Genomic DNA, 174,793 nt, shown 5'->3' with positions numbered 1-174,793 from the left:
GTCCCACCGTCTCACCGGTGCGTCCCAAGCGCCTCAGCAGCGCCGGTGAAGGGGGTTCTAAGTATAACCAGCACTAGCCGCAAGCAGAAAAAACACGAAATCTGCAAAAAACCGCGTAATCAAATAATTTTCTATTAAATCAATATGTTGAAGTGAGCCAAGTTGAACCCGCCGAGTATTTCCGTAAGAGCTACGCCCCGAATCCCGGCTTCTACACAGAATTACCCACAGACTCGGCAGAGAGTCAGGCGGAATCGGCCTCACGCGGTCGAGTCTGCAGACCCGCACCCGGGAGGCGCAGCAGCAGCAAGCCAACGATCAGGGTCAAATAGACCAGCGGTTCGATCTGAAATCCCTTGGCCAGCATGACGTAGTGCAGCCCCCCCAGAACCGCTGCCGGGAAGACAAGCCGTTGCAGGCTGCGCCAACGAGGCCCCAGTTTGCGCACGGACAGATTGTTCGATGTCACCGCTAGCGGCAGCATCAGGGTAAACGCGGCCATGCCGACCGTAATATAAGGGCGTTTGACAATATCAGCCCAGATCTGGCTGGGCACTTGAACATCCAGGACCAACCACACCAACAGGTGCAGGCTGACATAGGTAAATGTCAGTACGCCAAGGGCACGGCGGAACTTCAACAGGTTCAGCCCGAGGAACCGTCGCAGCGGGGAAATCGCCAGCACCGCAATCAACAGTTGCAGCGCCAGCTCTCCGTACCGGTGTTCCAGCGCCTCGATCGGTTCCACGCCCAAACCACCGGTCAGCGCCTGATAGAACAGCCACGGTGCTGGGAGCACTCCCAACAGATATACCGCCAAGACTGGAATACGGCGCAATATCTGATTCACCCGTTGCATAAGCTTAATAGTATTCCGCCAGATCCATGCCCTCGTACAGGCCCGCAACTTCTTTCTCGTAGCCATTGAACATCAGAGTCGGAATCCGCTTGGCAAAGAGGCCGCCGCCGATCTGACGTTCCGAGGCCTGAGACCAGCGCGGGTGATTCACATTCGGGTTCACATTACTATAGAAACCATACTCGCGCGGGTTGGACATGTTCCAACTGGTGGGCGGCTCGACATCCGTCAGGGTGATCCGCACGATCGACTTAATCGACTTGAAGCCGTATTTCCACGGCACCACCAGACGCAGCGGCGCACCGTTCTGGTTCGGGATCGGACGACCATAGATGCCGGTGGCCATGATGGTCAGCGGGTGCATCGCCTCATCCAGGCGCAGACCTTCGCGATAGGGCCAGTCCAGAATCGGATATCGCACGCCCGGCATCTCATCAGGGATCACGGCGGTTTCAAAAGCCACGTATCTGGCGCCATCCTGCACGCCGGCCAAATTCAGCAGATCGGCCAGTTCGAACCCGTTCCAGGGAATCACCATCGACCAGGCCTCGACACAGCGGAAGCGGTATATGCGTTCCTCAACCGTCATCTCGGACATAATGTCTTTGAAGTCGTACTCGCCCGGATTGTCGACCAGACCGTCGATCTTGATGCTCCAAGGTTCGGTCGTCAGCGCGCCCGCATATTTGACCGGATCGTCCTTGCCGGTCCCGAACTCGTAATAATTGTTGTACGAGGTGATCTCTTCCCACGTGTTCGGTTCCAGCGCCTCCTGCGCCGCGGCCCCACGCGTCATCCCCGCCAGTCCGACACCCGCCAGCCCGGCCAAGACCTGCCGCCGGTTCAGAAACGCCGCCCGCGGGGTGACGTCGGCTTGTGTCAGTGAATTGGTCCAGCGAAACGCCATGTATGTCTCCAGTCGTCAAACTTACTCGGGTATGAGGTAATCCGCTGATAGCACAGAGCCAAGGAAACAGGCGTCACGATTGAGAGACGAGATTGTAACGTATCGGGCGCGGCCTCACCTCCGCAGCCCCGTCATTGCGATTCCAAAATGACACATAGCGACACAGCATTTGACAACGCTCCGGAAAAGAACTGGCGCAGCCTTAGCGGCTTCGATACGCCGACATATAGACGGATACCGATCAGAGATTATAGCAGTGCTGTTTGCCAAAGCCTTCCCTTTGTCCTTGTCTATTTTCTGGCGCTTGGCGGTAGTTTTGCCGGTCATGTTTATTGGATTGACCCTCTACAATCTGATCGGAGCCCTGGTCGGGTTCTTGCTGGGCCTTATTTTCCCGCCATTTGCATTTATTGTGACGTTCCTGATCATGGCCTCTTCCAGCGTCGTCCCGACCCTGCTTGGAACAAGGATGGGTCTGCAGGTCAAAGGCGTGAAACCCAGCACAGGAATCAAAGGGCTGTTCACCCCGGCGGTGATCTACGGCGCTGTCGAGGGCGTGAGCGTGACCCTCATCCTGGGCGTGGTTATTGCGGCCTCGATTTTCGTGATTTCACCCGACATTCTGCAGCAGAGTGAAGTCGCCGACCTGGCGCTTGAATATGTCGACCCGTCCTGGGCGCTTCCGGGGTTGCTGGGGCTGCTTGCGGTCTTTTTGTCCATATGCTCGATCCGGGCCAGCCTGCTTGTACCGATCACATCCGCCTCGGTCGGGCGGGACCCGGACGGTATGCACTATACGCCTTTCCGGCATTTTCGGGCGTCGTTCGGCCCGTTGTTTGCGCTGACCATCTTCAGCTACGTGGGGATGTTCGTCCTGCATGCGCTTCTTATCGCGTTGTTGATTGCCACGGATTATTTCGGGTCGTTGCAGGCTGACCTGCAAGAGCTTGAAGACATGACAAAGGGCATGGCATCCATCCGCCCCATCTGGTCGCTGATCGGTCTGTTCGTCGTCTACATGCTGATTGGAACCTGGGTTTTCAGCCTGCAATGCGCAGGCGGCGTTCTGGGGTATCTGCGTTTGCGCGACACGGCGCCAAAACTGGCCGAGGTGATCGAGGCCAATCTAAAGCCCGTGCAAAGCGCTGAGGACGCCCCTCGGATGAGCGCGGAAGACCTGCGCGCCCTGCGCAAAAGCCGCCAGACAGGCAACTACTGAAGCCGGTCTGCGCGCTCGGGGGAGTGACGGTGGCGTTACCTTCTGCCAACCCGGACTTTACAACGCTTGCGGCAAAAATGCAGGCTGATCCTCAGGAACTGAAAACGAAAAGCGGGTGGCCTGCCCATCCGATCAGTTGAAGAACCTCAGAGGGAGAAGACGAATGTGTGACATTTGCGTAATGAACGCCGTCAAGAACCGTATGCTGTCGCGGCGCGGGTTTTTCAAAGCCGCAGCTGCCACCGGCGTGGCCGCCGCTGCAACCGGAGCTGCCGCGCCCGCGGCACTGGCTGCAGGTCACGGCGGGATCGAGGACATGACCCATCCGCTCAGCGCCGATTTCCCGACATATTTCGGAGAGCCGGGATATGCGTCCGAACAGGTATTCAATTTCGCGGACCATGGCTTCAACGTGCAACGGATGATGGTGAATGAACATACCGGCACGCATATTGATGCACCTTTGCATTTTTCTGCCGATGGGGCTTCGGTAGAGGAAATCCCGGTCTCGGATCTTGTTGCTCCACTCTGTGTCGTGGACATCGCGGCCCGCGCAGCCGAAGACGTGGATACGCTGCTCACCCCGGATGACCTGAGGGCGTGGATGTCGGCCAATGGCGACATTCCGGACGGCGCTTGTGTCGCGCTGTATTCCGGCTGGGCTGCCAAGGCCGATAATGACGCTTATCGCGGGTTTGACGGTCAAGCACAGCATTATCCCGGTTTCCACGTTGAGGCTGCGCAGATGTTGATGGAAGAAACCGGCGCGCGCTCGATTGCATCGGACACCCTGTCTCTGGACCACGGCATATCTACAGATTTCGCCACACACTATGCATGGTTGCCAACCGGCCGCTTTGGGATCGAAAACATGGCCGGTCTGGATCGGGTACCTGCGGCCGGTGCCACGTTGGTCATAGGCGCCCCCAAACATGTCGGCGGCACGGGCGGTCCGGCACGAATATTTGCACTGATATAAAACGGTTTCAGGGCCCGCTTTCCAAGTCTCTAATATGACCAAGACCAAAGACCATCCTTTGCCGAACCTTGCCCTGATCAGCCCCGAGGCCCAGGCGTTTGCAGCCCAGGCCCAGAGCCGCGATCTGAGCCTGCCCCTGGACGAGTTTCGAGTCATCTTGCGCGAGCAAAGCGAACAGGGGTGTGCGTTGGTGCTTGAAAAAACCGGCGTCACCCTGTCCGAGCAGGCAATCGCAGGCGTTCAATGCATGATCATCACGCCACCTGAACCGCGTGCAGGCCGCAAGCTTGTCTATCTGTTCGGGGGCGGTTTTACCTTGGGCAGCCCGTTCGAGGATCTGCCGATTTCCGCCTCGCTCGCGGAAAAAACCGGTGCTGTTGTGATTGCGCCCCATTACCCGCTGGCCCCAGAACACCCCTACCCGGCGGCCCTTGACGCCTGTACTGCGGTGATCTCTGCAGTTTTGGCCGAAACGCCCGGCGCTTGCCTGTGCGGAGAATCTGCTGGCGGCAACCTGGCGCTGGCAGCGCTTCACCGGCTGCGGGCGACTCATGATCTGCAACCAAAAGCGCTGGCCCTGCTGTCGCCGTTTGTCGATCTGCTCAATCCCGGTGACAGCGGACAGGCTGACCAAGACCCGTTTCTCAACCAGTCGGAAATCGAGTTTTTCCGGTCCTGTTACGTGCCCCAGAACGCCGACCCGACGCACCCTGACATCTCACCGATCTACGGTCCGTTCGACGCCGATTTTCCGCCCGTCTTCCTGACCAGCGGAACCCGCGATCACCTGCTGAGCGGCTGCGTGCGTCTGGATCACCTCCTACGTAGGGCGGGTGCGGACAGCACTTTGCGCATCTGGGAGGGCATGTGGCACGTGTTCGAATTCTACCCGGATATCCCCGAGGCGGACGCGTCGCTGACGGAAATCGCCGGTTTTCTGAACCGGCATTTTGCCGGGGCATAAAAAAGACCCGCCGAAATGGCGGGTCTTTTTCGTTTTCAGAGGTTCGTCAGTGCACGACGGCATCATCCGGGCGGGGACGTTCCGACGTCCCCAACCGGTCACCGATGATCAGGCCATCGGCCCCGGCGGTCACGGGAACGGTTTCGCCATCCTTGATCTCACCGGCCAGCAAGGCTTCGGCCAGCGGGTTCTGCAAGGCGCGCTGGATCACGCGTTTCAGCGGACGTGCACCGAAGACCGGATCATAGCCTTCGTTGGCCAGCCATTCCTTCGCGCCATTGTCCAACACCAGCTCGATCTTGCGGGCGGCCAGACGTTTCTGCAGGCGTGCCATCTGGATATCGACAATGCCATCCATATCGGCCCGCTTGAGCCGATCAAAGATGATGGTCTCGTCCAGACGGTTCAGGAACTCGGGCCGGAAATGCGCTCGGACCGCATCCATCACATCTCGCCGTGCCTGCGCGCTGTCAGCTCCTTCGGGCAACTGGCTGAGCGCCTGAGACCCAAGGTTCGACGTCAGGATGATCAGCGTCTGCTTGAAGTCCACGGTGCGACCCTGACCATCGGTCAGAACACCATCGTCCAGAACCTGCAACAGCACGTTGAACACATCCGGATGCGCCTTTTCGACCTCATCAAACAGCACGACCTGATAGGGCCGGCGCCGTACCGCTTCGGTCAGCACGCCACCTTCGTCATAGCCGACATAGCCCGGAGGGGCACCTATCAGACGGGCGACCGCGTGTTTCTCCATGAACTCGGACATGTCGATGCGCACCATCGCGTTGTCGTCGTCGAACAGGAAATTTGCCACGGCTTTGGTCAGCTCGGTCTTACCCACGCCGGTCGGGCCGAGGAACAAGAACGAGCCCAGCGGGCGGCCTTCGTCATTCAGGCCTGCACGCGCACGGCGCACGGCGTTGGCCACGGCGGTCACAGCCGCATCCTGACCGATCACACGGGAGTGCAGATCGTCTTCCATCCGCAGCAGTTTCTCGCGCTCACCTTCCAGCATTTTCGAGGTCGGAATACCCGTCCAGCGTTCGACCACCGAGGCGATCTGTTCCGGACGCACCGTTTCCTCGGCCATCATCTGGCTACTTTCGGCGTTTTCAGCCTCAGTCAGCTTTTTCTCAAGCTCGGGGATGACGCCATAGGACAGCTCACCCGCCTTGGCGAGGTTGCCTTCGCGCTTGGCGATCTCCAGATCAGCCCGCGCCTTGTCGAGCTGTTCCTTCAAATCACGCGCGCCCGCAAGCTTGTCACGTTCGGCCTGCCATTGGGCGGTCATCTCGGCGGATTGCTCCTGCAGATCAGCCAGATCCTTTTGCAAGGTTTCCAGACGATCCTTCGAGGCCGCGTCATCTTCCAGCTTCAGTGCCTCTTCCTCGATCTGCATCTGCAGGATCTGACGATCCAGCTGATCGAGCTCCTCGGGCTTGGAGTCCACTTCCATCCGCAGGCGCGACGCGGCCTCATCGACCAAGTCGATGGCTTTGTCGGGCAGGAACCGGTCGGTGATATAGCGATGCGACAAAGTCGCCGCCGATACCAGCGCCGAATCCGAGATACGCACGCCATGGTGCAGTTCGTACTTTTCCTTGATGCCGCGCAGGATGCTGATGGTGTCCTCGACCGTCGGCTCGGTGACCATCACAGGCTGGAACCGGCGCGCAAGGGCCGCGTCTTTTTCGACGTACTTACGGTACTCGTCCAGCGTGGTCGCACCAATACAATGCAACTCACCCCGGGCAAGCGCAGGCTTGATCAGGTTTGCGGCATCCATCGCGCCGTCGGATTTACCGGCGCCGACCAGAGTGTGCATCTCATCGATGAACAGGATGATCTCACCAGCGGCTTCAGTCACCTCGGTCAGAACGGCCTTCAGACGCTCCTCGAATTCACCGCGATACTTCGCACCGGCAATCAACGCACCCATATCGAGCGCGAGCAGCTTCTTGTCCTTCAGCGATTCCGGTACGTCGCCGTTGACGATGCGCAGGGCCATGCCCTCGGCAATCGCGGTTTTACCGACGCCGGGTTCACCGATCAGAACCGGGTTGTTCTTGGTGCGACGCGACAAAACCTGCATCGAGCGGCGGATTTCCTCATCCCGCCCGATGATCGGGTCGATCTTGCCCTCGGCAGCAGCCTCGGTCAGGTCGCGCGCGTATTTCTTAAGCGCGTCATAGCCCTCTTCCGCCGACGCAGTGTCAGCGGTGCGCCCCTTGCGGATATCGTTTATCGCCTCGTTCAGTTTCTGCGCGGACACAGCGCCAGCATCCAAAGCGTCCTTGGCTTTGGATTTCACCATGCACAGCGCCATCAACACGCGTTCGACCGGTACAAAGCTGTCACCCGCCTTGGTGGCAATCTTCTGTGCCTCGTCCAACACCTTGGCAGTCTGGCCGTCCATATAAATCTGGCTCGCGTCGCCGCTGACTTTCGGGATTCTCCCCATCGCCGCGTCCAGCGCCTCAACCACGCGGTTCGGTGCACCGCCCGCGCGGGTGATCAGGTTGCTGGCCAGCCCCTGATCGTCATCCATCAATGCCTTGAGTATATGTGTGGGCTCCAGCCTTTGGTGCCCCTCGCGCAGCGCAATCGTCTGCGCCGCCTGCACGAATCCCCGTGCCCGCTCGGTGAACTTGTTCAAGTCCATATTATTCTCCTTTTCCTCAAGCGCCCTGAATGTGATGCGCCCGCTTGGCGGCACGCGTCGGTCTGGGCCTCGCATTCAATCTGGTGAATTTCTGAACGCTTTCAAGACATAGCATACGCAAATGCCGCAGTGTTTTCTTCTATCTCCACGCACAACGCGCCGGTTGCCGTAGTTAACACATCGCAATGCCGGGAAGTTCCACAAGGCCGAAATGACACAAACTCATCAAAACCTTTGGCCTTGCCCGGAAAATCACGCTCAATTTTTTTCGCGTCTCCGACAAGAGAGTTTGAGTTGAATGTTTGCGCCGTCACGATGGCCTGTAAGACCATTGGTATTTTTCGAAATGGATTGAGTATTGTGGCCAGATGCTCGGTACGAAAAACCAGTAAATCGTTGGTCGTGGCAACGACGACGTTCATTCTGAAATGGCGAAAGACTGCAACCTGATCAGAATCCCACGCAATCAGTTGCCAGAGGATTTTGATGAACAACGTTGGCGGATACTCACCGATATCTGCGCTGTTCTTCTCAACTCGCATGCCTGGGTGCTGTGCGGAGACGTGGACGGATTCGTCCTGCCGACACAGCGCGAGCAGACCTTGCTTCAGATTTTGGAAAGCCAACTGCCGTAAAGTGTCGTGGGGCGGTGGGGTTCGAGGTCGAGCCGCTGCCAGAGGACCGGATGCAACTCAGGTCTTCGGCGCGCTATTCCAAACGCTTTAACTTGAGCGAACCGATCAAGTTTTTTCTGGGCGCACTCGGGGCTTTCCATCCATGGGCCCACGCCCCCGAATTTGCGCTGATTCACTTTCCACTGGCCAACAGGACATCCATGCAACACCGGTTTGACGCTCCGGAGGCCGATTTCAGGATGCTGCGCGATGCACCGGTGCAGGACCGCAGTTTCCGTCACAGCGCTTTGATCAAGTGGGGAGACACGCAACGCTGCAAAGCCAACTCGTCTGCGCAATTGCGAGACGGTGACACAAACATCCCCTTACGTGATGCCATGCTGCAAGCCGTGCCACACCTGATCAGCTCGATGAAGATCGCCGAGGGCAAAGAATATCCTGTAGCGCCGCGCGGGCTGAGGAAAATCAATCTCCTGGCAGAAATGGACGACAGGCTGACGTCGCTTTTTCCTAGGGTCGGCCACGCCTGGGGCGGTCTATCGGCGAGGAACCGTAAAGACTGAATAGCCTCCGGTTGCCGCCACCTGCCGCGCACCATACATCTCGACCAAGGATTGCGCCGCATCGCTTCCTGTCGGACAGGATACAAGATCCGCCGCATCATCCAGAAAATCGATTGTAAAGGCTGTTTCCCCGGTCAGCCGACAATCGTCATCGGTGGACCGATATCCGCGCACAAGACGCAGATCATCATTTGTTGGTGACACGATGAAAGTGTCCGCAGCTTCTGTCTCCAGCGGCATGTCCTGACACGCCGCCAATACCAGAACAAATCCAACTCCAATCCGTGCTTTCATATTCTCCCCCATCTGAAATGCGCCATTGAATGTCCTGCACCATATCACAGTCCAGTTTTTACGGGTTGGTTTTCGTCACCCTTCGGTCCCGCATGGACAGAGGCGCCCGAACCCGCTAGGACGCAGACGTTTGCCAAAAAGGAGCTTGCCCCATGTCCGATGACCGCCTGATCGTTGCCCTTGATGTCCCGAACGCCCTGCAGGGTTTAGCCATGGCCGAGCGGCTGGGCGACGCGGTGTCCTTCTACAAGATCGGGCTGGGAATGCTGACCGGAGGCGGTTTGGCTCTGGCCAATGAGCTGAAACAGGATCATGGCAAGCGCATATTTCTGGACATGAAGCTGTTCGATATCAGCAACACGGTGGAAAACGCTGTGCGGGGGCTGGCGCAGTTCGATCTGGATTTCCTGACCGTGCATGGCGACCCGCATGTGGTGCGTGCCGCGAAAGAGGGGGCCTCAGGCAAAGACCTCAAGATTCTGGCGGTAACCATACTGACTTCGCTGAACCGGGACGATCTGGATGCCAGCCTGCTGAAACAGGGCGACGTGCAGGATCTGGTGGTTGAACGTGCGGCCAACGCACTAGAAGCTGGCGCCGATGGTGTGATCTCCAGCCCGCAGGAAGCCGCCTTGATCCGCGCCCTGCCGCAGGCCGAGGGCCGCCTGATCGTCACACCTGGCGTCCGCCCGGCTGGCTCAGCCCTCGGCGACCAGAAACGTGTGGCCACCCCGGCCAGCGCCATCGGCGACGGTGCCGATCACATCGTTGTCGGACGCCCGATCTATCAGGCCGCGGATCCGAAAGCGGCCGCAGAGGCGGTTCTTGCCGAGTTAAATTCCTTGACACAGCACTGAGACACCCTTGCAGATCGGCGGATTTTCACACCGAAAACCGCAGTCAACCGGTTGACCTTGCGTCACTTTTCGGCTGGTCCGCGCCAAATCGTCCCTGTGCCCCAAAACACACATGAAAAACCCGAGTTTTTCTAGCGTGATCTGGGTCCTATCGAAACCGGCGATTTTAGGCGATTCTAGGGTCGTGATACTCCCCGCGGACCGTCTCTTCCTGAGGTCCGTCACCTCCCCCCGCCACTTCGCGGGGGGTCTTCTTCCGGACATCGCCGTGACCTTTGCATCCGCTGGTACTTTGCGCAGCAGCCGAGGCTGGTATAAGTAAGCCGCTGACTGGATCGCACGGAAGGCGGGAAAACTACATGCCCGGTCTCTGCCGAGATTGCCTGACCACCTTGACCAACGAACGGCGCTGTCCTGCCTGCGGCAGCCCGCGGGTAAAGACACATCCGGAACTGTTCGATCTGTCCATCGCGCATATGGATTGTGACGCCTTTTACGCCTCGGTCGAGAAGCGCGACGATCCGGAACTGGCCGACAAACCGGTGATCATCGGCGGCGGCAAGCGGGGCGTTGTGTCCACCGCCTGCTATGTGGCCCGCATTCGCGGCGTCCGTTCGGCGATGCCGATGTTCAAGGCGCTGCAACTCTGCCCCGAGGCGGTGGTGATTAAGCCGCGCATGTCGGTCTATGCCGAAGTCTCGCGCGAGATTCGCAAGATGATGGATGAGCTGACTCCGGTGGTTGAGCCGCTGTCATTGGATGAGGCGTTCATGGACCTGTCCGGCACCGAACGCCTGCACGGTGCGCCGCCTGCCGTGATGCTGGCGCGGCTGGTGAAGCGGATGAAGGATGAGTTGGGCGTGACCGGCTCGATCGGCCTGTCGCACAACAAGTTTCTGGCCAAGGTCGCGTCCGATCTCGACAAGCCACGCGGGTTTTCGGTGATCGGTCAGGCTGAGACGGCGGGCTTCCTGTATGACAAACCGGTGCGGCTGATCTGGGGCATCGGTCCGGCCGCACAGGAATCTCTGGACCGCGCAGGTATCCGCAGCTTTTCCGACCTGCTGCGATGGGACCAAGAGGCGCTGACTGCGCGGTTCGGATCCATGGGTTATCGGCTGTGGCATCTGGCCCGCGGGCAGGACAAGCGACGCGTCTCGGCGCACGAGCCGATGAAATCGATCAGCAACGAGACCACGTTCTTCGAAGACACCGCCAGTCTGGACATTCTGGATGGCCACTTGTGGCGCATGTCAGAAAAGGTAGCCGACCGCGCCAAGGCCAAGGCGCTGGCCGGACGGGTCATCACGCTGAAACTGAAACGCGCCAATCACAAGATCATCACCCGCCGCCTGTCCCTGCGGGACGCGACGCAGATCGCTGACCGGATTTATCGCACCGCACGGGGGTTGTTCGATCAGGTCGGGGATCAGGGGCCCTATCGCTTGCTGGGCGTTGGCCTGTCCGATCTGTGCGCTGAATCGCAGGCGGACATATCGGGTGACCTGCTGGACCCCGGCGCCACCCAAAGGTCACAAGCTGAGCGGGCCACCGATGAGATCCGGCGTCGCTTTGGCAGCGATGCGATTGTCAAAGGCCGCGCCCTGCGCTGAGGTCACTCGGCGGCCAAACGCAGGGATTCCTCGCCGATACCGGCAATGTCCCGAATGATCTCACGCAGAATCTCCTGAAACGCGGCGAAGTTCTCATTCGGCTCGATTCGGACTTCGTCCATATACAGCGCCCGGTCGATCTCGATCTGTACGGCGTGCTGATCACGGGTCGGGCGGCCATAGGTCTGGGTGACGTAAGCCCCGGCAAACGGCGTGTTGCGCGCAACGTTCAGCCCGGCGGCGACAAAGGCCGCTTCGATCCGGTCTACCACATCGACCGACGCCGACGCCCCGAACCTGTCGCCCAGCACAACGTCCGGGCGTCTGGTTCTTGGATTGCTGACCATGGCAACGGCCTCATGCGGCATCGAATGGCAATCGACCAGAATCGCCTGCCCGAACGCCTTGTGCGATTCGGTGAGCAGGGATTTGATGCGGGCGTGATACGGGCGCCAGATGGTGTCGATACGCAGGCGGGCCTCATCCATCGTCAGCTTGCCGCGATAAATCGCACGCCCATTCGCCACCACGCGGGGAATCACCCCCAACCCCGAAGCCACACGCGGGTTGTGCCCATGACGGCGCGCGCCCTGAATCAGCGCAGGGTCCAGCTCCTCGGCGCTGCGGTTCAGGTCCAGATAGGCACGCGGCATCACAGCCGAGATCAACGGCGCGCCAAAATCAGCCGCCGCAGAAAACAACTGATCCACAAAGGCATCTTCCGAGGATCGAATCACGTTTTCGCTCAGAACCGAGCGGCTGAGCATGGTTTCAGGGTAATTCCGGCCACTATGCGGAGAGGAAAACACCACGCAGGACGTGCGGCTGGTGGGCATATCCAATACATAGGGCGTGTTCTGCATGGTGACTCCTTGTTCGGTTTCAACATAGACCGGAAAATAGTTCTACCAAACCCCTTGAACCCCTCTGCGACTCCTTTTATAGACCCCGCTACCGGCGCGGGGATCCGCGCCCCATTTCGTTATGGGGCAGGGCACGCAAAGGTTTCAGTGGGCGGTTAGCTCAGCGGTAGAGCACTTCGTTGACATCGAAGGGGTCACAAGTTCGATCCTTGTACCGCCCACCATCGTTTCACTGTTCCGGAGTTCCGGGGCACCCGCTAACCCAGGCGCTGGCCACGTCCTTGATGAAGGCGCCGCAGATTGGAGACAGACCAATGAAGGTCAAGAACTCGCTCCGCTCGCTCAAGAACCGGCACCGTGATTGCCGGGTTGTGCGTCGCAAAGGCCGCGTCTACGTGATCAACAAGACGCAGCGCAAGTTCAAAGCTCGCCAGGGCTGAGAATTGCACATAACTGTTTGAAAGAACCGCGCCCCTGGGTGCGGTTTTTTTGTTGGGCACTTCTATGTCTGCTACGCGGACAAACCTGCCGTTTGTTCCACAAGCTGATAGGGGTGATACTGGCCGCTCTAAAGCACTTCTCCTAGTTTGGCGTTGAGATAAACAGCAGGCTAGTCGGTTAACCTTAAGCGCGCCAAGACTTCATCAACGGAATCCACAAACGTGCTACATTTTAACGAAACTACCTGAGTAAAATGGCCGCTGACATAGGTCTCAGTGTAGAAACCTTCCCACTCCTCAGAATCGCACTTTCTAAGATAGAGTTGATAATCGCCTTTGTAGTTCATCGAAAACTTGTCGAGTGATAATTCACTGTAGGCTTTCCTAAACTCAGCTCTGTTAGTTATTCGGGATATCCCTTTGAAGCTGCCAGCAGGAAACGACTCTTCAATCAGCATATATGCCCTATTCGGCTCGCCTAGAAATATTTCTAGGCCATTCTCTAAATCGTGCGTGTAGTCAAAGTTGAATGCTGTGCCAGACGAATACCTTTCACCGTCGTTGTCGATTGAGATGTGGTGATCGTCGCTGGTTGGAACAAATTTGCTTGCAAGGATTTCGCAGATCATACGACCCCCAATTGGGTCTTCTTGTGCAAATGACTGCGAACCTAGAAGAGCAACTAAGATGGCAGGGATAGCTTTCATTTTGTCCGCTTCCTCTTTCGATCATCTTACCTGAAATCAACGTTAAGTCACGATTCAGTGCGGCACCCAAACTTCCTGCCAAGTCAAAATCGTGTTGCCATGGGTAGAATACCGTCAGTTTCAAATGTCTGCACTGGGCTCTATTTCGGTCATTTCCACCGCATTTTTTCAGGTACTCGTGGGCTCATGCCCTTACGCGCCCGCCAACGGCGACCTTTTGACCAACTAATTTTGTCGGAATTGCTTGCATCTCCTCGAGAATCGTTTAATTGACCAAATCAGTCGGATATCGATCCACCGAATTTTAAAATGTTGGAACACATGATGCTGAAATCCTCTACCTGCATTGCCGCCGCTCTGACGGCCCTGATTGCAACCTCCGCCGCTGCCGAGGGGGAACTGAACCTCTATTCCTCGCGCCACTACGACACCGACGAAAACCTGTACGGTGACTTCGAAGAGGCGACCGGCATCACCATCAACCGTATCGAGGGCAAGGCTGATGAGTTGATCGCCCGTATGGAAGCTGAAGGGGCGAACTCGCCTGCCGATATCCTGCTGACCGTCGATACATCTCGTCTGGCGCGAGCCAAAAACGCGGGCATCCTGCAATCGATCGACAGCACCGTTCTGGAAGAGCGTATCCCTGCCAACCTGCAGGACACCGATAACGAGTGGTTCGGCTTTTCCCAGCGGGGCCGCATCATCTTTTTCGACAAGGAAAACGTGGCCAACCCGCCGGCCACCTATGCCGATCTGGCCAAGCCGGAATACAAGGGCCTGATCTGCATCCGGTCGTCCAGCAACACCTACAACCAGACCCTGCTGGCCTCGATCATCACCCATGAGGGCCCCGAGGCTGCCAAAGCCTGGGCCGAAGGCATCGTTGCCAACATGGCGCGTGACCCGCAGGGCGGCGACACCGACCAGCTGCGCGGCATCGTTTCGGGTGAATGCGACATCGCAGTTTCGAACACATATTACTTTGCCCGCGCCATCCGCAAGGACATCAAAGGTGTGTCCGCTGACATCGACTCGATCGGCTGGGTCTTCCCCAACCAGGACGGCACCGGCGCGCATATGAACCTGTCCGGCGCCGGTGTGGCGGCGAACGCACCGAACAAGGAAAACGCGATCCTGTTCCTGGAATACCTAGCCAGCGACTCGGCCCAGAAATACTTCTCGGCAGGCAATGACGAATTCCCGGCGGTCGAAGGGGTCGAACTTGTGGACTCGGTCAAGGCATTGGGTGAGTTCAAGGCCGATGAGGTGAACCTGTCCGAAGTCGCAGAGAATCTGCCCGAGGCGCAGAAAATCTTCAACGAGGTCGGCTGGAACTGATCCGGACAAACACACAGATCAAACGACAGGGCGCAGAAACTTCTGCGCCCCCTCTTGTTGCGTTACAAATTTTTTTGGACGATAATCTCAGATACGAACGCGATTCTCATATCTGAACAATGCTGGATGATCTCTCAAACCGCCTTGCCAACCGCCTGAACGAACTGCGCCGGGGCCATAGATGGTCACTGGACCAACTGGCCGAGCGCAGCGGCGTCAGCCGCGCCACCCTCTCGCGGATGGAGAAGGGGGATGTCAGCCCCACCGCGGAAACGCTCGGGAGGTTATGTTCCGCATATGGCCTGCCGATGTCCCGCCTGCTGATGATGGTCGAGGATAGCTTCGACCCACGCGTGCCCTTTGAACGGCAACCGGAATGGCGCGATCCCGAAACCGGGTTCACCCGCCGGTCGGTGTCTCCACCTGCCACCGGTCTCAGCGCCGAGGTTCTGGAAAGCCATCTGCCGCCCGGTACGGTGATCACCTATGACACCCCGCCAAAGCCCGGGCAGGAGCATCACCTGATCATACTGGACGGTGCCCTGACGCTGACGGTGGACGGGGTCGCACATGATCTGAATGGCGGCGATTGCCTGCGCTATCATCTGTCCGGCCCGACCCGGTTTGAAACAACGCCCGCTCGGGGCGCGCGATACCTGCTGGTTCTGATATGATTTTGCGTCTGGACAACAGCGGCTTTGACGACGCCCTGCAGGATCTGACGGATATCCTGCACGCCTGTGTACAGGACGGCGCCAGCATCGGGTTCGTCCTGCCCTTCACATTGGATCAAGCACGCGCCTATTGGCAGAACCATGTGCAGCAAGACATTCAAACCGGTGCACTGGACCTGTTCGTGGCCCGCGACAGTGGTCGGGTTGTGGGCACGGTGCAATTGATCCCGGCAGCAATGCCCAACCAACCGCATCGCGCCGATGTGGCCAAGCTGCTGGTCCACCCAAAGGCCCGGCGCCGAGGGCTTGGGCGCGCTTTGATGGACGCGCTACAGGATCGGGCGACCCAATTGGGCAGGACTCTACTGGTGTTGGATACGCGCAGCTCTGACCCCTCGCGCATCCTGTATCAAAGCATGGGATTTCAGATCGCCGGAGAGATTCCGAACTACTGCCGTAACCCGTTCGAAGACCGGCTGGAGCCAACGACTTATATGTTCAAGGATCTGAGTTAGGCCGAGCTTTTGCGCACATTAGCGGCAAAGCAATAACCGATACCATGCACAGTCTTGATGAATGTCGGCGCGGTGGGGTCGGGTTCGATCTTTTTGCGCAACCGTGCCACATGCACGTCGATGGTTCGATCGCCCACAATGGTCTCGCGCCCGCGCGCCTTGTCCAGCAGTTGGTCCCGGGAAAAGACCATATGCGGGTTCGTCACAAAAGCCAGCAGCACATCGAATTCCGTGGTCGTCAACGGCGTGGCTTCGGATGCACCGGTTGCCGTCAGTGTGCGCTCATTCACGTTCAGCACCCAGTCGCCGAATTTGACCTGAGGCGTCTCGGCCCCGTTGGCCCCTTTCTCTTCGGGCCGGGCCCGACGCAGAACGGTGCGTATGCGAGCCAGAACCTCGCGCGCCTCAAAAGGTTTGGTGATGTAGTCATCGGCCCCGAACTCCAACCCGACGACCCGATCGAAAATCTCATCCCGGCCCGAAAGAACGATGATCGGAATGTTGGAACTCACCCGCAGCTCGCGCGTGATGTCGAACCCGTTGCGACCGGGCAGACCGATATCCAGCAGGATCAGATCGATCTCGGAGGTGCCCAGAACAGCGTCCATCGCATTGCCATCGGCGGCGCAGCTGACCCGGCAGCCCTGCTTTTCAAGGTAGCGCTGCAGAAAGGACGTGATCTGCGGGTCATCATCGACGACAAGGATATGTTCTTTAACCATAATCGAGTCCAAGCGGGCGCGTAGAGCTGGCACATAACAGTTGTAGCTGCCGCCGCCCGGCTCTTGCAAGAACCAGGCTGACCTGTCCAACGGTGTCAGAATCGCAGGAACTGCAACCCGTGGCCCTGCGGTAATGCCTCGGTTTCGGCCGGAATGACGGCCAGGCCATCCGCTTGCGCCAGCAACGCGACCCGACCGCTATAGGACGGCGCCATCAGGCGCAATCGAGGGGTGCCGTCGGGTGACGTGCCCTCGATCACGACAGGGCGATATTCCTGCCGACCGGCGCGACGTTCCAGCGGCTCGGCCAGAACCGCCTGTTCCGGCGTGCGCGGAGCGTGGTGCAGACCGGCCCGGCGCGCCATCATATGCGATCCGATAATCTGCCATGTCACGTAGGCCGAGACCGGATTGCCCGGCAGCCCGACATAGAGCGCATCGCCCCGGCGACCGAACATGATCGGTTTGCCCGGCTTCATCGCAACCTTCATCACTTCGGTCTGACCACCGATTTCGGCAAACAGGCGCGGCATGTGGTCTTCTTCACCAACCGATACGCCGCCCGTCGTAACGATCAGATCAGAGGAATCACAGGTCGCGCGCAACACCTGCTCCAACCGCTCGGGATCATCTTCAACCGGGCCCTTGTCGGTCAGGTCGATCCACGGTTTGTCCAGCAGCGCGCGCAGCATGTAGCGATTTGAGTTGTAAATCTGACCGGGGCCCAAAGCCTCGCCCGGCTGGCGCAACTCGCTGCCGGTCGAGAAGATCGTGACCTTGAGCTTGCGACATACTCTGACCTCGCCATACCCGGCCGAGGCCAGCGCGGCAGCCTCGCGCGCGGTGATCTCACATCCGCGCCGCAGGATCGGTGCACCGGCTTTCAGGTCCTCGCCCGCACGGCGGATATGCTGACCAGGCTCAGGACGGCGCGTAAAACGGATACCGTCAGCGGTGGTCTCGCAATCTTCCTGCATCAGAACGGCATCAAAATCCGCTGGCACCAGAGCGCCGGTGAATATCCGCAGCGCGGCACCTGCGGGCGCATCATGGGCACCACTGTCACCTGCGGCCACACGCCCGGCGACCGGCAAGTCAAACGTCGGACCATCGCCCAGTTCCGTCGTTCGCACCGCATAGCCATCCATGGCCGAGTTATCAAAGGCGGGCATGTCCACTTTGCTGGTGCAGTCCTCGGCCAGCACCCGGCCGATGGCGTCGATCAGCGGCAGCGTCTCGGTACCGGCAACCGGATCGGACACGGCCAGACCCCGGGTCAGAGCTTCGGACACCGTCAAATACATTTGAGCGTGCCGGTCGCAGGCGCATCCATCAGCCATTTTGATCCTCCAACTGTTCGAACAGCTCTTCAAACCCGGCCCGTTCGGCCTCACCCAATTTCGGCAGGTAGGCGCGCGCCTCTTCCAGGTTCGGGCTGGGGTCACCCACAATCAGCAGCATCACCATGCCATGCCGCCCATGCACACGGCAACGGATGCCATAGACGCCCTCTTTTTCAAAGGTCAGGTCCATCTCGGGCTTGCCGCGAATCTCGAACGCGCGCGCACCCACAGGGATCATACGAATGATCGAGGTCACCGTATGCCGCCCCGTCGAGCCTTTGAAACGGACGGTCGATCCGGCCGGTACCTGCAGCAGCTTCGGCTCAAACCGAAAGGCATGGGCCGGAGTATCTGCGTTGAGGTCTATGATCTGGTGCACTACGGCGACCTCAGGGAGGTCCTCGGCCTGTGCGGCGGGGGCAAAGACCATCGCCCCCGCAATAATCGCTGCACTCAATTTCAGCGAAATCTTCATTTGTCTCTCCGGGTTCAGGCCTCTTGCGAGGGATTCCCCAGCAGGTCGGCCAGTGCGCTGATCATCACCGGCCACTGGGCGCGGCGGTCTTCGTCGCGCAGCCCGGTCAGCAATTCGCGCCCAATGGACACCACCGCCGGGGCACTGTCATTGACATAGGTCACGATTCGCTGTTCGGAGTTGGCCAGAAGGAAGGGCACGATGGTCGCGCCCGCCTGATCCGGCGCGGTTTCCGACAGCAGCCGCATCGCCGCCTGACGTACCGGGGCCGATACGTCGTCCAGCAGGCTGCGCGCCACGTCCGGTGTGCCATCCCATCTGGTCAGGATGTGCATGGCGTCGATGCGGAACGGCGTATCTCCGGTTTTCACCATCGCCCGCAGCTTGCCAAGCAGCGCGTCCTGCGGCGACAGGTCGGCCTGTTGCAGCAGTTTCAGGGCCTGCAGCGAAAGGGCGGAATCCGTGTGCGACAGGCCCTGGGTGATCAGATCGACCAACTGGCTTTCATCCAGCTCCGAGCCGCGACGCGCCACCGCGACGCCCAGCGCCGCAAGCGCCTGTTGCGCGATCTCGGTCTCGGGGTCATCGGCGATTTGTGCCAACATGATCTGCATGCCCTTCACCTCACCCAGCAGGCGTATGGCGGACATGCGGGCTTCACGTTCCAGCGCCTCAGCATCGTCATCCAGCGCAACGCGGCGACGTTTGGGGTGGCGGGTCGCCTTTGCCAACAATGACTGTTCGCGTGGGCTCAGGGGCTGGACTTCGTCCTCCTCGGCCTCCTGTGTCATCTCGGCGGCAATGGCATCATGGCCAAGGATCGCGCCAAGGCTGGAGGTCGGGCCGTTTTCGCCCCCCTTGGACACGTCCAGCCCCGCCCCTTCCAGCGCGGCGATGTCGGTTCGCGGCGACTTTGCGAGCTGTTCTTCCGAATCCGAAATCGGGGCTAAAGCAATGGACAGCAGCAATTCGCGACCTTGCTGCAGGTTCACATGCGGGCGGTCCGCATCGGTGACGATCATTGCCAGAGAGGCCACGGCCTTCAGCCGCACCGACCGGAAAGGCGAACGGCAGGCGCGCTGCAACCACTCTGCTGCTTCGTGCAATGGCGAGGTCGCCAGCGCATCGACAATGGCCCATTGGGTGCGCTCGGCCTTGAGGTCGTCGACGTCAGCCGAGAACAGCGCATTCAGGCGATCCGCCACAAGCTCGGGGGCCAGTGCCGCCAGCAAGCCCAATGCCTGTGCCGAAACCTCGGGCCGGTGGCCGGTGGCAAGGAAATCCAGCACCTGCCAGCGCAGGTCCTCCTGATCCGCAATCGGCGTGGTTCGGTCCAGACGTTCAATCAGCGCCAGTTGCACCTTGGCTCCGGGGTCGCGCATCATGCGATCCAACAGTTCGGGCTCCGAAAAAACAGGCAGGTTCAGCGCCGCGATGCGAATCTCTTCTACCGCGTCGGTAAGCGCCTGTTCGACCAATGCCGGATCGTTCGGCATAAGTGCCTCATAGGCGATCAGGCGCACGGCGCCGTCCTTGTCGGTGACGGCCTTGCGAAGAATGGCTTCGGCTTCGACGCCACCAATCGTCGCCAGCGTCCCTAGGGCGCGATGGCGCAGGCGGCGGTTCGAGGATTGAGCGAACACACCCAACGTCGGAACGGCAGGCTGGCCGATCCGGCCCAACGCTTCGCAGGCGACATCGCCCAATTCCTGCCCGTCTTCGTCCATCAGAGCCGTGACAATCGGTTCGATCGCGGCAGCGTCACCCAACTGACCCAATGCCTTGATTGCAGCGATTTGGGTGTCCAGCCAGTCGTCCCACTCGTCCTGATGGAGTTCGTCTTCGTCCCACGTGACCTCATCCCCACGCCCGGTCACGAAGGTGCGCAGGTAAGGCGCGGCATCGTCGAATTGCAATTCCGCCAAGGCGTTCACGCAGGCCAGCTTCACCTCACCACAGGGATCGTGGATCAGGTTCTCCAGAAGTTGCGAAGCGGCTTCCTGTACTCCCAAAGCGCCCAGCGCCTGAGCGGCGTCCTGACGGACGTCTTCGTCATCATCCAGCAGCGCCTCGACCAAGGCCGGGCTGTTCTTGGCACCAATAGCAGTTAGGGCCTGTATGGCGCGCAGGCGGATCACGTCATAATCGGATTTTGCGTATTCGGAAAACAGGCTGGTGGCCTCGTCGCGCAGGGCGGTATCGGAATGCATGTTCATATCAAGCTGCCATGTTTGCGGTTGGGCGGGTTGGGTGAAAGTGGAAGGCAGGTTTCCCAACCGATACCTGCCTTCCAGTTAGGCCGGGGACGCCGGCCTATGGTCCCTTCTGCAGTGGGACCGAACCCGAAGGGCGGCATGGCATCCGCCCCCCGGAAAGCTGTCATCAGGCGATGTCGCGCGGCGCAAAGGACATCGTACGGAACGAGGTCTTGTAGGGGCTCGGCCCCAGTTTGCGGACCTTGGCAACACCCATCTTGTAGTTGTAGTTGCCGCTGATCCAGTCGACGATCCGGCCCTCAAGTGCGTTTGCAGGCTGCTGCATGTGCAGGAAGTCCATGTAAACAACGCTTTTCTTGATGGCGGGCGTGACCATGGCCACGGCGGTGATCGCCGCTTTGGTCAGTTCGATATGCCCGTTCTCCATCAGTTTCGAGAACTGGAAGTCATCACCTTCCACACCCAGCAGCGTAGTCTTGTTACCCGGAACGCGTTCCGAATAGACCATCACATAATCGCCGCTTTCGATGCCGCGCTCGGCCGCATCGTCGGGGTGGATTTCGACCCAGTTTTCCGGCCAGCGCTGCACGATGTACGGGCGACGGCGGTCGTCGAAACCGGATTGCCAGCGTTCGTTGATCCGACCGGAGGTCGCCCACAACTCGCCTTCGTCCTTGTTTGGTTTCAGCCATTCCCAATAGTCCGAGAACAGACCCCAAGGCGATTTCTGGATGTTGCACTTACCGGTTTGGCTGTTGAAGTGCGTCAGCTTCTTGTTGAACACATCTTTCCCAGCTGCACCGGTCTCCGGCAGCGTGCGTGTCGTGTCGTGCAGGCGCTTGGTCTCAATCAGTGTAACACCGTCGGCATCCAGCATGACCGGGCATTGCACCCCATCGGTGCCGAATTCACGGACCTTCTGGTGCAGGCCTTTGCCTTCCTTCTTGGCAAGATGATAGACCGCGTGGAAATCCTTGCGCGACCCGCGGGTAAAGCGCACGGCCTCTTCGGCGACCTCGTTCGAACTCTGCCAGTCGAACCCGTCAAAGCCCATCCGCTGTGCCAGTTGCGCGATGATCCACCAGTCGGGTTTCGCCGCACCGGGGGCATCATAGAACTTTTGATACAGGCGCAGGCGGCGTTCGCCATTGGCGCGCAGGAAGTCCTCTTCGCCCCAGGTTGCTGCCGGGAATACGATGTCGGCGTATCGGTTGCCGATCGGGTCCTGCAGATAGATGTCCTGATTGATCACCACCATGCCGCCGCTGTCGGCGCGCGCCTTCAGCGTATCGATCATCTCTTGCTTGTCGAAAGAGGCGATCTGATACGGGTTGCGGACGGTCAGTTCCTCGAACTTGTCAGCCAGTTGCTGCGATCCGCACATGGACTGAATCCATGTGGTGCCAATCACGTGGGCCATGCGGGTATGACCTGCGATCAGATACCGGTCGGTATCCATGGCGCGGCGGCGGCGACCCGGCAGTTTCTCGGGCGATTTGTTGCGTGGGTATTTCCCGCCCTTCACGCCGCCCCGCTGGTGACCACCGGCCCGGCCAATGACCTGACCCGGACGTCCACCACAGCCACAGATGATGCCCAGCGCGGAAATCGCCTGTGTGTTGCCAGTGTTGTTGGACCAGTAGAACCCTTTCTCGATCATGATCGAGGTTTTCGGGCGCGAGCCGTCCTCCTTGGGTTTGGCAAGCCATTCGGCAGCCGTATAGATCTTTTGCACATCGATCTCGGCCATGGCCGCGGCGATCTCGGGCGCGAATTCATCCTGCGACAACAGCCACTCTTTCCAGTCCTCGAAGCCTTTGGTCTGGAACTTGCCCCAGGTCGTGCGCCACTGCCACGGCGTGTTCCGGGTGCCCTGACCGAAGCCGGACGAGCTTTCCCACTTGTTGTTGACCCATTTCTGAATCCAGTCGCTGTCTTCCCAGCCGTTTTCCACGATGACGCGGGCAATGGCGTTGACGACCAGCAGGTCGGTACCGGGCAGTACGTCGATATGCAGACCGCCCATCTTTTCCGCATGGGCCACACCGGCGGACCGTCGCGGGATCAGATAGATCTCTTTCTGACCGTTCTGCATGCCCTTCATCATCCACTGGGTATAGAGGATGGTCTTGGTCTCATACGGGTCGGTGCCGCAGACCAGAAGGGTTTCCGCATCCCGCCAGTCCTCGTAGGACGGGCCGAAATTGTCGAACCCAGCGTCCCTGAAACCGGGGGTCGAGGTCACGTCGGACGGCGTGTCGTGGAAGGTGAAGTTCGCGGTGTTTATATGGCGCAGCGCGTATTTCGAGATCGCATAAGTGTTCTCGATATACTGATAGCTGAAGGTCTTCACGCCATAGGCGTTGGTGCCGTGTTTGGCGATGACGTGGTTGCCCACTTCAGCTGCCACATCCAGCGCCAGATCCCACGGAACCGGCATCAACGTGCCATAGATCCGCATCAGCGGCGTCTTCAGACGGTCACGCGTTGGAGTTTGCGGGTTATAGCATTTCTGCGCGATACACCCGCCCCGCAGGGAACTGTCGCCGTCGGTGTTGACGTATTGCGTGTCCTTGTCAGGGATGATTACCACGTGGTGCGGCTGACCCTTGTGCAGAACGATATTGTGCTGGTTCGGCGCGACCCAAGCACCCAGCGGTGCTACGGGGAAATCCTCGCCAAATGCGTTCTCGTCCGCGGAAGGGCCGCCCGGCTTGGCCGTTACGGGCCAGCGATAGACTTTGTAACCACAGGCCACGATGCAGTAATCGCAGGCGGTCGAGATGACCTCGGCGCCTTTGGGCGGCAGCGGGACGTTGGTTTCGGGTACGTAATACGGGGTTGCCATGATACTGTTTCCCCTTATGCAATCAGGTTGTCGTAACGGCCATAGATCAGGCCGAACATGCCAACGGCGTAGATGTCATCGCCGTCCAGTTCCAAAAGGACCTGCGGCAGCGACTGGTAGGCCTGCCCCGAAACGAGGATGCCGTGGCGTGTCACGTCATAGGTGGACAGGTGCAGTGGGCACGGACCCAGCACCTTGTGATCCGGCTTGTAGCTGTCAAACATCGACCCGCCCTGGTGGGTGCAGGTGAGGTTGAACGCCACAACGTCCCGCTGCGGACCGATACCGCCGCCGCTTTCCACGCCGGTCTTGACCAGGATCGAGTCCGAATAGTCGCCTTCATCCGGGTAGTAGAATTCGACCGGGACATCCTGCTCTAACTCAGAGAGCTTGCCGATCAGCTTGCGTGGATAGGTGGAGACCAAGGCGGGCACCTGTTCGGCCTGACCGTGGCGGGTGGGCATGGCCACCATCACGGCAAAGGTCGTGGCGCCCGAGGCGAACAGGAACTGGCGGCGGTTCACGGTGCAGGCCTTCTTGGCCTCGCCCGAACAGCTGCATCCGGTTGCGTTATGATCTGTCATGACGCTTACTCCTCTGCTGCAACCGCAGGAAGCGGCTGGTAGTCCGGCAGGTCGGGTTCCTCGATCAGGATTTCCTCGCCGGACAGGGATTTCAGGAAGGCCACCAGATCCGATTTCTCTTGGTCATTTAGACCAAGGGGTTGGATCAGCTGGGACTTGTTGGCCGAAAACTCGTTCTCGCCGCCGCCCTGGTTGTAGAATTCGACCACATCCTCAAGCGTCACCAACATGCCGTTATGCATGTAGGGTTCGGTATAGAGGGTATAGCGCAGGGACGGTGTGCGGAACTTACCCTTGTCAGCCTTTTCCTTGGTGCGGAAATAGAAGCCGGGGTCGTCCTTGGTGTGACGATACATCTCTTCGGTCGAGCCTTTGGCATAAAGCTCGTACCGGAAGGTAATCTGCGCCAGACCATCATCTTCCCAGCCGCTATATGGCGGAACGCCGGTGTTGTAGTATTTCTCATCCGACAGCAGCGCGCCGTTGTGGCATTCGGAACATTGCGCCTTGCCAGTGAACAGCTCCAGCCCGCGTTTTTGTTCTTCGGTCAGCGCCGCATCATCTCCGCGCAGATAGTTGTCGAAGGGCGTGTCGGTCTGAACGATGGTGCGTTCAAACGCAGCGATGGCCCGCCATGCGTTACCGACGCGCGGCCACTGATCGCCGAAGACATCGTTGAAGCGTTCGACATATTCGGGGACGAAGGCCAGACGGGCCTCCATCATGTCAGCCTCGCCGTTCCCTGCGACCGCGCCGCCTGCGGCGGATTTGGCCTGGCTTTCAAGGCTTTTGCTTGAGCCCGCCCAGAACAGCTTGCCGTAATAGGCCGAATTCACGATGGTCTGACTATTGCGCCAGTGGGTCGTGCCCGGATAGCCAAATGAAATCGGCGCCTCGACATCCCACCCAATATAGGGATTGTGACAGGCCGAGCAGGGCGTCGACGGGTTGCCCCCCAGACGCGGATCGAAGAAGAGCATTTTGCCAAGTTCGATCTTGGCGTCGGTCTGCGGGTTGTCCAGTGGGACGGGCGGCTCGCCCAGCGCCACCAGAGGCGCATCCGGGTCAGGGTCTGCCCCGCCGATACCGGCCTCAATCTCCATACTGGTTTCCGCAATGGCCTGCGAACCAAGGACGGCAAACAGGGCAGCGGTGGCGATAGTGCCTTTGAAGTAAGACGAAAGGTCTTTCATGGGTCCACTCCTCAGTTTGTCGCGTCTTGCCAGTTCTCGATCGGCGCATAGTCCGTATCGATACTCTCGGCGACGAATTCCGGGCCGGTCAGCGGCTCGCCGGACAGGGCCTTGAGGAAGGCCACCAGCTGCGCTTGCTCAGTCTCGGTGAGGCCAAGCGGCTTGATGCGCGGATCCTTGTTTTCATCGTCACCACCACCAGCGTTATAGAAGGCCACGACGTCCTCAAGCGTCGCCAGCGTACCGTTGTGCATATACGGCGCGGTATAGAACAGCTCACGCAGCGTGGGGGTCATGAAGGTTCCGAAAGTGTCGGCGGTGTGGGTGCGGATATACGCTCCGGGATCGGCGCGCAGGTTCATGTAGTTCGCAACGCCAAGAAACTTCATCATGGTCACAAAGGTGATGTGCCGTTCCGGAGTTGCCCAGATATCGGGGTTGTCGCCCACACCGATATTGTGCGGCAGGTCATCGGTGAACCGCTCGCCCGAGTGGCAGGAGTTACAGCCACTGGCATTGAACAGCTCATAGCCCGCTTTGGCCTCTTCGGACATCTCACCGGTGTCGAACGGCGCGCCGCGCGAGATCAATGTTTTCAGGTATTCCGGAATCGCGTTGCGGACACCACCGTTCGAAGGCTCGCCAAATCCGGCGGCTTCGAACATCTCGACATAGACCGGGTCCTGCTTGATGCGTTCCTGCATCAGGCGCATGTCCATGTTCATCGAATAGGTCTCGGTGATGCTTTCGCGGGTCACGTCATTCAGGTTGGTGCCGATGCGCCCGTCATGGAACCACGCCGCTCGCTTGGCGCTGTTGATCAGCGTTGGCACGTTGCGGAAATGCAGGTTGCCCGCATAGGCGTCCGACAGGGCCTGCCCGTCGGTGAAACCGTATTCCGGCTGGTGACAGCTGGCGCAGGACAGCTCGGTATCACCAGATAGTCTTGGATCAAAAAACAATCGTTTGCCAAGGGCCGCCTTGGCTGGGTCGAACTCTATGGCTTCTACCGGGCCCGGCTCATCCGCCTGGGCCTGGTGAACCGGGACTGCAACGCCCATCGTCAGCAGCGAAACTGTCGATAGCGCCGAGAACCATGTTCTGGCTTTGGTCATCATCTGAAAGCCCCTTTTTCGCTATTCCGATCTCACGGTTGGCCGCGGACCAGCTACACCAACCATAAGGGGCAGTTGTTTCGTAGTGATTTGATACAGGTTAAGGTCTGTGAAATGATGTTAAATTTTGTAACGAAACGCCCAGAGCCGACGCACGGATGATCCGCGCAAGGTCCTGAACCTCAACGGGTTTCTGAACACGGATCGTGGAGTCGTTCGCATCCGGAGTATCAGCGTCGTCGAAATAGCTGCTGACCAGGATCGTAGGCACTCCGGGACGCAGGGATCGGGTCGCGCTGATCAGGTCAGTACCCTTCAGACCCGACATCATCAGGTCCGTGACGATGACATCGTAGCTGTCCGGTGCCGCGCGGAATGCCTCCAACGCCCGCTGCGGATCAGAATATGCCTCGACTCGATAGCCATAACGGGTCAGCAATCGGCGCGTGACATACAGGACGTTTTCATCATCATCTACCAGCAGCACATGTTCATCCCCGGCCACCGCGCGAAGCTCGGCCTGCTGTTCACGGCTGAGTGCGGGCATCATCGGGTAGAACAGGCTGAACCGGGTGCCCTTGCCGGGTTCCGAGTGTAGCTCAACCCGGCCATGGGATTCCTCGACACTGTTATGCACGATGGTCAGCCCCAGGCCGGTGCCCTTGCCCACCGGTTTGGTCGAGAAGAACGGCTCGAACACCTTTTGCTGTACCTCGTCGCTCATTCCAGGCCCGGTGTCTGTGACATCCAGACGGATCACACCGATCGCCTCGTCTGGCAAGTCATCGAGCGCATTGTCATCCACCCGGTTGATCTTCAGCACCACCTCGCCGTGCTGATCGCCCATCGCCTCGAACGCGTTGTGGCACAGGTTCAGCAGGGTCTGGAAAAACAGGGTGGTGTCGAAATCGGAAAAGGCCGCGTCGATCTCAATGTCAAAGCGGGTCTCAATGCTGGGCGGGGCAGAGACCTTGATCAGCTCCAGCGCCTCTTGCGTGGCTTTCACCAGATCACCGCGCTGCGGGTTGCGTGGGCGCTGGCGAGCAAAGGTCAGCATCTTGCGCACCAGCGCCTGCGCCCGTCGCGCCGCAATCCGGATGTGGCTGACCGAGGTTTGGACATCCTCGTTCCCGTCGGCATCCAGTTCGATCAGATCGGCGTTGCCGATCACGCTCATCAGCACGTTGTTGAAATCATGCGCGACCGAGCCGGCCAGAATGCTGACGGCCTCCATCTTCTGCACCTGGGCGAATTGTTCGCGGGTGCGACGGGTTTCGGTAATGTCTTCTCCGATACCGATGTAATGCGTGACCGAGCCGTTCTGATCCACCAGCGGGAAAATGGCCGTGGAAACCCAGTAATGCGTGCCATCCTTGCGCAGGTTCCGGAACACGCCATACCAGCTTTGGCCCTGTTTCAGACGCCCCATCAAGTCCTTGTAGACCCCCTGCCCGGAATAGCCAGATTGCAGCATCTTGGGCGTGTGGCCATAGACCTCGTCCGCCGTGTACCCGCTGAGATCAAAGAACTTGCGATTGGCGTATTCGATATTCAGATCGGTATCGGTGATCAGGATCGAAGCCGGGCTTTGCTCCACCGCGCGGGCCAGTTTGCGTTCGGCCAGTTCAACCTGCTCGCGCAATGTCAGCTCGGCCTTCAGACGTCTGTTGGTACGCAGGATGTTGGCGATCAGCAAGGTGGTCAGAATGGCGACCACCCCGACAAGAACGATCAGCCCGACCAGCAGAACCGAGAAGTTGCGCACCAGCCGCTCGCCATCCGAAAACGCCCGCACCATGCCCGAGAGGCTGCGATCCCGCTCTTCGACCCACAGGTTTTCAAGCGCCGCCAAAGCCGCCAGCGCGCCACTGTCATCGACCCGGACACGGGTGTCGATCTGTTCAGCGGTCTGGCCTGCGGCGATACCCTCCTCGATCAGGGGTATATTGCCGGTATATTCCAGGGCAACGTCTTCGATCTGCCGCAAGGCGTCCAGTTCCACCTGCGACGGGCCCGAATTGCGATAGGCCTGAATCGTGCCCAAAAGGCGGGCCGATTGCTGACGCAGAACCGGGCCATAACTCGGGTCCTGCCGCAACACGTAGTTCTTGAAGTTGTGAATCAGACCGCCATAGCCGAAATCCGCACGGATGTCGGAAATCCAGTAACCGCGCGGCGTGGTTTCCACCGAATAGCTGTGCCAGGCCTGCCGCATATCGCCAATGCGGTTTCCTGTTTCGCGCGACATGTAAAGGAACACAGACAGGATGATCGCAAGCGCGATGCCGATTGCAAAGGCTACGGCAAGCGACCGCCTTGGATAACCCTCGACCACTTGGGGGACGTCTTTCATGCCTGCACCCTGACCTGAAAAGCCTTCAGGCTTAGGGTGTGTCATGAATTGTGCAGCCGCACCACTTGTATTGGTGCCGCAGGGGTTTAGTTCGGCCCCTCTGTTTCAGCCAATCCGTTCACATCAGCCGTGAAATCGGCCAGCATCGGAAGGTAGCTATCCCCGCGCCCCGAGGCCTCCATTGCCGCAAATGCATTTCGCAGCACGGCCTGCACAGGGGTCACGGCACCCACATCGTTGGCAAGGTTCGCCAGATACCGCATGTCCTTATGCGCATTGGTGATAGTGAACCTGTGAGCGTTTGCATCTCGTTCCAGCGTCCACTTCATGAAGGTTTCATAGAACCCGTTCGACAACCGGCCGGGGCGTATCACAGAATCCACCTGCTCCGCACTTAACCCGGACTTGCGGGCGACAGCCAGCGCCTCGGAATATAGCGTGGCGTATCCCAGCGAGATGAAGTTGTTGATCAGCTTCATTTTGTGACCCAACCCAACGTCGCCCATGTGTACGACCAGACCGGCCCAGCAGTCGAGGACAGGCTTGATGCGCTCGAAGGTCTCCGGCGCGGCGCCGACCATGGCGTCCAGAGTACCAGCCTCGGCCTCTTTTGGAGTGCGGCCAAGAGGCGCATCAGCCAGATCCATGCCAGCGGCCCGAAGATCTGCAGCCAGCCGCAATGTTGAGACCGGGTCGGAGGTCGAGCAATCCACCACGATCAACCCGTCCTTAGCCGACGCCAGAATCCCGTCATCTGACCGGACCAGTTGTTCAACCTGAGGGCTGCCGGATACACACAGATGGATGATGTCACATTGTTCGGCCATCTGTTTTGGCGAGGTGACCTCGGTCGCACCACGTTGCACCAAATCGTCAACCGGTTGGCGATTGCGGTGCCCCATGACGACAAGAGGATAACCATGTTCAAGGATATTTTTCGCCATGCCATGCCCCATCAGGCCGACGCCGATGAAACCGATAACGGGTTTTTCCATAATGTACCCCTTTCCTATGTCAGGGCTGCATTTTCACCGATATTCTCAATACCGAACCCCGTCGCCCCACTTGTGGTGGTGACAACCACTTGCCAAGGGCAACGGGATCAATGTTTCGTTACTTCTGGGCAGAGCGCAGCAGGGTTAAGATCCCGCCCCGGAAGCACCGGCACTGAGCTAAAAATCAAGACCGATATCAATGGTGCGATAGGAATGGGTCAGCGCGCCGGACGAGATATAGTCCACACCGGTCGCCGCGACGGCGGCCACCGTGTCACGGCTGATATTGCCCGAAGCTTCGGTCACGATCCGGCCGTCCACCAGCGCAACAGCATCTCTCAGCATCTCAGGCGGCATGTTGTCCAGCAACACCACATCGGCACCGCCGACCTCAAGCACTTCGGCCAGCTGGTCCAGCGTGTCCACCTCGATCTCGACCTTCATCATATGCGAGGCGCGGGCCTTGCTGGCCTCAAGCACCGCCCGCACGCCACCGACGGCTGCGATGTGGTTGTCCTTGATCAGGATCGCATCTGACAGCGAGAATCGATGGTTGAAACCGCCGCCATGCTGGACGGCCTGTTTCTCGAAAATGCGCAGGCCGGGCGTCGTCTTGCGGGTACAGGTAATGCGCGTTTTGGTGCCTCTAGTTTCACCTACCAGTGCGGCCGTAGCCGTCGCCACACCGGTCATGCGCCCGGCAAAGTTCAACGCCACCCTCTCGCCCGACAGGATCGACGCGGCACTGCCTTTGATCTCCATAAGCGTATCACCTTTGACGCACCGCTGACCGTCCGCAAGATGGGTCGTGACCTGCAGCAACGGATCGACCAGACGGAACGCCAGCGCGGCCACTTGCATGCCGGAAACCACCGCATCCTCACGCGCGTTCAGCCGGGCGTTATAGGTGGCATCCGCCGGGATCACGGTCAACGTAGTGACATCACCATTGGCCCCCAGATCCTCCATCAGCGCGGACCGGACCATGGGTTCAAGGATCATGTCGGGCAAAGCCGGATAAATCATGCTGCGTCCTTTGCAATGCGGTCCCGCAGGGCCATCGCCTGAGGCAGTGTCAGGGCCGAACGCTGGCCGGGGCCGGGAATAAGGTCAGGGAAATCGGATCGGTAGTGCGCACCGCGGCTTTCCTCGCGCAACAAAGCGGCAGCGGCGATCAAAGTGGCGGTGGCGGTCATGTTGAGGAACACTGCGGACTCGGAGTGTTTGTCTTCAAGCATAGCTATTTGCGTCAAGGCACGGCGCAGGCCTTGTTCGTCGCGCACCACACCGACATGTTCGGTCATGGTGCGGCGCAAGGCGGCCACATCCTGATCCAACGCGGTTTCATCACCAGAGATCAATTGGGCATCAACCTCGGGCGCGTCCCGCGTGGTCACCACATCCGCAATGTCCCGCGCGCAGGAGCGGGCAAAAACCAGTGCCTCGAGCAACCCATTGGAAGCCAGGCGATTGGCCCCGTGCAATCCGGTCGAAGCCGCCTCACCACAGACCCAAAGCGCGGTCAGGGAACTGCGCCCCGCCAGATCTGTCTCAACCCCGCCCATATGATAATGCGCCGAGGCGGTTACTGGGATCGGGTCGCGCGCTGGATCAACACCATTGCGCAGACAGGCTTCAGTCACTGCGGGGAATTGGGACGCAATTTCTGCCCCGATAGCATCGCGGGTGTCCAAGGCGGGTCGTTTTCCCACCTGCGCCTGCAGGTAGACGGCGCGGGCAACTGTATCGCGCGGGGCCAGTTCAGCGTCGGGGTGGATATCAGGCATGAACCGATGGCCGTCGCGGTCTATCAGAACGGCGCCTTCGCCGCGAAGGGCCTCGGTCGCCAACGGGGTCGGGTCTTCTCCGACATCAATCGCGGTGGGGTGAAACTGAACAAACTCGGCATCAGCGATCCGCGCGCCGGCACGGGCGGCCATGCCGATCCCCTGCCCCCGGATACGCGCCGGATTGGTGGTTTGGGCATAGAGGCCAGACGACCCGCCGGTGGCCAGGACATGCGCTGCCCCACGCAACAGAACGGTTGGCGCCGTGGCCGTATCTGCGTTGGTCAGATAAACACCAGTGACCTTCGTGCCGTCGCTTTCCAGCCCAACCGCCTGCGCGCCTTCGATCACCTGAACCGAAGGCGTCTGGCGCAATTCCTCGATCAGCGCGCGCATGATCTCGGACCCGGCCTGATCGCCCTTGACCCGCACCACCCGCGCCGCCGAATGCGCTGCCTCACGCGATTGCACAAAGCCACCGTCGGCGGTGCGGTCGAACCCGGTTCCGAGGTCGGACAGGTCGAGAATATGCTCCGGCGCGGCTTTGGTGACGAACTCGGCCACCTCGCGCAGGACCGACCCAGCGCCTGCGCGCATGGTGTCCTCGGCGTGGGCTTCGGGGCTGTCTGTCCGCGCCATCGCCGCCGCGACACCGCCCTGCGCCCAGGCCGAGCTTGCGCCTGAGCCCAGCGGTTCGGGCGAGATCATCACAACCGGACACGGGGCCAGCTTCAGTGCGGTGTAAACCGCCGCCAGCCCGGCCCCGATGATGACCACACGCGGCGTCTCAACGGTCTGCATGTCGTCGATCAAATACCCAATTGTCGCGAGAGGTCGATCATGCGCTGAACCGAAAGGCGCGCCTTGTCTGCCACGTCCGCATCAACCTCGACCTGTCCGGTCATGGTATCCAAAGCGAACAGCACCTTTTCCAGCGTGATCTTCTTCATGTAGGGGCACATGTTGCAGGGGCCTACAAACTCGACCTCGGGCAGTTCATCGGCAATGTTGGATGCCATCGAACATTCAGTGATCAGCAGCGCCTTTTCCGGTTTTTCATCGGTGACGTATTTGATGATGCCGCTGGTCGATCCCGAGAAATCCGCCTCGGCCACAACGTCCGGTGGACATTCGGGGTGAGCGATCAGCCGCGTGCCCGGGTTCCATTCGCGGAAATCGCGCAGGTCGCGGGCCGAATACTGTTCGTGCACGATGCACGAGCCTTCCCACCAGACCACATTCTTCTGTGGTACATCGCGGGCCACGTTCTGGGCCAGATACTGGTCGGGGGTCATGATGACGGTGTCGCTGTCCTGCGCGGCAACGATCTGTGCCGCGTTGGACGAGGTACAGCAGATGTCAGAGGCCGCTTTGACTTCGGCCGTGGTGTTCACATAGGACACAACGGGCGCACCGGGGTAGCGGCGACGCATTTCCTCGATGCCTTCAGCGGTGATCGATTCCGCCAGCGAGCACCCGGCCTCCATATCCGGCATCAGCACGGTTTTCTGCGGGCTAAGGATCTTGGAGGTCTCGGCCATGAAATGCACGCCGCATTGCACGATTACATCCGCCTCGACCTCGGTCGCCTTGATCGCCAGTTGCAGGCTGTCGCCACCGAAGTCGGAAATGCCATGGTAAATCTCGGGCGTCATATAGTTATGACCCAGAATAACGGCGTTGCGCTCGGCCTTCAGATCATTGATCGCCTTCACATAGGGCGCATAGATCGCCCAATCCACGGGCGAGACCACGCGGGACATGCGGTCGTAGATTTCGCTCATGCTTGCAGCAAGCTCGGGCGACGGGGCCAGGTCATACTTTTCGGAGAGATGCGCGCGCTGCGCGGGTAGGTCGAACACGGGACTGTTTTTCTGCCTGATTGACTCGTGACGCTTTTCATATGGTGTTTGTGGCGAATTTACCACCACCCAGATCAGAAGAATGTTCTGATAATGTTGGTGCCGGAAGAATTATCTTGCTGAACCACACAATTTTCAGCCCTCACTCTAATACCCGGCAATGGCGGTAATGATCACCGCGACCACCTTTCCGACTCACTGCGGATCAGAGGCATCCTGATTGGGATGCAAGAATCGACCTCTGTCATTGTCGAGACCGCAGCCCGACGCGTTGAAGAATTCTGCGGACAGGGCCGGACCGTCCGAATGGGCTTCGGCAAAGGTCAGGCTCCACATTGTCACAGCCAGTTTGTTTTCCGCATAGACTTCCCTCACCTCGGGCCGCTTTGGGCATGTCATTGCAGCCAGATCAACGGGCGCTTACTGGGCAAACTGTGGTCGTTGACGACAGCATTCACTTCGATTGAGATTTTTTTCGGAGTCAGAATCCGCTCTGACATCGGCGTAGCATTGGCTCAAACGAGCATGCAATTCTACGCGCTCTCGGCTCATTCCTGCCATTGGTCATCAGTTGTTAATGCTGCGCAGCAGCTTGTCGAACCTGCTGTGCGCTGCTGGTACGAAATCCAATGTCAGCTGAATTCACAATCTGCGGTCACAACTGACCTTTGCCTTTTTGTATTCGGAGCATTCATCGAAAAGGAATGCGCCAACCTCAGGGGCGGGTTACGACAAAGTTCGGTACTATCCCTGCCTTTTTGATCGCTGCTTCAACATCATGCCCTGCAAAGAACCCAAATCCTGAGATCAGCGCCGAAATTATGCCGGCATTGCGTGCGCCCAGAATGTCGGTGTGCAGGCTGTCGCCAACCATAAGAACTCGCGACTTGTCGATGTGCCCGAGGCGTTGGAAAGCAAGATCATAGATGTTGCCGAAAGGCTTTCCAAAGAACTGAGGGGCGACACCCGTCCGGTCTGCCAGCCGGTGCGCAAAAAGACCGGGCTCTTTGGAAAATCCGTACTCGCGAGGAGCAACAATATCAGGGTTGCCGACCATTACCGGGCGGGGACGCTCTCGCAAGGCGGACTCCAACATGGCTTGACGCGTTTCAGTCCAAACCGCTGACCCGATCATCAGAAACCCGTCGACGGTTTCGTAGGGCTTCGGATCATCCTCCAGATAAGTGAGTTTCAACCCCTCCAAATCGCGAAGTCCGGCGCTGGGGGTCGCCATCAATCCCCAATGCAACCCACTTTTACCGTTTAGCTCTGACAGCAACGTGGCCCGGCTGGTGATCACGTCCTGTGGCGCAAAATCGTATCCAAGCCTAGTATATTTCTCCAAAAGAGCGGCGTGCGGAAACCCTGCGGCATTTGACACAACCATAACACGCTTGCCGGCGGCTTTTAGTGACCTTACCCGATCTGGTGTATCTGGGATCGCCGTATCACCAATATTGAGAACTCCGAAGGCGTCGAGAAGGAACACGTCGAACTCATGAGCTATGTCCTCTAGTGTCTCGGCGTGACGATAGTTCACTTCAGTCGTTCTGTTTTCCGGAAGGCGATGTCGCACGGCCTCGTAGGCATTAAAAGCCTCTTGCGCAGAGAACCCGGTCAAATGATGGCTCCTCGTACTTTCGCCGAAACCCATTCACTGATCATGACCGCAACAAGAATTACAATAAGGATCAGGCTGACTTGCGGCCAGGCCAGAACGTTGAGCGAAGCCGACAATTGCAACCCGATACCTCCCGCTCCAACCAGCCCGAGCACCGTGGATTCGCGGATGTTGATATCCCAACGGAAGACGGCAATGCCGGCGAAAGCGGGCAGGATTTGCGGAACGATTCCGTAAGCCATGACCTGCCAGCGTGAAGCTCCGGTCGCCGTGATTGCTTCGACCTGCGTGTGATCAATTTCCTCAATCGCTTCGTAAAGAAGCTTTGCGCAAAACCCGATGGAACGGATGGCGATTGCTATGACACCGGCAAAGACGCCGGGACCAATAATCGCGATCAGAAGAAGCGCCCAGATCAACGAGTTGATTGAGCGGGTCGAAACGATGACCAACAGGGCAATGGGCCGGATGAACAAGGCCGATGGCGTGGTGTTGCGGGCCGCCAAAAAGGCAACCGGCACTGCCATGCACAGGGCGATGATCGTACCCAATGTAGCGATGTTCAGAGTATCCCAAATCGGGCGGCCCAGTTGGGTGATGTAGTCCCACTTAGGAGGCGTTGCACGGGTCCAGATATCGTTGGCGATGCGGGGCGCATCCCAGACGAAAAACCAAGTCGTCGATTCCGATATGAGTTGCCAGCAGTAAACAAATATCGCCACGCCCAACAGCCAGCCGAACCAGCGAACCAGACTCTGGCCCGTCGTCCGCCGACGCCAGATTTGCGTATCGTCGCGTTCAAGCACCGGCATTACTGAACCCTCGCCCGGATAACTCCCGAAAGGTATTCAAGTGCCATGACGATCCCGATGATAAGGATTAGAATGGCAGCTGCTGTGTCGTATTCATAACGATCAAACGCAGTGTTCAATGTTGCACCGATACCGCCTGCCCCCACGAGCCCAAGAATTGCGCTTTCTCGGAAATTGATGTCAATCCGATACATGGAAAGCCCCACAAGTCGCGGCATCACCTGTGGCTGAACGCCATAGTTGATCCATTGTGGCCAACGTGCGCCTGAGGCTTTGATCGCCTCGGCCTGCACCTTGTCCATGGCTTCGATATCTTCGGCCAGAAGTTTGGACAGAAACCCGATGGTGGCGAAGGAAAGCGTCAGAAATCCGGCCAGCGGGCCAAAGCCAAAGATAGCTACAAGCAAAATGGCGACGATGATCTCTTGCAAAGCCCGGCTTATCGCAACAATGCCTCGACAAATCATGTAGATTGGCAGTGGGGCGATATTGCGTGCTGCGCCCAATCCAATCGGGATTGAAATCAGGATGCCCACGACCGACGCGGCCACGGTCATCACGATACTCTCCAGAAGGCCGCTCCAAATATCTGACCACCGCGAAATGAAGTCCGGGCTGGTAAACGCGAGTACAAATGCCCATCCCCGGTCCAGCCCTTCATAGACCCGGCCCCAGTCAACATCGATGGTCATGAAAGCCGCAATCAGGTAGGCGAGAAAGCCAAGGATCAATGCCCAACGGAGCAATGGGTTTTTGACAAAGGCAGGCTTACGCCAGCCTTTTCCAAGCATGTCGTCTAACTCTCGATGGCTCATTCCGCAGCCTCGACATCTTCATCTTCGTCGACTTTTTCGATGGTCGCTTCCCAGTCCTCTTCCCCATAGATTTCGGTCAGCTTCTCGGGGGTAAGGCCTGTTGGAAGACCATCATAAACGATTTCGCCAAAGCGGAGGCCCACGACGCGCGGAACGAACATTTGGGCAAGCGCCACATCATGGATATTGATAATGGCCGCCAGTCCGCGTTCCTGACACAGCTCGGTGATCAGGCGCATAATCTGGCGACTGGTCTTTGGGTCCAGCGATGCAGTCGGCTCATCGACCAGCAACAGTTTCGGGTTTTGAATCAAGGCGCGGCAGATGCCGACCCTTTGGCGTTGACCACCCGACAGTTCATCTGCCCGTTTGTCAGCCATGTGCAACAACCCCACCCGATCAAGCAGGCGGAAGGCCTCGTCAACGTCCGACTGCGGATATCGTCGCAGGAAACTGCGCCAGAATCCAACATATCCCAGCCGTCCCGACAATACGTTTTCCATCACCGTGAGGCGTTCGACCAAGGCATATTCCTGAAAGATCATACCCATTTCGCGGCGCGCTTTACGCAAAGAGCCCGATCCGAGTTTGGTCAGGTCCACGTCACCCAAAAGGACACCACCGCTTGTGGGTTCAACCAACCGGTTAATGCACCGGATCATGGTCGATTTGCCCGCGCCTGAAGGACCAATCAACGCAAGCACCTGCCCCTTGGGAACCTCCAAATCAACCGCTTTCAGCGCCTGATCCCCGGTCTTGTATGTTTTTGTTAGCTCCTGAAGACGCAGCATAAATTGTCCCTGTTTAGGCTGTAGGCGGGCCGTTCAGGCCCGCCGATTATCCGTGTGTCACTGGCAAGCGTAGGAAACGCCATTTGCTGCGTCGATCTTGCGAATGACATCCCAGAAATCTTTGTAGTTCATTTCAATAAACTGAGCCTCGTTGGACTTAGAGAACTCTGCTTGAAGTGCTGTTCCTTCCCAGTCGAATGTGAAAAACGCTTCTCTGATTTTGTCCTGAAGATCAGGCGGAAGGTTGTAAACGGTACCAAAGCCAGTGGTTGGGAAGGTCTGCGATTTGTAGATAGACACGATCTGATCAGCATCGATCACGTCCCTAGCGATCATCCGTTTCATGACAGAATTGGCCACCGCACCTGCAGGATAATCTTTATTTGCAACGCCCAGCACCGTGTTGTCGTGCTTACCCGAGAAGACCGGTTCAAAATCACGATCCGCAACCATGTCATAGTCGCCCTTCAGGATGGCAGAGGGTGCCTTGAACCCAGAATTTGACGTGGGTGACGAGAATGCAAGCTTACCGCCCTTAATGTCTTCGACCGCCTCGACCCCTGATCCCGGAAAAGTAATCAACTCCATCTCATAGCCGAAATGTCCGTCTTCCGAAGCCATGATCGTGAATGGCCGGAACCCCGCGCAGTTTACAGCCAGCGGGTTCGATCCAGTATTGAAACCAGAGATATGCAAACGGCCGGACCGCATAGCTTCGATCTGTGCTGCGTTCGATTGAACCGGAAAAATCTCGGCCTTTTTACCGGTAACTTCTTCAAGATGGTCGATGAATTCGACCCATGCGTCCCGATAAACCGCCGGGTCCTCGACCGGAGTATAAGCAAAGATCAACGTGTCGGGATCAATCCACTCACTAGGATCAGTAGGAATATCCGCGATCAGATCTCCGTCGGCGTCACAAAAACGCTCGTCCAAATCACCGCGCGGACAATCCTGCGCCGACACCGTCCCACTCAGCGACATGAGCGCAATTGCGGATGCCCCAACCAATAGTTTGAAATCGACCTTCATGTTTTCCTCCCAGTTATGCGCGGCCCTTTTTTCGATCCGCTGTCAATCAATCATGGCATGCCTACCCGGCGACGAGAACATCGACCTCGGCGCCCTCAATAGCGTTACGCAATTCTCCTGTTGGTTTTTTGTCGGTAACTATGGAATCCAGGCCGCTAAGGTCGCCCACTTGAGACAGGCCTTTGCGACCGAACTTGCCGGAAGCTATAAGAAGATGCCGCTTCTCGGCACGTGTCAGCATCATCCTTTTTACTGCAGCAAAACCCTGCACTGTCTCTGAAGGACCTTCGGTTGAGAACCCTGAGGAACCGATCATGCACCTGTCGACATTGAAACGGGACAGAAATTCCAGAGTCTCGGTTCCGATCGTAGCAGATTCAGTTGCCAAGTATTCCCCTGGGCATAACAGGACTTGGGCAGCTCCATGGCCAAGGGTCATCGCAACGGGAATTGAATTGGTGATCACCGTGCAATGGGTACCAAGATAAGCCAGCGCACGTGCCATCTCGATGGTGGTTGAACCGGAGTCAATCATGACCGTTTCACCGCCCTGAATTAATTCTGCCGCGCTAACACCTATCCGCTCACGTTCCTCAACCTGTGCGTTTGTCCGTTCATCCAAGCCTGGAAAGTGCCCTTGCGCAGGGGCTGACGCCCCACCGTGTGCACGCGCGATCAAACCGTCGTTCGACAGGGCGTCGAAATCCCTGCGCACCGTCTCGTTAGAGACGTTGAACCGCTGTGCCAGTTCGTTGATGCGAACGTGCGGGCGTAGCTTCAACTCCAACAGTATCTGTTGGCGCCGATCGGATTTCTTGACCCGGCTCTGGTTCTTTTCAAACATTTTGCCGCGCGTTTTGGTTTTGGACATCCGACGACCCGACTAGGTTTCGAAACCTACTTTTGTGGGCTTTCGGGCATTTTGCAATAATTTTTGTTGCATAACCCTCGGAAGGTTGTGAGAATTCGAGAAATACCAAGTGTTTCAAAGCGCAGAGCAAAAGATGCGCAGGCTGATCAAATTCAGAAGCAAAATCGAGGGAGTGTTTTAACTGGCCAACTTGCTAATAAGACAGCTTCCTTTTGTTTTTTTGATCGTGCGGCATTGAGGGACAGAATGAGCGACAGCGAAACAGCAGATCAGATTGCGGCGCTTCCGATGCGCTGGGACAAGACTGGCAAGTTGCGTGTTCTGATGGTCACTTCGCGGGATACCGGCCGGTGGGTTATCCCAAAGGGATGGCTAATGGATGGCAAAAAGCCATGGCATGCAGCAGAAATAGAAGCTCAGGAAGAAGCGGGCGCAGTCGGTACCATCTCGAAGCGGCCAATCGGTTGCTTTTTCTACGACAAGCGATACGAGGGCAAAAGCAGCGTTCGCTGCCGCGTCACTCTTTACCCTCTGGTCGTTGAAAAGCTGAAGCGACACTGGAAGGAAGAAGGTGAGCGGACGCGTCACTGGTTTTCACCGACAAAAGCCGCAAAGTTGGTCGAAGAAAAAGACCTGTCACAATTGCTGAGAAATCTAACAGACAATCAAGAAGTAAAAACTGCCGTAAAGAAGCTTCGAAAGGCTGCTTGAGGAAGGGCATAAAAGAACCGGGAAACCCGGAAGCATTAAGCTCAATGGGAGGAAAAAATGAGGAAACTGACATCGACCGCGGTTGGATCGGTGATTGCCCTGGCCGCGTCACTGTCGGCGGCACAAGCCGACAAGCTGACACTCTATTGTTCGGCGCAAGAAGATTGGTGCCAACTCATGGCACGCAGCTTTGAAGATGCGACTGGCATCGACGTCAACATGACTCGAAAATCGTCAGGCGAGACCTTCGCACAAATCCGCGCCGAAAGTTCGAACCCGAAAGGAGACGTTTGGTGGGGTGGAACGGGTGATCCGCATTTGCAGGCCGCCGAAGAAGGCCTGACGATGGAATACATGTCGCCAATGCGCGACCAGCTTCACGATTGGGCGATATCCCAGGCTGAAAGCGCGGGCAACAAGACGATCGGTATTTATTCAGGCGCGCTTGGGTATGGCTACAATGCCGACCTTGTCGCCGCAAACAACTTGCCCGAACCTGCCTGTTGGGAAGACCTTCTGAAGCCCGAATACAAGGGACACGTTCAGATGGCGAACCCGAACTCTTCAGGGACGGCCTATACAACACTGGCCTCAATGGTGCAGATCTTTGGTGAGGATGAAGGCTTTGAGTTCATGAAAGGTCTGCATTCGAACATCAACCAATACACCAAGTCCGGCTCTGCGCCGATCAAGGCCGCCGGTCGTGGCGAGAACACAATTGGCATCGTCTTCATGCATGACGCCGTAAAGCAGGCCGTTTCAGGGTTCCCGATCAAGGTTGTCGCACCATGCGAGGGTACGGGGTACGAAATTGGATCAATGTCGATCATCGACGGTGCCCGCAACGAGGAAGAGGCGAAGAAGTTCTACGACTGGGCCCTGTCGCCCGAAGCTCAGAATCTTGCCCTTCAGGTCAACGCGTTTCAGGTGCCATCGAACAAGGGGGCGGAAACATCGGAAAGCGCACCTGATATGAGCCAGATCAAGCTGATCGACTATGACTTCAAAAAGTACGGTTCCTCAGATGAACGAAAACGTCTGTTGCAGAAATGGGACGAAGAGGTTTCGGTTCTGCCGCAGTAAATGACTGACACTACATCAAAAACGACCCATCCGATCTTGATCTTCTGGATCATCGCCGGGTGGGTCGGATTCTGCCTGTTGCCCTGGTACATGGTCGACGGCGGCCTGTGGTCGTTCGTATGGCTCTTGGACGGTTACCCGTTCGATGAGGATTATGCCCCCGCTGCATTTCTGATTGGACAGGGTGAGAAACTTTGGCTCTCTCCACTCCTGATCGCTCTGGCCCTACCACTTTTGGTGTTAAAACGCGCCAAATCTGACCCGCTTTATGCCCGCATTCTGATCCTGTCCGGTGCGCTCGGCTTCGGCTGGCTGATCGCTCAGGGTTTCAGCATTGGCATCCGAGGCTTCAACTTCGATTGGTTAGAAGCGTTGTTTGGCGAGCTTGGCGACCGTCAGTTCGGCATGGGCTACGGCGCAATGATCTGCGCATCGAGCTTTCTGTTCCTGCTCACTCAAGGTATCGCGGCAAGAGGTGCCATTAACGGTGACGTCTTTGTTGTAAGCGCCATCGGCGGCGTGATTACCATCGTCACCGCTTTTGTCTTTTTCCCCATCGCCAAGATGCTTTTCGCCGCTTTCATTACCGAAGACGGCGCGTATTCCATTGCGGTTTTTTTCTCGAAGTTCTTCGACGACCGGTTGTGGGGGCTGGGGTGTTTTCAAGGTGCCCGATGCGGTGCTGCGTGGAATTCACTGTTCCTAGCCATCCTTGTTGGCGTCATCACCACGGGTCTGGGTCTGTGCTTCGCGTTGGTCGTGACGCGCTCAGGCTTTCGCTATAAGCGGGCGCTGCGAGCATTGACTGTTCTTCCAATAATCACCCCACCATTCGTGATCGGCTTGGCGCTTATCCTACTTTTTGGCTTGTCCGGTTCTGTAACCCGGTTCTTTGCCGAGCTATTTGGCACACAACCGACACGCTGGCTTTACGGAATGCCAGGCATTCTGATCGCGCAGACACTCGCGTTCACTCCCATTGCATTTCTCGTACTAATAGGCGTGGTGGAAGGTGTTTCACCTTCGATGGAGGAAGCGGCCCAGACCCTGCGGGCCAGCAGATGGCAGACGTTCAAGACGGTTTCCTTACCCCTGATGCGGCCTGGTCTGGCGAATGCATTTCTTTTGGGCTTCATCGAAAGCATGGCTGACTTCGGCAACCCGCTTGTATTGGGTGGGAATTTCGACGTGCTGTCGACTGAGATATTCTTCGCCATCGTCGGTGCTCAATATGATCAAGGCCGGGCTGCGGTTCTGGCAATGGTGCTGCTGTTCTTTACCCTTTCCGCTTTTTACGCGCAGCGCGTCTGGCTGGGAAAGAAGAGCTACACAACAGTCACCGGCAAAGGCGATGCGGGTGTTCATCCGCTGATGCCAACCGGCCTTTCGGTTCCCGTTCTGCTCATTGCACTGGGCTGGGGGCTGTTCACAATCATTGTCTATGCGATGATCATCTACGGCAGTGTGGTCGAGTTGTGGGGGGTCGATAACTCGCTGACCATCAAGCACTACATCACCGCATTCTCGGTTCGCTTCGAAGAAGAGGGCATACGCTGGACCGGAGCTGCTTGGGACAGTTTCTGGACCACCATCACGATCGCCGCCATTGCTGCACCATTGACTGCCGCCGTTGGACTGGTGACTGCCTATCTGCTGACCAGGCAGAGCTTCGCGGGCAAGAACGCCTTTGAATTCGGCACCATGCTGTCCTTCGCGATCCCCGGCACTGTAATCGGCGTTAGCTACATCCTAGCCTTCAACGTTCCGCCAATCGAAATCACTGGCACGGGGGTTATCCTTGTTGTCAGCTTCATCTTCCGCAACATGCCGGTTGGCGTTCGCGCGGGCATTGCCAGCATGTCGCAACTTGACCGCAGCCTTGATGAATCCTCACTGACCCTTGGCGCAAACTCGTGGCAGACCTTCCGGAATGTTATCCTTCCGCTGTTGCGCCCTGCGATACTTGCTGCACTTGTCTACAGCTTTGTTCGTGCCATGACGGCAATCTCGGCCGTCATCTTTCTGGTCAGCGCGGAGTATGACATGGCAACCAGCTATATCATCGGTCGGGTCGAGAATAACGACTATGGCCTTGCTATCGCCTATTCGACGACGCTGATCTTCGTGATGCTCGCGGCGGTTGGCTTATTGCAACTTCTCGTCGGCCGGGTTCAGATTGGCCGGCGCACGCAGCTCGGAACGGAGACATCGCCATGACCGACACCAAAATCGGTTCCAAGGCCGCCCCGGTACGCTTTGAGAACGTGTCGAAAGTGTTCGGCAAGGATGTCGTCGCCGTCGATAACATCAACCTTCACGTAGACGCAGGAAAGCTCGTAACGCTGCTTGGCCCGTCGGGCTGCGGAAAAACAACGACATTGCGCATGATTGCAGGGTTGGAGATGGCCAGTTCCGGCAAGATCCTGATCGGTGATCGGGACGTGACCAAACTGCCAGCCACCGACCGCGATGTATCTATGGTATTTCAGTCATACGCGCTGTTCCCTCATATGAGCGTGCTGGAGAATGTGAAATATGGCCTCACATTCTCGGGCTTTGCGAAGGATGAGGCCCGCAGCCGCGCGTTGCATGGTTTGGAGCTGGTTGGCCTTCAAGGGTTCGACAACCGCCTTCCCTCAGAGTTATCCGGCGGCCAGCAGCAGCGTGTTGCCGTCGCACGGGCATTGGTTCTTGAGCCGCAGGTGCTGCTGTTCGACGAACCGTTGTCCAACCTCGACGCCAAGCTTCGTCGTCAAGTGCGTGAGGATATTCGGGCAATACAGCAAGACCTTGGTTTGACAGTTGTTTACGTTACCCACGATCAGGAAGAGGCGCTGGCTGTCTCGGATGAAATTGTCGTCATGCGCAATGCAGCGATCGCTCAGATGGGTACACCACGCCAGCTTTACGATGCCCCGAATGACCGGTTTGTTGCCGATTTCATCGGTGAGGCAAACCTTTTGGACTGCCAGGTCGTCGGCATCGAGGGCGACGCGGCAACTATAGAAATCGAAGGCTACCGCCACACATTACCACGCCGTGGTTTGTCCGAAGGGACCGCAACCATCGCCGTGCGCCCCTCACGTTTAGTGATCGGTTCAGATCAGGGCATACCAGCCACGGTGGCCAAAGCGACCTATGTTGGTGTTCGGATGGAGTACACGCTGACAGGTGCATTCGGTCAGGTTTTTGCCGTCCATGATGATGTCGATGCGCCGCTTGAACCCGGCACCGAAATAACGATGGGTTTTGCCGACAAAGGGCCGGTGCTTTTGCCGGACTAAATGCCGAATCTTTTGATCATCACACACCCCGAGGTGTCTATCGATCCGGCCGTCCCGATCACAGATTGGGGTCTGAGTGCGACGGGCCGCAGACGCGCTACTGAATTTGCTGCCAGTGAAATCTTGTCGAACGTCACGCAAATCTGGGCAAGCAACGAGCAAAAGGCCCGTGAAACGGGCGAGATTCTTGCTGCACCACGAACGCTACTCGTCAACTGTCACCTGGGCCTTGGAGAGAACGACCGCAGCGCAACCGGTTATTTGCCCCGGGGCGAATTCGAGGCAGCGGCTGATGCATTCTTTGCTCAGCCGGACGTCAGCTATCGCGGTTGGGAAACAGCTTTCGGGGCGCAAAAACGCATTCATCGCGCGGTCGCAGAGATTGTCCAGATGCATGACACCGGGGATCTTGCAATTGTTACACACGGAGCGGTCGGCACGTTGCTTTGGTGCGCACTGGCGGAGTGTTCGATAGACCGTAAACACGACCAGCCCTCACAGGGCCACTTCTGGCAGGCAGATTTAAAGACGCTCAAGCCTAACTCATGTTGGATCGCCTTGGCATAGACGTTAGGCGTTCCAAGCGCTCTCTGCGATTTCGCGCAGCGTCTCGAACACATCTGGCGTACCCACGATTACGCGCCCGCCTTCGCGGATCATCGCATCGGCGTTTTGACCCTCGACAATGCCACCCGCTTCCGAGACCAGCAATTGCCCAGCCAGACAATCCCAGGCGTTCATGTGTTCTTCCACGTAACCCAGGAGGCGCCCGGCAGCGACGTAGGCCAACGACAGAGCCCCACTGGCGTTTCTGTGAAACATGGCCCCATTCTCGATAAGATTCTCGACAATGGGTAAAACATGGCGGGTCTCAATCCGGTTCGAATACCCCACGGCGACTGTTCCATCCCGCAGCGCCACCCCTGATGCGACGCGTATTGGTGATCCGTTTAGAGTTGCTCCTTCTCCGCGCAGCGCTACAAAGGTCTCATCCACATTTGGATCACGTATCACACCGACTTCCGTGTGTCCTTCGGTGACGCCAGCCAGAACGATAGTCCATGCAGGTATGCCGTTGACGAAATTCGTTGTCCCATCAATTGGGTCAATCACCCAGTCAAAACCGCTCTTGCCAGCAGTAGCGCCGTGCTCTTCACCGAAGACACCGTCATTGGGCCACGCCTCCGCAATCCTCTGACGAATAAAGGTTTCAACATTCCTGTCCGCCTCGCTGACCCAGTCCTGAGCACCCTTTCGATCAACAACAAGACTACCCCGGTCCGCGAAGTACTTTTGAGCAATTGCCCCAGCCTCCTCGCAGACTGCGACGGCAAAATCTCTGCGTTCTGAAAGTCGAGACATGGGTGGTCCTTTTCCAGCTGGAGAGTCGCCTTGAACATTGCAGGCTAAGTGAATGGCTGGCAATCACAGAGTTGTTTCGATTGTTTTCAGAAGCTATTTCACCGCCGCCAATCGGGTGATGTCAGTGTTGGCGATTTCTTCTGCAAGCTGCCTCTGCGCCGCCTTCACCTGCGGCCCATAGCGAGCCCTCCGCTACTCTATTCGGTGCTGCACCAAAGCGGCCACTCGAAGGCCACCACCTTTTGCAGGCGCCGCGGTTTCTTCCTGATTAGGAGATTTGACGGCGACGAACTTCGGCTACATCCCAGAAAGTCCCGCGTTGGTGTTCAGTAGAAACTGACGAAAAACCGGGCTGCTTGCCGCCCCGATGCCACGGGCGTTTTCGCCAACCGCTGCGGCCTCCACGACCGGTGGAATCAAACCGCGTTTGTCTTGGTTGGTTAAGTAACGGCGAACCCTTGATACCAGTTCTTCCCGAACTTCCGGTGGGAACGCGCCATCGATGAAAATGGCCTCGAAGTCGATGACAGCACAAATTGAAAGAGCGGCCTTGGCCAATTCCTGTGCCGTGGTGCCAATCCATGGTTCGACATAGCGAGAAATGCTGCTCCAATCCTGCGGCTTCTTCCACAGAATCCCCGGATCGACGCCCGCTTCGATCAACCGGTCCTCGAGCAAAAACAGTGATGCCGTGTCGATCAGTTGCTGGCTTTCACCCAATGGACCTGTCGTGCGCATGGCGCCCAAGGCACCGGCATTGCCTTGGTTGCCTTCAAACACGGTTCCGTTCAACGCAACACCGCCGCCGATCATTGAGCCAATGAAGAAGTAGAAGTAGTCGCGATATTCTGCCCCACGCCCATAGAGATGCTCTGCGTGACAGGCGGCCGTCGCGTCGTTAACCACAAAAACAGGCAAGTCGCTGAATTTGGCGACCTCGGAGAAAAAGTTCACGTTTTTCCAGGACCGGAATTTTTTTGCCGCAAGCCCAGACAGGTCATGCCATTTCCAAAGCTCGAATGGGGTTCCGATTCCGATCCCGCAAACGCGGTCGCGAAGCCTCTGGGGCTCGTGGGACAGAAGCGTTTCCAAACCAGATTCCAAAAACCCGAAGATGATCTCGGGTAGCGGATAATCATAGGTCGTGGAAAGTTGGCGGCGCGGCGTTCCCGTAAAGTCGATCAAAAGCAGATCAGCGCTGCGCCGCCCGATCTTCATCCCAACCGACAAGATGCCTTCCGGGTTTAGCTCCATAGGGATCGAAGGCTTTCCCACCTTCCCGCGCAGTGGGGTTCCACGCTTGAGAATCGCATCCTTTTCAAGCTTGCGCAGAATGATCGACACAGTCTGAGGAGACAGGCCCGTTAATCGCGCGACGTCGGCGCCTGCGGCGGGCCCATGCCGTTGTAAAACTGTCAAAATCAGACGTTCGTTGTGATCGCGAACCCCGCTTTGACTTACCCCACCGGTCAGTGTTTTGAGCGCTTCTCTCTCCATAACCTTAAACATAAACACCTTGTTTTCTTATGAAAAGATACAGGAGCAAATTAATAAATAAACTTTATTTATTTATTGACAGAGAGGCTAGAATCACGGTTTCTTGAATAAGACCTTCATTGGAGGATGAGGGCGGGTCTCGCGGGAATGCCATGCGGGGCAACACATTTTTCTGGGAGGACAACATGAAAAGTCTATTCAAGATTGCGGCATCTGCGACCGTACTTACTATGGCGGCTGCATCTGCTCACGCGGCTGGGGAAACTGTTTGCCTGATCACGAAAACAGATACCAATCCATTCTTTGTAAAGATGAAGGAAGGCGCCACGGGCAAGGCTGAAGAGCTTGGCATGACCCTGAAGGCCTTTGCAGGCAAAGTTGACGGCGACCACGAAACCCAGGTTCAGGCTATTGAAACTTGCATTCTCGACGGTGCAAAGGGAATTCTCCTGACGGCCTCCGACACAAGTTCGATTGTCCCCGCTGTTCAGCAGGCGCGCGACGCTGGCATCCTGGTTATTGCATTGGACACACCGTTGAGCCCGATTGACTCTGCGGATGCAACCTTTGCGACAGACAACTACAAGGCTGGTTTGTTGATCGGACAATGGGCAAAAGCAAAAATGGGCGATGCGGCAGCGGACGCCAAGATCGCGACACTGGATCTGAACGTTAGCCAACCAACGGTAGACGTATTGCGCAATCAGGGCTTCCTCGATGGCTTTGGTGTGGACCTGGCAGACCCTAATGTCATTGGCGATGAATCGGATGCGCGACTGGTCGGCAGCGACGTGACCGACGGCAACGAAGAAGGCGGTCGCCGCGCCATGGAGAACCTTCTGGCCAAGGACGCAACGATCAACGTTGTTCACACGATCAACGAACCGGCAGCGGCAGGTGCCTACGAGGCTCTGAAGTCCATTGGACGTGAAAACGATGTTCTGATCGTTTCGGTCGACGGCGGTTGCCCCGGCGTACAAAATGTGCAGGCCGGAGTTATTGGCGCCACAAGCCAGCAATATCCGCTGTTGATGGCTTCGCTTGGGGTCGAGGCTGTCAAAAAGTGGGCCGATGAAGGAGTGAAGCCTGAAAACACGCCCGGTAAAGACTTCTACGATACCGGTGTCGCGCTCATAACGGACCAACCTGTTGATGGCGTAGAATCAATCTCGGTCGCCGAAGGCTTGGATCTCTGCTGGGGCTGACGCAGACCTAATGGATGAGGCGCATGAGAGCGCCTCATCAATCCTTTCACCAGCAAACCGAAACTTCCTGTACACTGATCTCGTGGGCGCAAAGCCATGCACGAAAAGGGGGAGATATGTCTGAATCAAACCAAAGCGCCCAGGGATTTGAATCCGCCGCCAGCAAAACAGAATCTGTAGCCGAGTTCGAAGATCATCGGCGTGGCGTATTGGGGAAGTTGCAACATCTTCTCCATGTTAACCCGTCCTTTGTGCCGCTAATTGTCCTGGTCGGGGCGATATTGATTTTCGGCCTGCTATTGGGCTCGAAGTTCTTCTCGCCTTTTGCCATGACACTGATCCTTCAGCAGGTTCAGATCGTCGGCATCGTGGCCGCAGCACAGAGCCTTGTTATTCTGACAGCAGGCATTGACCTGAGCGTCGGTGCGATCATGGTGTTTTCTTCTGTCATCATGGGGCAATTCACGTTCCGCTACGGCATTCCGGTACCTATCGCCGTCATGTGCGGTCTTGCGGTTGGAACCTTGATCGGAGCACTCAACGGCTGGCTTGTCAGCCGTGTCAAACTCCCGCCTTTCATCGTCACGCTAGGAATGTGGCAGATCGTTCTGGCCACCAACTTTCTGTATTCCGCAAATGAGACCATCAGGAGTCAGGATATTGAGGCGAACGCTCCTTTCCTTCAGTTCTTCGGAACCAAGTTCAGCATCGGTGGGGCGACCTTTACGATTGGCGTCATTTTCATGCTCGCCCTGATTTTTGTGTTGGCCTATGCGCTTAAACACACAGCCTGGGGCCGACATGTCTATGCGGTCGGCGATGATCCCGAGGCCGCCGAGCTATCCGGTGTCAACGTTCATCGAACCCTCATGTCCGTCTACATGTTATCCGGCTTGATCTGTGCCTTCGCCGGCTGGGCTTTGATCGGCCGCATCGGATCTGTTTCGCCAACGTCCGGCCAATTGGCCAACATCGAGAGCATCACCGCTGTTGTGATCGGAGGCATCTCTCTGTTCGGCGGAAGGGGCTCTATTCTGGGGTCGCTGTTCGGTGCGTTGATCGTTGGCGTATTCACACTTGGGCTGAGGTTGCTTGGCGCGGACGCTCAGTGGACCTTCCTGCTCATCGGACTTCTCATCATCGCAGCGGTCGCGGTCGACCAGTGGATCAGAAAGGTATCGGGCTAATGTCAGACACAACTCCAGTCGTCCAGGGGCGCGGGATCGTGAAGCGTTATGGCCACGTCACCGCCATCGATCATTCCGACTTTGAACTGCGCCAAGGAGAAATCCTTGCAGTTATCGGGGACAACGGCGCAGGTAAGTCCTCTATCGTCAAAGCGATCTGCGGTGCCACAATCCCGGATGAGGGCGAGATCCTCATTGAAGGCAAAAAGGTCAACTTCACCTCTCCGATCGACGCCCGGAATATGGGGATCGAGATTGTCTATCAGCAGCTTGCCATGTCCCCGGCCCTGTCCATTGCCGACAACATGTTCATGGGGCGCGAGATCCGCAAACAGGGCTTCATGGGCAAATTCATGCGTCAGCTCGACCGACCCGCGATGGAGAAATTCGCTCGTGAAAAATTGACCGAACTTGGACTGATGACCGTACAATCCATCAATCAGGCAGTTGAAACTCTGTCCGGTGGTCAGCGCCAGGGCGTAGCGGTTGCACGCGCTGCGGCCTTTGCAACCAAGTTCATTATCATGGACGAGCCGACGGCTGCATTGGGGGTCAAAGAGAGTCGCAAAGTTCTCGAACTCATTCAGGATGTGCGCGCACGTGGCATTCCGATCATTCTCATCAGCCACAACATGCCGCATGTCTTCGAAGTCGCCGATCGCATCCATGTGCACCGGCTGGGCAAAAGGCTCTGCACGATCGATCCTAAGGACTACACGATGTCCGACGCCGTGGCTTTCATGACCGGTGCCAAAGAGCCCCCGAAAGAGGACGCCGCGTGATCGAGCAGGATGTTAAGCGCGTTTGCGATCTGATCTCCTCCCGGAGGCAGGATGGGGTCCGCGCGATTGTCGCAATCGCTGGCCCCCCTGCGTCCGGAAAGTCGACCCTTGCAGAAACCGTTGTGCAATCGCTGAACGGGCAACAGAGTTCCGCGGTTCCGTTGGCCACGCTGGTTCCTATGGACGGCTATCATCTGGACAATCGCATACTTGAAGCGCGTGGTTTGCTAGCACGAAAAGGCGCACCGGAAACCTTCGACGGATACGGGTTTTGTAATGCAATCAGAGGGCTGAAGTCTGCGCGACATGTGTCTTTTCACCCCAAATTCGACCGCCAGATGGATCTGGCCATTGCCAACGCGATTGCTGTTCACCCAGAAACTCCGATTGTCGTCGTTGAGGGAAACTACCTTCTGATGGATAGCGCCCCGTGGAGTACACTGGCAGATGTCTATACCGCAACGGTTTTCGTCAGCCAAACTTTGGAAGAGCTCGAGAACAGGCTACAACACCGCTGGATCAGGCACGGACTTGACCCAAAGACCGCACTGCAACGCGCGAAAACGAACGATCTCCCCAATGCTAAACGTGTCATCAGAGATAGCGGGAAAGCCGATCTGACACTGAACCAGAATTGCACCGAATTCGGAATGCGCTACGCGTTCTGACCCCGCGTAATAGATTTAGAACTTTCCGCTGATTGTCAGAGCCATTGAACGGGTTCAAGTGCAATCAAAATCACTCCATGCACGATGCGGAAAACTAATGAGGTTCTTCACGGGCATTGCAGAAGCAAACAACATCAATGATCTGTTATGTAAGCTGATTTCCCTGCATCGAAAAAACCAGCGGGCCGCCGTGAACAGGTCTGTGGAGTTGGACGGATGGTTGGTGGCAATGCATAACAAACCGATCATCCATAACTCAATCGCCTTTCACAGGCCTGCCCGCGTCAAGGCGGAGCGAATGCGATTACGACGGTCTTCGTGGTTAAGCCCCAACGATTTGGCAAAGACTTCAGTAGAGAATTTGCTATCTCTTGCCTTAATTTCATTGGCGATGCTTCGTGCTGCCTCCATCGCCTCGCTTTCAACGTGGCAAACAACGAGGAGCGGTCTGCCTGGATAAAAGTCAGGTTGTTTTTGGACGATGTATTCGGCTTCTGCGCGCGCATGTTGAACATCCCCACTGAAGAAGTAGCTCAAAATTTTGATGGACGAAAACCAACCAGGGTAATTCTTGATCTCAGCAGTGCTTTTGAGGATTTCTTCTAACGCTTCCTCATGTTGCCCTGCCATTAGCAATGCGTAAGCCAATGTCGCTCGGGTTGCAGCGTTTCCAGGCTCTCGCATGAACCCCTGCCGAGCTGCTTCAATTGCGCCCTCATGATCGCCACGAGCGATCCGAATGGCGCGTAAAAGGGAATTGGGTCGGCTATCTGTCTCATCCGTCGCATTTCGCGCGGCTTCAAAGTCTTCTTCTGCCGCGCGAAGTAATTCCTGCGCCTCTTCCGGAGAAGACCACAACGCCTTTCGAGCACGGCAATAGGATCGGGCAATTCGTGGTGTCGGAAACTCGGGATCGTGCTTGAATGCTTCATTCCAAATTTCAATACACTGATCCATGGCATCCGGCGAATACCTTTGGAAAATGTTGAAAGCCTGAGCGCTCAATCGCCAAGCTTCGAAGTTGTTTGTACCGAGTTGCCACCTGTTGGTATAGCTCCCCGCCCCCAATTTGGTATGGACGCTGATAACAATGGTCTGTGCCAGTTCATCCTGCAGGTCGAAATAATCCTCTGCTTTTCTGTCAAATCTCTGCGCCCAAACCTGAACTCCAGAAAATTGGTCCACGAGTTTCGCTTGAATCCGCAGGCGTTCTGCCAGAGTTCGAACACTTCCGCTCAACCGGTATCTTGGTAGTTCCACCGCTTTGGTCTCATCGACAACAACGAGTTGCTCGACAGTCCCTATTGCAACTGCGATATCTTCTACGAGACCTGCTGCAAATCCGTTTATTGCATCGTCGTTTGGCGGCGAACTGAACGGGGCAATGGAAATCGTCGGTTTGATCTCCCCTCGACGTTCACCTTCTGAATTGTTCAGCGAGGAACGCCATCTGTAGACACGAACGGGTTTCTTTATGTTTTTGACCTCGTAAGGTCCGCTGTCTACGAATTCGTGTGCCCATTTTGCACCCAACCCCTGGAATGCGAAACCGGAGATGCACAACCCATCCGGGTCAGCAAGTGCTTCTAACCGTGATGCGACATTCACTCCGTCGCCGAAAATATCTCCTTCTTCGGCGATAATATCACCAAGATTTATGCCAACCCGCAACCGGATGCGGCGGTCTTCCGGCTGATCTTGTTCTCGGGATTTGTTATTTTCGAGAATGTCAGTTGCGGCTTGGACGGCATTTACTACAGAAGGGAATTCGGCAAGTACACCATCACCCATGTACTTCACCACTCGTCCGTCTTGCGACGAGATCTCCGGCTCTATCACCTCCCTTTGCAGTCGACGGATTCTCTGTAGAGTACCTTCTTCGTCCTCGCTCATAAGCTTGGTCGAGGCGATCACGTCAGCCGATAAAATCGCAGCCAGTTGGCGCTTCAAAACGGTTCTCCTTGGTGGTGCAAGCCATTTCCGGTGCGTGCTCAAACGCCAGGACCATCAAACTATCTTTATCATCGGCGACCAGTAAATTCACGGATAGTCTGGCGCGCACGCAGCCTACGGCTTTTATTCAAACCCACCTCGCCCCGCTCTTAACTTGATTCACGAGTCGAAGCCCAATTCGGGCAATGGTGGAATATCAAGGAAGAGCTGATCAGGGCCAAGTACAGCGTAAGCAGATTGAGTGTAACAATCAGAGATAATATCACCCAACGACCTCAAGCGTCATTTGTTTTAGGTGTCGCATATCCGTACCGCAGCAACCACCAAACACCCGAATAGACGGGTTTTCCCGCACGACATCCGCAATTTCTTTGCCGAGCTGTACGGGGTCTCCTGCATCCAAGTCCTCGGCCTCATCAAGTTCTGCGTGTGAACAACTTGATGCATTGGCAACAACGCCTTTGAGTCTTGGGTGCGCGTTGAGCGCGTCAGCGAAGTGAGTGGGGTGTGCACAATTCACCATATAGAACAGAGCCGCGCCGTCTGTTTCTGCCTCGATCTGGTTTACCGCATCAATGAGCTTTGTCCCATCAGCCAAACAGCCATCGGTTTCGACCACCAAAGACATAATGATCGGCAACCCAATGTCTCTTGCAGCCAGAACACAACCAGCGGCCTCGCTTGGGCGGTTGAACGTGTAGGCAGTCACCAGATCAACACTGGTTTCCTTTAGAACAGCAAGTTGCACACCGTGGTACTTACGCGCCTGTTCAACCGTCATGGACGGGATGTCAGCATAAGGGTCGTATCTTGGCCCAACGCAGGCGGAAACCAATACGTCGTTTCGACCGGCGTCTTTGCGCACCTCTTCCATCAGTGCGACACCATCCCTGTTTACCTCACGAAGGCGTTCAGCATCGTAACCCAAAGGAGCAGCACGGTCGGCATTTGCCATCCAGGTTGGTGCGTCAAGTATGCAGCCTACATCCATTTCACCAGCCAATTGAACGAGCGCACGCATTTGCCCGGCAAGAACTGCCCGGGTTCCAGGCTTCTCCAGCAAAGGAAACGAGGCAAATCCCGGGAGCTCGATACCGTGGTTAAAGATGAGGTCCGTACCTGTACCTGCATAAACAAGGAAGTTCTTGTCACTCTCGTGTGGGAGTTTCCGCGCCATTTTGCACCCCTCATACACCGTTGTTGCGCCGCATTCACAGTAACAGCGATCAGTTCTTCTGCAAAACCGGGGCGTTTTGCTTTTCCATTCGGACGCTTCGCCCATCCGCAGGATTATCTACGCCCATTTAGGCGGGGATCGCCGGAGTATCTGATCAAGCGTGACTATACCGTTCTGACCCACAGCCTGTTCTCCTGAACTCGGAACAGCAAGCTGAAGCTGACACAATGAGCGGACCGTTTTTTCTTTTTGAGTGGAGGAGAGGACAAGAGTGATAATGTTGAAGGTGGATGCACATGCGGGTTGGTGCGGTATTCTGGGGTTCACTCTGACGCTGCGATGTTTCGGTGCCACTGCCGAGATTGCCAACGACTCACCAGCTCGGGGCATTCAGAGAGAGTGCCACTTGGGGCCAAGTCACTCTCAATTGGTGACGCACTCAAGACATTTGAAATGACAGGAGGATCAGGGCGGTCGCCTTTAGCGCGTTCTGCCAAAACTGTGGATCACCGCTGACCCGCAGAAGCGAACAGATGAGTGGCTGCATCTACGTCCATGCGGCATCAATGGACGATCCCTCCACGTATCTTCCGGTGACATCGATTCACCACGAAGCAGCTCAGCCATGGTACGAAGCAGTGACTACAACCGAGGGAGCAGGCACATGATAACCTCTCATTTCTTTGTTTGCTTCCGACTGAACGCGCATTGCCAAATCCGCTCGTATTGCATCGCGTCGTTCTTTCGGCTGACGCCTGAGAAGCGATGCTGCACGCACTGCACCCCCGTCAAAAACATCAAAAAGCATCTGAGGATCTGAAACGCACAATTCACTTGCAACATCGATTAGCCGCACATTGCCAAAACCGGCACCTTCGACCATTGGTTTGGCAATTTTTCTATCCACGAGCATGTGTGCATCCGGCCCTGCGGGCAGAGAAATAGAAGAATCGGCCAGGCGCTCAACCGCGTCAAACAGCCAGCCAAACGCGCCATCTGACCCTTTGCCCTGCCATATCGAGAATGCAATCCTACCCCCCGGTTTCAGAACTCGGGCCACTTCCCTGAGGCCGCGTGCTGGGTCAGGAAAATGTGGGACGCCGAACCCTATTGTGACTGCATCAAAGACATCATCTGGAAAATTCATTGCCATCGCGTCACCCTGAACGAACCGCGCGGTTGGAACCGCTGATTGGGCAAGTTCAATCATCGGTCCAGAGAAATCCAAGCCGGTCACATCTGAGCCCCGGGCGACAAGCTCTGCTGCCACGACACCGTGTCCGGTGCACAGGTCAAGTACTTTGCAATTTGGCCCCGCAGCGACTTCGTCCGCAAGCTTTCTGGCAACCAGACGTGTCGCCGTTTCAAAGCCGGTGGCATACCCTTTGGCTATGGACGGATCCGCCCATCCGTGGCGTTCCATCTTCTCAAAGTCCGCTGTATCAGCCACTTCACCCCCCAAAGCCCCAAAATGTGACAAGAATACACTCAAGCGAAGTTCGGACCAGATTTGTTTTACTCAGCCCTGTCAGGTTCGACCCAGGTATTCGCCATGCTATCAACGAAGGCCTGATCTGCACCAAGGAACGAGACTTGAAAGCGGTTGTGATCGATATTGGATCCATCCAATGTCGGTTATTAACTTGCAGATTCTGGAGTGACCCGATGGACATAGCCCGCTTCTCCGAACGCCTTATGGGTATGAAAGACGAGGTTTGGTTGCGGCATACAAACCCTTGGTCAGTCTGGACCCGCGTACTGACACCGTTGCCCCTTATCGCGTTGGCGATCTGGAGTCGGGCGTGGATTGGCGGTTGGGTGTGGGTTGCCGTCGGGGTGGTTTTGGCTTGGGTCTGGATCAACCCGCGTGCGTTCTCACAGCCCAGGACCTTCGAAAGCTGGTCGGCACAAGGTGTACTGGGCGAGCGTGTCTGGCTGCGGCATCAAGACAAGGTTGCAGCTCATCATTTACAAGTAGCAAAAGCACTCGCCTATGTCAGCGGGTTGGGTCTTCTGCCGTTTGCGTACGGTCTTTGGGTGTTCGACTTGGGCTTTACATGCCTCGGTATAGCTGTGATCTCAGGGGGCAAGATGTGGTTTGTTGACCGAATGGCGTGGATCTGGAGCGACTTTCTGCTTGATGGTGGGTCGTTGGAAGACCTAGTGGCTGGGACCTAGCTGAGCAATCTGGCTGGTTCAAAGTCCCCTGCGGAAGCGTTAGCTTTCCGGCGCAATCGGGACCAGAGACAATCGTTTCTTGCGGAAGGCAAACGCTGGCATATCGACAAATCTGCGAAACACTTTTCGGAAACACTGAGAATTCTCACCGGTTTCCGCCCAAAGAAACTCGCAATCTGTTTTCATTCGCGAAAGCCCAAGTGAGCAATTGAAAACCGTTTTGCGAGACTCGCAAATGAACCCCTATCCTTTGTTTCACACCCGAAAGGTTAGGCGTAAAAAGATAATTCTATAATATTTTTGAGACATTTGTGGAGTGATCTCAGCCCCAATTCTTATGATCGACGCTTGACAAAAAACGGAGCGGTCTCTTCAGTTTGGTCAGCGAAGATCAAATGGTTTACAGCACTGGCGATTGAAGCAGCGGATTTAGCGAGAATTGCGGCGTAGCGAAGAAGACAGTGTTCCAATAACGCGATGTTCCGTTTGATGGAGGTATCGGGATCGCTTAGGGCATTCTCGTCTCTGTTTGTACGGAGTGCGATGCCAAGTTTGCAATTCCAGAGCAATCGTCTGGTGACCTGCAATACGAGAGAGATGCTGCGCAAGTCCGATATCATCTACGATGAATAGAAACGTTGTCCCGGATGCCATCCAACGGGTCAGGGAGTTGGCCGTCTAATTCGGGTTAAGCCGGGCATCCCCCACAAAGGCAACGATATCGGTTTCCAACAGGAAATCTGTCTACAGCATGCGGATGGCGCGAATGCCCTTTGAGTTGTGCCGCTGCACGCCCTTTCAATTCAAAGCTTTTCAAAGCTTCATGAACCCTTCTGCACTTGCCGCGCTCGCCTGGGTGCAATCAACGCCTGCAATAGGTCTTCCAGCCGTGCTTTGATCTTGCCATCGCCAAGGTCGCCGCGTTGATAAACCGGGCGCAGGCGGTGAAGACACCTCACGTGTCCTGCCCGAGATGACGCAAAAAAGGGCGGGTCAGGAGACCCGCCCTTGTTACCCATCAAACGGGTGCCGCGGTTCAGGCCGCCGCGTAGTGGTTGAACACTTCTGTGGTGCCATCCTTGCGGATCAGGAAGACCGAATAGGCCTCCCGTTCACTCTCCGGTCCCATGCCGGGTGAGCCAAAGGGCATACCGGGAACGGACAGCCCCACCGCATCGGGGCGCTCGGCCAGAAGACGCCGGATATCGGTTGGCGGCACATGGCCTTCGATGACGTAGCCCTCGACCAGTCCGGTGTGGCAGGAGGCCATCTCCTCCGGAACACCTTTGCTGGCTTTATACCGCGACAATGTCTCCCAGGAGGCGTTCTGCACCTCTATCTCGAATCCGTCGCGTTGCATGATGTCGATCCAGGCGCCGCAGCACCCGCAGTTCGGGTCCTTGAGGACCTCTAGCCGCAGTTTGGCGGTTGCCAGAGCCGGCGAGGCCAGAGCGATGCCGGAGGCACCGAGGCCAGCCAGGAAGAGGCGGCGGTCGAGTGTCGGGGTGGTCATGTCATTTCCTTTCCGTTTTCGCGCCTGCGGTACGACGACGCGTTTTGTAATCGAGGCCGCAGGCAAGTGTCATGATTTGTGTCAAGCGGGCGGTCATAAGCCGCCCTGCATCTGTTCGCTTTCGGAGCGCACCGCCTGCATGTCGCGGATGCGCTCGGGCCAGGTGGATTTGATATAGGCCAGGATGTCCCAGATCTGCTGGTCGCTCAGGCTGTCGCCGAACCCCGGCATGCCGCTGGCAAAGCCGGGCACGCCACGGGCTTTGAGCGCCACTTCCCCACCCTGTTTGGTGTAGTCAAACAGCAGCGCATCCCCGTGGTGCCACGTATGGCCGGTCTCGTCATGCGACGGCGCAGGCATTGTCCCATCCTCATTTGGGGCACGCCAGTTGGGCTGCCCTTCCAGATCGGCACCATGGCAGGACGCACAGAACTCGGCATATAGCACCGCACCTTCCTCAAGATCGGTCGTTTTCGGTTGCACTGGCGGTCCCGCCTCCGTGTCTGATGGAGCGAGCCAGGCGACCGCAGCACCGATGACGACCATCCCTGCCAAAGCAAATGCAAGGATTATTCCGGTTTTCATTGCCTCATCCCCCTTCATGTTCGTCCATCAGATAGGTCGCGATGGCTGTCCGGTCGGCCTCGGTCAGGAAACTTGTGCCGTAAAGCACGACCTCGCCCATGGACCCGCCAAAGGCGTCCCCTTCAGGTGTAATGCCCGTACGCAGGGCATAGGCAAGGCTGGCCACATCCCATCCCTTGTCAGCCAATGTCAGGTGATCGATGGCTGGTGCTTTCTCACCACCTGGCAACGCATTGCTGCCCTTGAAGTGCTCCGTTTCCGACTTGCGCGCGCCAACGATGTTGCGCGCCGTATGGCAGGCCGCGCAATGGCTGGCCCCTTCGGCCAGCTCGCGGCCCCGGTTCCATGTCTCCACCTTGCCCGTTATCGGCTCTGTCCTTGGAGGCTCCAGAAAAGCGGCGCGCCAGAGTTTCAACCCCCAGCGCTGGTTGAACGGAAAGTTCATTTCGGGCGGGCGCGAGGGTTCGGCGACCGGTGGCACGCTTTGGAATGCCGCCCAGAGATCGGCAACCTCTTGATCCGAGAAGTTGGCATAGAAAGGATAGGGAAAGGCCGGGTAATAGGCGTGCCCTTCGGGAGAGACCCCTTCGCGGACAGCGCGGGCGAACTGTGCCTGGCTCCAACCACCGATCCCGTGGTCAGGATCGGTGGTCAGGTTCGGCGAAAACAGCGTCCCAAACGGTGTATCCAACGCCATGCCACCCGCCAGTGGCGCTCCGCCTTTCGCATAATCGGTGTGACACGCGATGCAGCCAGAGGCGCGGGCCAGATAGGCACCGCGGTCGGCATCCCCCTCCACGGTGATGAGCGCGAGAGGCTGGCCGATCGGCCAGACCATCAGGCCGGCAAGGCTGACCGCGGCGATAACAGCGCCCGTCAGCCCCAGACGAAAGAACTTGCGCATCGTCCCGGCCTATTTCTCGACCCGAAAGCGGGTATGGCAGGCCGTGCAGACCTGTCCCATCATGGTGAAAACCCCGTCGGCCGGCATCTGTGACAGGTCCATCATATCGGAGCCTGCACCAGTGCCCATCATGCCACCCGCCATCATGCTGCCGCCCATCATATCACCTGCAGCAGACGTTTCACCGGCCATCATCAACCCGTTTTCGGAAGCGTCCGCCAATCCATCCGCCATCACGCGCAGCTGATCAGCTAGGGCCGAAAACGCGTCCCAGTCCTGCCAGATCTCTGGCTTCGCTTCGGATGGCGCATCAAGGCTGGCTTCGGGGAACAATCTGGTCATCGCCTCGCCCGCATGGCGACTGATATCCCCAGACCGTGCGCGCACAACGGATGCATCGTAATCGACCTGCCCCCGCATCATCGGCGTTAGCATTTTCATCGCCTCTTTCATCACACCCATGCCATCCATGCGTTCTTTGACAACGCCGGTAGCTCCGCCATGCGCAAACACCGATTGGCTTGACACAGCCAGAACGGACGCAATCAACGCGCCCAGCAACAGTTTTTCAGTTTTCATCGGATTTCCCTGTCTGAGTTATCTCATCACGCCAAAGGGCGTGCGCAGATACGGATCAGATCAGGGCTTTGGGTGGGGGCGGATCAAAATTCGAAACAACCGGGATGCCCTTGGTCGCGCGCGGCAGCCCATACCGTTCGCTGCATCCCAACAGATTCGCGTAAAGATTTGACAGTTGGACGATCGCAGGGCCGCTGCAGAACGCCCCACCGTGACAATGGCCCTGGTTGTCCTTTGCAGCATGTTCAGCGTGCGTTTGAACCTCTAGAGAAACCACGGAAAGCTCATGTTTTCCATGGGCCTCAGCGACGCCACTGGACATAAGCAGGGCGGCAACGAGCACGCCGACCGCGACGAGCATCAGCCTGGTCCATCTGCGCCTGTCCAAAAGCACCGCTCAGCTCATCCCGTTGTCTAGTTTCAATTCTCTTACCAAGGCGATGATGTTCTCAACGTCCGCGCGGGTCAAGTCTTCGACCAGCGATAACTTGCCGAACCGCCGATGAAACGCGTTCACGCGCTTCTATCCCCTTGCGTTGATCCCGAGACCGCTGAAAAGGTAGGGCAACGCCACGGGAAACCGACCGTCCTTCGAATAGAAACTGGCAGTATGCATCGGGACGGTTATGCGTTCTATCGAGCGGACAATGCGGTTTGGTTGACGGATTTCGTCCCTGTGCAATACCTCGGTTTGTAATCCGCTCGTATAGTTGCAAAGCGGACGAGCACCTGAACCTAGCGGGCTTATTGAATGAAATTGGCGATGGAAGGCAACGGTCGTGAGCAAACCATCTTTGAAACAGTGGTTCGGACGTTTAGGTCCAGCCAGGGAAACCGACCGGATGCCATCGGGCTTGCCCATTAGTTTGCGCTGCTCGAAATTCGCGCCCAAGTGATGGTAGTTTCGGCGTGAATCCGTCAACTTTGAAGAATTATCGCTCATTTAGAAGTGTATTTTGATTGATATAATTCAAGCTTCATCTGAATAAGGCAACACATCTGGTAGGTCGTGGTAGATCCCCTTCAACTCAGTTCGACGAGGCTCGCCATTTCTGCCGGTCGACGCAATTGCAAAGTCGCAGGCATACCGAACTCACGCAATGCAACGGGTGTGTGGGGTTGTAGCGCATGCACTTATGATCACCATTAATTTAGGTTGAACAAAACACAGTCCGAAGGAGCCCCCTATTTGCACATAACTTTGCGCGGTTTGCCCGAAAGTTTGCGCACGTACCATTTCGGTGTCGGTCTAAATCCTTCCGAAAACTTCCTTGAGTTCTGTGACTTGTTCTGCATCCAGTATCCGGGTTGGCATACCTCGCAGCGCCACGAGCAACTTGGCCGTTTCTTCTAACTCTTCTGCTGCACAGACCGCTGAGAAAAGGTCTTTTCCTGATACGACGGGTCCGTGGTTGGCCAGCAGAACCGCACTATATTTGCCACCCAGTTTGCGGATCAAATCACCGGATTGCGGGTCACCAGGCTTTATGTACGGAACCAGTTTGACCGTGCCGACGCGCATGACCACGTATGGTGTCAGCGGTGGAATACAGTCATTGGGATCGGTGTCTTCCAGACACGACAGAGCAGTGGCCCAGGTCGAATGTAGATGCACCACGGCGCCAGCCTCTGGTCTTGTCTCATAGAAGGCTTGGTGCAGAAAGACTTCCTTGGTTGGCTTGTCCCCAGAGACGTGGTTGCCATTAGGATCAATCTTGGCAATACGCTCAGGGTCGATATCTCCTAAAGTCGAATTGGTGGGTGTCATAAGGATTCCGTCGTGCAGACGTACGGATACATTGCCCGCAGTGCCGACAGAAAAGCCACGCGCAAACAGCGAGGCGCACAGTTCCGACATCTGCTGTCGCAGCGCCAGTTCTTCAGAAATCACTTGCCTGCCTCCATCAATCTGAGGGCTTTCGCGAAAAAGTCCGCAGCGCCAAAGTTTCCAGACTTTAGTGCCATCGCAATGGGTTGAGTTTTTCCAACGCTCAGGACTGGCACCCCCGGATCAATCTCCGGTCCAATCGACATGGCAGGGAAACCCAGTGTCTCAGACACGGCCTGGGATACTGCGCCGGAAGTCTCCCCTCCGGCCACGACAAGGCGCTTGTACCCCGTTTGGACAAGCTGCCGTGCTGTATCAGCAAAGAGATTGTCCAGCTTTTTCGCCACGGCTTCCTGACCGAAATGGTTTTGGATCGCACGTACATCTTCCGGGCTTCCTGACGAATATGCGAGAGGCGCCCGGCCCGAATGCGTTTCAAAAAATTCCAGCAGCGTTTGCATGGTCACTTCCCCGAACATTACACCCGAAACATCAATGGCCAACGTCGGATGAGACGTCGCGTGAGTTTCGATCTGCCTGCGGGTCGCACCTGAACAAGACCCAGCAAGGATCGCTGCGGGTCCAATAATACCAGTGAATGCGCAACCGGCTCTTTTGGACGAAGCCTTTCCGAGAAAATTTCTGGGTAGCCCCAGCGCAATCCCCGACCCGCCAGTAACGAGCTTGGCGTCATACAGAGCCTCACCCCAAGCCAGCAAATCCTCATCCGAAATCGCATCACCGATCACAAATCGTTCGTCGGCCTTCTGCAAAGCAGCCGCAATCGCCTCTGGTCCTTGCTTCACGATATTAACTGGCACCAACCCAACCGCTTCGTCGGTCTGATGCTTTAACCAGCGCCTGATGTTCGCATCGGTCATTGGAGTAAGAGGGTGATTTTCCATCCCAGACTCGTGCAACAGCTTGCCAAGCACAAAAAGATGACCCTGATAGACGGTGCGCCCGGTTGTCGGAAAGGCCGGGCAGAAAACCACCTTTTGCGCACCCAGTTCGTCGGCCAACGCTTTCGCAACTGGGCCGATGTTTCCCTCCATCGTGGAATCGAAGGTCGAGCAATACTTGAAGATGAACTGCTGGCATCCTTGATCCGCGAGCCACCGCAAAGCGCTCAGACTGTCTGCAATGGCTTCCTCAACCGATGCAGTGCGGCTCTTGAGTGAGATCACACCCGCTTCGATCTCCTCATCGGCCGGGGTAGTAGGAATACCCGGAAATTGAGCCGTTCGTAATCCACCCTCCGGTTCCACGCCCCTCGCCAAGGTGTTCGCAATATCACTCGCACCAGTAAAGTCGTCTGCAATGACACCTATTTTCATATTTCGATCTCCCTCAAGGGCCCTGGATCCAAGCGGTGGATATGAGGCGCGGCACCGACCGGGAAAATCTCACGCACAAGTGGATCATGGCCGGGCACGATCAGGCGAGGAGCCGAGGCCAACTTCTCGAGTGTCTTGAAGCCATCCATCATGTCCTGCAAATCGACAACGATGGGAAAGGCTTTGCGCGCCATGAAATTCTCATAGTAATGCGAGGCGTCCGAGGCGAGAACCATCCACCCGGCTGCCGTTCTTACGCGAACGCATTGCAACCCGCGCGAGTGCCCGCCGATGCAATGCACGGTCACCCCATCTGCAATCTCGGCCTCTCCATCGTAGAACACGATCTTACCTGAATAGAGGCGTTTTACGACCTCGCAAATATGGCCCGCAGTGAAAGGCGCGCGCAGGTGGTCGTGGCACATGCAGGGGCCGGTAGCGAAGGCCATTTCCGCCGATTGCATGTGCAACTTCGCGTTCGGGAACATATGCAGCCCGCCCGCGTGGTCATAGTGAAGATGGGTCACGATGATGTCTGTCACCGCTTCCGGTGTGATGTCCAAAGGGCGCAGAGCCTCGCGCGGGTCCATCGCGATGGGGCGACCACGGGCGGCAGCCTCTTCGTTGTCGTAACCGGTATCGACCAGAATAACATCGTTACCGTGCTTGAGTACCCAAATGAAATAGTCCATCGCATGAGGCGCGTCGTGGTCGTCATCCAAGATGAAGCTGTCGCGCCGGGTTCGAGCGTTGCGATCCGCGTATTTTACGGCGTGGATTTCCCAATCGTTCATCTGATGACCTCGGAAAACTGGTGAATTACCTTGGCGGCGATCATATCAGCCACAGCCGCATCGAAGGACTTGAAATGCGGGCTTTCGAGGTGAGCTTCGAAGGCGGTAATGTCATCATAAACTTCATAGAGAAAAACGGACTCATTATCTTTGCCGAGGCACACGTCGAACTGCTGGCATCCGGGTTCATCACGCAAAGAGGTTGAAGCGTTTTCGATCATCAGCGGCAAAAAGGTGTCCCGCGTTCCGGGCTTGAGAGTGAAGGTGACAGTAACCACAAACATCAGACAGAAAGTCCTTTCAGGCGTGAGAATGCGCGCTTCGCAACGGGCAGTTGGCTGAGGATCAGACCGATGTTGAGCACCAGCAGAATGGCCGCACCGGGGCGTGAAAAGAAAACCGAAAGATCCCCATCCGACAGGAACAATGACCGGCGGAAGGTTTCATCAAACAGACTTCCCAATATAACCCCAATAACCAGCGGAGCGATTGGGTACTTCATGAGGTTCATGAAATAGGCAACGGCGCCAACGCCAAGCATCAGGTAAAGATCGTTGATGCCACCACCGACGCTGAAAGACCCGATTGTTGTCAGGACCATCACGACCGGCAGGAATATGGTCTGCGGGATGGCGAGTATTTTGATAAAGACCCGAGCGGTGAAAAGCCCCATCAGGAACATCGTCAGGGATGCCAGCACTAGGATTGCAACCACGCGCAGAATGATTTCTGGGTCTATCGTCGGGCCCGGGATCACATTGTTGATTTTGAAAGCCCCCATCAAAGCGGCGGCAGGCGGCGAACCGGGAATGCCCAACACCAAAAGCGGGATCAGCGCGCCTCCAATGCAAGCGTTATTTGCGGTCTCTGAGCAAAGCAGACCTTCCAATGACCCTTTTCCAAACTTGTCGCCGTCGGCAGATACGGTCTTCCCGACACCGTAGCTGACCCAACCAGCGACATCTTCGCCGACGCCCGGAAGCGCCCCTACCCCGGTCCCGATCACCCCAGACCGGCCAATGGTCGGTAGATAGCGTCGAATAGAGCGAAGGTTCGGAAGAATACGGCCATTCAATGCCAGAACTTTCCCGGCCTCAACGTGCCTCAAACCATCGATGATTTGGGGGATGGCAAAGGCCCCCATCAAAACTGGCACGACCTGAAATCCGCTCATCAGGTAAGACCAGCCGAAGGTATAGCGCGGCTCAGACAACAGAGGGTCGAGCCCCACCATGGACATCGCAAGCCCGATCAGACCGGCGATCCATCCCTTAATCACCAGGTCTTCGCTCATCAAAGTGCCGGAAAGCAGAATGCCGAAAAGGGCAAGCAGCGCTTTCTCCGGGCTTGCGATGTTCTTTGAAACCAAAAGCAGCGCCCAGACAAAAATCAAAAGCGTGATGGTCCCGATAACTGTGCCAATGAAACTGGCCGTTGTGGTCAGCCCAAGTGCTTCGCCCCCTCGACCCGCTTTGGCCAACGGGTAGCCATCCATGGCCGTTGCCGCGCTGGCTGCCGTACCCGGAATGTTCAGCAGGATTGACGGGTAAGAGCCACCGTAAATCGCGCCCACATAGGCCCCGAGCAAGGCGATGAGCGAATAGTCCAGCGGGATCTTGTTGCCGAAAAACCCCGTCAGGATCGTCACCGCCAGCGTTGCCGTAAGGCCGGGCAATGCGCCGAACGTGATGCCCAGGAATACGGATGCAATCAAATACAGATAGGTCAGCGGGTCCACTGCCAGATCAACGAACGCCGTCCCAAACCCAGCCAGTTGCGAAAGGATAAAGTCCATCCGGTCAATCTTTCCATAGCGGACGAAGCGTCACGTAGTAGTGGTATTCGATTTGTTTGAATATCAGCCCGCCACGCGAGGGAACGTTTTGCCGGAAGACAAACGCCATCGCGCAAACAAGAATGAGCGGGGCCAATATCGCGACTAGTGGCACGAACCGCAAAACGCGTTCGGAAGCCGCTTTGGTCAGCACCAAGAGTGTCAACGCGACCCAAACGGCCAATGTAAACCAATCATCACCGTGTGCATTCCAATCCGCCTGAGCAGGAAACACGGCGAACGCAAACAAACCGGCAACGACAACTGCGATACAGGCCACCAAAGCACGCCGCGCGTAACCTCCGTAGTAGCCGTAAGTCAAAGCTGTAATCAGTAACCCCGAGCACAGAATGAAGTCCACTCTGGGAACCAGTCCGACGACATATGCAAGAAGGATCAGGCCTATTGTTGAAGCCCGATAGGCTTCCGACTTGTCCCATCCGATCCCCAAAGCAGTGAGCGCGTTTTGGGCCCCACCAGAACGGATCGAAATAGCCAGCAAAACGAAGGACAGGACAAGCAGTCCACCGAAGATGAACAACGGTACAATTGCAGCCGAGTTGTGCCAGTCCGACCCGCTTACACCAGCGCGGTTTTCACCCCAAAGGGGGATGTCCGACGTCTTCCAAAGGAAAAAGACGGACACCGCTATTAGAACAACCGAAGCCCAGAAGTCGCGTGTCCGCATGACCAGAGTTTCGTCAGGTTTGTCCATTGCCTGCCTCCTGTGGGAAAGGGCGCGACCAAGGGCGCCCTTTCAATACTGATCGGATTAGGGCTTCTCGATACCCAGCGAGGCCGGATCGACGGTCGCGGCGCCCAGATCTTGCAAGGTATAGGCAAAGGTAGCCTCAAGGTTCGCAAACAACTCCTGAGCTTCTTCGCCGTGTTGACCACCGACATCGTAATTGTTGGCCGCAGCCCATTCAGCGACAGTGTCAGATGCTATCGCCCGTTCGAACGCTTCGCCGAGGGCTGCCTTCACGTCATCTCCGGCCGAACTGTGAACGGCAAATCCGATGGCCTGTTTGAGCGGCAGGTACTGGTCGAGTCCGTCATAAATGCCAAAGGCAGATGGAACTGTAGCTCCGGCAATCTGCGCATCTTCGGGTGTCAACATCGCAAGAGGCTTCAACTGACCGCCTTCGATCAATGGGGCTTGCTCAGCCAAAGAGGTCACAACCAACGCGACCTCGCCTGCTATCGCCGCTTCCTGCCCTGGCGCTGAACCCTTGTATGGAACAAACTTGAATTCTGCGCCGGACCCCTTCTCGATGGCGAGAAGGTTCAAGTGGTGGATCGAACCCGCGCCGGAAGCCGCAGCTGGAATAGTGCCAGGGGCAGCCTTGGCGGCGTCGACCAGTTCTTCCAGCGTGTTATAGGGGCTGTCGGCAGGAACCGAAATCAAGTCAGGTGATCCGCCAACAATAAACGGGTACCAAAAGTCGAATTTCTTATCCCAACCACCCTGTACCGCAGCGGTAACGTTCGACTCCGACAAACCAACCAATGTGTAGCCATCGTCCGGTTGGTTCATCACGTAAACCATTCCATTGGAGCCCGCGACTCCACCTGTTTGATTGATTACGTTGATCGAGACCGGAAGGTGTTTTTCCATCTCGGCCATGATCATCCGGTTGATCGTGTCCGTGCCACCACCGGCCCCCCAAACCACAGCTGTGGTGATATCCCGATAGGGGTAATCCTGTGCAGCAGCAGCCCCTGCAATCCCGGTTGCCATCACAGCTGCGGCCGCCAACCGCCCTAGCTTCAGTTTCATTTCCAGTCCTCCCAAAACAACTTCGCGTTTATTATTGCATTTATTTGCGTATACATTAAATAATGCATTGTCAACGGAGTGTACGAAAACAGCCATCGCGCTATGAATGCGTAACGGGAAGGAAGCGGGCTAAAATGAAAAAGAATTACAATGTGGCAGTGTTTCACGGGGACGGAATCGGCCCTGAAATCATGGCCCCTACGCTTGAAATTCTGCGCCAGCTTTCAGGCAACAATCCCAGCTACGAGCTAGCGTTTACGGACGCGCCAGCAGGCGCCTCTCACTACGCAGAAACCGGAGAATCGTTTCCAGCGGGATCACTTGAAACGGCACGTAAGGCTGACGCGATACTGCTGTCGGCAATGGGTTTACCGGATGTGCGCTACCCTGACGGAACCGAAATTTCACCACAGATTGACCTGCGAAAGCGGCTTGGCCTATTTGCTGGCGTACGCCCGGTAAAAGTAAACAAGGGGCAATCGACTCCTTTGTCGCTCCCCAACGGAAAAGAGATCGACTTCGTCTTGATTCGCGAAAGCACAGAAGGGCTGTTCTTCACTCAAGGCGCTGGGGAAGTCACCGAGCACGAAGCACGTGAGACTCTGCTTATCACTCGTGAGGTGTCCGAAAAGCTGTTCCGCTTCGCATTTGAACTCGCCCGAAACCGCAAGGCAACCGGCCGTGGCCAGGGGCGGGTCACCTGTGTCGACAAGGCCAATGTATTCAGAGCATTTGCATTCTTCAGATCGATGTTTGACGCTGAGGCCAGCCGCCACCGCGATTTGCAGGCAGATCATGCCTATGTAGACGCTACCGCTCTATGGATGGTGCAAAAGCCCTGGGAGTTTGATGTCTTGGTGACCGAGAACATGTTCGGAGACATCCTCTCCGACCTTGGCGCAGGTCTCATGGGCGGTCTTGGGTTGGCTCCGTCAGCGGATATAGGATTGAACCACGCTGTGTTCCAACCCTGCCACGGCTCCGCTCCGGACATTGCTGGACAAGGTATTGCCAACCCCTTTGCTATGATCCTCTCCGCGGCAATGATGCTTGAGTGGTTAGGTTTGACCCATGATCACCCAGAACTGTCCTGCGACGGTGCACGATTGCGCGAAGCCGTGGAAAGAGTGACGACAAACGGCCACAACCTGACGCGGGACTTAGGTGGCACCGCAGGAACGCAGGCCGCAGCCTCATCAGTAATGGAAGCATTGCAGGCATGAATACTCAACAAGCCATCAGGGTCGCGTGTGTGGGCGCAGGTTATTTCAGCAAGTTCCACTACGACAGCTGGTCTCGAATGCCCGGCGCTGTCCCGGTTGCATCCTGTAACCGGGACATCAGAAAGGCGAAAGAAACAGGGCTGGCCGCTTACGATGATCTGTCAATAATGCTGGAGGCGGAAAAACCGGATCTCGTGGACATCATCCTTCCACCTGTAGCGCAGGCCGACGCCATCCGAACGGCACTGCGCTCTGGAATAAAATGGTTGATCTGCCAAAAGCCATTCTGCTTGTCTTTGGATGAAGCTGAAAAGATCGCCTCCGAGGCTGAAGCGATAGGTACAACTATCGTTGTGCACGAGAATTTTCGCTTTCAGCCCTGGTATCGCTCAATCAAAGAGGCGATGACCGAGGGTCGAATTGGAACGCCCCTCCAAGCTACTTTCCGACTTCGGCCCGGCGACGGACAGGGGCCACGCGCCTATCTTGACCGGCAGCCGTACTTTCAGGAAATGCCGCGGTTCCTTGTTCATGAAACAGCGGTTCACTGGATAGACACGTTCCGATTTTTGTTCGATGCGCCCAGCGCGGTTTACGCGGACTTGCGCCAAGTTAATCCCGTTATCACGGGCGAGGATGCAGGTTACATATTGTTTGACCATCCCAACGGTCTGAGGGCTCTGTTTGATGGAAACAGGTGCCTGGACCACAGTGCCGAAAACCTGCGTCAAACCATGGGCGAAGCTCTCATCGAAGGAACGGAAGGATCACTGGTTCTTAACGGCGACGGTTCAGTAGAACTCCGCGCTTTTGGAAAACAGGATCGACAACAAATTCTACCTCCGAGCGATCATGATGGATTTGGCGGAGATTGCGTCCACGCCTTGCAAAGTCACGTTGTTTCAGGCCTTCTACGGGGCACGCCGCTGGAAAACACGGCCCGAGATTATTTGGACGTGATCCGCATCGAAGAGAAAATCTATCATTCGGCTGCGGAGGGACGAAAGGTAAAGCTGGAGACACCGTGAAGGATCAGGACACCAAAACTCTTTCCAATACACAGCGCGCTGCAAGGGACTTGCGGCGGATGATTCTGTCCGGCGAACTTGCAGCCGGGACTGACCATCTGGAGTCGGAACTCGCCGAAACTCTGGGTATGTCCCGCACCCCGATACGGGAAGCTGCGCTGATGTTGGAGAGTAAAGGGTTGCTGGAAATGCGGCCCCGCAAAGGCGTGCGAATACTGCCTGTTTCATCGGACGATATGCGCGAAATTTACGACATATTGACGGAACTCGAGAGTCTCGCAGCACAGCGCGCCGCCGAAGTTGGTTATTCAGAAGATGAATTGGCGGTACTTGCTGGGTCAATCGCAAAAATGGATCACGCCATCGAAACCGAAGACCTGGAAGCCTGGGCGGAGGCCGATGAGTTGTTTCATCAGGAGCTCGTTCGCTTGGGCGGCAACAAACGGGTCGAAGCGATTGTCGCCATGATGAGCGACCAGGTGCGGCGCGCGCGCGCAACGACGTTGTTCATCAGACCCCTACCCGTCAAATCCAATGAAGATCACCGCGTCGTTTTCCAAGCGATTAGTGAAGGTCGACCGGATATCGCCCGTGAACGTCATCGAGAGCACAGGCTGCAAGCCAAGGCCATGCTTTGCGGGATTCTCGAAAAGCATCGACTTAACAGTCTCTGACCCTCTCGTGTCCGGTCTTCAACCGACTAGAATAACTGCTTGTTTTCGACCTTCTTGGCGTCCGGAATTTTCGTTGAAAACGCTCAAGCTTCAGCGATCATTGTACCCCAGCTGGAAAAGCCGCCATCTGTCTCACAGATGATCATCTCCATCCCGGTTACCGCATCGTTCCCAAAGTAACACTCCGCAAACACACCAGTGCCGATAAATGACAGAGTCAGGGCAACAAGGCCCAAAGCTGCAATCCTCTTCATGATACTCACTCCTTTAGATGAGCGTCATGTGGGAGTTGTTTTTGGCTGAAAGTACTTTGGTTTGATTAAGTTACGTTAATGGAAGACTGACAGAAGAGTTGTCTCTTCAGAAAGCAGCACGCTCTGAACGTTCGCTCAGAAAAGGCATTTTCAGAACCCAAAATGAAGAAACAGCGCCTCTGCGTTCAGGCATTGGCACATTTCGATCTCACACGGCGTCAAGCAGACCTATTTGAAGGTTGCAGCCCCTCGCTTGGTCGACCTTCAGTAAAAACCAATCTCGCTGACATCTACACGGGCTTCGTGATCGCGCCCGTAGGCTACAACTCCAACTGAGGTGATTTCGTCAGCAACGGGAATAGCGCGCAACATGGCACCTGAAGCCTTGAAGCCTGACAGAGGTAAATGGACTTCGGTCCATTCGTCAGACGTTGCGAACTCGGCCTGATAGTATTGCCACGGAAGCACCGTGCCACGCGTCCTGAGGTGAACAAAGTATTGTCCGCCGTTGCCCCGCACCAACAGCCTGACGCCCGATACACCTGCATCTGGCCGATCAGGCAACTTGCGTCGGAACTGGATGAAACCGCCGTTGTTTTCTGTACTGACGGTTCCGGTCAACCGCGCGAATGCAACATCACCTTCCGAACTAAACTGCACTTGCCCTGAAGAAACTCCTCCCATGACAGTGTCCGCAACGTAGTCCCAACGCGTCTCCGGAGATTTGGAGAAGTTCTCAGCAAGCTTTCCATCAGCCTGTGCCATTGTAGATCCGATAAAAACAACACCTGAAACAAGCCCAACGAAGTTTCCAAGCATATTGTTCTTTCTCAGTTCAGTATCGCAATAGAAAGGTTCAAGGCCGTGGCGAATGCGACCCACACAAAGTACGGCAGGAAGGTCAGTGCGGAAACCCGATCTGAATTCCTGACCCGAGCGATGAACACGACGATGACAATCAGCAACGCGACAATGACCACAAGGGCCAACCATGGCAGTTGCAGTACGAAAAAGGTTGGAGACCACAAAAAGTTCAGACCCATCTGCGCCCACCACAGCTTCATGGCGGTCGAGCTTCTGTCTGCTTCAAACTGGCGCCAACCCGCCATGGCGATCAACACATAAAGCACCGTCCAAACCGGGGCAAAAATCCTATTTGGTGGATTGAAAGCAGGTTTAGAAAGCTGCGCATACCAATCGCCAGGTGCGGTCAGTGTCCCGATCAGGACGCCACCTCCCAACATGAGCGCAAGAAATGCTATGCGGATCAACGAATTCGACATTGTGGGTCGGCTTTCAGCAGTCCTTGGTCGTCACGTTGACAAGCGCTTCGGAAGTGAAGGTCGCAATACCGGTTTCATCCGCATCGGCATATGACACCGTGGCGCCTTCGATCTCCGACCCTGTTACAGTGATTTCGCGTTGCCCGATGGTGTCATCTACATCGATGGTAAAGGCTAGTCTGTCCCCGGCCGCGAGGGAAGCGATCTCAAGCTCAATTGTATTTTGCCCGTCCACAACCGAAGGAAATTGACGCAGTGCATCAGCGCCCTCAACGAATTCAAGAGGTTGGAAGACCTTCACGCCCGCGCCTTTATCGGTGACGTCGAAAATCAAACGTCCGGCAGATTGCGACAAGTCAATTTTTAGAGTCGAGGCTTCAACTTCACACGTTCCGACATTTGTCAGAACAAAACGGTCCTTGGGTGCGCCTTCTATGAAGCGAATTTGAACTCCGGCTTGAAGCGAGGTGGCTGAGAAAACTCCAAGGGTCACCGCAAAAACGCAGGTTGGGAGCATGTTTATCTCCTTGCTGAGAGGTACTTGGTAGATACGCTTCGGCGGGTTTCTTGGATCAGACTTATGCTTTTTGACTATAACAGTTCAGCAGACAGGCTCTTTCGAAGTTCCATGCTCCGTATCTAGATCGATATCTAGATCGATTAGGTCAAAACATACCATTGTCATTCTCGCTCTTCGCGGGGACTTCCTGAAGAACGTCCCAATGTTCGACAATCTTACCTTGAGCGTCGAGGCGAAAGATATCGATCCCTGCGTACTCGAGACCATCTGGCCAGATCTGATGGCAATGCAGAACAACGTGGTCGTCTTCAGAAAACGCACGTTTGATGTCCACGCGCTTTCCCGGGTATTCGGCGGCCATGCGCTCAAAATATTCGACAAACGCTTGCTTGCCGTCGCCAACATGCGGATTGTGCTGCGTATAGGTTTCACCAACAAAGGTCGCTATGGCCTCGGCAGGTCGACACTCGTTGAACATCATTTCGTAGAAAGCGATGACGTTTTTCTTGTTTGTTTCGATGTCCGGCATGCTGATCTCCAAATCGACGTTTGCACCGCCCAAAAGTGTTGGCCCGTGTAATTTTTGGAAGCAACCCGGCAAGGACCTCGATCACCAATCGGCAAGAAGTTACCAGCTTGGTTTTGCGTTCCGACTGTTTCGAGGGTTTGCCACTTACTCGATTTCTTCGAAGTCGATATGAATATGATTTCCATCAGGATCGGCCACATGGATTTGGACCATGCGGGACCCCGGGACGTTAGTTTTGCGATACTGGATCTGACATGAGGTCAGTTTTTCCTCGAATGCACCCAACCCCGTGGCTGAGAGCGCAAAATGCTCGAGCTTGAGCTGCACTTCGGAGCCGACATTAGGCGTTCCTTCCTGACCCACAAGGTGGACCACGGCGTGATCACCTGCATACAACCAAGCTCCGGGAAACGGAAAATCAGGGCGGGCCCCGAGTTTCAAACCCAGGACCTTTTCATACCAAGTAACCATGTCAGACAACTTAGTTGTCACGATGTTCACATGATCCAGCCGTTCGATTCTCATCTAGAAACCCTCAAGCACGAGCTTTCCTTTGGCTTTGCCGCTTTCAAGGATAGCATGCGCTTTCATTAAGTTTGTTGCATTGATCTTACCAAGTGTTTCGGTTGCCGTGGATCTTATCTTTCCAACATCTATCAACCCGGCAACCTGATTCAGGATTTCGCTTTGACGGTTTATATCTCCAGTCCCAAAAAGCGACCGAGTGAACATGAACTCCCAATGCACGGAGATCGACTTGGGTTTGAACGGCGCGATGTCAAATTTCTCAGGATCGTCGATCAACCCAAAACGACCTTGGGGTGTCATCACCTCTCCAGCCTGAGACGCATATAGCTGGGAATGGTTCGTTGAATAGATGAAATCCACGTTTTCGACACCGAGAGCCCCAAGCTGTGTGCCAAATGGTTCCGCATGGTTGATGACATGGTGTGCGCCCAACTCTCGAACCCACTCTTGTGTCTCGGTACGGGATGCGGTGGCAATCACCGTCAAGTCAGTGAGAGCCCGCGCCAATTGAATGGTGATTGACCCGACACCACCTGCGCCACCTATGACCAGCAGCGTATTGGACCCGCCGGAAACGGCATTTTGGACTCGCAAGCGGTCGAACAGCATCTCGTACGCAGTAAGCGTCGTGAGCGGCATCGCCGCAGCCGCTGTCGCAGTTATGGATTTTGGCGCGGCTCCGACGATACGCTCATCCACCAGATGAAACTCAGCATTGGTTCCCGATCGGTTGATCGCCCCGGCGTACCAAACAGTATCGCCCGGACTGAAAGTCTTAACCAATTCGCCAACGGCCTCGACGCCCCCTACGGCGTCCCACCCCAAAATTTCAGGTGACGGGCCTTCAGGAGCACGTTTTTGCCGAATTTTCGTATCGACCGGGTTCACTGACACGGCCTGCACCTTCACCAACAAGTCGTGCCCCTTCGGTGTAGGTTTATCGGTCTCGAAATCGATTAACGCGTCCGCCCGATCAATCGATCCTGTCTGGCAGTATCCCACGGCTTTCATAACGTGCTCCTTTGTCCGGTTTTTAATCAACCGATGATGGTCATCTCATTCAACGTGAATTCTGCAACTGCGCCTTCTGTTGCTTCCAGGTACGCAGTCAGATGCTGAGCACCCATGTGGGTCTGCCAAAGCTCTCGGCTTTCCCAGTTTTCGTAGAACACGAAATGGGCCGGGTTGTCGTTGTCCTGATGCAGATCATAATTTATGCAACCCTCTTCGGCACGGGTTATGTCGATGAGCTTGATAAGCTCAGCCTTTACGAGGTCAATCTTGTCGGGGTTGGCTTTGATGTTGGCGACGATCGTCAGCTTGGCCATTGGAATAGGTCCCTTGTTTTCATGAGCGATGCGCTAGATTTACGCCGCAGTGCTTTCGGGATAAACAGGGCAGGAATGAACATATAATCCGGAAATTCCGTTTAATGCTTCTAAACAATCTTCGCTTGTTTCTGACCATCGCCGAGAAAGGCAGCCTTGTGGCAGCGGCGCGAGAGACTGGGATGTCGAGCACGACAGTATCCGAGCGGCTCGCGGCTCTGGAAGCACATTACGGTGTGGTTTTATTCAACCGAACCACCCGTTCCATTAGCCTGACCGAAGAAGGCCGGGTACTAGCCGATGGCGCAAAAAGCGTACTTAGCGAGGTTGCGGACCTGGACACACTTGTTCGGCACGGCGCCGAAACTTTATCTGGTCCAATTCGCATAAGCGCGCCTATCGACTTGGGACGGAGCTTTGTCTCCGAAGTTATTGCCGAATTCACCGAAGATAACCCTGCCGTCTCAATCGAGTTGTCCCTCTCAGACGGCTACGTCGACCTTGTTGGCCAGGGTTTTGACCTCGCCGTTCGCTTCGGCAACATCACAGACAGCTCGCTCAGATTGCGAAACCTAGGAAGCTACCAACGGTTCGTATGTGCGTCCCCGGGTTACCTGGCCTCATTCGGAACGCCCGAAAAACCAGAAGACCTATTAAACCACAACTGCTTGGTCATGAGGTTTGGAGACATGATCGACAATGTTTGGGAGTTTGGATCAGGACCAAGTGCCAAGCGCGTATCGGTAAAGGGAAATCGAATAGTCAATGATGGTTCACTAATCCGCGATTGGGCGATTGCAGGTCATGGGGTCGTCTTGAAGTCGGAACTTGACGTCGGCGACGATGTTCGATCTGGCAGACTTGTTTCTGTCTTGCGCGAGTTCCTCCCACCGCCGAAACCTTTGCAAATGATGCTTCCACCCAGCCGGGCCCAACCTCGGCGCGTAACAGCCTTGACTGAGTATTTGCGTCGCAAATTTAATGCGAGTTGAGACAGAGAGCGTTTGTGCAAAGACTATCTCTTCAAAAGGCACGCTCTGGTTCGCAGACTTGCTGGGTGAAGCCCGCTTGAAGTTAAAAAGACAAGCGCAGCGAGATTGGGATAACTTCCTGGCTTTGAGATTGCGGGAGTTGCGTAAAGGCGGCAGGCCTATGGTCTCAACACTGGGTGCCATCCCGGATGCGAGCGAGGTCAATGGCATTTGCAGTTCTGGCCGACATACCTATTCTTCAAAAAAGAAGCCAAGCGCGCTGCCGCGCTTGATGTCAATTGCACCGGTTAGCACTAGGCTTCAAGCCCCTAAGCTAGGCAGTTGTAACACAAGCTGTTGGCGTGTCTGCGTGTCTTCAGCCTCAGAGGCCCAACCGACCTCCAAAGGCAGAAATCTCAGCGATCAACAAATTCGCTAGACCTCAGAAATTGCGCTCGCAGTCCGAAGCTGACATTCCCAACTGAGCTTGGCAATACCAGCCCGTGAACAAAGCAGCCGTACACCCATTGCTAGGGTGTAAGTTGGGTGAGATAGGCGATTATGGCGATCCGAGCTGATCGATCAGGTTGATTGCCACGAGTCATGTCGGTTCCGGGAACGATGTTGAATGGATCGGCCAGAAAAACGTTCAATTCATCGGGTGTCCAGTATCCAGTCTGGGTCTGCATCTCATCAGAATAAGGAAAGCCCTCGACTGATGCTTTGGCCCTCCCGACAACGCCGACAAGGTTGGGGCCAGGATGCTGACCCGCGCCAACTTCACCAGGCGTCATGCCATGACATCCGCCGCACTCGAAAGCCAACAGACGGCCTTCCTCAAGATCGGCCGCTTCAATTTCGCCCGGTTTCAGAGTGTCTACCGCTACTGGGCCTGCGCCCATCTCCCTCAAAAACGTGACCATCTCGGTTCGACCCTTCGTCCCCGCAAACTGAATTGGAGGCCACCCAAAACGATCCTGCGCGTTAATGTCGGCGCCGTTTTCTAACAACATGCGGGCGGCTTCGATTGACCCGCGCTCGGCCGCCTGGTGGAGCGCCATAGACTTATATTCACCTCCGCGAAGGTTTGGATCAGCACCGGCTGCTAACAGTGCCGCGACAATTTCGGTGTGGTTATTGCGGGCGGCGACCCCCAACGCAGTGCCCATATCCGTCTCAGAATCTGGTTCAGCGCCCACTGACAAAAGGTGGTTAACCACCTCCGCTTGCCCACGCTGGGACGCAAAGTAAAGAGGCTTCACTAACGTTTCCGGGTCTTGTTGCGAACCTTCGGGAAGAGCTTCTTTCAGGGCTGGCATGTCGCCTGAGATAGCGAAGGAAACCAAATCCTGAGCCGAAGCTGCGCCGGGTAAGAATGCAACCAAAAAAAGCAAGTGAAATCGCCAGAACAATCGCAATTGCATCGTCGCCTCCTCCCTTAAGAGACTCTGATTGCAGAAGTGTAACACGTAGAGCGTACTGCGCCAAAACTAGGGTGAGCCAGCAGACAACGCGGGCCTTGAGCAACGGTATACAACTCTGTTGGCGATTAATTGCGCTCGGACGAATGTAATTTACGGGCTCAGTGTTGCCGTTCTCAACAGTGATCATAATTGGCTGGTGGCAGCCCTAAGCGGAGCTTCTTTTTTGAGAATTAGTGCAGAGATCGAGGGAACTAGCAATGATCAAGAGTTGCGGCGGTGCTGTTTTCCTAGGTTAGTTGTTGTGGCACTGTTGTCACACAGTCCATTGGTATCGGGAGGTAGATATGTCCCTACTGAATTACTTAAATCGGTTCACAAACGTAGTCATTGCAAGTCTTTGCATCTGTGCGACCGCAAGCAATGCATGCACCGGAATTTCTCTAAAGGGCGCAGACGGCACGCTCGTTTTTGCACGAACGATGGAGTGGGGCACATTTGACCTCGGTGCCGAGTTTGTCGTTATTCCACGGGGCATTGAACTAAGCGCGACCAAAATGACTGACGGGCGGGATGGTATTAAATGGAACGCGAGATTTGGCGCAGCCGGCACTTCGGGAATGGGCCAACTCATCATGGGCGACATCATGAACGAGAGAGGGCTAACGGTCGGCACGTTTTACTTGCCTGGATATACGGAGTACCAAGAGTACATTCCGGAAGACGCCTCGAAGTCCATGTCTTCCACGGATGTTGCACTTTACCTTGCGACCCAATTCTCCTCGATAGATGAAATTCGAACCGGATTGCCGGATGTGCGGGTCGTACCTGTCGTCGACCCGATGATCGGCATCGTGCCACCTGTGCATTATATGGTGACCGAGCCCGGAGGCGACGCAGTTGTTATCCAATACATAGAAGGCGAACTGACGATATTTGATGCCCCTCTGGGCGTCGTTACAAATGCGCCTAACTATGACTGGCACATTGCTAACCTCAACAACTACCTAAACCTTTCGGCGATAGCACTCCCCTCGATTGAACTGGAGGGCGTCAAGTTCGCACCTTTGGGGGCTGGGAGCGGAATGATCGGTTTGCCGGGCGACTTTACACCTCCGTCTCGCTTCGTACGCGCTGTCGCTTTCACCCAGACAGCCCGCCCGACTGAAGGAGGGTTTGATACTGTCCGCGAAGCCTTTCGCATATTGGACAACTTCAATGTACCGACATCCGCTGCGGAGGGTTCATCGGCAACCGACGCTCTGGAGACTCTGATCTATAGCGCAACGCAGTGGACGATAGCTTCTGACCTTACGAACATGAGAATGTACTACCACACGGCTTGGAACCGAGACGTGCGAATGATTGATCTGAAAAAGATCGATTTTGAAGACAGTTCGGCAGGTATCCGACGTGTTCCGCTGGATGCTTCCCGCGAACCATCAGTTACAGAAGTGGATGCCTTTGCCAGGTGAGCAATCGAGAAGGCCATGCAGCGGTCATTCTAGTGTTTTGGTCAGATGACCGCGGCCAGCCCAAAGCGGACATTCACAACAAGACTTTGCGATTCCGGCTTTTGGGACTGAAGCTTCCTCTTTAGACAACAACATTGATTGTCGCTTCAAGGCCAGTCGCACCCTGCGCAAATTCCATAGACACTGCATTGGCCTCTGCCTCGGACATACGGTTAAACAACCCATCGCGGGAATTGTTCGGATGGCCTTTGATGTAAAACTGCGTTGTCAACAGCTCGCGATTTCCATCAAACACCTTTACATGAATATGTGGTGTGCGCCCTGGGTAGATCGTGGGCTTAATTGTGCGAAACACGTAGTTCCCGCCGTTGTCAGTTACGTTATGGCCAAAGCCTTGGAAGGCCTGATCAAAGCCAAAACTGCGACGGTCGCGCGGGTGCATATAGTTACCGTCCATGTCGCATTGCCAGATTTCGATGCGATGCCTGGCAAGGGGTTGTCCGTCGGTGTCAGTCAGCGTCCCACGCAGTGTAAAGACTTCGCCACCGGCTTCTTCAACACGCCCTCTGATCTTAACGAGGTCATTATCTATGTCAGGTGTTCGCATGGCCGGCGTCGGATAATATGGCCCTTCTGCGGCACCTGGTGTAAGCACAGCCGCAGTGGCTTTTGCACCTAAGGAACTGATGCCCATTAGCCCTGCAATACCGCTGAGAAGGTTACGGCGGGACTTATCATTCGGCTTCATAGCGTGTCCTTTCCTCTGCGGGATGCCCTACTCATCAAAAATTACATACCATGCTGCGCACGTCACGTCGAAGCCTGACTAGCGGGCCTTCGCGTGCTTGCGTTCAATGCCCGCTCGCAGGCAAAAACGGAAGTTGCGATAGTTGCCTTGCAAGGAATACGGCGACACTTGAAATGCTAAGCCTCTGATATTGATCTGCCGAATTAGCGACGGGTTGCTCTTTTTTGATGAGTTCAATTGGACAGAGCCATGGTTATGCGCTCAACCAAAGCCCGTTGCACGACGGCAAACCTTGGTGTTTGCGCGATTTCCTCCAATGTCACCACCCAAAGAGGAACCACCAGATCTGGACTTGTGCCTTTTGACTTATGAAGACGGGGGTCAGCATCACCAATGAACTCAGGCAAAAACGTCTTGCCCACTCCGGACGCAGCCATCTGCTGAAGCACCAAAAAACTGTCTGCTCCGTTGGTCGTTTGTTCAGCATCCACGTTTTCTTCTAGCCATCTGGCAGGGAGAGAGCGGCTCAACGCGCCATCAAGCCTCAACCATTTTTGATTTGGGGAACCATCATCGTAAACCCCGAACGACAATACGCCTGATCTTTCTCCGACCAAGCCGTCTTCAAGTTTTATCGATGGGCGCACAGCAATATCCGCAGTCAGCCGGGATAGATCATGGTGACTGTTGCTACTAAACAGAGTCAGCTCCAAACTTGGGTACTCTTTGGAGATTTCATTCACAATCTGAGGCAAAACCATCTGACAAAGACTATCAGTGGACGTGATACGCACATGACCTGCTGGAGAGCGGTTCGCCCCCACAATTGCCCTCTCTACTGACAGCACCGCATCTTCCACATTTTCCATAGCCGAGAGAATTGTTCTGGCTTCGGGGAGAACGGAATATCCTGACGGGCTTTTATGAAAAATCACGCAGCCATTGCGCTCTTCGAATGCGGCCACCCTGCGCAGGACTGTAGCGTGCGTTACGCCCGTGGCCGTCGCCGCCGCGTTCAACGAACCGTATTTGCTTACGGCTAGTGCGTACCGAATATCATCCCAGTTTTGGTTGTTCATAAATTAACAAGAAAAGGCAAATAACAAACAATTACAATAATATTCGTTCAAGTTAAAATTAAGCATATTCAACAGTGAGAGGCATCATGATGAAGAAATTCTCGTTCGTCGCGGCTGGCCTATTGTCTGCAGCAGTTATTGGCGCAGCCATTGCCCATGAAAGCGAAAATCCGGCTGTGAAAGCTCGGACCTCAATCATGCAGCTCTATGCCTTCAATCTTGGTACGCTTGGCGGTATGGCTAAGGGAGAGATCGACTATGATGCCGAGGCTGCAACAAAGGCCGCGAATAACCTTGTTGTTCTTACGCAGATCGACCAATCCGCGATGTGGCCTCCGGGATCGGATAATGTGTCCGATCCCTCGACACGTGCTTTGCCCGCAATCTGGGAAAACTTCCTTGACGTTGGTGCAAAGGGGCAGGCCTTGGCTGACGCTGCTGTTGCGATGCAGGCCGCAGCTGGACAAGATGTTGATGCCCTGAAAGCAGCGATGGGCGATCTGGGTGGAAGCTGTTCGGCATGTCACAAAGCGTACAGAGCGCCGAAAGACTAATTGGTAGATAGCTGTGAAGCGGTTTTTCCTTTTCACCGCTTTCGCTGCTCTTTTGGTTGGGTTGGCTGGATTGTTGCTGACCCGACCGCAAAGAGTGGATCAGGTTCGTCTCGAAGGCATTACTCCCGATCTCGCCAGAGGTGAAGTCGTTTTCTACGCAGCGGGATGTGCCTCTTGCCACGCAGCGCCGGAAACGGTTGGCGAAGAAAAGCTCATGCTCTCTGGAGGTCGCCGGTTTGAGACGGTGTTCGGCACGTTCATTGCCCCCAACATTTCCAGTGACCCGGACGCTGGTATTGGGTCCTGGTCTGCCCTGGATCTTGCCAATGCTCTGATACATGGAACCGGACCCGAAGGGCAGCACTATTTTCCAGCCTTCCCATATTCATCTTACGCCCACATGTCGGCCGAGGACGTTGTTTCGCTCCATGCGTTCCTCGGCACTCTTCCAGCGTCACCAGACCAAAGCGCAGCCCATGAAGTTGGCTTTCCCTTCAACGTTCGACGCGGCTTGGGTGGATGGAAGCTTTTGTTCATGTCGCCCGGCTGGGTGATCGAAGGTGATCTGACCGACCAACAAAGACATGGACGGTATTTGGTGGAGGCCCTTGGCCACTGCGCTGAATGCCATACGCCGCGCAACGGCTTAGGGGGTCTGAAACGCGATATCTGGCTTACAGGTGCTCCAAATCCAAACGGTAAAGGTCGCATTCCCGGCCTGACCTCAGACCAGCTTGATTGGTCCGAGGCTGACATTGCCGAGTACCTAAAATCCGGTTTCACACCGGATTATGACAGTGCAGGTGGTGAGATGGTAGATGTTATCGAGAACACATCCCGCCTCACGGATGAGGACCGTTTGGCGATTGCTGCCTATCTCAAAACTGTACCTGCGTTATCGACAGGGCTGCCATCGGAGTAACAGTCGTTTGGCGCCATGCAGCGAAAACCAAATGCTGTCGCCGGTCGCAAATAGGAAGCCGTAAGGCCTATTTCCTTTTTACCAAACAACTGTTTTACGTTTTGAACACCGGAACTTTGCAATCGCCCGAGTGTCTGTTCATAACTGATTGAAGGTCGTGGCCAAATGACACAAAAAATCGCTCTTTGGTCTATTCCAATATCCATTGCGGTACTGACCCTGAAACTGCTGGCTTGGTGGCTGACAGGCTCGGTGGCATTGTTGTCAGACGCGATGGAATCAACCGTGAATGTCGTTGCGGCGCTGCTGGCGTATTTCGCAATTCGGGTTGCAAACAAGCCCCCTGATGAAAACCACCCCTTTGGTCACAAAAAAGCTGAGTATCTTTCTGCTGTCGTCGAGGGCGTACTCATTGTGCTGGCGGCGTTCTTGATCATCAGAGAAGCTGTGCTGGCTCTCCCAAACCCGCATCTTGAGGATGCGCCACTTCTTGGAATCGCCGTCAATGTCATTGCAACGGGCGTGAATGGCGCATGGGCCTACCTATTGCTCAAAATCGGCAGGCGCGAGGGTTCGCCTGCATTGGAGGCAAGCTCCAGGCACATTTTCACAGATGTCATGACTTCAGTTGGTGTCGTCGCGGGACTGATACTTGCACTTGTCACTGGCTGGCTAATCCTCGACCCGATCCTGGCAATTCTTGTTGCACTGAACATCTTGTGGGAGGGATGGAAAGTTATTCGGGCATCCGTCGATGGCCTGATGGATGTGAGCCTTTCGGACCATGACTTGCAGGCTATTTCTAAAGCAATCGAAGCAAACCTCGGCGCAGCATTAGAATACCACGACCTCAAAGGGCGTAGATCCGCAAATGTCATTTTCGTGGAGTTTCATCTTGTTGTGGACGGCGCAATGCCAGTCAGCGCCGCGCACGATATATGCAATGACATCGAGGAAGAATTGGAGCGTTTGTATCCGGGTTCCGTCTTTGTCATTCACCTCGAACCTGATGACGAGTTGAAGGGTGTCGGGGTTAACTCCCAATAAATTTGTCAATTAGCACTGCAAAAACACTATCGGTTTGACTGATCTGGCTAAGACGTTCGGCTTGAAATTCGTCAGACCAAAGCCCGATGTGGGAAAGCCGGACCAATAGTAACCTGTCTCCAACGTCGCGAAGCGTGACGATCAGAATTGGAGGCGAAAATGAAAATTCAAAGAAAGCTGGGTCAACTTTTTAGTACCGCGGCGTTGGCTTCGTTGATTGCGGCCACGCCTTATGTGCCAGCGTTTGATGCTGATGGTCGCCTACATTTTGAACCGTCATATGCCTTTGCCAAAAGCGGCAAGGGGAAGGACGGGGATGGTCGTGACGATGATCGGGATGATGATCGAGACGACGACCGGGATGATAACTCGGGGTCTGGCAATAGCGGCCGTGGTGGCGACCGCGATGATGATAGAGACGATGATGGCGACGACGACAGAGATGATGACCGTGACGACAATTCGGGGTCAGGAAAAAGTGGTCGCGACGACGATGATGATGATGATGACTCCAAACGCTCCAATAGAGGCAGCGGAAAGAAGGATCGGTCTCAAGCAGGGGGCAAACCGTCGGGTTCGGCCGGGATAACGAAGGTCGAAACAAACGCTAACGGCATTGAAGTGCGTTACGCGGACGGAACCAAGGAGGAGATCGAAAACGGGCGGTATGAGAGAAAGAATGCTCAGAACCGAACTGTTGAGGAACGCCCCGCGACCGGTGCTGACGTCTCTAGGCTTCGGTCTTTGGCGAATGGTATCTCAATCGACAACGTGCGTACTTCTGGGCAAGGCGGCACTGCTGGAAGTCGACCCACGAAAATCGAACGCCAGGGCAATAATATCGAAGTGAACTATGCCAATGGGTGGAAAGAGGAGATCGAGTTTGGGCGCTACGAGTTGAAAGACCCGTACAACCGGACAGTCGTTGAGAGAAACGCAACGGCCTCTGATCGCCGGAGGTTACAATCGGTTGCCAACTGAACAACAACTCCAGTCAATAATCCGTTGGCGGCTTCTTTTGGTGAGGGGCCGCCATCTCCGTCAAAAAGACTGCGGTTAACCTCCTTTATTCCAAACATCATGGGCAATGAGCGCGGCCTCTACCCGATTTCGCGCGTGGAGCTTGGACAGTATTGCCGTCATGTAGTGCTTCACGGTCTTTTCCTGAAGGTCTAACTCGTCAGCTATTTCACGATTACTCAGACCTTTGGCCACACGTCGAAGTATTTCTTCCTCACGATGCGTAAGGTCATCGAGAAGGCTGCCGTTCTTAGAGATGCCGCTGTCAGTGTTGATTTGAAGTAGTACACGCGACGCCAAGCCCGGAGAAACGAACCCTTCACCTGCGGCGATGCTGCGTAAGGAAGCGGTTAGTTCGCTCGCGGATACTCCCTTCACAATGTACCCAATCGCTCCCGCCTCCAAGGCGTCCGCGACATCGCTGCTGTTCTCAGAGACCGTCAAGATTGCAATGAAGGGCGGGTTTGCCATTGCCGCAATTTTTTGTGTCGCGCTTATCCCGCCACCGGGCATCGACAGGTCAAGAATGACTATGTCTGGCTGATGCGTGCCGACCAGCGATACTGCCTCTTCAGCGCTGGACCCAGCAGCTAAAACTTCAAAACCATCAGCTTCATCCAACGTGCGTTGCAATCCATCCCTGAAAATTGGATGATCATCCGCTATAATTACAGATGTTGTCATGATGCACTCATCTTTCTGAATAACAGTGTCATAGCAATGGTGGTGCCTTCGCCCAGTCTCGATGCGACTTCGAACCTGCCACCAATACTCTCGACCCGATCTCGCAAGCCCATAAGCCCCTGGCCACCATCGTCTCGCAACGCGGTTTCTTCTGACCTGTCAAATCCAGGTCCGTCGTCTTTGACCTTTATGACTATGCGGTCGTTCTGCACCTCAGAGATAACTGTGCACTTGGAAGCTGGGGCATATCTCGCGGCGTTGGAAAGCGTTTCCTGGAGGAACCGAAACACACATAGTTTGTCGGACAATGACAGCTCTGGAGTTCGGCTGCCCTGAAACGAAATATCGGGTCGCAACGGGCTGTGTTCCGAGTGATCTTCTACGGCTCTCTTCACAACATCGACGAGTGACAGGCTGTCGATATCTGGTGCGGACAGTCCTCGCGATATAGCACGAATTTCAGCCAGTGACTTTTGCAGAGACTGCTGAATTTCCTCTGCCTCCTTGGGCTGTTCGGAACCTTTGGAAAACGCCGCCTCCAGTCTAAGGGCGGCGAGCGACAGGTATTGCGCAGGACCATCATGTAGCTCGGCACCAAGATTCTTGAGGAACCGATCTGTTTGCGTGGCATATCTTTCCGACGCCTCGACAACACGCGACCGCAGCTGGACATTCTGCTCAGCCATCCTCTCACTTTCTTTCAGGCGCTGTTTAAGAAGCGTCCCCTGTCGTCGAATTGTTTTGTCGCCAATTGCGACAATGGAATACAGAACAATAGTACTTGCAAGAAATGCGGAACCGACGACCAACCAACTTGTTCGCCTGGCCTTGGCTATGTCTAGCTCCAACTGATCAGCTCTTTCGTAGAACTCCGCAACTGCGATGATTTCACCGGACCAGAGTTCGCGGATAGGGCTGTAAACTTCAAGTAATGGTATCCCCAATGCCGCCTCGGCGGCGCTCTCGGCGTGATCAAGCTCTTCGAAAGAGCCGGAGATATCGCCGCTCCACGCCCGCCTTAAGTCATCCGTTGGATTGAAACGGTTTCCAATGATGTCTGTATCCGAGGCATGCGCAATCACACCGCCTTGCTTCCAGAATTTGTAGGAGACAATACGGTCACGCATTGGCTGAGTCATGAAAATCTCGTCCAGCGCCAGACTCGCCTGCTCAGAAAGGCGGTCGCCATGTGCCAATTCTTGGCTGAGCGGGGATACTACGCTTTCCATATACAGCGCTGCGGAGTTTGCGGAGTTTTGCACGACAGCGTTCTGGATTCGATTTGACACCCAGACCCCAACGATTGCGGTAGCAGTACCCATCACGAAAATACTGGCCGCAAGAAACACTCGCGACAACGACCAATTGCCAATCGTCAGGTCAGTTACTTTCGCTCTCATCGTGAAATCGACTATGAACTACAATCTGCTATCGCACCACAGACCTTGGTCTGACGTGACCTGGCCTGAACTCGGAAACTGTGCATCTAACCTGTTGCCAAGCTTAAGCGACTTCCTTCTTTTTCGTTTGAGGCTGTGTCGGTCGACGAACGCAACCAGCGTTGAAAATGGACGAACCAAACACCCAACACCTGGTGCGCCATTGATGGCTGATTGTTAGAATTCTTTCTCAGTGTGCTCAAATTCGTTGCGAGAGACACTTCGCCTAGCTTTGCAAAGTCAGCTTTCTGCGCATCACAGACCTTAGTGTGCCGAAAAGCATTTTGTATTATGGGCTCAAGGCTGCCACTGATCTAGATTTCACGACTGGCCGTTGTTCGGGTGCAGCGGGTGGTTGGTCCACGAAGTCGCAAACGCTCCATAATTGTTGTTTTTGTAAACCGTACTCCAATCGCGGAAGCCCGAGCTGGAATCATGTCCGGACTTGCGAATATCTCTGACAACAAGGTCCGAGTTCTTGAAGATGAAGCCCCACATCTCGACATCCCGGCTAAGGATGTGACCGGCTGGATCAAGGGGCACACACGCCGCGGCAGCGTTTGGTATCTGGTTCGAAAGATCGCCGAGTTGGCATTTCGGGAGATTGAAGCAACATCTGACAATGAGCAGACTGTTTCACCAGATGACACCCTGCAAAACGAACAATGAGGAGTATCGGAGCTGGTCTCCCTTCATTCCCATCTTTGCAAACTACTTCCATGAAAGGACGAGGATGTTTGCAGAATTAGAGCTCTCCTGAAGAAGCGCTCACACACCCGAGAACTGGCTTTCCCAAGGCGATGAAGTATTCCGCAAAGTTAGCCAATTGCCCGAAATTTTCAGATACAGAGGGAATGGGAATGTCAGAAGAAGGGCCCAATGAAACTACCGAAGAATTCGAGAAACACTGCGAGGTAGACGCCATCACGGTGGCCTTTCTTCTCGTCAAAGCAGCTCAGTTCGTCTCAGAGGATGGGCTAACGCGAAATTCATGAGCGCTGATGAGTGGCACAAACTCGCGCCAAAGCAGGTCTAGACAAGGCCAGCGTTGCCGTTTTCTGAAATGTGCGCGATAGGCCGCTAGCAGCACAAAGCAGACCAACAAATTCGACCTTAAACACGCCCGCGAGCGCGGATGCGGGACGGTGGACCCCAATCACTTGAATATTTGATTTTTTGCATGTCTTTTCGTACACTGCTGCTTCAGTTTTTTTGTCTGGGGGGCTGTCATGAGAACTCATTTTGAACTCACGGTTTTGTTGCATGCTACAACCGCCTTAGCGCTTTCATTGGGAACGCAAGCAGTTGGCTTTGAGGGCGAAGTACCTCCAGATACTGTGGTCCCTGCACAGACCTACTCTCCGTTTGTTGGCCGATCTTATCCTGATCAGGTTTTCTTTGGCGATCTTCACTTCCACACTGAAATCTCATTCGACGCAGGGCTTGTTGGGACCTCTTTGAACATCCACGACGCCTTCCGCGTGGCCCGAGGTGAAAGGATAACCTCAAACACCGGGCAGCCAGTACAACTCGTTAGGCCGCTCGATTTCCTCGCGATTACTGAACACGCAGAAATGCTGGGGCTTGCGACCGCCGTTCGTGCAGCTGACCCTCGGCTTTTGGCTGATGAGTGGGGTCGCCTGACCTATGAAAGGTTCAATTCCGGGCAGGAAGGTCGGATGGAGGCTTTTGCTGATATCATCGAAATCGCATCAATCGAAGGGCGAGACCCGACCGCTGGGTTGGATTTGGATGGCGACCTCTGGCAACAAATCGTGGAAACAGTCGACGAATACTACGAACCCGGTGTGTTCACATCGTTGGCTGGATACGAGTGGACATCAACTCCGCGAGGTAACAATCTCCACCGAGTGGTGGTCTTCGGAGACGGTGCCGATAAGACCAGTCGCACCCGCCCATTTACCTATTTTGAAAGCGAAGATCCCGAACCCCTGTGGGATTATCTGGCTGCCTATGAAGAAGTGACGGGCGGAAGCGCAGTGTCCGTTCCACATAACGGAAATATATCCAACGGAATAATGTTCGCACCCACTAAGTTTGACGGCACACCAATGGATGCAGAATACGCCGCCAAACGCGTTCGTTGGGAGCCGATGCACGAGGTCACCCAGATCAAGGGGGATGAAGAAACGCACCCCTTCTTATCACCTGAGGACGAGTTTGCAGATTTCGAAACCTGGGACGTAGCAAACATCTCGGGCACCGTCGCAAAGACCCCCGAAATGCTGCGCTACGAATATGGACGCTCTGCTTTGAAGGTCGGTCTTGAGGTTCAGCGGGAGACAGGCGTAAACCCGTTCAAGTTCGGATTCTACGGGACCACAGACACGCACACCGCACTTCCGACCACGCGGGAAGACAATTACTTCGGAAAGTACCAACACACGGAGCCCTCGGCGAACCGCCACAACTTCGACGTAATCCCGGCCGAAGACCCGGCATTGCGTATCCTTACGGCGCAAGAGTCGGCTGCGGGCCTTACTGCTGTTTGGGCACGCGAAAATACTCGCGAAGAAGTCCACGGCGCTATCAAGCGCAAGGAGGCCTACGCTACGACAGGGCCCAGAATGCGAGTTCGTGTCTTTGGGGGCTGGGATTTTGATGCCGATGATCTCTATGCTTCGGACTTTGTTTCTAACGGATACCAGAATGGCGTACCCATGGGCGGAGACCTGAAGAACGCGCCTGATGGGGTTTCTCCCAGCTTCTTGATCCGTGCGTTACGCGACCCGGATGGAGCAAACCTCGACCGTGTTCAAATCATCAAAGGCTGGATCGACGAGAATGGCGAGACCCATGAACGAATTTTTGACGTAGCGGTTTCGGGTGACCGAGAGATCGGAGTGGATGGCCGCGCACGCGAACCGGTAGGCTCGACGGTGGACGTTGAAAACGCTACATACAGCAACTCAATCGGTTCCGTGGGACTCGCCGGCTATTGGCAAGACCCAGATTTTGACCCGAACAACAACGCGTTTTACTATGTGAGAGTGATCGAAATTCCAAAGCCGCGATGGACGACCATAGACGCAGCTTTCTACGATATCCCGCTGCCCGAGGCGGTTCCCGCAGAAGTCCAAGACCGTGCTTACACATCGCCGATTTGGTTCAGCGCCGAATAGTGAAACTAGTATTGCGACAAAGCAGGTCTTGATCAATTTCGGTTCCCACGGAACACTTTGGGAACCAACTCCAAAGGCTCGATAGCCTTCAAAGCGTGAGGACGCCTTCTGGCTCAGTTGGAGGACTAATCAAATGCCCGTTCTGGTGCTACCGTGTCTTCTCGCTGGTAATGTCGGCAATGGCCGCAATCGGCCGCACGCTATACTTTGCAAAGTCAGCTTACTGCCCATCACATACCTTCGCGAGTATCCGAGCAAAAAGGCCGCATGGAACCCAACGTTCCTTAGGGAGGCCCTTTGCGGGATTGAGCAACGCAAAGGACCATAACCGCTACGACTACGCAAAAAACTGATTGAACTCACCGCTAGGGCAGACAAACGCGCAGCGCAAAACTATGGGCAAACTACGCAAACTTATGGGGTGCGCGAAGTGTTATGCGCAAACCTACAATGGGTGTAGGTGCGCTCATAACGCTGCATTTCTGACATTGATTTCATTAAAGAAAATCTTGAAACTTTGCCCATAACTCTGCGCGGTATTTGCGCATAAATTTGCACGAATTCCCCACAAGTTTGCAGGCTACAGGGAACTCATCGAACAAACTGGCTCTCAGGCTTACCTGCAGTGCCTAAATGCAACTTACTCCCAATCGCCAGCAGACGAGCGCCACGTCTTGGTTTCCGCATCCCAAACACTGGCTGTGACGCAAGGGGTTGGGTTTATTCCGCCGCAATTGGATCCGTGGACGTCGGCAAGGACAATGCGTTGACGCCCAAAGTCAACGACCGTCCAGCCTTGGTTGAGCAAGGAGTGCGCCTCTTCGCTAACCCAAAAGTGCGACATACATCCGCCAGTTCCGCAATAAAGAGATGCGGCGCTCGAACACGCAAATCCAGACTCATTCAGAACCCAGTCGCGTTGTAGATCTCCGTCGAGATCGACCCTTTCAACCGCGCCCCAGTCTAAGTCAAACTGACCGTCGTTGAACGACGCACAGGCCTGTTCCGCCAGATAAACCTTCGCCTGCAAACCGGACGGAAGTTGCGAAACATCAACCGCGACAGCCGGTGAGGTCCACACTAGACCCGAAACCAGCACAATCCCGGAAACCAAACCTTTCAATTGACCCACTATTTGGGAAGCCGGTTGGAAAGCGGCATCAATTGCATTGATCATACCTGTAGTCCCCGTACTCCAGCCAGTTTGCCGAGCCTTCGCTAAAAATCAGAAACTCGGACCTGTCTTCCCCAAGCAGGGCGACGACAAATCCGGCCGGCGGCTCAGAGTTTCCGAAGTAACTGTAGGCCGTCATGGCTCTGATCGACTCGCCGTTGACCGTTACTCGCGCGTCCCACTCTCCCTCCGGGTTGTCCAAAATTACGGGTTCGATCACGCGTTTTATCGCTCCGCCACCACAATAGACGATTCCTTCGGGTGCTTCGTAGGAGACCCCCTGACCAGCATCTGAATCGCACGCGGAACGAAGGGACCGAATTGCCGCGCCGGAACCTTTTAAGTCAAAGATTCCATAGCTGACATCTTGATCAATCATCGAGAGATTGACCGCCGCATTGGCCGCAAGCTGGTCCAGTACAAAACCATAGTCCTGCTGACTATTGAAACTGACCTCGACGGGATAATTGTCGACGATCTGCAAGGCCGCGTTTTCCACGCCAACCTGAAATGCCCCAACCTCGGTGGTGCCGTTCTTCAAAAACCGAATAGACAGCCCCTGCTTGTCCATAATATCCTGGCTGTCCTCGTATCCAGCCGGAGCAAAGCGGATACGGTTACACTGAAGCTCCAGCGTCATGTTTCCGGTCTGAATAAATGCATTGGGATTCGGCCCGGAACTGAACGACCACTCCGCCGAAGCTGTGGTCGCCATTGCCATCATTAGCGTTCCAATGGAAATCGGCTTGAAACTCATTTTCTCTCTCCGTGGTGTTGCGGTTCGCACTGTCATTCAGCAGAGATTCCGGCTTGTTGCCTGAATAACCAGGTCAGGAAACAGGTTCGCCGTATTCGTTTGCGCCTTCTTCCGAAGGGCGCGTCAACCACCAGATCATCAGGATGGACAGAACCAATTGAAGAATTGAGACAACAACAATACCGGTCACGCCCAGGACTGCCGCGGGTCCTCGCAATGCATCGGGGTTTTCGGTCCCTTGCTCTAGTACCGAGAAGAACGCCACCCCACCCAGCATAACAAAAAGCGTTGTAATGCTGAGCGCCATCGGCAGCAGCAAGTACCAGCCAGGTCGTCCCGTATCATGCAGTCTCCGCCAACCGGCGGCCAGCATGGGTATCACAACGGCCAGTTGGAAAACAGAGGACAGAACCCGAGATCCCTGCCCTGTTTCGAGGTCGGTCCCGAATAGGATCGTATCCAGAACAGCTAAAGCAGCACTTACGAGAACCACAAACAAGAAGAACCACCAGTATTCTGAGCGTAAAGCCCGACCGGAGAACTGGAAGTACTTCGAGAAACACGTTTTAACTGCTTCACCAAATCCCATATTTCACTCCTTTCTTACTTTCTGTGCGGCCTCAAACGCTTCGCCGCTCAGGAGAACGCACTCGCCCTTATGGATGCTCCCACTTACCTTTTTGTTTGAAAGCAGAAGCCTATCGTCCGAGAGCGTAAAGAAGTTTGCGCGCGGAAAAAATGTTGATTTATGAAAAAATAGATTCAAACATGCGAATTCGACACAACTTTGTTTTACCTCAGTTGTTGTCGCTGCTGCTCGCTGTGCCGAGCCCTTCCGACTGCTGGAGTGAGTGCTGGCGGTCGGAAGGCATTTTACGATGATCTAGCTTGAGGGACGAGATGCCCAGACTTAACGTACCAGCCCTCCCTCCAGCGTTCGCCCTGGCTTTTTCTAGTGACGTCAATCGGATTTGGAGTCCTCGTACTCAACGCAATATCGTTCTGCCGACCAAGCCCCCCGCAGCATGTATTGGGAAAGGCAGTCACAGGATCGAGATATGTTCTGTTGGCTGCCCAGACGCGAGAGATTCAAACAAGCGCATCCAGTTTCAGTAAGTTCAACGGACCCAGAGGGAGAAGAAAATGATCAACAAGATGGTGATGATTGCGGGCGCAACTTGTTTCGCAATGCTTGCGGCCTGTGACGATACGAGTACATCCAGTGCGTCCGCCGAACTCACACCCGCTCAGCAGGCGTGTTTGCGAGATGTAGCCAACACAACGAACAATTCGCAAGTCGTGGTTCTCTCATCCGCATTTAGCGAAGCTGGAACACAAGTCACTGTCGGCGTTGGTGAGGATCGTGCTCCTTGGAATTGCATTGCTTACAGTGATGGCGCGACAGCTGGTATCGAGTTCCTGGGCGACGAAGGCGCATTGTGACCTGTTTGCAGCGCAGCTGAACACAGCTGCGCTGCACTGGCTCGCTCTTTGGAAAGCCCGACTTGGTTTGTAGAATAGCCACCATCGTGTTCGCTATCCTTTACCTGTTGGCGTTGGTTGCGTTCTTGACGGGTGCATTTGGTTGGTTGGGGCAAGAAAGTGACCCTTTGTCCGGGGTGTTTCTTTTGCCGTTAGGACTGCCTTGGATACTTGTAACGGACTTGATCTCGGAGTTGGCCAAACCGTGGTTCGCGGCGATTGCACCGGTTCTCAACCTGTTAGCATTGGTCTTGATTTGCAGATGGGCACGCGGTTTGCGCCAGTAGTGAAGGCTGAACTCTTTCTCACCAAAAGGGGGGAAAACATGGGAAAAGTTATCTTGGGTATCGTGATCGGGCTCGTCCTCGGCGCGGTTGGGGCGATGACCTTGGGTGGCGGGGCCGCAGTGGGTGTCGGCGTTGCGACAGGCTTGTCCGCCGGTGTCTGCACCACATTGAAAGGAGCACAAGCCGAGAACCTGATCACCGCCGAGCAAGCGGATCAGATCCTCAATCGCGTTAATTCCGAGATGGCATCACTGCAAGGAATTGAAACGACAGATGAGATCGTCGGCAGCGCACAGGCATGCGATGAATTTCTGTCAAAATTACGAGAAGCAAAGTGAGGTTCCGCTTTGTACGGAATAAAATTGTTAGAACAAGCCGACAGGGAACCATCCGATGAAACTCGTTTTATTCAAACTCCTCACACCCATGTTCGCAATCGCGGGCACCGCTGCTCTTGCAGTGTCAGAAGCCGACGACGCGTGCATCGACCATTTACGGCAGGTTGGTGGACCAGACGGTCAGTCAGGTACGATTGAAAGCTCTGAGTTCTCAGAGGCGGGTACGCTCGTGATGCTGCGTGATGCAGGTGGAACACTTTGGCGCTGCATCGCGTACAAGGATGGAAGCATTGGAGAGATGTCGGTTATCGAGGCGATGGATGATGGCGGTGGAGCCATGGCAGGTGCCGCCGGTTCTACTGGTAGCCAACGTGTCAAATTTGATTCTGGTTCTACTGGCGCAGAAATAGTCGGTGAACTCGCGCCTGGAGCATCCCAGCAATACGTTCTGGGTGCCAAAAACGAACAGTTCCTTTACGTTCGAGTTGCGCCGCGAAATGGCACTTTGGACTACGTTATTCGTAACCCCGATGGTTCTGAACTGTTAGGATTGATGTCGGCGGACAAGGAGTATCGCGGACAGCTTTGGCAATCCGGTGATCATGTTGTGGAGGTTATCAATCGCAGCAATTCTTCCGTCGACTACAACGTAATTTTCGGAATTGAATAGGTGATCGACCAGAAACCCTGAAACGTATTCCCAAAACAATCAGGAAAAGCAGATGAAGTCCAAGGTTCTATTGGTGATCGGCACGATGTGTATTACTGCGCTTGCAGCATGCGACGAGAGTGGCGGATCGGCGGATGCAAGCGCACCAACTGTGGGCAGCTCGCGCGATCTTTCGTCATTTGAAGGGGCAAGAGCGGGCCAAGCTGAAATGGGCATCCAGAGTCTCGGATTTGAACTCATCCGAAGCGAAGGGCTGACTTCATACTGGTTTAACAAGGATACTGGTGCATGTGCTCGGATCACGACATCTGAAGGAAGGTACTCGGATGTAGCGATGCTGCCATCAGGTGACTGCTGACACACATTCATCAATCCCAAATTTGCACAAAAGGAGTTCAAACTTGCATTTCGACCTGGCACATGCGGCGGTCATCGTTGTCGCCTTAATCATCACTAACTTGGCATTGAAATCGGCTGGCGTGATCAACGAAGAAAACAAGAACCAATGGAACTGGAAAGTAGTTCTGGCCTACTTCGTAGTCGTTGTTATCATCAATCTGGTCTGGCCAATTTGAGCTTCACGGCGGCAAACTATCCGCACACCTGACAGGGTTACCGTGAATTAGCCACTCTGCGGGACTACCGGCAGGAAAAGCCTGAGCATCACGGGCTGAAAACAGAAAGGAACACGCATGCGGTTTTTGACGTCCCTCATATTCATTGGTCTTCTGGCAACCGCGGCGAATTCTGACGTGACCAGTCGAAACGGTGGCCCAAGCAACAGTCAAATGCTCTCAAAGGGTAGCGACGGGGGTGTCGATGGCGTCGCGTTCTTTCGCCCAGTCTTGAGCGGAGTATTGTATCGATCCGGTTTCAAGGGCGGCGACAAGGACCGAACGGGCCTGAGTGAATGGCAACGCAAAACTCTGTGCGGTGAAGGGTTTTCAGCCGGATTTTATGCCGACTTCGGCAAAAACACTCAATACGGTCGCACCAGTTGCGGAAACGGATCCTTTGACTATCAAAGTGCCAGATCCTCCCGACCCGGTGCTGTCATGGCATCCATACACGAGGTGATTGAAAACCCTGGAAAGGGCCCTGTCCTGGTGCATTGCATGTGGGGCGTTCATTCCTCGGGTGCATTGTCGGCAATGGCGCTCGTTCAGTTTTGCGGTTGGACGGAAGAAAGGGCCAAGGAATATTGGAATGATGCCCGAAACGGAGCCCCATGTTCAGGCGGGTGCGACCAGTGGATCGACTCAAAATTCTCCAACTTTAGTGTCGACCCCACGTTGAAAATCTCCACCAAACAACAGGCAGCGATTTGCCCTAAATGATATCAGGAGGACTATTCAAATGAAGTTCAATCTTCTGGGGTCACTTGCTTTCATTGCACCCACTGCCTTGTGGGCGAGCGACGATGTTCTAGGTGAAGCTACGGCATTTGATAGTCCCAACGGCGTTGCTGAACGCTGTATTCGGATCGAAAAAGTTCCAATGGGCGAGTATAAGAAAAGCGATCTTGAGGAAGAAACAGCCTATTGCGAGATCGATTTCTATACCTCCGAAATTGCTATTTGCCCAAAAATCTGGAGCACCAGCCCAGGAATGGCCGTTTACGATATTTCGGAAGGACCCTACACCGGGAACCGTTCTGAATTCGAGAGAAACGCATGCAAAGAAGGGAAAGCAGCAAAAGATCTGGCCAAGGACAGGGTGGCTAAATTCAAGTCCACCATGAACCAAAAGGGCACCAGTGGAACGTTTTCCACCTCGTCGCTGCTTTACTATCATTTCTCCAGATATTTCGACGCGACTGTCAAAGTTCCAGTCGCCGTTTGGCGTAGCATGGACGCCCAGGCGCATTTTTCCGAGGTCGCAGAGCCTGGCCTTGCGATTTCTGGTGGCTCTCATGGCGGGCGCATGAACCACGAAGGCTGGCGGGTCTTCGCAGCTGCGGATGCCGACCCGAACTCATACCAACCGACCGATGATCTGTTCACCTCGGATCGAACACAAATATACGGTGTACTGCTTGATAGTCCTGGGCATCGATACGGCTCGGAAATCAACGGCACCCGCAAATCTGGTTGGGGGAAAGGTCAGAACCGCGATTTCCAGGAAACTCCTGCGTTCTTGGCTTTGCGTTCTTCTAAACCATTGCCAGAAGCAATTGCAGACGGCGTTGGAACAAGCCGAAAAGACCGGATGATCAACAAGGATCTCGGTCCCGATGTCAGTGATCAACAGATGGCATTTTGGATGCAAGAACTTACCGAGATTGTTCTCCTCGATTTCATCTTTAGCCAGCAGGACCGCGTAGGAAACATAGACTTCACACCCTATTGGTATTGGGTTGAAGACGGAAAGCTGAAGCACAAGAAAGCGAAGCACCATCAGTCAAACGATGGAGGTGTTCCTGCCGACGCTCTATTGATCCGTCGCACCAATCTAAACGACAACGATGCTGGTGGTCGGATCGAATATGCCAACTTCGCGAAATCTACTCAAATGCTCGAGAAGATGCGGCACTTCTCTCCAATCACTTACCGACGTTTGGTTGCGTTGAATAGTGACCTTCAAAAGCAAGGCCCGGTTTATGACTGGTTGTCGCGAAGCTTTGGGCTGTCAGATAGGCAGATTGCACAAGTTGTAAAAAATACCGCGCTGGCAATATCCATCCTCCAGAGCAATTGTTCAAATGGCGACTTGGTATTTGACCTGGATCCCGTCGCATTCTTTCTGAGAAACGACACCGAGGTAGAGGCTGTGGACTGTTATGACCCGTAGGTGTTCAGCCCTTATTGCGGTGTTCGTTTGCACCGGTCTGCTCGCCTGCAAAGCGGCGGCATTGGATGTAATCGTCATATCGGATCTAAACGGAAGCTATGGTTCGGTAAAATACGATGCCCGCGTCGACAAAGCGATTAATCGGATAATCGAGATAGATCCCGATTTGGTGATTTCGACCGGAGATATGGTAGCGGGACAGCGCATTCCCAACTTGTCCGACAAACAGGTCAGGGAGATGTGGAAGGCGTTTCACGAGGCCGTGTCAAATCCACTAGAGGCTGCCGGAATTCCATTTGCGGTCACGCCTGGAAACCATGATGCCTCTGCCTACCGCGGCTTCGAACGTGAAAGAAAAATTTATGCAGAGGAATGGACACCAAGAAAGCCAGACGTCGATTTCCTGGTTTCGGATGACTACCCGTTCTTCTACGCGTTTGAGATGCAGGGCATAACGTTTGCGTCTTTGGATGCTACGACCCTTGGGCCGCTATCCGGCGATCAGCAGGACCGACTTGAAGAACTGGGTGCAAGTGGAGACCCGATTGTCACTTTCAGTCACCTCCCACTTTGGCCCTTCGCGATCCAGCGCGAACGTGAAATCATCGGCGACCCAACACTTGAAAAAATCTACCTGGACAGCGGTGTCGTTCTGCATCTGTCAGGCCACCATCATGCCTTCTACCCGGGTTGGAAAGACGGGGTGGCTTATGTCTCTCAAGCTTGTTTGGGAGGCGGCCCGCGGCGGCTTATTGGCGATAGCGCCAGATCACCTCACAGCTTCACTCATGTTACGTTCCAGCCTAACGGAGAGTTTGGGATAGCGGTATATCAAGGACCTGATTTCGAAAGGTCGGTAAACTTCAAATCGCTCCCAAAAGAGATCAAATCCCCGAATGCGGTGTTGAAACGCTTAGACCTTGTGAAATGACTAGAGGTTGAGTTTCAGCTCGACTTTTTCTGGGACCAGATCGTTTATCATCTCTTCGATCCGGGCTTCTGAAAGCCCTCCCGAGGTGATGAAAAGCAATGAAACGCGAGATTTGCCCGGAACGTGGTGTTTTCTGACCAGCTTCCAGCCAGCGTCTGCTGCCATGGCTTCAATGGCGCCGCTGACGTTCAATGAGTGCTCTTCGTCTGAGGCTTTGAGCGAAATTTCCACGCCCTTGTTTCGTCCACCGAGCCAAATGAAACACCAACATACAACCGCCACCAGTGTGGCCATCAGGGGTAAGCCCAGCCCTACCGCAAGACCAAGAACAGTTACGACTATCATTTCGACTGTATCGACCGGATCATCGAGATTGGAACGGAACCTGAGCAACGCTCCGATTCCAAAAATGACAAAACCGATCATTGACCCGTGCTGAACCACCAGAAATCCAACCGCCATACCGATAAGCGCATAAAGGAAGAAAAGCCTTGGCATAACTATGTCGCCGACGCTTCTACGGGCTTTACGTCTCACCGGATGATAGACGATCATGCCAGCCAGAATGATCGTGACTACCACATCGAGAGTAAAGAAATATAGTTCCTGTTTGCCACGAAACTGGGTCCATCGGCGTTCAATGAGAATTTCCGATTCAGAAGCGCCGGCCAGCATCGTCGCTGGGTCGATTTGTGACACCGCAGCGCCTGGCAACAGCAGCATCAACAACACGGTCACAAACGGGAGAGTCGTATTCAACTTGTCTTCCTTCCTGCTCACGCCAAAGGCTTACGCTTCACCACAGGCATATCGTGCCCTATTCAATTCAATCGCAACAGGCGGGATCAGGTAAAGAGATTGCCGTGCATTCTTCGGACATCCCATCCGGACTGTGATACGAAAGTTGATACTGGGATGTGGTCCAAGTGCGGGAAAATCCAATGTCAGAACACAAGCTGCTTCGGTCGAAACTTGGGCTTTCACGGTGCTTCCCCAAGCTTGGAACACTGGCTTCTTTTGCAAGCGCTACTGTTACATTTCTGGCATGGATCGAGCTCGCCCAAGCTGAGAGTCCCGGTTTGACACTCATCGACTCCTTCAAGGTGGCGGATAAATCGGAAGGCTTCTCGGAGCCTTCCGGATTGTCTCTGTCCAACGCTGAAGGCTTCTTGTGGTCAGTAAGCGACGCTGAACCTAAACTGCACCTACTTGGAATCGACGGGACATTAGGAAACTCTTTCAAGCTGCCTTCATTGGCGGGATCAGATCTGGAGGGCGTCGCGTCACGAAAAGATGGGTCTGTTTTGGTGCTTCAGGAAACTGATCGATCAATTCTAGTCCTCCACCCGACCGACCCCATTCAACTGACAACAGTTCGACTTGCTGCCCTCAAGGGTTACTCGGCCGCTGCTGAAATGCTTGTCGGCAATCCATTGAACAAGGGACCTGAGGGCATCACCGTCGATCCGGACACCGGGCGAGTATTCGTGGTTATCGAAGGACAGCCGCGGCTGTTGTTGGTATTGTCACCAGAGCTAACTGAGATTGATGAAATCATCCCTTTGGATCGCGAATCTGGTTTTATGTCTGATCGCGTAAAAGACGATGAACTCGATGTAAGCGGTTTGGCTTGGTCTGCGTCCTCAGGTCTACTTTGGATTCTGAGTGACAAAGGGCGTCAAATCTTTTTGTACGATCCAGAGACGAGAACGGCAAAGACGATAGAGTTGGCTTATTTGAAAGATGGCAAACAAAAGGAAGTTAAACATCCCGAAGGAATCGCTCTCGATGAGCCCAATGGACTTCTCTACATCTTGACGGATGATGCCGGGAAATCGCGACTATATGTATTTAAAATCCCCGAATTTTGAGCGCTAGAAATGAAGCTCACACCGCCACGATAGCTTCCGCAAGTTGTTGCAGCTTGCTTACCGCTCATCTTAATTGGTCCGCCCTAATCAGAAACGAACGCTAAGGTTTGCCCCCAAGCCATGCTCTTGGCCGTTGGAGCGAACCGAATAGCCATATCCTGCCGTTAGTCTGGCCAGCTCAGATATTTGATAGCCCAGTCCTAACCCAAGAACGAAGCCGTTTGCTCCTCGGTTTTGTCCGACTTGCGTGAATGTTCCGAATAAAGGGCTCGTAACAGTGATTTCGTGCTCACTGTCCTTGTTGGCAAAGAAATCGTACTCGTAACGAGCAAAGGCGATTGGGGTTAGCAAACCATTCTCTGTCAAGAAGTCCCGTTGGTAGTCAACTCCAATGGAGGCGACCAGAGACTCTGCGTTCGCTTTTTCAATTGAGTAGTTGAAATCACCTCCGCCAGTCTCTGTGCCTGAACCTTGTTGAATACGCCCGTAGTTCAATCCAAAAACCGTAGATACCCTTGCACCGCTGTCCAGGTTAAACAGCTTCCGTGCCTGGATACCGGCGTGTATACCCTCTTGGTCCAAATCCGACTTTGCCTCGCCTCCTGTAAAACCATCAACAGAAGGGTTATTCCGTTTGGCGTCAGTTTCGCCGAACATGTAACCGATCAGCCCGGAAAACTCCCAAGTTCCTGTTGTTGTACGCCCATAGACGCCCACATGATAGCTGTCGGTCGAAAAGTCCTGATCGACTTGATCGTGTTCATCCATAGAGGATGTCCCAAAGCCTGCGTACACTCCGACCACACCTCTATCGGTACTTGCGACATCCGCTCCGACCAAAATAGTGCCGAGCGAATAGTCGAATGTCCCAAGGCCGTTGCTTCCGTCAACGTCCCCGCTCACATAGGCCGTGTCGATCCACCAGCGCCGATCAGAGCAGTCTATTGCGCCGCTAGGGCTCTGGGCCGTGTCGATCTCGCCTGATGCAACGGGTTGATCCTCATTGCTGAAGCCGACCGCTTGATACTTGCGGCAGTCAGCGTGGCTCAGCACGGTGTTGGTTATCAGGTCTAATTGCTCAAGGCCAATGGTCAGGTTGGAGGAGTAAGGTTCCGCGTGCACACGATTAAACCCAGCTAGGCCAGAATTGGTGAGAGTATTGACTGCTACACCTACAGTTGAGCCACTACTGAGTCCTGTCCCCGGTGACGTCGTTGTCGTGTTAGCAACCGCCCCGGCGAGGTTGCTGGCATTTGGCGAATTGGTGACTGCTGGATTTTGCGGTAAACTTGAGACCGGTTGAGCAGTGAATGCGATATCAATCTGACCATCTGTGGTCGGCGTGCTGGCTATAGTCAGATTGGACAACGCTGGAAGAGATCCTCCTGCAACGAGCGTCGGTGAGTCTCCATCAAATCTTGAAGCTCGAAAAACCGTGTAATTGTTGCCGGCAGCATAGTCTTGCGCAGTCAGGCCGGGCCGAGCAGCTTCGACTTGTATAGTCGCGCTGTTAATCCCTGTCACGGGCCCGCTGGATGACACCAAGTCAGCTTTCTGCCCGGCCGTCGGATCGACCTCACTTAAGAGCCTTGACCCAGCTTCAAAGGCGATTCCGCCACTATTGTTGAGCGTACCAATTGAAAAGCCCGGCGAAAGCACCCCTCCGTTCTTAACTGTGAAGTTGAATGCGTTCACGGTTCCCGTTCCAGCCAACGTGCCAAAGTTCTCAAAGTTTACGGTGTTCAAACTGCTTGCAGCATCAAACCGAACAGTCGTGCCTGCGGCTATCGTCATGTCACTGGTTGAAGAAATCGAACTATTCGTCAGTGTGAAATCAGAAGCCTCAGCAACCCGGGATTGGATATAGTACGCCCCGAAAACCACTTCGGTAGCTCCCATAACAGTCAAGTTGTCGTAGGTTAACGGTCGGTCTGACTGGAAGTAAACTTCAGTGGGGTCGATATTCGCGCCGTTGAACGGAACGAACGTCATTGATCTGCCGGAACCAATCGAAGTTCCAATGAGGTTCACTCTGAGCTTCCCGTTGATGTTTGTAGCCAAGGCCTCACGAGAAACAAAGTCTCCGCTACCTGCCGCAACATCAACGTTTAGGAGAGTTAAAACTGAAGCATTACTTGGAACGGTGTTTTGGCCCGGGACATACAACTCAATTTCACCAGAGGACGTAATTGAGGAGTTTCCAATTGTAAGTCCTGTAATGGGTCCGCTTGGAATCGGCAGACACGTGCGTTCCGTCGTTGAGATTGTTTGATTACCGCGAGTGCTTTCAGTTCCAGAAGCGTACTCAATTCGAGGAGAACCCAATTCTACGCAGGCCTGTGAGCTTTGGGCCTGCGCGCTGGCTGATAGTATCAAAAAAATTAAGATCGCTGAGGTTAAGCCCATCAAAGCCTTGCACCGTGAAATTCGACTTAGATTTACGGCCCTACGGATTGCCATCTGCCTTATCCTCGTTCGAAATACGTGAGTCAGATCCACCTTAATGCTCAATGAGAACAATTAAGTTTGTTTTGTTTTTGTGGGAAATTTTCTGTGGCAATTGAGCAATCCTAATGAGCAAGAAGGACTGCATCGGTCTCCGCGCAGCCGATCACCGTTTTTGCCTTGGTGACTGCATTGCGGATTTTGCGGCCGAAGATATTTCTAACGCTACTCGGCGAGTTGGTCGCATTCATCAGCGCGAAATATATACCCACAGCGCAAAACTATGGGCGAACTGCGCAAACTTTTGGGGTGTGCGAAGTGTTATGCGCACACCTACAACAGGCTAGAAATCCAGGTTTTCGACGCTCAATGCGTTTTGCTGGATGAACTCACGGCGCGGTTCCACCACGTCACCCATCAATTTGGTGAACAGATCGTCAGCCTCGACCATATCATCCACTCGCACCTGCAACAGCGTGCGGGCATCTGGGTCCAGAGTGGTTTCCCACAGCTGATCAGGGTTCATTTCACCCAGCCCTTTATACCGCTGCAGTGACAGACCCTTTTCGCCTTCTTCCAGAATGGCCCGCAACAGATCCAGCGGGCCGTGAATGACCTGAGACCGATCGCGACGGACCAGTGTCGCAGGGGTGTTGTAAACCTCTTGTAGGCTCTGAGTGAAACTGCCTGTCTTGCGCGCTTCACCCGAACGGAGCATCGGGCCGTCCAGCGTGCGGACCTCTTCCACACCGCGCAGAATACGGGCCAGGCGGATACCGTGATCTTGCGTGATCCGCCCTTGCCAGCCGCGCTCGTATTCCAGCGCGATCAGATCGAGACGGGCAGCGACCTTGTCGGCCACGCCTTGCAAATCGGCATCGACCGCGCCGGGCACGAAGGCCCCTGCCACGGCGGCCTGTTCCAGAATGTGGCGCGGGTAGTGGGTTGGGAAGGCATCCAGCACGCGCTTCAGCTGCCGTGCCTCGTCGACCACACGGGTCAGATCCTGACCGATAATCTCTTCGCCCGAGCCGAGCTTCAGCACTGCGCCTTCAACACCCTGATTGATCAGGTAATCGTCCAACGCCGCCTGATCCTTCAGGTAAACTTCTGATTTGCCACGCGAAACTTTATAAAGCGGAGGCTGGGCAATATAGAGAAATCCACCTTCAATCAGCTCCGGCATCTGCCGATAGAAGAAAGTCAGCAGCAGCGTCCGGATATGTGCGCCATCCACGTCGGCGTCGGTCATGATGACGATCTTGTGGTAGCGCAGCTTTTCGATGTTGAACTCATCGCGGCCAATTCCGGTGCCCAGCGCCATCACGAGGTTACCGATTTCCTGGCTCGACAGCATCCGGTCAAACCGCGCCCGTTCGACGTTCAGGATCTTGCCGCGCAGGGGCAAAACAGCCTGTGTCAGCCGGTCCCGACCCGTCTGCGCCGACCCACCGGCTGAGTCTCCCTCGACCAGGAAGACTTCGGTCTTGGACGGGTCTTTTTCAGAGCAGTCCTTCAGCTTGCCGGCCAGATAGTTCACATCCATCGCGGTCTTGCGGCGGGTCAGTTCGCGCGCCTTGCGGGCAGCTTCACGGGCCAGAGCAGCCTCGATGATCTTGCCGACGATGGCCTTGGCCTCGTTCGGGTTTTCCTCGAACCACTCGGCCAGTTTTTCGTTCATCAGACCTTCGACCGCCGGACGTACCTCGGAGGACACCAGCTTGTCCTTGGTCTGGGACGAGAATTTCGGATCGGGTACCTTTACCGACAATACGCAGGTCAGCCCTTCGCGCGCATCGTCGCCGGTAAAACTGACCTTTTCCTTTTTCGCAATACCGCTGGATTGCGCGTAGTTGTTGATCGTCCGGGTCAGGGCGCCGCGAAAACCGGCCACGTGGGTACCACCATCGCGCTGTGGGATATTGTTGGTGAAGGGCAGCACCGTCTCATGATAGCTGTCATTCCACCACATCGCGATTTCCACGCCGATATCGTCGCGTTCACCCTTGATATAGATCGGCTCGGGCATCGCAGGGGTCTTGGACCGGTCGAGGTATTTGACGAATTCCTTGACGCCGCCTTCATAAAACAGTTCGGTTTCCAGCCGCTCAGCGGGGCGTTCATCAATGAGGATGATCCGGACACCCGAGTTCAGGAAGGCCAACTCGCGCAGGCGTTTTTCCAGCGTCTCAAACGAGAATTCGAGGTTCGAGAACGTGTCGGTCGAGGCCAGAAACCGTACCTCGGTCCCGGTGCGGTCACCGCATTCTCCGACGACTTTTAGATGTTCTGCCGTCTCACCGCCCTCAAAACGCGCGACGTGTTCCTTGCCAGCGCGCCAGATACGCAGTTCCAGCCAATTCGATAGCGCATTTACCACCGACACGCCCACGCCGTGCAGACCACCCGATACCTTGTAAGAGTTGCTGTCAAACTTACCGCCAGCATGCAGCTGGGTCATGATGACCTCGGCGGCCGAGACACCCTCTTCCGGGTGAATGTCCACCGGAATTCCGCGCCCATTATCACTGACCGAGACGCTGGAATCTGCGTGAATTTTCACAGTCACATGGTCGGCGTGACCGGCCAGCGCCTCGTCAATTCCGTTGTCCACGACCTCATACACCATATGGTGCAGACCCGAGCCATCATCCGTGTCCCCGATATACATACCAGGGCGTTTGCGAACTGCCTCTAAGCCTTTGAGAACTTTAATGGAATCAGCGCCGTATTCTTGTGGTGCCTGTGCGTCTTCGGACATGCCGTTAGTACCTATATTATTTTGGTAACTTATACGTTTTCTGGTGGGGAATGTCACGCGCTCCCCCAATATTTTGTGGTTCTGACGGGCTTTATTTGCCGATCAAAGCCGATCAAGGTCTGCTGCGATATCCTCGGCGATTTCCACAGCGTTCACATCGTCGCGTTCGGCTGACAATCGCAGGCCCAGAAGGTCGGATTGGTACCGCGCGGCAAGACGACCCGGGTTGTGATCCGGCCCAATCTCACCGGCCTCTTGCGCGCGACGAAACAGGTCTGCGAAACAGGTTTTCATCGCGACCATATAGGTGCACGCCTGACCGGCCAGATCATGATCTTTGGCCTGCAATTCGGCATAGGTCTTGGCCAACATGCAGGCTTTGGTCGGCAGGCTCGACGCCTCGACCACACGACGCGGCTGAGCCTTAAGCGCACCAAGCGGACCCAGTTCCTCTGCCATTGCCATCATATTTGCGACCCCGTCCTGCGCATACCGTTCCAACGCCAACCCATAGAGCGCATCTTTCGACCCGAACGCTGCGTAGAAGCTGCCCGGCTTCAGTTTCAGCTCATGCTCCAAATCTTTCAGTGACGTTCCGGCCCAGCCGTGACGCCAGAAGATATCACGGGCCTGCGCGATCAGTGCTTCGCGGTCATAAGAAGGTTTGCGGGGCATTGTCTTCACCAATTCTTGAACGTTCGCTCAAATATATACTTGAGCGATCACTCAAGAAACCCTAAATACAACTCATCACGCCAGAAACAGGAGTTCCGACATGGCCAATTTCCCGTCTCATGACCTCGAATCCGCCCCCGATGGTTCCAAACCGCTGCTCGAGAAATCTCAGGCCGCATTCGGCCGCCTGCCCGGCCTGCACAAGGTGATGGCCGAAAGCCCGCAGCATCTGGAAGGCTATCAGGTTCTGCACGGCCTGTTCATGCAGACCGATTTCGACAATGACGAGAAAACCGTCGTCTGGCAGACCATCAACGTTGAAAACGAGTGCCACTACTGTGTGCCCGCCCACACCGGCATCGCCAAAATGATGAAGGTCTCGGACGAGATCACCGAGGCCTTGCGCAATGAAACTCCGCTGCCGAGCGCCAAGCTCGAAGCGCTCCGCACCTTCACCCTGCAAGTGATGGAGACCCGCGGCAACCCGACCGAGGAACAGTTGCAGGCGTTCTTTGACGCCGGTTACTCGCACCGCGCAGTTCTGGACGTGGTGCTGGGTTTGGCGCAAAAAACCATGTCGAACTACATCAACCACATGGCAAAAACACCGGTGGATGAGGTCATGCGCGGCTTCTTGTGGGAACGCAAAGTCAGCGAACCAGCCTAAGCGGTCACGACCGAGCCCTCAGCGCCTTCGGTAACGATCAGCGTTTGGGCTCGCCCCCCCAATTCCGCAAAAAGCTCAGGCCCGGTGCCCGTCATCCAGGCCTGAGCCCCCAACGCGCAAATCTCATCATAAAGCGCGGCACGTCGCCCGGCGTCCAAATGCGCAGCCACCTCATCCAGCAACACGATCGGCGGCGCACCTACCATTCCGGCCAGTGCCCGTGCATTTGACAGGATCAGGGAAACAAGCAGCGCCTTCTGTTCTCCGGTCGAGCAATCCTTTGCCGGAACCCCTTTCGCGGCGAATACCCCATGTAAGTCCGACCGGTGCGGCCCGACCAGCGTGCGCCCCGCGGCCAGATCTCGGAAACGGTTTTGACTCAGCGCCTCGCGCAGCTCGTCTGCCGACTCAGGCATCGCACCTTCGGTCTGCACCAATTCCAGATCCGCCGAAGGAAAGGCCGTTTCCGCCTGCTCCTGCGCCGCGCGCAGGTGATCCAACGCCGCCAAACGCGCGGTATGAATGCGATGGCCGGTTTCGGCCATCTGCCCTTCAAGCGCCGCATACCAATGCGCATCCCGCACCTGCTCTTTTAGCAAGCGATTCCGTTCGCGCATGGATTTTTCATAGGTCAGAGACGCCTCGGCATGGGTGGGATCAAAGCTCAGCGCAATGCGGTCCAGAAACCGCCGCCGCCCTTCGGCTCCTTCGATCCACAGACGGTCCATCGAGGGGATCAGCCAGACCATTCGCGCCAGTTTGCCCAGATCAATCTGGCTCGCGGCTTTGCCGTCAATCCGAACCTGACGCGCTGCGCCGCCCTCGGACCACGTTTCGATCTCATAGTTCTGGCCCTGAACGTTCAGCAGCCCTGACAGTTTCCAGCCCAGCGCCTCTGGCCGCCGGGTCATCTCGGCCGCACTTGCCCGTCGCATCCCGCGACCAGGCGAGAACAGAGAGACCGCTTCCAGGATATTGGTCTTACCGGCCCCGTTCGGCCCATGAATCACCACTGGCCGCCCGTCCAAGGACAACCGCGCCAGCTTGTGCGATCGGAAATGTGAGACCGTAAGATCGGTCAGGGCCAAACTCATGACCCCTCCCTTTCGTTAAGGATCACCCCGAAGGGTCGATCAGACGCGCATCGGCATGACAACGTAAACCGCGCTTTGATCATTGCCTTCGCGCATCAGGGTCGGATCGCCTGCCGAGTTGAACAGGAACACCGCGTTCTCACGATCCACCTGGCTGGCGATCTCCAGCAGATATTTTGCGTTAAATCCAATCTCGAGCCGTTCGTCGCCATAGGCAACAGCCAGTTCTTCCTCAGCGGCCCCGCTATCAGGTGCATTGACCGACAAGACCAGCTTGTCAGCGTCTAGTTGAAGCTTCACCGCGCGCGAGCGCTCGGACGAAACGGTCGCAACCCGGTCAACGGCCTGCGCGAATTCGGCGGCGTCCACTTCCAACTGGCGCGTGTTGCCCTGCGGGATCACGCGCGTGTAGTCGGGGAAGGTGCCATCGATCACTTTCGAGGTCAGGGTGATATCGGGCGTCGCGAAACGCACCTTGGTTTCGCTGACGGAAACGGCAATATCCATCTCATCATCGTCCAGCAGCTTGCGCAGCTCGCCCACGGTCTTGCGCGGCACGATCACGCCAGGCATATCCGCCGCGCCATCCGGAAGATCGGCGTCGATACGGGCCAGACGGTGGCCATCAGTGGCTACGCAGCGCAGCACCTTGCCGCCTTCGGAACCATCGGCCACATGCATATAGACACCGTTCAGGTAATACCGTGTCTCCTCGGTCGAGATGGCAAATTTCGACTTGTCGAACAGCCGCCGCAGCAGCGCGGCCGAGGCAGAAAAGTTCGACTGATATTCCGAGGACGCCATCACCGGGAAATCCTCTTTCGGCAGCGTCGCCAGCGAGAAGTTCGACCGGCCCGCTTCAACCGTCAGACGCCCAGCGGCACTGTCAGCGGTCAGAGTCACCAGCGCTCCGTCCGGCAATTTGCGCACAATCTCATGCAACGTCGTTGCCGCCACGGTTGTAGCACCTGCCTTCTCAACTTGCGCCGGGGCCTTGTCGACCACTTCGATATCCAGATCGGTGGCACGGAACATGGCCTGATCGCCTTCAGCCTCGATCAACACGTTGGCAAGTATGGGGATGGTGTTGCGACGTTCGACAACAGATTGGGCCTGGGAAACGGCCTTGAGAAGGGTGCCGCGTTCGATGCTGATCTTCATACCCTCAGTTCCTCTGACTTGCGTACCGACATGGGCGGGACTGGCACGTTAGCGGTTCCACCCTGAGGTACAAGGATTTTTTACGGTTTTCTGGGTCGGAACGGCCAAAGCGTCAAGGGGCCCGTGGCCGTGCGGGCACAGTTGACGCGCAACCGTGGGCTACAGCGCACAAAAAAGCCCCGGGCACGAAGGTCCGGGGCGTTTCCTGAGGGGCTTGAGGTAAGTCTCAGGCTTCCAGCGCGCGGCGCAGCATTTCCACGTCTTCGGCAATCTGGCCGTCGGTGGTTTTCAACTCTTCGATGCGTTTGACACCATGCATGACAGTGGTGTGGTCACGCCCGCCAAAGCGACGGCCGATCTCGGGCAGCGAGCGGCTGGTCAATTGCTTGCACAGATACATCGCCACCTGACGCGGGCGGGCATAAGACCGCAGGCGTTTGGGGCCAATGATGTCTGACAGGCGAATATTGTAATAGTCCGACACTTTACGCTGAATCTCTTCGACGGTGATCTTGCGCTCGGACGCACGCAGCACGTCGGCCAGACAATCCTGTGTCAGCTCCATGTCGATCTCACGCCCCACCAGCGAGGCAAATGCGAACAGACGCGTCAGCGCACCTTCCAGCACGCGCACGTTGGTCGAGATGCGTTGAGCAAGAAACTCCAGTACGCCGTCGGCAATTGTCAGGTCGGGATAGGTGCTGCTGTAATGCTGCACCTTGTTTTGCAGGATGCCCAGACGCAGCTCGTAATCGGTCGGGTGCAGGTCCACAACCAAACCGCATTGCAGGCGCGACTTCACGCGCTCTTCCAGATCCTTGATCTCGCCCGGGGCTCGGTCCGCCGAGATAATGATCTGCTTGTTCTGGTCCACCAGCGCGTTGAAGGTGTGAAAGAACTCTTCCTGGGTCGAGTCTTTGCCGGCGATGAACTGCACGTCATCGACCATCAGAACGTCGACCGAGCGGAACAGGTGTTTGAAGTCCATCATCCGGCGTTCGCGCAGGGCTCGCACAAAGCGATACATGAACTGCTCTGCCGACAGATACAGCACGTTCAACTCGGGCCGCTTGGTCTTCAGCTCCCATGCGATGGCATGCATCAGGTGGGTTTTACCCAGTCCGACACCGCCATACAGAACCAGCGGATTGAATGTGACGGGACCACCTTCCGAGACACGGCGCGCCGCAGCGTGGGCCAGTTCGTTGGGCTTGCCGACCACAAAGCTGTCAAATGTGAAACGGGCGTCCAATGGCGCAGCCTGCAGCGATTCCAATGCGTCATTTGTCGACTCGGCCTGCTGCGACAGAGATTGGGGTTGCGGTGTGTCCTGAGCGGTCGCGGATGCGGCTTTCGGTTCGTTGGACGGTCGCACCGGCGAATTAGCGGCGACGCGAAAGGCCAGCCGTTGCACCGATTCCCCGGCGGTGTTCATCTCATACAGAATGAGATCCGCAAAATTCTGGCTCACATAGTTGCCCATGAAATTGGTCGGTACCGAGAACACCGCCACGCCATCCTGTAGCTCTTGGAATTCAAGAGGTTCGATCCAGGTGGTGTAGTTGTTCTTGCCGACCGCCTTGAGCAATTTGTTACGCAGTTGTCCCCATTTCTCTTGTGTCATCAAGCGCCTCACGCATCCCATTCTTTATTGGCCTGCCGGCCTTATTACCCAGTTCCGGTTACCCGGTTATTTTGCTTTCACTCGCAATAGGGTACCCACACGCCGAACCACGCAGGTCTGGCGAGGCCGTCCCCAGAAAGTCAGCACAGCCTGACATGTGGACACCCAGATACAGGGCGCCCCGTGTGCCGGGTTGCGCATCGCAAACAATATTTTAGACAGGGCTTGGATCTTCGGTCACCCAAAGACCTTTAGCAGATCAACAAACGGGCATTGTCCGTTTGCCAACATTCGTTTCACGACCCTCCTGACGCCCGTCAGTTTGGTCAATGAAACAGCCTGTCCCCCCAAGCGAGTGAATCGCTGACTTAGTGGTAGCAAGAGGCCAAGGCGTACGGCAACGAAACTCTGATGTTGACTCGGGTCTTTCGCCGAAAGAATCTCTCGACTTCGTGAAGACGCGGCTTTCCGGCAACAGCACAAAAAAAGCGCCACGAATTGTGGCGCTTTTGAGAACAATTCAACCGTGAAATGTTGACCCAAGGTCAACCCACGAGTTTAGCCCAGCGCTTTGACCCGGGCCGACAGACGCGACATTTTGCGCGAGGCGGTGTTCTTGTGGAAGACGCCTTTGGTGACGCCGCGCATCAGTTCGGGCTGAGCCGCACGCAGAGCTGCGGTTGCTGCCTCCTTGTCACCGGACGCGATCGCTTCTTCGACTTTGCGCAGGTAGGTGCGGATGCGCGAGCGACGTGCTTTGTTGATTGCGAAGCGCTTGTCGTTCTGACGCGCGCGTTTTTTAGCCTGGGGCGAATTTGCCATGTGTTTCTGACCTTCGTTCGGTACGGTTATATTCGGTTACGCGTCACGGATTATCCGCACCGGATCAGAATCACGGGTGTGAGTCGGGCCAAGCGGGCCGCACGCGCATGTATAGCGGCGCTTGTTACCCAAGATTGCAGGCATTGCCAAGCCGATTCTTTTGTTGTGCATAGCGGGCATGAAAAAGGCGGGCCTAGCCCGCCTGTTCCGATCCCCCGCGTGCGTCTTACTTATCGCGGAACTGGGCGGCGCGTTTTTCCTGAAACGCGGCCATGCCTTCTTTCTGGTCTTCGGTTGCGAACATGGAATGAAAGACGCGGCGTTCGAACAACAGGCCCTCGCTTAGCGTGACTTCATAGCTGCGGTTGACGGCTTCTTTGGCGGCCATTGTGCTCAGCTGGGATTTCTCGGCGATCTTATGGGCTGCCCCAATCGCTTCTTCCACAAGCTTCTTGGCCGGAACCACTCGGCTGACCAGCCCGGCACGTTCGGCTTCTTCGGCATCCATGAAACGGCCGGTCAGGTTCATGTCCATCGCTTTGGACTTGCCGACAAAGCGGGTCAGGCGCTGCGTGCCCCCCAACCCGGCAATGACGCCCAGATTGATTTCAGGCTGGCCGAACTTGGCGGTGTCAGCGGCAATGATGAAGTCGCACAGCATCGCCAGCTCGCACCCGCCGCCCAGCGCGTAACCGGAAACGGCGGCAATGATCGGCTTGCGGATCGCACAGATTCGATCATTGAAATCACCGAACAGATTGGACGCGTAGACGTCGACAAAACTCATCGTGGACATCTCTTTGATATCCGCGCCAGCCGCAAAGGCTTTGTCCGAGCCGGTGATGATGATGCAACGCACCTTGTCGTTCTGGTCCGCATCTTCAAGCGCCGAGCAAAGCTCCTGCGTGAGCTGTGAGTTCAGCGCATTCATTGCATCAGGTCTGTCGAGCTTGATAAGTGCGACGTGGTCTTCGATTTCGACGATGATCGTCTCAAAAGCCATGAGGTGTAAGCTTCCGGTTGTTCCGTTCAGATACGATTCCTTATCACGCGAGGAAGCTGGATCAAGTTATCTTTGGCATTGCGCGCAATAGAAGGATGAGCGACCGGACTGGGTGATTCTTTTGACGACCGCGTCGCAGCCTTCGGTGCGGCAGGGCTCGCCCTCGCGGCCATAAACGTCAAAGCTGTGCTGAAAATATCCAAGTTCTCCATCGGCTTGGCGGAAATCGCGCAGGGATGAACCGCCCGCCTCGACGGCATCCTGCAGCACCTGTCGGATGATCGGAACCAGAGCCGCGACCCGTGCCGCAGAAATCTGCCCGGCTTTGCGACGTGGCGACACACCCGCGCGATAAAGCGCCTCGCAGACGTAGATATTGCCCAATCCGGCAACGATTCCCTGATCCAGCAGCGCCGATTTAACCGGGGACTTCTTGCCCCTGAATGCGTCGATCAGATGCTGCTCGTGAAAATCATTGCCCAGCGGCTCGGGGCCCAGAACCGACAAAAGCTTATGCTGCTCGGCGGTCGCCGTCGGCAGCAGGTCCATCGCGCCGAACCGACGCGGATCGTTGAAAGTCACCCGCGCGCCATTGGCCATGTGGAAAATCACGTGGTCATGTTTCTCGGGCATCGGATGTTCACGCACAAACTGTCCAAGAGGATCGCCCGACACCGTCATGCGCCCGGACATGCCCAGATGGATCAGCAAGGTCTCACCACTACTGAGATCGGCCAGGATGTATTTCGAGCGTCGCCGCAGCCGATCCACCTGCTGCCCGGTCAGCCGTTCGGCCATGCGGTCGGGGAAGGGCCAGCGCAAATCGGGACGGTTTACATCCGCCCGTTCGATCACCACACCCTCCATCGCAGGCGTCAGCCCGCGGCGGACCGTTTCGACTTCGGGAAGTTCCGGCATGTGCTCTCCTGATTTGCCGCAAGCGCATCCTCAAACGCCCGCACCATTTCATCATGTCCGGTTACATATTTCAGAATCCGCGCCGTCTTCCCATCTGAAAAACGCAGCACATAGGTTCCGCGGTGGCGAAGGCTGATTTTGGTCAGCTTTGTCAGGTCAAAATGCCGCCGCTGAAACAGCGGAGCCATCATGACCAGTTCACCCCCGTCAATCGTGATGACATTGGCAAGATGAAAGATCAGCGTGTAGATCACCAAAGCCAACAGGGTAAGCTTGACCGCCACAATCGCTTCGGGGTTCTGCAGCGGGATGGCCTCTTCGAATTCTCCCAGATCGGGCCGCACAAAACCCACATAGAAATAGATGGTTAGAACCAGGATCGTCACCACTATCGCGCCGGGAGCCGTGCGAAAGGTTTTGCGCGTCAGAGTCTGTTGCGCCGGTCTGTCGCTGCCCGCGCGCAGCATAGCCTCGTGAACAACGTCATTTGGATAGTGCCGGGCCAGTGCATCCACCTTGCCTCCCAGCCCTTCGGCACGGTACACCCGCAGGATCGTGCAAAAGACAGCCCTGATCCGCCAGCCAAAAAACAAAATCACTAAAACTATGGACAGCAAAGCTGCGAGAATGCTTGCCAACAGGACATCTCCGAGGTCTGGAACACCTGATCCCGTCATAGGCCGGGACTAAGGAAAATCTGTGACGCGCCCTTCAATTCGTCGCCCCTGCTACCTTTTCGCGCGATTGTCTTCCCGGCGCGGGGGCCTATAAGGATGAGCAACACAGGCAAAGGCGTCCTTTCAATGTCCGACAATAGCGACAAGACCACACATTTCGGGTTCGAAACCGTACGCGAGGCTGACAAGGCCGGGCGTGTGCAGGGCGTGTTTAATTCGGTCGCCTCGAAATACGACGTGATGAACGACGTCATGTCGATGGGCATCCACCGGGTCTGGAAAGACGCGATGATGGACTGGTTGGCGCCGCGCCCCGGTCAACGTCTGCTGGACGTGGCGGGCGGCACCGGCGATATTTCGTTCCGGTTCCTCAAGCGCGCGGGCTATGGCCATGCCACCGTTCTGGACCTGACCGAGCCGATGCTGGTCGAAGGCCGCCAACGCGCCGAGGCCGACCAGATGGCCGACAGTCTGAACTGGGTGGTGGGTGATGCGATGGCCCTGCCATTCGAGGACAACACGTTTGACGTTTACACCATCTCGTTCGGCATCCGAAACGTGACCCGCCCGCAAGAGGCGCTAAACGAGGCGTTCCGCGTGCTGAAGCCCGGTGGCCGCCTGATGGTTCTGGAATTCAGCCAACTGCCGAATGACGGACTGCAAAAACTCTATGACCTCTACAGTTTCAACGTCATCCCCCGGATGGGCAAGCTGATTGCCAACGATTACGACAGCTATCAGTATTTGGTGGAATCGATCCGCAAGTTCCCGGATCAGGAGACGTTTCTGAACATGGTCCGCGCTGCCGGGTTCGAGAACGCCAAATACCGCAATCTCAGCATGGGTATCGCCGCGCTGCATTCCGGCTGGAAGATCTGACTCATGCGTGGCCCTCACAACATCATCCGCCTGATCCGCACAGGCGCAACACTCGAACGCACAGGCGCCATGAACGTGGTGTTGGACGCTTTTGAGGCACCGCGCGCCCTGCGTTTCGTGGCCCATGCCTTGGGCAAGCCTTTTCAGTGGCTTGGCTACAAAGGCGACCCCAATATGCCGCCCGCCACACGGGCGCTAACGGCGCTGGGCCCGGCCTATATCAAGTTCGGGCAGATCCTCTCGACCCGCCCCGACGTGGTGGGTAATGAACTGGCGGCCCAGTTGCGCGTGCTGCAGGACAAACTGCCGCCCTTTTCCCGTGCCGAGGCCATGGCCGAAGTGACCAAGGAACTGGGGCAGCCGGTAGATGAGGTGTTCTCAGAATTCAGCGAACCCATCGCCGCAGCCTCTATTGCGCAAGTTCACAAGGCCAAGCTGAGCAGCACCGGCGAGGACGTCGCGGTTAAAGTACTCCGCCCCGGCATCGAACGCGCGTTCCGCAAGGACGTGGATGCATTCTATTTCGCCGCCCGTATCGTCCAGTTGTTCGCCCCCGGCGCGCGCCGCCTGCGCCCGATGGACGTGATCGAGCATTTCGATGGTGTCGTGCGCGGTGAGTTGGACCTGCGTCTGGAAAGCGCCGCCGCCTCGGAATACGCCGCCAACACCAAGGATGACGCCGGGTTCTGGCTGCCCCCCGTGGTGTGGTCCCTATCCGCCCGCCGGGTGATGACGCTCAGTTGGGCTGACGGTATTCCGCTGGGCGAAAACGAAGCCCTCGACGCCGCCGGACACAACCGCCGCGATCTGGCGGAACGGGTTCTGCGCCTGTTCCTGCTGCACGCGCTGCGCGACGGCTATTTTCACGCTGACATGCACCAGGGCAACCTCAAGGTCGCGGCAAATGGTGATATCATTGCCTATGACTACGGCATCATGGGCCATATCGACGAATACACCCGTCGGGTCTATGCCGAGATTCTCTTTGGCTTCATCCGCCGCGACTATAAACGCGTGGCCGAAGTGCATTTCGAGGCCGGGTATGTCCCCGCCAATCAGGATGTCGATGAATTCGCCCGGGCCCTGCGCGCGGTGGGTGAACCGATCTTCGGCATGGACGCCACCCATATCTCGATGGGACGCCTGCTGAACTACCTGTTCGAGGTCACAGAACGGTTCGGCATGGAAACCCGGACCGAACTGATCCTGCTGCAACGCACGATGGTGGTGGTCGAGGGCGTCGCACGATCACTCGATCCACATACGAACATCTGGGAGGTCGCCCGCCCTGTGGTAGAGGATTACATCAAGCAATCCATTGGCCCGCGTGCGGCCCTGCGCGATTTCAGCAAAACTGCGTGGGTTCTGGCGCGTTTCGGCCCGCGCCTGCCGGGTTTGGTCGAAAACGCCCTCATCGCCCAGACGCAGAAGGACGAGCCAGAGAAATCACCTCTGTGGTCCGCCGCCCTGCCCGCCGGTATCGGGGTAGCAGCAGGTGCCGCGCTTGTTCTCTTGCTCAATGCGCTCAGTTAGCACCAACTCGCCCGCTTCACCTGGCCAGAAATACTCGCGAGGGGAATCGCACCCCTCGCGATGGAGGGCAGACAGCCTCCCGGCACGACCCCGTGTTCAGAGTCGCTCGATGGCGATTGCAATCCCTTGCCCGCCACCGATGCACATGGTCACCAGTCCTTTGGTCCCGCCTGTGCGCTCCAGTTCATACAGCGCCTTCAGCGTGATGATCGCCCCGGTTGCCCCAACCGGGTGCCCCAGAGCAATCGCCCCGCCATTCGGATTCACCTTCGACGCATCCAGCCCAAGCTCCTGATTCACCGCCAGAGCCTGCGCCGCAAACGCCTCATTGCTTTCGATCACATCGAAATCGTCTACCGACAGACCGGTCTTGTCCATCAGGTTCCGCACCGCCGGAACGGGCCCAATCCCCATCACCTCGGGGCGGACTCCGGCATGCGCATAACCCAGAATGCGCGCCTTGGGTTTCAAGCCGGCCTTCTCGGCCGCTTCTGCCGTGGCCAGAACCATCGCCGCCGCGCCATCATTGATGCCCGAGGCATTGCCCGCCGTCACGCGACCCTCTTTCTTGAACACTGGCCGCAACCCGGCCAAAGCCTCGGCCGTGGTGGCCTTGGGGTGTTCGTCAACCTTGAAGTCCACCATGTCCCGCTTGACCTTAACTTGTACGGGCGCGATCTGGCTGTCGAAATATCCCGCCTCGATCGCCGCCGCCGCGCGGGTCTGGCTGGTCATCGCAAAATTGTCCATTTGCTCGCGGCTGATTTGATGCTCATCGGCGACATTCTCGGCAGTCACGCCCATATGACCGGTGCCGAAAGGGCAGTTCAGCGCCCCCAGCATCATGTCCAGCGAGGACACATCGCCCATCTTCGCCCCCCACCGCGCCTGCGGCACGATATATGGGCTGCGCGACATGCTCTCGGCCCCGCCCGCCACGGCAAACTCGGCATCACCCAGCATCAGGGACTGCACAGCAGAGACAATCGCCTGCGCGCCCGATCCACACAACCGGTTCACATTCATCGCTGGCGTCCCGTTCGGTATCCCCGCCTGCATTGCAGCAACACGCGACAGGTACATGTCGCGTGGCTCGGTATTGATCACATGACCGAATACAACATGCCCAATTTGGGCACCTTCCACACCCGACCGCTCCAGCGCGGCTTCGGTGGCGACGGTTGCAAGATCGATGGGCGCGGTCGAGGCCAGCGCGCCGCCAAAGGTTCCAATTGCGGTGCGGGCACCGTCCAGCAATACGATATCGGTCATGTCAGTCTCCTCCGGGATTCGGTGCCAGTATGCACCTGCAGCATACACATGTCCTATGGGACGTCCCGTCACGGTTGGAATTGACATCTACCCCTTCAAGGCGCAAGAAATTCCGTCATGACGGACAATACTGACGATATCCTGACACTCCTGCCCGCCCGCCTGAAAGAGGCGCGCCGGGCCAAGGGCCTGTCGCTTGAAGCCGTGGCCAATCTCAGCGGCGTATCCCGCTCGATGGTCAGCCAGATCGAACGGGGGGAAAGCAGCCCAACCATCTCGACCCTGTGGAACCTGACCCGCGCCCTGCAGGTCGATTTCGCGGGCTTACTGGAGGAAGCCAACACCGCCGACCAGATCGAGGTCCTGCGCAAAGCCGAAGTGCCCAGCATCGACAATATGGGTCAGAATTGCCGTATCCGCATCCTCTCGCCGCCCGAAGAGGCGGGCGGACATGAGGTCTATGATATCGAGTTCGACACGGGTGGCGCTTTGACAAGCCAGCCCCATGCCCGCGGCTCAAGGGAGCAACTGACGGTGTTGGAAGGCGCGGTCCGTGTGTCCTCGGGCACCGCGTCCCGTGATCTGCAACAGGGCGACACGGCCCGTTACGCGGCGGATGTGGCGCATTCGATTGTCGCCGGCGGCCCGGCCCGCGTGTTCCTGATTGTTAAGAACGCCTGATGTCAGCTCTTCCGTTTTTGTGGATTTTTTTCTTTTATATTGTAATTCCCCCATTTGGGAATTACATCCGTTATGTTAGATATGCGACTCACATAAACGGAGACCGCCATGGCAGATGCATTCCTGTCCCATATCACGGACACCCTCGCGCAGATCGAATCCGAAGGCCTGCACAAACGCGAACGAATGATCACCTCGCCTCAGGGCGGTGAGATAACGGTGGGCGACAAGCAGGTGATCAATCTGTGCGCCAACAACTATCTGGGTCTGGCCGATCACCCCGCCCTGATCGACGCCGCCAAGGGCGCGATGGAACGCAAGGGGTTCGGTATGGCCTCGGTCCGGTTCATCTGCGGCACACAGGATATTCACCGCGAGCTGGAGCAGAAGCTGGCCAAGTTCCTGAACAAGGACGATGCGATCCTGTTCGCCGCCTGTTTCGATGCCAATGGCGGGCTGTTTGAGCCTTTGTTAGGGCCGGAAGACGCCATCATCTCGGACAGCCTGAACCACGCTTCGATCATTGATGGCGTGCGGCTGTGCAAGGCCAAGCGCTACCGTTACATGAACAACGACATGAATGACCTCGAAGCCTGGCTGAAACAGGCGCGCGAAGACGGGGCGCGGCATATCATGATCGCCACCGACGGTGTGTTCTCGATGGATGGTTATCTGGCCAATCTGCCGAAGATTCGCGAACTGGCCGACAAGTACGACGCCATCGTCATGGTCGACGACTGCCACGCGACCGGCTTTATGGGGCCGAACGGTGCAGGCACGCCGGATCATTTCGGCGTCGACATGGACATTCTGACGGGAACTTTGGGCAAGGCACTTGGGGGGGCAATCGGCGGTTACATCGCCGGGCCGCAGCCGGTGATTGATCTGCTGCGGCAGCGGGCGCGGCCCTATCTGTTCTCGAACTCGCTGCCACCCTCCATCGTCGCTGCCGGTCTGGAAGCGATCCGTCTGGTCGAAGAGGGCGACATGCTGCGCGCGCAACTGTTCGGCAACGCCAAATACTGGCGCGCGGGGCTTGAGAAGCTGGGCTTTGACCTTTTGCCGGGGGAACACCCGATCATACCGGTGATGCTGGGTGAAGCGAAACTGGCGCAAAAGATGGCCTCACGGTTGTTTGACGAGGGCGTCTATGTCTCGGGCTTCTTCTTCCCTGTCGTCCCGCGCGGACAGGCACGGATCAGAACGCAGATGAATGCGGCTCTGACCAAGGATGAACTGGACCGCGCGCTGGCGGCCTTTGGCAAGGTCGGCAAAGAACTCGGTGTCATCGAATGATCCTGCCGTCGGTTATCGACACCATTGGCAACACACCTTTGGTTGAGCTGTCGCGCCTGTGCGCGAACTTGAACCTGAACGGGCGTATTGTAGCCAAACTGGATTACCTGCTGCCGGGGTTTTCAAAAAAGGACCGGGCAGCCCGATCCATCATCGAACTGGCGCGCGCCGACGGCACATTGTCACCGGGGCAGACGGTCGTTGAACTGACATCGGGCAATATGGGCACCGGTCTGGCAATTGTCTGCGGCATTCTGGGCCATCCCTTCGTCGCGGTCGTGAGCGCTGGAAACTCGGTCGAGCGCGCGCGCATGATGCGGGCTCTGGGCGCTGAAGTCGTGATCGTCCCGCAAGCCGAAGGCAGCAAACCCGGTGAAGTGTCCGGGGCTGATCTGGCATTGGTGGATGAGGCCGCACAGCGCATCACCGCGGAACGCAATGCGTTTCGCGCCGACCAATTCGGTCATTCAGGCAACCCCAAAGCCCATGCTACCGGCACGGGGCCGGAAATCTGGGACCAGTCTGGCGGGTCCGTGACGGCATTCTGCGACTTTGCAGGATCCGGCGGTACTCTGGCCGGGGCCGCGGAATACCTGACCCCGTTGGGTGTGCGCTGCTATGCGGTCGAGCCCGAAGGCGCGCGGGCAATCGCCGGAGAAGCCATCAGCAACCCGGACCACCCAATTCAGGGCGGCGGCTATGCCATGGGAGATCTGATCCACCTGAACGGAACGACCCTGGCCGGACATCTGTCGGTTTCAGGCGACGCGGCTCGGGACGGGGCGCGGTTGCTGGCCCGGACCGAAGGCATTTTTGCGGGATTTTCGGCAGGAGCCAACCTCGCTGCGGCCGTCGACCTGTTGCGCGGTCCGGAAAAAGGCGGCTGCGTTGCGATTGTGATGTGTGACAGCGGTCTCAAATACCTGTCCACCGAATTGTGGGAGTAAACTCATGCGATCGAACACTATGAAAGCACTTGAGAAATCCAAGCCCGAAGAGGGCCTTTGGATGATACAGGCCCCGGTCCCCGAAATCGGCCCGGAAGAGGTTCTGATCCGCGTCAACAAGACCGGTATCTGCGGCACCGACATCCATATCTGGAACTGGGATGAGTGGGCCGCCGCGACGGTGCCGATTCCGATGATCACCGGGCACGAATTCGCCGGAGAGATCGTCGAACTCGGGCGCAACGTGACCGGGCTTGAAATCGGTCAGCGCTGTTCCGGCGAAGGCCACCTGATCACCACCGACAGCCGCCAGAGCCGCGCGGGCAAGTTCCATCTGGACCCCGGCACACGCGGGATCGGGGTGAACGAACAAGGGGCATTTGCCCAATACCTGAAATTGCCTGCCTTCAACGTCGTGCCTCTGCCGGATGATGTCCCGGATGAGATCGGCGCAATCCTCGACCCTCTGGGCAACGCCGTGCACACAGCGCTAAGTTTCGATCTGCTGGGCGAGGATGTTCTGATCACAGGCGCAGGCCCCATCGGCATCATGGCGGCGGCCGTCGCGCGCCATGCAGGCGCACGGCATGTGGTGATCACCGATATCAACCCGGATCGCCTGAAACTGGCCGAACACGTGGTGCCGACCGTCCGCACTGTCGATGTGTCCAAGGAACACCTGCAGGACATCATAACCGAACTGGGCATGAAGGAAGGCTTCGATGTGGGCCTCGAAATGTCCGGTTCCCAAATCGCGCTGGACCAGATGGTCGAGGCGCTGGTGATGGGCGGAAAGATCGCCCTGCTGGGGATTCCGCCCGGAAAATCTCCGGTCGATTGGTCGCGCATCGTGTTCAAGGCAATCACCATCAAGGGCGTCTATGGGCGCGAGATGTTCGAGACCTGGTACAAGATGATCGCCATGTTGCAGAACGGTCTGGACGTCAGCCGGGTCATCACGCACCAAATGAAAATCGACGATTTCGCCGAAGGCTTTGCCGCGATGAAATCTGGCCGGTCGGGCAAGGTGGTGCTGGACTGGACCTGACGCTCTGGCGCTGAGCGGGTTCTGCCCCTACACATGGGGGGCCGCAGGCATTTCGGAGGAGCAAATGGGCGACAAGGATGACCGGTATCTTGAGCGCGGGATCGAGGATTCTCTGGTCACCGATTTCGCGCAGACCCATCGCAAGAGCTATGGCGATTTCCTGCAGCTCAAGACCCTGCTGAACCTGCAAAAAACCTTTCAGGACCCCGCCCAACCCGATGAGATGCTGTTCATCATCATCCATCAGGTCAGTGAGCTGTGGTTGAAACTGATGCATCACCAGTTGGTCGAGGTGCGCCGTTTTCTACAAAAGGACGAGTTCGGCCCGGCGATGAAGAACCTCGACCGGGTCAAGGCGATCCAGCGACAGCTGATCGCAGCCTGGGAAACGCTGCTGACTATGACCCCTGCCGATTACCTGACCTTCCGGCTGGCGCTGGGGAATTCGTCAGGATTTCAAAGCTATGGTTACCGCCAGATCGAGTTCATTCTGGGCAACAAGGATGCCTCGACCCTGAAAGTGCATGAACATGACCCCGAGGTCATGGCGTTGCTGAATGACGCGCTGAGCAAACCGTCACTCTATGATGAGGTGCTGTTTATGCTGGCGCGCCAAGGGTTTGATGTTCCGCAGGACCTTCTTGATCGCGACTATGCGCTGCCCTATTCCGGCAACCCGCGTGTGGTGAAAATCTGGGTGCAGGTGTTCCGTGACACGGATCGTTATTGGGACCTCTATGCACTGGCCGAGAAACTGATGGACGTGGAATCCCTGTTTCAGCGCTGGCGGTTCGATCACGTCACTGCGGTTGAACGGGTGATCGGCAACCAGCCCGGCACCGGTGGGTCCAGCGGTGTGGCCTTTCTGCGCAAGGCCTTGGATTTGCGCTTTTTCCATGATCTCTACGACATGCGGACCGAACTGATGTATACCGAGCAGGAGTAAACGATGCTGTACCGGGGTTTCACTCAGGACGAACTGGATCAGGAATACTCGCCCCGGTCGATGATCGGCGGTGACCTGACCCCCTATGTCGACAGCTACGCCGCGCTCAGCGCACAGCACCGGGCGCGCATGAAGGTGAAAGAGAACCTGGCTTTTGGCGAAAGCCCGGCGCAGGTGCTGGACTTCTTTCCTGCCAAAGGAGCAGGCGCACCGCTACATGTGTTTATCCATGGGGGTTATTGGCAGGCGCTCAGCCAGCGCGAGTCGGCCATGATGGCCCCGGCGCTGGTCGATGCCGAGCAATCATTTGCCACCCTCAATTACACGCTCGCCCCGGACGCGCGTATCGGGGACATGATCGAGGAATGCCGCAATGCGCTGCTCTGGCTGGCGGTGAACGCGTTCAGTCTGGGCTTCGATCCATCCCGCGTCACCTTATCCGGCCACAGTGCCGGCGCGCATCTGGTCAGCATGGTCATGGCGGGTTCGGCCGATGCGCTGGCCCGTGCCGGGATGCGCGTGCGCGATGTGATCCTGATCAGCGGTATTTACGATCTGGAGCCGATCAGCCTGACCCCCGTCAATGATCCGCTGCAACTGACCCCGGTCGAAGTGAACGACCTGTCACCCATTCGCCATCTGCCCAGACCCGGCCCACGCTACCACGTGACCGTGGCCGAACGGGACACGCCCGAGTTCATTCGCCAAAGCCGCGACTATGCCGAACTGCTACGCAAGGGCGGGCATTCGGTCAGTTTCGATCTTAAAATGGGCATGCAGCATTTCGACATCATAATGCACCCCGAGACGTTTTTGGCCACGTGGCGATAGTAAAGAGTATTGAGCGTTAGACAGATCTGGCCTTTGCCTCAAAAAGCCAACACAACCAATACAAACCCTACTTTTTTAACCGAGCCTCGAATGTCCGGTTCGAGCCCGTTACGAACATTGCTTTTTGGCTAGGTGCAGTGCTCGAATTGACCAAAAATACGCGGCGGTTACACTACTGGCGATTTTTGGATTCAACATCAGAAGAAATGCGGGGAATAAGTTTCATGGGTATTCACAGATTAAATCCTGCGGGAGATCAGCTTGAACCTTCTGATCTTGTACCGAAAGAGGCGTTTACAACAAGCGACACGACGGAACTTATCCACTACGCCCATCTGGATGAAAATTCGGGAATTTCGTCAGGGGTTTGGAAATGCGCCCCGTGTCGAGAAGAAATTGATGCTTATCCGGTGAACGAGCTAATGACGGTTATTTCTGGGTCTGTAACAATCACCGATGATAAAGGCACACCGCACACGTTTTCTGCCGGGGATACGTTTTTTGTCTCCAAGGGAGCAAAATGTATCTGGGAGATTACAGATACGTTGCACAAATATTTCATGATAGCCGAGTAATCCAAACAGCCAACGGCATCTCAGTCCGCACAGCCGACGTTAACCCAGACTCACCTCTTATACAGGACAGAATTGAAAGACGCGCGGCACTGGCTGGAATCGGGAAATCTCGCACAAACGATCGAAGTCTCGCGACCTTCCAAAAAAAAACAGCGGCCCAAATGGGCCGCTGTTTTCTATTTCTAAACCATGCCGGATCAGTCCAGTGTGCGGGTGACTTCTTCGCGCTCGAAGATTTCGATCACGTCGCCTGCGCGGATATCGTCGTAGTTCTCGAACGCCATACCGCATTCCTGACCCGACTGAACCTCGGCCACTTCATCCTTGAAGCGTTTCAGCGTCTTCAGCGTGCCTTCGTGGATCACCACGTTGTCGCGCAGCAGGCGGACGCCCGCGGAGCGGCGGGCAACACCTTCGGTGACCAGACAGCCGGCAACCTTGCCCACACCAGTGACCTTGAACACTTCGCGAATCTCGGCGTAACCGATGAACTTCTCGCGGATCTCAGCGCTCAGCAGGCCCGAAGCGGCCGCTTTCACGTCGTCGACGAGGTCATAGATCACCGAGTAATAGCGGATCTCAACACCCTTCTGGTTCGCCGTGTTCCGTGCCGAAGCATTCGCTCGTACGTTGAAGCCAAAGATCGGGGCACCCGAAGCTTCGGCCAGGCCGACATCGGTTTCAGTGATTGCGCCAACGCCCGAATGCAACACGCGCACGCGCACTTCCTCGTTTCCGATTTTTTCCATCGCCTGAACGATGGCTTCGGCAGAACCCTGCACGTCCGCTTTCATCAGAATCGGCAGTTCGGTGACGTTTTCGTCTTCCTTGGCCTTCTGCATCAACTGCTCAAGGGTGGTCGCGGCACCGGCGGCGGCGCGTTTGTCCTTGGCGGCCTGTTCGCGATATTCAGCGATCTCGCGGGCTTGCGCTTCGGTCTCGGTCACGTTCAGAACGTCACCGGCCTCGGGCGTGCCGTTCAGACCCAGAACCTCGACCGGAACCGAGGGGCCTGCTTCCTTGACGCGATCCCCCTTGTCGTTGATCAGCGCGCGGACTTTACCGTATTGCTCACCCACAACGAAGATATCACCCTGACGCAACGTGCCGTTCTGAACCAGAACAGTGGCCACAGGTCCGCGGCCCACATCCAGCTGTGCCTCGATGACGGCACCCTGAGCTGCGCGGTTCGGGTTGGCTTTCAGTTCAAGAATCTCGGCCTGCAGCGCGATAGCTTCCAGCAACTCGTCCAGGCCCTGACCGGTGATGGCGGACACTTCGACGTCCTGAACCTCACCGGACATTTTCTCGACGATCACTTCGTGCTGCAGCAGATCGGTGCGAACCTTGTCCGGGTTTGCGTCCGGCTTGTCGACCTTGTTGATCGCCACGATCATCGGCACTTCGGCCGCTTTGGCGTGGTTGATCGCCTCGATCGTCTGCGGCATCACTGCGTCGTCGGCGGCAACCACCAGAACCACGATATCCGTGACCTGGGCCCCGCGCGAGCGCATCGAGGTAAAGGCCGCGTGGCCCGGCGTGTCCAGGAAGGTCAGCGTCGTACCGCCATCGGTTTTCACCTGATAGGCACCGATGTGCTGAGTGATACCACCTGCTTCACCGGCCACAACACGTGCGTCACGAATCGCATCCAGAAGCGAGGTCTTACCGTGGTCAACGTGACCCATAATGGTGATGACCGGCGGACGGGGCTGCAGGTCTTCGTCGCTGTCTTCGACCTCTTTGATGACGTCTTCAACATCCGAATCAGAGACGCGGGTGACCTTGTGGCCAAACTCTTCGATGATCAGTTCGGCGGTGTCTGCGTCGATGGTCTGGTTCTGGGTAACCATCATGCCCATGTTCATAAGAGATTTGACAACGTCAGCCACACGCTCGGCCATACGGTTCGCCAGTTCCGAGACCACGATCGCCTCGGGCAACTGAACGTCGCGGATAACCTTTTCCCGCTCGACCGGGCCGCCCATGGCTTTTTGACGCGCACGCTCTTGCTTGCGCTTCATCGACGCCATCGAGCGTTGGCGGTTGCCTTCGCCACCGGTGGCCTGACCCAATGTCAGCTTGCCCGAACGGCGGTTGTCATCGCGTCCTTTGCCACGGCCGCGCTGTTCCCGTTCACGATCCTGTTTGCGCGGGGTCGCCGCGGGTGCCGGCTTGCTGGCCGGTGCACGGGCGGCTTTGGGTTCTTCGGGGGCCGGAGCGGCAGCAGCGCGTTTGGCAGCTTCTTCTGCCTCTTTGCGCTTGCGCTCTTCATCTTCGGCCTTTTGACGTGCGCGCTCTTCAGCCTCACGCTGTTCGCGTTCCTTGGCTTCCTGCTCGGCCCGGCGACGGGCGCGTTCTTCCTCACGCGCCTTTTCCGCTGCCTCACGGGCGGCGGCCTCTTCGACCTCGCGGGCCTTGGCGGCCTGCAGTGCCTTCATCCGGCGTGCCATTTCCGCATCGGAAATCCCGGCAGGGCGGCGCGACGGATCACCCGAGGGCGTTGCTCCGCCACCCGGTTTGCCGGCGCCCGGCTTGGGAACCACCACGCGTTTGCGTTTGGTTTCCACCACGACATTCTTGGTACGTCCGTGGCTGAAACTCTGTTTCACATTTCCGGGGCGTGCCCCGCCACGAAGACCCAATGTCTTTTTGCCGTCATTATCGCTCATAAAGCTTCTTACCCTTCCGCGCGGCCCCTGCCGCCGTCATCCGTTTCGCGCAAGCCACGCAGGCGCTGCGCTTCCTCTACAACACGTTTGGCGAGTCCACCAGAGGCCAAGGCCGCATGAATCACCGTTTGGCGCCCAAATGCCTGTCCTAACTCGTCCGCAGTGAGCCACCCGATGTATTTGCCGAAGTGCGGCGTGCTGAGTTTCGACTTGCCGCGCCCCGATCCATCTGTGGCCTGAATCAGCACCTGGGCCTCTTCCCGGTCCAGCCACGTCTTGACCTTTTCGTACCCGGCGACCGCGTCACCGGACTTGCGCGCAAGGCTCAACAATTCGATCACCCGGCGCGTAACCTGTTTCTCGACTTCGCTCACCAGGTCCTTTGACACGTTCACCTGCGCCTTGAACCCACGGGCAAACAGTTTCTTGCCCACCGCCTTGTCCAGCGCAGCGCGGTCCGCCGCGACATAGACCCCGCGCCCCGGCAGTTTCGCCGCGACATCCGGGTAAACCTGTCCGTCCGGCCCCGTCACAAAGCGGATCAACCCGTATTTTGGCTGAACCTCGCCCGTGGCGATGCACTTGCGCTCAGGTCCGTCAGACCGATCCTTATGAACGCCACCGCGACTCATGTGCGCACCCCGAGGCCCTGAGATCAGGCCTCGGCCTCCTCTTCAGCGACTTCGCTGTCTTCTTCGGCTTGCTCCAGCTCGGCCGGATCAACCCAACCCAGCATGATGCGGGCAGTCATGACCAGATCCTGCGCCTCTTCCAGCGTTACACCAAAAGGCTCAAGCACACCGTCATCCTTGATACGCTCACCGTCGACCGTGGTCCAGCCACCAGCCAGTTCCCAGTCGGCGCAAGTGGCAAAGTCTTCCAACGTCTTCACGTCGTCCTTTGCCAGAGCTTCTACCATTTGGGGTGTCAGACCTTCGAAATCAATAAGGCTGTCCTCAGCGCCCAAAGCGCGGGCTGCGTCCAGCGCCGCCTTGGCCTGGGCTTCCAGGAATTCGCGTGCGCGGGTTTGCAGTTCCTGCGCAGTGCCTTCGTCAACACCATCGATCACCAGCAGTTCGTCGATCTCAACATAGGCCACCTCTTCCAGATTGGTGAAACCTTCCGACACCAGCAACTGCGCGAAGAATTCGTCCAGATCAAGGCTGTCCATGAACAGCTTGGTGCGGGCTTCGAATTCTTTCTGACGGCGGGCCGATTCTTCGGCCTCGGTCATGATGTCGATATCCAGGCCGGTCAACTGGCTGGCCAGACGCACGTTCTGACCGCGGCGGCCGATGGCGAGGCTCAGTTGCTCCTCGGGTACAACCACTTCGATCTTGCCAGCTTCTTCGTCCAGAACCACCTTGGAGACCTCGGCGGGCTGCAGCGCGTTCACCAGGAAGGTCGGCTGATCTTCGTTCCACGGGATGATGTCGATCTTTTCACCCTGCAGCTCGTTCACAACGGCCTGCACGCGGCTGCCGCGCATACCTACACAGGCACCGACGGGGTCGATCGAACCATCATAAGAAATTACAGCGATCTTCGCGCGCGAGCCGGGGTCACGGGCCACAGCTTTGACCTCAATGATGCCGTCATAAATTTCCGGCACTTCCATCTTGAACAGCTCGGCCATGAATTCCGGCGCGGTGCGCGACAGGAAGATCTGGTGGCCACGCACTTCGCGGCGGACTTCCTTGATGTACGCACGCACGCGGTCATTCGGGCGATAGCTTTCGCGGCCGATCTTGTCATTGCGGCGCAGAACAGCCTCGGCACCGCCCAGGTCGACGATGACATTACCAAATTCTTCGCGCTTGACTGCACCGTTGATGATGGTGCCCGCGCGATCCTTGAATTCTTCGTATTGACGATCACGCTCGGCTTCGCGAACCTTCTGCAGGATCACCTGCTTGGCGGATTGAGCAGCAATACGGCCCATTTCAACCGGCGGAACCTCTTCGACGAAGACATCGCCAACTTCGGGAGCTTCCATGTACTGCTTGGCTTGCTCGACGGTCATCTCGGACTGATAGTTCTCCAGCTCTTCATCCTCAACCACGGTGCGGACGCGGGTGAAGGTCGCCTTTCCGGTCTTGCGGTCGATGGAAACGCGGATGTCCATTTCCGCGCCGTAGCGGCTCTTGGCGGCGCGGGCGAGCGATTCCTCCATCGCTTCGACAACCAGACCGGGGTCGATCATCTTTTCGCGGGCCACGGCCTCGGCGGTCTGCAGCAGCTCCAGCTGGTTGGCTGAGGTGATTGCCATCAGTTCGTCTCCTCTTCGGACCCTTCGGTCTCAATCTCGTCGAAAGCGTTTTCGTTCAGGGCACCGGCGTCTTTGCGCTGGCGCAGCATTTCCTTGATCAGGTCATCGGTCAGGACCAGCTTGGCATCACTCAGCCAGTCGAATTGAAGACCGATGGTAATCGTCTCGTCCCCTTCTGGGATATTGATCAGAACCTCTTCCCCTTCGATCCCGGCCAGTTCGCCTTTGAAGCGGCGGCGACCATCGATCAATTCGGCGGTTTCGATCTTGGCCTCATACCCTTCGAACATCTCGAAATCCTTGAGACGGGTCAGAGGGCGGTCGATGCCAGGGCTGGACACTTCCAGCGTATAGGCGTCAAGAATCGGGTCCTCAACGTCCAGCGTGGCGCTGACCGCGTTGGAAATCTCGGCGCAATCATCCACTTCGATGCCACCATCTGGCTTGTCAGCCATAATCTGCAGCGTGGTCTGCTTGCCGCTCATCAGGCGGATGCGGACCAGCTCATACCCCAGATCTTCGATCACGGGGGTGATGATCTCGGCCAGTCGCCGGTCGATAGCAGCTTTGGCAATAAGGTCGTTTGTCATCTGGTGCTCTACCCTTCGAACGGGCACAAAAAAACGGGCGCGCGGCCCGTCGAAATTTCCGGTGGAGCCCCGGACCGAAGCCCGACACGCCGCTGTTGAAACTGCATATACGCAGGGTTTGTCGAAACTGCAACCCCCGGCAGGATTCGTGAACGGATTTACACCCGCCACCACCGCTCGGCGATGCGCCCGTCATCCAGCGCGCGCCTTGCCCCGATCTGGCGCGGCATACCCACGTGCGGAGCTACGGCCAGCGCCATATCCGATTCGCTGGGGTGATAGCGCAGACCGCGGTGACCCTTCAGATCATCGCCTTCGGGCAGGGCCGCCACATCCACATATCCATCCCGCAAAGCCTCGGCCCGGACGCGGGCGTCCGGGATCACGATGATCTCAAAGGTGTCGGCCCACCCGGCGGTACCGTCCTTGTAGTGCGCGGCTACCTTGGAACCCAGGAAATGGCGATCATCCTCGGCCCGTTCGACGCGGTAACACCCGGTGCCATTGGCCGCGTGCAGAGGTGTTACGCCCTGCCCGTTGCGCGTAATGACAAATCGGCTGTTGGCCAGCAGGAAGGGCAGTCCGGGGTTGGGCTCAGCCAGTTCCAGCCGCACCGAATCCGCCGTCAGCGCCTCGGCCTGCCCGACCTCGCGCAACACCGAGACTACGTCGGCCACTTCCAGAGACGCACCATCGTGGAACGCCACATTGGTGCGCAGATCAAAACGCCAGACGCGCGCGTCGGATTCGGTTTGCCAGCCAATCGCCAATTCGCCCCGCAAGGTGCCGTCGGGCGCAATCTCGGTCAGGGTGTCGAACACGGCGCCACGGGCCACCTGTTCCAGACTGTCATCGCGCGGCACCGCCAGCCGCAGTATACCACCAGCCTTCGGCGTATCCGCCAACGAAGCCCCCGTGGCCGCCAGCAACGCGGCAGCAGCACCCGAGGCAAACAGAGCACGGCGGTCAATCCGGGTCATGCCACCCCCTCGGCCACGCGGTCCATGATGCGGACCAGCTCGGCGCTGATACCGGGCTCAGAGAGGGCGTGACCTGCGTTGCGTACCATTTTCAGCTCGGCGTTGGGCCAGCGTTCGGCAAGATTCCAAGCGGCCTGTGGTGGGCAGATCATGTCATAGCGCCCCTGCACGATATGGCCGGGGATATGGGCGATCTTCTCGACCTGATTCAGAATCTGCCCGTCTTTCTCAAGGAAGGCCGCATTGATGAAATAGTGATTCTCGAGCCGCGCAAAGGCACGCGCATATTCGCCAGGGCTTTCCCCTGTCGCACCGTTGGTGTGGATCGACGCCAGCGCGTTTTCCCATGCCGACCACGCCCGCGCATACAGAATCTCCGTTGCGCGATCCCCCGAGAATAGGCGCTTGTTATAGGCCCCGATGGTATCGGACAGCTCTGCCTCGGTCAGCAGAGCGGTGAATTTCGCCCATGGCTCGGGCCAGAACTTGCCCGCGCCACCGCCATAGAACCAGTCCAGCTCAGCCTTGGTGGCCAGAAACACACCGCGCAGCACCAGACGGTTTACCCGGTCAGGATGGGTTTGCGCGTAGATCAGTGCCAGAGTCGCCCCCCAGCTGCCACCGAACACCGTCCAGTCGTCGATATCGAGCAAGGTCCGCAACCGCTCGATATCAGCGACCAGATGCCACGTCGTGTTATCGGTCACCGAGGCATGGGGCCGCGACCGGCCACATCCGCGTTGATCAAACAGAATCACACGATAAACCGTCGGATCGAAGTACCGCCGCATCGCGGGGCTGCAGCCGCCTCCGGGACCGCCATGCAGCACGACAACCGGCAGCCCATCGGGATTGCCGCATTGCTCCATATAGATACGGTGCCCGTCGCCGACATCGACCATGCGCTGATCGAAAGGATCGATCGGCGGGTACAGATATTGAACTGCGCGCTTTTGGTCCGGGTACTTGTCCATTATGGCCCTATATAGTCCTTAAACGTAAAAGAGCATACGGAGACAGGAATGCAAGCGCATCCGAACACGGTGGACCCATCCGAGATCGCAAAATTCGAAGCGATGGCGGCGGAGTGGTGGGACCCTCATGGGAAATTCAAGCCTCTGCACATGCTGAATCCGTGCCGCTTGGACTATATCACACAACAGATCGCGGGCGAATTTGACCGTGATCTGAAGGCCCCGCGCCCCTTCGAGGGCCTGCGCCTGCTGGATATCGGCTGTGGCGGCGGGCTGCTGAGCGAACCGATGGCGCGTCTTGGCGCCACGGTCGTCGGCGCCGACGCCGCCGAGGGCAACCTGCCTGTCGCCCGCATCCATGCCGAGCAATCGGGGCTTGTGATCGACTATCGCCACACCACCGCCGAGGACATGGCCGCGGCGGGTGAGCAATTCGATGTGGTGCTGAACATGGAAGTGGTCGAGCATGTGGCCGACCCGGCGGGTTTTCTGACTGCGTCGCAGCAATTGCTGAAACCGGGCGGCTTGCTGATCTGTTCAACCATCAACCGCAACCCGAAATCCTATGCGATGGCGATTTTCGGGGCCGAGGTCGTCATGCGCTGGCTGCCGCGCGGCACGCACGAATGGAACAAGTTCATCACCCCCGACGAATTGTTCGGCCTGCTGCGTCAGGCCGGGATGGAGCCGGTGGACCGCAAGGGGTTCGTGTTCAACCCAATCCTGTGGAGCTGGTCGATCTCGGATCGCGATCTGAGCGTGAATTATGTGACGGCGAGCGTGAAGCCAGAGTGACCTAAGCGACCGAATTGCGCTAACAACCATCCTATGTGCAATCAGAACTCAAGTTTAGCTGGTACACCCAATTGATAAATAGATGGACCAAGAAGTGGTTTCTCCCGTTCTATGACCGAAACCCGTTTTTCGGGAGCATTTTGGGCTTGGCCTGCGTTGTCTTCGCATTTGTTGTAATTGGTTCCTTTACCGCCGCTATGAAAGAACTTGCTGGTTTTCCAACACTCGTAGTGATTTTCGCTCTAACTCCCTTTTTCGTCATGTTGCTCAAACCTTTGACGATGGTGATTTTTTTAGCGAACGAGTCCCTGTGGAAATCACTCGGAATCTATAACCTTCTGGGGATTGAGGGGCGCCCTATTCGGAGCCGCTATAAAGTTGGGGACTAGAGTATTGTCTCGTGCCCGTGGAGATTTCGATAGGCGCCAAGACTGAGCGTCTAGCCCCTACTCCCCCTCCAACTGCAACCGCAAATCCCGCAGCACGGGCAGTGTGCTGCGGACCCGCTCCAGCCCCAGCTCTCCGACGACACGGTTGATTAGCGGCGCGATCGACGAAATCGCCTGATCGCGCGCCCGGCGACCGGCGGGGCTGATCGCGACCATCTTGCGGCGGGCGTCGTCCCAGTCGGGGCGGATGTGGATGTATCCGGCCCATTCCAGCTTGGCCAAGGTGTTAGTCATCGCTCCGCGTGTGACGTGGAAGGTGCTGGCCAGTTGCGCCGGGGTCCGCTCGTCGCCGACAAACACCAAATGGTTCAGCACCGAGAAATGCGAGATTTCCATGCCCTTGGGCAGCACCCGGCTGAGCCGGTTCCGCAATAGCTGGTCGGCGGTCAGGATCTCGCTGAACAGCGCGACCGCAAGGGCATTGTGTTCGTCAGTCATGTCTCGGTTCTGGATCAGGGCCCGTCGAAAGGCCGCATGTGAGTCAGCGAGGGCACGCGACGGCGCGCCTCTGCCACAGAACTATCATCCAAATCGAAAAAGTGAATGCCCGGATCGGTTCCTGCGTCGATGACGACCTCTCCCCACGGGGCCACCACCATGCTGTGCCCGTAGGTGTGGCGGGTTCTGCCGCGCGTCTTCGGGTGCGCGCCGGTCTGCGCCGGGGCCAGTACCCAACAGCCGTTTTCAATCGCCCGCGCCCGCAGCAGCGATTGCCAATGGGCCGCACCGGTGACCGGCGAAAACGCCGACGGGACCGTCAGAATACGCGCCCCCGCCTGCGCCAAAGCCGAATAGAGCTGCGGAAACCGGATATCATAACAGATCGTCATTCCGACCGCGCCGAAATCGGTCTGAGCCATCACTGCCCTGTTCCCGGGACGATAGTTTTTGGATTCGCGGAAAGTCTCGGAATCTGAGACCTGCACGTCGAACATGTGAATCTTGTCGTACCGCGCCACGATCTGTCCCTGTGGGCCGATCATGAAAGAGCGGTTGGCGAAACGCCCTTCAGAATCGTGGGTCTTGATCCCCAATGAGCCAATCAGCAACCAGACGCCCAGCGCAGCGGCCTGTTCCCGCAGGCCCGCCAGCGTCAGGTCATCTTCTTCATGCTGCAAAACCTCACGCTGACGTGTCGTGCTGGTGGATACGCAGTTCGTCACCTCGGGCGTCAGGATGAACCGCGCACCCTGCCCGGCGGCTTCGACCATCATGGCGCGGACGGTTGCCAGGTTTTCGGCCGGATCATCCGACGAGGTGAGTTGCAGCAGCGCGGTTTTCATCAGGCCGCCAGCAGACGATCCAGCTTGCCCTGACGCTCCAGCTCATACAGATCATCGCAGCCGCCCACATGCTCGGTCCCAATGAAGATCTGCGGCACGGTCCGTTTGCCGCCCGCGCGCTGAATCATCTCGGGCTTGCGTTTGGGGTGCAGCAAGACGTCGATCTCTTTGAATTCGACGCCTTTCTGTTTCAGCAACCGCTTGGCCGCGTGGCAATAACCGCATAGCGGCGAGGTGTAGAGTTCAACCGGCTTCATATTCCGTCCCTTCGGGTTTCGCACAATCCTGAGCGAATTAGGCATCCTTGGCAACGCGCGCCAGAGCCAACACGAAAATATGATTTGCCCCGGCGGCAAGACAAACGCGCGCGCAGGCGGCCAGCGTTGCGCCCGAGGTCATGACGTCATCCACCAGCAGCACATCCCGCCCCTGTATCCGTTGACCCCGTTTGGGGTGCGCCACAATGGCGTCCGACAGCGTTTTAGCCCGTTCGGCAGCGTTTTTGCCATCCAACACCGGAGTCCGCACCCGTCGCACCAGCAAGTCCGGGCAGACATCCAACCCTGTCTGATGCCCCAAATTCTGCGCCAGCAGGGCCGACTGGTTATAGCGCCGTTTCAACAGCCGCGACCAATGCAGGGGCACCGGTGCGATCAGCATGTCTTCGCGAAACAAACTCCGCCCGGCCTGCGCCATCCAGCGGGCCGCCGGCTTCGCCAGTTCCGGCCTGTCCCCGTGTTTCAGTGCCAGAATCAAGGACCGCGCCTTGCCGTCGTACAATAGCGCCGCACGCCCATCCTGCCACGGACGTGGCGTTTTCATGCAGTCGTCACATTCGATTCGGTGACCGTCCGCCTCGCCCGGCAGCGGCACGCCGCAGCTTTCGCACACCACCCCGCCGATAAATGGTGTGTCGCGCCAGCATTGGCTACACAGGCCGAAATCCGCTTCGGTCAACTCGCCGCATCCCAGACAGCGCGGCGGATAGATCAGCTGAACAGCGGTTTGAATCCGCTGCCACATGCGGTAATTGCGCCTTATGAAGCTGCCTGACTCCAACGCACCCTCTCTGTTCGACCGCCCGGCCCTGACCCGGCACCGCGCCCGCGCGCTGGATGACGCGTTGTTTCTGCACCATGCTGCCGTGGACGAGATGCAGGATCGGCTCGCCATGGTTAACAAAACCTTTACGGCACCCGCAGTGGTGACGCCGTTTGCGCAGATTTGGCAGGATGTGCTGCCTGGGGCACAGATCATCGCGGATGACGAAGTTCTGGCCCTCACCCCTGGGGCACATGATCTGGTGATTCACGCTATGGCGCTGCATTGGGCGAATGACCCAGTGGGCCAGTTGATCCAGTGCCACCGCGCCTTGCGACCTGACGGGCTGCTGCTGGTGGTCTGCCTGGGTGGTGAAACCCTGCACGAACTGCGCGCCGCCCTTGGGCAGGCCGAGATCGAAGTCACCGGAGGTCTCAGCCCGCGCATCGCACCGATGGCAGAACTGCGCGATCTGGGCAGTTTGCTGCAACGAGCAGGCCTTGCGCTGCCGGTGGCCGACACCGCGCGTCTGACGGCGGAATACCGCGACCTGACCCACCTGATGCGCGATCTTCGGGCGATGGGAGAGACCAACAGCCTGTCTGGCCGCGTAAGACACCCCACAAGACGGCAGGTCTTTGCCCGGGCGCAGCAGATCTATGCCGACCACTTCACCACCCCTCAGGGCCGTCTGGCCGCCACGTTCGAGCTGATCTGCCTGACCGGCTGGTCACCCGACGAAAGCCAACAGAAACCCCTACGCCCGGGATCGGCCAAAGCACGTCTTGCCGATGCTCTGGGTGCAAAAGAAGGCAAACTGCCCGATTGACGACCGGGTTTTTCCGGTTATCTCAGCTTGGCACAGAGAAATCTCAGGAAGCTCGACATGTTTGACGCCACTCGCCCATCCCATGCCCCCGAAGACCACCCCAAGGTCAAGATGGGCCGCGTCGGCATTCTGCTGGCCAATCTGGGCACGCCGGACGATTACAGCTATTGGCCGATGCGTCGCTATCTGAACGAGTTTCTGTCGGATCAGCGCGTCATCGACTATCCGAAATGGAAGTGGCAGCCGATCCTTCAGGGTATCATCCTGACCAAGCGCCCCTTCAGCTCGGGCGAGGCTTACAAGTCGATCTGGAACCACGACAAGGGCGAAAGCCCGCTGATGACGATCACCAAGGATCAGACCGCCAAGCTGCGCGATGCGATGCAGGCCCGTTATGGCGACAAGGTCATGGTCGATTTCTGCATGCGTTACGGTAACCCCTCGACCAAGTCCAAAGTACGAAAGATGGTGGCCGCAGGTTGCGACCGTATCCTGTTCTTCCCGCTTTATCCGCAATACGCGGGCGCGACGACGGCCACCGCCAACGACCAGTTCTTCCGCGCACTGATGGAGGAAGCCTGGCAACCGGCCACCCGCACCGTGCCGGCCTATTTTGATGAGCCGGCTTATATCGACGCTTTGGCCGGATCGGTGGAAAAGACCTTTGCGGCGATGGAGACAAAGCCGGACATTCTGGTCGTCTCGTACCACGGAATGCCGGAGCGCTATCTGCAGCAGGGTGACCCTTATCACTGCCAATGCGCTAAAACCTCGCGGTTACTGAAAGAGCGGCTAGGCTGGTCGGACAATCAGCTTGTCTCAACCTTCCAGTCCCGATTCGGCCCCGAGGAATGGCTAAAGCCCTATACGGTTGACCACGTGGCCGAGCTGGCAAAGCAGGGTAAAAAGAACATCGCGGTGATCGCCCCGGCGTTTTCTGCCGATTGCATCGAAACGCTGGAAGAGATCAACGAAGAGATCAAGGAAAGCTTCGAGGAAGCAGGCGGCGAGAGTTTCACTTATATCCCTTGCCTCAATGACGATGATTCGCACATCACGGCTTTGGGCAAGGTGATCGAAGACAATCTGAAAGGCTGGCTGGACTGATCGGCCCCTTCAATCAGACCCAATCAAACTGGCATGAAAAAAGGCGGTGGATTGCTCCACCGCCTTTTCTCTAGATAGTTCTGTCGAATTAGCTTGCTGCAACAGCTGCGGCAACTACGACCAGCAGGATCAGCGGCAGGATGATGCCCTGCGACGAACCTTGAGTCTCCTCAACAACAACCGGCGCTTCAACAACCGGCTCTTCCAGGTTACCGGCATAAGCGGTCGAAGCAGCAGCGGTCAGTGCAGCGGCGAGAACGAGTTTCTTCATATTAACCTCCAGAATTTGCACGGTTCCAAATAGCGAAACCGCACATCCAAGACTTACCTCGTAGGTTTTTTCTAATCAGCTATCCAACTGGAATGCAATTGCAACTTGCGCCGCAAGCGGGTTCGTGCGCGAAAATGTCGTCAAATAAGCAACACTTGCGTGCCGACCTGCGCCATCGAGAACAATTCCGCGATATCCTCATTGAAAAGGCCGATGCAGCCGTTTGACGAGCGGCGCCCGATTTTGCGCGTATCGTGGGTGCCATGGATGCGATAGTATTTCCAACCCAGATACAAAGCGTGTGTTCCCAACGGGTTATCCGGTCCCGGCGGGATATAGTCCGGCCATTCCGGGTTGCGCTTTTTCATCGACGGCGTCGGTGACCAGCTGGGCCCTTCGACCTTGCGAACCACACTGGTACGGCCACGGCGGGTCAGCTCTTCGGTCAAAGGCACCGAAGATGGATATAATTTGTACACCCGCTGATCATCGGACCAATAGTGCAGGGCGCGCGATACGGTATCGACCAGAATGGCCCCGTTGTTTGTGTTCGAAAAATAGGGCTGCCAGTCCAAGGCACGGAACCCCGAGATATTGCGGCGCACATCTGGTTCCGGTTCGGGTGCAGGGCGCAGCGGGTCGCCGGGAATGTACTGGGCAACCGCAGGCGAGGCCAGCAGAGCTGACGCTCCGGCCAGAAATTCCCGGCGGGAAGGCGCGAAATTGATTTTTTTGACCATGGCGGGCGGTCCTTTTCTAAGGCCAGTCTGAATTTCAGGCTTATTTTATGGCCAGAATGCTTCAGTCGCAAATCAAACCGGCAGAATCATGCGGAACTGGGCTATTGCGCGTTTGCCCAAGGCGGTCTGTCGCGCTATGCCCTAGTTTAAACCAATCATCAGGTCGATCATGACGCGTATCCTTTCTTTACTAATTGCCTGCTTTGTCGCGCTGTCCGCATGTACCCCCGGCAGCACTCCGACATATGGATCTGACGGGCGGCCGCTGCCGACGGTCTACAAAATTCGGGGCAACCCCGAAAAGCTGCAGTTCCGCATGCTTGATTCGGTCAACGCGCTGCGCCAGGCACAGGGGTTGCAGGCGGTGCAGCTGAATTCGCAACTAAACGCCGCTGCGGCCACGCATGCCAAGGACATGGCGCGCCAGAACCGCCCCTGGCACTTTGGGTCGGATGGCTCATCGCCGATCGATCGGGCTCAGCGCGTCGGCTATTACGGCACTTTCCTCGGCGAAGCGATTTCCGAAACCTATGAAACCGAGACCGAAACTCTGGCCGCCTGGATGCAGGAACCCGGCCCGCGTTCGGTGATCATGGACCCCAAGGCTTCGCAGATGGGCTTTGCCTGGCATCAGGAGGGTGGCGGTAAAATCTGGTGGACACTGGAAATGGGCGCGGGCGGGTAACCGCAGCACCATCCGAAAACACAAAAACCCCCGGAGAACCTGACGCAGTCCCTGCGGTGGGAGTCTGGAAGACACAACCCTGTCGCTCGACGCGCGGCAGGAATTTTCTTTTGTTCCAAAAATCGCGGTAGTCAAAGGCGGAGACAGATACCGGACATCCGAGAAATTTTTTTCTCGGATTTGAGACCTACCCGCTTGAACGAAGAAAACCCAAAATCTCAGACATTTCTTTTTCTGTTCTCAGGAATACAACCAATATCCTTTGATCACGAGCTTTACCTTCGAACAGGGCGGAGATCGCGGGCAAATGTCCGTATAGACTTCAACCTATATGGCTCTTCTGGTTTTTGGTCGGAAAACGGCTCAAGGCAGAACCGCGGATATCCGAGATTTTGATGGCAGGCTTGGCAACATTCAACATCAAGCCTTCGCAGCTCTAACCGAGCGCGGGACAACAACGCATCAACTCGTGCGGGAAGCCCGAACCGTTCGAACATCGGACAGCCGCCAACCGATCGTGGCACACACAAGTCCAGATACGACAAAAGGTGACCGGACCTGACGCCGGAACATTTTAATCTCGTTGAAATGCATGGGCCGGGTGCCTGCAAACTCGCCGGCGCCGACAGGAATCACCGCCGTGTCTCCCGCGTATTTGCTTACCAGATCGATCCGCATGACTGGTCCGACCAACGCACAATCTGATGTCTGGGGTAAGCCGGAGAAGTTCGGCAAAGTGAGGGAATACCGCGAGGCGCGGGAGCAGCTCAAAAACAACGGCATGTTTGCCGGGCGCTTCGACCCAGCAACGGACGCGCAGAAGGTGACCGAGGCGTTTATCATCGACCTTATGGAGACTGCCCTCAGGGAAACCGCTGCGGCGTTCCAAATCTCGAATTATCAGTCCGGGCAGGAACGCGGTGACAAAGTTGGCATGATCCATATGCCGTCCGCTTAGCTCGGGCTTCGTCATTACCGCAATCTCCTGCGCACGTGCGGCGTCGAAGGCTCCGTTCAGCTCTTCATTCTCCAAGCCTTGCCCAAGGCAACCGGGATCGGGCACGTCAGCGCACCAGTCCCGCCGGAATTTTCTGAGCGCCTTGTCGTGACGTCGCCAGGCCGTCCTCATTGTCGTCAGCCGGACACCCGACAAATCGGCCACAGCAGGTCGAAACCAATTCCCGACCCGCTGTATGGCCGTCGGGTCATCGGGATACCGGGTAACTTTAGGATCGAACGGATCCCACTGCGTCCGCACCAGCGACACAGTAAATGTAAGGCAGGCCGCCACCATTCCCACCCTGCCCAGCATTCCCACCCCTGCGGGCGAAAGCTCCTCGCGGCGAAGCCGTCGACGCACTAAAAGCGCCGCGCCGACCACCAACCAAGGCGGCACGCGGGTCGTCAGTGGCTCACCGTCGATCTGCGTCCGCACCTGACCCAGCGCTGCCTACAACTGCTCCGGCGTAATGTGCATGTAGGCATAAGTCATCGTGACCAGCGCCGAACCAAAGAACAGAAAGGGGATCACGGGCAAAGCGACACCGACAATCGGTAGATCGACGTTTCGGTCAAGCGCAAAGAAATCGGCGTCGTCGAGGCCAAGAAGCGAAATGCCGACCAAGGTGAGGACACTGAGATATTTGAACCAGATACCACGCGCTGCCTGTGTCAGCGTTCGGATACGCTCGAGATGCCGTTCAACGTTGTCAGACCCTTGAGACATAATACTGTCAGGATGCGCTGAATCGAACAATCTGGGCAAGTCAGCTCCCGCCGCTTGCCACTGTACTGGTCTTCGACTGGTTCCTTGTCATCGGCCGGGGCGGCTGAACCGTCGAAGAACCACCTCGCGGAGGCTAACCAGCGCTGCGCCGTTCGTGGAAGTGATCTTCTAGTTGAAGTGGGCGTTGGCATCTACGCCGAATGTTCCACACAAAAAACTTGGCAAGGCTGAACAAGCCGATACTGACATATGAGTTTGTTTCATGGCCGATCCATATTCGACCTGTAACAAAAGCATACGGGATGAAGCAGGCCTTTGTGCGTGGTGCAGCGAAGGGCAGCGTCGTTGCGCACAGCCGACATCGCGAACAACAGCGCCCGACAGGTTTCTGCGGGTTGCTATTCTGTCGATGATCAAGTGAGCGAAAGTCTTACCCGACTCCTCCGGTAAGTATCTTTCCCTAAGGCTGGCAGCCTACGCCCCTTCGATACGGAGCACCTTGTCAAATTCCCACCGCACGAAATGCGTCACGGAGAACCAAGGGCCTATTTCTTGCCCACAGAGACTTAGGCCGCTTGCATGGACTGCGCTTCGGTCAGAATGGCATACAGTTTGACCGGATCAGGATTGGCCCGCAATTTCGTGCATACCGAGGTGTCGCGCAGGGTTCGTGACACCAGCGCCAGCGCCTTCAGGTGATCCACCCCGGCTTCTTCCGGCGCGAACAGCGCAAAGGCGATATCAACCGGTTGACGGTCGACCGAGCCAAAATCGATTGGTTTTTCCAGCATTACGAAGACGCCGGCAACAGCCTCAAGCTCGGCCATTCGGGCGTGCGGCAGCGCCACGCCATGGCCCACACCGGTGGGCCCCAGGCTTTCCCGCTCCAGTAGACCGTCAACAACGATCTGGGCCCCAAGACCCAATGTCGCCTCGGCCACATCGGCAATTTCCTGAAACAGCCGTTTCTTGCTGGATGCGGCGGACAATACACGCACTGCTTCGGGCTTCAGTATGCTCGAAAGCTCCATGATTACGCTCCATGGCGAGGCCCCCGCAGGTCGCAGGGGCGTGCCTTTGCTATTCTTGCCTGTTACGGATCGATCCAGCCGATGTTGCCGTCATCCCGGCGGTACACGACATTCAATCCGTCCTTGTTTTCATTCCGGAACACCAGCACCGGGGCGCCGGCCAGTTCCATCTGCATAACGGCTTCACCAACACTCAGCGATGGGATCTTGGTTTCCATCTCAGCCACGATCATCGGCTGCAGAGAATCCGGTTCCGCTGCAGACTCCGACTCGTCAGAGGCGAGGATATATGAGGAAGCGCCAAAGAGTTCAACCGGCTCGGACCGATCCTTGTGGTGATCCTTGAGACGGCGTTTGTAGCGGCGCAATTGGGTTTCCATCTTGTCGCAGCAGCCCTCAAACGCTGCGTAGATTTCGGTTGCGTGGGCCTTGGCCTGCGCCGTCAGGCCAGTGGAAAGATGTACGGTGGTTTCGCATACATATTCATGCGCAGAACGGGAAAAGACGACATTGGCATCGGTCGGACGCTGGGCATATTTGCCCACGACCTCGCCCAGTTCGGTCTGCACATGGGTCTGAAGTGCTTCGCCGATGTCGATCTGTTTTCCGCTGATTTGGTAACGCATGTGATCTCCTTCACAATTCACACCCATTCTGACGTCACGTAACGCGACGCGCTTGTTTTTTATCGGGTGGGGGGTAGAGACATTTCCTGCGGTAGCCGCACCGTTTCCCCTTCGATGAAGGGGCATCCTGATCCAGACGGGAACCGAAGAAATGCCATGACCCAATTGAGGCAAGAGACGGCGGAAGAGTCAATCAAAACAGACGTGTATATACGTGATTTCCGTCATGCATTCGGCGCATTCCTGCGCAAGCTTATGAAATCCGGAAATTTTCGCCCAGATAGACACGGCGGACGTTCTCGTTTTCGACCACTTCGTCCGGAGTTCCGGACATCAACACCTGCCCGTCATGCAGGATATAGGCCCGGTCCACAATATCCAGCGTTTCCCGCACGTTATGGTCGGTGATCAGGACGCCGATGCCCCGCTTTTTCAGATCCGCGACAAGGTGGCGGATATCGCCGACGCTGATCGGATCAACACCCGCAAAAGGTTCATCCAAAAGTAGATATTTCGGATCTGCAGCCAGACAGCGGGCAATCTCGACGCGGCGGCGCTCACCCCCCGACAGGGCCAGGGCTGGCGCCCGACGCAGGTGTTCAATCGAAAAATCCGACAACAGCTCTTCCAGCCGTTCCTTGCGGCGATGGGCGTGACGCACCGTAATGTCCAGAACGGCGGCGATGTTGTCCTCGACACTCATGCCGCGAAAGATCGACATCTCCTGCGGCAGATAGCCGATACCCAAACGCGCACGGCGATACATCGGCAATGTTGTCACCACCTGTCCGTCGATCGTGACCGTTCCAGCCTCGGGGAAGACAAGCCCGGCGACCGAGTAGAATGTGGTCGTCTTGCCCGACCCGTTCGGACCCAGCAGCGCCACAACTTCGGACCGGCCCAGCGTCATCGACACATCCCGGATCACCGTTTTCTTGCGGTAGGATTTCCGCAGCCTTTCGATCCTGAGACCGGAATTGCCCTCGGCAACGGTCAGTTCGGGGCGCGCCATCAGTTGTTGCCCTGTTGCAGGATGGTTTTGACGTTGCCGGTCATCGTCGCGGTACCTGCGGTCAGGTCGGCATTCATCTGATCACCGCTAATGGTGCTGGGGCCTTGGTTCAAAAGCACGTTGCCCTTCATCACGATTACACCGGAATCGATGGTGTATTCCGCCCAGTCGCCCTCGGCCGCGTCGGGCGGGCTGACCAGAACCACATCCTCGGTCGCTTCCATCCGCTCGATGCCCGAGCGATCCTGATTGTAGATCACCAGCACCCGTTCAGCAGTCAGGCGCATTTCGCCCTGAATGACGATCACATTGCCCAGAAACTCGGCCGATCCATCCTCTTGATTGACATTCAGCTTTTCCGAAGTCACCTCAACCGGCAGGCTCGGATCGGCCTGGGTCGCGCCAAACGCAACCTGCGTCTCCTGCGCCGCCGCTGAAAAGGCGCCAAGCGTCAATAAGAGGCAAAGTGGGGCAAATCGTAAATCGAACACCGGTTATCTTTCTGCTTTTTCAGGCTCGTATACCAGCTTCACGCCATCTGTAAAAAGAATATGCACTGGTCCGTCGGTTTTTTCGGTACCAAAAGTCATGCTTCCCGCAGTGAAATTACCGATAATCCCGGTTCCGTTGACCTGCCCTGGCGCGTCACCCCGGATTTCGTCCAGTGAAGTGTTCAGCAGGTCGGTCGTGATTTCCGTGCCGTCGGTCGAAGTGATGACGACATCACCGACAAAAGTGGCCGTGTTCTTGTCGGGCCGGATCATGCCCGAGTTGGAATCCAGCGTAATAACGCCGCCACTGGACAGGTTCATGCGACCACGGAACTCGGCTGCGGTCGGAATTGAGCCTTCCCTTCCCTGCGTTGCCCGGATCGCCTCGATCTGAACCTCTTCGCCCTTGCGGGTGGTGCCGCGATAATTCGGCTGCGTCACCACCTGATCGGCTAACCGTTCATCAATGTCCTGCTGAGTAAACGGGACACTGACATTGGTTTCGATACTGCGCGACAGAAGGAAAACAGTGGACAGCATCAGGATGGCTACCAAAGGCAGCACCACCTTGAAGAACTGAACCATGCGTGAATGTCCGTCCACCGTGCGACCCTCCACCTAGCCCAGACCGACTCGCAGGCAGTCATGTATATGCAGCAGCCCCTGCGCCGGGCCCTGCGTTTCGGGGTCGACCACGAACAGCGACGTGATCTTGCGGTCGTTCATGATCGCCACAGCCTCTTCCGCCATGGCGTTGGGCGCGATGGTCAGCGGGTTGCGGGTCATGACCTCGTCGGTGGTCTTGTTCAACAACCCTTCCATGTTCCGGCGCAAGTCGCCATCGGTGACGATCCCCATCAGGCGGCCCGCCTCATCAGTCACACCGACGACGCCAAAGCTCTTCTGACTCATGACCAGCAGCGCCTCGCTCATGGGGGTGCCGGCGGATACCACGGGCAGATCGGCGTGCATCAGGTCTCGCACGGTGGAAAGCTGCGCCCCCAGTTTGCCGCCGGGATGGAAGGCGCGGAAATCCTCGGGTTTGAAATCGCGATACTTCATAAGGGCAATCGCAAGCGCGTCGCCCATTGCCAGTGTCAGCGTGGTCGAAATCGAGGGCACCATGCCAAACCCGCAGGCTTCACCCAGCGACGGGATCAGCAGATGCACATCGGCCTGTTTCATTAGGGTGCTTTCCGGCTTGCTGGACAACCCGATCAGCGGGATACCGAAACGGCGGGTAAAGGCCAGAAGGTTCACCAGTTCCGGTGCCTCGCCCGAATTCGATATCGCCAGAACCACATCGCCTTTCGACACCATCCCCAGATCGCCATGGCTGGCCTCGGCCGGGTGCACGAAATAGGCAGGTGTGCCGGTGCTGGCCAGGGTCGCGGCAATCTTGTGGCCGATATGGCCAGACTTGCCGATGCCACTGATGATAATCCGTCCCGGGGCCTGCAGGATCAGTTGCACGGCCTCGGCAAAGTGCTCGTCCAGACTGTCTGCCAGAACGTCCAGCGCACGGGCCTCGTCGGTGACGACCTGCCGGGCGGTTCTCAGGAATGCTTCGATATCGGTCATGAGTGCGCAAAAATATCCGTTTCGGGCCAGCCTGCGAGGTCGAGTTTCGCACGTGTCGGCAGGAAGTCAAAACACGCCTGCGCCATTTCAGTGCGACCTTCGCGGGCCAGACGCCCATCCAGCGCCTCGCGCAATTGGTGCAGGTACAGTACGTCCGAAGCAGCATAGTCCAGCTGTGCGTCGGTCAGGGTCTCGGCGCCCCAGTCGCTCATCTGCTGCTGCTTCGATATATCGACCCCGATCAGCTCTTGGCACAGGTTTTTAAGACCGTGGCGGTCGGTATAGGTGCGTACCAGACGGCTGGCGATCTTGGTGCAATAAACCGGCGCGGCCAATGCGCCAAAGGTGTGGTACATTGCGGCAATGTCAAACCGGCCGAAATGGAACAGCTTCAGCACATCGGGGTTTTCCAGCATGGCGCACAGATTCGGCGCCTGCGCCTGACCCTTTTCCACCTGCACGATATGGCTGTTGCCGTCGCCGCCTGACATCTGGATCACGCACAGGCGGTCGCGATGCGGGTTCAGCCCCATGGTTTCGCAATCAATAGCCACAACAGGGCCCAGGTCCAACCCGTCTGGCAGGTCGTTTTTATAGAGATGGTTTGCCACGCGGGTCTTCCTTTGTCCGGTATTGCTCCCGAGATAGGAGGTTTGATCCCCGAACTCAACGCTATCAATAGAATGCGGCCAAGTTGCGCGGATTTCTTGACCCCGAAGGTATTGACGGGAAAATGGATTCGGGCGCAACACTTCGGGTCACATGGGGCTCCGGGGCGGGCCCAAACTATCAAAAGGTCCAACCGGCTGATGCTGAGTGTTCTGCGAAATCAAACGTATCGTCACCTGCTGGCGGCCCAACTGGTTGCTCTCACCGGCACCGGACTGGCGACGGTGGCGCTGGGCCTGCTGGCTTATGATCTGGCCGGAGACACGGCGGGTATGGTTCTGGGCACGGCATTGACGATCAAGATGGTCGCCTATGTGACCATCGCCCCCATCGCGGCGGCCTTTGCCGAACGGCTGGATCGCCGCCGGTTGCTGGTGGCGCTGGATCTGATACGCGCGCTGGTTGCGATCTGTTTGCCCTTTGTGACCGAGATCTGGCAGGTCTATGTGCTGATCTTCCTTCTGCAATCAGCATCGGCCGGATTCACCCCTGCCTTTCAGGCCACCATTCCGGACGTGCTGACCGATGAACAGGATTATACCAAGGCCCTGTCCCTGTCGCGGCTTGCCTATGATCTGGAAAGCCTTCTGAGCCCGGCGATGGCCGCCGCGCTGCTGCTGGTCGTCAGCTTTGACAGCCTGTTCTGGGGAACCGGTATGGGATTCATCGCCTCGGCCCTTCTTGTGGTTTCGGTCGCCCTGCCTTCCCCCAAACCAACGCAACGCCGGGGAATCTATGACCGCACAACACATGGCATACGCCTTTATCTGAACACGCCCCGTCTGCGCGGGTTGCTGGCCCTGACATGGACAGCGGCAGCGCTCAGCGCGATGATCATCGTCAACACCGTGGTACTCGTCCGCGCCGATTTGGGCTTGTCCGAAAGCGCGGTGGCCATTGCGCTGGCCGGGTTTGGCGGCGGCTCGATGCTGGCCGCGTTCGTCCTGCCCAAGGCGCTGAACACCTACGAAGACCGCAGCATCATGCTGACCGGAGCCACATTCGGGACCTTCGCCACGGGAATAGCTGCGGTTTTTTTTGCCTTCACCGAGGTCTCGCTGTCCGTACTGACGGTGCTTTGGGCCTGCGTCGGTTTCGGTTATTCCGCAACGCTGACCCCTTCGGGCCGTCTTCTGACCCGCTCCGCCAGCTCCGAGGACAGACCGGCAGTGTTCGCCGCCCAGTTCACGCTGTCCCACGCCTGTTGGTTGGTGCTGTATCCGTTCGCGGGCTGGATGATGACGACATTCAGTGCCGCTATCACACTTGTCTGCGTGGCTCTGATCGCATCGCCGGGACTTGTGGCTGTTACCCTGATCTGGCCGCGCCCTGGCCGGAAAGCTATGTCAAAAGAACGCGCTGACACGCCTTGAGCCTCCCGGCTCCTGTGCATTACACCTTGGGGATCATGGATCAGCTAGACCGCCGCATCATCGCCGCATTGCAACACAACGCCCGCGAAACGACCTCGAAAGTCGCCGCGAAACTGGGCGTGGCCCGGACCACCGTGCATGAGCGTATTCGCCGGATGGAAGAAAGCGGTGTGATTGCCGGATACTCGGTGATCCTGAACAGCTCCGAGGATGCCCCCCGCGTTCAGGTTGTCGTGCTGCTGGAAGTGCAGCAAAAGGAGACAACGCGCATCATCAAAAGGCTCGAGGCCTATCCCGAGGTCAAGCTTTGCCTGTCGATCAATGGCGAGTTCGACCTCCTGCTATCGGCCGAGGCCCCAAGGATCGAGGATCTGGACATCCTGGTCGATGACCTGGCCAAGATACCCGGCGTTCTGCGTACCAATACCAGCGTTGTCTTCGGTCGCCGGATCGACCGAAAATAGGTGGCTGATAACTCTCTGTAAACAGAAGCGGGGCTAGCTTGGCCGGGACTGATCAGAATCCCGGACCGGCAGAATGCCCCATCGTTTGATCTTTGGCCTGAGTTTTCTTGCGCTCTGCGTGACGCAACAGGGTTTTGCCATGCCCGATGCCCGCGTGGCTGGGGTTTGCGACTCAGCCGCGCGACGGGCCGCGCAGTCTGAAGGCGTTCCGCTGAACGTTCTGCGCGCAATTGCACGGGTGGAAACCGGGCGCCTGCGGGACGAGCGTCTGGAACCCTGGCCCTGGACCATCAATGTCGAAGGGCAGGGGTATTGGTTCACCTCAGAATTTGAGGCCAAGTCCTACGTTTTCAGCATCTTCAAAGCAGGCAAGCGCAGCTTTGACATCGGCTGCTTTCAGATTAATTACCGCTGGCATGGCAAAGAGTTCCGGTCGATCGACGCCATGTTCGACCCGGATGTAAACGCCACCTACGCAGCCCGATTCCTGAAAGACCTTTATGCCGAACTGGGCTCATGGCCCGCCGCTGTCGGAGCCTATCATTCGCGCACACCGTCGCTGGCCAACGCCTATTCCGATCGTTACCTGACCGTTCTGGCGCAACTGGACCAGACCCTGCCCGTCACCCCGGAAAGGGTGGCACGTGACTCGTTCACCACCGACGCGACCCCACTGTTCCCGGTCAACCTGCCGCAATCCGGCAGCGTTTTGGGGTCGCTGGTCCCACCCTCCGGCACCGCTACCGCATTTATTTCGTTCAACTAGGAGACCCGCGTGCCAAAGATCGACGCCCGTTCCCTGTTCTCCCCTACCGTTCTGCTCGCGCTGGCGCTGATGACGGTCATCGTGATGATGATCCTGCCAATGCCCGCCTGGGTGCTGGATGTGGGGCTGGCGGCGTCCTTCGCGCTGGCGATCCTGATTTTTACCCTGACGCTATTCATCGAACGGCCGCTGGATTTTTCGTCTTTCCCGACGATCCTGCTGGCCTCGCTGATGCTGCGGCTGTCGCTGAACGTATCCTCGACCAAACTAATCATCGGTCAGGGTCACACCGGACCCAACGCTGCCGGGGACGTGATTGAAGGGTTTGCCGATTTCGTCATGAGCGGCAGTATCTTTCTGGGGCTCGTGGTGTTCGGCGTGCTGCTGATCGTGAACTTCATGGTCATCACCAAAGGGGCCGCCCGCATGGCCGAGGTTGGCGCGCGGTTCGCCTTGGACGGTATGCCCGGCAAACAGCTGGCCATCGACAGCGACATGTCGGCAGGCGCCATCGACCACCAGCAAGCCAAGGAACGGCGCGAGCGCGAACAGCAGGAGACGACCTTTTTCGGTTCGCTCGATGGCGCATCGAAATTCGTCAAGGGCGATGCGGTGGCCGGGCTTCTAATCACCCTGCTGAACCTTGTCATGGGTCTGATCATGGGCGTGATCGTGCACGGGATGCCGATCTCTTCGGCATTCGAGACCTATGCCATCCTGACCGTTGGCGATGGGCTGGTGTCGCAAATCCCGGCAGTGATCATTTCCATCGCTTCCGCCCTGCTGCTGGCGCGCGGCGGCACCCAAGGGGCTACCGACAACGCGATTTTCTCGCAGTTGGGAAAACACCCGGCGGCGCTGGGAACGGTTGCGATCCTGATGGTGCTGTTTGCTCTGGTGCCCGGCCTGCCCTTTCTGCCGTTCATTCTGGGCGCGGGCGTGCTGGGCTACGCCGCCTTCAACGTGCACCGCAAACAAAAGGCCGGGGAAGAGGCTGCGATGGACCCCGCGCCGCGGGATGAAACGTCGGTCTCGCAGGCCATCGGCGACATTCTGGATCTGGACGACGTGCATCTGGAGTTTGCCCCTGATCTGGTCGGCATGGTCCTGAACCCCGGCACCGGGCTGGACGCGCGGATCGCCAATATGCGGACTTATGTCGCCTCAAGCTTTGGCCTGATCCTGCCCGATATCCGCCTGACCGACCGCGCGGATCTGCCTATGGGCACCTATGTGGTCAAGGTGCAGGGGGTCGAGCAGGCGCGTGGCGTGTTGAACCCTGATCTGGTGCTGGCACTTGTGCAGGAAGATCGCGATATGCAGCCCGAAGGCAATGACGTGACCGAGCCGGTATATGGTGCCCCGGCCCGCTGGATCCTACCCAAGGATCAGGAGGCTGCAGCGATGAGCGGGGCAACTATTGTCTCTCCGCCCGAGATTCTGGCGACCCACCTGCTGGAGATCATCAAACAGAACTTCTCGCGCCTGCTGACCTTGAAATCCCTGCGCCGCCTGTTGTCCGAGATGACGCGGCTCAGCGATACGGTTCGCGCCGAGGCCAACCGCAAATTGCTGGACGAGCTGATCCCCGACAAGGTACCGATCGACACTTTGCACGCAGTTCTGCGGCTGTTGCTGGACGAGCGCGTTTCAATCCGCAATATGGCCCTGATCCTGGAAAGCGTGGCCGAGGCGCGCCTGACCACAACCCAGCCCGAAGGTATCTGCGAGTTGGTCAGGCAAAGGCTGGGGTTCCAGTTGGTGGCCGAGATAAAACGCGAAGATGGCTCGATCCCCCTGATCCAGCTGGCGCCGGAATGGGAAGACACCTTCGCCACCTATCAGATCGACGCGCCGAATGCCGGTCTGGACGTCGCATTGCCGCCGAATCTGTTTAACAAGCTGGCCGATGGCGTGGTCGACAGTGTCGCGCAGTCTGCCGATCACGGGGTGTTTCCGGCCGTCGTTACCTCGACCCGGCGGCGCAGGCTGCTGCGCACCATCATGCACGCGCGCGGTATCGCCAACCCGGTCCTGTCCTTCGAGGAAATCGGGCTCGAGGCACGCCCCGCGCTGGTCGGAACGGTGCCCGCGTGATCGCGCTGCCGCCAGAGCTTCTGCCCCAGTTGGGCGAGGGTCTGTGGCACCTGTTTGCCATTTTCCTGCGTGTCTCCGCCATGGTCTCATTGCTGCCGGCTTTCGGAGAACGCAGCATCCCGACCCGCGTCAAACTTGGGATCGCAGTGGCGTTTACGCTGATCGTGGCGCCTGCAGTGCAGGTTGCGGGCACGGCAACCGACCTGTTTCCAATGGAGCGGATGATTGTGGTTGAGGCTCTGATCGGCGTGGTATTGGGCCTGGGCCTGCGCATGTTCGTACTGGCCCTGCAAACGGCCGGGTCGATCGCGGCGCAGGCGACTTCGCTGTCTCAAATTCTGGGCGGGGCCGCAGCCGACCCGGTCCCTGCGATGGGATACCTGCTGACCTTGTCGGGCTTGACCCTGGCGGTGCTTTTGGGCCTGCACATACGCGTCGCTGAGTTTCTGATCCACAGCTACACCCTATTTCCGACGGGTACGGCCCCGATGGCGCCTGACCTGTCGCAATGGGGCGTGCAGCAGATCGCGCGCAGTTTCGGCATGGCCTTTGAGCTGGCCATGCCGTTTGTCATGGCCTCATTGATCTACAACCTGGCGCTGGGCGTCATCAACCGAGCGATGCCGCAGCTGATGGTGGCCTTTGTCGGTGCCCCCGCCATCACCTTTGCGGGGCTGTTCCTGCTATTCGCGGGCACCCCTCTGATCCTGTCTGTGTGGTCCGACGCCCTGTTCACCTACATGGTGAACCCGCTTGAGGGCGCAAGATGAGCGGATCAGATGACGACAGTGACAAATCCTATGACCCGACACCGCAAAAGCTTCAGAAAGCCCGGGAAAAGGGCGAAGTTGCCAAGTCCAACGACCTGTCCGTTGTGGCTGCCTACACCGGATTTCTCATCGCATTGTTTGCAGCTGGTCAGTTTGGCGTGCAGCACATGGGTACCCTGTTTGTCGTCCTGATCGATCAGGCTGATACACTTGCCCCATTGGTGACCGACGGCCCGTCGGCCAGTCCTGTTGGCGGGATGCTGAAAACCGCCTTGTTGTCCGTGTCGGTCCTGTTTGCCTTGCCGGCCAGTGCCGTTTTGCTGAACCTGATCGCCCAGCGCGCGTTGGTCTTTGCGTCCAGCAAACTGAAACCGAAGCTGTCCCGCATCTCGATCCTGTCCAACGCCAAAAACAAGTTTGGACGCGGGGGCCTGTTCGAGTTTGCCAAGAGTTTTTTAAAACTGGCGATCTACGGCACCTGCCTAGCCCTATTCCTGCGCGCGAATCTGAGCGAGATCCTGTCGGCCAGCGTGGCCCCCGCACGATCCTCGGTGATGCTGATGATGAACCTGCTGTTTCGCTTTTTGTTCATTGTCATCACCGTGGCTCTGGCGATCGGGGTGGTGGACTACCTGTGGCAATACGCCGAACACATGCGCAAAAACCGGATGTCGCGCAAAGAGATTCAGGACGAAACCAAAGATGCCGAAGGCGACCCGCATATGAAACAGCAACGCCGTCAGCGGGCGCAGGAAATCGCGACGAACCAGATGATGTCGGATGTGCCATCGGCGGATGTGGTGATCGTCAACCCGACTCATTTTGCGGTGGCGTTGAAATGGGCTCGAACGGCGGCCTCGGCGCCGGTCTGCGTTGCCAAGGGCGTAGACGAAGTGGCCGCCGCGATCCGTTCACGGGCCGCCGAGTCCGGAGTTCCCCTTCACTCCGATCCGCCCACTGCGCGCGCGCTTCATGCAGCCGTCGAGATCGGACAGGAAATCGCCGAAGAACACTATCGCCCCGTGGCCGCCGCAATCCGGTTTGCCGAGGCGATGCGCAAACGGGCAAAGGGACAGATCAGATGAGACAGGATGAGTTTTCAGACCTTGAAAAAGTCACCGGCGCTGCGTTCCAGAAGGAGTACAACGCCCTGCGCCCGCTGATCGAAGCCGAGGCAAGGGTGCAACAGCAACTGGCGCGGCTGGATGATCAGGTGCAGCAATCCCGCGAGGTCAGCGCCTTGGCCGAAGGATACCGCGTCACCGGCACGGACGTTCTGTGGAATGGATGGGAATCGGCCACACGCCGCCAGCTGAACATGGATCTCGCCCGGCTGCGGGCACAAAAACTGGCGGCGATGGCAGCGTTGCGCACGGCATTTGGCCGCCAGCAGGCTGTGGCGAACCTTTCAGCGGCCCGGAAAGAAGCTCGCAAATGCGCGCGGAACAAGAAACTGTCGGTCTAGTGGTCTCCGGGCACGGGGCTGTCCGGATCAGACGTCCTGACGACTGACACTCATGATCAGAACCTGAGAGACGTCATCCCCCAGATCCCGGCGCGCCGTCTCAAGCAGTGCTTTGCGCAGCACTTTCAGGTTATCGGATTCTGTGAAAGCGCCGTCGAAACCGCCCATGTTTGCGTGGTCGAACATGACCTGCAGAAACCCGTCGCGCAGCTTTGGCTCGACCGCGTAGAAAGCCTCGGTCATGCCGGGGGTGATCTCGAGGCTCAGCGACATGGTGACCAGCGCCTCGATACGCTCGGAGTCAACAACCGGAACTACAAACTGCTTGGTCAGCTTGAGGTACTCATAGTCGCTCGGTTCGTCGGCTTTTTTCGCCTTTTTATCCTTGGCTTCGGGGGATTTCTCCTTGGGTTTTTCCGCCTTTTCCTGCGTTGCGATCTCTTTCGTTTCCGAAGGTGACAACATGACGCCAGCACCGATACCGGCTCCAAGACCGAGCAGCAGAAAAACGGCGGGCAATAATTTCTTCATCACATTGCTCCTTAATACGGCAACACGGCATCCAAAATCTGCTGGCCGTATCTCGGTTGCTGCACGTCGGTAATCTGTCCTCGCCCACCATAAGACACGCGGGCCGAGGCGATCTTGTCATAGGTGATCTCATTCTTGCGAGAGATGTCCTGCGGCCGCACATAACCTGCGACCAGAAGCTCGCGTAGTTCGAAATTCACGCGCAGTTCCTGCGAGCCCGAAATCGACAGCACTCCGTTCGGCAACACGTCGACCACGGTGGCGGCCACCCGCAGGGTCAGCTTCTCCTTACGTTTCACCGATCCTTCGCCCGTGCTTTCCGAAGACGAGTCGATCTCGACCGCATCCGCAAGTGATGCGCCTTCCGGCAGGTGTTTGTCCGCGCGTTGCGGCAGGCCGAACAGGCCGACGATCCCCAGGCTTTCCGAGGCCGAGCGCGAGCGTTCCGTATCATTCGAGAACTCGGCTTTCTCGTCCAGTTCGATCACAACCGTCAGGATGTCACCCTTCTTGATCGCCCGCTGATCCCCCAGCAGCGATTGCTGGCCACCACTCCACAACGAGGACCGGTCGACGTTGCGCTGCGGTTGCGTGTGCAACGGCAGGCCCGGCCACAACATGGCGACATGTTCGGGCGAGTCCTCATTCGGGGTGAAACTGGGCGGCTTACCCAGATGATCCACCCGACCGCAGGCCGACACGGCAAGAACCGTAAGCAAAAGAGATTTCGAAAGAGCTGACATCATTTCACCTCGATTTGGCCGTCGGGCCGGATAAGACCAGTCACGGTTGTACGGGAGGACAGGTTCATGACCCGGATGCGCTCCCCGGCGGCCCCGCGCCCCAGCGCGCGACCTTCTGTTGTGATCGACAGCGGATTGCGGTCGAAGATCAGGACGACCAGATCGTTACGATCCACCAATGCCGGCGCGCCGACATCCCCATCGCGGATCGGACGCCCGGGATAAAGCGCGACACGGGCCTCATGCCCGATCAGTAATTCGGGGTCGGCCACCGCTCCGGGCACATTTTGTGCCTTGATCTCAAGATCGGTGGCCGAGATGATTTCCTTGGCGCGGATGGTGCGGGTTGGCACGACAATATCGGCCAGTGCGAACACCGGCATCAGCAACCCCAGTACCAGGATTAGAAACCGCATCACCGCACCTGTGTCGTTGCGCCCATCATCTGATCGACGGCGGAAATGACCCGGGCGTTCATCTCATATCCGCGCTGTGCCTCGATCAGTTCGGTCACCTCGCGGATCGCATCGACCGAGCTGTCCTCAAGATAACCTTGCCGCAAGGTGCCAAGCCCGTCCTCACCCGGAGTACCAACCACTGGCGCTCCGGACGCTTCGGTTTCCTTGAACAGGTTGCTGCCGATCGCCTCAAGCCCTTTGGCGTTCGAAAAACTGGCCAGCGTGATTTCCCCTAACAGCTGCCCCTCGGGCGCGTCGTCGAAATAGGCATAGACCTCGCCCGAGGCGTTGATGGAAATCGAGTGCGCGTCGTCGGGAATTGTGATCTCGGGCGCTACTGCGTATCCGTCCGACGTCACGATCAGCCCCTCGGCCGAGCGCTTCATACTACCATCGCGGGTAAAGCCGGACTGACCGTTGGTCAACGTCACCTCAAGATAGCCGCGCCCTTCGATAGCGACGTCCAGATCATTGCCAGTCGCCGACAACCCGCCTTGCGCCAGCTGCACCGTGACGGCCGACGGACGCACGCCCAGACCCAACTGAATCCCGGTGGGCAGAACCGTGCCGTCATTGGCATTCACCGTCCCCGCCCGCGCCATCTGCTGATAATGCAAATCTGCGAACTCGGCCCGACGCGCGTTGTAGCCGGTGGTGTTCGTGTTCGCCAGATTGTTCGAGATCGTCTCGACCCGCATCTGCTGCGCAGTCATGCCCGTTGCTGCGATTTTCAAAGCCCGCATGTTCAAATCTCCTTTTCACAAATCAGCGCATCAGCGCCTTGAGCGCGCCGCGCAGACGTTCGTCTTCGGTTTCCAGAAAGCTTTGCCCCAGCTCATAGGCGCGTTGGATTTCCACCAGCCGGGTCACCTGATGAACGGCGTTGACGTTGGATCCTTCGAGGAACCTGTGCACAACCACCGGGTTTTCCACCGGCTCAATCTCACCCTCGGCGCGGAAATGCGTGCTGCCCTCGCGCACCAGCGTGCTGGGGTCGACCACCCGGTAGACGCCGATCTGCCCCAGAAGTTTCCCTTCGATACTGAGCGTGCCGTCACTGCCCACATCAATTGAGGCAGCATCCGGAGGGATGAAAACAGGCGCGCCGTTCACATCCAGCACCCGGTGGCCGTCCATCGTGACCAGATCGCCATCGGCGCTCGGGGAAAAGGCGCCCGCCCGCGTCAGACGGTTGCCCGCCGCAGTTTCGACCATGAAAAATCCGTCCCCTTCGATGGCGAAATCGAACTGGCCTCCGGTCTCGGTCAACAGGCCCTGCTGCAGCGAGGTATTGCGTGCCTCGGCCCGGCTCATCGACAGGGACGGGTTGCCCGGCAGATCGCGGACGAATTCGGAGAACACCAGACCCTGCGCGCGGTACCCGGTGGTGCTGGCATTGGCGATGTTGTTCGCCACCAGGCGCATTTCATTCATCAGTCCGGACTGGCGGGACAGGGTGACATAGGCGGTATCCATCAGCGGCCTCCTGCAATCAGTGGGATGAGGGTTGTGGTGAAGAAGGTCACAAGTGTCTGGGTCATGAAGCCCATGGAAATCCAGAACACGATGACAATGGCGATCAGCTTGGGCACGAAGGTCAGCGTCATCTCCTGTACCGAGGTCAGCGCCTGGAACAGGCCGACGATCAGGCCCGACACCAGCGCCACTGCAAGGATCGGGACCGAAGTGATCACCGCGACCCAAAGCGCCTGACGCACGATGTCATAGAAGAGACCTTCGCTCAGCATGACATCAGACCGGCATCCGCAGGATTTCCTGATAGGCCTCGACCACCTTATTGCGCACGACCACGGCCGTTTCCACGGCCAGCTCGGTCTGCGCCAACGCCTGAACCAGCGCGTGCGGATCGGCCTGCCCGGTCATGGCTGCCTGGGACACCTGCTCGCTTTGTTTCAGCGTTGCGGCAAAGTCCTGAAACGTGCTGCGCAGCCCCTGCGCCAGTCCGGCATGGTTGGGATCTGCCTGCGTGGCCGGGCGCGCAACGGCATAGTTCTGAGCCGCAGTCAGGGATCGGATATCCATTCTGATGTCCTTTATTTTCTGAGGAGTTCCATAAGGCTCGACGACATCTGACGTGTCTGGTCGAACATCTTGAGATTGGCTTCGTAGCTGCGCTGCGCCTCGCGCGCGTCGGCGATTTCGATCATCAGGTCGACATTCGAGCCGCGATAATGGCCGGTTTCATCCGCCATCGGGTGGCCGGGATCGTAGACCCGAGACCCGTCACGGTGGTCCAGCTTGACGCGCCCGGCCTGCACAACTTCGCGCCCGTTCTTTTGCACCGTTTCAAACGGCACGGTTTTGCGGCGATAGCCCGGCGTGTCGGCGTTCGAGATATTCTCGGACACATGCCGCAACCGCGCAGATTGCGCGCGCAGGGCGCTGGTCGAGGCGGCGAGGGAATGGGAAAAATCACTCATCTTTCAGCCTCCTTATAACCGGCCCAGACTGCTGCGCAGAATGCTCATCGAGGATTTGTAGATGGTCAGCGCGCGGTCATGCTGGCGCTTGACCTCGACCGCTTTGAACATCTCTTCCTCAATGGACACGCCGTTACCGTTGGGGTCGCCCGAGGGCGCGGTCTGCAACTCGGCCCAGGACTGAAGGCCCGAGGCACCATTCAGGTGACCAGCCCGCGTGGCTGTCATGGCAACTTCACGGCCCGAATTTTCGAATGCTTTCTGAAAGGCCTCGATATCGCGCGGCTGGTAGCCCGGCGTATCCGCATTGGCCATATTGCGCGCGATGACGGCCTGCCGTTGTCCGGCATGAGTTGCCATTGCGTGCGCTGTCTTAAAGACGTTCAGGTCATAGAACATCGGGGCTTCTCCCTCGATCAATTTCAATCAAGGCTTAACCCCGATTCCTTTAGAAAGCGTTTTCAGAAACCCGTTGGAGAACCCACGATGTCCGATCTCGACCCGATGCTTCTGAAATGCGAATTCGACCGTCTGTCCGCCGTGCGCCATATGGGCCGCGTGTCCGGCGTGGCGCGGGGAGTCATTGAAATACAGAGGCTTGAGGGGCAGGCGCGGATCGGCGACCACCTGACGCTGCGGCGGCGCAGCGGGCCAGATCTGTCGGGCGAAGTGCTGCATGTTGAGGCTGAGGTGATTCACATGATGCCGACTAACGCCCCCGATGGGGTCTGTCTGGGCGACCGGGTGATTCTGGACCAGACACCCGCTTTTGCGCCGGGCATGCATTGGCTGGGGCGCGTAGTCGATCCGTTCGGCAAACCGCTGGACGGTAAGCCCCTGCTGTCGGGTGCGCAGGAACAGGACATCATGCGCGCACCGCCCCCGGCCGTGGCACGCAAACCGCTTGGTGCACGGATGGAGACCGGGCTGGCCATGCTCAACACCATGCTGCCCGTAGTGCAGGGGCAGCGGATTGGCCTGTTCGCGGGTTCGGGCGTCGGCAAATCCACGATGCTGGCAACGCTGGCGAAATCGATGCAGGCGGATGCGGTCGTGGTGGCACTGGTGGGCGAACGCGGGCGCGAGGTGAACGAGTTTGTCGAGCAAGCGCTGGGGGCCGAAGGGATGAAACGTTCGGTCGTGGTGGCGGCCACATCGGATCAATCTGCGCTGGCGCGGCGGCGCTGCGCCTGGTCGGCGATGTCGGTGGCCGAGTACCTGCGTGATCTGGGGAGGAACGTGCTGTTTCTGGCTGACTCGGTGACCCGCTTTGCCGAGGCACATCGGGAAATTGCCGTCGCGATGGGTGAAGCTCCCTCGTTGCGCGGCTTTCCCCCGTCGGTCACATCGCTGATTGCCGGGCTGTGCGAACGCGCTGGCCCCGGCACCGCCGATCAGGGGGACATTACCGCCGTGTTCAGCGTTCTAGTCGCCGGGTCGGACATGGATGAACCGGTCGCCGACATTCTGCGCGGCGTGTTGGACGGCCATATAGTGCTCAGCCGTGACATTGCCGAGCGTGGTAGGTTTCCAGCCATCGACCTCAGCCGCTCAGTCTCGCGCAGCCTTCCCGGCGCGGCGTCGGACGAAGAAAACCAAATGATCTCGGAAACCCGCAAATTGGTCGGAAGCTATGAGCAGTCCGAAGTGATGATAAAAGCCGGGCTTTATGCCGAGGGCGCAGACCCGCTTCTGGATCAGGCCGTTCGCGTACATGAGGAACTGGATGCCTTCTTTGGCAAGCCTGAAACCGATGGAATCAATAACAGCTTTAACCGCTTGCAACTTATCCTGCGGCGGGCCAGCGCCAACCTGCCGCGCGAGAGAAGTCCGGACAGTTTTAAGTGTTAAGCCCACCTTAAGACCTGCCCGGCTACGCCTGTATTCGGGTGATAAAAAAGGTGGTGGAGATGGGTGCGCAATCCAATGCGGCGCCAATCATCATCAAGAAGAAACGTGTGTCAGGTGGCGATGGTCACCACGGTGGCGCGTGGAAAGTCGCATATGCCGACTTTGTCACGGCCATGATGGCGTTCTTCATGTTGATGTGGCTGCTGAACGCAACGACAGAAAAACAACGCAAAGGGCTGGCGGACTATTTCTCGCCGACAATTCCGGTGAATCCGGTCTCAGGTGGTGGTGATGGCGCCTTTGGTGGCAACAACATGTTTTCCGAAAAGACCATGGTTATGGATGGTTCGGGGGCGGCGAAACGGCATCCCACGGTCGCCCGGCAGGCACGCGGGTCGATCGGGGTTAATCCGGATGGTGGCAAAGAAGTGTCCGACGATTTCTCGACGCTCGAGGCTCAGCTTCTGGGACATACCGGCGAAAGTATGGTCTCGGACAAGGTTCTGAAACACATCGTCACGCGCGTCACCGACGAAGGTCTGGTGGTCGAGCTGTTCGACACCGAGGATCAGCCGCTGTTCGAATCGGGTACGGATGAACCGACACCGATGATGCGAGCGCTGGCGCTGCTGGTGGCGCGGTCGTCGGATCTGGTGACCAATGACGTGGCGGTCGAAGGCCATGTCAGCGCCTCGCCCGTGGTTTTGGCGAGCGATCCGTCCTGGGAAATATCGACCTCACGCGCGCAGGTGGTGCGCCAATTGCTTGAAGATAAGGGGTTTGAGACTTCGCGGCTGGATCGCGTCACCGGACACGCTGACCGGGAATTGTCAAATGAAAACCCGATGGCCGTACGCAACAACAGGATCGAGATCATCTTCCTACGCGAGACCTAAAGGCCAGAGGATACACGGCATTTTACCTGTTAGCGCGCTGTTAAGGGGCAGTGCGTTAGCTGTTGCATCAATGTTTGACGCAACAGAAGGGCGTGCTAATGACGATTTCCTCCTCGCTGAATGCCGGTGTGGCCTCATTGAAGGCCAACGCCAACCGGCTGGCCACCATCTCAGACAACATCGCGAACTCTTCGACCTTCGGCTACAAGCGAGTCGAGACGGATTTTCATTCGATGGTCACGTCGGGCCAGGGCGGCAGCTATTCAGCGGGCGGGGTCAGAACCACCAGCCAGCGGCTGATCGACCAGCGCGGATCGCTGGTGACCACCAACAACTCAACCGATCTGGCCGTGCGAGGTCGGGGCATGTTGCCGGTGCGCCCAAGCTCACAGATCGCGGGCGGATCGAATGAGATGCAGCTGACCACCACCGGATCGTTCCGCACCAATGAAGAAGGGTATCTGGTTACCGAATCCGGCCTTGTCCTGCTGGGCTGGCGGGCCAATCCGGATGGAACGATTCCGGCGGTGCCACGGGACACTCCGGCGGCACTGGAACCCATTCAGCTGAGCGTCAACCAGCTCTCCGGCTCTCCGACCACGGCAATGAACCTGCGCATGAACCTGCCGGCAACGGCAACCGATGCCGGCGCGCCGGGTGATACGCAGCCCCTGTCGGTTGAGTATTTCGACAACCTGGGCAAGTCCGAAAGCGTCGATATCGAGCTTGTGCCAACCGTTCCCGCAGCCGGAAGCAGCAATGAATGGACCATGATCCTGCGCGATTCGGCGTCGGGTGGGGCAGTGATCGGGGAATATACCCTGACCTTCACGGACAGCCGGACTGCTGGCGGCACGCTGGCAAGTGTGACGACCGTATCTGGTGGGGCTTATGATCCGACCACGGGCAGCCTTGTGGTGAACGTGGCCGGTGGCCCGATGGAGGTCAATATCGGCCAGATCGGCGACGCCGATGGCATCACGCAACTATCCGACACTTTCGCTCCGGTTTCGATCACGCGAGATGGGTCGGCCGTAGGCACGATGACCAGCGTTCAAGTGGATGAGAATGGCTATGTCTACGCGTTTTATGACACCGGTGTCAGCCGCCGCATGTTCCAGATTCCGCTTGCGGATGTACCCAACCCCAACGGTTTGACCGCACTGGACAGCCAGACCTACGCGCCGTCCCGTGAAAGCGGTACCTTCTTCCTGTGGAACGCAGGCGAAGGGCCGACCGGCGATCTGGTGTCCTTTGCACGCGAGGAATCGACCACCGACATCGCGACCGAGCTGACCTCATTGATTCAGACCCAACGCGCCTATTCCTCAAGCGCAACGGTGATCAAAACGGTCGACGAGATGCTGCAGGAAACCACCAACATCAAACGCTGATTTGAGTTTTGACCCGGAAAGGGGGGCTGTCTAATGAATATGACGACGGCATTCAACAATGCAGTAAGCGGTCTGACGGCTGCGGCCCGAGGCACGTCGGTTGTGTCGGACAATATCGCCAACGCGCTGACCCCCGGCTTTGCCCGCCGGTCGCTGGAGCTTACGACAAATGCGATCTCGGGTCACGGGGTGCGAACGGTTGGCGTGGTGCGCAACCAGGATCCGGTCCTGACCGCCAACCGCCGCGCCACTGACGCTAGTCTTGCCTACCAAACCGCCGTGTCCAGCTTTCATGCTGGCGTCGAAGGCTTTATCGGCACAGCTGACGATCTGTCATCGCTTGCCGCCCAACTGGCGGATTTTGACGGCAGCCTGATCACCGCGGCCAGCCTGCCCGACTCGTCCGAGCGGTTGGATCAGGTCGCCCGCACCGGTCGCGATCTGGCCAGCAGGATCAAATCCGCCTCCGAAGGCGTGCGGCAACTGCGCACGGACGCGGATCGCACCATTGGCAAACAGGTGGACAGCTTGAATCAGGCCCTCAAGGATATCGAGAAGCTGAACGCCAGAATACCGTCGGTCAAACATGCGGGCGGTGACATCGGGGCCTTGCTGGACCAACGGCAGGTGCTGATCGATCAGGTCAACAAATTGGTGCCGGTCAACGCGGTGCCACGGGCGAACGATCTGGTCTCGCTTTATTCCGATGGCGGCCTGATCCTGCTGGAAGGCACGGCGGCGCAGTTTTCCTTTACCACCACGAGCGACACTAAGCCCCATATGACAGTGGGCAACGGTCTGCTGTCGGGGTTGGAGATGAACGGCAACCCGGTGCGCACCAGTGGCGAAACTGCCCAAATACGTGGAGGCGCGCTGATGGCGCAGTTCCAGATCCGCGACGAGTTGGCGGTTGAAGCGCAGGCCAATTTGGACTCCGTCGCACGGGATCTGATCGAACGATTCGAAACCCCCGGTCTGGACCCCACCTCGCTGCCCACCGACGCGGGCCTGTTCACCGATGCAGGTAACCGGTTCGATGTGACGGCCCTGGCAGGGCTGGCCTCACGCATCAGCTTGAACACGATTGTCGATCCGGACAATGGCGGCGACAGCTGGCGGCTGCGCGACGGGCTGGGTGCTGTAGCCCCCGGCGATCCAGGTGATGCTACACAGCTGCAGGCCTTTGGCGCCATTCTCAGCGACGCGCGCCCAGTTGCGGGATCGCCCTTCGGCACCGGTGCCATGCGCGCCTCTGACCTGACCGAGGCGCTTTCATCCAAAGCTGGGACAAACGCCCACACCGCCGGCCAGCGCCTGACTTTCGCCAACAGCGCCCAATTGGAAATGGCCCGGATCGAGGCCGAGGATGGCGTCGATACGGACCAGGAACTGCAGCGCCTGATGGAGATCGAGCAGGCCTACGCCGCCAATGCCCGTGTCATCTCGGTGGTGGATGAACTGATGAACACTCTGTTGAGGTTGTGATGATGAATTTGAAGTCTATCGGTGATCTGGCGCGGGGCATGACATTGAAGACCCGCTCGGCCGAGCTGAAAAGCCAGATCGAAACCCTGTCCTATGAGATGTCCACCGGCAAGGTTCAGGACGTGTCCGGACGTCTCGACGGGGATTACTCACATCTGCTGGATCTGGATCGCAGCCTGTCGCGGCTGGACGCCTATAGGGTCTCGACTGCCGAAGCCGGACTATTCACCGACGCCATGCAACTGAGCCTGACGACAATTGGCGGATCTGTCAGCGAGTTCACCGCGTCCCTGCTGTCTTTTGGTACGTCGAACCAGGCGGTCAGCCATGAAAACGCGTCCGTGCAGGCGCGCAACGAGTTGGACACAATCATATCTGCGCTGAACACGCGAGCCGGCGGGCGCAGCCTGTTTTCCGGAGTGGCTACCGACGTTTCCCCCCTGCCCTCAACCGACACGCTGCTGGCTGCATTAGAGGTAGAACTGACCGGACACACCACAGCGTCTGATATCCGGCAGGCGGCAGAGGATTGGTTCAACGACCCGGCCGGGTTTGACGCGGTGATCTATCAGGGGTCGGACACCGCTTTGGCGGCAATGCAGATCTCAGAGAATGAAAGCGTCCGTCTCCCCATCACTGCGACGAACCCTGCAATCAAGGACGCGTTGCGGGACGTTGCCGTTGCGGCGCTGGTGTCGGATGACGCGCTGAACCTTCCGCGCAATCAACGAACGGCGTTGTTCACGCAATTGGGCGTCGATCTGGCCAATACCCAGAACGAAATCGTCAACCTGCGCGCGCAGGTGGGGTCGGCCGAGGCGCGGGTCGAACAGGCCGCAACGCGCAACAGTGCGGCGCAAACCAGCCTGGAATACAGCCGGAACAAGCTGATCGCGGCGGACCCCTATGAAACTGCGGCGCAGCTGCAAACCGTGCAGTTCCAGTTGGAAAGCCTCTATTCCGTCACCGTTCGCAACGCGAACCTGTCGCTGGTGAACTTCCTGAGATGAAACTCCTTGTTTTCCTGTTGATGCTGCTGCCCGGAATTGCCTGCGCTGGTGCGATCCGCCTGAAAGACCTTGTGGATTTCGACGGGGTGCGGGGCAATGATCTGGTGGGATATGGTCTGGTTGTGGGGCTGAACGGCACCGGCGACGGGTTGCGAAACTCGCCCTTCACCGAAGAGATCATGTCGAACATCCTCGAACGGCTGGGCGTCAACGTGAACGGAGAGGATTTTCGCCCCAAGAACGTCGCAGCCGTATTGGTCACCGCCAGCCTGCCGCCTTTTGCGCGGGTCGGCGGGCAGATCGATGTGACAGTGTCGGCGATTGGCGATTCCAAAAGTCTGCTGGGCGGCACCCTGATCATGACACCGTTGAATGCCGCCGACGGGAAGATCTATGCGGTGGCGCAGGGCACGGTTCTGGCTGGCGGTGCCGTGGCCGAGGGCGATGCTGCCTCGGTCGTGCAAGGTGTGCCGACCTCTGGCGTGATCCCATCCGGTGCGCGTGTGGAACGCGAAATTGACTTTGACCTCTCGACACTGACGCAAATGCGGCTGGCCCTGCGCGAGCCGGATTTCACTACCGCCAGCCGAATCGAAGTTGCGATCAACACCGAGTTCAACCGGGCAGTGGCGATCATGCGCGATTCCGGGACGGTCGAGCTGAACATCGCGGCTACGCAGGCGATATCTACGGCGCACGCACTGGGCCGGATCGAAAACATTCTGGTCGAGCCGGAAACCAAGGCCCGCGTAGTTGTCGATCAGCGTTCAGGTACCATCGTCATGGGGCAAGAGGTCCGCATCTCGCGCGTGGCGGTATCGCAAGGCAATCTGACCCTGACGGTCGAGGAATCTCCGATCGCAGTCCAGCCCAACCCGTTTGCGCGCGGCGAAACGGTTGTTGTCCCCCGTACATTCGCCGGGATCGAAGAAGAAGAAGGCACCGGACTGGCCGAAATCCCCGAGGCCACCACCCTGTCCGAGGTCGTGGCCGGTCTGAATGCGCTGGGTGTCTCGCCCCGCGACATGATCGACATTCTGAAAACGATCAAGGCTGCCGGGGCGCTTCACGCTGAGTTCATTGTCCGCTAACGATCTGGCCGCAATGGGATGACCAGATCAGACTTGTTGCACCATCGTCATTTTGATTTCCAGCTGTCCAGCCAACGGCGGAACCCGGTGTGCTTTTCTTCAATCGCATCACCCGCCGCGTAGAAGCTGTCTTCGACGTTTTCGAGCATCGGGTCGATGCGGCGCTGCCGGAACCTGCGCCAGCGCACCCAGATCGCCCAGACGACGGCAAAGAAAACCGTCAGAAAGATGATGTTGAACCATGGGATCAGCCGCACATCCGGGCTGTCCACCGGACGGACCGAAACCACATTGGGAAAGATCGACATAAGCTGATTGCGCCAGCCATAATGGCGTATCACCACCCATTGAGGATCCGCGGCTGTCGACACGAGATTGGTCAGCTCCGCCTGCAGATTCGAACTGTCGAGCTTGAAATAGGGCGGCCATCCCCAGCCGGTATCCTCGTTCCGATAAACGCGCGGCTTGCCGTTGGGGCGGAAGGTCTCGACGAAGCGCACATCGCGGTTGGTGGTTTGCGCCCCTTCCTGACCGGTATCCTGCTGCGCCCAGAAAATCGAGTTCTCACCAAAATCGACGCGCCGAACCTCGGTCTTCACGATCCGCACCACATCCTGCTGCGGCAGGGTGTATTCCAACACTGCGGCGACCAAGCCCCAGAAAACTATGATGAACGCCCATTTGACATAGACCATCTATCCGGCCCTCACATAAAATTCGTAATATAGATCAGCAGGGCTATTGCCCCAAGCGGAACGACATAGACGCCCAGCAGCAGTTTCCTGCGAAAGGAGCTGTCGTATTTCTTCAATCCTCGCGCGACAAAGGCGTCGCGATCCCCGGTCAGCCCTTTCTTTTCCCAATGCGCAATCAGCTTGCGCCGCCGCACCAGTCGGGAATAGATCGACAGTCCGACATAGATCACCGTCAAAATGATCAGCAGTGGAATCAGAAAACGGATTGCGACGATCATTCAGTTTCTCCCAACAGCACCCCAGGGTCCGACGCGCGCGATGATGTCATCGCTGATCCGGTCGGTGCCGCTCATGTCCGGTTCATGGCCGAACAGCGCGGCGCGGGCGCCTGCTTTGTCCACCTGATACTCGCGTTCCAGAAAGTCGGCAACATAGGCTTTCTTAGCCTCGGGCCAGGTGGAATAGGTGCTGTAGAACAATTCCTTATGGCAGATGAACATCTGGCGCGGGTCCAGTGGGGCCAGCTCGGCCAGCAACATGTTGACCAGATCACGGTTCGGCGTTTCCGCCGCGCGCAGGGTGTAGAAATATGCCGGATGGTCCGAAGTGATGCGCGGCCACGGCCCGCCTTCGCTGGCCCAACGCAGCAATTGGGAAAGTCCGTGAAAGGCCTCGGGCAGACGGTCGGCATGGTTTCGCGCCAGACGCCGCATATCGCTGCGGTCCAGCCCGGTCAGGTCGACACCCGCGTCGGCGGCGGCGTGTACGGTCAGAAAGTCCATCTTCTGCTGCAGGACGGCGGCAGAGTTCACACCGCGCGCCTCGACGATCGTCTCGACAAGGTCGTTGTCGTTCAGGAAGGTTGCAATCCGATGCCGTTGCGCAGGGTCAAACACCTGGTCGATTGGCATGTCATCGGGTCGGTCGCCCATGCAAATCGCCGCCGGATCATCCAGATCGGGGAAAAGGTAGAGCCCGCCGAAATGCGCCGTCCAGAAATTGCGCTGCTCAAACGCGGTGTGGCGCAGGTGGACGGGGTTGCGGGTGACGTCGCCGGTTTCCTTGGCGGTTTCGATCATCCTGGCGATCAGCACATCGTCGAACCAGGCGTCCTCTTCGGTTTTGAACCGTTCGACCATGCCTGCCAGTTGCTCGGCCTTGCGCAGGGTGCCGCCGACCGTGTCGGCCTCGATCTCGATCTTGCGCAGGTTCAGCAGGTCGCGGGGCGTGGTGAGTTTGAAGACCGAGTTCACCAGCTCTCCGGCCACCGCGTCGGTGGCGGTCAGGGCGAACAGCTGCGCCTCGTTCATCTCGATGAACTCGCGCAGGATATCGCGCGAGGTCGAGAATTTGACGTTCAGCAGAGGCGCGCGTTTCTGCTCGGTCGTCAGCAGGATGAACTGCCGGTTGACCCCGTTGGGATTTAGGTAAAGCTCGTCCTCCAGCTCAATCCCCACCTCCGGCGAATAGCCCGAGATATCCACATGGAAATCCGTCAGCGCCGTGGTCTTGCCCGCCAGATGCTGCAACGCGCGGTTATACCGCTCGACCAGAGCCGGGCTGGAGATGTGGACGAGGTTGCCGAACATCAGGCCTTTTTTGATGAGGCGGATCATGAGACGTCACCGATCCATTTGCTAGATCGCAGACGTTGTCGGTCTAAAAATGCCATCTCTAAGGCTCCCAGATTCTGCGCAATCCGAAGGAAAGCACGCAAGGAAGCAAAGAAAAGGGTGCGAGCAACAACAGCCATCCGGGGTTAATGATAAATAAAAAAAACTGTACGAGAATTGTTTTCCCGGCTGCTTCAAAGAATTCTCCACCACCGAAAACGTGGTGTAACCCAATAACTATTGCAGGAACAACGAACATGCTAACCACAAAAGAACACAACAAAGCATCAAACAGTCGGTGGTTCTTCTCAGGATAAAATCCCGCTTCCTCGGTGGCCTCGATTGGCGTGCCATGGCGCCAACCGATCAAAACGGAAGCTATTGCCGCCAAGCTAAACAAAAGGAGCATCATTCTCCCTTCCCCTCCAGATACCGCCGCTTGGCCTCTTCCATCCGGCCCATCTCGCGGACGGCGTTTTCGATGGCGACCTCGTCGCTCTTGTCAGCATAGCGGAACTCGCTGTCGGCGTAGCGGTTGATCTCTTGCATCACCATCTCGACCGTGATCGGCTGGCGCAGGTCTTCGATCATCGCCTTCTTGGTGTCGTAGTCGCGGAACAGGAACAGGTCGGGGTTCTCCATCCACTCGTCGGGCAGTTCGAAATCCATCGCGCGGACCTTGACCGCGTCGGTGATGTTCTTGATTGCGCGACCGGTGAACCGCCCATCTGCCTGTTGGATCGCCTTGAGGTAGGTGCCCAGCTTGGCGATCGTGTCCATCTGGCCGATATCGCCGGAGACCCGGTCATAAACTTGCAGCAAAGCGTCCTCATGCGGGCGGGAATGGCTTTCGAAACTGGCGGCGACGGCCTTTTTGATCTCCTGCGCGGCATAGGCTTCGTGCTCGCCCAGCGGAATGTCGTGGTTGCGGCCCATTAGCAGGTGCAGGATGTCGATGTAATCCTCGCGTGTCTGCGGCCCGTCCACCAGGAACCGCGCGCCTGCCCGCTGACGCAGGGCGTCGTCCACATTCTCGGGGTAGTTCGAGAACATGCCAAAGGTGCAGTTGCCGCGCACGACGGTATTGGCGCCCGCAAAGCTCTCCATCAGCACGGCGGTGATTTCCAACTGCCCGGCTGACGACTGCCGGTCACCGCGTTTGCCCGCCAGTTGGTCGATATCGTCGATAGTGCCGAAACCGATGACCGAAGGGTCGATGATCGTGTTGATAAAGGCCTTCGCGTTCTGGCCGGATTTGCCCTGATAGCTGTCGATATTGTCGGTGCTCAGGTTCTTATAGCGGAACGGATAACCCGCGTTCTGGCAATAGTCGTTGATCAGACCGGCCATCATCTGGATCAAGGTAGTCTTACCGGTGCCCGGTTTGCCATCCCCCATGAAGGTAAAGATGAACCCGCCGAGTTCCGCAAACGGGTTCAAGCGGCGGTCGAAGTCATAGGCCATCACCATTTTGGACAGCTTCATCGCCTGATACTTGGCGATATGGTTGCCCACTACTTCGTTCGGTTTCTTGAACGTCATGGTCAGGGTGGTGGATTTAGCCTTAGATGCGGGTTCGAACCCCCTGATTGTCAGGTCATCCGCCTCGATATGCCAGGCGGCGTTCTGGAACGGGGCCAGATGGCCTGCGGACTGGGCGCGCAGGGCGGCCTTCTCCATCAGTTGTTCAGCATAGGCGCTGGTGGCGGCGATCAGGTGGGCGTCGTCGGGGGCATGTTTGGCCAGCGTTTGGTCCAGCTCCCACAGCGCCCCGTGCAGGGCAAGTTGGCCATTGTCGGTCAAGACCTCTTCGATCTCGCCGATATCGACGGTGGTCTCGCCCAAGTGTGAGGACATCAGATAGGCCAGCGCATTGCCGAAGGTATGCGACGTGATCAGAGCCTCAGCTGTCAGCAATTCCGAGAACTCGGTCTTACGGGCGGCGGGCAGGTCACCGGCGAGATTGGCGCGTTTCAGATCGGCCAGCGGCGTCTGTTCCGCATAAGCCTCGGCCACGGCCAGAGCGATTGCGATGGCACGTCGTATCGCCTGTTGCGTGGTGGCCTGAGGCGGCGAGACCAACGCATCGCCCTCATCCGAGGCTTCGATCCGTTCGACCAGATGCACCCCATCCGCCCGCACGGTGCGACGGGTCACAAGCCCCGGTGTGGTGGATCGGAATCGACGCCCAGTAGACACGCCCGGGGACCGTTCAATGGTGGCCTCGACGGGTTTGGCAATCCGCGGGGCGTGTTCGAACCCGTTCAGCAAGGCGGTCGCAGCCGGATAGTGTTTGCGAATGTCTTCTTCGCGCAATTCCATCTGATCTGACGTCAAACTCATTTCAAAATCGCCTTTGCTGTCTTCAATATCTCAACACCTGTCCGGTCTTGCTGACGACGAACTTGCGCACATCGGCAAAACCCGGCGGGTTACGTTCGGCCAGAACCTGAAACGGGCGCTGGGGCAGGATGATGGATCGTTGCGTCCGCGTGGCCCCGGTCTCGGCCCCCTGCCCACCAAACGGGTCCAGCGCAAAGACTTCGCGTTCGACGGTCGAGAACCACCCGGCACGCTCTTCGATCACCTCTTCGCTTTCCAGCTCTTCTGTGGTCCAAGCCAGTGCCCAATCCTGACCTTGGGGAGATTGCGCATCCTCCAGAACCTGCCGCAGAGGGCCGGATTGCTCGGTATAGGCCGAGGAATACATCGGGCCCACATGGATGCGGCGCAGATGCTTTGGGTGCAGGTCGTCGAAATCCTGATCGAAGCCCTTGGCGATGGTCACCAGTTTCAGGCCACCCAAGGACTGCGCCATCAGATGCGCCTGCACCTCGGGCCAGCGGCGTTGGTCCTTGGGTAGGGCGGTTTTGCCGCTATCCTCCAGCTGCATCAGATAGATGACCGGCAGGTTGATCTGACTGTCATAGACCGCCCAATGGATCATGAACTTACGCCGCTCGCCCTCATTCCCGATCCAGTGGCACTCGGGATCGTTGCGGGCCCAGAACAGCTGACCTTTCAACAATTCCTCGTAATAGAGCCTTTGGGACAGCGCGAATTGCAGTTTGGTGGGGATTTCCCGGTCGCCAATGATGGTGCGGACCATGTCGGTTTTCAGGTCGTCCTCGGACGGCATATTCGCCAGATGCACCTGCGCTTGCTGCGCGTCATTGGCCATGGTCAGCAGCTCGGCCGCCACCGGAAACCCGCTGTCGCGTTTGTCCATGGCGAGGCTGCCAAAGAACCGCCCCGTATCGCGCCCGACCAGCAGATACTTCATGGAGAGCGCGCGGAAGGTGTAGAGCAGCCCCGAGAGGTAGCGCGACACGATCCGCACCTCTTGTTTCGAAATCGCGCCCTCCGCCTCCATCGTCGCGGCCACGCGCAGGAGATGAACGGTGATCACCTCGAATTTACGGAAATAGCGACGCGAGGCGAAGGTGTCGGTCAGGCCGACATGGTCTTGGGTGGGGTCAGTCATTTAGTTTGTTGACCAATTAGTTTGTCGATCAATGAAAGATACACGTCGAATACCAACCAAACCCCGCCCCAGATTGCCAACATTGCTGAAACTCCAAAAAGACCGAGAGCGAAGATCAATGGGACCATAAACAACGTCATTCTCAAATCGGGGCCGAGGTGCACGGGAGTCAATTGAAGCAGATACCCGAATAAGATGAGAAGCGCTCCGAAGAGCGCGACGCATAGTGCCGCGCTAAGCATCTTTAGTGGCGCTCGGACTAAGGTTTCACCCACCATACAAATTCTTATCATGCTTCTCGACAATCGAGGCGAACCGGCGGGCAAAGCGTTCGTCCGCCTTGGCCTTTTTCTCCAGCACGTCGCGGGCAAAGACCATGTGATCCTCATGCGCCTCTAGCATGTCGGCCATTTTCTGGTTGGTCGCTGTGCCGATGGCGGCCATGGCGGTTTGCGCCTCTTGGTCCGTCTGCACGCCAATCTCGTTGATGCGGTGGGCCACGTCCTGCTGCTGGGCGGTTTTCAACGATTTGGTCAGGGCGTCATACAGCACCACGCGCTGCTGGGTGTCTGTCTGCAGCTTGTTGATCAGCACCATCTGCGTTGCCGCCTGGTTTTGCAGTGAATCGACCCAGGTCTTGCCCTTTTCGATATAGCGCTCCAGCGTCTGGCTTTTGGCCAGCTTGACCTGCTCTTCCTGAACCTTGGCGTTATACTGCTTGTTCAGCTCGGCCAGTTCGGTTTCCAGCTGGGTCCGCGCGGCGGCGTCCTGTTCGACGCTGATCTTGTTTTCCAGCGTGATGATCGTCGGGTCCATGCCCTGAATCTCGGCGCGAAGAGCCTCCAGCTCGGCCACGGTGGCCTCGCGGTCGTCCAGCGTGCCGGTCAGGTTGTCCTCGACTTTCACGCGCTGTTCTTCCAACACGGACAGCTGGCCTTCCAGCAGCTTCACGATCACGTCGGATTTGGCGATCAAGTCCTGCAGTTTATCGTCGATATTGGCGGTGCGCATCCGCTCCTGCCGCATCGACTCGGATTTTCCCTTCGAGAAGATGCCCACAAACGTCTCCCACCCGGATTTCGAGCGCATTTCGTCGAAATCCTTGGAAAAGGCGCTGGTGACGTCGTCCAGACCCATGATCAGCTCGGCGATATTGGCGTTCATCACCTCGGTATGGGCGTGTACATCTTCGAGCGTGGCATTTTCGATGTCGATGTCCGCCTCGGCCGTGCCAATCTTGGCGCGCGCAGCCTCGATCCGGCTGGTCAGGCTTTCAATCTGCGACTGGCTTTCCCGGACTTTGGTCTGAGTCTCTTCGATCAAGGCGTCAAATTGGTGGTTCGACATCTGCACTATCCCCTTTTTTTGTTCATTTACCCAATAAGATAGGGAATGTTATGCTCATTTACATCCCCTCGGGTCCAAAAATCATGCAGACTTTGGCAAACTCATCACAAAAAAGATAGCGCCATGATGCCGCCGGTTGCGATGTGTTGAACATCTGCAATTCCGGCCTTTTGATCAAATCTGGATTGATCCGCGGGGCACAGTGGACATAGACAATCCGAAGCCCACCTGATTGGGTGCGCGTGAACAATATTCCTGCCGGAGGCTGACCTATGCTGGACGCAACAACCGACCTGAAATCGATCCTGAAGAATCCCGATCTGCTGGTGACCAAAGCCTATATCGGCGGCCAGTGGGTGGATGGCGACAATGGTACCTTTGCGGTGACCAACCCCGCCCGCGGTGATGTGGTGGCCGAGGTCGCCGATGTCAGCCGCGCGCAGGTGGCCGGGGCCATTGCTCAGGCCGAAGCAGCGCAGAAGGAATGGGCCAAGCTGACCGGCAAAGAACGCGCCGTGATCCTGCGCCGCTGGTACGACCTGATGATGGAAAACGCCGAGGATCTGGGCAAGATCCTGACCGCCGAACAGGGCAAACCGTTGGCCGAAGCTGTTGGCGAGATCGGCTATGGCGCGTCTTTCATCGAGTTCTTCGGCGAAGAGGCCAAACGCGTTTACGGCGAAACCATCCCCGGCCATCAGCGTGACAAGCGGATAACGGTTCTGAAACAGCCCATTGGCGTGGCGGCCTCGATCACGCCATGGAACTTCCCCAACGCGATGATCACCCGAAAGGCTGGGCCTGCTCTGGCCGCAGGTTGTACCTTTGTTGCCCGCCCTGCGGCCGAAACACCGCTGTCCGCGCTGGTTCTTGGCCTTCTGGCCGAAAAGGCCGGCATCCCGGCGGGTGTGTTCAACGTCGTGCCGTCGTCGCGCGCCAGCGAGATCGGCAAGGAATTCTGCGAAAACCCGGGTGTGCGCAAACTGACCTTCACCGGATCGACCGAGGTGGGACGCATCCTGCTGCGCCAAGCCGCCGATCAGGTCATGAAGTGCTCGATGGAGCTGGGTGGAAACGCGCCGTTCATCGTGTTCGACGACGCCGATCTGGATGCCGCCGTCGAAGGGGCGATGCTGTGCAAGTTCCGCAACAACGGCCAGACTTGCGTCTGCGCCAACCGGATTTACGTACAGGCGGGTGTCTACGACGCATTCGCAGCCAAGCTGAAAGCCGCGGTCGAAGCGTTGAAAGTCGGCGACGGCCTGTCCTCCGGTACCACCACCGGTCCGTTGATCAACGCCGATGCAGTCGCCAAGGTTGAGGAACACATCAAGGACGTCACCGAAAAGGGCGGCGCGGTTCTGACCGGCGGGCTGCCACATGATCTGGGCGGCACCTTCTTCCAGCCGACTATCGTGACCGGCGTGACTCAGGACATGATGGTTGCGCAGGACGAGACCTTTGGCCCACTGGCACCGCTGTTTAAGTTCGAAAACGAAGATGACGTGATCGCCATGGCCAATGACACGATCTTTGGTCTGGCGTCGTACTTCTATGCTAACGACCTGAGCCGCGTCTACAAAGTGGCCGAGGCGCTTGAATACGGCATTGTCGGCGTGAACACCGGTATTATCTCGACCGAGCTTGGCCCGTTCGGCGGCGTCAAACAGTCCGGCCTGGGCCGCGAAGGCAGCCATCACGGCATGGAAGACTATCTGGAAATGAAATACATCTGCATGTCGGTCTGATCCGATCCGGCCACCGCTTTCGGGCGGTGGCCATTCTTAATGCGCTTGTCATCAAACTGAATCACAACCGTCACAAAAGCGCAATCAACGGCGGTCATCCCTCTCGCATCCAAGTAAGAAGGGGATACCAACCGATGTCATTGCGCCTTGTCTGCCTGACATCTGCCCTTGCCTTGACCGCCGGTCAGGCCACGGCAGAGATGAACTTCAACCGAATTGCGTCCTTCCCGGTCGTCAAGAACATGGCCGAAGGGGCCGATACCACCCGTGAGACCTCGCCCGAGATTATCGCTGCGACTGCGGATGGAATGACGCTGGTCTACACCGACAGCCCGCTGGGCGTGATCGGCATGGTCGATATCACCAATCCTGCGAACCCGGCACCTTTGGGTACGATGGACGTGGGTGGTGAGCCGACATCCGTAGGGATCCTTGGCGCGACGGCCTTTGTGGGTGTCAATACATCCGAAAGCTATACCGCACCGTCGGGCAAGCTGATCTCTGCCGATATCGCGAGCAAGGCGGAAACCGGGGCCTGTGACTTGGGCGGCCAGCCCGACAGCGTCGCCATCTCTCCGGATGGCAGCTTTGTCGCCGTCGCCATCGAGAATGAACGTGACGAAGACCTGAACGACGGCATAATCCCGCAGCTGCCCGCCGGGTCGCTGGCTCTGGTGCCGCTGAAAGACGGCGCACTGGATTGCGCAGGTATGAAAATGGCCTCGCTTACAGGTCTGGCAGACGTTGCCCCAACCGACCCCGAACCCGAGTTCGTGGATATCAATAGTCTGGGCGAAACTGTCGTCACTCTGCAGGAAAACAACCACATCGCGGTCGTCGACAAAGACGGCAACGTGTTCAGCCATTTCTCGGCCGGTAGCGTGGATCTGGAGGGCATCGACGCCACCGATGAGCGCGGCGCGCTGATCTTCACCGAAAGCCAGCCGGGCCGCCTGCGTGAACCGGACGCGGTGAAATGGATCGACGACAACCACTTCGCCACCGCCAATGAAGGCGACTATGAGGGCGGCTCGCGTGGTTGGACGATCTTCCACAAGGACGGCACCGTTGTTTACGAAAACGGCACCGATTTCGAAAAGGCCATCATTCAGATCGGCCACTACCCCGACAAACGCTCGGACAGCAAAGGGGTCGAGCCCGAAAGCGTGACCGCAGCCACCTTCGGTGGCACACCGATGATCTTTGTAGGGGCCGAGCGCGCCTCGATCGTGGGTGTCTATGACGCTACTGATCCGGCGAACCCGGTGCTGAAACAACTGCTGCCCTCGGGTGTTGGCCCGGAAGGTTATGTGGCAATCCCCGAGCGTAACCTGCTGGTTTCGGCCAACGAGAAAGACCTGATCGAGGATGGCGGCCCGCGCGCGCATGTGTCGATCTTCGAGTATCAGGACGCCCCCGCCACCTATCCTCATCTGACCTCCGCAGGCGCGGAT

181 protein-coding genes and 1 tRNA gene (1 of these 182 running past the window's edge) are annotated in these 174,793 nt (G+C 57.2%); 74 read left to right on the top strand and 108 right to left on the bottom strand.

Features of this window, described 5'->3' with window-relative positions; genetic code table 11:
- Positions 1-244: 244 nt before the first annotated feature.
- Together msrQ and msrP are read right to left on the bottom strand one after the other, a co-directional pair.
- Positions 245-859, bottom strand: a complete 615-nt coding sequence (msrQ, locus tag ACR0IK_RS14920) for a protein-methionine-sulfoxide reductase heme-binding subunit MsrQ (protein WP_480642038.1) — start codon at positions 857-859, stop codon at positions 245-247.
- Positions 860-863: 4 nt separating this feature from the next.
- Positions 864-1,766: a protein-methionine-sulfoxide reductase catalytic subunit MsrP gene (gene msrP, locus ACR0IK_RS14915; RefSeq protein ID WP_480642037.1), complete on the bottom strand. Its 903-nt coding sequence runs from the start codon at positions 1,764-1,766 to the stop codon at positions 864-866.
- 325 nt (positions 1,767-2,091) lie between these two features.
- Here msrP and ACR0IK_RS14910 point away from each other — a divergent pair, with 325 nt between their 5' ends.
- From ACR0IK_RS14910 to ACR0IK_RS14900, 3 genes are all read left to right on the top strand, one after another.
- Positions 2,092-2,985: a hypothetical protein gene (locus ACR0IK_RS14910; RefSeq protein ID WP_480642036.1), complete on the top strand. Its 894-nt coding sequence runs from the start codon at positions 2,092-2,094 to the stop codon at positions 2,983-2,985.
- Positions 2,986-3,148: 163 nt separating this feature from the next.
- Entirely contained in the window at positions 3,149-3,964 is an 816-nt protein-coding gene (locus ACR0IK_RS14905; RefSeq protein WP_480642035.1) for a cyclase family protein, read from the top strand.
- A 34-nt stretch (positions 3,965-3,998) separates the two neighbouring features.
- Positions 3,999-4,928, top strand: a complete 930-nt coding sequence (locus ACR0IK_RS14900) for an alpha/beta hydrolase (protein ID WP_480642034.1) — start codon at positions 3,999-4,001, stop codon at positions 4,926-4,928.
- Positions 4,929-4,974: 46 nt separating this feature from the next.
- On the opposite strand, the gene clpB is transcribed toward ACR0IK_RS14900, so the two are convergent.
- Both clpB and ACR0IK_RS14890 read right to left on the bottom strand, forming a co-directional pair.
- Positions 4,975-7,593 (bottom strand): ATP-dependent chaperone ClpB, encoded by a 2,619-nt coding sequence (clpB, locus tag ACR0IK_RS14895; protein ID WP_480642033.1) that lies wholly within the window; start codon positions 7,591-7,593, stop codon positions 4,975-4,977.
- A 101-nt stretch (positions 7,594-7,694) separates the two neighbouring features.
- Positions 7,695-8,135 carry a hypothetical protein gene (locus ACR0IK_RS14890; protein ID WP_480642032.1) on the bottom strand — a complete coding sequence of 147 codons (441 nt, stop codon included), beginning with the start codon at positions 8,133-8,135 and terminating at the stop codon, positions 7,695-7,697.
- Positions 8,136-8,242: 107 nt separating this feature from the next.
- Between ACR0IK_RS14890 and ACR0IK_RS14885 the strand changes: the two genes are divergently transcribed.
- Positions 8,243-8,791, top strand: coding sequence for a hypothetical protein (locus ACR0IK_RS14885; protein WP_480642031.1), 549 nt, complete (start codon positions 8,243-8,245; stop codon positions 8,789-8,791).
- Here the strand turns inward: ACR0IK_RS14885 and ACR0IK_RS14880 are convergent.
- Entirely contained in the window at positions 8,765-9,085 is a 321-nt protein-coding gene (locus ACR0IK_RS14880) for a hypothetical protein (RefSeq protein ID WP_480642030.1), read from the bottom strand. The two genes, ACR0IK_RS14885 and ACR0IK_RS14880, sit on opposite strands and share 27 nt — an antisense overlap.
- Before the next feature lie 152 nt (positions 9,086-9,237).
- Between ACR0IK_RS14880 and pyrF the strand changes: the two genes are divergently transcribed.
- Positions 9,238-9,942 (top strand): orotidine-5'-phosphate decarboxylase, encoded by a 705-nt coding sequence (gene pyrF, locus ACR0IK_RS14875; RefSeq protein WP_480642029.1) that lies wholly within the window; start codon positions 9,238-9,240, stop codon positions 9,940-9,942.
- 359 nt (positions 9,943-10,301) lie between these two features.
- Positions 10,302-11,555 carry a DNA polymerase IV gene (locus ACR0IK_RS14870; RefSeq protein ID WP_480594707.1) on the top strand — a complete coding sequence of 418 codons (1,254 nt, stop codon included), beginning with the start codon at positions 10,302-10,304 and terminating at the stop codon, positions 11,553-11,555.
- Positions 11,556-11,557: 2 nt separating this feature from the next.
- On the opposite strand, the gene ACR0IK_RS14865 is transcribed toward ACR0IK_RS14870, so the two are convergent.
- Positions 11,558-12,418 carry an N-formylglutamate amidohydrolase gene (locus tag ACR0IK_RS14865; protein ID WP_480594708.1) on the bottom strand — a complete coding sequence of 287 codons (861 nt, stop codon included), beginning with the start codon at positions 12,416-12,418 and terminating at the stop codon, positions 11,558-11,560.
- 149 nt (positions 12,419-12,567) lie between these two features.
- Here ACR0IK_RS14865 and ACR0IK_RS14860 point away from each other — a divergent pair.
- Both ACR0IK_RS14860 and ykgO read left to right on the top strand, forming a co-directional pair.
- A tRNA-Val gene (locus ACR0IK_RS14860) sits at positions 12,568-12,642 on the top strand.
- A 90-nt stretch (positions 12,643-12,732) separates the two neighbouring features.
- Positions 12,733-12,858 (top strand): type B 50S ribosomal protein L36, encoded by a 126-nt coding sequence (gene ykgO / locus ACR0IK_RS14855; protein ID WP_005648635.1) that lies wholly within the window; start codon positions 12,733-12,735, stop codon positions 12,856-12,858.
- Positions 12,859-13,028: 170 nt separating this feature from the next.
- Here the strand turns inward: ykgO and ACR0IK_RS14850 are convergent, their stop codons facing one another.
- Positions 13,029-13,565 (bottom strand): hypothetical protein, encoded by a 537-nt coding sequence (locus ACR0IK_RS14850; RefSeq protein WP_480642028.1) that lies wholly within the window; start codon positions 13,563-13,565, stop codon positions 13,029-13,031.
- A gap of 324 nt (positions 13,566-13,889) precedes the next feature.
- Between ACR0IK_RS14850 and ACR0IK_RS14845 the strand changes: the two genes are divergently transcribed.
- From ACR0IK_RS14845 to ACR0IK_RS14835, 3 genes are all read left to right on the top strand, one after another.
- Positions 13,890-14,906, top strand: a complete 1,017-nt coding sequence (locus ACR0IK_RS14845; RefSeq protein WP_480642027.1) for a Fe(3+) ABC transporter substrate-binding protein — start codon at positions 13,890-13,892, stop codon at positions 14,904-14,906.
- 119 nt (positions 14,907-15,025) lie between these two features.
- Complete coding sequence (locus ACR0IK_RS14840; RefSeq protein WP_480642026.1) at positions 15,026-15,580, top strand: helix-turn-helix domain-containing protein; 555 nt, start codon at positions 15,026-15,028, stop codon at positions 15,578-15,580.
- Positions 15,577-16,095, top strand: coding sequence for an N-acetyltransferase family protein (locus ACR0IK_RS14835; protein ID WP_480594711.1), 519 nt, complete (start codon positions 15,577-15,579; stop codon positions 16,093-16,095). The genes ACR0IK_RS14840 and ACR0IK_RS14835 overlap by 4 nt, the downstream gene beginning before the upstream one ends.
- Here the strand turns inward: ACR0IK_RS14835 and ACR0IK_RS14830 are convergent.
- The 20 genes from ACR0IK_RS14830 to ACR0IK_RS14735 form a co-directional block, all read right to left on the bottom strand.
- On the bottom strand, positions 16,092-16,817 hold the full coding sequence (locus ACR0IK_RS14830; RefSeq protein ID WP_480642025.1) for a response regulator: 726 nt from the start codon (positions 16,815-16,817) through the stop codon (positions 16,092-16,094). The two genes, ACR0IK_RS14835 and ACR0IK_RS14830, sit on opposite strands and share 4 nt — an antisense overlap.
- 95 nt (positions 16,818-16,912) lie before the next feature.
- Positions 16,913-18,157 (bottom strand): molybdopterin molybdotransferase MoeA, encoded by a 1,245-nt coding sequence (locus ACR0IK_RS14825; RefSeq protein ID WP_480642024.1) that lies wholly within the window; start codon positions 18,155-18,157, stop codon positions 16,913-16,915.
- Positions 18,150-18,635 (bottom strand): plastocyanin/azurin family copper-binding protein, encoded by a 486-nt coding sequence (locus ACR0IK_RS14820; protein ID WP_480594714.1) that lies wholly within the window; start codon positions 18,633-18,635, stop codon positions 18,150-18,152. Before ACR0IK_RS14820 ends, ACR0IK_RS14825 begins: the two co-directional genes overlap by 8 nt.
- Before the next feature lie 14 nt (positions 18,636-18,649).
- On the bottom strand, positions 18,650-20,851 hold the full coding sequence (locus ACR0IK_RS14815; RefSeq protein ID WP_480642023.1) for a HEAT repeat domain-containing protein: 2,202 nt from the start codon (positions 20,849-20,851) through the stop codon (positions 18,650-18,652).
- A gap of 166 nt (positions 20,852-21,017) precedes the next feature.
- Positions 21,018-23,699, bottom strand: a complete 2,682-nt coding sequence (locus ACR0IK_RS14810) for an arsenate reductase (azurin) large subunit (protein ID WP_480642022.1) — start codon at positions 23,697-23,699, stop codon at positions 21,018-21,020.
- A 14-nt stretch (positions 23,700-23,713) separates the two neighbouring features.
- On the bottom strand, positions 23,714-24,283 hold the full coding sequence (locus ACR0IK_RS14805; RefSeq protein ID WP_480594717.1) for an arsenate reductase (azurin) small subunit: 570 nt from the start codon (positions 24,281-24,283) through the stop codon (positions 23,714-23,716).
- A 5-nt stretch (positions 24,284-24,288) separates the two neighbouring features.
- Entirely contained in the window at positions 24,289-25,476 is a 1,188-nt protein-coding gene (locus ACR0IK_RS14800) for a cytochrome-c peroxidase (protein WP_480642021.1), read from the bottom strand.
- Between the two features lie 11 nt (positions 25,477-25,487).
- Positions 25,488-26,594 carry a cytochrome-c peroxidase gene (locus ACR0IK_RS14795; protein ID WP_480642020.1) on the bottom strand — a complete coding sequence of 369 codons (1,107 nt, stop codon included), beginning with the start codon at positions 26,592-26,594 and terminating at the stop codon, positions 25,488-25,490.
- Positions 26,595-26,691: 97 nt separating this feature from the next.
- Positions 26,692-28,944, bottom strand: coding sequence for a hybrid sensor histidine kinase/response regulator (locus ACR0IK_RS14790; RefSeq protein WP_480642019.1), 2,253 nt, complete (start codon positions 28,942-28,944; stop codon positions 26,692-26,694).
- A gap of 86 nt (positions 28,945-29,030) precedes the next feature.
- On the bottom strand, positions 29,031-29,939 hold the full coding sequence (locus ACR0IK_RS14785; RefSeq protein ID WP_480642018.1) for an NAD(P)-dependent oxidoreductase: 909 nt from the start codon (positions 29,937-29,939) through the stop codon (positions 29,031-29,033).
- Between the two features lie 177 nt (positions 29,940-30,116).
- Positions 30,117-30,965 (bottom strand): carboxylating nicotinate-nucleotide diphosphorylase, encoded by an 849-nt coding sequence (gene nadC / locus ACR0IK_RS14780; RefSeq protein WP_480642017.1) that lies wholly within the window; start codon positions 30,963-30,965, stop codon positions 30,117-30,119.
- Positions 30,962-32,527: an L-aspartate oxidase gene (locus ACR0IK_RS14775; RefSeq protein WP_480642016.1), complete on the bottom strand. Its 1,566-nt coding sequence runs from the start codon at positions 32,525-32,527 to the stop codon at positions 30,962-30,964. Before ACR0IK_RS14775 ends, nadC begins: the two co-directional genes overlap by 4 nt.
- Before the next feature lie 8 nt (positions 32,528-32,535).
- The gene (gene nadA, locus ACR0IK_RS14770; RefSeq protein ID WP_480594724.1) at positions 32,536-33,588 is read right to left on the bottom strand and encodes a quinolinate synthase NadA; all 1,053 of its coding nucleotides are present in this window, start codon (positions 33,586-33,588) and stop codon (positions 32,536-32,538) included.
- A gap of 195 nt (positions 33,589-33,783) precedes the next feature.
- The gene (locus ACR0IK_RS14765) at positions 33,784-33,963 is read right to left on the bottom strand and encodes a hypothetical protein (RefSeq protein WP_480642015.1); all 180 of its coding nucleotides are present in this window, start codon (positions 33,961-33,963) and stop codon (positions 33,784-33,786) included.
- Between the two features lie 340 nt (positions 33,964-34,303).
- Positions 34,304-35,242 carry an HAD-IIA family hydrolase gene (locus ACR0IK_RS14760; RefSeq protein ID WP_480642014.1) on the bottom strand — a complete coding sequence of 313 codons (939 nt, stop codon included), beginning with the start codon at positions 35,240-35,242 and terminating at the stop codon, positions 34,304-34,306.
- Positions 35,206-36,021: a phosphonate ABC transporter, permease protein PhnE gene (gene phnE, locus ACR0IK_RS14755; protein ID WP_480642013.1), complete on the bottom strand. Its 816-nt coding sequence runs from the start codon at positions 36,019-36,021 to the stop codon at positions 35,206-35,208. The genes ACR0IK_RS14760 and phnE (ACR0IK_RS14755) overlap by 37 nt, the downstream gene beginning before the upstream one ends.
- Positions 36,021-36,836, bottom strand: coding sequence for a phosphonate ABC transporter, permease protein PhnE (gene phnE, locus ACR0IK_RS14750; protein WP_480642012.1), 816 nt, complete (start codon positions 36,834-36,836; stop codon positions 36,021-36,023). The genes phnE (ACR0IK_RS14755) and phnE (ACR0IK_RS14750) overlap by 1 nt, the downstream gene beginning before the upstream one ends.
- Positions 36,833-37,627 (bottom strand): phosphonate ABC transporter ATP-binding protein, encoded by a 795-nt coding sequence (gene phnC, locus ACR0IK_RS14745; protein ID WP_480594729.1) that lies wholly within the window; start codon positions 37,625-37,627, stop codon positions 36,833-36,835. Before phnC ends, phnE (ACR0IK_RS14750) begins: the two co-directional genes overlap by 4 nt.
- A gap of 57 nt (positions 37,628-37,684) precedes the next feature.
- Positions 37,685-38,659 (bottom strand): phosphate/phosphite/phosphonate ABC transporter substrate-binding protein, encoded by a 975-nt coding sequence (gene phnD / locus ACR0IK_RS14740; protein ID WP_480642011.1) that lies wholly within the window; start codon positions 38,657-38,659, stop codon positions 37,685-37,687.
- Positions 38,660-38,720: 61 nt separating this feature from the next.
- Entirely contained in the window at positions 38,721-39,530 is an 810-nt protein-coding gene (locus tag ACR0IK_RS14735) for a DeoR/GlpR family DNA-binding transcription regulator (RefSeq protein WP_480594731.1), read from the bottom strand.
- A gap of 246 nt (positions 39,531-39,776) precedes the next feature.
- On the opposite strand from ACR0IK_RS14735, the gene ACR0IK_RS14730 reads away from it, so the two are divergent.
- Genes ACR0IK_RS14730 through ACR0IK_RS14710 form a run of 5 tightly spaced genes read left to right on the top strand, consistent with a single transcriptional unit; the run spans position 39,777 to position 45,175 of the window.
- Positions 39,777-40,241 (top strand): NUDIX hydrolase, encoded by a 465-nt coding sequence (locus tag ACR0IK_RS14730; protein WP_480594732.1) that lies wholly within the window; start codon positions 39,777-39,779, stop codon positions 40,239-40,241.
- A gap of 57 nt (positions 40,242-40,298) precedes the next feature.
- Positions 40,299-41,324, top strand: coding sequence for an ABC transporter substrate-binding protein (locus tag ACR0IK_RS14725; RefSeq protein ID WP_480594733.1), 1,026 nt, complete (start codon positions 40,299-40,301; stop codon positions 41,322-41,324).
- Positions 41,325-43,541, top strand: a complete 2,217-nt coding sequence (locus ACR0IK_RS14720; RefSeq protein ID WP_480642010.1) for an ABC transporter permease — start codon at positions 41,325-41,327, stop codon at positions 43,539-43,541.
- Positions 43,538-44,608, top strand: coding sequence for an ABC transporter ATP-binding protein (locus tag ACR0IK_RS14715; RefSeq protein ID WP_480594735.1), 1,071 nt, complete (start codon positions 43,538-43,540; stop codon positions 44,606-44,608). Before ACR0IK_RS14720 ends, ACR0IK_RS14715 begins: the two co-directional genes overlap by 4 nt.
- Complete coding sequence (locus tag ACR0IK_RS14710) at positions 44,609-45,175, top strand: histidine phosphatase family protein (protein WP_480642009.1); 567 nt, start codon at positions 44,609-44,611, stop codon at positions 45,173-45,175.
- 3 nt (positions 45,176-45,178) lie between these two features.
- Here the strand turns inward: ACR0IK_RS14710 and ACR0IK_RS14705 are convergent, their stop codons facing one another.
- A complete protein-coding gene (locus ACR0IK_RS14705) occupies positions 45,179-45,970 on the bottom strand; it encodes an inositol monophosphatase family protein (RefSeq protein WP_480642008.1) in 792 nt (263 codons plus the stop codon).
- A 297-nt stretch (positions 45,971-46,267) separates the two neighbouring features.
- Positions 46,268-47,467, bottom strand: coding sequence for an ROK family transcriptional regulator (locus ACR0IK_RS14700; protein WP_480642047.1), 1,200 nt, complete (start codon positions 47,465-47,467; stop codon positions 46,268-46,270).
- Between the two features lie 230 nt (positions 47,468-47,697).
- Between ACR0IK_RS14700 and ACR0IK_RS14695 the strand changes: the two genes are divergently transcribed.
- The 4 genes from ACR0IK_RS14695 to ACR0IK_RS14680 all read left to right on the top strand — a co-directional run bounded on the left by ACR0IK_RS14695 (position 47,698) and on the right by ACR0IK_RS14680 (position 51,309).
- Positions 47,698-48,672 carry a substrate-binding domain-containing protein gene (locus ACR0IK_RS14695; protein ID WP_480594791.1) on the top strand — a complete coding sequence of 325 codons (975 nt, stop codon included), beginning with the start codon at positions 47,698-47,700 and terminating at the stop codon, positions 48,670-48,672.
- A gap of 116 nt (positions 48,673-48,788) precedes the next feature.
- Complete coding sequence (locus ACR0IK_RS14690) at positions 48,789-49,859, top strand: ABC transporter permease (protein ID WP_480642007.1); 1,071 nt, start codon at positions 48,789-48,791, stop codon at positions 49,857-49,859.
- On the top strand, positions 49,859-50,641 hold the full coding sequence (locus tag ACR0IK_RS14685) for an ATP-binding cassette domain-containing protein (protein ID WP_480594739.1): 783 nt from the start codon (positions 49,859-49,861) through the stop codon (positions 50,639-50,641). Before ACR0IK_RS14690 ends, ACR0IK_RS14685 begins: the two co-directional genes overlap by 1 nt.
- Before the next feature lie 122 nt (positions 50,642-50,763).
- A complete protein-coding gene (locus tag ACR0IK_RS14680; RefSeq protein WP_480594740.1) occupies positions 50,764-51,309 on the top strand; it encodes a nucleoside/nucleotide kinase family protein in 546 nt (181 codons plus the stop codon).
- A gap of 267 nt (positions 51,310-51,576) precedes the next feature.
- Here the strand turns inward: ACR0IK_RS14680 and ACR0IK_RS14675 are convergent, their stop codons facing one another.
- Positions 51,577-53,259 carry a tetratricopeptide repeat protein gene (locus ACR0IK_RS14675; RefSeq protein WP_480642006.1) on the bottom strand — a complete coding sequence of 561 codons (1,683 nt, stop codon included), beginning with the start codon at positions 53,257-53,259 and terminating at the stop codon, positions 51,577-51,579.
- Positions 53,260-53,524: 265 nt separating this feature from the next.
- Positions 53,525-54,439 (bottom strand): homocysteine S-methyltransferase family protein, encoded by a 915-nt coding sequence (locus ACR0IK_RS14670; protein WP_480642005.1) that lies wholly within the window; start codon positions 54,437-54,439, stop codon positions 53,525-53,527.
- Between the two features lie 249 nt (positions 54,440-54,688).
- On the opposite strand from ACR0IK_RS14670, the gene ACR0IK_RS14665 reads away from it, so the two are divergent.
- Together ACR0IK_RS14665 and ACR0IK_RS14660 are read left to right on the top strand one after the other, a co-directional pair.
- Complete coding sequence (locus tag ACR0IK_RS14665) at positions 54,689-54,955, top strand: GFA family protein (RefSeq protein ID WP_480642004.1); 267 nt, start codon at positions 54,689-54,691, stop codon at positions 54,953-54,955.
- Positions 54,904-55,107 carry a GFA family protein gene (locus ACR0IK_RS14660; RefSeq protein WP_480642046.1) on the top strand — a complete coding sequence of 68 codons (204 nt, stop codon included), beginning with the start codon at positions 54,904-54,906 and terminating at the stop codon, positions 55,105-55,107. Before ACR0IK_RS14665 ends, ACR0IK_RS14660 begins: the two co-directional genes overlap by 52 nt.
- Here the strand turns inward: ACR0IK_RS14660 and ACR0IK_RS14655 are convergent.
- Entirely contained in the window at positions 55,059-55,862 is an 804-nt protein-coding gene (locus tag ACR0IK_RS14655; protein ID WP_480642045.1) for a class I SAM-dependent methyltransferase, read from the bottom strand. The two genes, ACR0IK_RS14660 and ACR0IK_RS14655, sit on opposite strands and share 49 nt — an antisense overlap.
- 242 nt (positions 55,863-56,104) lie before the next feature.
- Here ACR0IK_RS14655 and ACR0IK_RS14650 point away from each other — a divergent pair, with 242 nt between their 5' ends.
- A complete protein-coding gene (locus ACR0IK_RS14650; protein ID WP_480642003.1) occupies positions 56,105-56,617 on the top strand; it encodes a DUF6653 family protein in 513 nt (170 codons plus the stop codon).
- 1,036 nt (positions 56,618-57,653) lie between these two features.
- Here ACR0IK_RS14650 and ACR0IK_RS14645 read toward each other — a convergent pair.
- From ACR0IK_RS14645 to ACR0IK_RS14625, 5 genes are all read right to left on the bottom strand, one after another.
- The gene (locus ACR0IK_RS14645; RefSeq protein WP_480642002.1) at positions 57,654-58,130 is read right to left on the bottom strand and encodes a DUF411 domain-containing protein; all 477 of its coding nucleotides are present in this window, start codon (positions 58,128-58,130) and stop codon (positions 57,654-57,656) included.
- A gap of 93 nt (positions 58,131-58,223) precedes the next feature.
- Positions 58,224-58,715, bottom strand: a complete 492-nt coding sequence (locus tag ACR0IK_RS14640; protein ID WP_480642001.1) for a c-type cytochrome — start codon at positions 58,713-58,715, stop codon at positions 58,224-58,226.
- A 4-nt stretch (positions 58,716-58,719) separates the two neighbouring features.
- Positions 58,720-59,619 (bottom strand): c-type cytochrome, encoded by a 900-nt coding sequence (locus ACR0IK_RS14635; RefSeq protein WP_480642000.1) that lies wholly within the window; start codon positions 59,617-59,619, stop codon positions 58,720-58,722.
- Positions 59,620-59,628: 9 nt separating this feature from the next.
- The gene (locus tag ACR0IK_RS14630) at positions 59,629-60,198 is read right to left on the bottom strand and encodes a c-type cytochrome (RefSeq protein ID WP_480594750.1); all 570 of its coding nucleotides are present in this window, start codon (positions 60,196-60,198) and stop codon (positions 59,629-59,631) included.
- 55 nt (positions 60,199-60,253) lie between these two features.
- A complete protein-coding gene (locus ACR0IK_RS14625; RefSeq protein WP_480594751.1) occupies positions 60,254-60,559 on the bottom strand; it encodes a hypothetical protein in 306 nt (101 codons plus the stop codon).
- A gap of 141 nt (positions 60,560-60,700) precedes the next feature.
- Here ACR0IK_RS14625 and ACR0IK_RS14620 point away from each other — a divergent pair, with 141 nt between their 5' ends.
- The gene (locus ACR0IK_RS14620) at positions 60,701-60,895 is read left to right on the top strand and encodes an RNA 2'-phosphotransferase (RefSeq protein ID WP_480594752.1); all 195 of its coding nucleotides are present in this window, start codon (positions 60,701-60,703) and stop codon (positions 60,893-60,895) included.
- 552 nt (positions 60,896-61,447) lie between these two features.
- Here the strand turns inward: ACR0IK_RS14620 and otnC are convergent.
- From otnC to ACR0IK_RS14585, 7 genes are read right to left on the bottom strand one after another with little or no spacing between them, the layout of a single operon-like run.
- Positions 61,448-62,089 (bottom strand): 3-oxo-tetronate 4-phosphate decarboxylase, encoded by a 642-nt coding sequence (gene otnC / locus ACR0IK_RS14615; RefSeq protein ID WP_480641999.1) that lies wholly within the window; start codon positions 62,087-62,089, stop codon positions 61,448-61,450.
- Positions 62,086-63,363 carry a 3-oxo-tetronate kinase gene (gene otnK / locus ACR0IK_RS14610; RefSeq protein WP_480641998.1) on the bottom strand — a complete coding sequence of 426 codons (1,278 nt, stop codon included), beginning with the start codon at positions 63,361-63,363 and terminating at the stop codon, positions 62,086-62,088. Before otnK ends, otnC begins: the two co-directional genes overlap by 4 nt.
- The gene (locus tag ACR0IK_RS14605; RefSeq protein WP_480641997.1) at positions 63,360-64,157 is read right to left on the bottom strand and encodes an N-acyl homoserine lactonase family protein; all 798 of its coding nucleotides are present in this window, start codon (positions 64,155-64,157) and stop codon (positions 63,360-63,362) included. The genes otnK and ACR0IK_RS14605 overlap by 4 nt, the downstream gene beginning before the upstream one ends.
- Complete coding sequence (locus ACR0IK_RS14600; protein WP_480641996.1) at positions 64,154-64,441, bottom strand: putative quinol monooxygenase; 288 nt, start codon at positions 64,439-64,441, stop codon at positions 64,154-64,156. Before ACR0IK_RS14600 ends, ACR0IK_RS14605 begins: the two co-directional genes overlap by 4 nt.
- On the bottom strand, positions 64,441-65,952 hold the full coding sequence (locus tag ACR0IK_RS14595; RefSeq protein ID WP_480641995.1) for a tripartite tricarboxylate transporter permease: 1,512 nt from the start codon (positions 65,950-65,952) through the stop codon (positions 64,441-64,443). Before ACR0IK_RS14595 ends, ACR0IK_RS14600 begins: the two co-directional genes overlap by 1 nt.
- A 4-nt stretch (positions 65,953-65,956) precedes the next feature.
- Complete coding sequence (locus ACR0IK_RS14590; protein WP_480641994.1) at positions 65,957-66,706, bottom strand: hypothetical protein; 750 nt, start codon at positions 66,704-66,706, stop codon at positions 65,957-65,959.
- Positions 66,707-66,763: 57 nt separating this feature from the next.
- Entirely contained in the window at positions 66,764-67,771 is a 1,008-nt protein-coding gene (locus ACR0IK_RS14585) for a Bug family tripartite tricarboxylate transporter substrate binding protein (RefSeq protein ID WP_480641993.1), read from the bottom strand.
- 62 nt (positions 67,772-67,833) lie between these two features.
- Here ACR0IK_RS14585 and ACR0IK_RS14580 point away from each other — a divergent pair, with 62 nt between their 5' ends.
- Genes ACR0IK_RS14580 through ACR0IK_RS14570 form a run of 3 tightly spaced genes read left to right on the top strand, consistent with a single transcriptional unit; the run spans position 67,834 to position 70,696 of the window.
- Positions 67,834-68,994 carry an isocitrate/isopropylmalate dehydrogenase family protein gene (locus ACR0IK_RS14580; RefSeq protein ID WP_480641992.1) on the top strand — a complete coding sequence of 387 codons (1,161 nt, stop codon included), beginning with the start codon at positions 67,834-67,836 and terminating at the stop codon, positions 68,992-68,994.
- Positions 68,991-70,022, top strand: a complete 1,032-nt coding sequence (locus tag ACR0IK_RS14575; protein ID WP_480641991.1) for a Gfo/Idh/MocA family protein — start codon at positions 68,991-68,993, stop codon at positions 70,020-70,022. Before ACR0IK_RS14580 ends, ACR0IK_RS14575 begins: the two co-directional genes overlap by 4 nt.
- Positions 70,019-70,696 (top strand): GntR family transcriptional regulator, encoded by a 678-nt coding sequence (locus ACR0IK_RS14570; RefSeq protein WP_480641990.1) that lies wholly within the window; start codon positions 70,019-70,021, stop codon positions 70,694-70,696. The genes ACR0IK_RS14575 and ACR0IK_RS14570 overlap by 4 nt, the downstream gene beginning before the upstream one ends.
- 83 nt (positions 70,697-70,779) lie before the next feature.
- On the opposite strand, the gene ACR0IK_RS14565 is transcribed toward ACR0IK_RS14570, so the two are convergent.
- The 8 genes from ACR0IK_RS14565 to ACR0IK_RS14530 all read right to left on the bottom strand — a co-directional run bounded on the left by ACR0IK_RS14565 (position 70,780) and on the right by ACR0IK_RS14530 (position 75,138).
- Positions 70,780-70,950 carry a hypothetical protein gene (locus tag ACR0IK_RS14565; protein WP_480594763.1) on the bottom strand — a complete coding sequence of 57 codons (171 nt, stop codon included), beginning with the start codon at positions 70,948-70,950 and terminating at the stop codon, positions 70,780-70,782.
- A gap of 264 nt (positions 70,951-71,214) precedes the next feature.
- The gene (locus ACR0IK_RS14560; protein ID WP_480594764.1) at positions 71,215-71,769 is read right to left on the bottom strand and encodes a CIA30 family protein; all 555 of its coding nucleotides are present in this window, start codon (positions 71,767-71,769) and stop codon (positions 71,215-71,217) included.
- 11 nt (positions 71,770-71,780) lie between these two features.
- Complete coding sequence (locus tag ACR0IK_RS14555) at positions 71,781-72,233, bottom strand: TspO/MBR family protein (protein WP_480641989.1); 453 nt, start codon at positions 72,231-72,233, stop codon at positions 71,781-71,783.
- 13 nt (positions 72,234-72,246) lie between these two features.
- Positions 72,247-72,750 (bottom strand): aggregation factor core, encoded by a 504-nt coding sequence (locus tag ACR0IK_RS14550; RefSeq protein ID WP_480641988.1) that lies wholly within the window; start codon positions 72,748-72,750, stop codon positions 72,247-72,249.
- A gap of 148 nt (positions 72,751-72,898) precedes the next feature.
- Positions 72,899-73,282 carry a nuclear transport factor 2 family protein gene (locus ACR0IK_RS14545; protein ID WP_480594767.1) on the bottom strand — a complete coding sequence of 128 codons (384 nt, stop codon included), beginning with the start codon at positions 73,280-73,282 and terminating at the stop codon, positions 72,899-72,901.
- 144 nt (positions 73,283-73,426) lie between these two features.
- Entirely contained in the window at positions 73,427-73,807 is a 381-nt protein-coding gene (locus tag ACR0IK_RS14540) for a VOC family protein (RefSeq protein WP_480594768.1), read from the bottom strand.
- Positions 73,808-74,851 (bottom strand): zinc-binding alcohol dehydrogenase family protein, encoded by a 1,044-nt coding sequence (locus tag ACR0IK_RS14535; RefSeq protein ID WP_480641987.1) that lies wholly within the window; start codon positions 74,849-74,851, stop codon positions 73,808-73,810.
- Positions 74,848-75,138 carry a putative quinol monooxygenase gene (locus tag ACR0IK_RS14530; protein ID WP_480641986.1) on the bottom strand — a complete coding sequence of 97 codons (291 nt, stop codon included), beginning with the start codon at positions 75,136-75,138 and terminating at the stop codon, positions 74,848-74,850. The genes ACR0IK_RS14535 and ACR0IK_RS14530 overlap by 4 nt, the downstream gene beginning before the upstream one ends.
- A 104-nt stretch (positions 75,139-75,242) precedes the next feature.
- Here ACR0IK_RS14530 and ACR0IK_RS14525 point away from each other — a divergent pair, with 104 nt between their 5' ends.
- A complete protein-coding gene (locus tag ACR0IK_RS14525) occupies positions 75,243-76,130 on the top strand; it encodes a LysR family transcriptional regulator (protein ID WP_480594771.1) in 888 nt (295 codons plus the stop codon).
- A gap of 509 nt (positions 76,131-76,639) precedes the next feature.
- Here ACR0IK_RS14525 and ACR0IK_RS14520 read toward each other — a convergent pair.
- Positions 76,640-77,533: an ankyrin repeat domain-containing protein gene (locus ACR0IK_RS14520; RefSeq protein WP_480641985.1), complete on the bottom strand. Its 894-nt coding sequence runs from the start codon at positions 77,531-77,533 to the stop codon at positions 76,640-76,642.
- Between the two features lie 344 nt (positions 77,534-77,877).
- Here ACR0IK_RS14520 and ACR0IK_RS14515 point away from each other — a divergent pair, with 344 nt between their 5' ends.
- Positions 77,878-79,005 carry a linear amide C-N hydrolase gene (locus ACR0IK_RS14515; protein WP_480641984.1) on the top strand — a complete coding sequence of 376 codons (1,128 nt, stop codon included), beginning with the start codon at positions 77,878-77,880 and terminating at the stop codon, positions 79,003-79,005.
- Between the two features lie 121 nt (positions 79,006-79,126).
- Here ACR0IK_RS14515 and ACR0IK_RS14510 read toward each other — a convergent pair whose 3' ends face one another.
- Both ACR0IK_RS14510 and ACR0IK_RS14505 read right to left on the bottom strand, forming a co-directional pair.
- Positions 79,127-79,753, bottom strand: coding sequence for a dioxygenase family protein (locus ACR0IK_RS14510; protein ID WP_480641983.1), 627 nt, complete (start codon positions 79,751-79,753; stop codon positions 79,127-79,129).
- A gap of 233 nt (positions 79,754-79,986) precedes the next feature.
- A complete protein-coding gene (locus ACR0IK_RS14505; RefSeq protein WP_480641982.1) occupies positions 79,987-80,832 on the bottom strand; it encodes a LysR family transcriptional regulator in 846 nt (281 codons plus the stop codon).
- 86 nt (positions 80,833-80,918) lie between these two features.
- Here ACR0IK_RS14505 and ACR0IK_RS14500 point away from each other — a divergent pair, with 86 nt between their 5' ends.
- From ACR0IK_RS14500 to ACR0IK_RS14485, 4 genes are all read left to right on the top strand, one after another.
- Positions 80,919-81,386 carry a c-type cytochrome gene (locus ACR0IK_RS14500; protein ID WP_480641981.1) on the top strand — a complete coding sequence of 156 codons (468 nt, stop codon included), beginning with the start codon at positions 80,919-80,921 and terminating at the stop codon, positions 81,384-81,386.
- A 13-nt stretch (positions 81,387-81,399) separates the two neighbouring features.
- Positions 81,400-82,308 carry a c-type cytochrome gene (locus ACR0IK_RS14495; RefSeq protein WP_480641980.1) on the top strand — a complete coding sequence of 303 codons (909 nt, stop codon included), beginning with the start codon at positions 81,400-81,402 and terminating at the stop codon, positions 82,306-82,308.
- A gap of 165 nt (positions 82,309-82,473) precedes the next feature.
- Positions 82,474-83,355 carry a cation diffusion facilitator family transporter gene (locus ACR0IK_RS14490; RefSeq protein ID WP_480641979.1) on the top strand — a complete coding sequence of 294 codons (882 nt, stop codon included), beginning with the start codon at positions 82,474-82,476 and terminating at the stop codon, positions 83,353-83,355.
- 159 nt (positions 83,356-83,514) lie between these two features.
- Positions 83,515-84,336 (top strand): hypothetical protein, encoded by an 822-nt coding sequence (locus ACR0IK_RS14485; protein ID WP_480641978.1) that lies wholly within the window; start codon positions 83,515-83,517, stop codon positions 84,334-84,336.
- A 75-nt stretch (positions 84,337-84,411) separates the two neighbouring features.
- On the opposite strand, the gene ACR0IK_RS14480 is transcribed toward ACR0IK_RS14485, so the two are convergent.
- Together ACR0IK_RS14480 and ACR0IK_RS14475 are read right to left on the bottom strand one after the other, a co-directional pair.
- Entirely contained in the window at positions 84,412-85,059 is a 648-nt protein-coding gene (locus ACR0IK_RS14480; protein ID WP_480594780.1) for a response regulator, read from the bottom strand.
- Positions 85,056-86,459, bottom strand: coding sequence for a sensor histidine kinase (locus ACR0IK_RS14475; RefSeq protein WP_480641977.1), 1,404 nt, complete (start codon positions 86,457-86,459; stop codon positions 85,056-85,058). Before ACR0IK_RS14475 ends, ACR0IK_RS14480 begins: the two co-directional genes overlap by 4 nt.
- 474 nt (positions 86,460-86,933) lie before the next feature.
- Here ACR0IK_RS14475 and ACR0IK_RS14470 point away from each other — a divergent pair, with 474 nt between their 5' ends.
- On the top strand, positions 86,934-87,167 hold the full coding sequence (locus ACR0IK_RS14470; protein ID WP_480641976.1) for a hypothetical protein: 234 nt from the start codon (positions 86,934-86,936) through the stop codon (positions 87,165-87,167).
- Positions 87,168-87,727: 560 nt separating this feature from the next.
- A complete protein-coding gene (locus ACR0IK_RS14465; protein WP_480641975.1) occupies positions 87,728-89,641 on the top strand; it encodes a DUF3604 domain-containing protein in 1,914 nt (637 codons plus the stop codon).
- Positions 89,642-90,281: 640 nt separating this feature from the next.
- Here the strand turns inward: ACR0IK_RS14465 and ACR0IK_RS14460 are convergent.
- The 3 genes from ACR0IK_RS14460 to ACR0IK_RS14450 all read right to left on the bottom strand — a co-directional run bounded on the left by ACR0IK_RS14460 (position 90,282) and on the right by ACR0IK_RS14450 (position 92,161).
- The gene (locus ACR0IK_RS14460; protein ID WP_480641974.1) at positions 90,282-90,818 is read right to left on the bottom strand and encodes a hypothetical protein; all 537 of its coding nucleotides are present in this window, start codon (positions 90,816-90,818) and stop codon (positions 90,282-90,284) included.
- A complete protein-coding gene (locus ACR0IK_RS14455) occupies positions 90,802-91,572 on the bottom strand; it encodes a hypothetical protein (RefSeq protein ID WP_480641973.1) in 771 nt (256 codons plus the stop codon). Before ACR0IK_RS14455 ends, ACR0IK_RS14460 begins: the two co-directional genes overlap by 17 nt.
- A gap of 73 nt (positions 91,573-91,645) precedes the next feature.
- Positions 91,646-92,161 (bottom strand): DUF805 domain-containing protein, encoded by a 516-nt coding sequence (locus ACR0IK_RS14450; protein ID WP_480641972.1) that lies wholly within the window; start codon positions 92,159-92,161, stop codon positions 91,646-91,648.
- Between the two features lie 554 nt (positions 92,162-92,715).
- Between ACR0IK_RS14450 and ACR0IK_RS14445 the strand changes: the two genes are divergently transcribed.
- From ACR0IK_RS14445 to ACR0IK_RS14410, 8 genes are all read left to right on the top strand, one after another.
- A complete protein-coding gene (locus tag ACR0IK_RS14445) occupies positions 92,716-93,015 on the top strand; it encodes a hypothetical protein (protein WP_480641971.1) in 300 nt (99 codons plus the stop codon).
- 244 nt (positions 93,016-93,259) lie between these two features.
- On the top strand, positions 93,260-93,679 hold the full coding sequence (locus ACR0IK_RS14440; RefSeq protein WP_480641970.1) for a hypothetical protein: 420 nt from the start codon (positions 93,260-93,262) through the stop codon (positions 93,677-93,679).
- A 55-nt stretch (positions 93,680-93,734) separates the two neighbouring features.
- Positions 93,735-94,349 carry a hypothetical protein gene (locus tag ACR0IK_RS14435; protein ID WP_480641969.1) on the top strand — a complete coding sequence of 205 codons (615 nt, stop codon included), beginning with the start codon at positions 93,735-93,737 and terminating at the stop codon, positions 94,347-94,349.
- 52 nt (positions 94,350-94,401) lie between these two features.
- A complete protein-coding gene (locus ACR0IK_RS14430) occupies positions 94,402-94,707 on the top strand; it encodes a hypothetical protein (protein WP_480641968.1) in 306 nt (101 codons plus the stop codon).
- 43 nt (positions 94,708-94,750) lie between these two features.
- Positions 94,751-94,924 (top strand): hypothetical protein, encoded by a 174-nt coding sequence (locus ACR0IK_RS14425; protein WP_480641967.1) that lies wholly within the window; start codon positions 94,751-94,753, stop codon positions 94,922-94,924.
- A gap of 117 nt (positions 94,925-95,041) precedes the next feature.
- A complete protein-coding gene (locus ACR0IK_RS14420; RefSeq protein WP_480641966.1) occupies positions 95,042-95,686 on the top strand; it encodes a protein-tyrosine phosphatase family protein in 645 nt (214 codons plus the stop codon).
- A gap of 19 nt (positions 95,687-95,705) precedes the next feature.
- Entirely contained in the window at positions 95,706-97,139 is a 1,434-nt protein-coding gene (locus tag ACR0IK_RS14415) for a hypothetical protein (protein ID WP_480641965.1), read from the top strand.
- Positions 97,140-97,200: 61 nt separating this feature from the next.
- Positions 97,201-98,070 carry a metallophosphoesterase family protein gene (locus ACR0IK_RS14410; RefSeq protein ID WP_480641964.1) on the top strand — a complete coding sequence of 290 codons (870 nt, stop codon included), beginning with the start codon at positions 97,201-97,203 and terminating at the stop codon, positions 98,068-98,070.
- Here ACR0IK_RS14410 and ACR0IK_RS14405 read toward each other — a convergent pair whose 3' ends face one another.
- The gene (locus ACR0IK_RS14405; protein ID WP_480641963.1) at positions 98,071-98,829 is read right to left on the bottom strand and encodes a DUF4956 domain-containing protein; all 759 of its coding nucleotides are present in this window, start codon (positions 98,827-98,829) and stop codon (positions 98,071-98,073) included. It lies immediately after the preceding gene.
- Positions 98,830-99,011: 182 nt separating this feature from the next.
- On the opposite strand from ACR0IK_RS14405, the gene ACR0IK_RS14400 reads away from it, so the two are divergent.
- Positions 99,012-99,941: an SdiA-regulated domain-containing protein gene (locus tag ACR0IK_RS14400; RefSeq protein WP_480641962.1), complete on the top strand. Its 930-nt coding sequence runs from the start codon at positions 99,012-99,014 to the stop codon at positions 99,939-99,941.
- 87 nt (positions 99,942-100,028) lie between these two features.
- Here the strand turns inward: ACR0IK_RS14400 and ACR0IK_RS14395 are convergent, their stop codons facing one another.
- From ACR0IK_RS14395 to ACR0IK_RS14385, 3 genes are all read right to left on the bottom strand, one after another.
- Complete coding sequence (locus ACR0IK_RS14395) at positions 100,029-101,972, bottom strand: autotransporter domain-containing protein (protein ID WP_480641961.1); 1,944 nt, start codon at positions 101,970-101,972, stop codon at positions 100,029-100,031.
- A gap of 757 nt (positions 101,973-102,729) precedes the next feature.
- Positions 102,730-105,147 carry a DNA topoisomerase (ATP-hydrolyzing) subunit B gene (gyrB, locus tag ACR0IK_RS14390; protein WP_480641960.1) on the bottom strand — a complete coding sequence of 806 codons (2,418 nt, stop codon included), beginning with the start codon at positions 105,145-105,147 and terminating at the stop codon, positions 102,730-102,732.
- Between the two features lie 102 nt (positions 105,148-105,249).
- Positions 105,250-105,822, bottom strand: coding sequence for a TetR/AcrR family transcriptional regulator (locus ACR0IK_RS14385; RefSeq protein WP_480641959.1), 573 nt, complete (start codon positions 105,820-105,822; stop codon positions 105,250-105,252).
- A gap of 100 nt (positions 105,823-105,922) precedes the next feature.
- On the opposite strand from ACR0IK_RS14385, the gene ACR0IK_RS14380 reads away from it, so the two are divergent.
- On the top strand, positions 105,923-106,489 hold the full coding sequence (locus ACR0IK_RS14380; protein WP_480641958.1) for a carboxymuconolactone decarboxylase family protein: 567 nt from the start codon (positions 105,923-105,925) through the stop codon (positions 106,487-106,489).
- Here ACR0IK_RS14380 and recF read toward each other — a convergent pair.
- The 7 genes from recF to ACR0IK_RS14345 all read right to left on the bottom strand — a co-directional run bounded on the left by recF (position 106,486) and on the right by ACR0IK_RS14345 (position 113,749).
- On the bottom strand, positions 106,486-107,583 hold the full coding sequence (gene recF / locus ACR0IK_RS14375) for a DNA replication/repair protein RecF (RefSeq protein WP_480641957.1): 1,098 nt from the start codon (positions 107,581-107,583) through the stop codon (positions 106,486-106,488). The genes ACR0IK_RS14380 and recF overlap by 4 nt on opposite strands.
- Positions 107,584-107,622: 39 nt before the next feature.
- Complete coding sequence (dnaN, locus tag ACR0IK_RS14370; protein WP_480594474.1) at positions 107,623-108,744, bottom strand: DNA polymerase III subunit beta; 1,122 nt, start codon at positions 108,742-108,744, stop codon at positions 107,623-107,625.
- A 226-nt stretch (positions 108,745-108,970) separates the two neighbouring features.
- On the bottom strand, positions 108,971-110,368 hold the full coding sequence (gene dnaA / locus ACR0IK_RS14365) for a chromosomal replication initiator protein DnaA (RefSeq protein WP_480641956.1): 1,398 nt from the start codon (positions 110,366-110,368) through the stop codon (positions 108,971-108,973).
- Between the two features lie 558 nt (positions 110,369-110,926).
- On the bottom strand, positions 110,927-111,190 hold the full coding sequence (rpsT, locus tag ACR0IK_RS14360) for a 30S ribosomal protein S20 (protein ID WP_480641955.1): 264 nt from the start codon (positions 111,188-111,190) through the stop codon (positions 110,927-110,929).
- A 226-nt stretch (positions 111,191-111,416) separates the two neighbouring features.
- Positions 111,417-112,193 carry an enoyl-CoA hydratase gene (locus ACR0IK_RS14355; protein ID WP_480594472.1) on the bottom strand — a complete coding sequence of 259 codons (777 nt, stop codon included), beginning with the start codon at positions 112,191-112,193 and terminating at the stop codon, positions 111,417-111,419.
- Between the two features lie 66 nt (positions 112,194-112,259).
- Complete coding sequence (gene mutM / locus ACR0IK_RS14350; RefSeq protein ID WP_480641954.1) at positions 112,260-113,111, bottom strand: bifunctional DNA-formamidopyrimidine glycosylase/DNA-(apurinic or apyrimidinic site) lyase; 852 nt, start codon at positions 113,109-113,111, stop codon at positions 112,260-112,262.
- Positions 113,069-113,749, bottom strand: a complete 681-nt coding sequence (locus ACR0IK_RS14345) for a hypothetical protein (RefSeq protein ID WP_480641953.1) — start codon at positions 113,747-113,749, stop codon at positions 113,069-113,071. The genes mutM and ACR0IK_RS14345 overlap by 43 nt, the downstream gene beginning before the upstream one ends.
- Before the next feature lie 165 nt (positions 113,750-113,914).
- Here ACR0IK_RS14345 and ubiE point away from each other — a divergent pair, with 165 nt between their 5' ends.
- Positions 113,915-114,667 (top strand): bifunctional demethylmenaquinone methyltransferase/2-methoxy-6-polyprenyl-1,4-benzoquinol methylase UbiE, encoded by a 753-nt coding sequence (ubiE, locus tag ACR0IK_RS14340; RefSeq protein ID WP_480594469.1) that lies wholly within the window; start codon positions 113,915-113,917, stop codon positions 114,665-114,667.
- 3 nt (positions 114,668-114,670) lie between these two features.
- Positions 114,671-116,200 carry a 2-polyprenylphenol 6-hydroxylase gene (gene ubiB, locus ACR0IK_RS14335; protein WP_480641952.1) on the top strand — a complete coding sequence of 510 codons (1,530 nt, stop codon included), beginning with the start codon at positions 114,671-114,673 and terminating at the stop codon, positions 116,198-116,200.
- A 96-nt stretch (positions 116,201-116,296) separates the two neighbouring features.
- On the opposite strand, the gene ACR0IK_RS14330 is transcribed toward ubiB, so the two are convergent.
- Positions 116,297-117,472 carry an acetyl-CoA C-acyltransferase family protein gene (locus tag ACR0IK_RS14330; RefSeq protein WP_480641951.1) on the bottom strand — a complete coding sequence of 392 codons (1,176 nt, stop codon included), beginning with the start codon at positions 117,470-117,472 and terminating at the stop codon, positions 116,297-116,299.
- 117 nt (positions 117,473-117,589) lie between these two features.
- Here ACR0IK_RS14330 and ACR0IK_RS14325 point away from each other — a divergent pair, with 117 nt between their 5' ends.
- From ACR0IK_RS14325 to ACR0IK_RS14295, 7 genes are all read left to right on the top strand, one after another.
- Positions 117,590-118,153: a helix-turn-helix domain-containing protein gene (locus tag ACR0IK_RS14325; protein WP_480641950.1), complete on the top strand. Its 564-nt coding sequence runs from the start codon at positions 117,590-117,592 to the stop codon at positions 118,151-118,153.
- Positions 118,154-118,261: 108 nt separating this feature from the next.
- Entirely contained in the window at positions 118,262-119,449 is a 1,188-nt protein-coding gene (locus tag ACR0IK_RS14320; protein ID WP_480641949.1) for a glycine C-acetyltransferase, read from the top strand.
- Entirely contained in the window at positions 119,446-120,396 is a 951-nt protein-coding gene (locus ACR0IK_RS14315) for a PLP-dependent cysteine synthase family protein (protein WP_480641948.1), read from the top strand. The genes ACR0IK_RS14320 and ACR0IK_RS14315 overlap by 4 nt, the downstream gene beginning before the upstream one ends.
- A 19-nt stretch (positions 120,397-120,415) precedes the next feature.
- Positions 120,416-121,444 (top strand): L-threonine 3-dehydrogenase, encoded by a 1,029-nt coding sequence (gene tdh / locus ACR0IK_RS14310; protein WP_480642044.1) that lies wholly within the window; start codon positions 120,416-120,418, stop codon positions 121,442-121,444.
- A 64-nt stretch (positions 121,445-121,508) separates the two neighbouring features.
- A complete protein-coding gene (locus ACR0IK_RS14305; protein ID WP_480641947.1) occupies positions 121,509-122,390 on the top strand; it encodes a tryptophan 2,3-dioxygenase in 882 nt (293 codons plus the stop codon).
- Between the two features lie 3 nt (positions 122,391-122,393).
- The gene (locus tag ACR0IK_RS14300) at positions 122,394-123,221 is read left to right on the top strand and encodes an alpha/beta hydrolase (RefSeq protein ID WP_480641946.1); all 828 of its coding nucleotides are present in this window, start codon (positions 122,394-122,396) and stop codon (positions 123,219-123,221) included.
- A gap of 224 nt (positions 123,222-123,445) precedes the next feature.
- On the top strand, positions 123,446-123,796 hold the full coding sequence (locus ACR0IK_RS14295; protein ID WP_480641945.1) for a cupin domain-containing protein: 351 nt from the start codon (positions 123,446-123,448) through the stop codon (positions 123,794-123,796).
- A 197-nt stretch (positions 123,797-123,993) separates the two neighbouring features.
- On the opposite strand, the gene infB is transcribed toward ACR0IK_RS14295, so the two are convergent.
- The 6 genes from infB to pip form a co-directional block, all read right to left on the bottom strand.
- On the bottom strand, positions 123,994-126,468 hold the full coding sequence (gene infB, locus ACR0IK_RS14290; RefSeq protein WP_480641944.1) for a translation initiation factor IF-2: 2,475 nt from the start codon (positions 126,466-126,468) through the stop codon (positions 123,994-123,996).
- Positions 126,469-126,476: 8 nt separating this feature from the next.
- On the bottom strand, positions 126,477-127,100 hold the full coding sequence (locus ACR0IK_RS14285) for an RNA-binding protein (RefSeq protein WP_480641943.1): 624 nt from the start codon (positions 127,098-127,100) through the stop codon (positions 126,477-126,479).
- 23 nt (positions 127,101-127,123) lie between these two features.
- The gene (gene nusA / locus ACR0IK_RS14280) at positions 127,124-128,737 is read right to left on the bottom strand and encodes a transcription termination factor NusA (RefSeq protein WP_480641942.1); all 1,614 of its coding nucleotides are present in this window, start codon (positions 128,735-128,737) and stop codon (positions 127,124-127,126) included.
- Positions 128,737-129,327 (bottom strand): ribosome maturation factor RimP, encoded by a 591-nt coding sequence (gene rimP / locus ACR0IK_RS14275; protein WP_480594457.1) that lies wholly within the window; start codon positions 129,325-129,327, stop codon positions 128,737-128,739. The genes nusA and rimP overlap by 1 nt, the downstream gene beginning before the upstream one ends.
- 158 nt (positions 129,328-129,485) lie before the next feature.
- On the bottom strand, positions 129,486-130,307 hold the full coding sequence (locus ACR0IK_RS14270) for an ABC transporter substrate-binding protein (protein ID WP_480641941.1): 822 nt from the start codon (positions 130,305-130,307) through the stop codon (positions 129,486-129,488).
- On the bottom strand, positions 130,304-131,281 hold the full coding sequence (gene pip / locus ACR0IK_RS14265) for a prolyl aminopeptidase (protein ID WP_480594455.1): 978 nt from the start codon (positions 131,279-131,281) through the stop codon (positions 130,304-130,306). The genes ACR0IK_RS14270 and pip overlap by 4 nt, the downstream gene beginning before the upstream one ends.
- Before the next feature lie 48 nt (positions 131,282-131,329).
- Between pip and ubiG the strand changes: the two genes are divergently transcribed.
- On the top strand, positions 131,330-132,076 hold the full coding sequence (ubiG, locus tag ACR0IK_RS14260) for a bifunctional 2-polyprenyl-6-hydroxyphenol methylase/3-demethylubiquinol 3-O-methyltransferase UbiG (protein ID WP_480641940.1): 747 nt from the start codon (positions 131,330-131,332) through the stop codon (positions 132,074-132,076).
- 446 nt (positions 132,077-132,522) lie between these two features.
- Here ubiG and ACR0IK_RS14255 read toward each other — a convergent pair whose 3' ends face one another.
- From ACR0IK_RS14255 to ACR0IK_RS14240, 4 genes are read right to left on the bottom strand one after another with little or no spacing between them, the layout of a single operon-like run.
- Positions 132,523-132,963 carry a MarR family winged helix-turn-helix transcriptional regulator gene (locus ACR0IK_RS14255; protein WP_475212401.1) on the bottom strand — a complete coding sequence of 147 codons (441 nt, stop codon included), beginning with the start codon at positions 132,961-132,963 and terminating at the stop codon, positions 132,523-132,525.
- Between the two features lie 14 nt (positions 132,964-132,977).
- Positions 132,978-133,808, bottom strand: a complete 831-nt coding sequence (locus ACR0IK_RS14250; RefSeq protein ID WP_480641939.1) for a carbon-nitrogen hydrolase family protein — start codon at positions 133,806-133,808, stop codon at positions 132,978-132,980.
- Complete coding sequence (gene grxC / locus ACR0IK_RS14245; RefSeq protein WP_170327797.1) at positions 133,808-134,065, bottom strand: glutaredoxin 3; 258 nt, start codon at positions 134,063-134,065, stop codon at positions 133,808-133,810. The genes ACR0IK_RS14250 and grxC overlap by 1 nt, the downstream gene beginning before the upstream one ends.
- A 37-nt stretch (positions 134,066-134,102) precedes the next feature.
- On the bottom strand, positions 134,103-134,831 hold the full coding sequence (locus ACR0IK_RS14240; RefSeq protein ID WP_480641938.1) for a double zinc ribbon domain-containing protein: 729 nt from the start codon (positions 134,829-134,831) through the stop codon (positions 134,103-134,105).
- A gap of 16 nt (positions 134,832-134,847) precedes the next feature.
- Between ACR0IK_RS14240 and ACR0IK_RS14235 the strand changes: the two genes are divergently transcribed.
- Together ACR0IK_RS14235 and hemH are read left to right on the top strand one after the other, a co-directional pair.
- Positions 134,848-135,678: a methyltransferase domain-containing protein gene (locus ACR0IK_RS14235; protein WP_480641937.1), complete on the top strand. Its 831-nt coding sequence runs from the start codon at positions 134,848-134,850 to the stop codon at positions 135,676-135,678.
- A gap of 57 nt (positions 135,679-135,735) precedes the next feature.
- On the top strand, positions 135,736-136,785 hold the full coding sequence (hemH, locus tag ACR0IK_RS14230) for a ferrochelatase (protein WP_480641936.1): 1,050 nt from the start codon (positions 135,736-135,738) through the stop codon (positions 136,783-136,785).
- Positions 136,786-136,873: 88 nt separating this feature from the next.
- Here the strand turns inward: hemH and ACR0IK_RS14225 are convergent, their stop codons facing one another.
- On the bottom strand, positions 136,874-137,056 hold the full coding sequence (locus ACR0IK_RS14225; protein ID WP_010442520.1) for a hypothetical protein: 183 nt from the start codon (positions 137,054-137,056) through the stop codon (positions 136,874-136,876).
- Between the two features lie 140 nt (positions 137,057-137,196).
- Positions 137,197-137,796: a L,D-transpeptidase gene (locus ACR0IK_RS14220; RefSeq protein WP_480641935.1), complete on the bottom strand. Its 600-nt coding sequence runs from the start codon at positions 137,794-137,796 to the stop codon at positions 137,197-137,199.
- 169 nt (positions 137,797-137,965) lie between these two features.
- Between ACR0IK_RS14220 and dalA the strand changes: the two genes are divergently transcribed.
- Both dalA and ACR0IK_RS14210 read left to right on the top strand, forming a co-directional pair.
- Complete coding sequence (dalA, locus tag ACR0IK_RS14215) at positions 137,966-138,481, top strand: divisome-associated lipoprotein DalA (RefSeq protein ID WP_480594448.1); 516 nt, start codon at positions 137,966-137,968, stop codon at positions 138,479-138,481.
- Between the two features lie 676 nt (positions 138,482-139,157).
- Entirely contained in the window at positions 139,158-139,439 is a 282-nt protein-coding gene (locus tag ACR0IK_RS14210) for a hypothetical protein (protein WP_480594447.1), read from the top strand.
- A gap of 492 nt (positions 139,440-139,931) precedes the next feature.
- Here the strand turns inward: ACR0IK_RS14210 and ACR0IK_RS14205 are convergent, their stop codons facing one another.
- The 8 genes from ACR0IK_RS14205 to ACR0IK_RS14170 form a co-directional block, all read right to left on the bottom strand.
- Positions 139,932-140,207, bottom strand: coding sequence for a hypothetical protein (locus ACR0IK_RS14205; RefSeq protein ID WP_480641934.1), 276 nt, complete (start codon positions 140,205-140,207; stop codon positions 139,932-139,934).
- Between the two features lie 566 nt (positions 140,208-140,773).
- Positions 140,774-141,238: a PTS sugar transporter subunit IIA gene (locus ACR0IK_RS14200; protein WP_480594444.1), complete on the bottom strand. Its 465-nt coding sequence runs from the start codon at positions 141,236-141,238 to the stop codon at positions 140,774-140,776.
- Positions 141,239-141,300: 62 nt separating this feature from the next.
- Positions 141,301-141,864 carry a ribosome hibernation-promoting factor, HPF/YfiA family gene (gene hpf / locus ACR0IK_RS14195; protein ID WP_480594443.1) on the bottom strand — a complete coding sequence of 188 codons (564 nt, stop codon included), beginning with the start codon at positions 141,862-141,864 and terminating at the stop codon, positions 141,301-141,303.
- Between the two features lie 253 nt (positions 141,865-142,117).
- Entirely contained in the window at positions 142,118-142,876 is a 759-nt protein-coding gene (gene lptB, locus ACR0IK_RS14190; RefSeq protein ID WP_480594442.1) for an LPS export ABC transporter ATP-binding protein, read from the bottom strand.
- Entirely contained in the window at positions 142,876-143,367 is a 492-nt protein-coding gene (locus ACR0IK_RS14185; protein WP_480594441.1) for an LptA/OstA family protein, read from the bottom strand. Before ACR0IK_RS14185 ends, lptB begins: the two co-directional genes overlap by 1 nt.
- A 3-nt stretch (positions 143,368-143,370) precedes the next feature.
- The gene (locus ACR0IK_RS14180; RefSeq protein ID WP_480594440.1) at positions 143,371-143,970 is read right to left on the bottom strand and encodes an LPS export ABC transporter periplasmic protein LptC; all 600 of its coding nucleotides are present in this window, start codon (positions 143,968-143,970) and stop codon (positions 143,371-143,373) included.
- Positions 143,971-143,985: 15 nt separating this feature from the next.
- Positions 143,986-144,948: a KpsF/GutQ family sugar-phosphate isomerase gene (locus ACR0IK_RS14175; RefSeq protein WP_480641933.1), complete on the bottom strand. Its 963-nt coding sequence runs from the start codon at positions 144,946-144,948 to the stop codon at positions 143,986-143,988.
- A complete protein-coding gene (locus ACR0IK_RS14170) occupies positions 144,945-145,559 on the bottom strand; it encodes a ribonuclease D (protein WP_480594438.1) in 615 nt (204 codons plus the stop codon). Before ACR0IK_RS14170 ends, ACR0IK_RS14175 begins: the two co-directional genes overlap by 4 nt.
- Before the next feature lie 198 nt (positions 145,560-145,757).
- Here ACR0IK_RS14170 and ACR0IK_RS14165 point away from each other — a divergent pair, with 198 nt between their 5' ends.
- The 7 genes from ACR0IK_RS14165 (at position 145,758) to ACR0IK_RS14135 (ending at position 152,552) form a co-directional block, all read left to right on the top strand.
- Complete coding sequence (locus tag ACR0IK_RS14165; protein WP_480641932.1) at positions 145,758-146,990, top strand: MFS transporter; 1,233 nt, start codon at positions 145,758-145,760, stop codon at positions 146,988-146,990.
- A gap of 35 nt (positions 146,991-147,025) precedes the next feature.
- Complete coding sequence (locus ACR0IK_RS14160; protein ID WP_480594436.1) at positions 147,026-147,454, top strand: Lrp/AsnC family transcriptional regulator; 429 nt, start codon at positions 147,026-147,028, stop codon at positions 147,452-147,454.
- Positions 147,455-147,527: 73 nt separating this feature from the next.
- On the top strand, positions 147,528-148,220 hold the full coding sequence (locus tag ACR0IK_RS14155; protein WP_480594435.1) for a lytic transglycosylase domain-containing protein: 693 nt from the start codon (positions 147,528-147,530) through the stop codon (positions 148,218-148,220).
- A 69-nt stretch (positions 148,221-148,289) separates the two neighbouring features.
- Positions 148,290-150,317, top strand: coding sequence for a flagellar biosynthesis protein FlhA (gene flhA, locus ACR0IK_RS14150; protein WP_480642043.1), 2,028 nt, complete (start codon positions 148,290-148,292; stop codon positions 150,315-150,317).
- On the top strand, positions 150,314-151,087 hold the full coding sequence (locus ACR0IK_RS14145; RefSeq protein WP_480641931.1) for a flagellar biosynthetic protein FliR: 774 nt from the start codon (positions 150,314-150,316) through the stop codon (positions 151,085-151,087). The genes flhA and ACR0IK_RS14145 overlap by 4 nt, the downstream gene beginning before the upstream one ends.
- Entirely contained in the window at positions 151,084-152,172 is a 1,089-nt protein-coding gene (flhB, locus tag ACR0IK_RS14140; protein ID WP_480641930.1) for a flagellar type III secretion system protein FlhB, read from the top strand. The genes ACR0IK_RS14145 and flhB overlap by 4 nt, the downstream gene beginning before the upstream one ends.
- The gene (locus ACR0IK_RS14135; RefSeq protein WP_480641929.1) at positions 152,169-152,552 is read left to right on the top strand and encodes a hypothetical protein; all 384 of its coding nucleotides are present in this window, start codon (positions 152,169-152,171) and stop codon (positions 152,550-152,552) included. Before flhB ends, ACR0IK_RS14135 begins: the two co-directional genes overlap by 4 nt.
- 27 nt (positions 152,553-152,579) lie before the next feature.
- Here the strand turns inward: ACR0IK_RS14135 and ACR0IK_RS14130 are convergent, their stop codons facing one another.
- Genes ACR0IK_RS14130 through ACR0IK_RS14090 form a run of 9 tightly spaced genes read right to left on the bottom strand, consistent with a single transcriptional unit; the run spans position 152,580 to position 157,124 of the window.
- The gene (locus tag ACR0IK_RS14130) at positions 152,580-153,086 is read right to left on the bottom strand and encodes a flagellar basal body-associated protein FliL (protein WP_480641928.1); all 507 of its coding nucleotides are present in this window, start codon (positions 153,084-153,086) and stop codon (positions 152,580-152,582) included.
- Positions 153,087-153,094: 8 nt separating this feature from the next.
- Positions 153,095-153,826 carry a flagellar basal body L-ring protein FlgH gene (gene flgH / locus ACR0IK_RS14125; RefSeq protein ID WP_480642042.1) on the bottom strand — a complete coding sequence of 244 codons (732 nt, stop codon included), beginning with the start codon at positions 153,824-153,826 and terminating at the stop codon, positions 153,095-153,097.
- Positions 153,826-154,242, bottom strand: a complete 417-nt coding sequence (gene flgA / locus ACR0IK_RS14120) for a flagellar basal body P-ring formation chaperone FlgA (protein ID WP_480594429.1) — start codon at positions 154,240-154,242, stop codon at positions 153,826-153,828. The genes flgH and flgA overlap by 1 nt, the downstream gene beginning before the upstream one ends.
- The gene (gene flgG / locus ACR0IK_RS14115; RefSeq protein ID WP_480641927.1) at positions 154,242-155,027 is read right to left on the bottom strand and encodes a flagellar basal-body rod protein FlgG; all 786 of its coding nucleotides are present in this window, start codon (positions 155,025-155,027) and stop codon (positions 154,242-154,244) included. Before flgG ends, flgA begins: the two co-directional genes overlap by 1 nt.
- A gap of 22 nt (positions 155,028-155,049) precedes the next feature.
- Entirely contained in the window at positions 155,050-155,760 is a 711-nt protein-coding gene (locus ACR0IK_RS14110) for a flagellar hook-basal body complex protein (RefSeq protein ID WP_480641926.1), read from the bottom strand.
- Positions 155,760-156,032, bottom strand: a complete 273-nt coding sequence (locus ACR0IK_RS14105) for a flagellar biosynthetic protein FliQ (protein WP_058282142.1) — start codon at positions 156,030-156,032, stop codon at positions 155,760-155,762. The genes ACR0IK_RS14110 and ACR0IK_RS14105 overlap by 1 nt, the downstream gene beginning before the upstream one ends.
- A 4-nt stretch (positions 156,033-156,036) precedes the next feature.
- Positions 156,037-156,327, bottom strand: a complete 291-nt coding sequence (gene fliE, locus ACR0IK_RS14100; RefSeq protein ID WP_480641925.1) for a flagellar hook-basal body complex protein FliE — start codon at positions 156,325-156,327, stop codon at positions 156,037-156,039.
- Positions 156,328-156,338: 11 nt separating this feature from the next.
- Positions 156,339-156,725, bottom strand: coding sequence for a flagellar basal body rod protein FlgC (gene flgC / locus ACR0IK_RS14095; RefSeq protein WP_480641924.1), 387 nt, complete (start codon positions 156,723-156,725; stop codon positions 156,339-156,341).
- A 12-nt stretch (positions 156,726-156,737) separates the two neighbouring features.
- The gene (locus ACR0IK_RS14090; protein ID WP_480641923.1) at positions 156,738-157,124 is read right to left on the bottom strand and encodes a FlgB family protein; all 387 of its coding nucleotides are present in this window, start codon (positions 157,122-157,124) and stop codon (positions 156,738-156,740) included.
- Between the two features lie 87 nt (positions 157,125-157,211).
- On the opposite strand from ACR0IK_RS14090, the gene ACR0IK_RS14085 reads away from it, so the two are divergent.
- The 6 genes from ACR0IK_RS14085 (at position 157,212) to ACR0IK_RS14060 (ending at position 164,452) form a co-directional block, all read left to right on the top strand.
- Positions 157,212-158,576: a FliI/YscN family ATPase gene (locus ACR0IK_RS14085; protein ID WP_480641922.1), complete on the top strand. Its 1,365-nt coding sequence runs from the start codon at positions 157,212-157,214 to the stop codon at positions 158,574-158,576.
- A 59-nt stretch (positions 158,577-158,635) separates the two neighbouring features.
- Complete coding sequence (locus ACR0IK_RS14080) at positions 158,636-159,472, top strand: flagellar motor protein MotB (RefSeq protein ID WP_480641921.1); 837 nt, start codon at positions 158,636-158,638, stop codon at positions 159,470-159,472.
- A 98-nt stretch (positions 159,473-159,570) separates the two neighbouring features.
- The gene (locus ACR0IK_RS14075; RefSeq protein ID WP_170327825.1) at positions 159,571-160,866 is read left to right on the top strand and encodes a flagellar hook protein FlgE; all 1,296 of its coding nucleotides are present in this window, start codon (positions 159,571-159,573) and stop codon (positions 160,864-160,866) included.
- Positions 160,867-160,899: 33 nt separating this feature from the next.
- On the top strand, positions 160,900-162,351 hold the full coding sequence (flgK, locus tag ACR0IK_RS14070; RefSeq protein ID WP_480641920.1) for a flagellar hook-associated protein FlgK: 1,452 nt from the start codon (positions 160,900-160,902) through the stop codon (positions 162,349-162,351).
- On the top strand, positions 162,351-163,361 hold the full coding sequence (locus ACR0IK_RS14065; protein WP_480641919.1) for a flagellin: 1,011 nt from the start codon (positions 162,351-162,353) through the stop codon (positions 163,359-163,361). The genes flgK and ACR0IK_RS14065 overlap by 1 nt, the downstream gene beginning before the upstream one ends.
- A complete protein-coding gene (locus ACR0IK_RS14060; RefSeq protein WP_480641918.1) occupies positions 163,358-164,452 on the top strand; it encodes a flagellar basal body P-ring protein FlgI in 1,095 nt (364 codons plus the stop codon). The genes ACR0IK_RS14065 and ACR0IK_RS14060 overlap by 4 nt, the downstream gene beginning before the upstream one ends.
- Positions 164,453-164,499: 47 nt before the next feature.
- Here ACR0IK_RS14060 and ACR0IK_RS14055 read toward each other — a convergent pair whose 3' ends face one another.
- The 7 genes from ACR0IK_RS14055 to ACR0IK_RS14025 all read right to left on the bottom strand — a co-directional run bounded on the left by ACR0IK_RS14055 (position 164,500) and on the right by ACR0IK_RS14025 (position 171,591).
- Positions 164,500-165,147, bottom strand: coding sequence for a DUF1523 family protein (locus tag ACR0IK_RS14055; protein ID WP_480641917.1), 648 nt, complete (start codon positions 165,145-165,147; stop codon positions 164,500-164,502).
- An 11-nt stretch (positions 165,148-165,158) separates the two neighbouring features.
- Positions 165,159-165,425, bottom strand: a complete 267-nt coding sequence (locus tag ACR0IK_RS14050; RefSeq protein ID WP_480594416.1) for a hypothetical protein — start codon at positions 165,423-165,425, stop codon at positions 165,159-165,161.
- Positions 165,426-166,763: a DUF6638 family protein gene (locus ACR0IK_RS14045; RefSeq protein ID WP_480641916.1), complete on the bottom strand. Its 1,338-nt coding sequence runs from the start codon at positions 166,761-166,763 to the stop codon at positions 165,426-165,428.
- 58 nt (positions 166,764-166,821) lie between these two features.
- Positions 166,822-167,172, bottom strand: coding sequence for a hypothetical protein (locus ACR0IK_RS14040; RefSeq protein WP_480641915.1), 351 nt, complete (start codon positions 167,170-167,172; stop codon positions 166,822-166,824).
- Positions 167,169-169,103: an AAA family ATPase gene (locus tag ACR0IK_RS14035; RefSeq protein WP_480641914.1), complete on the bottom strand. Its 1,935-nt coding sequence runs from the start codon at positions 169,101-169,103 to the stop codon at positions 167,169-167,171. Before ACR0IK_RS14035 ends, ACR0IK_RS14040 begins: the two co-directional genes overlap by 4 nt.
- 22 nt (positions 169,104-169,125) lie before the next feature.
- Positions 169,126-170,244, bottom strand: coding sequence for a hypothetical protein (locus tag ACR0IK_RS14030; protein WP_480641913.1), 1,119 nt, complete (start codon positions 170,242-170,244; stop codon positions 169,126-169,128).
- Positions 170,245-170,511: 267 nt separating this feature from the next.
- Positions 170,512-171,591: a hypothetical protein gene (locus ACR0IK_RS14025; protein ID WP_480641912.1), complete on the bottom strand. Its 1,080-nt coding sequence runs from the start codon at positions 171,589-171,591 to the stop codon at positions 170,512-170,514.
- A 272-nt stretch (positions 171,592-171,863) separates the two neighbouring features.
- Here ACR0IK_RS14025 and ACR0IK_RS14020 point away from each other — a divergent pair, with 272 nt between their 5' ends.
- Both ACR0IK_RS14020 and ACR0IK_RS14015 read left to right on the top strand, forming a co-directional pair.
- The gene (locus ACR0IK_RS14020; RefSeq protein ID WP_480641911.1) at positions 171,864-173,339 is read left to right on the top strand and encodes an NAD-dependent succinate-semialdehyde dehydrogenase; all 1,476 of its coding nucleotides are present in this window, start codon (positions 171,864-171,866) and stop codon (positions 173,337-173,339) included.
- Positions 173,340-173,473: 134 nt separating this feature from the next.
- On the top strand, positions 173,474-174,793 hold the 5' portion of the coding sequence (locus ACR0IK_RS14015; protein ID WP_480641910.1) for an esterase-like activity of phytase family protein. It continues 864 nt past the right edge of the window; 1,320 of the gene's 2,184 nt are visible here — the first part of the coding sequence; the start codon lies at positions 173,474-173,476; the stop codon falls past the right edge of the window.

Source organism: Ruegeria sp. BF7 (assembly GCF_056538605.1).
The sequence above is the reverse complement of the archived record's forward strand: the minus strand, read 5'-3'. Positions and strand labels throughout refer to the sequence as shown.

Coding starts and splice junctions, on each gene's coding strand:
- flgC (WP_480641924.1), bottom strand. CDS start 156,725: ATGAGTGATTTTTCCCATTCCCTCGCCGCCTCGACCAGCGCCCTGCGC.
- ACR0IK_RS14210 (WP_480594447.1), top strand. CDS start 139,158: ATGACTGGTCCGACCAACGCACAATCTGATGTCTGGGGTAAGCCGGAG.
- ACR0IK_RS14630 (WP_480594750.1), bottom strand. CDS start 60,198: ATGAAAACTGAAAAACTGTTGCTGGGCGCGTTGATTGCGTCCGTTCTG.
- flhA (WP_480642043.1), top strand. CDS start 148,290: ATGACGGTCATCGTGATGATGATCCTGCCAATGCCCGCCTGGGTGCTG.
- ACR0IK_RS14720 (WP_480642010.1), top strand. CDS start 41,325: ATGACTGACACTACATCAAAAACGACCCATCCGATCTTGATCTTCTGG.
- mutM (WP_480641954.1), bottom strand. CDS start 113,111: ATGCCGGAACTTCCCGAAGTCGAAACGGTCCGCCGCGGGCTGACGCCT.
- flgH (WP_480642042.1), bottom strand. CDS start 153,826: ATGTCAGCTCTTTCGAAATCTCTTTTGCTTACGGTTCTTGCCGTGTCG.
- ACR0IK_RS14315 (WP_480641948.1), top strand. CDS start 119,446: ATGATCCTGCCGTCGGTTATCGACACCATTGGCAACACACCTTTGGTT.
- lptB (WP_480594442.1), bottom strand. CDS start 142,876: ATGGCGCGCCCCGAACTGACCGTTGCCGAGGGCAATTCCGGTCTCAGG.
- flhB (WP_480641930.1), top strand. CDS start 151,084: ATGAGCGGATCAGATGACGACAGTGACAAATCCTATGACCCGACACCG.
- ACR0IK_RS14900 (WP_480642034.1), top strand. CDS start 3,999: ATGACCAAGACCAAAGACCATCCTTTGCCGAACCTTGCCCTGATCAGC.
- ACR0IK_RS14480 (WP_480594780.1), bottom strand. CDS start 85,059: ATGACAACATCTGTAATTATAGCGGATGATCATCCAATTTTCAGGGAT.
- hemH (WP_480641936.1), top strand. CDS start 135,736: ATGTTTGACGCCACTCGCCCATCCCATGCCCCCGAAGACCACCCCAAG.
- hpf (WP_480594443.1), bottom strand. CDS start 141,864: ATGCGTTACCAAATCAGCGGAAAACAGATCGACATCGGCGAAGCACTT.
- ACR0IK_RS14620 (WP_480594752.1), top strand. CDS start 60,701: ATGAAACGCGTTCACGCGCTTCTATCCCCTTGCGTTGATCCCGAGACC.
- ACR0IK_RS14705 (WP_480642008.1), bottom strand. CDS start 45,970: ATGTCTCGACTTTCAGAACGCAGAGATTTTGCCGTCGCAGTCTGCGAG.
- ACR0IK_RS14810 (WP_480642022.1), bottom strand. CDS start 23,699: ATGGCAACCCCGTATTACGTACCCGAAACCAACGTCCCGCTGCCGCCC.
- ACR0IK_RS14225 (WP_010442520.1), bottom strand. CDS start 137,056: ATGAAGAAACTCGTTCTCGCCGCTGCACTGACCGCTGCTGCTTCGACC.
- ACR0IK_RS14565 (WP_480594763.1), bottom strand. CDS start 70,950: ATGAAGAGGATTGCAGCTTTGGGCCTTGTTGCCCTGACTCTGTCATTT.
- ACR0IK_RS14435 (WP_480641969.1), top strand. CDS start 93,735: ATGAAACTCGTTTTATTCAAACTCCTCACACCCATGTTCGCAATCGCG.
- ykgO (WP_005648635.1), top strand. CDS start 12,733: ATGAAGGTCAAGAACTCGCTCCGCTCGCTCAAGAACCGGCACCGTGAT.
- ACR0IK_RS14540 (WP_480594768.1), bottom strand. CDS start 73,807: ATGAGAATCGAACGGCTGGATCATGTGAACATCGTGACAACTAAGTTG.
- ACR0IK_RS14530 (WP_480641986.1), bottom strand. CDS start 75,138: ATGGCCAAGCTGACGATCGTCGCCAACATCAAAGCCAACCCCGACAAG.
- ACR0IK_RS14270 (WP_480641941.1), bottom strand. CDS start 130,307: ATGACCCGGATTGACCGCCGTGCTCTGTTTGCCTCGGGTGCTGCTGCC.
- ACR0IK_RS14055 (WP_480641917.1), bottom strand. CDS start 165,147: ATGGTCTATGTCAAATGGGCGTTCATCATAGTTTTCTGGGGCTTGGTC.
- ACR0IK_RS14715 (WP_480594735.1), top strand. CDS start 43,538: ATGACCGACACCAAAATCGGTTCCAAGGCCGCCCCGGTACGCTTTGAG.
- ACR0IK_RS14455 (WP_480641973.1), bottom strand. CDS start 91,572: ATGAGTTTCAAGCCGATTTCCATTGGAACGCTAATGATGGCAATGGCG.
- recF (WP_480641957.1), bottom strand. CDS start 107,583: ATGAGTTTGGCCCTGACCGATCTTACGGTCTCACATTTCCGATCGCAC.
- ACR0IK_RS14525 (WP_480594771.1), top strand. CDS start 75,243: ATGCTTCTAAACAATCTTCGCTTGTTTCTGACCATCGCCGAGAAAGGC.
- ACR0IK_RS14470 (WP_480641976.1), top strand. CDS start 86,934: ATGTCCGGACTTGCGAATATCTCTGACAACAAGGTCCGAGTTCTTGAA.
- ACR0IK_RS14775 (WP_480642016.1), bottom strand. CDS start 32,527: ATGCAGACCGTTGAGACGCCGCGTGTGGTCATCATCGGGGCCGGGCTG.
- ACR0IK_RS14880 (WP_480642030.1), bottom strand. CDS start 9,085: ATGAAAGCACGGATTGGAGTTGGATTTGTTCTGGTATTGGCGGCGTGT.
- ACR0IK_RS14080 (WP_480641921.1), top strand. CDS start 158,636: ATGGGTGCGCAATCCAATGCGGCGCCAATCATCATCAAGAAGAAACGT.
- ACR0IK_RS14595 (WP_480641995.1), bottom strand. CDS start 65,952: ATGGACTTTATCCTTTCGCAACTGGCTGGGTTTGGGACGGCGTTCGTT.
- ACR0IK_RS14250 (WP_480641939.1), bottom strand. CDS start 133,808: ATGAAAACCGCGCTGCTGCAACTCACCTCGTCGGATGATCCGGCCGAA.
- ACR0IK_RS14040 (WP_480641915.1), bottom strand. CDS start 167,172: ATGATGCTCCTTTTGTTTAGCTTGGCGGCAATAGCTTCCGTTTTGATC.
- ACR0IK_RS14580 (WP_480641992.1), top strand. CDS start 67,834: ATGCATTGTCAACGGAGTGTACGAAAACAGCCATCGCGCTATGAATGC.
- dalA (WP_480594448.1), top strand. CDS start 137,966: ATGACGCGTATCCTTTCTTTACTAATTGCCTGCTTTGTCGCGCTGTCC.
- flgK (WP_480641920.1), top strand. CDS start 160,900: ATGAATATGACGACGGCATTCAACAATGCAGTAAGCGGTCTGACGGCT.
- flgA (WP_480594429.1), bottom strand. CDS start 154,242: ATGCGGTTTCTAATCCTGGTACTGGGGTTGCTGATGCCGGTGTTCGCA.
- phnE (WP_480642013.1), bottom strand. CDS start 36,021: ATGCCGGTGCTTGAACGCGACGATACGCAAATCTGGCGTCGGCGGACG.
- ACR0IK_RS14380 (WP_480641958.1), top strand. CDS start 105,923: ATGGCCAATTTCCCGTCTCATGACCTCGAATCCGCCCCCGATGGTTCC.
- ACR0IK_RS14175 (WP_480641933.1), bottom strand. CDS start 144,948: ATGACCGATATCGAAGCATTCCTGAGAACCGCCCGGCAGGTCGTCACC.
- ACR0IK_RS14090 (WP_480641923.1), bottom strand. CDS start 157,124: ATGTTCTATGACCTGAACGTCTTTAAGACAGCGCACGCAATGGCAACT.
- ACR0IK_RS14645 (WP_480642002.1), bottom strand. CDS start 58,130: ATGACCACCCCGACACTCGACCGCCGCCTCTTCCTGGCTGGCCTCGGT.
- tdh (WP_480642044.1), top strand. CDS start 120,416: ATGAAAGCACTTGAGAAATCCAAGCCCGAAGAGGGCCTTTGGATGATA.
- ACR0IK_RS14035 (WP_480641914.1), bottom strand. CDS start 169,103: ATGAGTTTGACGTCAGATCAGATGGAATTGCGCGAAGAAGACATTCGC.
- ACR0IK_RS14790 (WP_480642019.1), bottom strand. CDS start 28,944: ATGAAAGACGTCCCCCAAGTGGTCGAGGGTTATCCAAGGCGGTCGCTT.
- ACR0IK_RS14155 (WP_480594435.1), top strand. CDS start 147,528: ATGCCCCATCGTTTGATCTTTGGCCTGAGTTTTCTTGCGCTCTGCGTG.
- pip (WP_480594455.1), bottom strand. CDS start 131,281: ATGGACAAGTACCCGGACCAAAAGCGCGCAGTTCAATATCTGTACCCG.
- ACR0IK_RS14420 (WP_480641966.1), top strand. CDS start 95,042: ATGCGGTTTTTGACGTCCCTCATATTCATTGGTCTTCTGGCAACCGCG.
- ACR0IK_RS14235 (WP_480641937.1), top strand. CDS start 134,848: ATGAAGCTGCCTGACTCCAACGCACCCTCTCTGTTCGACCGCCCGGCC.
- ACR0IK_RS14205 (WP_480641934.1), bottom strand. CDS start 140,207: ATGTCTCAAGGGTCTGACAACGTTGAACGGCATCTCGAGCGTATCCGA.
- rimP (WP_480594457.1), bottom strand. CDS start 129,327: ATGACAAACGACCTTATTGCCAAAGCTGCTATCGACCGGCGACTGGCC.
- ACR0IK_RS14065 (WP_480641919.1), top strand. CDS start 162,351: ATGATGAATTTGAAGTCTATCGGTGATCTGGCGCGGGGCATGACATTG.
- ACR0IK_RS14285 (WP_480641943.1), bottom strand. CDS start 127,100: ATGAGTCGCGGTGGCGTTCATAAGGATCGGTCTGACGGACCTGAGCGC.
- phnE (WP_480642012.1), bottom strand. CDS start 36,836: ATGAGCCATCGAGAGTTAGACGACATGCTTGGAAAAGGCTGGCGTAAG.
- ACR0IK_RS14475 (WP_480641977.1), bottom strand. CDS start 86,459: ATGAGAGCGAAAGTAACTGACCTGACGATTGGCAATTGGTCGTTGTCG.
- ACR0IK_RS14400 (WP_480641962.1), top strand. CDS start 99,012: ATGTCAGAACACAAGCTGCTTCGGTCGAAACTTGGGCTTTCACGGTGC.
- ACR0IK_RS14415 (WP_480641965.1), top strand. CDS start 95,706: ATGAAGTTCAATCTTCTGGGGTCACTTGCTTTCATTGCACCCACTGCC.
- ACR0IK_RS14320 (WP_480641949.1), top strand. CDS start 118,262: ATGGCAGATGCATTCCTGTCCCATATCACGGACACCCTCGCGCAGATC.
- ACR0IK_RS14815 (WP_480642023.1), bottom strand. CDS start 20,851: ATGAACATGCATTCCGATACCGCCCTGCGCGACGAGGCCACCAGCCTG.
- ACR0IK_RS14545 (WP_480594767.1), bottom strand. CDS start 73,282: ATGCCGGACATCGAAACAAACAAGAAAAACGTCATCGCTTTCTACGAA.
- ACR0IK_RS14830 (WP_480642025.1), bottom strand. CDS start 16,817: ATGGTTAAAGAACATATCCTTGTCGTCGATGATGACCCGCAGATCACG.
- ACR0IK_RS14695 (WP_480594791.1), top strand. CDS start 47,698: ATGGCGGCTGCATCTGCTCACGCGGCTGGGGAAACTGTTTGCCTGATC.
- ACR0IK_RS14910 (WP_480642036.1), top strand. CDS start 2,092: ATGTTTATTGGATTGACCCTCTACAATCTGATCGGAGCCCTGGTCGGG.
- otnK (WP_480641998.1), bottom strand. CDS start 63,363: ATGAAAATAGGTGTCATTGCAGACGACTTTACTGGTGCGAGTGATATT.
- ACR0IK_RS14625 (WP_480594751.1), bottom strand. CDS start 60,559: ATGCTCGTCGCGGTCGGCGTGCTCGTTGCCGCCCTGCTTATGTCCAGT.
- flgG (WP_480641927.1), bottom strand. CDS start 155,027: ATGCGGGCTTTGAAAATCGCAGCAACGGGCATGACTGCGCAGCAGATG.
- ACR0IK_RS14670 (WP_480642005.1), bottom strand. CDS start 54,439: ATGGCGCGGAAACTCCCACACGAGAGTGACAAGAACTTCCTTGTTTAT.
- ACR0IK_RS14505 (WP_480641982.1), bottom strand. CDS start 80,832: ATGAACAACCAAAACTGGGATGATATTCGGTACGCACTAGCCGTAAGC.
- phnD (WP_480642011.1), bottom strand. CDS start 38,659: ATGAAGGTCGATTTCAAACTATTGGTTGGGGCATCCGCAATTGCGCTC.
- ACR0IK_RS14200 (WP_480594444.1), bottom strand. CDS start 141,238: ATGGAGCTTTCGAGCATACTGAAGCCCGAAGCAGTGCGTGTATTGTCC.
- ACR0IK_RS14685 (WP_480594739.1), top strand. CDS start 49,859: ATGTCAGACACAACTCCAGTCGTCCAGGGGCGCGGGATCGTGAAGCGT.
- ACR0IK_RS14700 (WP_480642047.1), bottom strand. CDS start 47,467: ATGGAGAGAGAAGCGCTCAAAACACTGACCGGTGGGGTAAGTCAAAGC.
- ACR0IK_RS14905 (WP_480642035.1), top strand. CDS start 3,149: ATGTGTGACATTTGCGTAATGAACGCCGTCAAGAACCGTATGCTGTCG.
- ACR0IK_RS14060 (WP_480641918.1), top strand. CDS start 163,358: ATGAAACTCCTTGTTTTCCTGTTGATGCTGCTGCCCGGAATTGCCTGC.
- ACR0IK_RS14485 (WP_480641978.1), top strand. CDS start 83,515: ATGAAAATTCAAAGAAAGCTGGGTCAACTTTTTAGTACCGCGGCGTTG.
- fliE (WP_480641925.1), bottom strand. CDS start 156,327: ATGGATATCCGATCCCTGACTGCGGCTCAGAACTATGCCGTTGCGCGC.
- ACR0IK_RS14825 (WP_480642024.1), bottom strand. CDS start 18,157: ATGGCTGATGGATGCGCCTGCGACCGGCACGCTCAAATGTATTTGACG.
- ACR0IK_RS14800 (WP_480642021.1), bottom strand. CDS start 25,476: ATGAAAGACCTTTCGTCTTACTTCAAAGGCACTATCGCCACCGCTGCC.
- ACR0IK_RS14710 (WP_480642009.1), top strand. CDS start 44,609: ATGCCGAATCTTTTGATCATCACACACCCCGAGGTGTCTATCGATCCG.
- dnaN (WP_480594474.1), bottom strand. CDS start 108,744: ATGAAGATCAGCATCGAACGCGGCACCCTTCTCAAGGCCGTTTCCCAG.
- ubiE (WP_480594469.1), top strand. CDS start 113,915: ATGTCCGACAATAGCGACAAGACCACACATTTCGGGTTCGAAACCGTA.
- ACR0IK_RS14030 (WP_480641913.1), bottom strand. CDS start 170,244: ATGACTGACCCCACCCAAGACCATGTCGGCCTGACCGACACCTTCGCC.
- ACR0IK_RS14840 (WP_480642026.1), top strand. CDS start 15,026: ATGCTGGATGATCTCTCAAACCGCCTTGCCAACCGCCTGAACGAACTG.
- ACR0IK_RS14025 (WP_480641912.1), bottom strand. CDS start 171,591: ATGTCGAACCACCAATTTGACGCCTTGATCGAAGAGACTCAGACCAAA.
- ACR0IK_RS14325 (WP_480641950.1), top strand. CDS start 117,590: ATGACGGACAATACTGACGATATCCTGACACTCCTGCCCGCCCGCCTG.
- ACR0IK_RS14515 (WP_480641984.1), top strand. CDS start 77,878: ATGTCCCTACTGAATTACTTAAATCGGTTCACAAACGTAGTCATTGCA.
- dnaA (WP_480641956.1), bottom strand. CDS start 110,368: ATGACACAAGAGAAATGGGGACAACTGCGTAACAAATTGCTCAAGGCG.
- ACR0IK_RS14835 (WP_480594711.1), top strand. CDS start 15,577: ATGATTTTGCGTCTGGACAACAGCGGCTTTGACGACGCCCTGCAGGAT.
- ACR0IK_RS14300 (WP_480641946.1), top strand. CDS start 122,394: ATGCTGTACCGGGGTTTCACTCAGGACGAACTGGATCAGGAATACTCG.
- nusA (WP_480641942.1), bottom strand. CDS start 128,737: ATGGCAATCACCTCAGCCAACCAGCTGGAGCTGCTGCAGACCGCCGAG.
- gyrB (WP_480641960.1), bottom strand. CDS start 105,147: ATGTCCGAAGACGCACAGGCACCACAAGAATACGGCGCTGATTCCATT.
- infB (WP_480641944.1), bottom strand. CDS start 126,468: ATGAGCGATAATGACGGCAAAAAGACATTGGGTCTTCGTGGCGGGGCA.
- ACR0IK_RS14075 (WP_170327825.1), top strand. CDS start 159,571: ATGACGATTTCCTCCTCGCTGAATGCCGGTGTGGCCTCATTGAAGGCC.
- ACR0IK_RS14490 (WP_480641979.1), top strand. CDS start 82,474: ATGACACAAAAAATCGCTCTTTGGTCTATTCCAATATCCATTGCGGTA.
- clpB (WP_480642033.1), bottom strand. CDS start 7,593: ATGGACTTGAACAAGTTCACCGAGCGGGCACGGGGATTCGTGCAGGCG.
- ACR0IK_RS14865 (WP_480594708.1), bottom strand. CDS start 12,418: ATGCAGAACACGCCCTATGTATTGGATATGCCCACCAGCCGCACGTCC.
- ACR0IK_RS14520 (WP_480641985.1), bottom strand. CDS start 77,533: ATGCAATTGCGATTGTTCTGGCGATTTCACTTGCTTTTTTTGGTTGCA.
- ACR0IK_RS14585 (WP_480641993.1), bottom strand. CDS start 67,771: ATGAAACTGAAGCTAGGGCGGTTGGCGGCCGCAGCTGTGATGGCAACC.
- ACR0IK_RS14590 (WP_480641994.1), bottom strand. CDS start 66,706: ATGGACAAACCTGACGAAACTCTGGTCATGCGGACACGCGACTTCTGG.
- ACR0IK_RS14605 (WP_480641997.1), bottom strand. CDS start 64,157: ATGAACGATTGGGAAATCCACGCCGTAAAATACGCGGATCGCAACGCT.
- pyrF (WP_480642029.1), top strand. CDS start 9,238: ATGTCCGATGACCGCCTGATCGTTGCCCTTGATGTCCCGAACGCCCTG.
- ACR0IK_RS14635 (WP_480642000.1), bottom strand. CDS start 59,619: ATGCGCAAGTTCTTTCGTCTGGGGCTGACGGGCGCTGTTATCGCCGCG.
- ACR0IK_RS14465 (WP_480641975.1), top strand. CDS start 87,728: ATGAGAACTCATTTTGAACTCACGGTTTTGTTGCATGCTACAACCGCC.
- ACR0IK_RS14165 (WP_480641932.1), top strand. CDS start 145,758: ATGCTGAGTGTTCTGCGAAATCAAACGTATCGTCACCTGCTGGCGGCC.
- ACR0IK_RS14045 (WP_480641916.1), bottom strand. CDS start 166,763: ATGATCCGCCTCATCAAAAAAGGCCTGATGTTCGGCAACCTCGTCCAC.
- ACR0IK_RS14355 (WP_480594472.1), bottom strand. CDS start 112,193: ATGGCTTTTGAGACGATCATCGTCGAAATCGAAGACCACGTCGCACTT.
- ACR0IK_RS14255 (WP_475212401.1), bottom strand. CDS start 132,963: ATGACTGACGAACACAATGCCCTTGCGGTCGCGCTGTTCAGCGAGATC.
- ACR0IK_RS14305 (WP_480641947.1), top strand. CDS start 121,509: ATGGGCGACAAGGATGACCGGTATCTTGAGCGCGGGATCGAGGATTCT.
- ACR0IK_RS14735 (WP_480594731.1), bottom strand. CDS start 39,530: ATGTCCAAAACCAAAACGCGCGGCAAAATGTTTGAAAAGAACCAGAGC.
- ACR0IK_RS14445 (WP_480641971.1), top strand. CDS start 92,716: ATGATCAACAAGATGGTGATGATTGCGGGCGCAACTTGTTTCGCAATG.
- ACR0IK_RS14240 (WP_480641938.1), bottom strand. CDS start 134,831: ATGTGGCAGCGGATTCAAACCGCTGTTCAGCTGATCTATCCGCCGCGC.
- ACR0IK_RS14555 (WP_480641989.1), bottom strand. CDS start 72,233: ATGTCGAATTCGTTGATCCGCATAGCATTTCTTGCGCTCATGTTGGGA.
- rpsT (WP_480641955.1), bottom strand. CDS start 111,190: ATGGCAAATTCGCCCCAGGCTAAAAAACGCGCGCGTCAGAACGACAAG.
- ACR0IK_RS14560 (WP_480594764.1), bottom strand. CDS start 71,769: ATGCTTGGAAACTTCGTTGGGCTTGTTTCAGGTGTTGTTTTTATCGGA.
- ACR0IK_RS14725 (WP_480594733.1), top strand. CDS start 40,299: ATGAGGAAACTGACATCGACCGCGGTTGGATCGGTGATTGCCCTGGCC.
- ACR0IK_RS14650 (WP_480642003.1), top strand. CDS start 56,105: ATGGACATAGCCCGCTTCTCCGAACGCCTTATGGGTATGAAAGACGAG.
- ACR0IK_RS14805 (WP_480594717.1), bottom strand. CDS start 24,283: ATGACAGATCATAACGCAACCGGATGCAGCTGTTCGGGCGAGGCCAAG.
- ACR0IK_RS14640 (WP_480642001.1), bottom strand. CDS start 58,715: ATGAAAACCGGAATAATCCTTGCATTTGCTTTGGCAGGGATGGTCGTC.
- ubiG (WP_480641940.1), top strand. CDS start 131,330: ATGCAAGCGCATCCGAACACGGTGGACCCATCCGAGATCGCAAAATTC.
- ACR0IK_RS14850 (WP_480642028.1), bottom strand. CDS start 13,565: ATGAAAGCTATCCCTGCCATCTTAGTTGCTCTTCTAGGTTCGCAGTCA.
- phnC (WP_480594729.1), bottom strand. CDS start 37,627: ATGCTGCGTCTTCAGGAGCTAACAAAAACATACAAGACCGGGGATCAG.
- ACR0IK_RS14500 (WP_480641981.1), top strand. CDS start 80,919: ATGATGAAGAAATTCTCGTTCGTCGCGGCTGGCCTATTGTCTGCAGCA.
- ACR0IK_RS14220 (WP_480641935.1), bottom strand. CDS start 137,796: ATGGTCAAAAAAATCAATTTCGCGCCTTCCCGCCGGGAATTTCTGGCC.
- ACR0IK_RS14690 (WP_480642007.1), top strand. CDS start 48,789: ATGTCTGAATCAAACCAAAGCGCCCAGGGATTTGAATCCGCCGCCAGC.
- ACR0IK_RS14085 (WP_480641922.1), top strand. CDS start 157,212: ATGTCCGATCTCGACCCGATGCTTCTGAAATGCGAATTCGACCGTCTG.
- ACR0IK_RS14870 (WP_480594707.1), top strand. CDS start 10,302: ATGCCCGGTCTCTGCCGAGATTGCCTGACCACCTTGACCAACGAACGG.
- ACR0IK_RS14785 (WP_480642018.1), bottom strand. CDS start 29,939: ATGGAAAAACCCGTTATCGGTTTCATCGGCGTCGGCCTGATGGGGCAT.
- nadC (WP_480642017.1), bottom strand. CDS start 30,965: ATGATTTATCCGGCTTTGCCCGACATGATCCTTGAACCCATGGTCCGG.
- grxC (WP_170327797.1), bottom strand. CDS start 134,065: ATGAAGCCGGTTGAACTCTACACCTCGCCGCTATGCGGTTATTGCCAC.
- msrQ (WP_480642038.1), bottom strand. CDS start 859: ATGCAACGGGTGAATCAGATATTGCGCCGTATTCCAGTCTTGGCGGTA.
- ACR0IK_RS14600 (WP_480641996.1), bottom strand. CDS start 64,441: ATGTTTGTGGTTACTGTCACCTTCACTCTCAAGCCCGGAACGCGGGAC.
- ACR0IK_RS14890 (WP_480642032.1), bottom strand. CDS start 8,135: ATGCGAGTTGAGAAGAACAGCGCAGATATCGGTGAGTATCCGCCAACG.
- msrP (WP_480642037.1), bottom strand. CDS start 1,766: ATGGCGTTTCGCTGGACCAATTCACTGACACAAGCCGACGTCACCCCG.
- ACR0IK_RS14135 (WP_480641929.1), top strand. CDS start 152,169: ATGAGACAGGATGAGTTTTCAGACCTTGAAAAAGTCACCGGCGCTGCG.
- ACR0IK_RS14550 (WP_480641988.1), bottom strand. CDS start 72,750: ATGCTCCCAACCTGCGTTTTTGCGGTGACCCTTGGAGTTTTCTCAGCC.
- ACR0IK_RS14510 (WP_480641983.1), bottom strand. CDS start 79,753: ATGAAGCCGAATGATAAGTCCCGCCGTAACCTTCTCAGCGGTATTGCA.
- ACR0IK_RS14385 (WP_480641959.1), bottom strand. CDS start 105,822: ATGCCCCGCAAACCTTCTTATGACCGCGAAGCACTGATCGCGCAGGCC.
- ACR0IK_RS14845 (WP_480642027.1), top strand. CDS start 13,890: ATGCTGAAATCCTCTACCTGCATTGCCGCCGCTCTGACGGCCCTGATT.
- ACR0IK_RS14295 (WP_480641945.1), top strand. CDS start 123,446: ATGGGTATTCACAGATTAAATCCTGCGGGAGATCAGCTTGAACCTTCT.
- ACR0IK_RS14820 (WP_480594714.1), bottom strand. CDS start 18,635: ATGAAGATTTCGCTGAAATTGAGTGCAGCGATTATTGCGGGGGCGATG.
- ACR0IK_RS14450 (WP_480641972.1), bottom strand. CDS start 92,161: ATGGGATTTGGTGAAGCAGTTAAAACGTGTTTCTCGAAGTACTTCCAG.
- ACR0IK_RS14760 (WP_480642014.1), bottom strand. CDS start 35,242: ATGGGTTTCGGCGAAAGTACGAGGAGCCATCATTTGACCGGGTTCTCT.
- ACR0IK_RS14795 (WP_480642020.1), bottom strand. CDS start 26,594: ATGATGACCAAAGCCAGAACATGGTTCTCGGCGCTATCGACAGTTTCG.
- ACR0IK_RS14020 (WP_480641911.1), top strand. CDS start 171,864: ATGCTGGACGCAACAACCGACCTGAAATCGATCCTGAAGAATCCCGAT.
- ACR0IK_RS14330 (WP_480641951.1), bottom strand. CDS start 117,472: ATGACCGATATCGTATTGCTGGACGGTGCCCGCACCGCAATTGGAACC.
- ACR0IK_RS14105 (WP_058282142.1), bottom strand. CDS start 156,032: ATGCTGAGCGAAGGTCTCTTCTATGACATCGTGCGTCAGGCGCTTTGG.
- ACR0IK_RS14575 (WP_480641991.1), top strand. CDS start 68,991: ATGAATACTCAACAAGCCATCAGGGTCGCGTGTGTGGGCGCAGGTTAT.
- ACR0IK_RS14460 (WP_480641974.1), bottom strand. CDS start 90,818: ATGATCAATGCAATTGATGCCGCTTTCCAACCGGCTTCCCAAATAGTG.
- ACR0IK_RS14110 (WP_480641926.1), bottom strand. CDS start 155,760: ATGGATACCGCCTATGTCACCCTGTCCCGCCAGTCCGGACTGATGAAT.
- ubiB (WP_480641952.1), top strand. CDS start 114,671: ATGCGTGGCCCTCACAACATCATCCGCCTGATCCGCACAGGCGCAACA.
- ACR0IK_RS14430 (WP_480641968.1), top strand. CDS start 94,402: ATGAAGTCCAAGGTTCTATTGGTGATCGGCACGATGTGTATTACTGCG.
- ACR0IK_RS14730 (WP_480594732.1), top strand. CDS start 39,777: ATGAGCGACAGCGAAACAGCAGATCAGATTGCGGCGCTTCCGATGCGC.
- ACR0IK_RS14655 (WP_480642045.1), bottom strand. CDS start 55,862: ATGGAACGCCACGGATGGGCGGATCCGTCCATAGCCAAAGGGTATGCC.
- ACR0IK_RS14160 (WP_480594436.1), top strand. CDS start 147,026: ATGGATCAGCTAGACCGCCGCATCATCGCCGCATTGCAACACAACGCC.
- ACR0IK_RS14050 (WP_480594416.1), bottom strand. CDS start 165,425: ATGATCGTCGCAATCCGTTTTCTGATTCCACTGCTGATCATTTTGACG.